This window comes from Aeromonas sp. 600276 (genome assembly GCF_049175815.1).
Taxonomy (GTDB): Bacteria; Pseudomonadota; Gammaproteobacteria; order Enterobacterales; family Aeromonadaceae; genus Aeromonas; species Aeromonas dhakensis.
In genome coordinates this window covers 281,063-444,756 of record NZ_JAAKVU010000001.1, presented here as the reverse complement: position 1 = coordinate 444,756, position 163,694 = coordinate 281,063, and the positions used below count along the sequence as shown (strand labels likewise).

The window sequence follows — 163,694 nt, the reverse complement described above, 5'->3', positions numbered from 1 at the left end:
GTAAGCGCGGCGACGTGTTGAGCTAACCCATACTAATTACCCGTGAGGCTTAACCATACAACACCCAAGAAGTGTTCGAAGGCTTGTAGCAGATACCGAGAACGAAGAACTAAATCAGCTTTTTCAGATTGAAGATTTTGCCTGGCGGCAATAGCGCAGTGGAACCACCTGACCCCATGCCGAACTCAGAAGTGAAACGCTGTAGCGCCGATGGTAGTGTGGCATTCGCCATGCGAGAGTAGGACACTGCCAGGCACCCAATTAAACGGTGATGTGAAAGACATGACCGGCTGCGAGGATGACACCTCATCAAGAAGCGGCAAAAGATTTAGCGAAAGCTAACCGAATGCGGAGCGGTAGTTCAGTCGGTTAGAATACCGGCCTGTCACGCCGGGGGTCGCGGGTTCGAGTCCCGTCCGCTCCGCCACTAACAAGAAGCCCAGTCTAACGACTGGGCTTTTTTTCATCTTATTTCCCCCAAATTCCCTCTTTTTTCCTTACTCACTTCAGTAAAACACGCAGAGCCAGACAGTGGTCATGTCGGGATGGGTCCACTCGACCCTGTGCTTCTGGCGGGCAGGGATATTGATGTGATCCCCGGGGACTACTGAAGCTGAGACTCTCTTCGGATCTTTGATGCAGTATGCCGCCAACAATGGCATGAGGGGGAATGGCAACCACTTGTTGCTTGAGTGTCGTCGAAGACTGAATAGCGCCTCTATACTTCGTCACACATATGAAGTGCAGCTTGAATGTCTCAGCGCTTCTTTCAGGCCTTTAGAGAGGTCTTGTCGAAAGACTCAGTCAAGGTATGGGCGAGAGTGATGAGCAGCAGGAACAAGCGCAGGGAAATGGCATGCACAACATCTGCATCGTGAGTGATGTGATTGGGTTGCATCTAGTAAAAAGCGCAAAAGAAAAGGGGACGGCAGCTGCCGTCCCCTCGAGTCATTTCGTCCAGTCCCTGAACTGCAACGCTCCCTGCAATCCCTGACTTTATCCTGATCCTTCGGAATATCCCCTTCCCAATCCGTTGAGGTGTCCTGTGGCCATCCTAGCCTGGCAATCTATCCTGATTGCTGCACTCTCTCCATCCTGGAGGTGTCCGTTACCACATCCCGTGGTGTTCCTTGCGTCATCCTGACAGATAACCATCCGGGTTATCTCGCTTCATCCTGAAGCTGTCCTGCTCGCCTCCGGCGAGGTTCCTGTTCGTCCTGAAGAGCAACCATCCTGCTGCTCTGCCTCATCCTGAGGTGTCCTCAACCACGTCCCGCGGTGTCCTGTATTCCCTTTGATAACCATCCTGGCTATCGGCCTCATCCTGAGGTGTTCCCTGCCCACGTCCTGTGGTTTATTCCCTGCTTATGCGCTGCTTCTGCATCCTGCCGAACCAGCTTCGTCCTTGTGAGATCCATATTAAGGGAACCAGAGGGCGGAACAAGGGAGGAGTTGGCGTTGTCGGCGTGATGGGAGCGCTTAAACGATCATGGTTGTGATAATAAATTCATATTAATCATGGCGTTAGTTTGTTTCACGGGAAAGCATAAGGATTCAAAGATGGCTTCGCGTACGGTTCGACACAGTGGCCTCTTACAGCGGCGATGGCTGATCTCTCACACACAAAAGCAGGGCGAAAACGATGGTAAAAACAGGCTCAATTCGGAGGGTAAGGCTTAAAAATTAGTTGAATAAATATGCTCAAAAAGAATACAAAAAGCCGGGCTTGGCCCGGCTTTTTGAGAAGGTGTCAGCTGACGCGACTACCCGGTGTCGGATATGCCTTGCGCAAGGATTCTGGCGCCAGCACTTCCAGGTTCCCGCTCATGTTGTTGAGCCAGGTACGGAACTCCGGAGTGTCCTGCACCTCGGTTTCCACCACCACGCTGCGTTTGTCGTAGCGGGTCATGCGCGGGTTGTGGCCGGGGATCTGGCCGTCGACCAAGGTCGGACAGTTGGCATCGATGCGGCCGACGAAGCGGATCGGCCCGCTGACATCCTGGTACCCCTGATCGCGGATCAGTTTCTGGATATTGAAATCCTTCGGCTGGGTCGCGCTGAAGTTGGTCAGCTCCACGTTCTTGATGTGGTCGAACGGGATGCCGTAGACCTTGGGATCCAGCTCGGACAGGGTGCAGAGCAGGGTCGGCCCCTCTGCCTGGTTCAGAATGCCGAGCGGATTGATGCGGTCATAGCAGAGCCACACGGTGCGCTCCTTGATGACACGCTGGATCTCGGCGCTGAACTTGCGGCCACGCCACAATGCATCGCGGATCAGGGTGCTGCGGCGGATCTCCGGGTTGCCGGCAAACGGACGCGGTGACTGGTGCACGCTCTCGAGCCAGCGTTCCGCCAGTTCGCTCTGGCTGTCACGGATCACCTGGCTGGCCTTGTCGACCAGCGGGTTCAATTCGGTCAGGACACTGGCGGGCAGCAGCTGGCTGGCCTGGTCGCTCCAGGTTTTCAGCGCCACTGCCAGCGACAGCGGCATGATGTTGGCAAAATCGTTGAGGCCATGGCGCTCGAAGCACCAGCCGTGTGGTTTGCTGCGTTCATCCGAGGTGAGGTCGAACAACCCCATGCCGGACATCTCTTCCAGGTCCCGTTGCACGGTACGCAGACTGACATGAATGCCTTCTTCTTCCAGTTTTACCTGGAGTTGGCTGGCGGTCAGCTTGTAAGGGCGGTGCGGGATGCAACGCGCCAAGGTCAGTTGTCGTAACAGCTTCTTACTCATGGTGCATGCCTTCACTGGTTTAGCGTTGAGTGTATCCTAGCCATGCCTTGCGACAGTCTATGTCGCAAGTTTTGCTGCGACAACTGTCGCCATTTTCATACAAACCAAGCTAACTACATGATCATAAAAGAGAACGCTCTCTTTTCTGGCAGCAATTGAGGCTAAAAAATGATGAAAATTCGCCAAATGAAAGTGCTGTCTTACGGATTTGATGTAGAAGAAAAAACAGAAATGATAGGTAAGCGCAGAATATGATGTGGAGGAGAGGACTCTCCTCCACCGGGCGGGGATTTTTGCTGTCGGATCAGGCCAGCCAGGACCAGGCAGACTTGGTGATGGCGGCGCCCACCATGTAGCCAAATACCGCCAGGGCCGCGAGGCCGGCCACCAGCTTCTGACTGCGCGCAGGGCGCTTGAGCGCCATGACGCCGAGGCCGATGTAAACCACCAGCGCGATCAGCTTGGCCATCAGCCAGGGCTGCTGACCCGGGCTCATCTGCAGGGTCACCGCCAGCACTACCCCGAACAGCAACAGTAAGGTGTCGTTGACATGGGGCAGGATCTTCAGCCACTTCCGCTGCAGGCGGGCACTGCCCCCCAGGGCCAGCAGCCAGCGATAGAGGAACAGCAGCACGCTGACCAGTGCCAGCGTCATGTGCAGGTGTTTGAGCAGGGGGTAATAGGCAATCATATTGCTTCCTTGTCGTTGTCGGGCAGACCGCTGTTCCAGTTGTGGGCGTGAATGCGCTCCTGTCCTTCCTGATCGTCTTGCAGCAGATCGGAGAGGATGTCCCGGTATTGCAGGCTCTTGTTGATATAGGTGTGTTCGTCGTCCAGGTAGTTGACCTGCTCCCGCAGCAGCCAGTTGTCGTGCTGCTTGAAGGTCTGCCCGGCCCGCCAGGCCTGGTTGGCCCGAAAACCGAGCTGGGTCAGGGCTTCCACCCCCAGATCCACGGCGGAACCCAGGGTTTCCCGATACACGCTGCCCACGCCCTGGCGCAGGATCTCGTGAGCGTGGGGACGATCCTGGGCTCGCGCCAATATCTTAAGGTGCGGGAAGTGTTTCTTCACCATTTCAATCACTTCGAGTGACGTTGCAGGGTCGTTGATGGAGAGCACCAGCAATTTGGCCTTGTGGGCACCGGCGGCGTGCAGCAGGTCGAGTCGGCTGGCATCCCCGTAGAACACCTGATAGCCATACTTGCGCAGCATCTCTATCTGGCTGGCATCCTGCTCGAGGATGGTGGTGCCTATGCCGTGGCCGTGCAGCAAGCGTCCCACTATCTGGCCGAAGCGGCCGAAGCCGGCAATGATCACCGGGTGCTCCACCAGCTCCGGCTGCTCGTGCTGCGGGACCTCGCTCTGGTTGCGGTAGTCGAACCAGGGCTGGATCACCCGATCGTTGAGGATCAGCAGCAGCGGCGTCAGCGCCATGGAGAGCGCCACCACCAGGGTCAGCAGGGCTATGGTATCCCCCGGTAACACCCTGTTCTGGGCGGCGAACGAGAACAGCACGAAGGCGAACTCCCCCCCCTGGGCCAGCGCCAGCCCGAAGGTCCAGCGCTGGCTCGGCGAGATGCGGATGATGAAGCCGAGCGCCATCAACACCAGCCACTTGAGCAGCATCAGGCCGACCACCAGGGCCGGGATCAGCAGCGGATGTTCGGCAAACAGCCCGAAGTTGATACCGGCGCCCACCGACATGAAGAAGAGGCCGAGCAGCAGACCCTTGAACGGCTCTATGTCCGCCTCCAGTTCGTGGCGGTATTCGCTGTCCGCCAGCACCACCCCGGCGAGGAAGGAGCCCAGCGCAGGGGAGAGGCCGACCGACTCCATCAGCACGGCGATGGCGATCACCAGCAGCAGGGCGGCGGCGACGAAGATCTCCCGCATGTGAGACTGGGCGATGGCGCGAAACACCGGGCGCATCAGGTAATGACCCCCCAGCACTATGCCGGAGATGGCGGCCACCACCAGCAGGCCGTGCTGCCAGCCGGCCAGCTCAGAGCTGCCACTGCTGGCCACCGGCGCAATGGCCAGCAGTGGCAGTATCGCCAGGATGGGGATGACGGCGATGTCCTGGAACAACAGCACCGCGAAGGCGGAGCGGCCGCTCTCGCTCTGCATCAGTTTGCGCTCCTGCAGGCTCTGCAGCACGATGGCGGTGGAGGAGAGCGCCAGGATGAGGCCGATGGCCAGACCCTGTTGCCAGGGCAGGCCAATGAGGTGGGCCACGCCGGTCAGGGCTGCCGTGGTGAGCAGCACCTGCAGTCCACCGGTGCCGAGAATGGGCCCCTTCAGCTGCCACAGCAGCGCCGGCCTGAGTTCCAGTCCGACCAGAAACAGCATCAGCACGACCCCGAACTCGGCGAAGTGCATCACGTCTTTTTGCTCACCCACCAGCCCCAGCAGGAAGGGGCCTATGATGATCCCCGCCAGCAGGTAGCCGAGCACGGAGCCCAGCCCCCAGCGCTTGGCCAGCGGCACGGCGATCACCGCGGCGGAGAGGTAGATGAAGGCGTCGAACAGCAAACCGTGTCCCATCAGCGGATCCTCCGCGCCGTGGTGGAGGCCGATGAAGGCAGGCCGGGACTACGCCCGGAGCGGGTTCGGGTCATGGGAGTACCTCCAGCAGATCGCGCAGATAGGGGCTGCCGCCGAGTTGTTCCGGGGTCAGCTGCTCGTCGCGCAGGGCGCACAGCAACTGGCGATAATCCTGGCCGCAGCGGCGCAGCGCCTCCGGGTCCCGGATCTTGTGAAAGGAGTGCAGCACGAACGGGGGCAGCCAGCTCATGCCGCACAGCTGGGCCGTCTGCTGAAAGGGGAGCAGGAAGTCGAGCAGCGGGCGCTGGTTGTAGCCGGCGCTGCAGTAGGATTCGGGGGCACCGCCGGTGGTGATGGCCGACAGCCATTGCTTGCCGTTGAGGGCGTGGGCTTCCGGGCCATAGGCGTAGCCGTACTCCAGCACCAGATCCATCCACTCCTTCATGATGGCGGGACAGGAGTACCAGTAGAAGGGGTGCTGGAAGACGATGATGTCGTGTTCAGAGAGCAGGGCCTGCTCCCGCTTCACGTTGATGAACATGTCCGGGTAGTGCAGATAGAGGTCGTGCAGGGTGACGCCCTCCAGCCCGTCGATGGCCTGCAGCAGCTGCTTGTTGGCCCGGGAGCTCTGAAGCGCCGGGTGTGAGAAGATGACCAGAATGCGTTTCATGGGGTCCTGACCTGAAGAGGAGTGGATGCCGGCAAAAGATGCATTGCACAGCGACGTTAGCAAGAAGCGCCGTGGCTCGCCAGCTCCGGGATCAGCTCGCGCAGCGCCGGATTGAGGGTCTGGTGGGCGGGATAGCAGAGACCGATGCGCCGGAACATCCGGGGCCCGCTCACGGGCACGGTGCACAGCCCCGCCTCGTCCTCCACCAGCCCGTCCGGCAGGAAGCTGATGCCGATCCCGGCCAGTACCAGCGCCATCACCAGCCCCTTGCTCTCTGCCTTGGCCACCAGATTGAGGGTGAGCCGATCACAGGCCAGCAGGCCTATGGTCTGCTGATGGGCCTCGCAGGGTGGGCACTCAATAAAATCATAATGTTGCAGCTCGGCCAGTTCTAGTTGCCGGCGGCCGGCGAGGGGATGGTCGCGGCGCACGCACAAGACATAATCCTCCTCCCACAGCGGCAGAAAGATCTCGTCCTCCCGGCGCAGGGCATCCAGGGTCAGCCGACAGTCGGCAGGCGTCCCGTAATCGGAGAGGGTGAGATCCAGCTCGGGCAGCACCGCCTGCACCTGCTGCAGCAATCCCGCCACCCGCCGCCGGCTCAGATCCGGCATGATGGCCATGTTGAGCCGCGCACGCGTCGCCTTCTGGCGAAACAGCTCGGGCAGACGGCGCGCCTCCTCCACCAGCTTGACCGCGTGGGGATAGAGGTAGTGGGCCGGGTCCTTCGCCTCCACCCCCTTCTTGCCCCGAATGAACAGGCTGTCACCCAGGGTCTCTTCCAGCTGGCGCAGCCCCGCCGAGAGGGAGGGCTGGCTGACGTGGCAGCGTTCGGCCGCCGCCGTGATGTTCTTCTCTTCATAGATGGCGATGAAGAAGCGCAGCAGTCTCAGATCCAGCATAAGCCCAACCATAGTTTTTTCAGATGATAACCAGCGGAAAACAATATTTATCACTGATGGATGCAGTGACTATAGTGATCCCGTTCCGTGCTGGCCAGCCGCTTGTTTGCTCAAACCGACTCTTGAATCAGAAGGAAAACATCATGTCCAAGCCTCTCGTCGTGATCACCGGTGCCTCCGCCGGGATCGGTGCCGCCATCGCCCGTGCCTTCTCGGCCGCCGGCCATCCGCTGCTGCTGCTGGCCCGCCGGGTCGAGCCCATGCAGGCGCTGGGCCTGCCCGATACCCTCTGCATCGGGGTCGACGTGACCGACACCGCTGCCATGAAGGCCGCCATCCAGCAGGCAGAGGCGCAATTCGGTCCGGTCGGCTGCCTGGTCAACAACGCCGGCGTCATGCTGCTGGGCCAGGCCGACGTGCAGGACCCGGCCGAGTGGCAGCAGATGCTCAACATCAACGTGATGGGGGTGTTGAACGGTGTTCACGCCGTGCTGGCCGGGATGAAGGCGCGCCGCAGCGGTACCATCATCAATATCAGCTCCATCGCCGGTCGCAAGACTTTCCCGAACCATGCCGCCTACTGCGCCACCAAGTTCGCGGTGCACGCCCTGACCGAGAACATCCGGGAAGAGGTGGCCGATGTCGGCGTGCGGATGGTGACCATAGCCCCGGGCGCGGTGGAGACCGAGCTGCTCAGCCATACCACGGACGAGAGCATCAAGGCCGGCTACCACGACTGGAAGGATCAGATGGGCGGTGTCATTGCGCCCGAGGTGATCGCCGAGGCCGTGCTCTATGCATGGAACCAGCCGGCCAATGTCTGCGTGCGCGAGATCGTGCTGGCGGCCACCCGTCAGCAACCTTGATGGAGGCTGACAGGAAGAGGGGGAGGGCTTGACCCTCCCCCTGGGCCAGGGGTTACCATAGGCCACCTTTCGTCAATGAGTCGTCTCATGGTTCTGACCCGTCGCCAACTCGCTCGCGCCCGCCGCTGGCTCCCCCTGTGGAGTCTGCTGATGGTGCTGATGTCGTTTGGCAGCCGGGCGGCGACCGATCTCTGTACCCTGACGCCTCATTGCAGCCAGAGCGAACGCACCCTGGAGAAGGCCATGCCCTGCGGCAGCTTCACCTCGGCGCTCGCCATGACGGTGCTCAGCAGTGACAGCCTGACGGTTGCCATGCTGGAACCAGACTCCCCGGATTTCATCTCCCCTTCCCAGTTCATGCCGGATGTCCCGACCGACCGGCTGGAGCGTCCTCCCCGCACCCTGGCTTGAATCTGACCCCCGTTTCCGGGCATGTTTCATTCAATCTGAGGTGAGTTATGTACAAATCCCTGCTACTGGCCGTGCTGGCCGGTACCGTCAGCTTTTCTGCTCTCGCGGCCGAGAAGATGACCGTCTACAAATCCAAGTACTGCGGCTGCTGCCAGGCCTGGAACAAGCACATGGAAGAGAATGGCTTCGAGCTCGAGGTCATCGAAACCGAACAGCTTGCACCGGTCAAACAGCAGTACGGTATCACTCCGCAGCTGGCCTCCTGCCACACCGGCGTGGTCAACGGCTATGTGATCGAGGGACACGTGCCCGCCGCCGATGTGCAGAAACTGCTCAAGGAAAAACCGGCGATCCGCGGCCTGACCATTCCGGGCATGCCCCAGAGTGCGCCGGGCATGGATATTCCGGGTCAGCCCTATCAGGTGCTGAGCATCAGCAATGAGGGCGCGACCAGGGTCTGGTCGAGCTACCCCGGCTGATGAAGACTGGCCGTGAGCAGACACACTTCCATCATGTGAGGCACACCTGAGCGAGCCCGTGTCGCTCACGGTCAGGTATGGGGGCCGCCATCGCGAGATGGCGGCCCTTTTACATCCCGGCGCGGGATAACTTGCAACTGAAGGCGACAAGGGGCAGATTGGTCCCCTGTCCAAGGAGCCAAGGCTCAGGTCCGCCAACCCTTTTAAAGCGCAAAGGATGCGACATGTTCACCTTTTCCCGAGGGCTTCTGCTGCTGGCTTGCCTAGCCGCCGTTCCCTGTTCATATGCCAATGATGAGTCCGCCATGCCCACACGCGACACCCAGATCCAGCCTCCCGTGGCCGCCAAACACCCCCATACCCTGAAAAAACACGGGGATATCCGGGTCGACAACTACTACTGGCTGCGCGATGACGAGCGCCAGAAACCCGAGGTGCTGGCCTACCTGGAGGCCGAAAACGCCTACACCGACGCCATGCTCAAACCGGTCAAGCCGCTGCGCGACCAACTCTATCAGGAGATGGTGGCCCGCATTCCCCAGCAGGACGAGTCGGTGCCCTATGTGAAGAACGGCTATCGCTACCAGACCCGCTACGAGCCGGGCAAGGAGTACGCCATCTATTCACGCAGCAAAATTGGTGAAGAGGCTACAAGCCTGCTGCTGGACGGCAACCAGCGTGCCGAGGGCCACGAGTTCTACGCCCTGGGGGCGCTCGAGGTGAGCCGCAACAACCGCTGGCTGGCGGTGGCGGAAGATTTCCTCTCCCGCCGCCAGTACCAGATCCAGTTCTTCGATCTGGAGAGCGGCAAGTGGGCCACCGACACGCTTCCGAACACCTCCGGCAATCTGGTGTGGGCCAACGACAGCAAGACAGTGTTCTACGTGCGCAAGCATCCCAAGACCCTGTTGCCCTACCAGGTCTATCGCCACGAGCTGGGTACGGATCCCGCCAAGGATACCCTGGTCTACGAGGAGAAGGACGACACCTTCTACGTGAGCCTCTATGCCACCACCTCGGAAGATTTCATCGTCATCGCCCTCTCCAGCACCACTACCGGCGAGGCGCGCCTCATCGATGCCAATGTGCCGACCCAGGCGCCGCGGCTGTTCCTGCCGCGCCAGGTGGATCACGAGTACAGCCTGGATCACTACCGCGGCCGCTTCTATGTGCGCTCCAACAAGGACGGCAAGAACTTCGGCCTGTACGAGACCAAAGAGAGCCCGGTGGAGCGCTGGAAGGCGGTGATCGCCCCCAATCCGGATGTGCTGCTGGAGAGCTATGCCCTGTTCAAGGAGTGGCTGGTGCTGGAGGAGCGCAGCCAGGGGCTGACCCGGCTGCGCCAGGTCAACTGGCAGAGCGGCGAGCAGAAGGAGATCGCCTTCGACGATCCCGCCTATGTCACCTGGCTTGCCTACAACCCGGAGCCGGACACCAGCGCCCTGCGCTATGGCTACTCCTCCATGACCACGCCGTCCTCCACCTACGAGCTCGACCTGAACAGCGGCAAGCGCACCCTGCTCAAGCAGCAGCCGGTGGCGGGCTTCAAGGCCGATCAATATGCCAGCGAGCGGCTCTGGATCACCGCCCGTGACGGCGTGGCTGTGCCGGTGTCGCTGGTCTATCGCAAGGACCAGTTCAAGAAGGAGGGGACCGGCGCAGGCACCAATCCGCTGCTGGTCTACGGCTACGGCTCCTATGGCGCCAGCATGGATCCGGACTTCAGCAGCGCCCGGCTGAGCCTGCTGGATCGCGGCTTCGTCTACGCCATCGCCCACATTCGTGGTGGCGAGGAGCTGGGCCGCCACTGGTATGAGGATGGCAAGCTGCTGAAGAAGCAGAACACCTTCAACGACTTCATCGACGTGACCGAGGCGCTGGTGGCGCAGGGTTATGGTGCCAGGGATCAGGTCTACGCCATGGGCGGCAGCGCCGGCGGCCTGCTGATGGGGGCCGTCATCAACCAGGCGCCCCAGCTCTATCGCGGCGTGGTGGCCCAGGTCCCCTTCGTCGACGTGGTCACCACCATGCTGGACGAGTCCATCCCCCTCACTACCGGTGAGTACGACGAGTGGGGCAATCCGAACCAGAAGCGCTACTACGACTACATGAAGGCCTACAGCCCCTACGATCAGGTCAAGGCGCAGGCCTACCCGAATCTGCTGGTCACCACAGGCCTGCACGATTCCCAGGTGCAGTATTGGGAGCCGGCCAAGTGGGTGGCCAAGCTGCGGGAGCTGAAGACGGATGATAACAAGTTGTTGCTGAGTACCGACATGGACGCCGGCCACGGCGGCAAGTCGGGCCGCTTCAAGGCCTACGAGGATATCGCGCTGGAGTTTGCGTTTATCCTGGATCTGGCCAAGCCAAAAGCATAAGTCACCAAGGTTGCAGCCCTTGCCAGACAAGGGCTGCAAAAGAATCTCCTTTCCCTCTTCCCGCCTGCTGTCCGGTAGCACAACCAATTAATCGTCGATCGGCAAATTAATGATCGGCTTCAAATTTCTGGCGACCGATATCCTTCATTTTGTGTTTTTGTTTGATTTATGTTGGCGCCGTGTGCTTAATCGATGCCGTTATAACTCTTTAATTGGCCCCCTCGGTGCCAATTATCTCTGGTTGGCATGAAGCCGACTGTCTCACCACAGGATGCTGGTGGCGTTTTGGGGAACGCTGGTCGTTCACCCATTTCCTCATCGCGAGGTCACGGACGACCGCCGACGCAGCACGGCGGTTTGTCTTGCATTCGCCCGTGGAACGGGCGAGCTGAATCAATCAAAAAGGATGAACAACATGAAAGGAATATCCCTGGCGTGTGCCTTGTCGGCAGCTCTGGTCGGTGTCTCGTTTGGTGGTCCGGTACAGGCGCAGGAGCGCTTCGTGACCATAGGTACCGGCGGTCAGACCGGTGTCTACTACGTGGCGGGCCAGTCCATCTGCCGCTTCCTCAACCGCGGCGCCGCCGATCACCAGATCAAGTGCAACGCCCCGGCCAGTGGCGGCGGTGTTGCCAACGTCAACGGCATCCGCTCCGGCGAGTTCAACTTCGGCATCATGCAGTCCGACCACCAGTACAAGGCGATGAAGGGCGTCGAGCCGTTCAAGGCCGAGGGTCCGATGGATGACATCCGCGCCGTCTTCTCCCTGCAGAGCGAAGTGTTCACCATCCTGGCCCGCAAGGACGCCAAGATTGCTGGCTTCGACGATCTGAAGGGCAAGCGCGTCAACATCGGCAACCCGGGCTCCGGCCAGCGCGACACCTTCGAAGAGATCATGGCCGTCAAGGGCTGGGACAAGTCCGTGTTCAGTCTGGTCTCCGAGCTCAAACCCGCCGAGCAGGCCTCTGCCTTGGGTGACAACAACATCGACGCCATGAGCTACTTCGTCGGTCACCCCAACGGCGCTATCCAGGAAGCCTCCACCACCACCGATACCGTGCTGGTGCCGGTGACCGGCCCCGAGATCGACAAGCTGCTGGCCGAGAAGAGCTACTACAGCAAGGCCGAGATCCCGGGTGGTCTGTACAAGGGCAGCCCGAACCCGACCCCGTCCATCGGTGGCAAGGCCGTACTCTCCACCAGCGCCAAGGCCGATCCGGAAGTGGTCTACCAGCTGGTCAAGTCCGTGTTCGACAACCTGGATCGCTTCAAGCGCCTGCACCCGGCCTTCGCCGACCTGAAGGAAGCCGACATGATCAAGGTGGGTCTCTCCGCCCCGCTGCATGAAGGCGCGGTGCGCTACTACAAGGAACGTGGCTGGATGTAATCCGGTTGCGGTTTCGGATGTGCCCCAGACTCGCTCCTCCCTCGGGGGGGCGAGTCTCATTTATTGCAGTACCAACAGAGCCACACTATGCAGCAAACACAACAACAAGAGGCGCTCTCGGCCGAGGAGCTGATCGCCCAGGATGTGGGAGCCCGCCTGCCGGTGGGCACCATGAGCTGGATCATCGCGGGTCTTGCGCTGATCTGGTCCCTGTTCCAGCTCTGGATCGCTTCGCCGCTGCCGTTCTCTCTCGGCATCGGTGTTCTCAACGACACTGAAACACGCTCGATTCACCTGGCTTTCGCCATCCTGCTCGCCTATCTGGTGTTCCCGGCCATGCGCAGCTCGCCGCGCGACCGCGTGCCGCTCGGTGACATCGCCCTTGGCCTCATCGGCGCCGCCGTCGCCAGCTACCTGTTCATCATGTATGAGCAGCTGGCCCAGCGCCCCGGCAACCTGACCACCATGGACTTCGTGGTCGCCTGTATCGGCATTCCGCTGCTGCTGGAAGCCGCCCGCCGTGCCCTCGGCCCGGCCCTGGCGGTGATCGCCATCGTCTTCCTGGCCTACAGCCTGGCCGGTCCCTGGATGCCCTCCCTGCTGGCCCACCGCGGGGTGAGCCTGCATGCGCTGGCCAACCACCAGTGGATCACCACCGAAGGGGTGTTCGGCATCGCCCTCGGGGTCTCCACCAGCTTCGTCTTCCTGTTCGTGCTGTTTGGCGCCCTGCTCGAGCGCGCCGGTGCGGGCCACTACTTCATCCAGCTCGCCTTCAGCCTGCTCGGCCACCTGCGCGGCGGCCCGGCCAAGGCGGCCGTGGTGGCCTCGGCCCTGACCGGCGTCATCTCCGGCTCCTCCATCGCCAACGTGGTGACCACGGGCACCTTCACCATCCCCATGATGAAACGGGTCGGCTTCTCCAAGGAGAAGGCCGGCGCGGTGGAAGTTGCCTCCTCGGTCAACGGCCAGATCATGCCCCCGGTCATGGGGGCCGCCGCCTTCCTGATGGTGGAGTACGTCGGCATTCCCTACGTCGAGATCATCAAGCACGCCTTCCTGCCGGCGGCCATCTCCTACATTGCCCTGCTCTACATAGTGCACCTCGAGGCGCTGAAGCTCGGCATGCAGCCCATCGGCAACCGTCAGCCGCGGCCATGGTTGCGCCGCCTGACCGGCTTCGCCTTCGGTGCCGCCCTTATCAGCGGCCTCTCCATGGCAGTCTACTACGGCCTGGGCTGGCTCAAGCCGGCGCTGGGCGACTACGCCCTGCCGGGGATCAGCGTGCTGCTGGCCGCCGCCTACCTGGGACTGCTGAAGATCGCCGCCAGCAACGAGCCGTTGCCGTCGGAAGATCCGGACAAGCCGCTGGACGAGCTGCCGGAAACCCGCGCCGTGCTGCTCTCCGGCCTGCACTTCCTGCTGCCGGTGGTGGTACTGGTGTGGTGTCTGATGGTGGAGCGACTCTCCCCGGGCCTGTCGGCCTTCTGGGGCTCGGTGATGCTGATCATCATACTGCTGACCCAGCGCCCGCTGCTGAACTGGCTGCGCACCGACGGCAAGCATGACTACGGCAGCTTCACCGACGGCGTGGTGGATCTGCGCGAAGGGCTGATCGCCGGTGCCCGCAACATGATCGGCATCGGCATCGCCACCGCCACCGCCGGCATCATAGTCGGGGCCGTCTCCCAGACCGGGGTCGGCCTGGTGCTGGCGGATCTGGTGGAGTTTCTCTCCATGGGCAACCTGCTGCTGATGCTGCTGCTGACCGCCCTGCTGAGCCTGATCCTCGGCATGGGGCTGCCCACCACCGCCAACTACATAGTGGTGTCGAGCCTGCTGGCGCCGGTGATCGTCACCCTGGGGCAGCAGAACGGCCTCATCGTGCCGCTCATCGCCGTGCACCTGTTTGTCTTCTACTTCGGCATCATGGCGGACGTGACCCCGCCGGTGGGGCTGGCCTCGTTCGCCGCGGCCGCCGTCTCCAAGGGGGATCCCATCAAGACCGGGATCACGGCGTTCTACTACAGCCTGCGCACCGCGGCGCTGCCGTTCCTGTTCATCTTCAACACCGACCTGCTGCTCATCAACGTGGACTTCGCCCACGGCGTGCTGATCTTCATCGTGGCCACCATCGCCATGCTGATCTTCGCCGCCGCGACCCAGGGCTACTTCCTGGTGAAGAGTCGCTGGTACGAGAGCGTGCTGCTGCTGCTGGTGGCCTTCACCCTGTTCCGTCCCGGCTTCTGGATGGACATGCTGCACGACCCGTATCGCGACGCCGCGCCGGCCGAGCTGGCCCAGACCATGGGCCAGGTGGAGGCCGAGAGCACCCTGCGCCTGCGGATGGAAGGGGAAGATGCGGTGGGCAAGTTGCGCCGCTTCACCGTGCTGCTGCCGGTGCCGGATGGCGCGAGCGGTGAGGATCGTCTGACCAAGCTGGGGATCCAGACCTATGAGCAGGACGGCAAGATCCTGATCGACAGCGTCACCTTCGGCAGCCAGGCCGCCGAGCTGGGGCTGGAGATGGATCAGCAGATCCTGAGCGTCAAGGCGCCCACCGAGCGCTGGCCCAAGGAGCTGATGTGGCTGCCGGGCTTCCTGCTGTTCGGTGCCGTGATCTGGCTGCAGCGGCGCCGTCAGGCACGCTGATCCCGCACCCAATAAAAACGGCGCCACGATGGCGCCGTTTTTATTTACCCCGTGTAGGGTTATTCCTGCGGAGCTTGCTTTATGCGGCAGGTTGAAAGGCTGTTGCTTCACCTAGCTTAGTTCCGGCTGCTCTCAGACCTATTCAACGCGGCACATCATGATATCTATACGGGCCGCGGGAGGGCTTATTCTTGCGGATCCTGCTCCTGCAGCAGGCTCAGGGTCTGTTGCTCCACCTGGCTCAATCCCAGCTGTTCGCAGGCTTGCTCAAAGCTGATTCCCAAGTGGCACATCATGATGTCGATGGCGGGCAGATAGTTTCTCATTGCTTCTTCCATGGTGATCCTCCGAACCCGTTCCTTATGCCCGAACCGGGTGGACGGGACAATTAGACTTTAGGCGTAGGGTGCTCGTTTGCTGAGCGCCTCTGCCACTGGCCGGGGGAATTTGTTACTCTCCCTGTCAGCAAGAAGATGTTGCCGTATGACTGCGAGCGACACGTGAGGAGCAGGGTATGTTATTGAGTTTCTTGATCATCGCATCGGGCTGGTGGCACATTCGTGCGGCCTACGGCTCAGACTCCCGTCAGTTCTACATCAGCAAGCCGCTGACCATGCTGCTCATCATAGCGCTGGCGTTCGGCTATCAGGGCTATGACCACGACGGCTCCCATGCCTGGATCCTGCTCGGTCTCTGCCTGTCGCTGGCCGGCGACGTGCTGCTGATGCTGCCGAGCGACCGCTTCATCCAGGGGCTGGCGGCATTTCTTGTCGCGCACCTCTGCTACATCGTTGGCTTCGCCCAGGGGCCGCTGGTGCTGAACCTGGTGGATGGCCTGCTGTTGCTGCTGGTGGCCGGCATGGTGTTCGGCCTGCTGTGGGGCAAGCTCGGGGAGATGAAGATCCCCGTCTTCTGCTACATGCTGGTGATCATCGGCATGGCCTGGGTGGCCGCCGGTGCCTGGCACGCCTCCCTCACCGCCGGCAGCGCCGCCGCCCTGGTGGGGGCGCTGATGTTCCTCTTCTCCGACAGCATGCTGGCGCTGGATCGCTTCCGTCGCCCCTTCCCCCATGCCACCGCCTGGGTGATGAGCAGCTACTTCGCCGCCCAGTTCCTGATCGCCGCCTCGTTGGCGGGTTGACCGGCGGGCCGCAATAAAAAACGGGCCTGCCGGCCCGTTTTGCTACTCCCTTCCCACTCTTTCACGCCTCGACCGGTTCGGCATCCGGCGCCCTCGGGGCCGGCTGCTTGAGCAGCAGCATCAGGGCGCTGGCGATCAGCAGGAAGATACCCATCACGAAGAACACCTGGTTGTAGGCCATGATGGCCGCCTCGCGGCTGATGGTGTTCGACAGCATGGCCTGAGCCTGCAGACGGGCCAGTTCGGGGCCGGAGCCCTGGGCCATCATGCTCTGGGCCAGCTGCAACAGATAGGCCTGTCCCTCTATGCTGGTGGCGGCCAGGGTACTGCCGATCTGGCTGACATGGGTGCGGGTGTCGTTGTCGATCAGGGTCGCTATGATGGCGATGCCGAAGGCACCGCCCAGGTTGCGCAGCACGTTGAGCAGGGTGGAGGAGGAGGGGATCTCGTCCGGCGTCAGGCTGGCGGTCGCCACCAGGGAGAGCGGCACCATGATGAAGGGCTGTCCCAGCGCCCGTACGATGAGCGACTGGATCAGCTGTGGTCCGGCGTAATCCGCACTCATGTTCATGTTCATGAAGCAGCTGACGGCGAACACCAGAAAACCGAAGCTCACCAGATAGCGCGGGTCTATCTTGTGGGTCAGCTTGGGCACCAGTGGCAGTACCAGCAGCTGGGGCAACCCCATCCACATCAGTACCTCGCCGATTTCCAGCGCGTTGTAGTTGTGGATCTGGGTCATGTAGAGCGGCAGCACATAGATGGAGCCCATCAGCGCCATGCCGAGCACCAGGTAGGCGAAGCAGGCCAGCGCGAAGCGCGGGTTGTGCAGCAGCCGCAGGTTGACCAACGGGTGGCGGCGCAGCAGCTGGCTGATGACGAAGAACACCAGCGCCACCACCGAGATGACGGTGAGCCGCACGATGAAGCTGGAACCGAACCAGTCCTCCCGGTTGCCCTCTTCCAGCACCACTTCCAACAGGCCCAGCCCTACCGCCATGGTAAGGATGCCGATGAGATCCACCCGCTTGATCACCTCCCAGTCCACCGGCTTCTTGTCCAGCCCGTGGGCCAGCATGGCCATCACCAGCAGTCCCGGCGGCACGTTCAGGTAGAAGATGTAGTGCCAGGACATCTGTTCGGTCAGCCAGCCGCCCAGGGTCGGGCCGATGGCGGGGGCGAAGGTGGCGCACAGGCCGAACAGCGCCATGCCGGTGGCTCGCTTGTGCAGCGGCAGCAGGCTGACGATGAGGGAGAAGGCCATGGGGATCAGCGCCCCGCCGGTGAAGCCCTGCAGCGCCCTAAAGACGATCATGCTGGTGAGGTTCCAGCTGAACGAGCAGAGCACGGAGGCGACGATGAAGGCCCCCGTGGTCCACAGCAGGTAGCGCCGCACGCTCAACCCCCGGCTCAGCCAGCCGCTCAGCGGGATGGCGATCATCTCCGCTACCAGATAGGAGGTGGAGATCCAGGAGCTCTCGCTCAGGGTGGCCGACAGAGCCCCCTGAATGTCCTTCAGGGAGGCGTTGGTGATCTGGATGTCGAGGATGGCCATGAAGGCGCCGATGAGGCCCCCCATGACCGCGATCCAGTTGCGGCGTGGTATGGCGTCCATCAGTTGGCGGCGACCACGGGATCAGGGCTGCGGGTGTCGACGATCACCTCGGTGGAGAGGCCAGGCAGCAGCTTGCCCGCCAGGGCGCCCGGATCCGGAATGCGGATCTTCACCGGTACTCGCTGCACGATCTTGGTGAAGTTGCCGGTGGCGTTCTCCGGCGGCAGCAGGGCGAACTTGGCGCCGGTGGCCGGCGCCAGGCTGTCGATGATCCCCTCGACCGGCTGATCCGGGTAGGCATCCAGGATCACCTCCACCTTCTGGCCGGGCTGCATGTGGAGCAGCTGGGTCTCCTTGAAGTTGGCCTCGACCCACACCTGCTGCAGCGGCACCAGGCTGGCCACCTGCATGCCGGACTGGACGTAGAGCCCCGCCCGCAGACTGCGCTTGCCGATGATGCCGTCGGCCGGTGCTCGCAGCTCGGTATAGGCCAGCTCCAGCTTGGCCTGTTCCAGCTGGGCGGCGCTCAATGCCAGCTTGGCCTGGTTCTGTTTGGCCTCGGCATCCAGCACCAGCAGCCGCTCGCGGGCGGCCTGCAGGGCCGCTTTGGCCTCCTGCTCCTGGGCCTGATTGACCTGCAGGCCGGCACGCACCTCGTCCAGGCTGTCCTGGGAGCTGTAGTGGCGCTGGTTGAGCTGGCTGACGCGGCGCACCTGTTGCTGGGCCCGAACCTGTTCGGCATTGGCCGAGCTGACCTTGGCCTCGGCCTGACGGATGAGGCTCAACTGCTGGGTGCGGGTGGCGGCGAGATTTTCCGCCGTCGCCTGGTTGAGGCGCAGGTCGGCCTCGGCCTCGGCCACCTTGGTCTTGTACTCCCGGTCGTCGAGGCGGGCGATGAGCTGGCCGGCCTTCACCGGCTGGTTGTCGGTCACCAGCACTTCGCTGATGTAGCCGGAGAGCTTGGAGCCGATGCCGGTCACCTCGCTCTGCAGGTAGGCGTTGTCGGTGCTCTCGAAGTAGCGGCCGTGCAGATACCAGTAACCGGCAAACAGCAGGCCGAGCAGGGCCAGTATCATGGCGGCCAGCAGGGGGATCTTCTTGTGTTGACTCATGTGGGGGATTCCTGAACTTAAGAGAGGCAGGCTAACACTGGCCAACTGTTTCGATTAGTATCCATTTATGAGATATACAGTTTCACTGGTGCAACAATGGATCTGAACGCTGCATTGATTTTAGTGCGGATCGTCGACAAGGGCTCCTTCACGGCGGCCGCCCAGGAGCTGGGCATGACCAAGGCGACGGTAAGCCGGCGCATCGCCGAGCTGGAGCAGCGCCTCGGCGTGCGGCTGCTCTACCGCTCGACCCGCCAGCTCACCCTGACCGAGGCGGGCGAGCAGTACTATCTGCGCTGCAGCAAGGCGGTGGACGAGCTGGCCCAGGCCGAGCTGATGGTGAGCGCCAGCCAGCAGGAGGTGACCGGCACCCTCAAGCTGGCGGTGCCCATCGAGGCAGGGCAGCTGGTGGTGGGCCGACTGGTGGCGGAGTTTCTGCAGGCCTATCCCGGTCTGCAGGTGGAACTGGAGCTGACCAATCGCATCGTGGATCCCATCAACGAGGGGCTGGATGCGATCGTGCGGATCGGCGACATGAGCGACTCGAACCTGGCGGCGCGGCGGTTGTGGAGCAACGCCCGCCTGATCTGTGCCAGCCCGGCGTACCTGGCGCGCAGCCCCGCCATCACTCATCCCGAGGATCTGGTACAACATGAGCGGGTGGCGGTGACCAGCGGCTTTCTGGCCTCGCACTGGTGCTTCGAGCGGGATGACAAGGAGGTGCTGGTTGACCCTCCCTCCCGCTTTCGGGTTAATAATATAACCTGTGCCAGAGAGGCGGCGAAGGCAGGGCTGGGGCTCGCCTCTCTGCCCGCCATGCTCTGCCACGAGGAGCTGGCGAGCGGGACCTTGGTGTCAGTGCTGCCCGAATGGCAGCAGCCTCGGGTGCCGATTTACCTGCTGTTTCCGGAGCGGCGGCTGATGCCGCGAAAATTGCGGGTGTTCATCGATTTCATCGTGGCCAAGGGGGCCGACTACGGCATAGACACCCTGCTGTAGCCGGCCGGAGCCGGTGCCGTGGTAACGGCATCGCGGGGGATCTGAGGGGGAAGACATGGATCACTGGATCAATCTGTATCGGGCTTCCCATTCGCTGGAGGCCCACGCCCTGAAAGGGGCGTTGGAAGTGGAAGGGGTGCCGGTGCGGCTCAATGGCGAGGCGCTGTCGGGCGCCCTGGGCGAACTGCCGGTGGACATGCTGCAAGTGACTCTGATGGTGCGCGAGCAGGATCGCAGCAAGGCCGGGCGGGTCATCGAACGCTATCAGCAGCGCCAGGGCAACGGCTGGCTGTGCGGTCAGTGCGGGGAGGAGAACGGCGCCAACTTCGATGTCTGCTGGCGCTGCCACCACGATCCCCACGAAAATTAATCGCTCGCCCTGCCTCAGCGCAGGGTGAAGTCGATGTCCTCCCCCGCGCTGGCGTCGTGATAGGTCGTCAGATCCAGCTCCCGCTCGCTGCGGGCAATCAATACGGAAACCAGAATATCGCCGGAGACGTTGACCGTGGTGCGCGCCATGTCGAGGATCCGGTCGATCCCGGCGATCAGTGCCACCCCCTCCAGCGGCAGTCCCACCGCGGTCAGGGTCAGCGTCAGCAGCATCAGGCCGGTGCCCGGCGTGCCCGCTGTGCCGATGCTGGCTAGGGTGGCGATGCTGATGATGGTCAGGTAATCCACCAGGTGCAGATCCACCCCGAAGGCCTGAGCCACGAACAGGGCGGTCACCCCCTGATAGAGGGCGGTACCGTCCATGTTGATGGTGGCGCCGATGGGCAACACCTTGGCTGTGATGGCGGGGGAGACCCCGAGCCGGCGCTCGGCACAAGCCAGGCTGATGGGCAGGGTGCTGTTGCTGGAGCTGCTGGTGAAGGCCACCGCCTGGGCATCGACGATGCTCTTGAAGTAGTGTAGTGGATTGAGGCGGGCCAGCAGGATCAGCAGGCTGCTGTAGACGCCGAGTACGTGCAGCAGGCAGCCGAGGTAGACGGCGCCGATCACCTTGAGCAGCGGCAGCAGCAGGCTCATGCCGTACTTGCCGGTCATCCAGGCCATCAGGGCGCAGACGCCGTAAGGGGCCAGTGCCATCACCATCTGGGTCAGCTTGAACATCCCCTCCGCCAGCGAGGTGAAGAACAGGATGGCGGGGCGGCCGCGTCGACCGGTGGCGTTGAGGGCGAGGGCGAGGGCCACTGCGAACACGATCACTTGCAGGATCTTGCCGTCCACCATGGCCTGCACCGGGTTGCGCGGCACCAGATGGCTCAGCACGCTGGCCAGGGTGGGGGACTCTGCCATGCCGACCCGCTCATAGGGCCCCATATTGGCACCCATACCGGGTTCCAGCAGCCAGCCCATCATCAGGCCGATGCAGATGGCGACGGCGGTGGAACAGAGGTAGAGGCCGATGGCCTTGCCGGCGATGCGGTCTAGGGCCTTGCCCTTGAGCAGCGAGGTGAGGCCGGCGATGACCGAACAGAAGATGAGGGGCACCATCAGCATCTGGATGGTGTTGACGAACAGCACGCCAATGGGTTTGAGCAGCAATGCCTGTTCGCTGAAAACGGCGCCGAGCCCGATCCCCGTTAGCATGCCGAGCAGGGTCTTCAACCAGAGCGGACGGCGGGTCCAGATCCGCCAGGGTTTGAAAGCCAGTCCATGGAACAGCATGACGCCAATGTCCTTATATTCGGTCTGCGGTGGCAAAAAGGGGCGTTAGTGTAGCCATCCCCTGCTCAGGTTGCCACATTATCGACAAAGCCGTGACCATCACCAGTGCGGGGGCAGGGAAATCGGCAATTTGTTGGCCTATATCAAGGTCGTCGGCAGTGGGGCAGGATTTAATAGGCATCAAATATGTCTATTAAAGAGGTTTGCAATGACTCAATCGGTACACGGTCACGAAGTGATGGAGATGATGTTGGCGCAGGGCGGCCAGTTCACCCGGGCCAGCCTCAAGCAGGCCATAGATGCACGCTTCGGGGCGGATGCCCGTTTCCACACCTGCAGCGCCAGCGAGATGGATGCCGAGGCCCTGATCGACTTCCTGGCCAAGCGCGGCAAGTTCGTCGAATCGGAGCAGGGTTTCCAGACCCGCGCCGACAAGATCTGCAACCACGGTTGATCCCCGCCGGCGAGCGCCTGCTGCGCTCGCCGAATCCCGCCGCCTTTGTTATATTCGCCCTCTTTCCCCTCCTCTGTTGAAGGCTTGGCCTGGGCGTTGTATGGATACTTTCTCCGCTGCCGTCATGTTGTTTCTGATCATGGATCCGCTGGGCAACCTGCCGGTCTTTCTGTCGATCCTCCGCCATATCGATCCCAAGCGACGCCGTAAGGTGATGATGCGGGAGCTGCTGTTCTCGCTGGTGATCATGATGGCCTTCCTGTTCGTCGGTCAGCAGATCCTCAATTTCCTCAATCTGCGCCAGGAGGCGGTCAGCATCGCCGGCGGCATCATACTGTTCCTCATCGCCATCAAGATGATCTTCCCGAGTGAAGGGGGGGTGACCGGGCTGGCCGCGGGGGAGGAGCCCTTCCTGGTGCCCATGGCGATCCCCATGATTGCCGGCCCCTCGATCCTGGCCTCCTTGCTGTTGCTGGCCAACCAGGAGCCGACCCGGATGGCGGACTGGTCGCTGGCCCTGCTGATGGCCTGGGGCGCCAGCGCCGTGATCCTGATGTTCTACGAGGTTTTCAACAAGCTGCTGGGTGAGCGAGGGCTCACCGCGGTGGAGCGGCTGATGGGCATGCTGCTGGTGATGATCTCGGTGCAGATGCTGCTCGACGGGGTGCACCACTACCTGGCGGTAACCGGTCAGAACTGACTTGCCGGCATGCCAACAAGCAAGACACGGGGCTCGATGAGCCCCGTTTTTTTGCTTGTGATCCGGCGTTGTGGCTATGAGGCAGCCTGCGGCTGCCGACGGGGCCGGTTTGCTTAGCCTGTCAGGGGCTCACGGCCCAGCGCCTGTATCAGGACGGTTCGGCAGCAGTGCGCTCCAGTTTGCTCATGATCAGGGCCAGCAGGGTTTCCCGCAGCCAGCGGTGGCCAGGATCCTCCTCGTGGCGCTGATGCCAGATCAGCAGGTGGGAGATGCTGTCGAGGGCGATGGGCAGCGGCAGCGGTACCAGCGGATAGACCTGGGTGGCATGGCGGGCGTAGAGCCGGGAGAGGGTCACTATCATGTCCGAGTGCATGCCCATCCGCAGCGCCGCCTCGAAGGAGGGGACGGTCGCCTCGATGCGGCGGTAGAGATCCTGCTCCGCCAGCTTGTGATCCAGCATCCAGCGGTCGCGCCCCTCGCAATAGGTCTGCACGTGGGGATAGGCCAGGTAGCGGGTGAGATCCCATTCGGGTTCGTGCAGGGCAGGGTGGTCGTGCTGCACCAGGCAGGTCAGATCGTCGATGGCGAGCAGTCGCTGACAGATGGCGTTGGGCAGGGTATCGAGCCGAAAGTCAGAGTTGATGCAGTTTTCCCGCACCGTGAAGGCGATGTCCACCTGGCCCTGGCTCATCTCGGTCAGGCTGTTCTCGGTCCACTCCTCGTAGCGCAGCCGGATGCCGGGTGCCTGCCGTTTCAGCTCGCTCAGGTAGAGCGGCGCGAACAGGGTAAAGGCGCTGTCCATGCTGGCGATGACGAACTCCCGCTCGGTGGTGGTCGGGTCAAAATCCGGTGGCTGGATCAGGTTGTCCAGCGACAGCAGGATCGGCTGCAGTTGCTGCTGCAGGCTGAGGGCGCGTGCGGTGGGTTCCAGCCCGTAGGCCGAGCGCACGAACAGGGGATCGTCGAAGGTTTCCCGCAGCCGGCCGAGGGCCTTGCTGACGGCAGACTGGCTCAGATGCAGGCGACGGGCCGCCCGGCTGCCGTTTCGTTCCTCCAGCAAAACTTGCAGGATTATCAATAGATTGAGGTCGATGCGCCCCAGCTGTTCCAGTAACATGATATGAATCCTCTTCAATTCTTAGATGAATTTATACCATTTGTTTTCATATCTAGGCGAACTTATGCTCGAAACGTCTCTCGCCTTCAATGGCGGCTGGTACAGGATGTAGTGGTTGAGGGGACAAGTAGCATCAAGCAATACGGCGGCCTTTGGGTCGCCGTATTTTTTGGTGATTTATTTGCAAACTTGCGCCTGTCTTGATTTTGCCCAACAATCTTTGCGCCTTCTTTTGATACAAACGATCGGTATCTATCAGTCAGGAGTATCCCTATGGGACTCGGTGGAATTCATATCTGGCATTTGTTGATCCTGCTCGTCGTCGTGGTCGTGGTGTTTGGCAGCAAACGCCTGGCCGGCGCCGGGGAAGATCTGGGCACCGCCATCAGGGATTTTCGTAAAGCCTTGCGTGACGATGAATCACAGCCGAAATAAGTGGGAGTTGAATGATGTCCGTAGAAGATAAAGTGGAATTGAACGAGACCTGTGACAGCTGCGGCTGCTTCGCCGAAATTGGCACCATCATCGGCGAGGGTGACGATGTGATGGAGCTGGTGATCGAGGCCGCCGAAGAGGCCGACGCCCGCGCCAAGCTGACCGCCTACGAGGCGCTGGCCAAGCAGGTCACCGCCGAAGCCAAGAGCAGCAGCGAACTGAGCCAGGGCGCCAACGGCGTGATCCTGAAAGCCCGCCTGCAATTCACCTGCACCGCCGAAAAACTCATTTTCGAGATGCGTGCCCGCTCTATCTGAGCCCCCTGAAAACACGGCAGGTTCGCCTGCCGTGCTGACCCTTCTGCTGTGGGTCTGCGTTCTATAGTTAGTTATCCCACAGACGGTTTTGCCCGACGCGAGTCGGCCAACAGAAGGCGATCTCATCATGGTTCAGCGCAGGCTCTTCGCCACCCCCCTTCACGTCGCTCATCAAGCCCGGACAGCCACGGGCGGTGACGCCATGAGGCGGCGCTGGCTCTGGAGCCTGCTCATCCTGTGGGCGCTGCCGCTGCTGGCGGCGGATCTCAAGCCGCAGCGGCTGCCCCAGCCAGGGGATCTCGCCAGCATATTGCAAAAGAAAGAGCTGAGGGCCCTGGTGGTCTATGAGCGGGGTTTCTTCTTCCTCGACAAGGGGACCCAGCACGGCATTCTGGTCAACCAGCTGCAGGGATTCGAGCGCTGGCTGAACCAGACCTATCTGGCCAAGGAGAAGATCAAGCTCAAGATCATCTACATCCCGGTGCGCCAGGACAAGCTGCTGGACTATCTCGCCGAGGGGCGGGGGGATCTGGTGGCCGCCAACATGACGGTGACGCCGACCCGGCGCGAGCAGGTGACCTTCTCCAACCCGGTGATCGCTCCCATCGAAGAGTGGGTAGTGAGCCAGCACAGCCTGCCGACCTTCAACCGCATTACCCAGCTCTCAGGCCGGCGGGTCTGGGTGCGGGCCAGCTCCAGCTATTACGAGAGCCTGCGCCAGCTCAACTGGCTGTTTCGCGAGCTGGGGCTGCCCCCCGTCTATATCGAAACCGTGCCTGAATACCTGCAGGACGGGGATCTGCTGGAGATGGTGGCGGCCGGCATCATACCGCTCACCGTGACCGACAGCTTCAAGGGGCGGATCTGGCTCGGCATGATCAGCGGGCTGCGAGCCCACAAGTTGATCCCGCTGCGGGACAACGGCCGCAGCGCCTGGGCCCTGCGCAACAACAGCCCCGAGTTGCTCAAGGCGGTCAACGACTATCTGGCCGATGCCGGCAAGCGCACTCTTTACAGCGACATGGCCCTGCGCCGCCTGCTGGCTCGCAACGACCAGATGAGCAACATATTGGCGCCGGATCCGCTGGGCCGGTTGTCAACCATCCGTAAGGTGCTGGAGCAGCAGGCCGACAAGTACCGGCTGGACTGGCTGATGCTGGCGGCGCTGGCCTACAAGGAGTCTGGCCTCAATGCCAATATCCGTTCCGAACGGGGGGCGGTGGGGATCATGCAGCTGTTGCCGAGTACTGGCAGCGAAGTGGGCATTCGCGGCGCTCGCCTCGCCAGCCTGGAGGGGAACGTGGAGGCGGCCTGCCGCTACATGCGGTTGATCCTCGACACCTATTTCAACGATCCCAAGCTGGACGTGCTCAACCGCCACCTGTTTGCACTGGCGGCCTACAATGCCGGCCCGAACCGGGTGCAGGCGCTCAGGGCCAAGGCCGAGGCCGCCGGGCTGGATCCCGACGTCTGGTTCGGCAACGTGGAGCAGCTGGTGGCCAACGAGGTGGGGCAGGGTCCCATCAACTATGTCAGCACCATCTACAAGTACTATGTGGCCTACCGCTTCAGTCTACCCCAGCTGGAGGGCAAGGCGGCCGCCATCGAGGCGGTGGCCCAGCCCTGACGTCCTGCTAGTGCGATGGGGCGGGCGAGGTGAAAGGCTGCCAGGCCTGATCCCTGTGTTGCAGATACCAGGGGGTCAGCTGGCCGCTCGGCGAGGGATCCGGCTCGCTGGCCTGCGGTCTGTGACTGATGGCGGGGCGATCCGTGAGTTCCATGGTAAATTCCTTCATCCTGTTGCTACGAGGCCCTTAGCCAGCGTTATGCCATTTCCTCATGACAGGCGGATGACGCCATGATCCCCGCTGAATTCGCCCTGATAGACCAGCCCGAGCTGGCACTCAAGCTGCGCTGCCAGCTGATCCGCAGCGCCAGAAGCCGGATCCAGGCCCAGTACTACAGCTGGGAGGAGGACAGCAGCGGCAAGCTGTTGCTGGCGGAGCTGCTGCATGCCGCCAAACGCGGGGTGCGGGTGCAACTGCTCATCGACGACCTCTATGCCGGCGACAACCGCTTCCTGGAGATGGTGGCCCACCAGCCGGGCATCGAGGTGCGTCTGTTCAATCCCTTCTGGTTGCGCGGCTGGCGGCCACTGACCCTGCTGCTGGAAGGGCTGCTCAGCTTTCGCCGCATCAATCACCGCATGCACAACAAGCTGCTGCTGGTGGACGGCAGCCAGGCGGTGATCGGGGGTCGCAATATCGGGGATCGTTACTTCGGACTCGGCGGTGCCCCCCAGTTCGTCGATCTGGATCTTGCCTGCCGCGGCCCGCTCTGCCAGCGGGTCGAGCAGGGGTTTGATCAATTCTGGCGCAGCCGCTGGAGCCACCCGATCCGCCGTCTGTTGCGCCGCCCGCTGCAACGGGCCGAGGTGCAGGTGGTGAACGACTTCCTGCTGACCCTGAACGAGCCGCAGATCGCGGCCGTCTATGACCTGCCGGCCAGCCTGTTCGATCCCGAGCCCATCCCCCTGCGCTGGCATGCCGGGCGGGCCGAGGTGTGGTTTGACCGCCCCGGCAAGGGGCTGGTATCCCGGCCCACCACGGCGCGCCTGCTCTGGCGCAAACTGGCCGACAATCAGGGCACATTGCGCCTGGTCACCCCCTATCTCATCCTGACCCGGGGGCTGCGCCGCCGGCTCAGGCAGCAGCGTCAAGCGGGGGTGACCATCGACATCCTGACCAACTCCCTGGCCAGCACGGATGTGCCGCTGGTGTACGGCGCCTACCGCCGTCACCGCCCCTGGCTGATACGCCAGGGCATAGCGCTGTCGGAGCTGGAGGGGGCATCTCTCAGCCTGCACGCCAAGCTGATCCTGGTGGGGGAGGAGGAGGCGCTACTCGGCAGCTTCAATCTGGATCCGCGCTCCCTGCTGCTGAACACCGAGCTGGTACTGCATCTGGCCTGCCCCGCGCTGTGCGCGGAGTTGCAGCAGTGGCTGACGACCTGGCAGCAGCGTTCATCCCACTCGGTGGCTGCCCCGCCCTCGACCCTGCGCCGCCTGCTGGCCAGGGTCAGTGACTGGTTGCCGTTGCAGCGCTGGTTGTGAGTGGATCACGGCTTGTGCGAGATCTCGCAAAGCCTTGTGCGCCTTCGAGGATAACGTTTGCCATCCAATGGCGATGGGGTGATTTATCGTATTGTTTTTAATCAGATTGTTTTCTGGTTGAAGTTGGATGAGCGGCAGATGCTTGCATAGATGGCCGAATATATCGGTTTTTTATTTTATTTATCTGCGTAATATTTCAACTGCAAGGACAACACGACGGTTTGCCGTCGTGCGGAAGAGGGTCGTGAAGGGAATCGGCCGACTGGATCGCTCCAGCCGGAGCCTGCTTCAGATGGGTAGCGGAAACTCAGGAAGCAGGAGAGGAACCCGACGGGACCGGATTCCAATATGGAACATGCTATTTGCGAGGGGGTGACATGCGAGTGTCACCCCATTTTTTATGGCCTGCTGGCTGGGCTGAACAAAAAGACCGCCGATTGGCGGTCTTTTTCTTTGTGTAGTCTGACGGTCTATGGTCAGGCGATGCCTGCCAACAGGCGGCTCCAGTTGCGTTTGGCCACGGTGAAGGCATCGTGCAGGCTGCGATACTCCAGCTGCAGTTTCAGCTGGTCGTAGCGGGCCAGCGCCTTGCGCTTGCGCTGCTCCAGCAGGCGTTTGCGGCTGGCGTAGTAGTGCTGCAGCTGCTGGCTCAGCTTGTCGTACTCCTCTTGCAGCAACGCCTGCCACAGCTCCCTGTCGTCCTGTCTGTGCAGCCTGGCCTGGGCCCGTTTCAGCTGCATCTCCAGCCTGGCCTGCTCGATCCGCTCTTCCGGGCAGGCGCGCAGATCCCGTGCCAGCCCGCACCAGGCGGCACTGCGGATCAGCCACTTGGTAGGATCGAACTGCCACCAGCGGATGCCGTTGCGATAGTCGTTCTCGAACAGGTGGTGGAAGTTGTGGTAGCCCTCGCCGAAGGTGAAGAAGGCCAGGATGCCGTTGTCCCGCGCGCTGTTGCGGTCGGTGAAGGGCTGACTGCCCCAGATGTGGGCCAGGGAGTTGATGAAGAAGGTGGTGTGATGGGTCATCACCATGCGCAGCACCCCGGCCAGCAGCAGCATGCCGAGCAGATCGCCGTGGACGAGCCCCAGCAGCAGCGGGATGCCGATGTTGGTGGCCAGGGTCAGCGCCAGATAGTGCCTGTGCTGGAAGGCGACCACGGGGTTGTTCTGCAGATCCCGCACGTTGCTGTAGTCGTGGTAGATGTCGCGCTGATATTCCCGCAGCATCCAGCCGATGTGGGAGAACCAGAAGCCGCGGCCCGCACTGTAGGGATCCTTCTGGTTGTCATCCACGTGGCGGTGGTGGCGACGATGATCGGAAGACCAGTGCAGCGCCGAGTTTTGCAGGGCGAGGGCGCCGCCGATGGCGAAGATCCACTGCAGGATCGGGTGCGCCTTGTAGGCCTTGTGCGACCAGAGCCGGTGGTAGCCGGCGGTGATGGAGATGCCGCAATAGCAGAACAGCAGCAGGAAGCTGCCCCACTGCCAGAGGTCATAGCCATGGGTCATGCCGTACCAGGGCACGGCGATCAGGGCGGTCAGCCCGGAGAGGGCGAACAGCAGGGTGTTGGTCATGATGATCGGGGGGCGTTCCATCTCACTCGGTTCCTTTCAGCGAACAGCTGTGCGCTATTTTCCATGCAGCCGGAATTGGGGTCAATGGTAAAAAAGTAGGAGACAAACCTGATCCTGGCGCAGCCTTCGGGTTATCATTTGGCCTCGATAACCTGAAGGTGACTGTTTTCGTGGGTATTCGCGCGCAACAAAAAGAAAAAACCCGGCGTACTCTGATCGAGGCGGCGTTCAGCCAACTGTGCGCCAATCGCAGCTTTTCCAACCTCAGTCTGCGGGAAGTGGCGCGGGAGGCCGGCATTGCGCCCACCTCCTTCTATCGTCATTTTCGCGACATGGAGGAGCTGGGGCTGACCCTGGTGGATGAAGGCGGCCTGACCTTGCGCCAGTTGATGCGCCAGGCGCGTCAGCGCATTGCGGGTGGCGGCAGCGTCATCAGTACCTCGGTACAGACGTTCATGGAGTTCGTCGAGAACAACCCGAACATCTTCCGGCTGCTGCTGCGCGAGCGCTCCGGCACCTCTGCTGCATTTCGCCAGGCGGTGGCGCGGGAGATCCAGCATTTCATCGCCGAGCTGACCGACTACCTCGAAGCCACCACGGGGGCGCCGCGGGAAGAGGCCTACATCCAGGCCGAGGCCATGGTGACCATCGTCTTCAGTGCCGGTGCCGACGCCCTCGACATGACCAGCGAGGAGTGCCGGGCCTTGTCCGATCGCACCATCCGTCAGCTGCGCATGATCGCCATGGGCGCCGAGGTCCAGAACCAGAAGCGCCGTGAACCTCTCTCTTAAGTCAAAGGATGGACAGCTCCATGCATGACCAGAACACGATTCCGAAGAAACCCCTGCTGCTGGCCCTGCTCATCGGCATCTGTGGTGATGCCTCCCTGACGGTCTTGTCAGAGTCTGCGGTGCCCTTCTCCTTCTTCCCGATGATCGCCTTCGTGCTGGCCGCCTATCAGCTATACCAGCACTACCGTCATGTCTCGCTGGAGGGCAACACCCCGGTCTGCATGCTGCTCAGCTTCTTCATCGGCGTGTTCGGCCATTCGGCGCTGGTCAAGGTGCAGTACCCAGAGCTTGGCAGCAACTTCTTCTCGCTGATCATGATGTTGCTGCTGCTGGCCGTGCTCTCCATCAAGCTCGGCATCAGCGTGGGGAAAAAAGAGAAGGAGTGACCAGCACTCCTTCCATCACCACCATGACAGAGCCGGGATCACCCGGCTTTGTTGTCTTCGCCGCGCCGCTTGGCATCGACGATGGCCTGCAGCTTGGCGCGGATCTCCACCATGCCGAACACCCCGAACACCAGCACCTGGGTAAACTCGAGCCGGCTCACCGCGAAGTAGGGCTTGCAGGCAGCCTTGACCATACTGGCCTGCACCCAGTGCATCAGGATCACGATCACGCCGCACACCGGCAGGAAGCCATTGAGCTTGCCCGGCAGCGGGGCGATCAGGCTGACCAGCACGCCGAACCAGAAGAACAGGATCAGACCCATCGCCAACAGATTAAACACCCGCTTCATCGTTTACCTCCCGCACATAGTGTTGATAGCAGACCTGATTTGATCGGCCTGTTTGTCCTTGAGTCGTTGTCCAGATTGACGGGGAGGGGCTCGTGCCCATCTTCCCCAGCCACCCGGCTGTTAAACCGCGGCGTCATTCTTGATCTCTCGCAGATAGAGCTGGTAGCAGACCTGACCTGCTTGCTTGTCCTTGAGCAGTTGCCAGCTGGCCGGCAGCGGCAGATCGGCCATCTCCTTCTCTCGCTCCAGATAGATTAGGGCGTCCGGCGCCAGCCAGCCGCGCAGCTCCAGCAGCTCGCACACCTGGGGCAGCAACTCGCGGCGAAAGGGGGGGTCGAGAAACACCAGGTCGAACGGCGTGGCCGGCCCCTGCAGCCAGCTGACGGCATCGGCCTGGATCACCTGACCCTGGCTGCTACCGAGGGTGGTCAGGTTCTTCTTGATCTGCTCGGCGGCGCCCCTGTCCATCTCGATCAGGGTGACCTGCTCGGCGTAACGCGATAGCGCCTCCAGCCCCAGCCCGCCGCTGCCGGCGAACAGATCCAGGCAGCGGGTGCCGCGCACATGGGGAGCCAGCCAGTTGAAGATGGTCTCCTTGACGCGATCCGTGGTGGGTCTGAGTCCTTCCACATCCCTGACCGGCAGTTTGCGGCCTCGCCACTGGCCGCTGATGATTCTTACAAAGCCCGATTTCCCCTGCGGGGCTGGGCTCTTGCTCGGGCCGTTACGGCTGGATTTCACTCTGGGCATCGCGTTTCGTCGTCAGAAAATAAAGTGATAGTATAAGGCGGTTCATTTTTATGCCGACCCGCCGAGGGACGGCTATCTTAGCAGTCAGCCTTTGATGTGAGTATTTTTAGATGGCAAAAGGTTTGTTTTCCTGGCTGGGTTTCGGCCGCAAGAAAGAAGAGGCTGAGGCTGTCCAACCACAGACACCGCAAGCCACCCCGACTACCGCTGAGCCCGAAGTCGCGGCTCACCCGGCTCCCGTTTCCGATACGACTGTTTCCGATAGTACGCCGGCCGTCGCTGCTGAAGTGCCCGCCAGCGCACAGAATTCCGTTTTGCACGATGATTGCTGCCCGCCTGCCGAGCTGGACGACCATGGTCCGCTGGTGGTGGAGGAGTGTGCCTCCGATCTGGAGCCGGTGATCGTCAATGAAGCCCTGATCGCCGAAGAGGAGCGTGCGGCTGCCGAGGCGCAAGCTGCCGAGGCTGCCCGGGTTGCGGCCGATCTCAAGGCGGCGGAAGAGGCCCGCCTTGCCGCTGCCACTCAGGCTGCCGAAGAGGCTCGCCTTGCCGCCGAAGCTCGCGCAGCGGAAGAGGCCCGTATTGCCGCCGCCGCTCAGGCTGCCGAAGAGGCTCGCGTTGCCGCCGAAGCCCGCGCGGCGGAAGAGGCTCGTATTGCTGCCGAAGCCCGCGCCGCAGAAGAGGCTCGCATTGCCGCCGAAGCCCGTGCCGCGCAAGAGGATCGCGTTGCCGCCGAAGCTCGTGCGGCAGAAGAGGCTCGTCTTGCCGCCGAAGCCCGCGCCGCAGAAGAGGCTCGCATTGCTGCCGAGGCTCGCGCAGCGGAAGAGGCCCGTATTGCCGCTGAAGCTCGCGCTGCGGAAGAGGCTCGTATCGCTGCCGAAGCTCAGGCTGCCGAGGAAGCCCGGATCGCCAAAGAGGCCCAGCGGGCGGAAGATCTGCGCCTGGTGGCCGAGATGGAGGCTGAGGCTGCCGCACTGGCCGCACTGCCACTGGCAGCCAAGGTGGACGACGACACCCAGGACAAGCCGCAGCGGGAGGGCTTCTTCGCTCGCCTCAAGCGTAGTCTGGTGCGCACCAAGGAGAATATCGGTTCCGGTTTCTTCGGCCTGTTCCGTGGCAAGAAGATCGACGATGAGCTGTTCGAGGAGCTGGAGACCCAGCTGCTGACCGCCGATCTTGGCGTCGACACCACCACCCGTATCATCGAGGGGCTGGTGCAGCACGCGGATCGCAAGCAGCTCAAGGATGCCGAGGCGCTCTACGGCCTGCTCAAGCAGGACATGGGCGAGATGCTGGCCAAGGTCGAGCAGCCGCTGGTGATCGACACCGGCAAGAAGCCTTACGTGATCCTGATGGTGGGCGTGAACGGGGTCGGCAAGACCACTACCATCGGCAAGCTGGCCAAGCAGTTCCAGGCCGAGGGCAAGAGCGTGATGCTGGCCGCTGGCGATACCTTCCGTGCCGCCGCCGTCGAGCAGTTGCAGGTGTGGGGCCAGCGCAACAACATTCCGGTGATTGCCCAGCACACCGGCGCCGACTCCGCCTCAGTCATCTATGATGCCATCGAGGCTGCCCGCTCGCGCGGGGCCGACGTGCTGATCGCCGATACCGCCGGTCGCCTGCAGAACAAGAGCAACCTGATGGAAGAGCTCAAGAAGGTGGTGCGGGTGATGAAGAAGCTGGACGATGCGGCACCCCACGAAATCATGCTGACCCTGGACGCGGGTACCGGCCAGAACGCCCTGAGCCAGGCCAAGCTGTTCAGCGAGGCGGTTGGCCTGACCGGTATCACCCTCACCAAGCTGGATGGCACCGCCAAGGGTGGCGTCATCTTCGCGGTAGCCGACAAGTTCCAGATCCCGATCCGCTACATCGGGGTGGGCGAGGGGATCGACGATCTGCGTCCGTTCGTGGCCAACGACTTCATCGAGGCGCTTTTCAGTCGCGAGGAGTGAGTGTCTTCGCGATGAGCAAGCTCGGGCGCCGTGAGTTGAGCGCCCCCTGCCCCGACCCAGGTCGGGGCTTGTCACTGTCAGGGAACCGTTATGATCCGTTTTGACAAGGTCAGCAAGGTTTACAGCGGCGGCCATCAGGCGCTGCAGAAGGTCAGTTTTCATCTGCGCAAGGGGGAGATGGCCTTTCTGACCGGGCACTCGGGCGCAGGCAAGAGTACCCTCCTCAAACTCATCAGCGTAATGGAGCGGCCGACCGACGGCCGTGTCTTCTTTCATGGCGATGACGTCAGCCACATCAAGCGGGGGGAGATCCCCTATGTGCGCCGCCAGATCGGCATGATCTTCCAGGACCACCGCCTGCTGATGGACCGCACCGTGTTCGACAACGTGGCGCTGCCGCTGGTGATCGACGGCTACAGCCATGGAGACATCAACAAGCGGGTGGCTGCGGCGCTCGACAAAGTAGGGCTGCTCGGCAAGGAGCGCTACCAGCCGCGCATGCTCTCCGGCGGTGAACAGCAGCGGGTCGGCATCGCCCGCGCCATCGTCAACAAGCCGCCGCTGCTGCTGGCGGATGAGCCGACCGGCAACCTGGATCCCCAGCTCTCCATGGACATCATGCGGCTGTTCGAGGAGTTCAACCGCTTCGGCGTCTCCGTGCTGATTGCCACCCACGATCTGGGGCTGATCGCCCGCATGCGCTATCGCACCCTGACCCTCAAGGCGGGTCGCATGTATTCGTCCGGGGAGGAGCTCTGATGGCCATTCGTGCGCGTCACAAACAGCCGCCGCTGCGGCGCTTCATGATGTACTGGGTCGACCACGCCCGCCAGGCCTTTGCCAGTCTGGGGGAGCTGTGGCGCAATCCGCTCGCCTCGCTGATGACGCTGGCGGTGCTGGGGGTTAGCCTGGCGCTGCCCTCCTGCTTCCACGTGCTGCTGAAAAACGCCGAGGTGGTGGAGGGGAGCTGGCAGACCAGTTCCCAGATCTCCCTCTACCTGCGCAAGGATCTGCCCGAGCAGAACATCCTCGACATGAAGCAGCGGATCCTGCTCTACCCGGAGGTGGAGTCGGTCACCTACATGAGCCGGGATGAGGCGCTCAAGGAGTTTCGCGAGATCTCCGGCTTTGGCGATGCGCTCGACTACCTCGACAGCAACCCGCTGCCGCCGGTGTTGAGCGTGATCCCGGATCCGCGCTGGCAGAACCCGGAAGGGGCGGCCGAGCTGCTCAACAAGCTGAGCAATGAAGACGGGGTCGAGCAGGGCAAGCTGGATCTGCAGTGGCTGACCCGGTTGCAGGGGATCATGAACCTGCTGCGCCACACCATCACCGGCATCGCCGTGCTGCTGCTCTCCGCGGTATTGCTGATTGTCGGTAACACCTTGCGCCTGAATATCCTCAACCAGCGTTCCGAGATTGAAGTGCTCAAGCTGGTGGGGGCGACCGATGCCTTTATCCATCGTCCCTTCCTTTATACCGGCATCTGGTTCGGGGTTATTGGCGGCATGCTGGCCTGGTGGCTGACCGAGGTGATGGTGATCTGGAGCGAAGGGGTGGTGAAGGAGCTGGCGGGTCTCTACAACAGCAACTTCCGGTTGGTGGGCATGGGAGCGGTCGACGGGATCAACCTGATCCTGCTGGGGGCCCTGCTGGGTCTGATCGCCTCCTGGTTTTCGGTCCATCGCCACATTCGCGACATCGAACCGTCCTGATTAATTTATCAGCGTTTCAAAGCGCTGGATTTTGCGACCTGGATCAAGTAAAAGAGTGGCCGTTTCTGGCACGGCCACCGTTCTGGGAGTAATCTGGATAGCACCAGTCTTCAGGATCTTCTCTGGATCCTGTGAACCTTCTGATTTATAAGCAGTCTACAATTGCGAAGAATTTATACGGGTGTGGCCCCTATGCCTTGCTCGTCTGACTTGGCAAGCATGTGAAGGTTGCGAGCTCCGCAACAATGGACTTAGCATGCTACTTTTCGGGGGTCCTTCATTGTGACCCCCTTTTTTTGACTGTTCATTCATGATTCATCCTGCCGGCCTAAGATGATTCCGCTTCAGACATGCCAGTCATGTTTGATGCAGGCCGCAGAATGGCGTCCGGTCAGTAGACAGGCCCTCTCAGGGTGTTAGACTGATTCGATTGAAAAGTAAGAGGTAGAACATGGGAACTTCATTGCAGCGCACTATGGCTCTGATTCCGCAAGGTAGTCTGGAAGGCTATATCCAGGCAGTAAACTCGATTCCGGTGCTGAGCGCAGAGGAAGAGCGTGAGCTGGCTGAGCGTTTGCAGCAGGAAGGCGATCTCGAGGCTGCCCGTCAGCTGGTTATGTCGCACCTGCGTTTTGTCGTTCACGTCGCCAAGAGTTATGCCGGTTACGGTCTGCCCCAGGCCGATCTGGTGCAGGAAGGCAACATAGGCCTGATGAAGGCGGTCAAGCGCTTCGACCCGAGCGTCGGCGTGCGTCTGGTCTCCTTCGCGGTGCACTGGATCAAGGCCGAAATCCACGAATACGTGCTGCGCAACTGGCGCATGGTCAAGGTGGCAACCACCAAGGCCCAGCGCAAGCTCTTCTTCAACCTGCGCAAATCCAAGAAACGCCTCGGCTGGCTGAACCACGAAGAGGTGCAGGCCGTGGCCGCCGATCTCGGCGTCTCCGCCGCCGACGTCACCGAGATGGAAGCGCGCATGAGCAACTACGATCAGGCGTTCGATCTGGTCGATGATGAGGACGAAGAGGGCGGTTTCGCGCCGGTCCACTATCTGGAGGACAAATCCTCCGATCTGGCCGCCACCATCGAGAACGACAACTGGGACGATCATGCAACCCGTCGTCTGAGCTCGGCCCTGGCCACCCTGGATGAGCGCAGCCAGCACATCATCCGTGCCCGCTGGCTCGACGACGACAGCAAGACCACCCTGCAGGAGCTGGCCGATACCTACGGCGTCTCCGCCGAGCGGGTGCGTCAGCTTGAGAAGAATGCCCTCAAGAAGCTGAAGGATGCGATGGAAGCATAATCCTGTGCGCCGGGCGGGTCAGTCAGCTTGAGAGGCACGCGCCCAGGCAGCTGAAAGATACGAGGGAGGCCTGAGCCTCCTGATGAAAACAGGGCCTGATGGCCCTGTTTTTGTTTGGCGGGGATCTGGTCGGCCTTGCCTTGGTTACCCTTGTGTATGGTATGTTGCCGCCACTGCCACAGTAGGGAGAGCAGATAGTGAAACTCTTGAACGACTTGTTTACCAACAACCGCGAGTGGGCGGAACGGATCAAGGCCGAGGATCCCGAATTCTTTGCTACCCTCTCCGCCCAGCAGGCCCCCGAATATCTCTGGATCGGCTGCTCTGACAGCCGGGTACCCGCCAACCAGCTGATGGGGCTGCTGCCGGGGGACGTGTTCGTCCACCGCAACGTCGCCAACCTGGTGGTGCACACCGACTTCAACTGCCTCTCGGTGCTGCAATACGCGGTCGAGGTGCTCAAGGTGAAGCACATCATCGTCTGCGGCCACTACGGCTGTGGTGGCGTCAAGGCGGCGATGCAGAACCAGGAGCTGGGGCTCATCGACAACTGGCTGCGCAACATCAAGGATGTCTACTTCAAGTATCGCGAGCAGCTGGATGCCATCGAGGATGAGCACGAGCGCTTCGACTACCTGTGCGAGCTGAACGTGGCCGAGCAGGTGGCCAACGTCTGCCACACCACCATCATCCAGAACGCCTGGCGCAAGGGGCAGGAGCTGGCGGTGCACGGCTGGATCTACGGCATCAAGGACGGTCTGCTGCACGATCTCGATCTCTGCATCAGCGGGCCGGAGCAGATCCCGGACGTCTATCGCGCCTGGCCGGACATGCGTCCGCCCCACCGCCGTCGCTGAGGAGCATCCCGTTGGCACCGGCTCTCTATCTGCAGATCAAGCAGCACATCCTGGACGGGATCCGCGAACGCCACTATCAGGCGGGCGACCGGATCCCGACCGAGGCCGCCCTGTGCGAGCAGTTCACTGTGAGCCGGATGACGGTCAACAAGGCGTTGCGCGAACTGGTGGCCGAGGGCTGGCTGGTGCGCACCGCCGGCTCTGGCAGTTTCGTGGCGGACCGGCGCACCGAGTCGCCGCTGCTGGCCATTCGCAACATCGCCGACGAGATCGCCGAGCGGGGCAGTGAGTACAGCGGCCGGGTGATCCGGTTGCAGCGCCAGGCCGCCGACGAGAAGGTGGCGGTGCAGCTGGGGCTGCGGGTCGGGGCGCCCATCTTTCACAGCCTCATCGTCCATCAGGCCGACGGTGAACCGCTGCAGCTGGAGGAGCGCTTCGTCGATGCGGAGCGGCTGCCGGAGTACGGCGAGCAGGATTTTGCCAGCCAGACCCCCAATCGTTATCTGATGGAGGTCTGTCCCCTCTCCGAGATGGAGCATGTGGTGGAGGCGGTGCTGCCGAGCGCCGGCGAGGCCGGCTTGCTGCAGGTACGGGTCGATACCCCCTGCCTGCTGCTGCATCGGCGTACCTGGTCAGACGGTTATCTGGTCTCCTATGCCCGCCTGCTCTCGCCAGGCTCCCGCTACAAGTTGAGCTCCAAGACCAGTCTCAGCTAATTGTATATACATATCATTTTTGACAAAGCCCGCCTCTGGCGGGCTTTTTTGTGTTTAAGCTCTAATGAACACGCTGTTATCAAGATGTGAACTTGATCCTTTCTTTCCCGTCAGAGATCGGATATAAGTTAATGTATATACATTTAGAGGTCGGTATGAACAAGGAACTGTTGAACTGCGAGCGGGTCTGGCTCAACGTGACACCCGCCACCCTGCGCTCCGATCTGGCTGACTACGGTCTGCTGGAGCCCCATGCTCTCGGCGTTCATGAGGGGAGGATCCACGCCCTGGTGCCCATGCAGGATCTCAAGGGCCCCTATCCCGCCCATTGGCAGGACATGAAGGGCAAGCTGGTTACCCCCGGCCTCATCGATTGCCACACCCACCTCATCTTCGCCGGCAGCCGTGCCGAAGAGTTCGAGCTGCGCCAGAAGGGTGTGCCCTATGCCGAGATCGCCCGCAAAGGCGGCGGCATCATCAGCACGGTGCGTGCCACCCGTGCCGCCAGCGAGGATCAGCTGTTTGAGCTGGCGCAGCCACGGATCAAGTCGCTGATCCGGGAAGGGGTCACCACGGTGGAGATCAAGTCCGGCTACGGCCTCACCCTGGCAGACGAGCTCAAGATGCTGCGGGTGGCTCGCCGACTGGGAGAGACGCTGCCGATCCGGGTCAAGACCACCCTGCTGGCAGCCCATGCGGTGCCGCCGGAGTATCGCGACGATCCCGACTCCTGGGTCGAGACCATCTGTCAGGAGATCATCCCGGCCGCCGCCGAGGCGGGTCTGGCCGATGCGGTGGACGTCTTCTGCGAACACATCGGCTTCTCGCTGGCCCAGACCGAGCAGGTCTATCTGGCGGCGGATCAATATGGTCTGGCGGTGAAGGGGCACATGGATCAGCTCTCCAACCTGGGGGGCAGCACGCTGGCCGCCAACTTCGGCGCCCTCTCGGTGGATCACCTGGAGTACCTGGATCCGGAAGGGGTCCAGGCGCTGGCTCACCGCGGCGTGGTCGCGACCCTGCTGCCCACCGCCTTCTATTTCCTCAAGGAGACCAAGCTGCCGCCGGTCGCCGCCTTGCGCAAGGCGGGAGTGCCGATGGCGGTCTCCTCCGACATCAACCCGGGCACGGCCCCCATCGTTTCCCTGCGGATGGCCATGAACATGGCCTGCACCCTGTTCGGCCTGACCCCGGTGGAGGCCATGGCCGGGGTGACCCGCCACGCCGCCCGGGCGCTTGGCGAGCAGGAGCAGCTGGGGCAGCTCAGGGTCGGCATGCTGGCGGACTTCTTGGTCTGGAACTGCGGCCATCCGGCCGAACTCAGCTACCTCATCGGCGTCGATCAGTTGGTGAGCCGGGTGGTCAATGGGGAGGAGACCCTGCATGGATAAGATAAACGGGATCGACATGTCGGTCTGGCAGGGGCGTCAGGATCCGGAAGACGGTGAACTGGCCCTGCGCTGGCATGACAGGGTGCAGCCCTGGCAGGGATGCGGTGAACCCGGCGTGGTACTGCTCGGCTTCGCCTGCGACGAAGGGGTGCGCCGCAACAAGGGGCGCGTCGGTGCGGCCGGTGCGCCGCTGGCGGTGCGCAAGCTGCTCGCCAACACGGCCTGGCATCTGGGCCAACCGGTCTATGATGGCGGCGACGTGCACTGTGAGGATGGCGATCTCGACGCCGCCCACGAGCGGCTGGCCGAGCGGGTGGCCGCTGCCCTCGAGCAGGGCCAGTTCCCGCTGGTGCTGGGGGGCGGCCACGAGGTGGCCTTCGGCAGCTGGAGCGGCCTCAACCGTCATCTGGGCGGCCGTGGCAGGGTGGGCATCATCAACTTCGACGCTCACTTTGACCTGCGCATGAAGCTGGAGCAGGCGAGTTCCGGCACCCCCTTCTTCCAGATTGCCGAGCAGTGCGCTGCCCAGGGCTCGCCCTTTACCTACGCCTGCCTCGGGGTGGCCGAGACCGCCAACACGGCGGCCCTGTTTGCCCGCGCCGAGGCGCTGGGGGCGTGGCATGTGCTGGACGAGGCGATGACGCCGACCGAGCTGCCAGCCTTGCTCAACGGGCTGGATGCCTTTATCGCCCGCTGTGACCACCTCTATCTGACCATCGATCTGGACGTGCTGCCCGCCGCCGTGATGCCGGGGGTAAGTGCCCCTGCGGCCCGCGGCGTGGAGCTGGCCGTCATCGAACCGCTGATCGCCCATATTCGGGCCAGCGGCAAGCTCAGGCTCGCCGATCTGGCCGAGTACAACCCGAATCTGGATCAGGACAACCGCAGCGCCCGCGTGGCCGCGCGCCTGGTCCACCAGTTGACCAAGTAGCGGCGCACCGCGCCGCCTGACCGTATCGCTAAACAAGGAGTGTCTATGTCTGTACAACACCAGGATCCCCGCCACGATCCGAGCCGGATCATCCGTGCTCCCCACGGCACCCAGCTGACTGCCAAGAGCTGGCTCACCGAGGCGCCCCTGCGGATGCTGATGAACAACCTGGATCCGGAAGTGGCCGAGCATCCCCAATCCCTGGTGGTGTACGGCGGCATCGGTCGCGCCGCCCGCAACTGGGCCTGCTACGACAAGATCGTCGAGGTGCTGACCCGCCTCGAGGAGAACGAGACCCTGCTGGTGCAATCCGGCAAGCCGGTCGGCGTGTTCCAGACCCACAAGGACGCACCGCGGGTGCTGATCGCCAACTCCAACCTGGTGCCGCACTGGGCCAACTGGGAGCACTTCAACGAGCTCGACAAGAAGGGCCTGATGATGTACGGCCAGATGACCGCCGGCTCCTGGATCTATATCGGTACCCAGGGCATCGTGCAGGGCACCTACGAGACCTTCTTCGCGGTGGCCAACCAGCACTTCAACGGCGAACCCAAGGGGCGCTGGATCCTGACCGGGGGCCTGGGTGGTATGGGCGGTGCCCAGCCGCTGGCCGCCACCATGGCCGGCTTCTCCATGATCGCCGTGGAGTGCGATGAGACCCGCATCGATTTTCGCCTCAAGACCCGCTACGTCGACAAGAAGGCCCATAGCCTGGATGAGGCGCTGGCCATGGTCGAGGAAGCCAGGCAGAGCGGCACCGCCGTCTCCGTCGGCCTGCTCGGCAACGCCGCCGACGTCTTCGCCGAACTGGTGGCCCGCGGCATCACGCCGGACGTGGTGACCGACCAGACCTCAGCCCACGACCCGATCCACGGCTACCTGCCCCAGGGCTGGAGCGTGGCCCAGTGGCGCGACCTGCAGAAGAGCGCGCCGCAAGAGGTCAATGTGGCCGCCCGCCGCTCCATGGCCCGTCAGGTAGAGGCCATGCTGACCCTGCAATCCCGCGGCGCCGCCACGCTCGATTACGGCAACAACATTCGCCAGATGGCGCTGGAAGAGGGGGTCAAGAATGCCTTCGACTTCCCCGGCTTCGTGCCGGCCTACATCCGCCCGTTGTTCTGCGAGGGCATTGGTCCGTTCCGCTGGGTGGCCCTCTCCGGCGACCCAGAAGACATCTACAAGACCGATCAGAAGGTGAAGGAGCTGATCCCGGACGATCCCCACCTGCACAACTGGCTCGACATGGCTCGCGAGCGCATCGCCTTCCAGGGCCTGCCGGCGCGGATCTGCTGGGTCGGGGTCAAGGATCGGGTGCGCCTGGGCCTGGCCTTCAACGAGATGGTGAAGAACGGCGAGCTGAAAGCCCCCGTCGTCATCGGCCGCGATCACCTGGACTCCGGCTCGGTGGCGAGCCCGAACCGCGAGACCGAATCCATGATGGACGGCTCCGACGCCGTCTCCGACTGGCCGCTGCTCAACGCCCTGCTCAACACAGCCGGCGGGGCGACCTGGGTCTCCCTGCACCACGGTGGCGGGGTCGGCATGGGCTTCTCCCAGCACTCCGGCGTGGTGATCGTCTGTGACGGCACCGACGACGCCGCCAAGCGGGTCGGCCGCGTGCTGCGCAACGACCCGGCCACCGGGGTGATGCGTCACGCCGATGCCGGCTACGAAATTGCCATCAACTGTGCCGTTGATGAGAAACTGGATCTGCCGATGATTGACGGCGCCAACGGTGTCAAAGGAAAGGTGTAACACCATGTTTGAACTGACTATTACCCCGGGCGAGCTGGATCTCGCCACCCTGCGCCGCGTCAGCCGCGAGCCGGTACACGTTTCGCTGGATCCCTCCGCCCTGGCGGGGATCCACTCCTCCGCCGCCGTGGTCACCAAGGTGATCGAGCAAAACCGGGTGGTGTATGGCATCAACACCGGCTTCGGCCTGCTGGCCAACACCCGCATTCCGGTGGAACAGCTGGACGAGCTGCAGCGCTCCATCGTGCTCTCCCATGCCGCCGGTATCGGCGAGTACATGGATGACGCCACCGTGCGGCTGATGATGGTGCTCAAACTCAACTCCCTGGCCCGCGGCTTCTCCGGCATCCGGCTGGTGGTGCTGGAGGCCCTGATGCGTCTCATCAACGCCGAGGTCTACCCGGTGGTGCCTAAGAAGGGCTCCGTCGGCGCCTCCGGCGACCTGGCGCCGCTGGCCCACATGAGCTGCCTGCTGATCGGTGAAGGCAAGGCGCGCCACAAGGGCGAGCTGATCGATGCCACCACGGCCCTCAAGATTGCCGGGCTGGAGTCCATCGCACTGGCACCGAAAGAGGGGCTGGCACTGCTCAACGGCACCCAGGCGAGCACCGCCTTCGCGCTGGAAGGGCTGTTCCACGCCGAGGATCTCTACGCCGGCGCCATCACCATAGGCGCCATGAGCGTGGAGGCGGCCCTCGGCAGCCGCCGTCCGTTCGATGCCCGCATCCACGCGGTGCGCGGCCAGCGCGGCCAGATCGACGCGGCTGCCTGCTACCGCCACCTGCTGGTGGATGGCAGCGAGATCGGCATGTCCCACCACAACTGCGAGAAGGTGCAGGATCCTTACTCCCTGCGCTGCCAACCGCAGGTGATGGGCGCCTGCCTGACCCAGATCCGTCAGGCGGCCGAGGTGCTGGTGTGCGAGGCCAACGCGGTCTCCGACAACCCGCTGGTGTTTGCCGAGGATGAGGACATTCTCTCCGGCGGCAACTTCCACGCAGAACCCGTGGCCTTCGCCGCCGACAACCTGGCGCTGGCCATCGCCGAGATCGGTTCTCTGTCAGAGCGGCGGATGGCGCTGCTGATCGACTCTCGGATGTCCGGTCTGCCGGCGTTTCTGGTCAACAACGGCGGGGTGAATTCGGGCTTTATGATCGCTCAGGTCACTTCGGCGGCGCTGGCCTCCGAGAACAAGACCCTGGCCCACCCGGCCTCGGTGGACAGTCTGCCCACCTCCGCCAACCAGGAGGATCACGTCTCCATGGCCACTTTCGCCGGTCGCCGGCTGGCGGACATGGCCGAGAACACCCGCGGCATCCTGGCGGTGGAGCTGCTGGCCGCGGCCCAGGGCCTGGATTTCCGCGCACCGCTGCGTTCCACCGAGCTGGTGGAGCTGGCCAAGGGCCGCCTGCGCGAAGAGGTCAGCTTCTACGACAAGGACAGGTACTTCGCGCCGGACATCGAGGCAGCCGCCGCCCTGCTGGGCCGGGCCAGCTACAACGACCTGATCCCGGCCGGCGTGCTGCCGAGCCTCTAAGCGGCCACCCAGCCCATAACAGAAGACCGCCCATCGGGCGGTCTTTTCGTTGCTGTGGTCGATGATCCAGCGGTTATTCGTGCTCGAACATCAGGAACAGGTAGACCACGAACAACACCAGGTGGGTAGCCCCGTGCAGCGCATTGGTGCGGCCGCTGCTGAAGGTCACCTTGCACACCATGAGAGTGGTGATAAGCAGCACCATGTCGGCGGCCGAGAGGCCCAGACGAACCTCCTGACCCAGCATGGCGCCGATGAACAGCACGGCGGGCACTGTGAGGGCGATGGTGGCCAGCACAGAGCCGAAGTAGAGATTCATGGCCCGCTGCAGCTGGTTGTTGAAGGCCGCCTTGATGGCGCCGACCGCCTCGGGGGCCAGCACGATACAGGCGACGATGAAGCCGCCCAGCGCCGGCGGCGCCGCCAGCACTTTGACCCCGTGGTTGATGGGAATGGCGAGGGTCTTGGCCAGCAGGATCACCACCACCAGATAGGCGAGCAGCAACAGGGTGTGGTAGACGTTGCTCTGCAGCGGGCCGTGGTGCTCTTCGTAATCCTCGTGATCGCTGTCGATGAAGAAGTGGCTGTGGCTGCGGGTCTGGATCAGCAGGAAGACGCCGTAGAGCAGCACCGAGATGATGATCAGCATCCAGGACATGGCGCTCGACATGCTGCCGATGTTGCCCCCCTCGGTGAAGTTGGGTAGCACCAGACAGAGCAGTGCCAGCGGAATGATGGCCACCAGATAGGATTTGACCCCGTCCAGATTGAAGCTCTGGGTGTGGTAGCGCCAGCCGCCAAACAGCAGGGTGAAGCCCACCAGGCCGTTGGTCACCAGCATCACCACCGCAAACATGGTGTCGCGGGCCATCACCGGATTGGGTTCGCCGGTCAGCATGACCGAGGAGATCATCACCACCTCCAGCGAGATGACCGACAGGGTGAGGATCAGGGTGCCGAAGGGTTCGCCCAGCTTGATGGCGAGGGCATCGGAGTGGCGCACCACCGAGAAGATGGCCCAGGTGACGATGGCAAGCAGCACAGCCGACACCGGAAGATAGATCCCGAGCGGAGTTGTCTCTGTCAGCAGGTCGCTACCTAGCGTCTTGAAGAAGAGCAGGGTGAGCAGGCCGACGGGCAGGGCAATCTCTTGCCGGATAAATGACTTCATAGGCAGTGGTTCTCATCTCGGGGCGGCGTGAGCCGACGGGTTTGGAGCAGGATGGCACGTCACCGCAGTGACGGCCCTGCCAATGATAAAGGCTGTTATCCGCGCAAGGAAAAAACATTTTGTTGCAAGATATGAGGGGAGCCGCATCCTCACCCGCTGCCAGCGCAGAGTCGTGTTCGCCTGTGCGGTCGAGGGGGCAGAGGCTGGCTCAGCGCTCGCCCCCGTGGTTCTGGTACCAGGCCAGCAGCCAGATCTTCAGCTTGGTCAGGGCCATGGGCGGGGCATAGACGTAGCCCTGGATCAGGTGCACGCCGTGCTGGTCCAGATATTCCACCTGATCCTGGCGTTCGACCCCCTCGGCAATCATCTCCATGCCAGACTCGCGGCCAAAGGCGATGGTGGCATCCAGCACGCTGCGCTTGAGATCGTCTGTGCCTATGGTGTCGACGAACATCTTGTCGATCTTGATCTGGCGGATGCCGAGTCGCTGCAGGTAGGCGAAGCCGCCGTAACCGGTGCCGAAGTCATCCAGCTTGAAGTGGTAGCCCCGCTGCTGCAGGGCGCCGATCTCGGCGCTCGCCGTCTCGATGTCGGTGATGGGCTTGCGCTCGGTCAGCTCGAAGGTGAGCTGGGCGGGAGAGGGCCAGCCGTGGCGCAGCAGCAGGTTGCGCAGGTGCGGTTGCTCCAGGTGGGAGGCCACTATGTTGACGCTGACCCACTGGCCGGGGATGAGCTTGGGCAGGTCGGCGATGACTTTTTCCAGCAGTTGGCTGGTCATGGGCAGGATCAGCTCCTGCTCTTCCGCATAGTCGATGAAGGCTCCTGGCGGGATCAGGCCGCCGCCCCGCTGCCAGCGCAGCAGTGCCTCGAACCCCACCACCTGCTGGCTGCGGCTGTCCACCACGGGTTGGTAGAAGGGGACGAACTCCCGCCGCGCCAGCCCGGCCTGCAACAATCCCTTGAGAGAGCGCCGGTAGTTGCGCAGCCCCCAGTAAGCCGCAACCAGCAGAGCCCCGACGGCGGCGCCGCACCAGAGCCCGTAGTAGCGGGCCTGCTGCAGGGCGTACTGCTCGAGCGCCCGGCCGGCCCACAGGGTCTGCCGGATCTGCTCGTGGGGATCGAGAAAACTGAGGCTGAGGCTTTGACTGCCTGCCTCCTCCTTGATGGCGCTGTCGCCGCGGGGGAAGGTCGGGCTGGAGCCCCCCGGTTGCAGCTGGCTGAATTCGAGGTAGAAGCAGTTGGCGCAGGGATATTGCAGCAGGGCGTGGCTCCAGCTGTTGCTCAGCACCCAGTAGACTATGTTGCCGCCGCTGCGGTAGTAGGCGACTATCTCCTGTTCGGTGTTGAAGCGGGCCTGGGTGGCCGCGATCCCGAAAGCATCCTGATTGGGGTAGGGGGGCAGCTCGGCCAGGGTGAAGGGCAGGTCCATCCCCAGGCTGGAACAGCCGCCACCGGAGGCGAGCAGCAGCCCCTGGATGCGGATGTGTTCGTTGTAAAAACGGGGGGCCCGCAGCAACGCCATGTCCTGCTCGCCGCAGTCAAAATGGAACTGCACCAGCTGGTTGCGAATGCTCTCGTCCAGTACCTGATGTCGCTCCACCAGGGCGGCTTTGATCTCCTCTTTCTTCTTCTGCAGCAGCTGGTGGGCCAGGGTGCCGCCGAGCAGCTGGCTGAGGGGAAGACTGGCCAGCAGCGGCAGGCAGAACAGCAACAGAGTGAGCCAGAATGGGGAGATAGTTCGCAAGGGGCACCTGCCTGATGGGCGAATAGGATGCATATGAGTGGCATCATCATAGTGCATTAGCTGCATCGATTTGAGCGGAGGCGATCACACTTGTGTCGTAGATTTATAATCTGCTGATAAATAATGGTTTTATAAAATCGGCTGCTGAAGATTCAATCGCTGACCTGTCATAAATGACAATTGTCCAGCTTATCTGAAGTGGCTAGAGTAGCCGTGCGGTTTGACTCACCGTGTGTTCAATACTCCTGTATCTGTTTTTTTGTCAGTAGCACAGAGTGTTAGTTTTGATATGAGTGTTTCTTTTGGTCCCCTCTGCGGGACCATTTTTCTGCCTGTCATTCGGCCATGGCCCTGAGCCCTGCCTCCCTTTCCTCTTCCTTGATCCTCCTTTTTTGGCTGCCACCCTGTCCGGGGCTTGGTGTTCTCGCACCTGTTTGGGTATGCTCGCCCGCTTAATTCCAGAAGCGGGATCTTCGTCCATAGGCGCGCTTCAAGGTTGGCTGATACGATGAAGCCACATGGAAGTTGTCGGGCATACGGAAAGGTACATGAAACTGACCACCCAGCTTGTCTCGTTTATTACCCTGTGCGTCATCGCGGCCATGGCCATGGTGCTGCTTGGCGGGGTGTTCAGCTTTCGCGAGCTGGGCATGGAGCTGCAGCAGAAGAAGGTCAACTCCCTGGTGGAGATCATCGACAAGCAGCTGGAGATCGCCGACGATCATCAGGATCTCACCCGCTGGCTGCCGACCCTGCTGCGCTCGGCCCACGTGGTTGAGCTGGAGATCCGCCAGAACAAGCAGCGGATCTACTGGTTTCGCGACGTGCAGCAGCCGACCGACGAGAGCCTGCTGATCCCCTATCACCAGGCCATTCCCCATCAACCCGACATGCAGGCCGACTTCAAGCTGGAGCGGCCGTTCAAGGAGTTCGAGTACTCCATCAAGGCCATGTCTGGCATCTCCCTCGGCATCTTCATCGTGGTGTTCGGTCTCTGGTACTCCATCCGCTGGCTGCGTTTGCAACTGCGCGGGGCCGAGCTGCTGGCAGAGCGGGCCCAGCTGATCCTGGACGGCAAACTGACCAAGCTGGCCCACGATCCGGCCGACGAGTGGCCGCAGTCAGCCAGCCAGGCCCTCGATTATCTGCTGGCCGAGCTGGCGGATGCCCGCAAGGAGCGCAGTCGCTTCGACAACTTCATCCGCAGCAACGCCTTCGTCGACAAGCTGACCGGCATCGGCAACCGGCTGTTCTTCGACAACCGGCTGGAGAGCGCCATCATGGAGGCGAGCGTGATGAGTGGCGGCGTGCTGCTGATCGAGCTGGCCGGGCTGGAGGAGCTGGATCCCGAGCTGAACGGCCGCCAGAGCCAGGATCTGCTGATGGAGGCGAGCGCCTCCATTGCCGCCTTCGTGCGCAAGCACAGCGGTGCCCTGCAGGCGCGCTATGCCGGTCAGGTGTTTGCGGTGCTGCTGCCCAACATGTCGGAGAGCGAGATGGTGGATGCCGCCGGCCAGCTGCACAAGAGTCTGCAGCGGCTGCACTGGCCCGAGGCGGTCAATGCCGACACCGCCGTCTATCTGGGGGCGGTCTGCTATCAGGCCGAGGACTCCCTGCTCAAGGTGCAGGAGGAGGCGGAGCTGGCGCTCAAGAGCGCGCAGCTGCAGGGCCACACCGGCTGGTTCCTCTACGAGAAGCAGCTGGACGAGGAGCAGAGCAGCAAGGGCACGGTGCGCTGGCGCACCCTGATCGGCCGGCGCATCGAGGAGCACGGCATCGACTTCTACGTGCAGCCGGTGCAGCAGGAGCGGGATCAGGTGGTGCTGCAGCAGGATCTGCTGATCCGGATCCACGACGAGCAGGGGCGGGAGCTGCAGGCCGGCGTCTTCATGCCGATGGCGGAGAAGGCGGGGCTGCTGCTGCCGCTGGATCGGCTGGTGGCACAGCAGACCCTCGCCCTGTTGCGTCAGCGCTCCGAGCAGAGCTGTCCCATCAGCCTGACTCTCTGCGCCCAGAGCCTGCTGCACCGGGAGTTCCAGCGCTGGCTGTTCTTCGATCTGTTCCAGCTGCCGCGCAGCACCAATGAGCGGCTGATCCTGCAGCTCTCCGAGGCCCAGGTGACCCGCCACTACGAGGCGCTCAAGCGGCCGCTGCGGGCGCTGCGCATGCTGGGCTGCCAGCTGGCCATCGATCATGCCGGCCAGGACGTGGTGAGCACCCAGTACATCAAGGAGTTCGAGATCAACTTCCTCAAGCTGCACCCCAGCCTGGTGCGCGAGATCCACACCCGCCAGGTCAACCAGATGGCGGTGCGCAGCCTGGTGGGGGGCTGTGCCAATACCCGCACCCGGGTCATCGCCGTGGGGGTGGAGAGCGGCGATGAGTGGAAGATGCTGCGCCACCTCGGGGTGCACGCCGGGCAGGGCCCCTGGTTTGCCGAGCCACAGCGGCTGGTGCTGGAACCGGCCGGCGCCTGACGGAGGCAAGAGAGGGTCGCCCGGGCGACCCTCTCTTTTTTTGTGGTCAAGAGCGGTGGTTCAGCGCCTGCTCCGCGCCTGGCAGCCCATCACAGGCGCCCCTGCTCTCTCAGTCCCGCCAGCCCCTGCATGCCGCCGGTGTGGATGAAGACGATCTTGCTGCCGCGCGGGATGCGACCGGCCGCCAGTTCGCGAAACAGTCCCCACATTGCCTTGCCGCTGTAGATGGGCTCAAGTGGCAGACCCGTCTCGGCGCTGAAGGCCTGCACCCACTGCCAGAGCGCCGGAGTGAATTTGGCATAGCCACCGTCGTGGTGATCCAGCGCGATCCGCCAGCCGGGCGTGTCGGCGGCGGCCGGGTGGAGGCGGCGCACCTCGTCGGCGATGAAGCTCCCCCCCTTGAGCACGGCGATGGCGAGGATCTGTTCCGGATCCCGCTTGCCGGCGATGAGCCCGGCCAGGGTGCCGCCGCTGGCACAAGGCAATACCCAGAGATCCGGCGAGAAGGGCACCTCGTCGACCAGCTCGGCCACTCCGGGGATGGCCAGCGGGCTGCTGCCCCCCTCCGGCACTATCAGGGTCTCTTCATCCTGGAATTGGTCCAGCCAGGCGGGATCCTGCCGTCGCCGGTAGCTCTGGCGGTCGACAAAAATGAGATCCATGCCCCAGCCTTTCGCCGCGCTCAGGGTGGCGTTGCTGACGGCCTCCGGTTCCCCGCGTATGATGCCGGTAGTACGCAGGCCAGATTGGCACCCGGCCGCCGCCAGGGCATGGATATGATTGGAGTAGGCGCCGCCAAACGAGAGCAGATGGCGCTTGCCTTGCTCCTCGGCATACCGCAGGTGGTACTTGAGCTTGCGCCACTTGTTGCCCGAGATGGCGGGGTGGATCAGATCGTCCCGTTTGCACCAGAGCTGGACATCATGGGTGTTCAACAGCGGGTGCGAGACAGCGTGCAGCGGCGAGGGCAGCAGGGCCGGTTGCAACGGCAACGACAAGCCGGATTGGGGCTGGGGTGGCAATGAGTAATCCGTCATTTATCTGGAGGCTAATGCTCTGTTTATGCTAAGGTTTAATCCATTTTTGGCGGCCAGGTGCGGGTTTCAATGAAACAACTTTTCAGACGTTCGACCCCGGGCGGACAGGTGGGACTCCTGCTGGCCGGCGATCGGATCATGCTGGCTTCGCTCGGCAACCCACCCATCTTCGCCACCCGCGCCATCAACGGCCCGCAAGAGTGGTCCCAGGCCATGGGCGAGCTGTTCAGCCGCCACGGCCTCGCCAAGTCTAAGGTGCGAGTCGCCCTCGCGGCCAGCCTTTATCAACAGGTCCAGATCGACAAGCCGGCGGTGCCCGATGCCGAAATGGCCGGCGCCCTGCCCTGGGCGGTCAAGGATTACGTCAACGAGCCCGTGCTGCAGCTCGCCATGGATTATGTGGACCTGCCCACCCCGCCCGCCGGCCGGCCGCGCATCAACGTGATCTGCGTGCCCAAGGCCCGGGTGCAGCAGCTGGCGGATGCGGTCAATCAGGTGGCGATCCTGGAGGCCATCGTCAGCGACGAGCTGGCGATGACCGCCCTCTACGAGCCGGATCAGACGGTGCGCATGCTGCTGTGGCAGCCGAAGGGGCAGGATCTGCAACTGCTGGTGTTCCATCAGGGGGGGCTCTGCTTCTCCCGTCAGCTGCGTGGTTTCACGGCCCTCGCCGGCGAGCACGAGCCGGAAGCCATGCTGCTCGATTCGCTGGCGCTGGAGATCCAGCGCTCCCTCGATTACCTGGCGGGCCAGCTCAAGCTGCCGGAGCTCGGCCAGATGCAGCTCGCCATCGCCTCGCCCTTCATCGGCACCCTGGTGCGTCACATGGAGCAGACCTTCGGCTTTGCCGTCTCCGCGATGGCCAACAAGGCGATCCTGTCTGGAGTCGAATATCTCTCGGCCTATGCTGCCGCCCTGGGAGGTGAGCAATGAGCGCGCTTACCATGTCGGCTGCCATGGCCAACAAGGTGATCCTTGCCGGTGTTGAATATCTCTCGGCCTATGCAGCTGCTCTGGGGGAGGATGCCTGATGAAGCGTCAGATCAACCTCTATGGCGCCGAGTTTCGGCCCAGACGGCAGTGGGCCAGCCTCAACCAGATGGCGCTGGTGTGGGGTGCTTGCGTGCTGGTACTGCTGTGCGCCGCCGCCGTCATCGGCTGGCAGCAGCACGGGGTCGCGCGCGAGCTGGCCCAGCTGCGGGCTGCGCTGGAGGTCAAACGCGGCGAGGCGCAGCGGCTGGATGCCGAGCTGGCCCGCCACCAGGCCGATGGCCTGCTGCAGCAACAGCTTGTCACCAAGCAGGAGGAGCTGACCGCCAAGCAGGGACTGATCAGGCAGCTGGGCAGCCTGGCGCTGCAAAAATCCAGGGGCTATGCCGGGCTGATGGCCGATCTCTCCCGGATCCGGGATCCGCAGCTCTCCTTGCAGCGGATCGAGATCGCCGACGGGCGTGTCAATCTGTCCGGTTTCGCCGGCCGCAGCCAGGACGTGCCGGCCTGGGTCAACCGTTTCAAGCAGACCCCCAGTCTGGCGGGCAAGCAGTTTGGTGAATTGACCTTGAGCCGCGACAAGGAGGGCCGGCTGGCCTTCCAGCTCAGCGGCATCGAACGGGAGAAGCCCTGATGAGCCTGAAAGCGCAGTGGCAGGCCTGGGCGGACAAGCTGGCTGCCCTCAGCCAGCGTGAGCGGGTGCTGATCATGCTGACCGGCGTGGTGCTGGTCGGCTCTATCGCCACCTATGGCTGGCTGGATGCCGCCGTCGTGCGGCTGGAGCAGGATCGGCTGGCGCTGAGCTCTGCCCAGCGGGATCTGGAGATCATGGATCTCGAGAACCAGGGCAAGCAGGCCAGGCTGGCGCGGGATCCGGATCAAAACGTGCGCACCCAGCTGGCTGGCGTGGGTGAGGAGATCGGCAAGTTGGATGCGGCGCTCAAGGCCCAGACGGTGGATCTGATCCAGGCCCACGAGATGCCGGAGGTGCTGGAGGCGCTGCTGTCGCGCTCCGCCAATCTGCACATGGTGGCGCTTACCTCGCTGGCGCCCGAGCCGTTGATGGCGGGCGAGCAGCGCATCAACCTGTTCAAGCACGGCATCCGCCTCAAGCTGGAGGGTGGCTATTTCGACGTCTACCAGTACCTCAAGGCGCTGGAGGCGCTGCCGCGCCACTTCTACTGGAAGCAGTTTGACTATCAGGTGCAGGAGCATCCAAGGGCCGTGGTTGAGATGGAGATCTACACCCTCAGCACCAGCAAGGAGTTCATTCGTGGCTAGATGGTTTCCCCTGTGGGCGTGTCTGTTCACCCTGCTGGCCCAGGCGCAGACCGAGGTGTTGCAGGATCCCACCGCTCCCTTGAGCGGCGTCACCAGTGGCGCCAGTGCGACCGGTTCCCGCGAGGCCGGTCTACCCAGGCTGCAGAGCATCATGCTGGGCAATGGCCCGGCGCTGGCGGTGCTCAACGGCAGCAGCTATCGAGTCGGCCAGCAGGTCGAGGGCTATCGCGTGGTGGCCATCAGTGCAGATGCCGTGGTGCTGGAGAAGGGGGGCAAGCGCCAGTCGCTGACCCTGTTTGCCAGCAAGATCCGCATCTGAACGCGCTCCGTCCGGGATGGGCGGGGCCAGGTTTGTCGAGTTTAATTGCAAGTCAGGGCGCACTAATTACATGAAAAAACATCATCTCTGCCTGATTTCCGTGGCCGTGCTGACGGCAGGCTGTACCAGCTACCGCCACCCAGAACCCGTGCAGGCCAAGGACGCGCTTCGGCATGCCATGACCGAGCAGAGCAAGGCCGGCGCATTGACCAGCGTACCCAAGTCGGTACAGAGCGAACTGCTGCAACTGAACCGCCCGCCCCAGGCCATCAGCATGCCGGAGCCCAGGCTGCGCATCGCCGCCCACGACGTGGATGCGGTGGAATTTTTCGGCTCCCTGTTCAAGGGCTCCCGCTACAGCGTGGCGGTGCACCCCGGGGTGGCCGGCCAGATCTCGGTCGAGCTCAAGGACGTGACCCTGAGTGAGGTGCTGGGGGTGGTGGGGGACATGTACGGCTTCGACGTGCAGCGCAAGGGCAATGTGTTTCACGTCTACCCGGCCGGGCTGCGTACCGAGACCATTCCGGTCAACTACCTGATGATGTCCCGGCGCGGGCTCTCCCGTACCTCGGTCAGCACAGGCGGGGTGACCTCTAACGACAGCAACAACAGCAATAACAACAACTTCGATAACGCCAACGGCAGTACCAACAGCAGCACCAGCAACCGTTCGTCCAACGGCAGCTCGGGCAGTGACAGCAACGGCACCCGCATCGAGACCGACACCAACAGCGACTACTGGACCGATCTGCGCGATACCCTGCAGACCCTGATTGGCAGCGGTGACGGCCGCGCCGTCATCACCAGCCCGCAGGCGGGTTTGGTCACCGTTCGGGCCTATCCGAAGGAGCTCAAGGCGGTGCGCGAGTTCCTCAACCAGTCCGAGAGCCACCTCAAGCGCCAGGTGGTGCTGGAGGCGCGGATCCTGGAGGTGGCCCTCAACGAGGGTTACGAGCAGGGGGTGGACTGGAGCGGTCTCTCCGCCAGCTGGGATGGCAACAAGGGCATCACCGGCGGTGGTTCGGCAGCGCCTTCCCAACTGCCCATCACTCCCAACCAGGTCTTCAGTGCTCTGGGTGGCGGGGCTGGCTTCAAAATTTCCGACGGCAACTTCAACGTGGCGGTCAACCTGCTCAAGACCCAGGGGGATGTGAATACCCTCTCCAGCCCGCGGGTGACGGCGACCAACAACCAGAAGGCGGTGATCAAGGTGGGGACCGACGAGTATTTCGTCACCAACGCCTCCACCACGACCACCACCTCAGGGACATCGGCACCGATAGTCACGCCCAATGTAGAGCTGACCCCCTTCTTCTCCGGCATCGCGCTGGATGTGACGCCGCAGATCGACGAAGAGGGCAAGGTGCTGCTGCATATCCACCCCTCCGTCATCGACACCGAAGAGCAGAAGAAAACCATCGATGTCGGCACGGCGGATCCCTTGGTCCTGCCGCTGGCCAGGAGCTCGATCCGCGAGTCTGATACCGTGGTGCAGGCCAACAACGGCGACATCATCGTCATCGGTGGCCTGATGAAGACCGACAAGCAGGAGATCGTCAGCAAGGTACCGCTGCTGGGGGACATTCCCTGGGTCGGCGAGGCCTTCACCAACCGGCGCGAAAGCACCAAGAAGGTGGAGCTGGTGATCCTGCTCAAACCGACCGTGGTGGAGAAGGACACCTGGCAGAACGAACTGCAGCGATCCTCCGAACTGCTCGACAAATGGTATCCCCCCAAGGGTTGATGGCATGAACGCGTATCAGGCTCTGTCCCCTGGTCTGGTGCTGGCGGGTGGCCTGTTGCAGACCGCCCGGCCTTGGCATGGGAGCTGACGACATGTACCTGAACCACTTCGGGTTGCAGGAGGCCCCCTTCGGCCTCACTCCCAACACCGGTTTCTATTACGGGCTGCCTCCGCACGAGGAGGCGCTGCAGGTGCTCAACTGGGCGCTGGCACAGGGGGAGGGCTTCATCAAGGTGACCGGCGAAGTCGGCACCGGCAAGACCCTGCTCTGCCGCAAGCTGCTGAGCGAACTGGGCTCGGAGGAGCGGCCGGTGCGTCTGGCCTGGCTGCCCAATCCCCATCTCACGCCGGCTGAGCTGCGCATCGCCCTGGCGCTGGAGCTGGGGTTGCCGGTGCGGGATCAGAGCGAGCTGGATCTGACCGATCGCATCCATCGCCACCTCATCAGTCTGCATCGGCAGGGGAGCCGGGTGGTGGTGCTGATCGACGAGGCGCAGGCGCTGCCGGACGAGACGCTGGAGGCGATCCGGCTGTTTGGCAATCTGGAGACCGAGTCGAGCAAGCTGCTGCAGATAGTGCTGTTTGGCCAGCCCGAGCTGGATAGCCGGCTGGCCAAGCCCCATCTGCGCCAGCTGCGCCAGCGGATCGGCTTCTCCTACTGCCTGCGGCCGCTGCGGTTCGACGAAACCCGGGCCTATCTGGAGCACAGATTGCACATCTCCGGTTATCGCGGGGCCCCGCTGTTTGGCGGGGCGGCCCTGCGCCAGCTGTGGCGCGCCTCGCGCGGCATTCCGCGACTCATCAACATACTGGCGCAGAAGTGCCTGATGCTGGCCTACGGCCAGGGGGCGCGCCAGATCGACGGCCGGCTGGTGCGACTGGCCGTGCGCGATACCGATGACGCTCGCCGCTTCGTGTCGCGGCGCTGGTGGCCGCTGCTGTTGCTGCTGGGCTGCGCCCTCGCCTATGGAGTCTGGCAATGAGCGTGATCAATCAGATGCTCAAGGATCTGGAACAGCGCCAGCAGGGGGGCGAAGGGGCCGTCTATGTGCCGCCCGTCCGCCAGCAGGGCTGGTGGATGTTGCTGCTGACCCTGATCTGCGGGCTGGCCCTCGGCATTCTGGGTTGGCGCACCTGGATCTACTGGCAACAGAGCCAGCGGGTCGCTGAAGTTCGCCAGTTGCAGACGGCCGGCGAGCCCACACCGGACGCCGTTGCCCGCGCCGTGCCCGCCCCTGTGCCGGCCAGTGCAGAGCAGGAGCCGGTGGATCAGGTGGTGGCGCTGCCGACCCCGCGCCAGCTTGCCCCATCATCGGCCGTCGAGCCGAGACAGGCGCCGGCTGCGCAGGAAGAGGCTGTCGCCGACGAGGCAGACGTAGCTGCCATCGACGAGGAGGGGCCGAGCGATGAGGAGCTGCAACCCGACCTCTATGCCGAACTGGCGGCGGAGCAGGAGGCCCCCGCGGCCGCGCCGCGCAAGCCCGGCGTGCTCAAGATAGAGACGGTCAACCTCTCTGAGGCCGAGCTGGCCACCCTGGCCGAGCGCAAGGCCACCACCGCCATGGCCAAGGGCCAGCTGCGCGATGCCCAGGACAACTACTATCAGGTGCTGGCCCACGATCCCCGCAATCAGGGGGCGCGCGAGCAGTTGGCAGGTCTGCTCTACGGCGAGGGACGGTTGAGCGAGGCGAGCCAGCTGCTGGAGGAGGGGCTCAGGCTCGATCCGGGGCAGGCGGATTTTCGGCTACTGCTGGCGCGGCTCGCCATCAGTGGCGGCGAGCAGCGCAAGGCGCTGGATTGGCTGACCGGTTACCGACCGGATCTCGCCAGCAATCTGGATTATTACGCCACCTGGGCCGGGCTCAGCCAAGAGCTGGGTCAGCATGCCGAGGCGGCGGATCTCTATGTGAAATTGTTGCGCCAGCAGCCGGATCAGGGGCGCTGGTGGCTCGGCCTCGGCGTGGCCGAAGATGGCCAGGGCCACAGCCAGCGGGCGCTGGACGCCTATCGCAATGCCCAGTTGCACGGCAACCTGGGCGAGGCTTCGACCAGCTGGCTCGAACAGCGGATTGCCCAGCTCGCCCCCTGACGGGCGGCCGGGATCACTTTTTTGGAGTTTGCATGGCACAACCCAGACTGAAAATGCGCCTCGGCGACCTGCTGGTACAAGAGCAGATCATCTCGGATGATCAGCTGCAGCTCGCCCTGCAGCAGCAGCGTCAGACCGGCCGCAAGCTGGGCACCACCCTGATCGATCTCGGCTTCATCAGCGAGGTGCAGCTGCTGCAGTTCCTCGCCCGCCAGCTGGACGTGCCCTTCTTCGATCTCAACAACCTCACCATAGATGCGTCGGCGGTGCCGCTGCTGCCGGAAGTGCAGGCGCGCCGCTACCGGGCGCTGGCGGTCAACCTCACCGACAACAGGGTGACGGTGGCCATGTCGGATCCGGCGGACCTGAGCGCCCTCGACGCCATCGCCGCCCTGCTCAGCCCCCGCGAGATGGTGCTGGCGGTGGCCCGGGAAGGGCAGCTGCTGGAGTATTTCGACCGCCTCTATCGCCGCACCCGCGAAATAGAGAGCTTCGCCGAGCAGCTGCACGAGGAGTATCAGGACGCCGGCTTCGAGCTCGGCTCCAGCAACCTGGGGGCCGGTGACGAGGGGGAGGCGACGGTGGCCAAGCTGCTGCGCTCCCTGTTCGAGGACGCGGTGCAGGTGGGGGCCTCCGACATTCACATCGAGCCGGACGAGAAGGTGCTGCGCATTCGCCAGCGTATCGACGGCGTGCTGCACGAGAACATATTGAGCGAGGTGCGTATCGCCCAGGCGCTGGTGCTGCGCCTCAAGCTGGTAGCCGGCCTCGACATCTCCGAGAAGCGGTTGCCGCAGGATGGCCGCTTCAACATGAAGGTGCGCGGCCGCGACGTGGATGTGCGGATGTCGACCATGCCGGTGCAGTACGGCGAGTCCGTGGTGATGCGGCTGCTGGACCAATCCTCCGGCATCCTGTCGCTGACCGAGACCGGCATGCCGCCGGAGATCCTGACCCGCTTCCGGCGCCAGCTCAAGCGACCCCACGGCATGATCCTGGTGACGGGCCCGACCGGCAGCGGCAAGACCACCACCCTCTACGGCGCCCTCTCCGAGCTCAACCAGGCCAGCCAGAAGATCATCACGGTGGAAGATCCGGTGGAATACCGGCTGCCCAGGGTCAATCAGGTACAGGTCAATCCCAAGATCGGGCTCACCTTCTCCCACGTGCTGCGCTCCACCCTGCGCCAAGACCCCGACATCCTGCTGGTGGGGGAGATGCGGGACAACGAAACCGTGGAGATCGGCCTGCGCGGTGCCATCACCGGCCACCTGGTGCTGACCACGTTGCACACCAACGACGCCGTCACCAGCGCCCTGCGCCTCATCGACATGGGGGCGCCCGGTTATCTGGTGGCGAGCGCGCTGCGGGCGGTGGTGGCCCAGCGGCTGGTGCGGCGGGTGTGCGAGCACTGCGTGGAGGAGAAGGCGCCGGACGAGGGCCAGGCAACCTGGCTGACCGTGCTCTCCGGCGAGGCGCCGGGCCAGCATGTCTACCACAAGGGACGCGGCTGCCAGAGCTGCAACTTCACCGGCTATGCCGGCCGGATCGGGGTGTACGAGCTGCTGGAGCTGGATCAGCCCATGATGGATGCTCTGCGCCGCAACGACGCCGAAGGGTTTGCCAGGGCGGCGCGGGAGCACGAGCACTACCGACCCCTGGCCCTGACGGCGCTCGATTATGCCCGCCAGGGGATCACCTCGGTGGACGAGGTGCTGAGACTGGCCGAGGATCTGGGGTAAGTGATGACCAACTTCATCGGCCATGAACGGGGCCGGCTGGCGCGAGGCACACCATGAGCAGCTTTGCCTACAAGGGGCGCGACAGCCAGGGCAATGCCGTCAGCGGCGTGGTGGACGCGGCCAACGAGATGGCCGCGGCCGAGCAACTGATGCGTCGCGGCGTGATGCCGACCGAGTTGAAACCCGGCAAGGCGAAGGCGGCCGCCCTCGACTGGTCCCTGTTGCTGGAGCGGGGCGTGCGGCTAGACGAGCTGGTGGTGTTCAGCCGCCAGATGTATGCCCTGACCCGGGCCGGCATCCCCATCCTGCGCGCCATCGCCGGGCTGGAGGAGAGCGCCCACAGCAAGCCGCTCAAGCGGGCGCTGCACGCGCTGGGGGAGGATCTGGGCAACGGCCGGCCACTGTCGAGTTCGATGCAGGCTCACCCCAGGGTGTTCAGCAGCCTGTTCGTGGCCATCATCCACGTGGGGGAGAACACGGGTCAGCTGGAAGAAGCGTTCTTGCAGCTTGCCAACTATTTCGAGCTGGAGCTGGAAACCCGTAAGCGGATCAAGACCGCCATGCGCTACCCCAGCTTCGTGCTGATTGCCATCGGCATCGCCATGGTGATCCTCAACATCATGGTGATCCCGGTCTTTGCCGGCATGTTCGCCAAATTTGGTGTCGAGCTGCCGCTGGCGACCCGGATCCTGCTCGCTACCTCCCACTTCTTCGTGCACTACTGGTGGGTGATGCTCGGCGTGCTGCTGGCCATGGTGTTCGGCTGGCGGCACTGGGTGAGCACGGTCAAGGGCAAGCTGACCTGGCACAGATGGCAGCTCAAGTTGCCGATCGTCGGCACCATCATAGAGCGCTCCCTGCTGGCCCGCTTCGCCCGCAGCTTCTCCATGATGCTCAAGGCCGGGGTGCCGCTCAACACGGCGCTGAGCCTGGTGGCCGACGCGGTGGACAACGCGCACATGGCGGGGCGGATCCGCGATATGCGGGCCGGCATCGAGCGGGGCGAGAGTCTGCTGCGCACCGCCGGGGCCAGCGGCCTGTTTACCCCGCTGGTGATGCAGATGATCGCGGTGGGGGAAGAGACCGGTCAGGTCGATGATCTGCTGCACGAGGCGGCCGAGTATTACGAACGGGAGGTGGATTATGACCTCAAGAGCCTCACCGCCCGGATCGAGCCGATCCTGATCGGGATCGTGGCGGTCATGGTATTGATCCTGGCGCTGGGTATCTTTACGCCGATGTGGGACATGATGCGGGCCGTACGCGGCAAATAGCCGGTATCTTTACCGTCACTGCGGGGCATGGTGTGCGCCGTGCGCGGTAAATAGCCGGTCAACGAGGCGGGATATGATGCGGGCGGTGTGGATAAGCGGCAGAGCGTGGAGCGAGACGGGTGAGTCGACAGTCACAACAGGATGAGCACTGGCTGGGAGGCTATCGGCGGCTGGCCGCGGTGATCCTGTTGCTGATCATAGTGGCGACCCTGGCCCGGAGCTATCTTGTCCATCGGGAGGAGGCGCTGGCCGTCAGCCTGACCCTGTTGGGGGAGCAGTTTGCCGAGCGCGCCCAGCGCCTGCACGGACTCTGGCTGGAGCAGCGACGTCCGGCCCTGTTGCACGTCGACGGGGTGGCCTGGCAGTTTGATGCGCGGGGCTGGCCGCTGGGTAGCGGTGACCCGCTGACGCCCTCCGGGCATTGCCGCTGGCTGTGGGATCGGCTCATCGGCGCAACGGCCTCGACCCAGCCGCCGGTGCAGGCCCTGGCGAGCCAGGATGGCACCGGATGTGAGTTCGGCTTGGAACCTAATTGGCTGATTTATCACTTTTCTGACGGCAGAGTGCTGGAAAAGCCCTGAATGAGGCTTTTTTGCGAGCCAGCTAAATGATTTTTTTGTATCTACATGAAATAATGTGGGTTATTACGGAGGGTTCATGACAACAACGCGACTGGTTCCAAAATATGCCGGTGTGGCGAGCCCCCATCGGGCAGCGGGTTTCTCGTTGATCGAACTGGTGATCGTCATCGTCATCCTGGGGATCCTGGCGGTGACGGCCTTGCCCCGTTTTCTCGATGTGACCGACGAGGCCAAGAAGGCCAGCGTGGAGGGGGTCTCCGGCGGTTTTGCTACTGGCGTGTCGCTGGTGCGGGCTCAATGGGAGGCCGAAGGGCGCGCCAAGCAGGACAGCCTCAATACCGTGCTCTATGACGGCTCCCGCTTCTACCTGACCACGCCGACCGATACCCAGGTCAGCAATGGCGAATTGTCGCCCGGCTACCCCATGGATACTTCGGCGGGCGGTGGCATCGACGTGGACCCGGCCAATCTGACGGCCCCGCGCTGTCTCAAGATTTGGGAGGGTCTGCTGCAGAATCCGCCCAAGGCTACCACCAGCTTCAGCGAGGTGCGTGGTAGTGGCAATGACCTGAAATACTATGTCAGTGTGACCAATAACGGCCTGGACTCGGTCTGCCGCTACTATCTGGTCAATAGTTTGAGTAAGGGTAGTGATGGCAAGTATCAGGATCCGCAAGGCAGTACTGATGCATTCATGAGTTTCAGTTACCGTCCGGCTTCCGGTCAGGTGACCACCAACATTAATTGACAGAGGAAAACAAGATGAAAAAACAGGCGGGTTTTACCCTGATCGAACTGGTCATCGTGATCATCATTCTGGGTATCCTGGCAGTGACCGCTGCACCCAAGTTCCTGAATCTGCAGGATGATGCTCGCAAGGCTGCAGCTGATGGTGTGAAGGCGTCTCTGCAGAGTGCTTCTCAGATGGTATACAGCAAAGCTGCAATTCTGGGTATTGAGTCTACCTCTGGTGCTGTATCTGTGGCAGGTTCCACGATTAACACTGTTTTCGGTTACCCGACAACGGCTGATGTTGGTAATACCGTGACTCTTGACGGTTGGGCTGTGGTGTCAGGTACCCCAGGTACATTCAAACCTAATGACCAATCTAACGGCAAGTGTGCGGTGACTTATGTGCAGCCAAGCACTGTAGGTAATGCTCCTAGCATCACCGTCGCCGCAGATTGCGGTAAGTAAGATGAAATATGGGAGGGGAAACTCTCCCATTTTATTGGAGTGCCGGTGTTCAAGACACGAGGCTTTACCCTGATTGAACTGGTGATTGTGATCCTGTTGCTCGGGATTCTGGCCGCCTTTGCCATGCCCAAATGGCTGGGCAAAGGCGGCGTTGAAACCCAAACCCTTCGTGATGAGCTGCTGACCCGGCTGCGGCTGGTGCAGACCATCAACATGCATGAACCCGCCGACCGCTGTACCCAGCTGGTGGTGGAGGCTTCCCGTTTTGCCCATATCACGCTGGTGGCGACCGGCACTGGCTGTCCGGCCCCCGGCCCCATGGTCGGCTGGAGCGACAATCAGCGCACCCGTGGCCGCCTGGTCACCCCTTCTACCGGTATGAGCATCTCCCTCAATAACGCCAGCAGTTTCGTGATCCGTTTTGATCAGATGGGCAGGCCGCTCGGGGGTTGTGCCACGGGCTGTACCCTGCGGGTCAGCGATGGCCAGGAGACGGGCGGCATCAAGATAGAGTCGGAGGGCTTCATTCATGAGAGCCCCTGATCGCGGTTTTACCCTGATTGAGCTCATCGTCGGCATAGTGCTGCTGGCGGTGGCCTTGACCGGCATCCTGGGTCTGCTCGTCAACCAGGCCCCCAGCGCGGTGGATCCGGTGCAGCAGGTGCGGGCGGCTCAGCTGGCCCAGCGGTTGGCCGGCGAGATCCAGCAAAAGTCGTTCGACGAGCAGTCGGATCACAACGGTGGCCGTTATCGCTGTGGTGAAGTGGTGGCCGGTGTCACCATCCCGGCCTGCTCGACCCGCTACGGTCCGGACGGTGAACCCACCCCCTATGCGTTCAACGACGTGGACGATTTCGATACCGCCGGCAACTGGCAGGATGCCAGCTTCTACACCCAGAGCGGCGGCATCATCGCCAGCAACGAGTATCGCAACTATCAGGTCAGGATTGCGGTGAGCCCGGTCGACTTCAGCGATGGCACCTTCAAGAGCTGTGCGTCCCCCTGTTCGGTGGGCAAACGCATCGATCTGCAGATCAAGCTGCCAGATGAGAGCGTGCTCGACTTCTCCTTCTATCGGGGCAACTACTGATGCGGACGGCGAGCGGTTTTACCCTGATCGAACTGGTGATGGTGATCCTGCTGCTGGGGATCATGGCTACCTTCGCCAGCCAGTTTATCGGCATCGGCAGCCAGATCTACGGGGATGCCAGCAGCCGCGAGCAGCTGATGAGTGATGCCCGCTTCGCCATGGAGCGGCTCAACCGCGAGGTACGCAATGCGTTGCCGGGTTCCGAGCGCATCGAGACCCTGGACGGCAGCTGGAGCGACAGCGGTCCCTGCCTGCGCTTCTGGCCCATCAGTACCTCCAGCCGTTACATCGCCCTCAACCGGAGTGTGTCCGGCAGCACAACCACCCTTGAATTGGTGATGGCCACCCCTGCCTCGGCCGTCGATCCCTTGAGCCCGGATGCCAGTGCAGTCGCGGTGGGGGATCTGCTGGCCGTCTTCCCGCTGCCCGATGCCAACCAGCCTTCGCTCAGCAATGGCTGCGAGTACGGGCGCTGCGTCGCCAGGGTCACCGAAGTGCTGGCGCCGGTCTCGGGGGCACAGATCCTGCGCTACGCTGCGGCCGAGAGTCTGGCCGGTCTCTCCCCTGGCAGCCGGGTCTATTTTGCCCGCGAACAGGTACGCTATTGTGTGCAGGCGGGGTCCATGTACCGCGCCAGCATGGCGCTGAATGGTGCAAGCGCGGCCATGCCGCTGGGGATCCTGATGGCCGACTCCCTGCGGGCCGGCTCTTTCTATCGGGAGGCCACGGCCTTCAACAGCGAAGGGGAGTTCGGTGTGCGGCTGGTGTTCGAGCGCAAGGGGGAAGCGGTCACCTTCAACCACAAGCTGGGGGTGTTCAATGTTCCCTGAGCGGCGCCAGAGCAAGAAGATGGGGGGCAGTGCCCTGCTGATCGCCCTGTTCGTGATCGTGGTGATGGCCATGCTGGCGGCGGCCATGGGGCGTTTTCTGATCGACAGCAGCGAGAAGAACACGGTGGAGGTGCGCAGCGTGCGTGCCCTGCTGGCGGCCCAGAGCGGGCTGGAGCTGGCGCTCTATCGACTGTTCCCCAACCGGACGGCGGCCCAGCCCCAGCCACCGGCACAGTGCGAGCCCAGCAGGACGATCAGTTTCGCCGGCAACCCCGGGCTGGTCGACTGTCAGGCGGTGGTGCAGTGCCGCACCCTGGCGACCAGCTACAACAACGTGACGAGCACCGGCTATCGGCTCAAGAGTGTCGGCACCTGCGGTTTGCGCAATGACCTGACCAGTGCCAGTCCAGACTTCAGGGTGAGCCGTACCCTGATGGTCGAAGCGTATGACGGAGGCTGATGATGAAATGGTTGTGGGCGCTGGCCCTCTTCACTAGCCAGGTCTGGGCCTTCGATCCCATCGATACCGGCACCTTCTTTCCGGCCGTGGTGCAGGGTCATCATGACGACAACAACGATGTTTGCCACCAGATCAGCGGCTATCAGTTGAGCCAGCTCAACAACGCCAAGATCAACGGTACCGGCGGGTTGCCGCTCAACTTCTGCTCCATCCAGCCGGATCAGAACAATACTCCCCGTTGCGATAACGGTGCGGGTGGCTACAAGGTCTGCACCGTCACCGGCAGCGATATCCGCGGCCTTGCGCTGACAGGCAACAACAAGTTCCCTTCCATCACCTCGGTCATGCCGCTGTTGTGTCAACAGGGCCAGCAGACCGCTCTCTTCTCGGACTATGGTACCGCCACGGTCGAGGGCTGTACCGTGACTTTCCCCAGCCGCAACGCCTACCAGATCAAGTCGTTGAGCGTGCGCAACAATGGCGTGCTGGTTCTGGGGGACGGCGATTATTTCATCGATGCACTGGTACTCGACAATGCCACCATCCGCCTCTCCGGCAGCGGCACCACCCGCATCTTTGTCAACAAGGATGTCAAGCTGGTCAACACGGTCAACATCAATGCGACCAATCAGGGCAGCCTTGTCTGGGTCAGCTATGGCGACATGACCATCGACAACAACACCAGGTTTTATGGCTATCTCTACACCGACGGCCGCTTGACCATGAACAACAATGCCACCGTCTATGGCAGGGTGACGGCCGGTTACCTGAGCATGGATGCCCAGTCCAGCATCAACGACTACTCGGTACCGCCGCCGTTGACCTGCTTTACCGACGGTTTCGACAGCGGCCAGATAAACCCGGACAGCTGGGTGGTGGCCCAGCGCAACAACAGTACCCTGCCATCGGTACAGAATGGCCGTCTGCGGCTCACCCAGAACGTCACCGATCAGGCCACCTCGGCGACCTTCCAGCGCCTCTTTCCGGGGGCCGGCAACCTGGTGACGATCGAATTCGATCAATACGCCTACAAGACCTCTGGCACGAGCGGGGCCGACGGTATGGCGGTGGTGCTCTCCGATTCGACCCTGACGCCGCAGCCGGGAGCCTTCGGCGGCCCGCTGGGCTATGGCTACAAGACCGGGATCAGCGGCTTTGCCGGCGGCTGGCTCGGGGTCGGGCTCGATGAGTACGGCAACTATGCCAACGAGGGGGGAAGTACCAACCTGGGGTCGCGGCCGCAGGCGGTCTCCATCCGCGGCTCCGGGTCTGGCACCTCAGGCTACAACTATCTCGCCGGTACCGGCAGCTATCTGAGCCCGACCGTCGACAGCGGCACCAACGGCAACCGGCCCCACCGCTATCGCATCACGGTCGACTCCCGGGTGGCTGGCAGCTCGCTGGCCACGGTGGAGCGGGATACCGGGGCTGGCTACAGCTCCCTGATCGGCCCCCTCAACATGGCGAGCCAGGCCGGTCAGGCGGCGGTGCCGGCCAATTTCCTGCTGTCGCTGACCGGCTCCACCGGCTCGGTGACCAACTACCACGAGATAGACAACGTGCGGATCTGCGCCCTGCGATCCAGCCCGGTGGGTACCCAGATCGATCACTTCGAGTTCGATCACAGCGGCAATGCGCTGACCTGCAACCCGGAAACCCTCACCATCCGTGCCTGTGCCAACCCGGATTGCAGCGTGCTGATCACCGATCCGGTCAGCGCGACCCTGCTCCCCACCACGACGACCAGCGGCGGCTGGGTCGGGGGCAACGTAGTCAACTTCAGCGGCGGCAGCACAACATTGCAGCTCAGAAACACGACGGCAGGCGCGGTCACCGTGGAGGTCAGCGGTTCGACGCCCTCGACCAAGCCGCTCAGCACCACCCTTTGCCGCTCGGGTGGCGGGGCGTTGAGCAGCGCCGCCTGCACCCTCACCTTTGCCGACAGCGGCTTCATCTTCGATGTGCCCGACACCTACTCGAACCAGCCGCAGACGGTGGCCATCAAGGCGGTAAAGAAGAGCGACGTGACCAAGCAGTGTGTGCCCGGGTTTGCCAACCAGAGCAAGAGCATCAAGTTCTGGAGCAGCTATGTCACGCCCGCCAGCAACATCTACAACAGCAGAATGAGCGTCAACAACAGCGTGATCGGCACCAGTCAGGGCAATGCCACTGCGCTCTCCCTCAGCTTCGATGCCCAGGGGCAGTCGAGCATGACGGTCACCTATCCGGATGCCGGCAAGGTTCAGCTGGATGCTCGCTACGACGGCACCGGCAGTGAAGCTGGCCTGGTGATGCTGGGCTCGGATGCGTTTGTGGCGCGGCCGGTGGGGCTCTGCATCACGACCGCTGCGGCAGCATGTACGGGCAACTATGCCAGCTGCCCGATCTTCAAGAAGGCGGGGGAGTCATTTCAGGTCGACATCAAGGCGGTGGCCTGGGAGTCAGCCAACGACGGCGACATCTGCACCGGCAATCTCGCGACCCCCAATTTCTCGCTCAGCGGCATCGCCCTGAGCAATACCCTGGTGGCGCCGACGCCGGGCAAAACCGCCAGCCTGGGTAAAACCAGCTATGACCATGGCGCCGCGGCCAACGGGACGACCAGCATGGAACAGAGCGTCAGCGAGGTGGGGGTGTTCAGGCTGACGGCGACCCCGCCGACCAATGGCTACTTCAATACCACGGTCCCGCCGAGCCAGAGCCAGCCGGTGGGCCGCTTCATCCCGGCCGACTTCGAGCTGGTGAGCGGCGACATAGTACCGGCCTGCGATCCCTTCACATATATGGGGCAGCCCTTCGGGGTTGCGCTGGATGTGCGCGCCCGCAACCTGGCCGGTGCCCAGACGGCGAATTACACGGGGGATTTCGCCAAGGGCAGTGCGTTTATCACCGTGGCCAACGACAAGGATGGCAAGACCTTGTCGAGCCGCCTGCGCAGCCTGCAGCCGCTGCCATGGCTCGATGGACGAGCCGCCTTTACCGGCAGCAGCGAGTTTGTTCGCGTGTCTGACGTCCAGCCGGATGGCCCCTACAAGTCGCTGCTGTTTGGCCTCTACATGCGGGACAACGATGGCGACAGAAGCCTGATCGCCATGCCCAATTTCAACGATGGGGTGGTGGGTGACTGCGGTGGTGGCAGTTGCAACGCCCGCCTGATCGACACAGTGCCGATGCAGGTCTATTTCGGCCGGCTGCTGGCGAAGACCGAGACCGGGGTGGCATCGGCCGCCTTGGCCGTGGCGCAGCAGATGCAGTATTACGAGGCCGGTGGCTGGCAGCAAAACAGGCTGGATCAATGCACCCTGCTGTCGCTGGCCAATCAGGGCTTCAGCTTCTCGGGCGCAGGCCAGAGCCTCGATACAGCCAGCAGCGAGCTCAACATAGGGGGCAATCGCAAGATAAAGCTGGGGCTGGGCAGCTCGCCACCGGGCGGCATGGCGGCGGTGGCCAAAGATGGCGAAATCCTGCTGCAGTTTGGCAAACCCGAGATAGCGGTGCGCATTCCCTACCGGGTGGAGCTAGTGAAACAGCCGACACAACCACTCTGGCTGTCGGATCCCCAGACCCTGCAGGGGGAGGCCATTTTCGGCTCAAGTCGCGGTAATGACAGAATTATTTATCGGCGCGAAGTGATGCATTGAGCGGGGCTGCGGGGGCGCTGGCTGGCCGCCGACCCCCTATCCCCTTGTTTATTAGCGTTTGCCGGCTTGTGCGGGTGAGTGATGACTCGCATTTTTGTCGCGCCCGATGGGCTGGCGACAGTTTGAGCGCTTGCCGATTGGGGTGGGCATTGGTAAAGTTAGCCGGTTTTCTGCACCTCCAAATTCTTAGGATTTCCCGTAGCCATGTTCAAAAAGCTCAGAGGCGTCTTTTCCAACGATCTGTCGATCGACTTGGGAACTGCCAACACCCTGATCTATGTAAAAGATCAAGGGATCGTCCTTAACGAACCCTCAGTTGTCGCCATTCGCCAAGAGCGCGGGAACGCCAAATCGGTCGCTGCTGTCGGTCATGCCGCCAAGCAGATGCTGGGTCGTACCCCGGGTAACATCTCCGCCATTCGCCCGATGAAAGACGGCGTGATCGCCGACTTCTACGTGACCGAGAAGATGCTGCAGCACTTCATCAAGCAGGTTCACGACAACAACTATTTCCGCCCCAGCCCGCGTGTGCTGGTGTGTGTACCGTGCGGCTCCACCCAGGTGGAACGTCGCGCCATCAAGGAATCCGCTCTGGGCGCCGGCGCCCGCGAGGTTTACCTGATCGATGAACCCATGGCTGCCGCCATCGGTGCCGGCCTGCCGGTCTCCGAAGCGACCGGCTCCATGGTGGTGGACATCGGTGGTGGTACCACCGAAGTGGCCATCATCTCCCTGAACGGTGTGGTTTACTCCCAGTCCGTCCGCATCGGCGGCGACAAGTTCGACGAAGCCATCATCAGCTACGTGCGCCGCAACTACGGCAGCCTGATCGGGGAAGCCACCGCCGAGCGCATCAAGCACGAGATCGGCTCCGCCTATCCGGGCGAAGAGGTGCGCGAGATCGAAGTCCGTGGTCGCAACCTGGCCGAAGGTGTGCCGCGCAGCTTCACCCTGAATTCCAACGAGATCCTGGAAGCGCTGCAAGAGCCGCTGTCCGGCATCGTCTCCGCCGTGATGGTGGCGCTGGAGCAGTCTCCGCCCGAGCTGGCTTCCGACATCTCCGAGCGCGGCATGGTGCTGACCGGTGGTGGTGCCCTGCTCAAAGATATCGACCGTCTGCTGATGGAAGAGACCGGTATCCCTGTGGTGGTGGCCGAAGATCCGCTGACTTGCGTGGCCCGTGGCGGCGGCAAGGCGCTGGAGCTGATCGATATGCACGGTGGCGATCTGTTCCACTACGAATAAGACCCAAAGCCGGCCAGCGTGCCGGCTCTTTTTTGACGACCCATGAAACCCATTTTTGGTAGAGGCCCTTCGCTTCAGTTACGGTTGTTTCTCGCCGTCATCATCTCCATTGCTGCCATCGTAGCGGACTCCCGCTTCGGTGTGTTCAGCCACGTCCGCGTCTACCTCAGCTCACTCGTCAGCCCGCTGCAATACATGGCCAATGCGCCAGGCACCCTGCTTGATACCATGTCGACCCAGGTGCAGACCCGGGCCGGCCTCATCGAGCAGACCAAGCAGCAGGAACAGCAGCTGTTCACCCTGCGCTCGCGCCTGCTCAAGATGGATCATCTGGAGCACGAGAACCAGCGTCTGCGCGAGCTGCTCGGTTCGCCGGTGCACAAGGAGTCCCGCAAGATGGTGGCCGAGCTGCTGTCGGTGGATTCCGACCCCTTCAGCCATCAGGTGCTGATCAACAAGGGGGCGCTGGACGGTGTCTACAACGGCCAGCCGGTGATCAACGATCAGGGGGTGATAGGTCAGGTGCTGCACGTGGGTTCCACCACCAGCCGCGTCCTGCTCATTACCGACTCCAGCCACGGCATCCCGGTGCGGGTGCTGCGCAACGACTTGCGCGCCATTGCCTCCGGCAGCGGCGAGCTCGACAAGCTGGAGCTGCGTAACCTGCCGCGCAACACCGACGTGCAGGTCGGCGATCTGCTGGTCACCTCGGGCCTCGGCGGCCGCTTCCCGGAAGGGTATCCGGTGGCGACCGTGACCCGCTCCGACTACGTGGAGGGCAAGCCCTTCGCCCAGGTCGAGGCCAAACCGCTGGTGGCGCTGGACCGCCTGCGCTATCTGCTGCTGCTGTGGACCGACAAGAAACCGGAAGTGCATGACGATGAAGAGGCCCCGGCTACCGCGCCGGCGCCTTCTGCTGCGGGAGCGACGCGCTGATGTTACAACCCGCCAGCGGCAGGATCTGGATCTGGATCTCGATCCTGCTGGCTTTGAGCCTGTCGATCCTGCCGCTTCCTTTCCAACTCGAACCCTTCCGGCCTGACTGGCTCGCCATGGTGCTCATCTACTGGGCACTGGCGTTGCCGCACCGGACCAACGTCGGTACCGCCTGGGTGGCGGGCCTGCTGCTGGACGTGCTGCTCGGCAGCACCCTCGGCGTGCGGGCCATGGCGATGGCCATCACCACCTACCTGGCGGCGTTCCAGTTCCAGAAGATCCGTAACTTCTCCCTCTGGCAACAGGCGCTGATCATCGGCTGCCTCTCGCTGGTGGGCAAGGTGACCATCTTCTGGGCCGAGCACCTGTTCAGCCGGGCCAGTCTCAATTTCGCCTACTTCTGGTCGACCCTGAGCACCATGCTAATATGGCCCTGGGTTTTTCTGGTCTTGCGCAAGGTGCGCCGGCGCTTCAATATCAAGTGAATGTGAGTAAAAACAACTAATTGTAACCGTACCTCATCTCATCAAGCGATTATGAACAAGCACAACGAACTGCAACTCTATCTCGCCTCGGGCTCACCCCGCCGCCACGAACTGCTGACCCAGCTGGGTTACCGTTTCGAAGTCCTCAAGCTGGATGTGCCGGAACAGCGGGAAGAGGGTGAAAAGCCCCAGGATTACGTGTGCCGGCTGGCCCGCGACAAGGCGATGGCCGGCGTGGCCGCCGCGCCCACGGCGCTGCCGGTACTGGGGGCCGACACCATAGTGGTGCTGGGTGACCGGGTGCTGGAGAAGCCCTCCGATCTGCTCGATGCCAAAGACATGCTGGAGGCGCTCTCCGGCAAGGTGCATCAGGTCATGACGGCGGTGGCGCTGGCCACCCCGGAGCGCTGCGACGTGCGACTGGTCACCACCAACGTGGCCTTTCGCAAGCTGGACGAGGCCGAGATCGAGGCTTACTGGCGTACCGGTGAGCCGTGCGACAAGGCCGGCGCCTATGCTATCCAGGGCATCGCCGGCAAGTTCGTCAGCCGCATCGAGGGGAGCTACAGCGCCGTGGTCGGCCTGCCCCTGCTGGAAACGGATCTGCTGATCAAGCATCATCTGGAACAGGTCCGCTAATCCCGTCGCCGCCGTGGTCAGCGCCGCCCGCCTCGCTGGCCGGCATGGCATTCGAACAGGGCGGCCAGAATTTGAAGCCATCACAGGCAAGGCATAGGTCGGTGACAACCGCCGGCTGTTTCTTACTGCGTTACTCACCGGTTGCGCGCCGGTTTGGCTGCCAGAATTTAAAACTAGAAAGGCAAGGTAACTTATGTCGGTAGAACTGCTGGTAAACGTCACCCCCTCCGAAACCCGGGTCGCCCTGGTCGAAAACGGTCTGCTGCAGGAAGTGCACGTGGAGCGTCAGGCCAAGCGTGGCATCGTCGGCAACATCTACAAGGGCAAGATCAGCCGGGTGCTGCCCGGCATGCAGGCGGCCTTCGTCGACATCGGCATGGACAAGGCCGCTTTCCTGCACGCCTCCGACATCGTCCCCCATACCGAGTGTGTGGCGGTGAAGGAGAAGGAGCAGTTCCAGGCCGGCAACATCGCCGAGCTGGTGCGCCAGGGGCAGGACATCATGGTGCAGGTGGTGAAAGATCCGCTAGGCACCAAGGGGGCCCGCCTCACCACCGACATCACCTTGCCGTCCCGCTATCTGGTGTTCATGCCGGGCAGCGCCCATGTGGGTGTCTCCCAGCGCATCGAATCCGAGGCGGAGCGCGAGCGCCTCAAGCGCACCGTGGCCGGCTATGTGGACGAGCTGGGTGGCTACATCATCCGCACCGCCGCCGAAGGGGTGGGTGAGCAGGAGCTGGAGCAGGATGCCGCCTTCTTGAAGCGCCTGTGGCGCAAGATCCTAGAGCGCAAGCAGAAGTATCCCCCCTGCAAGATCCTCTACGAGGATCCCAGCCTGGCCTTTCGGGTGGTGCGCGACTTCGTTGGCGCCGAGCTCGACAAGATCCGGGTCGATTCGCGCCAGAGCTTCGATCAGCTCAAGCGCTTCACCGAGGAGTACGTGCCTGAGCTGGCCGGCAAGCTGGAGTACTACTCCGGCGAATCCCCCATCTTCGATCTCTACGACGTGGAGAACGAGATCCAGCGCGCGCTGGAGCGCAAGGTGGAGCTCAAATCCGGTGGCTATCTCATCATCGACCAGACCGAAGCCATGACCACGGTGGACATCAACACCGGGGCCTTCGTCGGCCACCGCAATCTGGAAGAGACCATCTTCAATACCAACGTCGAGGCGACGGCGGCCATCGCCCGCCACCTGCGCCTGCGCAACCTCGGCGGCATCATCATCATCGACTTCATCGACATGCAGTCCGAGGATCATCGCCGCCGGGTGCTGCACAGCCTGGAGCAGGCGCTGTCCAAGGATCGCGCCAAGACCAACGTCAACGGCTTCTCCCAGCTCGGCCTGGTGGAGATGACCCGCAAGCGTACCCGCGAGAGCCTGGAGCACGTGCTCTGCTCCGAGTGCCCCGAGTGCAAGGGGCGCGGCCGGGTCAAGACGGTGGAGTCGGTCTGCTTCGAGATCCTGCGGGAGATCATCCGGGTCAACCGGGCTTACGACGCGGATCAGTTCACCGTCTACGCCGCTCCGGCGGTGGCCGACTATCTGCGGGGCGAGGAGTCTCACAGCCTGGCGGAGCTGGAAGTGTTCATCGGCAAGCAGGTCAGGGTGGTAAGCGAGCCCCTCTGTGGGCAGGAGCAGTTCGACGTGGTGATGATGTAATTGGTCTATCGCTGGCTGAGTCGGGGCTGGTTGGCCCTCGGGGTCTTCTTCGTGCTGCTGGCCATCCTGGTCAGTCTGGTGCGTGTTGGCGGCCCCCTGCTCAATCAGCACCGACAGGCGCTGCTCGATACTTTGCTGGCCGACAGCAAGCTGGAGGCCAGCGTCGATCGCATCGGGCTGGACTGGACCCAGCGTGGCCCGGCCCTCGAGCTGCAGCAGCTGGTGATCGCGCCGAATTCGGGTCGCTTCGCCCTGCGCCTTGGCAAGGTGTGGGCCCACCTCGACTTCTGGCGCTCCCTCAACGAACTCAAGCCGGTATTCGGCCAGCTGATCCTGAGCGATGGCGACATAGCGCTGGATTTGAGTCAGCCTGCGGAGCCGGAAACCGGCGACGGCAGCGACCAGCAGCAGGCCCTGCTGCGCTTTCTGCTGACTCAGCTCTCCACCTTCGATATTCACGACACCCGCCTCAGCCTCACCACGGCGCTGGGGGAGGTGCGGGCCCTCGACATCGCCCAGCTGCGCTGGCAGAACCGCGGCAAGCGCCACCAGGGGGTCGGCAAGGCCTATCTCATCAACGGGGTGGGCGAGAGCACCCTCGATCTCATCGTCGATGTGGATGCCCCCCAGGTGCGGCTCGACCGGCTCAAGGGCCAGCTCTATCTGGGGGCCCGTCAGCTCGACATCAGCCCCATGCTGGCGCGCACCCATGCCGGGGAGCCCAAGGTGAGCGGCCAGCTCGACTTCCAGCTCTGGAGCGAGTTCAAGGCCGGTCAGCTGGGGGACTCGCTGCTGGCGTTTGGCGACAACTACCTGATCTGGCAGGATGAAAAAAAACAGGGTGACCTGCACCGGCTCGGGCTGCAGGGGGGCAAGATCCAGCTGCGCCGGGACGGCAAGGAGTGGCAGTTTGCCAGCCACGACGTCACCTTCAAGCTCGACGGCAAGCCCTGGCTGCACAGCCGGTTGCAGCTCGAGCGAGTCGGCGATCGCATCCAGGGCTATGTGCCGGCCATCGATCTGGATCAGATCGCCAACCTGAGCCAGCTGGTGTCGGGGATCTATCCCGAGCTGACCGAGACCCTCAAGCGTACCCGCCCGACCGGCAAGATAGAGGATCTGATCCTGCAGGCGGATGCCGGCTGGCAGGGGCTCTCCGTCAGCGGCCAGCTCTCCCACATCAGGGTCAACGCCTGGCGCGATGTGCCCGGCGTGCGCGACCTCAACGGTGAGTTCTGGCTCACCCCGACCGGCGGCAGCGCCAGGCTGCAACTGGCAAACGATGCCATAGACCCCGCCCGCCACTTCAAGGAGCCGATCCCCGTCGATCGCTTCTCTGCGCGGCTCGACTGGTGGCAGGCGCCGCAGGGCTGGGTGCTCTATGGCCAGGATCTGGTGCTGGACAACCCGGATTTGAGCCTCGCCAGCCGCTTTCGGCTCGAGCTGTTCGAACACCCCTTCCTCGCCCTGACCGGCCGCATCGACGTCAAGAATGCGGCCAACGCCGATCGTTACTATCCGCTGCAGGTGATGGACAAGAGTCTGGTGGACTACCTGAGCGGGGCCATCAAGGGGGGCAAGGCCAAGGGGGCTGACCTGCTCTGGTATGGCGAGTTCCGCGACTTCCCCTATAGCAAGGGCGAGGGCATCTTCCAGGTGGCGGTGCCGCTCAAGCAGGCCTCCTACGAATTCTTCCCCGGTTGGCAACCGCTCACCGACCTGCAGATCGATCTGCTGTTCCAGAACGCCAGCCTCGACATGAACAGCCGCGCCACCCGGCTCGGCAAGGCCAGCTCCGACTCGGTGCATGCCTGGATCCCGGATCTCTACCCGGGGGCCCACCTCTACGTGGATGCCAAGGTGGAGGGCGAGGGCAAGGCCATCAGCGACTACCTGCAGGACTCGCCGCTCGGTGGCTCGGTCGGTCAGGCGCTGCGGGAGGTGGAGATCCGCGGCCCCATGAAGGGCTCGGTCAAGCTGGATATTCCGCTGGATGGCGAGAGCGAGGTCAAGGCCAGCGGCGACGCCCTGTTCAGCAACAACAAGGTGCGGATCACCAGCCTGGATCTGCCGCTGGAGCAGGTGCAGGGGCGGCTCGAGTATGACAACGAGCAGACCCGTTTCAGCAACCTCAAGGCGAGCCTGTGGAACCAGCCGATCACCCTCGACTATCAGGGCCGCCAGCAGCCCAATCGCTATCAGGTCGATCTCAAGTTCAAGGGGCAGTGGGACAGCCGTCGCCAGCGCCAGGACATCCCGGCGCTGGCCATCCTCAAGGGGCGCAGCAGCTGGGCCGGCAGCCTGGGGCTGACCCTGCCAAACGATCAGCCGTTCAGCTTCCAGCTGGCGCTCGACTCCAATCTGCAGGGGATGGGGCTGGATCTGCCAGCTCCGCTCGCCAAGGCAGCCGACAGCCGGCTGCCGCTCAAGGTGACCGCCCGCGGCCGCGACGGCAGTGCTGACATCCGCGCCGTGCTGGGGGCTGACGTCGACATGCAGAGCCGGTTGGTGTACGGCGACGGCGTGCCCTACCTCAGCCGGGTGCGGGTGGACGTGGGTCAGCCCGGTGCCCGGGTGCTGCGCGACCGGCCCATGCTGCTCGCCATCAACCAGCAGCAGGCCGACGTGGCCGGCTGGCTGGCCCGCCTCAAGCAGTGGCTGCCAGCTGGCACGGCGCCGAGCGGCAATGCGGTGGTGGGCCCCTCTTTCTTGCCGCAGGAGTGGTGGGTGGACGGCCGCCTAGCCCGCGCCGACATCGGCAGCGCCAACCTCAAGGCGGTGCACTTCACCGTGGGACCGGTCAATCAGGCCACCGAGGTGATGATCGACAGCCCGGACGTGATGGGGGTGGTACGCCTGCCGGTCTCCGATCGCCAGCCCATCGATGCCAAGTTCGCCCGTATCTACTGGTCCGGCAAGAGTTCGGATCTGAGCCCGGATCCCGATGCCAGACAGGACAAGGCCATCATGGATGCCATCCCCTGGCTCACCTTCAGCTGCGTGGATTGCCGCTTCGGTGAATTGCCGCTGGGCGAGGTGAAGGGGGAGCTGATCCCGGGGGCCGACAAGTTGAGCCTCAAGGGGCTGGAGATGCGGCTGGCGGGCAGCCAGCTGAGCGGCAGCGCCGAGTGGCTGGCCGGGGCGGACGGCATGCAGACCCGTGCCCGCGCCCACATCAGCAGCAACAACAGCGAGCTGCTGCTCAAGCGGCTCGGCTACACCTCGCCCATCGGCGATGCACCCGGCAAGATGGCGCTGGACTTGAGCTGGCGCGACGTACCCTACCGGCCGAACCTGCCGACCCTGGCCGGCAAGGTCGACTACCAGCTGGAAGGGGGCACCCTGCGCGAGGTCAACGACAAGGGGGCGCGACTGCTCTCCCTGCTCAGCCTCGACTCATTGCTGCGCAAGCTGCGCCTCGATTTTCGCGACGTGTTCGACAAGGGCTTCTACTTCGAGTCCATGTCGGCCTCCGCCAGGATCAAGCAGGGGGTGGTGGAGAACGACGACTTCTACATGAAGGGGGCGGCCGGCAACCTGCGCGGTGAGGGCATCGCCGATCTGGTACGCTGGCGGCTCGACTACGAGCTGAGCTTCTCGCCGAACCTGGGCGGCACCCTGCCGGTGGTGGCGGCCTTCTCGCTGACCCCCATCACCGGGCTCTACGTGCTGGCCCTCTCCAAACTGCTGGAGCCGGTGGTGGACGTGGTCACCCGCATCGATTTTCGGGTCTCAGGCCCGCTCGACGATCCCAAACTGATCGAGGCGGGGCGCAACCGGGCCCGCATCAAGCTCAACCAGCAACAGAAGGAGGCGGTCGACGCCGTGGCCCCCAACCTGCCGGCGCAGGAAGTAACCCCCTTCCTGCTCAGCCCCAAGCACGCCGGCCCCGCCCAGCGCTGAGCGGGCGGCCCGGCACCATCACAAGGAGTGAGCCATGATCCGACATATCCTGCTGATCGCCTTCAAGCCGGGCACCCAGATCGAACAGATAGACGCGGTGCGCGCCGCCTTTCTCGCCATTCCCCATCAGGTCAGCGGCGTGCTGGCGGTGGAGTGGGGGCGGGACGACAGCCCGGAGGGGCGGGCCGAGGGCTTCACCCACAGCGTGCTGATGACCTTTGCCGACGAGGCGGCCCGCCAGCGTTATCTGCCCCACCCGGATCACGATGTCCTCAAGGCCATCTTCCGTCCGGTGCTGGAACGCATCATAGTGCTGGATTACACCCTGCAGGCCGGCGATGTGGTCACGCTAGGGTCGCAGTCATGATGGACGAGGCTCGTTGGGCCAAGATTCCACCGCTTCAGTTCGCACTGCTGCAGGCAGTGGTGGAACATGGCAAAGCCCATCCCGCTATTGCTGCCGGGGTGGTAGTTGGCTCGCTTGCCAAGGGCACGGCTGACCGGGTATCCGATGTCGATGTATTGCTGCTGGCCGAACCGGGCTTTCATCAGCATGGGGAAGCACTGGTACGTTCCATCGTGGGCGAACGTGCGGTGTTCCACTGCTGGCAAGGAAGACATGAAGATGTCTGTTCCTACTGGCGTTATATCTTCTTGGATATGTCCAGCATCGAGATCCATATCCTTGATCGCGATGCCGGTTTTCCGCTTGCCAAGCCTTACTTGCCTCTTTTTGATAAAGCCCATTCGCTATCGGCACTGGAGGTCGCGGGGCCTGCTCCCAGCCATTGGGATTTCCCTGCCTACATGGGAAACGGTGATGGTCTGGTGTGGGAGCTGTTCGACTGCCTCAAATGGGCGGAACGGGGCCAACGGGGATTAGTCAGGCATCATCTGCGTAAGCTGTTGGCAGAAATGGATAAAGACCCGAATATTGTGGATCGCGAGTAACGTGGACAAGGAGAGAACCATGTGGTTAGCCGCAATACAGCTGGTATCGGGCCGTCACTGGCAGGATAACCGGGAGCAGATCGCCGCCGAGCTGGCCCTGTTGCCCAAGGAGCGGCCGCTGCTGGTGCTGCTGCCGGAGAATTTCGCCCTGTTTGGCGAGCGACAGGGCTATCTGGACGGGGCCGAGACCATAGGTCCCGCTCTGGGCGGAGCAGCGCCGATCCAGCAGCAGCTGGCCGAATGGGCCCGTGACTACGGTATCTGGCTGGTGGCGGGGGCCATGCCGACCACCATCGCCGGTTCCGACCATATCCACACCAGTACCCTGGTGTTCGACCCCAGCGGCGAGCGCAAGGGCCACTACCACAAGATCCACCTGTTCGACGTGGACGTGGCGGACAATCACGGCCGCTATCGGGAGTCCGAGACCTTCAGCCCCGGCGAGGAGCCTGTGCTGGTGGACTCCCCGTTTGGTCCCCTCGGCCTCTCTATCTGTTATGATCTGCGCTTTCCCGAGTTGTACCGCCGGCTGGCCAGCGCCGGCGCTCGCGTGCTGCTGGTGCCTGCCGCCTTCACCGCCGTGACCGGCGAGGCGCACTGGGAGCCCCTGCTGCGGGCCCGCGCCATCGAGAACCAGTGCTACGTGGTGGCCGCCAATCAGGGCGGCACCCACGAGACGGGGCGCCAGACCTGGGGCCACAGCATGGTGATCGACCCCTGGGGCAGGGTGCTGGCCAGCCTGGACAGCGGGCGCGGCACCGTGCTGGCGCCGCTGGATACTGGTCTTATGGACGAACTGCAACGCACCATGCCGGTGCTGGGTCATGCCCGTCTGCTATGAACATGTGCAGGTTCGATTCGCCCTGTGGTGGGGGAGTCGGACGCTTGCAAACCCGATGGTGGGTTGGACGTCCACTGACGTTTCGCCAAGCGAACCCAGGGTCGGGGATTTAACCGTTACGACATCTCGCATCGAGAGTGGAGAGAAAGATTGAGTCTATTGAGCCAGGTTAGTGCCTCCCTGTTGGCCCCGAACGATCTCGACGAAGGGCGCCTGCAGCAGCTGCTCGGCAGCCTGATGAGCCATCAGGTGGAGTTCGGCGACCTCTATTTCCAGCGCAGCTGGCACGAGTCCTGGATGCTGGAGGACGGCATCGTCAAGGATGGCAGCTACAACATCGATCAGGGGGTGGGGGTGCGCGCCGTCAGCGGCGAGAAGACCGGCTTCGCCTACTCTGACGAGCTGAGCCTGCTGGCGCTGCAACAGTCGGTGACCGCCGCCCGTGGCATCGCGGCTGCCGGTGCGCAGGGCAAGGTGAAGGCGTGGGCCAGAACCTCGGCAAACCTGCTCTACCCGGCGCTGGATCCGCTGCAGACCCTCGACAAGCAGCAGAAGATCGCCCTGCTGGAGCAGATGGACAAGTTCGCCAGAAGCCTGGATCCCGCCATCAATCAGGTGATGGCCTCCATCAGCGGTGTCTATGAAGAGGTGCTGGTGGCCGCCACCGATGGCACCCTGGCCGCCGACGTGCGTCCGCTGGTGCGCCTCTCGGTGACCGTCATCGCCGAGAAGGGCGATCGCCGCGAACGCGGCAGTGCCGGTGGCGGTGGTCGCTTCGGCTACGACTACTTCCTGGAGCTGGACGGGCTGGAGAGCCGGGCGTTTGGCTATGTGCGCGAAGCGGTGCGCCAGGCGTTGGTGAACCTCGATGCCATCGACGCGCCGGCCGGCACCATGCCGGTGGTGCTCGGTGCCGGCTGGCCCGGCGTGCTGCTGCACGAGGCGGTGGGCCACGGTCTGGAGGGGGATTTCAACCGCAAGGGCTCCTCTGCCTTTGCCGGCCGCATCGGTGAGCAGGTGGCCTCCAAACACTGCACCATCGTCGATGACGGCACCCTGCCGGGTCGGCGCGGCTCCGTCTCCATCGACGACGAGGGGACACCGGGCGGTTACAACGTGCTGATCGAGAACGGCATCCTCAAGGGTTATCTGCAGGACAAGCAGAACGCCCGTCTGATGGGCGTGCCGCTCACCGGCAATGGCCGCCGCGAATCCTACGCCGCCCTGCCGATGCCGCGCATGACCAACACCTACATGCTGGCGGGTCAGTACGACCCGGCCGAGATCATCGCCTCGGTGAAGAAGGGCATTTACGCTCCCAACTTCGGCGGCGGTCAGGTGGACATCACCTCCGGCAAGTTCGTCTTCTCCGCCTCCGAGGCCTACCTCATCGAGGATGGCAAGATCACCGCGCCCATCAAGGGGGCGACCCTGATCGGCAACGGCCCCGAGGCGATGAGCCAGGTCTCCATGGTGGGCAAGGATCTCGCGCTGGATCGCGGGGTCGGGGTCTGTGGCAAGGAGGGGCAGAGCGTGCCGGTCGGTGTCGGCCAGCCCACCCTCAAGCTGGATCAGCTCACCGTGGGCGGCACCCAGTAAGGGCGCCGCAGAACAAGCAGCAGAGAGAACCCATGCTTACCCTGTCGAAAATTTCCAATATCCGCAGTCAGCTCTCCCCCAGCGAGCTCAAGATCGCCGATTACATCCTGGCGTGCCCGGAGCAGGTGACCCACTTCTCCTCCCAGGAGCTGGCCCAGCAGGCTGACGTCAGCCAGTCGAGCATAGTGAAGTTCACCCAGAAGATCGGGTTCAAGGGCTTCACCGCCTTCAAGCTGGCGGTCAGCGAGGATCTGGGGCGCAAGCACGCCATCAAGACCGACAACGTAGGGGATCTCTACAACGGCATCGGCCGCGACGACGATCTGGAGACCATGGCCAAGAAGCTGGCCCAGGAGAAGATCAACTCCATCGTGGAGACCACCCAGGCCCTCGACAACGCCACCCTGGCGCGGGTGCTTGACGTCATCAACCAGGCTGGCCGGGTCCAGCTGGTGGGGATCGGCGGCTCGGCGCTGACCGCCAAGGATCTCTGGTACAAGCTGCTCAAGATCGGGGTCACCACCCTGTTCGCCCAGGACAGCCACGTGCAGATCTCCATCGCTCAGACCCTGGGTCCGGGGGACGTGCAGCTGGTGGTCTCCTATTCCGGTGCCAGCCGGGACGTGCTGGCGGCGGCCGAGTTGGCCAAGCGCAACGGCGCTACCCTGATCGCGGTCACCTCGTTTCGCAACACCCCTCTGCGGCAGATGGCCGACATGGTGCTGGACACGGTGGCCGACGAGAACGAGCTGCGTATCTCCTCCATCTCGTCGCGTACCGCCCAGAACACCATCACCGACATCCTGTTCCTCGGCTTGGTGCAGCGCCGTGACGAGGCTTGGGCGCTGATCGACGGCACCCGGGGTGCCATCGACCGGCTCAACAAGGAGTGAAGTGGGGCTGGCTGCAACAGACGCCGAGACCTGCCGAGAGAAAAAAACCACCCGCCTGCGGGTGGTTTTTTTATGGGCCAGTGCCGGCTCAGAGGGCTAGGGCCCAGCGGAGGAAAGCCTTGCGCTGGGCCTCGTCGGCGGCGAGGTAGCGCCGTTGCAGTTCAGGGGCGACGGGCATTGCGCCCGGGGTGGCTGCGGGCTGCACGGGCGAGACGGCCGGCAGGGCGGTGGCTGCGCTGGCCGACCCGTCGTAACGGGCCAATAGCGCCTGATAGTCGGTCAGCAGGCTGTCCTGGCTGCGTGGCAGGGCGGTGGCCAGCACGGGGCGGGTGCCGTTAGGGGTCGCCAGCTGCAGAGCCGGGCTGGCCGCAAAGCGGCGAATGGCCTGCGGAGTGGGCAGCGGCGGGGTGACCAGCCGCAGGGTACCGCTGGCCGGCAGGGTCAGGGTCAGCAGCAGCGGGGCGGAGCGGACGCGACCCTGGCTCTCGTTGGTGGAGCCGGGATCGAGCGGGCTGTCGAAGCGCACCAGCAGCCGGGCCTCGCCGGCGGGCAGCGTGAGGGCGCGCTCGAAGGGAGAGGCTTTGCCCCGGGATGAGGCCAGCAGGGTGAGGTTGTCTGCCAGCTCCAGCCGGGCGGCCTGGGTCGGCAGGGCCAGCAACAGCAGCAGGGTGGTGAGCAGTGGGAGTCGGATCATGGAGTGCTCCAGCAGAAAGCAAAAAGCCGGCCTACTGGCCGGCAGGGGATCAGAACTCGTAGCGCAGGCCGAGGTGGTAGAAATCCTCGCTGTTGCTGCTGCCGCCAAAACTGGTGACCGTGCTGCCGGCCAGCCCGTCTTCACCGCCCCGGAACACGTAGGCGCTGTAGAGGGAGGAGCGCGGAGTGAGCTTGTACTGCAGCTCCAGGGTGGTGTCGCGCAGGCTCATGCCGTCTCCCCCGTCGTTGTCGAGGTGGCGGTAGCCAGCGCGGGCGGCCCACTTCTGGTTGATGTCGTAGACGGCAGTCAGCTCCCACACCTTGTCTTCGCTGTCCGCCTGGCCGTTGCGATAGCTCACCTGATCCTTGGCATAGAGGGCGCCCAGCATCAGCGGGCCCAGGGTGTAGCGGGTGCCGATGCCGCTGAAGCGGTACTCGTCGGCATTGGGGTCGACCTTGCTGGCCCCGGTCTGGGCCGCCTTGCTCTGCTGGTAGGCGATGACTGGTGCCAGCTTGCCCGCCGCCCCGAGATCGAAGGTGTAGCGCAGGGCGCCGTTGTAGCCATAGTCGAGATCCGAGGTGCCGTTGCCGAGGATGTAGGCCAGCGACAAGTCCAGATTGCCGAGGGTGTTCTGGTATTGCAGGGTGCCGTCCTGACGGAACACCTGTACCGCAGTGGAGTCCACCTTGCTGGCCTGGCGCGCCATGGAGACATCGGAGGCGGCAAACACGTCACCGATGTCGGTGAACATGATGAGCCCGGAGGAGACCCGGCCACCGGTCAGCTTGCCCCACTGGCCGCCATCGAGCCCGGCCCAGACGTAACGGGCGGTGAGATCGCTGCTGTTCTTCTGCACGTTGTTGGCGTATTCGGCGGCATTGACCTGGTACTGGGCCATGCCGATCACGGCTACCTGCTCGTTGACGGTCTGGCGGGCGGTGAAGCCGATGCGGCCGTCGAAGTCTCCCTGATCGTTGCCGCTCTTCTTGTCCGAGATGTTGAAGCCGAGGCGACCGTAGAGATCGACGTTGGAGCCGTCATCGGCCTGATAGATGACGGCGGCCTGCGCCGTACCGACGGCAAGCAGGGCAGGAATGGCCAGGGCAAGCATGGACTGTTTCATTGTTGTCTTTCCTGTGTGGGCTCTGTGCCAGAGCCGGGTGAGTTTGGCCGTGACCCCGATTGCTCGGGGCCAGACCTTGGCGATGAATCCGGAGGGGGGATTAACTCAGATCGACGTTCTTGCAGCCGAACATCAGGGTGATGAGGTAGCCGCCGAGGTAGGCGACGGCGAGGCCGGCGGCGTAGACCAGCATGCCGGGGAAGATCCCCTGGGCCGAGGTCATCAGCGGCAGCGCGACGATGCCGGAAGGGCCGAACACGGTATTGAGACCGACCGGCAGGCCCAGCCAGGAGATGAGGCCGACCAGGAAGCCGCCGAGGGCGCCGCCGCAGCAGGCGGTGATGAAGGGTTTGACCCGCGGCAGGGTGACGCCGTAGATGAGCGGCTCGCCCACCCCCAGGATACCGGGAATGATGGTGCCCTTGACCTGGGTGCGCAGCAGGGAGTCCTTGCCGGCGCGGCTGTAGAGCGCCAGGGCGGCGCCGACCTGGCCGGCGCCCGCCAGCGCCAGGATGGGGAACAGGGAGTTGAAGCCCTGTGCATCCATCAGCGCGAAGTAGACGGGCACGAACCCCTGGTGGATGCCGAACATCACCGAGATGAGGAACAGGCCAGCCAGGATGGCTGTGCCGAACGGATTACCGTTGAGGTGGATGAAGAGCCAGGACATGCCGTTGTAGAGCTGCACGCCGAGGGGCATGATCAGGACGAAGGTGACGGCCCCCATGATCAGCAAGGTGATGCCGGAGGTGAGGATCATGTCGAGGCTGTCGGGTATGAAGCGGCGTACCTGACGCTCCACCGAGGCGCCGATGATGCAGGCGATCAGCACCCCGATGATGTTGCCGCGCGGATCTATCTGGTGGCCGAAGAAGTCGCTGACCCCGGCATAGATGCCGCTGGTGGCCTGCGGGTCATAGCCCATCACGAACAGCGAGGCGAGGATGGCGCCATTGACCCCGGAGCCGCCGAACGCCTTCTGGGCGTTGTAGCCGATGAGGATGCTGAGGAAGCTGAACAAGCCCTTGCTGAACAGCTTCATGTAGCCGACGAATTCGGCCAGCATGCCACCCGCCTGCTGGCTTTCCAGCAGCAGGGTCTGCTCGATCAGGGTGGCGAAGCCGAGCAGCAGGCCGGCGGCGATGAAACCGGGGATCAGCGGAGTGAAGATGGTGGCAAACTTGGCCAGGAAGCGGTGGGCCGTACTGGTCTGTTTCTGCTTCAGCGCCTGTTTCTTGGCGGCGGCGATCTCGCCCAGATCGGCGGATTGTGCGGTTGGCGCCTCCAGTGCGCCGAGCCCCGCGCTCAGCATGCCGTTCATCAGCTCGCAGGCGGTCTGGGCCTTGCCCGGCCCCAGCACGATCTGGAACTGGTCGTCGCTCTCGATGACTCCCATCACACCGGCGATACGCTTGATGGTATCCCGGTCGGCATGCAGGCTGTCGGCCAGGCTTAGCCGCAGCCGGGTCATGCAGTGGCCGCAGTGGGTGATGTTGTCGCGGCCACCGATGGCCTGGATGAGCTGGCCAACCATGGTGTCAGTTATTTTTGCCATAAAGAACCCAGTCAGTCTGTTGTGTCATGAGGGTGCCTGGGCACCCCGTTCTTGTTGTGGTATTGCCGTCCCTGGCCCGGCCAATGTGCGGTTGGCCGATCAGTGGGTGCACTGGCTGATGAAGCCGTTGCTGCTTTGCAGGCGAGTGCGGGCTTCGTCGGCCGTGAGTCCGGCCAGGATCATCACGATGGCGGTCTTGCAGTGGTTGTCCGCCTGTGCCAGCGCCCGCTCCGCCACGGCGCGCTCGCAGTCGGTGGCCTCCATCACGATGCGTTTTTGCCGCTCCACCAGCTTGGCGTTGGTGGCTTCCACATCCACCATCAGGTTGCCGTAGACCTTGCCGGTGCGGATCATGGCGCCGGTGGAGAGCATGTTGAGGATCAGCTTCTGCGCGGTGCCCGCCTTCATGCGGGAGGATCCGGTGACGATCTCGGGGCCGACCACCGCCACCATGCTGATGTCGGCCGCCTGGGCCAGCGGGCTGCCTGGGTTGCAGCTGATGCTGCAGACTGTGGCACCCACCGCTCTGGCGTGGGCCATGGCGCCCAGTACGTAGGGGGTTCTGCCGCTGGCGGCGATGCCCACCAGCACGTCGTTGGCACAGAACTGGATGTTTTTCAGATCCTGGGCGCCGAGTTCGGCGTCATCTTCGGCGTTCTCGACCGCCTGCAAGATGGCCTTGTGGCCGCCGGCAATCAGGCCGACCACCTGTTCGGCAGAGACGCCGTAGGTCGGCGGGCATTCGCTGGCATCCAGGATGCCGAGCCGGCCCGAGGTGCCGGCGCCGATGTAGACCAGCCGGCCTCCCTTGCCGAACGCTGCCGCGATGGCATCGACCGCCCGGGTGATCTCGGGCAGCAACTGGCTGACCGCCAGCGCGACCTGCTGATCCTCCTGATTGATGACGCGCAGCATCTCCAGGGTCGGCAACTGGTCGATCTCGACGCTGGCCGGGTTGCGGGTCTCGGTAATCATGCTTGATAGGTCAATGGTCATCGTTTCCTCTGCATAAGGTCATCGCCACTCCCGGCGTAAAACATTCCTCTTGATGACAGGCATGATTATCGATTTTTGATTTCTATGATGAGATCAATGTCGCATAATTAATTATTCCATTTATTTTTGTTTTTAAGTCATTAAAATTCCTACACGATGACATCCATGGGGGGAGCTAGGTGGTGCTGATTGCGCCGAGGAGGGGGTGAGCGTCAGCCAATAAAAAGCCCCGGCAAGGGCCGGGGCTGCAGATACGGGGCTCGGTCAGTTGACCGAAATGGCGCGGGCGTCGATGAAGAAGCGCGCGTTGCCTTGTTGATCGACCCTGATCTGGGCAACCAGACGATCGCTCTGCTTGTACTCCCACCGGCTCTTGATCCGGGTCAGAGCGGGGCTGGCGGCACCGACCACGTTCAGATATTCATGAAACAGGCTGTAGCTTCCAATCTCGGTCAGCATCTTTTCCATTTGCACATCTCCTGAAGTGAGTGGGTGTCCATCCATAAACCTACCAAGCACTCTCTGAATCGAACCTGTATAAAAAACACACCAACTAATTTATGTGTCAACAACATGATCAGGCGCAAGATCAGCGACGATTCCTGCGCTTTTATGACACCGTTTTCAGTCAGGGTTGGCGCGGGTCCGGCAATTGATCAAGGGCGCCGGATACGTGTGGCAACGCGGGGGCCGTTTGTGCCGCCGGCGCCCCATGGAACACCGGATCCTGCGCCACTTCCTTGATGCCATTGATGCAGAACTGCATACCCATGCAGACCAGCAAGAAGCCCATGATCCGGGTCATGGCATCGATGCCGGTGGCACCGAGGATCTTGCAGACCGGATCCGCCAGCTTGAGCACCCCCCAGCTGAGCAGGCTCATCAGGGCGAAGGCGGTAACCATGGCGGCATAGATGGTGAAGCGGTTGTACTCGTCCGGCAGCTCGGCGATCTGGGCGGCACCGCTGATCACCAGCGCCATGGTGCCCGGCCCGCACATGCTGGGCATGGTGAGCGGCACGAAGGCGATGCTCTGGTTGATGTCGACCCCGGCCGCCTGGCTCGGTGCCGGGAACAGCATGCGAAAGCCGATGAAGGCGATGATGAGGCCGCCGGCCAGGCGCAGGCCGGGAATGGAGATCCCGAACAGATCCAGGATGGAGGAGCCGATGAAGAAGCTGACGCAGAGGGTGCAGAACAGATAGATGGCGGCCAGGTTGATCTGGCGTCGCACGTGCTCGCGCGACATGCCCTTGCTCAGCCCCAGCAACAGGGTGGCCGTGGTGGGCGGGTTGACCATGGGCAGCAGCGCCAGCAAGGCGAGAAATACGACCTGAAAGAACATCATGAACCTCGAATGACTGGGGGGCGGAGTAATCCCGGGCCGTCGAGGGGCCCGAGAGGGAGGCTATCTTATGTCGGCCGACCTGAACACAGGCGGTATGAAAAAAGCCCCGCACTGGGCGGGGCTCGGGAGGATTCAGGCGGCCTGCGGCGCGCTCTGGCGCTGGCTGCGCTGCTGCAGCCAGAGCAGCAGGCCGATGGCAAAGCCGAGCACCGACAGGCTTACCACGTAGTGGGAGGGAGCCAGCACGTCCTCCTTCATCCACAGGGTCACCAGCATGGGGGTGAGGCCGCCGAAGATGGCGTAGGCCACGTTGTAGGAGAACGACAGCCCGGAAAAGCGCACCACCGCCGGGAAGGCGTTGACCATGACGTAGGGCACGGCGCCGACGATCCCTACCGCAAAACCGGCCAGGACATAGAGCGGCACCAGCTGGCTGGTGTCACTCGCCAGCCCGTGATAGAAGGCGTAGCTGGCGCCGGCCAGCAGCAATGAACCCAGCATGAAGGTGGGGCCGCTGCCGAGGGCATCGATGAGCCGGCCATAGACGATGCAACCCAGCGTCAGGGCCAGAATGGCCAGCGAGTTGGCGGTCAGTGCATCGGCCGGGCTGATGCCGTGCACCTTCTGCAGGTAGGTGGGGGTCATCAGGATCACCACTACTATGCCGGCGGAGAGCAGCCAGGTGAGCAGCATGGAAATCACGACGCTGCCCTTGTGGCTGCGCAGCACCGTCTTGAGCGGCAGCTCTTCCGCCAGCGTCTTGTTGGCCTGCATCTCGGCAAAGACCGGGGTCTCGTGCAGCCAGCGGCGCAGGTACATGGCGACGATGCCGAACACCCCGCCGAGCACGAAGGCCAGACGCCAGCCCCAGTCGCTCACCTCGCTCGGGCTCATGCCGCGGTTGATGGCGGTGGCCACCAGGGAGCCGAGCAGGATGCCGGCCGTCAATCCCGCGGTGAGGGTGCCGCAGGCGACCCCGATCCGGCGGGCGGGTACGTGCTCCGCGACGAACACCCAGGCGCCGGGCACTTCACCCCCGATGGCGGCCCCTTGCAGGATCCGCAGCAGCAGCAACAGCAGGGGGGCGGCGATGCCGAGCACGGCGTAGGTGGGCAGCAGGCCGATCAGCAGGGTGGGCAGCGCCATCATGATGATGCTCAGGGTGAACATCCGCTTGCGGCCGATGAGATCGCCAAAGTGAGCCATGATGATGCCGCCCAGCGGACGAGCCAGATAGCCGGCGGCGAAGATGCCGAAGGTCTGGAACTGGCGCAGCCACTCGGGAATGTCGGCGGGGAAGAAGAGCTCGCCGATCACAACGGCGAAGAAGACGAAGATGATGAAGTCGTAAAATTCGAGGGCACCGCCCAGCGCTGCCAGGCTCAGGGTCTTGTAGTCCTGTCGGTTGAGGGGACGGCTGTGGTCGTAAGCTTGCGTGACTGTCGTCATATCCTTATGTTTCCCATCGTCTTTTTAGTTATTGTTCCCCATCCTTGCAGGGGACACGCTCACTACCGAGGGTATGCTTTTGCATCCCGACCTGTAAATCGCACAATTCGCAACACTGTCTTGCAGCTTTTTGGTGCAGCAAGACGAGGGTGGGCACCGCGCCCGGGGCAAATGACAACCAAGGTGCACCGGCTGGCCGCCAGTGCCCGGCCACCGGATTGCTGGAGATATCATGACGAAAACCAAGGTGCTGCTCTCCTGGAGCAGCGGCAAGGACAGCGCCTGGGCGCTGCACACATTGCGGCAGGATCCTGCCATCGAGGTGGTGGGGCTGTTCACCACCCTCAACCAGGCGTTCGAGCGGGTGGCCATGCACGGGGTGCGCAAGCAGTTGCTGCTGGCGCAGGCCGAATGCGTGGGATTGCCGCTGACCACCATCGACCTGCCCTGGCCCTGCAGCAACGAAGATTACGCCCGCATCATGACCGACTTCATCGCCGACGTGGTGGCACAGGGGATCCGCCACATGGCGTTTGGCGATCTCTTTCTCGAAGACGTGCGCGCCTATCGGGAGCGGCAGCTGGCGGGGACGGGGATCACGCCGTTGTTTCCGCTGTGGGGCAGCAAGACAGGTGAGCTGGCGCAACAGATGATGGCGGCAGGGCTCAGGGCCAGGATCAGCACCCTGGATCCGCGCAAGCTGCCTGCCACCCTCGGCGGGCATGAGTTTGATGCGGCCTTGCTGGCGACGCTGCCCGACGGGGTGGACCCGTGCGGCGAGAACGGCGAGTTTCATACCCTGGCCTGGGATGGCCCCATGTTCCGCCAACCGCTGGCCATCCGGACCGGCGAGACGGTGGAGCGGGACGGATTCGTCTTCACCGATCTGCTGCCCGCCACTACCTAGTCGCGGTTGGGCTCCCGCTCGCCCTTGTCGTCGTTGTAGCGCAGGGCGATTTCGTGGAACTGCTGGTGGATGGAGGCAAAGGCGTCCGTGATGTCGGGGTCGAAGTGGTTGCCCCGCCCCGCCAGTATGATGGGCACCACCTCCTGGTGGGACATGGCGGCCTTGTAGCAGCGCTTGCTGATGAGGGCGTCGTACACGTCGGCCAGCGCCATCAGCCGGGCCGAGAGGGGGATCTCGTCGCCGATCAGACCGTAGGGATAACCGGTGCCGTCCCACTTCTCGTGGTGGTAGCAGGCGATCTCCTTGGCCAGCCGCAGGAACTCCACCTCCACCCCGAGCGCCTCCTCGGCGTGGACGATGGCCTCCTTGCCGAGGATGGAGTGGTGTTTCATCTGGGCAAACTCCTCTTCATCCAGCTTGCCGGGTTTGAGCAGGATGCGGTCCGGTACGCCGACCTTGCCGATGTCGTGCAGGGGGGCCGACTTGAACAGCAGATCTATGGTCTTGGGGGTCAGCTCGGCATGAAAGCGGGGGTGATCGCAGAGGGTCTCCGCCAGCAGCCGCACATAGTGCTGGGTGCGCAATATGTGGTTGCCGGTCTCGTTGTCGCGGGTTTCGGCCAGCGAGGCGAGGGAGTGGATGGTGATGTTCTGGATCAGCTCGTTCTCCCGGGTGCGCCGCTCCACCTCCTGTTCCAGGTAGGCGTTCTGATCGTGCAGCAGATCCCGCGCCGCCTTCAGCTCCAGGTGGTTTCTGACCCTGGCCAGCACGATGGCGGGGGAGATTGGCTTGTGGATGTAGTCGACGGCCCCGAGTGCCAGGCCGTGCGCCTCCGCGCTCTCCTCCACCTGGGCGGTCAGGAAGATCACCGGGATCTCCCGCGCCTGCGGCATCTCCTGTAGCGCCTGCATCACCTGGTAGCCATCCATCTGGGGCATCACCACGTCGAGCAGGATCAAGTCCACCCGGGGGCCGGTCGAGAGGATCTCCAGCGCCCGCTGGCCGCTGATGGCAATCTTGACCCGATAGTGGGGGCTGAGCAGGGCGCTGAGCAGGGAGAGGTTCTCCGGCGTGTCGTCGACCACCAGCAGGGTGGGTTTGGTATCTGGATCCAGCAAGTTGAGCATGATGGTGCCCTCACTCTTGGTTGAACAGATCGGGTCTGAGGGCCCGGACTTGTTGCAGATGAGCCAGTGCATCGTCGAAACGAAAACGGCTCATGGCCTCACCGATGGCTGACGCCCTCTCCCCCAGCAGGGGGGCGAGCCGGGCCTGATGGCGCTGAAACAGGGTGAAGGCTTCGGCATCATCCTCCAGCAGCAGCCCGGTGAGCCGGTTCAGCAGGGGAGCGGCATCGATCTTTTCCTGTTCGGGCTGCTCGGGTACTTCGTCTGGCAGCAACTGCAGCAGCCCCTGCGCCAGTTGTGCTTGCAGTTGCAGCCCCTGTTCGGCCAGTGGCAGCATAGCGGCAGCCTCGTCGCCCCGGGTGATGGCGTTTTCCAGTGTGGCCGCGATCTCCTGCAATGATTCGGCGCCCAGGGTGGCCGCTATTCCCTTGAGGGTATGGGCATGCCGGTGTGCCTCTTCCCGTTCGTCTGCCTGCAAAGCGGTCAGCAGGCTTGCCATGGGTTGCGTACCCTGCTGGGCGAAGCGCAGCAGCAGATCCTGATACCAGCCCCAGTTGTTCATCAGCCGCTGCAAGGCCCGCTCGGCATTGAACCCGAGCTCGCACAGCTGTGGCAGCAACGACGATGCCGGGGGCGGTTGCGACGTCTTGAATCTGGCCCCGACCTCGCGGCTGAAGGAGGTTGCCCAGCGTTGCAGGGCGTCATAGAGCTTGTCGGGATCGATGGGCTTGGCGATGTGATCGTCCATGCCGGCGGCGAGGCAGCGCTCGCGATCGCCGGCCATGACGTTGGCGGTCATCGCCAGGATCGGAATGTGTTGCCCGGTTCCCTCTTGTTGGCGCAGTTGCCGGGTGGCGGCCAGCCCATCCATCACCGGCATCTGCATGTCCATCAGGATCAGGTCGTAGGGAGCCTTGGTTGCCATATCCAGTGCGATGGCACCATTGCTGGCCACGCTCACTTTGGCGCCGACCGCCTGTAGCAGCTCCAGCGCCACCTGTTGATTGAGCTCGTTGTCTTCCGCCAGCAGGATCTGCAGGCCGTCGAAGCGATAGTGATGGGTCGCCTGATGCTTGAAGGAGAGGGTCGCGGCCTGTTGCCCGAACAGGCCGATGACGGTATCGAACAGCACGGAGGCGCAGACCGGCTTGACCAGTACCCGATCAAAACCGGCAGCATCGGCCTCGCGAAAGATCTCCTCGCGCCCGTAGCCGGTCACCATAACCCGGTAGGGGCGCCGGCCCGCACCTCGGGCGATGAGACGGCGCCCCGTCTCGATGCCGTCCAGTCCCGGCATGCGCCAGTCCAGCAGCACCACCTCATAGGGGGTTCCCTGCTGCTCGGCATCCGCGATCATCTGCAGGGCCTGTTGGCCGGACTCTGCAGTGTCCACCACAAAGCTCATGCCGCGCAGCAGAGCGGCCAGTATGGTGCGGGCACTGGCGCTGTCGTCGGCCACCAGCATGCGGCGGCCGCGCAGATCCAGGCTCGGCAGATAGCGGGATCTGCGCCTGCCACGGCCGAGCCTGGCGGTAAACCAGAAGGTGCTGCCCTGGCCCGGCTCGCTCTGTACGCCCACCTCGCCCCCCATCAGGCCCGCCAGCTTGCGGCAAATGGCAAGGCCAAGCCCGGTGCCACCGTACTTGCGGGTGGTGGAGCTGTCCGCCTGCTGGAAGGATTGGAACAGTCGCTGCTGCTGCTCCTGGCTCATGCCGATCCCGGTATCCTGCACCGAGCAGTGCAGCAGTACCTCCTGCGGCAGCTTCTCCAGACAGCGGACCTTGACCAGGATCTCTCCCTGCTCGGTGAACTTGACCGCGTTGTTGGCGTAGTTGATGAGGATCTGGCCGAGACGCAGGGGATCGCCATAGAGCAGGGTGTCGAGCTGGTGGTCGACCTCGAACAACAGCTCTATGCCCTTGGCTTCCGCCTTTTCACCCACCAGGGTGGCGAGGTTTTCCAGCACGTGGTCGAGATCGAACTCGATCCGTTCCAGATCCAGCTTGCCCGCCTCGATCTTCGAGAAATCCAGGATGTCGTTGATGATGCCGAGCAGGTGCTGCGCGGCACGCTGGATCTTGCTGACATAGTCGAGCTGCTGCGGATCGAGCCGGGTCTGCAGGGCGAGGTGGGACATGCCGAGGATGGCGTTCATGGGGGTGCGGATCTCGTGGCTCATGTTGGCGAGAAATTCGCTTTTGGCCCGGGTCGCGCTCTCCGCCAGTTCATAGGCCTGCTCCAGCTCCTGGTTCTTGGCCTGCATCACTGCAAACAGCTCTTCCCGGGTCGGTTCGGCGAACTGCTGCTGCATCTGTTGTTGCCGCCTGGCATCTGGCCAGTGCGGCAACCGGCAGACCAGGGCGAGGAGATTGTCGGCGTGCACCTCCAGCCGGATGCTGCCCGGATGCATGTCGGCAGGGGCGGGGGAGAGCGGGACATCGGCCGTGAGGGTGAGCCACAGCTCCTGCGCCTCTGGTTCCAGCCACAGCTGCAGTTGCAGTGGATCCGAAGTCGCCATCAGCTGGCGCACCAGCTCTGAGGTTGCCCCCGCCAGCGGAGCCACGAAGGTCGGCGATTTGTCGAGGCAGGTGAGCACCTGGATCACCTTGCGCCGGGCGGTGAGGGCCGCCGCAGGGCCGGACAACAGGGTTTCACCGATCAGTTGCCGCATCTACTTCTCCTCTGCCGGCAGCACGCGCAACACGATGCAGCTGGCATCGTCGGTGCTGCGGCCGCTGTGGGCGATGACCTGGTGGGCCAGCGTGGCGGGGTCGGCGGCAAGATCCAGTGCGCCGTCGCGCAGATTGAGGGATTCGCTGATGCCGTCCGAGTAGAGCATCACCACGTCTCCGGCGACGAGGGGTTGGCGCTGCAGCAGGGGGGTGGGGAAACGCTCCCCCAGCACCCCGTCGCGGGAGATGCCGCGCCAGGGGGCGTGACCGCGCAGACAGATGCGGGTATTGCCGATGCCGGCATAGCTCAGTTCACCCCGCTCGCCGTTGACCAGCGCCACGCCGGCGGCGGCGCCCCGGGTACCGATGCAGCGCTGGTGCAGCAGTTGCAGCAGACGGGCGGGTTCCTGTTCACGGGTCTGCTGCAACGTCGCTTCCAATATCTGTACCAGCTGGTTGGCAGAGGCGCCGTGACCGCTTACGTCGATCAGGACCAGCGACACCCCCTCGGGCCCCGGCCGGATGAACGCCAGATCGCCGGAGACTCGCTCCGGATAGCAGGGGCGGTTCTCGCTGGCCCATGCCAGGCCAAGGCCGGCATGCTGCTGCCCCGTGCACGAGAGGGGAGAAACCGGCCTTGGCTCCACGGGGGCCGCACCCAGCCACTTGCGGGCCTGTACCAGAGTCCCCCCCTCCGGCGGGGTGCTGATGGTGAGTTCAGACATCATGCGCTGCACGCCGGGCAGCCCCAGCCCCAGGGTACCCGAGGTGCTGTAGTGCTCTTGCATGGCTTGATGTATGTCGGGGATGCCGGGGCCCTGATCGCGGGCGATGATGTCGATGCAGGGGCCTCCTCTGGGATGGTGGAGGGTAAGGGTGATCTCCCCCCGTTCGGCATACTTCAGGATGTTGCTGCCAAGCTCGGATACCACGGTGGAGAGCATGGTGCGATCCACCTCGGAGAGGTCGGCGATGAAGGGGAGGCGACGTACCGCCATCACCGTCAGGTGCAGATCGATGTCGTGACGCAATGGGTAGCGGGCCTGCTGGGTGCTCAGCTCCTGCGCCATAGTGCCTACTCCTCGCCCTTGAGGGTACGGGCATGGGCGAAGGCGTCGTCCATGTCGAGAAAGCAGCGCAGCGACCCCGGCTCGGCGTCGGCCAGCGCCAGAAAGGCGGCGATCCCCGCATTCAGCCCCACCAGCAGGCAGACGGCTCCCAGCAGGCGACACACCTCGGCCAGTTTGCGAACCTGCCGAAACTCGTGGTGATCGAGCAGCATGACCCCGGAGAAGTCGAGCAGCACCGCGTGCTGGCGCCACTGCACCAGCCGCAGGGAGAGTGCCTGCGTCAGTTGCTGCATGCCTTCGTCACCGAGGTCTGGCCGCATGCTGACGACGATGCAGCCAGCCACGTCGGCGATGCCCAGATCGTTGTTGAGCAACATGGGCGGCGCTCCTAGAGGGTGGATCCGACCCGCTTGAGGGCGATCTCGAACGCATCCCGCAGGGTCGCCGTGGTTCGGATATCACCGACCGAGACCCCCAGCTCCACCATGGTACGGGCGATGGCTGGCGAGACGCCTGAGATGATGGCCTCGCACCCCATGAACTGGGTGGCCTTGGTGATCTTGATCAGCTGATTGGCGACCCCGGTGTCCACGGTGGCGACCCCGGCGATGTCCAGCACGAAGACCCGGGCCCGGGTCTCGGCAATCTTGGTCAGCGACTTGTTCATCACGTCGGCGGTGCGCATGGAGTCGATGATCCCCACCAGCGGCAGCAGCAGGATCCCGTCCCAGATAGGGGTCACCGGGGTCGACATCTCCTGCAGCGACTTGTGCAGCTCCTCGCGCACCCTGGCGGCCTCTTCGGCCTCCTCCATGGCGCGTTTGAGCTGATGATGCTGCTCCACCTGAGCCGTGATGTCGGTGGCAAACTTGACGATCTTGCTGGGTTTGCCGGTCAGATCCAGCACCGGGTTGTAGGATCCCTGGATCCAGACCTCCTGCCCCTGTTTGCCGATCCGGCAGAACTCTCCCGCCAGGTATTCGCCGCGGCGCAGGGTCTCCCAGAAGGCGCCATAATCGGCCGACTGGGCATAATCAGGGGCGACCAGCAGCCTGTGGTGTTTGCCTTTCAGCTCATCCAGCTGATAACCCACGATCTCGAGAAAGCGCGGGTTGGCATCGAGAATGGTGCCATCCAGCGAGAACTCCACCTTGCCCATGACCCGGCTCAGGGCGTTGAGCTGCCCCTCGAAGTTGGCATTGAGCTGTTTCTGCTCGGTCAGATCCATGCTGTATTCGATGATCCGGCTCAGCGCGCCCTGCTCGTCCAGCAGGGGGCTGCAACTGCCCCGCAGCCAGATGTCCCGGCCGTGCCGATCCAGCCGGTGAAACTCTCCCTCCTGCTCCCTGCCCGCCTTCAACGCCTCCCAGTGGGCGGCATGAGCAGGCGAGTCGAGCACGTCGTGCGGCAACAGCATGGCGTAATGCTGGCCCTTGAGCTCGCTTAGCTGATAGCCCATGATGGCGAGAAAACGCGGGTTGGCGTCCAGGATCTGCCCGTCAGGAGAGAGTTCGAGTCTGGCCATCAGCTGGTCGATGGCATCGAGCCTGGCCTGGGGTGAAGAGGGAGTCGCTGTGTTCGGGTGGGCAACGGCGGTGTGCACGTCCATGGCATCTCCAATAAAAGGCGCAATTGACTTGAATGTCACTAGAAAGCGTACAGCAGTTATAGCCCACCGGGACGAGAGCGTGGGACAAGAAGTGCCGAAAGAACCTGTCTGCGGGTGGGCCCTGGGCCTGGGGGCTTCGTCATGAACCTCCTGTATCGCGACTACCCCCAGGGGGCACTCACGTCCCTTCACTGTCACGACGGCCCGCAGTTTTGCTACCTGCATCGGGGCGGCGGCGTGATCAGCAGTGAGGCGACAGGCGTGCTGCTGGTGGCGGGTCAGCTCTGTCTGATCCCGGCCGGGCTGGCCCATGAGTTCAGGGTGCTGCGCCACTCCCAACTCAGTCTGGTCTATCTGGATGACCTGGATGGAGGGGGCGAGTTGACGACCCGCCAGGTGAGCCCGCTGCTGGCCGGCCTGTTCGATCGGCTGGCAGACATGGCGGAGCCGGGCCTCAGGGATGCCTATCTGACGGTACTGGCAGCCGAACTGAGACAGACGTCGGCGGCGACCGGATTCATGTTGAGCGCGGGGCTGGATGTGCGGCTGCTGCGGGTGCTGGAGCGGGTCTGCAGGCGCCCTTCCATCGAATACGGGCTGGCGGAACTGGCTGCCGGTTCAGGGGCTTCGGTGCGCACCCTCAACCGGCTGTTCAGCCAGCAGCTGGGCTGCAGCTTTCGACAATGGCGACAACAGGTGGTGATGGGTCGGGCCCGCCAGTTGCAGCAACAGGGCCAGCCGCTGTCGCGGATAGCCCTTGAGCTGGGATACGGGGATTTCAGCGCCTTTTCTCACGCCTTCAATCGCTGCTTGCGGGAACCGACGGGGCCGTGAGGCGGGAGCCGAGATCCCGGTCGGCCGGCTCCCCCGCCAGCAGGCAGGTCAGTTCATCGGTGTGGCTCAGGCGCTCGCCCTGAAAGGTGAACAGGGCGCTCACCTTGCACTCGAGCCGTGCGCCGTCGTGACGCCAGGCCCGCACCCGATGCAGGGAGTGCACCCGGTTTCCCTCTGCCAGCAGCGAGAAAAAACGGATCTCGCAGCGGGCCAGGCTCTGGCGCAGGGCCAGCAGGTGTTGCTCGAAGGCGGCGCGATCCAGCCGCTGGTCATCCACCAGCTGGACATAGTCCGGGCAGAACCAGTGATCGAGTTCGGCCGGGGTGAAGTCGGGGGCGCAGATGACCCGGTTGAGGCAGGCTTGCAGCCGTTGCTTGTAATCCATGATGGGCTCCTGAGTGGATGGGAGCGGCCAGTATGGGGCCTGTGGTCTGCTCCGACCTTGGCGTCTACGCCATCCTGTTTGGCGATTGCGCCAAGATGGGGGCTTGCGGTAGTGATGCGTGCCACCTGGCCCTGTTTTGTGGCGGGTTTCACGGTTTCCTGTGCCGGCATGGGGCAGGATCGGCCCCCTGTTTCCTTCATGTGACGAGTCGTATCATGTCCGCATTGCCCCGTTTTGCCCTGCTTGCCTCCCTGGTTGCCGCCAGCCTGACCCTGCCTGCCGTGGCCGTCGAAGCTCCGGTCAGTCCTGCCGGTGTCACTGCGGTGACTCTGTCCCAGCAGGCGCCCATTCACTGGGTGTCGGTGGCGCAGATTGCCAGGAGCCTGGATGGGTTGCCGCCGATGGCGGTCGGTTTTGACATAGACGACACCCTGCTCTTCTCCAGCCCGGGGTTTTATCGCGGCAAGCAGGAGTTCTCCCCCAACGACGAGAGCTACCTGAAGAACCCGGCCTTCTGGGAGAAGATGAACAACGGTTGGGACGCCTTCAGCGTGCCGAAAGAGGTGGGCAAGGCGCTCATCGCCATGCACCTCCAGCGCGGCGATCACATCTATTTCGTTACCGGCCGTTCGGCCACCAAGACCGAGACCGTCAGCCAGACCCTGCAGCAGACCATGAATATTCCGGCCGACCAGCTCAACCCGGTGATCTTCGCCGGTGATCAGCCGGGCCAGAACACCAAGGTGCAGTGGCTCAAGGAGAAGCAGATGAAGGTCTTCTACGGCGATGCCGATGGCGACATCAAGGCCGCGCAGGAGATCGGCATTCGCGGCATCCGGCTGCTGCGCGCGGCCAACTCCACCTACCGGCCGCTGCCGCTGGCTGGCGCGTTGGGGGAGGAGGTGATCGTCAACTCCCAGTACTGATCTTCATCCCTGCATGAGAAAAGGGGCCGGATCCTGTCAGGATCCGGCCCCTTTTTTGGGCGTCTAGCGGGTGGCGAAGGTGTTGCAGCTGGCGGGTTTGCCACTGTCGAAGCCGCGCTTGAACCAGGCGTAGCGCTGGGCCGAGCTGCCGTGGGTGAAGCTGTCCGGGATCACCCGGCCCTGGCTCTGCTGCTGCAGACGATCGTCGCCGATGGCCTGGGCGGCGTTGAGCGCCTCCTCCAGATCGCCGGTTTCCAGCACCTGTTCCCGCTCCATGTAGTGGCCCCAGACGCCGGCAAAACAGTCGGCCTGCAACTCGAGTTTGACCGACAGCTTGTTCTGCTCGGCCCGGCTCAGCCCCTGCTGCTGCTCACGCATCTTGCGCTCGATGCCGAGCAGGTTCTGCACGTGGTGGCCCACCTCGTGCGCCACCACGTAGCCCTGGGCGAAGTCGCCGTCGGCTCCCAGCTTGTCGCGCATCTCCTGATAGAAGGAGAGATCGATGTAGACGGTGCGATCCGCCGGGCAGTAGAAAGGCCCCATCACCGACTGACCCTGGCCGCAGCCGGTACGGGTTGCGCCGCGATAGAGCACCAGTTTGGGGGCCTGATAGCGGCTGCCGCTCTGCTGGAAGATCTCGCCCCAGGCATCCTCGGTGGAGGCGAGCATCACCGAAGTGAACCTAGCGAGGGGATCCTTGGCCGGCTGAGACATCTCCTGACGCTGGGGCGGGGTCTGGGATGCCGGCTCGTTGAGCAGGGGGGAGAGATCCACCCCGTAATAGCCGGCCACCATGACCACCACCAGCAGGATCAGACGCCCCTTGCCGCCGATGGGGAGCCCGCCACCGCCCCCCTGCTGGCGCCTGTCTTCCACATTGTTGCTCTCGCGGCGATCTTGCCAGCGCATATGCTTGCTCCCCTGCTGTCCGGTGGCAGTAATGATAATGGCTGGCGGGGTGGCTTGCCTAACGAGAGCAAGTCGGCGGCCGGGTTGCCGCCGGCGGGCAAGAAGGTTTATTCGGCCCAGGGCATCTCGGGCAGGGAGTCCAGAAACTGGCCGTAGCGCTCGAGGTTGAAGGGGCCCTGATCCGCTTCCATCGCCATCAGCTCGGCCCCCAGGGCGCAGGCGATATACTGCAGCGCCTCCTCGCGCGGGGTGCCCTTCATCACCAGCCGCATCAGGGTAGCCTTGACCTGCAGCGGGTGGCCGTCGCTGAGCTGGTTGTCGACCATCTCCAGCAGGGTTTGCTCGTCGAAGAACTCGGTGGGTTCGCTCATGTGCTGTGCCTCGTCATGTCATAAGGAATGCCAGTATAGCGATATAGCCATTAACACATTGAAATATTTCGATAAAAACATTTCTGTATGGGCTGTTTTTGTTACTCATAATTAATGTGGGTTTGCGGTCTGCAAACGACAACCATCATGAAATCGCATGGACGGATACCAATATGCCCACCATAGACTCGCTGTTATCCAAGCCCCAGAACCTGCCCAACGTGCCCGAAGTCATGCGCGAACTGGTGCAGACCTTCAATGAGAAAGAACCGGATATCCTGTTGATTGCCAAGAAGATCAACAAGGATCCGGTGATCTCCGCCAAGCTGCTGCGGCTGGCCAACTCCGCCAAGTTTGGTGGCAGTCGCCAGGTTGCCACCGTCAACGAGGCCGTGGTGCGGCTCGGGGTCGACGTGGTGCGCAACATGGTGCTCGCCTGCGGCCTGACCGGTTCCATCAATGCGGTGCCCGGCATCGATCTCAAACATTTCTGGGGCAAGGTATTCGACGTGGCCGAACTGGCCAGACGGCTGGCCAAGCTCAAGGGCATGAAGGGGGAGGAGGTGTTCACCTGCGCCCTGCTCTACGACATGGGACGGCTCATCATGCACGTGGGGCTGCCGGAGAACATGGTGAACCACATCAAGGATCTGGAGCCCAGCAAGGGGCGCGCCAAGGCCGAGGAGCTGGTGGTCGGCTTCAACTATGCTCAGACCGGGGCCGAGATGGCCAGGCGCTGGCAATTCCCCCTGAGCATCTGCCATGCGGTGGAGTATCACTACAACCCCTTGCTGGCCAAGGAGTTCTCTGCCGAGGCTGCGATCATCCATCTGGCCATCGCACTGGCGGCGCAGTCGGATGTGGGGGAAGCGGCACCGCCCGAGTGGCCAACCCAGGTGGCCGAGCGACTCGGCCTCGCCTGGCCCGACTGCGCCGCCGTGTTCGTGGCGCTGCGCGAGCAGGGCAACGGTTATGCCGGCTTGCTGGCGGCCTGACGCCACCCATTTCATCGACCAGGGCCGCACCGCGGCCCTTTTTCATGGTGACGGCCTTGCCAATGAGCGGTTGCGGGGGCAGTCTTGGGGCCTGTCTCTTCTAAGCGAGCCCTTGCCATGATCCTCTCCGAGCGCCTGGAACTGCGCGAACTGGCGGTTGCCGATGCCCCCTTCATTCTCGAACTGCTCAACGATCCCGACTTTCACCGCTACATCGGCGATCGGGGCATCCGCACCTTGCAGGATGCTGAAAACTACATCCAGCAGGGGCCGGCGGTCAGCTATGCCCGTCATGGTCACGGTCTCTATCTGGTGGCAAGGCGCAGCGACGGGACCAAGCTCGGCATCTGCGGCCTGATCAAGCGCGATACCCTGCCTTGTGAAGACATCGGCTACGCCTTCCTGCCCGCCTGGCGCGGTCAGGGTTATGGCATCGAAGCGGCGCAGGCGGCGCTGCAGGATGGTCGGGAGCGGCTCGGCATCGAGCGAGTGGTTGCCATCGTCACCCCTGGCAACGCGCGTTCGGTGGCGCTGCTGGCCAAGCTGGGGCTGGTGCAGAGCCGGTTGGTCAAACTGGCCGAGGATGCGGATGAGTGTCTGTTGCTGGAGGCTGAAGGGAGAGAGACTTGCCCGATCTGAGGGGCTGTGGCATGGCTGGCAGGATATCAGCAGGGCCGGGGAAATGAGGCAAAGAGGCCGCCGTGAGTTGCGGCCTGTCTGCATCGGGCGCTGCCGGTGGGCAGGCAGGATCAGTTGAGCTCTTCGATGGAGAACTCGCCGGCAATGCCGTCACAGGAGACGGCGAAGCCGCCGCTGAAACGGGTGCTGAACTGGATCAGAAACGCATCATAGTCGTGCTCTTGCACGGGCAGGTTGATGGGCTTGCTGCGACGCAGGGGTTTGCGAGTTTGTACGCTTTTCATCATGGTATTTCTCTATATAAATTAAGTTTTGGCTCCTTGTATTGGCAAATGTCAGGTCGATGGGCGCGGCCAGCTGTAAGCTGACGGGCGCGCAGGAATACCCAGCCCGGTTCAGGGGCGTCTGCACTTTCAAGGAATGCGCCAAGGACCACGCGGATGCATGATGCTACTTGGGAGTGGGCAGATCGGGTCTGCACCGTGAGAGCCGGGCAACGCAGGCGGACAGCCTGAACGGTTCTCAGGGCGAGTAAATCAGAAGAAGGTTATGCGGGTACTGACAGGATTCATCGTGAGGTGAAGCATTGCAGGGCAAACATAAACAGGGCTGATTAACTAGCCGGCGCGCATTCTCTCCTCGACATGGGTAAAAAGCAAACAATTATTTGCAGTTTTTCCTTGATGGCCGTCTGTCGGCCACAAAAAGGGCTCCCGAGGGAGCCCTTTTTTCATCACCAGGTGACGTCAGCCGGCGACTCAGTAGTGGCCGCTGGCCTTCTTGGCGGCGGTGATCATGGGGGTGATGGTCATGCCCTGTACCACGATGGAGAACATCACCACCGAGTAGGTCATCACCAGGATCACTTCCCGCAGGTCGACGCCGTGTTCCGGCAGCATCATGACGCCGGACGGCAGTGCCAGCGCCATCGCCATGGCCAGACCGCCGCGCAGACCGCCCCAGGTGAGGATCCGCACCGAGAACTTGTTGTAGCTGCGGAACTTGCGGAAGGCCACATAGGGCAGCGACACGCTGATAAAGCGGGCGGCCAGGCAGAGCGGCACCGCGATGACCAGCAGGATCCAGTCTTGCCAGGCCAGATCCAGCAGCACCAGCGCCAGACCGATCAGCAGGAACAGCAGGGCGTTGAGGAACTGGTCCATCAACTCCCAGAAGTGATCCAGGTGATGGCTGCTCTGTTCGGAGAAGCCGCTGTGACGAGTCCAGTTGCCGATCATGATGCCGGTCACCACCATGGCCAGAGCGCCGGAGACGCCGATCATGTTGGCGAAGGCGAAACCGGCGGTCGGGATGCAGAGGGTCAGCAGCAGCTCCAGCGATCCGTCATCGGTGGCGCTGATCATCACGTGGGCGATGAGACCCAGCACGGCACCGAACAGGATGCCGCCGAGGGCCTCATGCAGGAACAGGCCGGCCACGCTGCCGAAGGTGGGCTCGACGCCGCCAAATGCCACGGCAAACACGGTGGCGAAGATCACCAGCCCGACACCGTCATTGAACAGCGACTCCCCCTCGATCTGGATGGCGATCTGGGGTGGTGCCTTCATCTTCTTGACGATGGCCAGCACGGCGATGGGGTCGGTGGGGGAGATCAGGGCACCGAACAACATGCAGTAGACCAGCGGCACGTCCCAACCCAGCAGCTTGGCGATGAACCAGAAGCCATAGCCGATGAGGAAGGTGGAGAGCAGGGTCGCCAATATGGCCAGAATGGTGATTTCCCACTTCTGGCTGCGCAGGGCTTTCAGGTTGATCCCGAGACCACCGGCGAACAGCAGGAAGCCCAGGATCCCCTTCAGCAGGAAATTCTGGAAGTCGATGCTCTCCATGGTCTTGACGGCCAGGGGTTCCAGGTTGAACCAGCCCAGCTTACCGAACAGCACCATCAGCGCGGAGATCAGCATGGAGCCCGCAGTGATGGCGATGGTGGTCTGGATCTTCACAACATACTGATTGGCAAAGGCGATAAAGATCGCCAACGCTGCCAGGAAGCAGAGTGTGTAGTAGACGCTCATAGTTATTTTTCTCTTTAGTAAACAGCAAGCACGTATCCCTATTGAGGACGGGCATAGGGTACTCTTGGGTCACATGTTACTCATTACCCATTTGTGAGTATATAGAGCGCCAATATAGACAGATAGACGGCTAGATTTCCATTTGATTTGTTTGCTGTTAGGATGCTGTTTACGCAGTTGCATGGATGTAAGAGGAACGAGCGGTGTCGAACAAAAAGTCGGATGTGACAAACAAGCTGGAAGCCTGCCTCAGGGAGCGGATCCTGATCATCGACGGGGCCATGGGCACCATGATCCAGGGCTACAAGCTCGGTGAGGCGGACTACCGGGGGGAGCGGTTTGCCGACTGGCATACCGACATCAAGGGCAACAACGATCTGCTGGTGCTGAGTCGCCCCTCTGTAATTCGCGAGATCCACGATCAGTACTGTGCCGCCGGCGCCGACATCCTCGAGACCAACACCTTCAACGCCACCCGCATCGCCATGGCCGACTACGAGATGGAAGATCTCTCGGCCGAGATCAACCGCGAGGCGGCCCGGCTGGCCCGCACCGTGGCGGACGAGTGGACCGCCAAAGAGCCCCACAAGCCGCGCTTCGTGGCCGGGGTGCTGGGGCCCACCAACCGCACCGCTTCCATCTCGCCGGACGTGAACGACCCCGGCAAGCGCAACGTCACCTATGACCAGCTGGTGGCCGCCTACACCGAATCGACCCATGCCCTGATCGAGGGCGGTGCCGACATCATCCTGATCGAGACCATCTTCGATACCCTCAACGCCAAGGCGGCCGCCTTCGCGGTGGACCTGGTGTTCGAGGAGTTGGGCTACAGCTTGCCGGTGATGATCTCCGGCACCATCACGGACGCCTCCGGCCGCACCCTCTCGGGCCAGACTACCGAGGCCTTCTACCATTCGCTGCGCCACGTCAAACCCGTCTCCTTCGGTCTCAACTGCGCGCTGGGGCCCGACGAGCTGCGTCAGTACGTGGAGGAGCTCTCCCGCATCAGCGAAACCTTCGTGAGTGCCCACCCCAACGCCGGTCTGCCGAATGCCTTCGGCGAGTACGACCTCGACGCCGCCGAGATGGCGGAACATATCCGCGAGTGGGCCCAAAGCGGCTTTCTCAACCTGGTGGGCGGCTGCTGTGGCACCACCCCGGCCCACATCCGCGCCATGGCGGACGCCGTGGCGGGCATCAAGCCTCGCGCCCTGCCGGATCTGCCGGTGGCCTGCCGGTTGTCGGGCCTGGAGCCCCTCATCATCACCCCTGAATCCATGTTCGTGAACGTGGGGGAGCGCACCAACGTCACCGGCTCGGCCAAGTTCAAGCGGCTCATCAAGGAGGGTCTCTATGACGAGGCCCTGGATGTCGCCAAGCAGCAGGTGGAGAACGGCGCCCAGATCATCGACATCAACATGGACGAGGGGATGCTGGACGCCGAGGCGGCCATGGTGCGCTTCTTGAACCTCATCGCCGGCGAGCCGGACATCGCCCGGGTGCCGGTGATGATCGACTCCTCCAAGTGGGAAGTGCTGGAGGCCGGCCTCAAGTGCGTGCAGGGCAAGCCGGTGGTCAATTCCATCTCCATGAAGGAGGGGGTGGACAAGTTCATCGAGCAGGCGAAACTGCTGCGCCGCTACGGCGCCGCCGTCATCGTGATGGCGTTCGACGAGGTGGGGCAGGCCGATACCCGCGCCCGCAAGTTCGAAATCTGTCAGCGCGCCTACCGCATCCTGGTGGATCAGGTGGGCTTCCCGCCGGAAGACATCATCTTCGACCCCAACATCTTCGCGGTGGCGACCGGCATCGACGAGCACAACAACTACGCGGTGGACTTCATCGACGCGGTGAAGGACATCAAGGAGAACCTGCCCCACGCCATGATCTCCGGTGGCGTCTCCAACGTCTCCTTCTCGTTTAGGGGCAACGAGCCGGTGCGCGAGGCGATCCACGCCGTCTTCCTCTACCACGCCATCAAGAACGGGATGGACATGGGGATCGTCAACGCCGGCCAGCTCGCCATCTATGAAGACATCCCGGCCGAGCTCAAAGAGAAGGTCGAGGCGGTGGTGCTCAACCTCAACGACAACGCCACCGAGGAGCTGCTGGCCATTGCCGAGAAGTATCGCGGTGCCGGCGCCCAGGCGGAAGATCCGCGGGAGCAGGAGTGGCGCAGCTGGCCGGTGGGCAAGCGGCTCGAACACGCCCTGGTCAAGGGCATCACCGACTTTATCGAGGAGGACACCGAAGAGGCGCGCGCCGGGGCCGAGCGGCCGCTGCACGTCATCGAGGGGCCGCTGATGGACGGCATGAACGTGGTGGGCGATCTGTTCGGCGCCGGCAAGATGTTCCTGCCCCAGGTGGTGAAGTCGGCCCGGGTGATGAAGCGGGCGGTGGCCTACCTGCAACCCTACATCGAGGCGGAGAAGTCCGGCGGCTCCAGCAACGGCAAGATCGTGCTGGCCACCGTCAAGGGCGACGTGCACGACATCGGCAAGAACATCGTCGGCGTGGTGCTGCAGTGCAACAACTTCGAGATCGTGGATCTCGGGGTCATGGTGCCTTGCGAGACCATCCTCAAGACGGCGCGGGAGGTAGGGGCTGACATTATAGGTCTGTCGGGCCTCATCACCCCGTCGCTGGACGAGATGGTGCATGTGGCGAAAGAGATGGAGCGCCAGGGCTTCAAGCTGCCGCTCTTGATCGGCGGTGCCACCACCTCCAAGGCGCACACCGCGGTGAAGATAGAGCAGAACTACTCAGAGCCCGTGGTCTATGTCTCCAACGCCTCCCGCGCCGTGGGGGTGGCCCAGAGCCTGCTGAGCGAGGATCTCAAGGAGGCGTTTGTCGCCCGCATCGACAAGGAGTACGAGATTGCCCGGGAGCAGCACGCCCGCAAGCAGCCGCGTTCGCGCCCCATCACGCTGGCGGAGGCCCGCGCCAACCGCCATCAGCTGGACTGGGTGGGCTATGAGCCGCCGGCGCCCCGGGAGCCTGGTGTGCAGAAGTTCGAAAACGTGCCCATTTCGGTGCTGCGCTCCTACATCGACTGGACGCCGTTCTTCCTCAGCTGGGAGCTGGCGGGCAAGTTCCCCCGCATTCTGGAAGATGAAGTGGTGGGGGAGGAGGCGACGCGCCTCTTTGCCGACGCCAACGCCATGCTGGATCAGCTGGAGAAGGATGAGAGCGTGCGCTGTGCCGGCATCATAGGCCTGTTCCCCGCCAACGCCGTGGGGGACAGCATCGAGGTCTACACCGACGAGTCGCGCACTGAAGTGAAAAAAGTGCTGCACCACCTGCGCCAGCAGAGCGAGAAGCAGGGCTTCCCCAACTACTGTCTGGCGGACTATGTGGCGCCGAAAGAGAGCGGCAAGCCCGACTGGATCGGCGCCTTCGCGGTGACCGGCGGCATCGGTGAAGAAGCCATCGCCAAAGCCTACAAGGCCGAGCACGACGACTACAACGCCATCCTCATCCAGGCGGTGTGCGACCGTCTGGCGGAAGCCTTTGCCGAGTACCTGCACGAGCAGGTGCGCAAAGTGCACTGGGGCTATGCCCCGGACGAGGCGCTCTCCAACGAGGAGCTGATCCGCGAGAACTATCGCGGCATCCGCCCGGCGCCCGGTTACCCGGCCTGCCCGGAGCACACCGAGAAGGGCAGTATCTGGGAGCTGCTGGGCGTGGAACAGGCCATCGGCATGCAGCTCACCGAGTCCTATGCCATGTGGCCGGGGGCGGCGGTGTCCGGCTGGTACTTCTCCCACCCCGACAGCAAGTACTTCGCGGTGGCCCAGATCCAGCGGGATCAGGTGGAGGACTACGCCGTGCGCAAAGGGATGACCCTGGCAGAGGCCGAACGCTGGCTGGGGCCGAACCTGCATTAAAGGGGTGGCAACCGGGTCAATCCCGATTGATCCTGAATGAACGACGGCGGCATCCTGTACTGGGGGACAGACCAGTCTGGTGCCGCCGTTTGACAAGCTAGTGACGGCGGGATGGCAGCGCACGTTTCTGTGTGGTTTGTCTTGTTGTCAGGAGAAACAATTGGCGTTGTCTTGGCGCTGTGGCACTTTATACTCTCCCGCCCCATCCTGCCCAGGCACTGCCTCCTAGCGGAATTGTCATGAAGATCGCCATTTTATCCCGTGAGCCGAAAAACTACTCCACCCGCCGTCTGGTCGAGGTGGCGCAGGCGCGCGGTCATCAGGTCGAAGTGCTCGACACCCTGCGCTGTTACATGAACATCGCCTCCCACAACCCCTCCATCCATTACGAAGGACGGGAGCTGGAGAGCTATGATGCGGTGATCCCGCGCATCGGGGCCAGCATCACCTTCTACGGCACCGCCGTGCTGCGCCAGTTCGAGATGATGAACACCATGGCGCTCAACAGCTCGGTGGCCATCTCCCGCTCCCGCGACAAGCTGCGGGCCATGCAACTGCTCTCCCGCCACGGCATCGGCCTGCCGGTGACCGGCTATGCCCACAGCACCCACGACGTGCCCGACCTCATCACCATGGTGGGCGGCGCACCGCTGGTGGTGAAGCTGCTGGAGGGAACCCAGGGGATCGGCGTGGTGCTGTGCGAAACCCAGAAGGCCGCCGAGAGCGTGATCGAGGCCTTCATCCAGACCAACAACAACATCCTGGTGCAGGAGTACATCCGCGAGGCCAACGGCGCCGACATCCGCTGTCTGGTGGTCAACGGCAAGGTGGTGGCCGCCATGCGCCGTCAGGCCCAGCCGGGGGAGTTTCGCTCCAACCTGCATCGGGGCGGCACCGCCGAGGCGATCAAGATAAGCCCGGAAGAGCGGGCCACCGCGGTGCAGGCCGCCAAGATCATGGGGCTGGACGTGGCCGGGGTGGATATCCTGCGCAGTGCCCGCGGCCCGCTGGTGCTGGAGGTCAACTCCTCCCCCGGCCTGCAAGGGGTGGAGGCTGCCTCCGGCAAGGACGTGGCCGGCAAGATCATCGAGTTTCTCGAGCTCAAGGCGAGTCGCAAGCACAAGCCGGCGGAGTGACGCCAGGCTTGTCGCCAACGCATTGCAAACAGGGCGCCTTCGGGCGCCCTGTTGTTATCCGGCGGGTGCAGTCCGGTGGTGCAGGGTCATCGTTGCTGGCCTGCGGTTGTCACCGCGAGCTGTGATGGCTTGCCAGGGGGAGCCTCCCTTCTCCCGCTATTTTGAATAGACGGGGAGAAGGGCCGGGGATGAGGAGCGCTATGCCTTCGTGGGTTCGTTGGTGATCATCGCCAATCGGGCACTGAAGATGCCCTCTTCCAGCCGGGTCTCTATCTGCCAGCCCAGCTTCTCGCAGATGCGCTGGATGATGGTGAGGCCGCAGCCGTAGCCGAGGATCTGATCCGGCGCGGCAGCGGTGGGGTTGCTGATGGTGAGCAGGGGGCCGGTCAGCTCGATGTCGATGTGCCCCTCGGCGTAGCTGAGGGCATTCTTCAGAAGGTTGCCGAGCGCAATGGCGAGCAGGGAGAGGGGGGCCAGCGCCTCGCTCTCATCGTCCAGCTGCAACCGGATATCCAGCTCCTCCCGCTGCAGCAGCGGGGCGAGGCGGGCCAGCTCCCGGCGTATGAGCGGTGCCACCTGCTGGGGCGGGCGCTCCACCTCTTCCTTGCGGCCCAGCAGCAGAAAGGTCTCGGTGAGCAGCGCCATCTCGTCGGCGGCGGCGCGAATGCGGGTGGTGGCGCGGGCGGCGGGGGCGGGCAGATCGCTCACCTTGCCGAGCAGGGCGGCCGAGCCCTGGATCACCATGTTGGGGGTGCGCAGCTCGTGACTGGCGAAGCGGCTGAACTCCTGCTCGCGGGCAAACACGGCCGCCACCTCCTGTTTGCCGGCCAGCAGCGCCAGCTCGATGTCCCTGAGCTCCTGCCAGGGGGCGTCGGGCACGAAGTCCGCCTGATCCGGGGTGAGGTGAGCGACCCGCTGTTGCAGCCGCAGCAGCGGCCGGGTGATGTGGCGCACCAGCCAGATGCCGAAGCCGATGCAGCCGAGCAGCAGGGTCAGCCCGATCAGCCGGGTGGCCAGGTGCAGCTGATCCTCGTAGGGATCCAGGTAGTCGTCGGCGTCGTCGTTGAACACCAGATAGAGCAGCCCCTTACCGGACGGATGGGGCCGCACCAGGAAGTGTTTGTCCTCGTCTCCCAGCACGTGTTCGTAGAAACCCGGGCTCTGGTAGGGCTTGAGCCAGACCGGCAGGCGGCCGGCCTCGGTCCAGTAGCTGGAGAATTGGCGCGGGCTGGGGGCGGGAGCCGCCATGCCGAGCCGCAACCAGTCGTCGCCGTAGCGGGTCACCTCCGCCTCCAGCCAGTGGCGCAGGCTGAGCTCCTCCATCTTGTCCTCGGCCACCACCATCAGCAGGCTGATGATGATCAGCAGCAGCAGGCCGGCACCGCTCAGGGTGAGGATCAGGCGACGGCGCAGGCTGGGCAGGCTCATGACGGCCTCCCCGCGGGCAGAGTCAGGCAGCGCTGGCGGGTCATCATGGGGTCACCAGCCGATAGCCCTGACCGTGCAAGGTTTCCAGCATGGGGGTAGGGAAGGGCTTGTCGAGGGCATTGCGCAGGGCATAGATGTGGCTGCGCAGGGCGTCGGAATCCGGCTCCTCGTCGCCCCAGACGGTGTCGAGCACCTCCTGGCGAGTGACCAGCGCGGGGGCCCGGCGGGCCAGCAGGGTGAGGATCTGGAACGGGATCTTGCCGAGCTTGAGCTCGACCCCGGCCCGGGTGGCGCGGCCACTGGCGGGATCCAGGGTCAGCTCGCCCACGCACAGGGCTCCCATGTCGCTGCGCGGGCCGCGCAGGGCCAGCGCCTGCAGCCGCACTTCCAGCTCCTCCATGGCGAACGGCTTGACCAGATAGTCGTCGCCGCCGGCCTTGAAGCCCGCCAGCTTGTCGTCCAGGCTGTCACGGGCGGTGAGAAACAGCACTGGGGTCGGGATCCCCTGCTCCCGCAGGCGGGCCACCGTGCTGAGGCCGTCGAGGCGCGGCATCATGACGTCCATGATGATGACGTCGAAGCGCTGCTCGGCCAGCAGCTGCAGGGCCGCTTGGCCGTGGTAGGCGCAGTCCAGCCGGTGGCCCGCCAGCTCCAGATAATCCATGATGGTTTCCGCGACCTGGGGATTGTCTTCCACCACCAGTATTTTCATGCTTTGATCTCCTGGTCTTGACCGCCATTTCACGGTCATCTCACACCGGATGAGGCATCCTGTGTGGCAGTGTAACCCCGAGGATCCCCGATGAAGAAGTCTCTCTGCACTCTCCTGCTGCTGATCTTGCTGCCATTCGGCGCTGCGCAGTCGGCGGAGTTCAAATTGACCGGCCGCACCACCTGGCAGCTGGGCCAGCTGATGGTCAACGGCATTCCCTTTGTGCTCGACGAACAGACCCGCTTCAAGGACGGGCTGAGAGAAGACGATCTCGGCGGTACCTGGGTCGACCTGGAAGGGGTGGTCGAGGGCGATCTGCGGCGGATCCGCGAGGTCGAAGCGCTGGAGGAGGATGACGAGATGGATCTGGAAGGGCCGGTGGAGCAGGGGCGGATCTGGGGTTATGTCACCTCGGACGATAGCCTAGCCCCGTTCGAAGGACGCTGGCTGGAGCTGGAGTGCAAGTTTGACGGCATGCGCCTGAGCCGCTGCCGCGAGGATGATTGACGCACGGCAAGACGAACCGGGCGGAAAAAACCACTCAGCGGGCCCATAGTTAAACCTCGCACGGTTTCACTATGGGCCTTTTGCTATGACACGCACCTCCCTCCTGCTGCTGGCACTGCCGCTCTGCGCGCTGGCTGCCGATGGCGAACTCTGGCTGGTGGAGCTGGAACACAACGATGGCCTGCGCCTGCAGTTTCAGGGGGCTGAGGTGGAGCTTGGGAGCGCCCCGGTCTGGCGGCTTGGTGAGCTGTGGCAGCACCCCTTGCGGCCGGGGGATCACCTGGCCCTGCAGGTGACTGATGGGGTGGCTACCCGGATTGAGCTGCTGGCGGCCGGATCTCCGGCGATATCAGGCCGTTGGCAGCGGGCAGAGGATCGTTTGCGATCCTTCGATGGTCGGCACCTGGTGCTGGCTACACTCGGCACCTTGTCGCTCGACCGAAATGTGCGTTGGGTCAACGGTTCGGCTACCGACTTGCACGAGGGTAGTGCGCTGGTGCTGCTGCGTTCTGCAGATGGAATTTTACGTGAGATAACCATAATTAATCCGGAAGAGTAATTCAGGAACTTCTTATTTAATAAACGCCGTCATGTCCTGGATTGATATTAAATTATCCCACCAGAACAATTATGATTAATCCCTCAATAAAGTTGCCGCTCTAATTATTTTCCCGCCTTATATATATTTTGTTTGTCATGGATGAATTTTGGTGGTTTATTTTGTCTATGGCGGGGCTCATTGGAGTTCATGCCTGTCAAAATGAAAGGTGTTATTTCTGCATAATAAAAGCTATCGTCTGTCTGAAAGAGGAATAAATGATGAATAAAATAATAACAGCCAATCTGGCGCTGTTGGCATCTTTATTGATGCTCGTCCAGGCCCAGGCGGCTGAGCCAGTCTATCCTGACCAGGTCAAATGGTTCGGTCTGGGGGAGGGGGTCTGTGCCAGCGGCTATCGCCCCCTTACCCGTGATGAAGCCATGAGCATCAAGGGCAATCTGGTCAGCCGTATGGGACAGTGGCAGATTACCGGGCTGGCCAATCGCTGGGTGATCATGGGACCTGGATATAATGGAGAAATAAAACAGGGTACGGCGGGTGAAACATGGTGTTACCCCAACTCCCCTATCTCTGGAGAAATTCCTTCCCTCTCCGCATGGAATATTCCGGCAGGTGATGAAGTCGATGTGCAATGGCGAATGGTGCATGACAAAGATTATTTCATCAAACCTGTGAGTTATCTTGCCCACTATTTGGGATACGCCTGGGTGGGCGGGAATCATAGCCCCTATGTCGGGGAAGATATGGATGTGACCAGGCTCAGCGATGGCTGGTTGATAAAGGGAAATAATGATGGTGGTTGCTCTGGATACCGTTGTGGGGAGAAAAGTTCCATCAAGGTGAGCAACTTCTCGTACACGCTGGAGCCCGATTCCTTCAGTCATGGCCAGGTTACCGAGAGTGGCAAACAGCTGATCAAGACCATCACCGCCAATGCGACCAACTACACGGATCTGCCTCAGCAGGTGGTAGTTACCCTTAAGTATGACAAGGCCACCAACTGGTCCAAGACGGATACCTACAGTCTCAGCGAGAAGGTCGGCATCAAGAAGACGTTCCAGATCCCGCAGGTTTCCAGCACTGAATACTCGGTCGAGATTTCTTCAACCCAGAGCTGGGCCGAGCAGAAGGGGGGAGCGACCACCGAGACCGTGTCGGTCGAGGCTCGCCCCACTGTGCCACCCCACTCCAGCGTGCCGGTGCGCGTCGCTCTCTACAAGTCCAACATCTCCTACCCCTATGAGTTCAAGGCCGAGGTGAATTATGACCTGACCATGAAGGGGTTCCTGCGCTGGGGAGGCAATGCCTGGTACACCCATCCGACCAATCGTCCGACCTGGGAACATACCTTTGCCGTTGGCCCGTTCCGCGACAAGGCCAGCAGCATCCGTTATCAGTGGGACAAACGCTACATCCCGGGTGAAGTGAAGTGGTGGGACTGGAACTGGACCATCGGCGAGTATGGCCTGTCGACCATGCAGAATAACCTTGGCCGCGTGTTGCGTCCGACCCGTTCGGCCGTGACCGGCGACTTCTATGCCGAAAGCCAGTTTGCCGGCGATATCGAGATTGGGCAGCCCCAGACTCGCGCCGCAGCGGCTGTTCAGCAACGAAGCGCTTCTACCGAAGGGGTGGCTCTCACCGCTCTGGAACTGGATCAGGATACGCTTGCCAGCGAAGGCTTTGGCAATGTGACCCTGACCATTACTCCAGCTCAATAATCCTCTTTAGCAGGCCCCTTCATGGGGTCTGCTTCTTGTTTCTGGTGACCTCTTCGACGACCCATGTCCTATTGTGGCGGCAGTGCAACCTGCGTCCTTGATATCAAGGTTGTTCACTCCCTAAACGAGGCCGCCGGCGGGTGAATGGTATCCAAGCCTGCCTGTCATCAGGTCTAAAACGAGAGCTATCTCGTGACGAACAGGGTTTTCAAGTGGAGATCTTGATAGCCAGCCCAGAGGATAAATGGATAGAGCCGCGTCACAAGGAACGCGGCTCTGCCGGTTATTGGAAGTGAATATTCTCGAGAGGGATCTGGATGGCGTTCCACGAGGTATAGCAGGGCCTTGGGCTAGGATAGGTAAACTCGAATAGTTTTTGCTTGTCCTTGTTTATGCCCTGAATGACAACCTTGGTCCGATTGTCGGCTGCTGCATAGTTGATGAGAAAGTCCCCCTGAGTCGCCAGCTTGTCTTCATAGATGCTGGAACAGATATCGGAATAGATGCCATCGTCAAAACTCCAGGCAACCTGGGCCGTCTTGCTCTGGCTGTCGATAGCAAAAATGGCGGTCTGACTGCTAGTCAGATCTATGCCGGTCGGTGTGCCAGTGGGGTTGTTGAAGCTTCTTCGTCCATTGTTGAACAACATCAGACGTCCATCTTTGGTTATGGAGACGGCATGTTGTCCTATGGGGGTCTGCCCGGAGGAGAGCGACAGCGCCAGCTTTTGCAGGGAAGGGTAGGAGTACCAGTGTTTGGTTTCATCACCAAGCAACCAGATCAGCTTGCCGGTAGCGTAATCCAGCTTGACGACAAAATTTTCCCGGCTGGAGACCACCAGAGTATCATCGGACGGGTCATAGGTGGCAGCGTTCATGTGGAACCAGTCAACACCATCTCTAACAAAGTTGCTGGGGTCGTCCCCCTCTTGCAACATGTATTCAGAAAATATCTTGCCGAGATCCCACTCCTTGATGACCTTGCCGTCAGTGTCTATTTCACTGAGGAAAGATTCTAATTTCAATGCTCCACCAGTGGTTCCATCCAGTTCAATCAATATTCCCTGTTTGCCTTGGTCGATATTATGATGGAAGTAGGCATCGCTTCCCATTGTTGAGCCATCTAGAGTGAGTGTAGTGCTCTTTCCGTATAAATTTAACGAGTCTATTATTCTACTCTTAGAGTTTCCAGTTAAGAATAGATTGTCCATAAATATGGATGAGGTAGAAATATTTCTGATACCGATATCCCAACGGATTTCTCCGTCAATATCCATGATGATAGGAGACTTCAATGATCCTTTCATATAAAAATAGCTATATGTAGGTGTTGCAGTAGGTTTGATACTGATGTCTACATTGTCATAGACACCTGCACTGTCGATATAGTTATCGGTGACAATAGTCTTTTGAAACGCATAGTTACTGGCATCAATAAACTGAATGCTGACAGTCACTTCATTGATATAGGCGCTGTATAAACCAAAGATGGGAAGTTGAACTCTGTTGCTGGATGTATCATACAGCCCATTGGTTGAAATATATTGCCAATCATAAGTGGCTGTTACCGGTTTGGCGTAGCTGCCTACTTTGGGGCTGATGGTGAAAGAAATGCTTTTGATTTTACTGTGATCCAACCCTGACAAGTCCAGTGCCGAAATAAAAACTGAGTCATGGATATCATTTTCAACTACTTGGGTTGCAGGATCATACTTGAATTGTTCCGCCAGTGTTTTACTGTTGTCACTTCCTCCGTTGCAACCATATAGAGCGAGACATGCGAGGCTGAACAAACATGATTTTTTTATACTCATAGCAAACACCATCCCTGTGTTAATGGATGTCCCCAGTGTAGTGAACAATTCATAGTTGAGTAAAAAAATAAGCCATATATACTGGCTCACATCTTGTCGGAGTGCTGACCGTCGAACGACGCTAAGCTGAGACCGTTAATTCGGGATCCGTGGAACCTGATCAGGTTAAGACCTGCGAAGGGAAACAAGGGTAACTTGCGGGTTACCGCGCCGGGGCAAACCCTCGCTCATCAGGAGCAGGGCCCCACCCATCAAGGGGTCCGCCCGCGATGGCTCAGGCGCAGAGGGGGAGGCTGTCCCATCCGGTCGTCCATAGGGCGCCGGGTTTCCAGACTAGGGAAACACCGGGATGGCAGAGCTGGGAAGATCCATGCCCGACTCACTCCCCCGAGCACACACCGCCGCAAGTTCATCTTCTCCTCGAACTCCAGACAAGCAAACACCCATAACTTCAACCAGTTAATGTGAGTTTTGCTATGTCTACCAATGTTGCTGATACCGCCAAATCCAGCCGCCGCGAGCAGCGCTCCAGCGCCCAGACCTTTATCGACAACCTGAAGGGGATGGCTCACCCCAACTCCCGCCGCATCTTTATTGAAGGCTCCCGCCCCGATATCCGGGTGCCTTTGCGGGAGATCCAGCTGGCCGACACCTTTGTCGGCGGCACCAAGGAAGCCCCCCAGTTCGAGCCCAACGAGCCGGTGCCGGTCTACGACACCTCGGGCCTCTATGGGGAAGAGGCTGCCCCCATCGACGTGCGCCGCGGTCTGCCGCGCCTGCGTGAAAACTGGGTGCTGGAGCGCGATGACACCGAGGCGCTGGAGGGCCTGAGCTCCGTCTTCACCCAGGAGCGCCTGGCCGACGAGGGGCTGGATCACCTGCGCTTCGAACACCTGCCGAGCGCTCGCCGCGCCAAGCCGGGCCGCCGGGTGACCCAGCTGCACTACGCCCGCGCCGGCATCGTCACCCCCGAGATGGAATTTATCGCCCTGCGCGAGAACATGGGCCGCGAGCGGGTGCGCTCCGAGCTCTTGCGTACCCAGCATCCGGGTCAGGGCTTTGGCGCCAGACTGCCGGAGAACATCACCCCCGAGTTCGTGCGCGATGAAGTAGCCGCCGGGCGTGCCATCATCCCCAGCAACATCAACCACCCGGAAGCCGAGCCCATGATCATCGGCCGCAACTTCCTGGTGAAGATCAACGCCAACATCGGCAACTCGGCGGTCACCTCCAGCATCGAAGAGGAAGTGGAGAAGCTGGTCTGGTCCACCCGCTGGGGCGCCGACACCGTGATGGATCTCTCCACCGGCCGCTACATCCACGAGACCCGCGAGTGGATCCTGCGCAACAGCCCGGTCCCCATCGGTACAGTGCCCATCTACCAGGCGCTGGAGAAGACCAACGGCATTGCCGAAGACCTCACCTGGGAGCTGTTCCGCGACACCCTGCTCGAACAAGCCGAGCAGGGGGTAGACTACTTCACCATCCACGCCGGCGTCTTGCTGCGCTTCGTGCCGATGACCGCCAAGCGCCTCACCGGCATCGTGTCGCGCGGTGGCAGCATCATGGCCAAGTGGTGCCTCTCCCATCACAAGGAGAACTTCCTCTACGAGCACTTCCGCGAGATCTGCGAGATCTGCGCCGCCTACGACGTCAGTCTGTCGCTGGGTGACGGCCTGCGTCCGGGCTCTGTCTACGACGCCAACGACGAGGCCCAGTTCGCCGAGCTGCGCACCCTGGGCGAGCTCACCAAGATCGCCTGGGAATACGACGTGCAGGTGATGATCGAGGGCCCCGGCCACGTGCCCATGCACATGATCGAGCGCAACATGACCGAGCAGCTGGAGCACTGCCATGAGGCGCCCTTCTATACCCTGGGCCCGCTCACCACCGACATTGCCCCGGGTTACGATCACTTCACCTCCGGCATCGGCGCCGCGCTTATCGGTTGGTACGGCTGCGCCATGCTCTGCTACGTGACCCCCAAGGAGCACCTGGGCCTGCCGAACAAGGAAGACGTCAAGCAGGGGCTGATCACCTACAAGATCGCCGCCCACGCCGCGGATCTGGCCAAGGGCCACCCGGGCGCCCAGATCCGCGACAACGCCATGTCCAAGGCGCGTTTCGAGTTCCGCTGGGAGGATCAGTTCAATCTGGCGCTGGATCCCGACACCGCCCGCGCCTACCACGACGAGACCCTGCCCCAGGAGTCCGGCAAGGTGGCCCACTTCTGCTCCATGTGCGGGCCCAAGTTCTGCTCCATGAAGATCACCCAGGACGTGCGCGACTATGCGGCGAAACTCGAAGCGGTGGAGATCAAGCTGGTGGGCATGGATGGCCAGCAGGAGCGTGTGGTGGCCGAGGTGGAGAGCGGCATGGCCCACAAGGAGCCCGAGACCTTCAAGCAGACCGACGTCGAGAGCGGCATGGCGCGGATGGCCGAGACCTTCAAGGAGACCGGCGGCGAGATCTACCACCAGGCGGCGACCCTGAAGCAGGCCGCAGGGGAGGAGGCGTGAGCAGCGAGCGCGGGGCTGTCAGCCCCGCCGACCTGTCCGCGGTGACGCAGGCCCGTCCCGTGGTCTGGACCATCGCCGGGTCAGACTCCGGCGGCGGGGCCGGCATTCAGGCCGACCTGCACACATTGCATGACCTTGGCGTGCACGGCTGCTCCGTCATCTCCGCCATCACGGCCCAGAACTCGGTGGCGGTGAAGATGGTCGACCCCGTGCTGATGCAGACCTTCACCGCCCAGATCGACGCCCTTAGCGTCGATCTGCCACCCGCCGCCATCAAGATCGGTCTGCTGCCGACCCGGCTGCATGTGGAGGTGCTGGCCCGCCGACTGGCAGCCACCCCGGCCCCCTTCGTGGTCTACGACCCGGTGGCCATCGCCAGCACCGGCACCCCCATGGCGGAGCCCAATATGCTGGAGGCAGTGCGCGAACAGCTGTTGCCGCGCCTCTCCTTGATTACCCCCAACGGCCCCGAGCTGGAAGCCCTGACCGGCCTGCCCGCCACCAGCCCTGAGCTGGTGCGCCTCGCCGCGCGGCGGCTGCGCGAACTCGGCGCCCGCGCCGTGCTGGTCAAGGGGGGCCACCTTGCGTGGAGCGGGGATCTGTGTCTGGACTACTACCAGGACGAGACCCGCGAATTCTGGCTCACCGCGCCGCGCCTCGATACCCGCCACGGCCACGGCACCGGCTGCTGCTACGCTAGCGCCATCGCGGCGGTAGTGGCGCAGGACTATCCGGTGGAGGACGCCATCACCCTGGCGCGCGCCTACCTGCAACAAGGCTTGGCAGCGGCGCAGGGGGTGGGGGCGGGCCCCGGCCCCATCGCCCATCTCGGCTGGCCAGCCGATCTTGCCCACTTCCCCCGCGCCGTGCTGGCGGGGTCAGCCCTGGATCGCCGCTTCGGCCTGTATGAGACAAGCGGTGCCCGCCTGCCGCAGGGCCCCTTCGCGCCGACCGAACACAACCTCGGCCTCTATCCGGTGGTGGATTCGGTCAAGTGGCTCAAACGCCTGCTGGGAGCCGGGGTCAAAACTATCCAGCTGCGCATCAAGGATCTGCCCGCCGCTCAGGTGGCGCCGGCCATTCGTGATGCAGTGGCGCTCGGTCGCCGCCATGGGGCGCGACTCTTTATCAACGACTACTGGCAGCAGGCCATCGAGGCGGGCGCCTGGGGCGTGCACCTGGGGCAGGAGGACATGGAGACTGCCGATCTCGCCGCCATTCAGGCCGCCGGGCTGCGCCTTGGCATCTCCACCCACGGCTACTTCGAGCTGATGCGTGCCCGCGAGCTGACCCCCTCCTATATAGCGCTGGGTCATATCTTCCCGACCAACACCAAGGCCATGCCTTCGCGCCCGCAGGGGCTGGAGCGGCTGCACCGCTACCGCGCCCTGATGTGCGACTGGCCGACGGTCGCCATCGGCGGCATCAGCGAGGAGCGGGTCGCGGCGGTAAAAGAGAGTGGGGTCGGCAGCATCGCCCTGGTCTCGGCCATCACGGCGAGCGACGACTGGCAGGGGGCGACCGAGCGGCTGCTCGCCGCCGTGGGGGAGGGGGACGCGCCACGTTCGGCCACGGCCATAAGAGAGGTGGACCATGCTCTCTGATGCCGCGTCTCTCAGTGACGAAGAGTATTTGCGCTACGGTCGCCAGCTGATGCTGGGGGAGATCGGGGAAGCCGGTCAGGCGCGGCTCAAGGATAAATCTGTGTTGATCGTGGGCCTGGGGGGGCTTGGCTCGCCGCTGGCCCTCTATCTGGCCGGGGCCGGTGTGGGCACCCTCTGGCTCGCCGATGGCGACACGGTGGATTCCAGCAATCTGCCGCGCCAGATCCTGTTCGATGTCGATGCGGTCAACCACTCCAAGGCGGAGCTGGCCCGCGAGCGCTTGGCCGCCCACAACCCGCTGGTGGAGCTGATCGCCATCAATCAGCGGCTCGATGCTGCCAGCCTGCCCGGTTTTGTGGAAGAGGTGGATCTGGTTGTCGACTGCTGCGACAACCTGGCCACCCGCCAGGCCATCAACGCCGCCTGCGTGGAGCAGGGCAAGCCCTGGATCTCCGCCGCCGCTGTGGGCTGGCAGGGACAGCTTATGGCACGAGTAAACAGCGATCACGCCTGCTACGCCTGCCTCTATCCGCAGGATACGAAAGTCAGTCAGAGCTGCGAGACCAGCGGCGTCACCGGCCCGCTGGTCGGGGTGATGGGCACCCTGCAGGCGCTGGAGGCACTGAAACTGTTGCTCGGCCTGCCAAGCCCGGTCGCCGGTACATTGCGCCGCTTCGATGCGCTGGCCCATCAGTGGCAGACCCTCACTCTGGCCCCGGATCCCGATTGCCCGGTTTGCGGACAGCGCCGATGCCTGACACACGATAAGGAGATCACCCCATGACCTTGACCATTCGACTCAACGATAAAGCCCAGTCGCTGGCGGCAGGGCAGAGTGTGGCCGACCTGCTGGCGGCGCAAGACGTTAATCCACAGGGGGTGGCGGTGGCCCTTAACGGCGCCGTGCTGCCCCGAGGCCGCTGGGCCGAGACCCGTCTCAATGACGGGGACGAACTCCACCTCTTCACCGCCATTGCCGGAGGCTGACATGCTCAAGATTGCCGATCACACCTTCTCCTCGCGCCTCTTTACCGGCACCGGCAAGTTTGCCCGCCCGGAACTGATGGCCGCCGCCATCGAGGCGAGCGGTTCCCAGTTGGTCACCATGGCCATCAAGCGGCTCGAACCGGGCAAGGCCCACGACGATATCCTGAGCCCCTTGCTGCAACTCGGGGTCAAGCTGCTGCCCAACACCTCCGGCGCCAAGACCGCCGCCGAGGCGGTATTTGCCGCCCACCTGGCCCGCGAGGCGCTGGGGACGAACTGGCTCAAGCTGGAGATCCACCCCGATCCTCGTTACCTGCTGCCCGATCCCATCGAGACGCTGAAAGCCGCCGAGCAGCTGGTGAAAGAGGGCTTTGTGGTGTTGCCCTACTGCGGCGCCGACCCCGTGCTCTGCAAACGGCTGGAAGAGGTGGGCTGCGCCGCCGTGATGCCGCTCGGCGCGCCCATTGGCTCCAATCAGGGGCTGGTGACCCGGGAGTTTCTATCCATCATCGTCGAGCAGGCCAATGTGCCTGTGGTGGTGGATGCGGGGATCGGTGCGCCGAGCCACGCGGCCGCCGCCTTTGAGCTGGGCGCCGATGCCGTGCTGGTCAACACTGCCATCGCGGTGAGCGGCGACCCGGTCGCCATGGGCCGCGCCTTTGCGTTGGCCTGTGAGGCAGGCCGTAGCGCCTATGAAGCAGGCCTTGGCGCCCGCGCCCTGCAGGCCCAAGCCTCCAGCCCGCTTACCGATTTTCTGGGGGCGTTATGAGTCATGAAACAGGGGCGACCATGAACATCTCCCCCTTGCCCCAAGGGCAGCCAGAGGTTTGCCCCCCTCTCCCTCTGGGAGAGGGGCTGGGGGTGAGGGCGCCGGGGGGGAGGGCTAAGGAGCCTACCTTTCTCGACCGATGGCAGGAGCTGGAGTGGGACGATATCGGCATGCAGATCCGCGCCAAGACCGCCGCCGATGTGGCGCGAGCCCTGAGCGCCCCCCGTCGCACGCTGGCCGATTTTATGGCGCTGATCTCCCCAGCCGCCGAAGCGTACCTGCCGCAGATGGCAGCAGAGGCCGAGCGGCTGACTCGCCAGCGCTTTGGCAACACCATCGGCTTCTATGTGCCGCTCTATCTGTCGAACCTCTGTGCCAACGACTGCACCTACTGCGGCTTCTCCATGAGCAACCGCCTCAAGCGCAAGACCTTGAATACAGAGGAGATTGAGCGCGAGTGTCTGGCCATCAAGGCGCGCGGTTTTGACAGCGTGCTGCTGGTGACCGGCGAGCACGAGCACAAGGTGGGGCTCGCCTATTTTCGCGAGGTGATGCCCATCATCCGCCGCCACTTCAGCACGGTTGGGATGGAGGTGCAGCCCCTCTCGCAGGCCGAATATGCCGAGCTCAAGACCCTCGGCCTCGATTCGGTCATGGTCTATCAGGAGACCTACCACGCCCCCACCTACGCCCGCCACCACCTGCGCGGCAACAAGCGGGACATCGCATGGCGCCTCGCCACGCCGGATCGGCTCGGCCGCGCCGGTATCGACAAAATCGGGCTGGGGGCGCTGATCGGTCTCTCCGCGGACTGGCGTGCCGACAGTTATTTTGTCGCCGAGCACCTCGCCTGGCTTGAGCGCCACCACTGGCAGAGCCGCTACTCCCTCTCCTTCCCGCGCCTGCGTCCCTGCACCGGCGGGCTGGAGCCGGAAGTTATCATGTCGGATCGCCAGCTGGCCCAGCTTATCTGCGCCTGGCGCCTCTTCTCGCCGACCCTGGACTTGTCCCTCTCGACCCGCGAGTCGGCCACCTTTCGCAACGGCGCGGTGCGCCTCGGCATCACCCAGATGTCGGCCGAGTCGCGCACCCAGCCGGGTGGCTATGCCGAGGGGGATAAAGAGGAGCTGGAGCAGTTCGCCATCCACGACGACCGCCCGGTGGGGGAAGTGGCCGCCGCCGTGCGGCAGGCAGGGTTGCAGCCGGTGTTCAAGGATTGGGAGCCCTTCCTGGGCCGATAGGGGCGGCCACGCCCCTTTGCCGGTGGCATCCGGGCGTGTTCAGCCAGACTCCGTGCCTGTGGCAAGCAGGCACGGCTACACCGTGCAATCGTAGGGTCGATTAGCCGTCAGGCGTAATCGTCCGTTCCGAGGCATGCCGTTGGCGGCAGGAGCCGTTGTGTGGTGGCACGGCTTTGCCGTGCAGGATGCGAGGCCGTCGGCCTCGAAGGGGGTTTCGCCCGCCCTTCTGGCCGGGCGAGTGACTTTGGAAAGACCCAAAGTCACCAAAGGTCTTCTCCCCCGCTTATTCGCCCGACTGCGTCGGGTGCCTTCGGCTCACCCGCTTGTCCGACGGCACGCGGCGACGGGCCGTCCATGGCCCGGCGTCGCTCGCTCGACATCCTGTCTCGCGGCCTGGACAAGCGGGCTCGCCTCAGCGAATAAAAGGGGGAACAATACCGTGCCCGCCATAACTTCAAAGTCAGCCGTATGGTGCAATAAGCGGAGCGCATTGCACTGCTTATTGGTATTGGAGGCCTAATATAGAGGTGCAATTCACTTCCTTCATTACACCCTACGGGATTGCAGCAGTTAGTTACACCCAACCTCTCTTTTTATTCTTGTGCATAAAGAATCCAAGTCTTGATAAATGAATTCTTCATCTATGCCAAGTTTGGAAAGATTTGATAACATTTTAAGTTTTTCATCTCGGCCTTTGACATTAATTTTTATTAATCGAAAACTTTTTGAATCATCCATTATCATATCAATGCTATCATTCTCAGATCCATGAACAGTAAAGCATCCTTTTTGAGACGACACGCGTTTGTTGGACTGGCTCGCGTTAATTGCAATAGGTTTTTTTGGTAGATTTGAAATCTGAGGGTTCAAATTAGGTGGCAAGTAATCATCAATGTTTACACTTCCAACCTTTTTTGCTCTTAGTTCCGCAGGGCAGTAAACTCGGTTAGTACCAATAGTAATTTCATTTAATTCATAAGGGCTGATGCACCATACTGCGCCTATATCTTCAGACTCTAAGTCTGAAGATATAGCAAAATATAATGCGACTAAGGCAGATTCAGACCAATCTAACATGCGTGTCGGTAAGCCATGATGTTGCATTAATGTATATGTTTCCCATTCATTTAATGGATAACCATTCAGATAGGATTTATACGAAACTAGAAATCTGTGTTCAAGCGTTGCTTCATCATCATGTAAATTTCTCCATATTATTCCAGGAACAGGTTTAAAAGTATGGTTTGATACACCACGAAACCATAACTCATTTAAATTACCAAAGCTTTCAATCAATTGTACATATCCAGTTAAGCTGGAAACTTCAAATTCATGTGCATTTTTTATCATGGCGTAGCAAGTGTCCTTAATAGCGTTTATGTTCTGATTGACAGTGTGTAGTTAAGTTTCTACGACAGAGGGTAATGTTGCTCTTCAACTTCAATTGTATGACTGTTTACTATAAACAACCAATGCTAGTACGGCGAGTTACGAATGTTTTTTGATAAAAATATTGCTATTTTTCATAGATGCTTTTTCCTGCATCCAAAATCCCATGTTGTTCGTTCTTTGATAACTATAGAGAGTTTTTAATTTGATTATTTAACAGCTTGGCACAATTATATTGCTTTTTTGTACAGGGGTTAATCGGTTCGGAGCACCCTGATATGGCGTCAGCCCCATTTTATTTCCCCCAGAATACCGCCCTGCACCACCCATCTTCATTTTTGGTAAAGCTGGAAATCCGCTCGCGGAGCAGTTGGCCCGTTACGGCCTCATTGAAACCGTTGAGGCCACGACGCAGGGCCTCGAATTCATGGGCCTGAGGCGGTTGGGGTGGGGTTAGTTGCATGGTGCTTCCTGCTTGATGGTGGTCGTCTCTATCGGGTTGCCGCTTCCAGCGTGGCTATCTCGCCGCTGCTAATCAGCGCCACGTGCTGGCTGATCCGCGCCACCGGCCAGTCCCACCAGGCGAGGGCGTTGAGACGGGCGATGGTGTCGTCGTCGAAGCGGTAGCGGATCACCTTGGCGGGGTTGCCGCCGACCACGGCGTAATCGGGCACGTCAGTGGTGACCACGGCGCGGGCGGCGATGATGGCGCCGTTACCGACCTTCACCCCCGGCATGATCAGGGCCTCGAAGCCGATCCAGACGTCGTTGCCGATGACGGTATCGCCCTTGTAGGGGAGGCTGCCCGGGGCGGGAGCGGCATGCTCCCAGCCGTTGCCGAAGATAAAGAAGGGGTAGGTGGAGAAGCCGGAGGTCTGGTGGTTGGCGCCATTCATGATGAATTTCACCCCGCGGGCGATGGCGCAGAACTTGCCGATGATGAGCTTGTCGCCGATGAAGGGGAAGTGGTAGAGGACGTTGCGCTCGAAGTCTGCCGAATCCTCGGGGTCATCGTAGTAGGTGTAGTCACCCACCTCGATATTGGGCCCCTTGATGGTGTTCTTGATAAAGCACACCTGGGGGAAGCTCGCCATGGGGTGCGGGTTGGCGGGGTCGGGTCCGTGCATGGGGTGCTCCTCTGGCGTCTGGGCTCAGGCTACCCTAACGGAATCGGGTGAAGCCTTGCCACCCTTTTGTGCCCTCCGCTTCGCCAGTCTCTGTCGCCCTGTGGTGGTGGGTGCATCGACCCCGCCGGGGTTTGTCTCTAGCATAAGGAGGATGCGGGGCAGGGGCTCCGCCATGCGGGCGGTGGTTGATGCCCGTTTACGGACTTCTGGCGGAGAGAAAAGATGAAGCTGCGTTCCTTGTTGATGGTGGGGGCCCTGCTGCTGGGCGGTTGTGCGGTCAATCCCTACGGTGGCACTCAGGCCCCGGTCAGTGAACCGGACCAGCCAGTAAGCCAGCCGGACAAACCGGTGACCAAGCCAGATGCGGGGGCGCCGCTGCCCAAGCCGGTGGCGCCGACCGGGCTGGCGCTGGCCATGGCCGATGCGTTTGTGCAGGCCCCCGAGGTACGGGAGCTGGCGCAAACCGGTCAGCCGGTGCTGCTGCTCACCCCGCCCCAGAACGGCACCGGCGAGCCGGTGGACACCCGAGCCATGGCGGCTGCCATGAGCAAGCGCATCCAGAGCAAGAGCGGTTTTCGCTTTGTCGACCCGGGTCAGGTGGCGGCCATCACCGGCCAGCTGGAGTATCAGCAGGGCAGGATGAACCCGGCCTCCCTGGTGCGGCTCGGTCGCCAGACCGGCGCCGGCTACATGCTGTACGGGGATCTGGTGGCCGAGGGCAGCCGCTATCGGCTGTCGATGACCCTGATGGAGCTGCGCAGCGGCGAGCTGCTCTGGAGCGGCAGTCGCTCCGCCAGCCACTGAGGATGCCGAAGGGCTGACAGGTTTGTCAGCCCTTCACGCTTTGGGCGGGGCCAGCAGGTTGAGGTAATCGAGCAGCGAGAAAGGGTGTGCAAAGCCCGTCAGCTTGGCCAGTCTGTCCAGCTCTGTCTGTCCAACTTGCTGTAACTGTGCCTGCTGAGCCGGCGTGAGCGTCGTGGCTCTTGCTTTGATCAGGGCATCGAGCAAGGTGCGGTCTCCGGCGACTGCCTGATGAAACGCCTTGATCGCCAGCGCATCTACCTCTGCTGCGGTGCAGCGTTCCATGCTCTTCTCATGCAGGTAGACAAGCACAGTCACCTGCTGCTCTCTTTCCAGCAACCAGAAGCGATCCTCTTTGGGAGGCAACGCGGGTTTGTGGCGGGCCTTGCTTGCCTCACAACGCGCAAACGCCGGATCCAGATCGTGCAACGACAGGGCCATGGCGTTCTGGCTTGTGGTCAGCAACAGACACAGTGCACCCAAGGCCGAGCTGAGGAGCGTGGGTTTGGCCTTGCCCTTGCCCTTGGTGGTGAGTGGCGACAGCGACCTCATACCTGCTTTTTCAGAAAATAGGTGGTATGCCCGGGCGGCATGTCCGGCAGCTCGCCAAAGACCTGGTAACCCTGCTTCTGGTAGAAGGGCAGCGCCTGGAAGCTGGTGGTTTCCAGATGAAAGTTGCTGATGCCCTTGCTGCGGGCGTACTGCTCCATGGTGGCGAGCAGGCGGCCGCCCCAGCCATCCTGGCGGATGCGCTCGTCAATCCAGAGCCAGTCCACGTGCAGCCAACCCCACTTGAGGTCGGCGGTGATGCCGCCGTGCACCTTGCCCGCTTCATCCTTGATAAAACTGGCGATGTGCTCGCGCAGGTGGGTGCCGGCCTGGCTGATGTTGTAGCCAGACAGGCCGATGCGCAGCGCGTCGACATCCTGCTCGGCAGGGGGTTGGGGCGGGGTCAGGTGCATGGTCTCTCCAGAGCCGGGTAAAGGGCCTCTATCAATAACCGTTCAGACTCAATCTGGTCAAGCTATTGCCCCTTCCCGGCTGCCGCCGGCCCGGCGTCACAACTGCGGGAAGTAGCAGGCGGCCATGTCGACCGGGTGATCGGGGCTGCCGGGCAGGTAGAAGTGCCAGCCCGCATCGGTGAAGGCGCGCAGCTCGCTCTCCACGAACTTGAGGGCGAGGCTGAGGGCCTGCAGGGCATCGACGCCATAGATGAAGGTCTTGTTGCCAAGGCCGTCCAGCTTCACCTTGCAGCGCCAGTCGCCGCCGGCGGACTTGGGATCCGGCTCGGGGGCTCCGATGGCTATCTTCACGGTCAGCTGTTCTCCCTCGATGCTGATGGCATCGAAGCGCGCTTTCACTATGGCTCTCTTCATCTGGACGATCCTTTTCCGGGGCCAGGCGTCTGCCTGGCCGGGCTGATGGGGGGTGAGTCGGCCGGGAGGGCAGACTCAGGAAGGTCAGCCTAATGGATGAGGGCGCCACAGACAACGGGCGCAGCGGCGCCTTGTGAGGTGGCTTGAAGATCCATGATTGCTGCTCTTTTGATCAACGGGCGGCGGGGCAAGCGCTATTTTCCCGTATTGCTTGATGCGCATCCATGAATGGCCGGATTCGCTGCTGGTTCGGCGCCGCACCCGGCACGATAATTGGGGCAGGCGGCCAGCCCGGCGTGCGCCTCTCGTTCCCCGGATCCAAGGAAACCGCATGGCACTTTCGGTCGAGCAATTATATGAAGTGATGGCCCAGCTGCCCGATCCCGTCTTCATCCTGAGCGAAGACGGCTACTACATCGAATACATCGGCGGGGTGGAGCAGCAATCCTATCAGGATGGCAACCCGCTGGCGGGCAAGCGACTGGCCGATGTGCTGCCCGCCGACATGACCCGCTGGGTGATGGATCAGGTGACCCTGGCGCTGGATTCGGGCCAGGTGCAGGTGGTGGAGTACGAGCTGGCGGCGGTGGAGGTGGAGGGGATCGACGCCTCGGTCGGGCCGCAGGGGATGCAGCGCTTCGAGGGCAAGATTGCCCCGCTGCCCTCCCGCTACGACGGCAAGCGGGCGGTGGCCTGGGTGACCCGCAACATTACCGGCCAGCACGAGCTGCAGCAGCGGCTCAAGCTGCAGAGCGAAACCGACCAGCTGACCGGCCTCTACAACCGCCGCTATTTCTTCGAGCACTGCCGGCAGCGGCGGGAGAGAGAGGCTCCCTGCAGTCTGGTGATGCTGGACATAGACCACTTCAAGCAGATCAACGATCGCTTCGGCCATCAGCAGGGCGACCGGGCGCTGCAGCGCTTCTGCGACTGCGTGGCCGCCCAGCTGCGGGCGGACGATCTGTTCGTGCGCAGCGGCGGCGAGGAGTTTCTGATCCTGCTGCCCGGCATGAGCGAGCCGGATCTGCAGGCGTTGGCGGAGCGGATCCGGGCCGCCGTGGCGGCGCTACCGGCAGATCCGGTGGCCTTTACCGTCAGTCTGGGCACCACCCTGGTGCAGCCGGGGGAGGAGATCAACCAGGCGCTGGCCCGCGCCGACGAGTGGCTCTATCGGGCCAAGCGGGCGGGTCGCAACCGGGTCGCTCACTGCCCTGCGGATGGCCAGCGCAAGGGGGCAAAACAGGGGAAGCCAACCCCCTGATATATGGCGGCAGGACCGGCACCAATATATCGGCGGCGGCCTGGGCCATTCATTGCATAATTGGCTGATATTGCCGGGCTGATGCTGTTAATATTAACGGGCCACTCTCTGGCCTTATTCAAGTTGTTGAGCAACTCATCGAGGTTTTGTCGTTATGTTATCAGACGGAGCTGAATTGATTATCTTGAGGCCAAAATGACACATCTTATTTCCTTTTGAAACAAGCTGATTCAAACAGTCATGAATTATTAACCTTGACCTTTATGGCGATTTCAACGATGGTAGCGTGGCATCCCCGTTTCCTCTTGGTGATCATGTTGATCGCAGGCGGGCTTGTTTTTTCTACGATCCGGTCGATATGCCGCTGCATATCACCAGCCTAATTACACGGGCCAATAAAATAAAAGATGACAGATTAATAAGGTGTATATCGCAATGAGTGTTGCTATTGCTGAAAAGAGTAATCCCGCATCAAAGTTGAAATGGGAGAAAAGTGATTCGGTATGGACCATGGGCTTATATGCCACTGCGGTCGGTGCCGGTACACTGTTTCTCCCTATTACCGTTGGCAGTAATTCGCCGGTTATTTTGCTGTTTATATTATTGATGGCATTTCCGCTTTCTTATTATTCCCATCGGGCATTGAGTCGTTTCGTATTATCCAGCTCCCATCGGGAAGGGGATATTACCCACGTGGTGGAAGAGCACTTCGGTGCGCGGGCAGGCAAGCTGCTGATGCTGGTCTACCTGATGGCCTTCTACCCCATCATTCTGGTCTACAGCATCTCCATCACCAACGCGATCCAGAGCTTTGTGGTGCACCAGCTGGGCAATGCCGAGATCCCGCGCGGCATGCTGGTGTTGGGGGTGATGCTGGGGCTGCACCTGGTGCTGCTGGCGGGCAAGCAGATCGTGGTGTCGGCCATCAGCGTGCTGGCCCTGCCCATGGTCGCCTTCCTCATCGGCCTCTCCATCTATCTGCTGCCCCAGTGGAGCCTCTCCTACTTCAGCGAGAGTCAGGGGGTGGACTGGCGCGACCCGGCGTTCTGGAAATCCCTCTGGCTGATTGTGCCGGTGATGGTGTTCTCCTTCAGCCACGCCCCCATCATCTCCTCTTTCAGTGCGGCGCAGAAGAAGCGCTGTCAGGCGAGCGCCGACCAGCGCGCCAAACGGATCATCAAGTGCAGCAGCCTGCTGATTTGCGGCAGCGTGCTGTTCTTCGTGGTGAGCTGCGTGATGAGCCTGAGTCAGGCCGAGATGGCGCAGGCCCGCATCGACAATATTTCGGTGCTGTCGGCGCTGGCGAACAAGTTCTCCAATCCGCTGATCGCCTACGTGGGGCCGCTCATCGCCATTCTGGCCATGTCCAAATCCTTCCTCGGCACCTCCATGGGGGTGAGCGAGGGGACGGTGAGCATGGTGAACGGAGCCTGTCAGGGGCTGGGGCTGTCGCTGCGTGAAGCGACCATCGCGCGGGTCTCGTCGGTCATTCTGTTCGTGGTGACCGGGGTCATCACCTACTTGAACCCGAACGTGCTGGAGATCATCGAGAAGGTAAGCGGGCCGCTCATCGCGGTGATCCTGTTCCTGCTGCCGGCCTGCTCCATCTATCGTCTGCCCGCCCTCCAGCGTTATCGCGGGGCGAGCACCCTCTTCGTGCTGGTGATCGGGCTGCTGGCCATCTCGGCCCTTATCTACGATCTGCTGTAACGGCGGATCCCGCACAAGTCAAAAAGGGCGACCATCTGGTCGCCCTTTTTCTTTGTTTCACCGTTAGCCGAACAGGGTGGAGACGCTCTGGCCGGCCATCAGCAGGCCGATGGCCAGGGCGCTGAACCAGACCAGGGTGGCGCTCACCAGCAGGTAGCCGCTGGCGACGAACAGGCCGTCGCGCTGCAGCATGCCGATGGCCAGGAGCAGAATGGCCCAGGCCGGCATGGCGTTGGTGAAGGGGATGGCCCCGAGCGGCAGCATCAGCAGCAGGGCCGCCAGCATGATCAGCAGGCCGTTGCAGCGGTTGATGGTGCTGCTGCCGGTCAGCAATAGCAGACGCGGGCGGATGAAGCGGTCGATGCGGGCCAGCAGATCCGCCCCCTTGTGCAGGGTCGGCTTGAGCTGATCTGCGGCGAAGCGGCGCTCCATCAGGATGGCGGGCAGCCAGGGCACCCGGTTGAGGGTGATGCCGATGCCGATGAACAGGATCAACAGGCCAAACGGGGTGCTGACGCCGGGAATGGAGACCGGCAGCAGGAAGGGGACGGTGAGCAGCACGCAAAACAGCAGCATGCCCTGCTCGCCGACCAGGGCCAGCATCTGGCGCAGGCTGATATGGCTATCCTCGATGGCGTGGGCGGTGGCCCGCAGGGTGTCGGAGAGCTTGTTCTGGGGGTCGTTGAGTTGCGCGGCAACCATTCCCTGTGTCCTTCTGGTGAGTGGCACCGGCCCACCATGAGCCAGCTGCCGGCCAGCATACGGGGCAGAGGTTAATCGGGGATGAATAACGGGCGGGACGGCCGAGTGTGATCCTTGCGGCGAAAACGGCGCGATACAGGCTGGGTTTAGGATAGGGGCCAGGGGGCTCTGATATGCTTGACGGGCACTGGTGCAGCGCACGGAGGAGCCGTGATGAAACGAACAGGGATCATGATGATGGGGCTGTTGTTGCCGCTGGGGCAGGCCTGGAGCGCCGAGGGAGAGGCCGCCCCCGGCTGGCAGGTGACGCCGTTCTTCGGTTACAGCTCGGCCATCGACTTCGAGGCCAACGACGACCCCCAACCGACGCCTGTCGCCACCCGGCTGGAGTCCTTGCAGGGGGAGCGCTCCGGCAGTTGGGGCCTGTTCATCAGCAGGGAGGTGGACGACCCCGGCATGATAGAGCTGCTCTACAGCCACCAGTCCACCCACCTCTCCCCCGATCAGCCGGAGCGGTTGACGGTGGATACCCTCCACTTCGCCGGGGCGCTCACCCTGTCGGACAACCTGATGGCCCCCTATATCGGCGCCGGGATCGGGGCGACCCGCTTCGCCGCCTACGACAGCGAGGTCGCCCCCTCCATGTCGCTGGCGCTCGGGGTGCAGCCGCGCCTGACCGAACATCTGGCGCTGCGGGCCGAGGTGCGCGGTTATGGCGCCCTGGTCAACGACAACAGCCAGTTTCTCTGCAACCCGGACCAGTGCGTGTTCAAGGTGCGCGGCGAGCTGGTGACCCAGTGGCAGGCCAATATCGGCCTGACCCTGCGCTTTTGAGCCTGATGCACCGCAGCGCCCTGCCGCCCCTGCCCCGTACACTGCCTTCGTTGTCGACCCCGCGGCTGCTGTTGCGGGCGTTTGATGCCAAAGACAGCGCCGATCTGTTCGCCATCTACGGGGATCCTCTGGTGATGCGCTTCGTCGGCGAGCCGCCGTTTCCCTCCCTCGCCACCGTGGCGCAGATGCTGGCGAGCGTGGAGCGGTTGCTGGCCGCCGGCGAGTCGCTGGAGTGGGGGTTGGTGGTGCGCGACCGCAGCCGCCTGATCGGCACCTGCGGCCTGCACAGCTTTGCGGGCGAGGCTGGTCTGCGCCAGGCGGAGGTGGGCTGCATGCTGGCTCGCAGACATTGGGGAGAGGGGTGGATGACAGAGGCGCTGACGGCCCTGATCGCCTATGCCCGCCAGCTCGGCCTTGCCACGCTGGTGGCGGATATCGAGCCGGACAATCTGCCCAGCCAGCGGCTGTTTCGGCGGCTGGGCTTTGTCTGGCAGCAGGATGGCTGCTACCGCCTGGCGCTGGGCGAGGGGATCACTGCAGACCGTGGGTGAGGCGGCTGAGGGGTTCGTTGACGTCGAACAGCTTGAACTGCACCGCGCTGGCGCCCATGGCGAGCACCCGCTGCTCGTGCATGATGGCGTAGGCGAGGGCGCTCGCCTCATCCTCAAACAGATAGATGCCACCCGCCTCGCCGGTGCGCGGGTTTTCGGTCCAGATCTTGGAGATGAAGCCCGGCTCCTTGGTGATGGACTCGGCCAGCGGCATGGCCGCGCTCGTGAGGGCCGGCCCCATCAGCTCGGCCGGGAAGTTGAAATGGATCTGCAGCAGGCTGGGCATGGTGCACCTCTGGTGGGCGTTGTATGGATTGAGCCCGCATCATAGGAAGCCGGCAACTTGGCTGCAAGAAGGCACATTTTCGTGGCATAGTTACCGCAAAGTAACCACTCGCGAGCCATCCCTTGTCCTCACTGCCCTGTCCCGCCTACCGGGTGCTGCGCCTGCTGGCCGGCAAATGGAAACCGGCCATCCTGTTTCATCTGCGCGCGCAGACCCTGCGCTTTGGCGACCTGCGCCGCAGCCTGCCCGAGGTGAGCCAGAAGGTGCTCACCGCCCAGCTCAAGGAGCTGGAGAGCGACGGCGTCATCATCCGCACCCTCTACCCCGACGTGCCACCCAGGGTGGAGTACAGCCTGAGCCCGCTCGGGGTCGCCCTGATCCCCCTGCTCCAGCAGATGCACGACTTCGCGCTGAGCCACGGCGATCTGCTGGCGCTGAGTGAAGCGGAGGCGGCCCGCACCGACCCCCATCCCGCCGAGCGCTGTTAAGCCTGCGCCGGCCAGACCATTACCCACTCGGCGCAGCCGGTGTGGGGATCCACGGCGTCGGCCGCCACCTGAAACCCTTGCGCGCGATAGAAGTCGCACGCGGTCCGGTTCTGCTGATAGACCTGCAGCCGCAGGGCCGGCAACTGCCCCTTGGCGTGCTCGAGCAGGGCCTTGCCCAGCCCTTTCCCCTGCTGCGCGGGGGCCACGAAGAGGGCGGCCAGGGAGCCCTCGTGCAGGGAGTAGAAGCCAAGCAGCTGGTCACCCAGGCAGAGCACCTGGCTGTCGGCGGCGGGCAGGTAGCTCTCCCGCATCGGCGCCAGGTTGGCGTGCCAGTAAGCGGGCTCGATGAAGTGGTGGGCCTGCAGGGAGGCTTCCAGCCAGATGGCGAGGACGGCCTCGGTGTCGGCCGGGGTAAAGGGGCGTATCTGCATGGGTGTCTCGTCTGGATTCGTCAAAAGAGGGGCATGGTAGCAGCACTGGCTCTGCCGTCACCCGCCAGCGGGCAAAAGTGGAGCCCTCGTAACAAAAAAGGCGACCCGCAGGTCGCCTGTTGCCGTTAGCCGGCGTAGGGGAGGGAGGAGTGGTGCAGCACGATGCGAACCTTGCCGTCGTCCCCCTTCTTGAAGCCCCAGGTCTTGTCGACCGTGGTCTGCTTGTTGTCCCGGTCGGTCAGGTGCACCTTGCCCATGGTGAGGGCCATGTCGCCGTTGATGTAGACGGCGGCATTGCTGTAGTCGTAGCTCTGCCAGTTCTTGAGGGCGAAGCCGCTGTCGGCGGGATAGGCCTTGTTGTTGCCGACGAAGTAGGCCAGCGCCCCCTCCCGGTTGATGCGAAAGGTCTGCTCGCCGCCGGCCAGGGTCGGCTTGAACAGTACCGGCCCCTGAGCGTAGCCGTAGGCGCTGTCGAGCACGGCGCCGGCGGTGGCTCTGGCCTTGTCGATGCCGCCGCTGCGGTAGTCGTCGCTGATCTGGATCAGGGCCTTGCCCCAGGCATCCTGGGCGGCCTTGATCTCGGCTTCGGTGATGTTGTTGTTGGCGATTTCGGCGGCGCTGAGGGAGCCGCTGGCGGCGAGCAGAACGAGGACAAGGCCGGCTTGCTTGGTAAACAGGGTCTTGGTGAACAACGTCATGGGATGATGACTCCTGGGTTCGCGTTTAAGGAGTCCCGGAGTTTATCTATCCGCGATGAATAAAAATTGAACCCATCATTCAGCCTCGAGTGGGGAGGGATCTGCCTCCCTCCCATCCTCATTCCCCTCAGCGGGCCCGCAGCAGCCAGCGACTGACCGGGATCGCCGCCAACAGCCGATAGCCGAGCAGGGTGAGCGCCAGCAGCGCCGGCACCTTCAGCAGCTCCCACCACATCAGCTTGCCCTGCGGGCCGAAGATCATCAGCCACACCACCAGCATCATGTGCAGGCAGTAGAGACCCAGCACCTTGGGTGCCTGGCGCTCGAGCCAGCTGCCCTTGCCCCAGCCCGGATTGGCCAGCAGCAGGCCGAACAGCCCCAGCGCCCAGGGGAGCGAACCCAGCAGGAAGTCGTGGCGGTTGAGGGGCACGGCGACAAAGTGCAGCAGCCCTGCGGCCTCTAGGGCGTAGAGCCCCATCCCCGCCATCATCAGCAGGGCGCAGCGCCTGGCGTCCGGCTGCCAGACGCGCAGGCGCAGCTCGGCGCCAAGGGCCACGAACAGCAGCGAAAAGAAGGGGCCGTTGCGGGTCAGCAGGGCCCACTCGCCCCCCGGGAGCAGCGAGCCATAGGAGCCACCGAGCAGGGCCAGGGCGTAGAGCAGGGCCCCCAGCAGCAGGGCTAGCCTTGGCAGGCGGACCTGCTGGCAGAGCGCCAGGATCAGCACCGCCAGCATCAGGGCGGGCAGGAACCAGAGGTGGATCATGCCGCCCACCCACCAGACGTTGAGCGGATCCCCCAGCTGCATCTGCCACTGGCCTGCCATGGCCGGCAGGTAGCCCTCGCTCACCGCCGCGAGGGGGTTGAAGGGGATCAGCAGATAGAGCAGGCTCCACGCCAGCCAGAGCCCCAGCAGGGGGCGGCAGTAGCGCAGCGCCACCGTCAGGGGGTGGCCTGCGGCGAGGGCGGGTTGCAGAAAGTAGCCGGCACAGAGGAAGAACAGCGGCACCGCGAAGCGGCAGAGCTGGTTGATGATGGCCCCGAGCAGGGGGTAGGGCGTGCCGTCCCACAGGGTGGGATCGAAGGGATTGCTGAAGGGGGAGAGGTGAATGGTCATCACCGCTAGGATGGCCACCACCCGTCCGCATTCGATGCTGGAGATGCGCATGCTGCCTCTTGCCGCTGGGATTGAGGGCGCACCCTAGCAGCTGCGGGCGGCCCCCATCCAGCCGCCAGGCCGGCAACTGTGAGCCCCATCGGTGGCCGGTTACCCTTTGTTACCCGAGGTGCAGGCAAGGTTACCGCCGCCGAGAGGCCGATCCCGTTTTGCCGTCGGTAAACGCGCTAGAGCAGGGCCACCAGCACCGTGACCAGGGCACCCAGCAGCAGCAGGGCGATGCCGCGCGCGGCCGGGCCGTGCAGCTTGTTCCACATCAACAGGCTGGTGAGGGCCAGCAGCAGCATGGCCAGCGCCGCCAGATCCCCCACCAGCTGCCACGGCAGGCCGGTGCCCATGCCGCGGTGCAGCCGGTTGAGGCTGGCGGCGAAGTTGGCCTGCTGCAGTTCGGTGCGCACCAGCAATGTGCCTTCCACATAGCTGGCTGCCACGCTTTCGCTCAGGGTGACGCCGCGCAGCTCCCAGCGGGCCGGCAGGGTGAGCGGGCCGTCGGGGGTGGGCAGGGTTTGGGGCGGGGTGAGCTGGACGCGCCCCTCCTCGAACCCTGCTGCATAGCGTTGTTGCAGCAGGCTTTTCAGCTCATCCGGGCTGGTCAGCGGCGCGCTCAGCACTATCTCTTCGCTGGATTTATCGGTGTGGGGGCCGGGCAGCGGCAGCACGGCCCGGTGTTGCAGCCAGAGGCCGGTGAGGCCGTAGAGCAGCATCAGGGTGAGGGTGGCAAAGCCGGCCCAGGCGTGGATACGGCGCACCCACTTGTTGTTGTGCAGGGGGAGTTTTCTGCGTCTCATTGCTCGGTGCTTCATAAAAATCTGGCCAGCAGGAGCTGGCCAGAGGGATCGGGAAAAGGGAGGGATCAGAAGCGGTAGGCGGCGCTCAGATGCAGCTGACGGGGTGTGCCCGGCATGATCTGGGAGGCGCTGGTGGCGCTGACGAAGTAGTCGTGATCGGTCAGGTTCTCCACGCTCAGCTGGGCTTCCCACTGTTGCCAGCGGTAGCCGGCCCGGGCGTCGAAGCGGGCGTAACCGGGCAGGGTGGTGGTGTTGGCGTTGTCGGCGAAGCGATCGCCCACCGCTGTCACCCCGGTCTCGCCGAACCAGCCCTGCTTGCCGCTCTGATAGCCGGCGAACAGCTCGCCGTTCTGGCGGGAGACGTTCATCGGCCGCTTGCCTTGCAGATCGGCGTCCGCCTTGACCTGCTCGGCATCCTGGATGGCGATACCGCCGCGCAGGTAGAGCTCGTCGGTCAGCTGGGCGCGGGCGCTCAGCTCGATCCCCTCGGTGCGCTGCAGACCGGTGAGGATCACCTTGGTGGGATCCAGCGGATCCTTGCTGCGCTTGTTGTACATCTCCAGTCGGTAGAGGGAGAGGGTGGTCGCCAGGCGGCCATCCAGCCAGTCGCTCTTCACGCCGCCCTCGTACAGCCGGGTGTGCTGAGGATCCAGGTTGTTGTTCTTGTCGCCCGGGGTGATGCCGATAAGCTCGCCGCCCACCGGGGTGAAGGTCTTGCTGTAGGAGGCGTAGAAGGCGTGCTCCTCGATCGGGTTCCACACCAGGCCCAGGCGCGGGCTTAGGCTGCTGACCGAGACGGTCTCCTCCTTGTTGAGGTCGTTGCGGCGGCTGGTGACGGTGAAGTCGTCGCGGCGCAGACCCGCCAGCAGGTGCCAGTCGCCCAGGCTGAGCTGATCCTGCACATAGAGGCCGTAGCCGCGCACCTTGTGGTTGGCGTCGCTGGACAGCTTCATGGCGCCGTCGTAGGTGGGCAGGGAGCCCGGATCATAGAGGTTGCCGGCCGGGATCGCGGTGGCGTTCTGGTAGAGCTTGGGGGTGCGCTCCTGCCAGTTCTGCTCGAAGCCCACCAGCAGGCGGTGCTCGACGGGGCCGGTCTGCAGCTGGCCTTCGACCTCGGTGTTGCTGATCAGGCTGTTGGCCTTGAGATCCTGTTGCCAGCGGGCGCGGGTCACCTTGTCACCCTTGACGCTGGTGACATAGGTGTTGTCGAACTGGCTGTCGAGGCTGGTGTAGCCCAGCTGCTGGCGCAGTTGCCACTGATCGTTGATGTCCCAGCTGAGGCGCGAACGGGTGGACTGGGCCACATCGTCGATGAAGTCGCGGCGGGTATCGCTGTAGACATACTCCTTGGGCACGTCGGCCGGGCGGCCGTTGACGCCGGGGATGCCGCGATCCGGGGTGCGGTCGTGCTCGTTGCGCTCGTACTGCAGCAGCCAGTTCAGCTTGTCGTTGATCTCCCAGTTGACGGAGGGGGCCAGCAGGGTGCGTTTGCTGGTCACGCCGTTGCGAAAGCTGTCCTTGTCTTCCTGGGCCAGGTTGAGGCGCACCTGCACCTGCTCACCCGCTTCACCGTTGAGGTCGGCGGCCAGCCGACGGCTGTCGAAGCTGCCGACCTGGGCGCTGACGCTGGACTCCAGCCCCTTCTGCGGTTTCTTGCTGACCCGGTTGACGATGCCGCCTGTGCTGCCACGGCCGTAGAGCACCGCCGCCGGTCCCTTGAGCACTTCGACCCGCTCGGTGTTGCCAAGGTCGCGGGTGTACTGCATGTCGTCGCGAAAACCGTCCAGATAGAAGTCGTTGCTGGCGCTGAAGCCGCGGATGTTGACCCCGTCGAAGCGGGTGTCACCGCTGGCGTTGACGCCGGGGATGCCGGTCAGGGCCTCGCTCAGGGTGGGCTGGCCGAAGGCGGTCAGCTCGCTCGCCTTGACGCTGTCGATGGCCTGCGGCACCAGCTTGGCCGGGGTGTTGGTACGGGTCGCGGTGGCGACCTCTTCATGTTGGCTGCGTTTGCCGACCACTGTCATGGTCTCGTCTTCGGCGTGTGCGCCGGCGCTCAGGGCCAGCAGGGCGACACTCAGCAGAGTGCGCGGGTGGTGAGGTGTGTGCATGTTGCGTGTTGACTCTTGAAGAAGCGACCTGATGGTCTGAACTTGTTGATTTATTTGTAATTATTTTGTTTTCTCTCATTTGAGAGGATGCTAATGATATTGATTTTCATTAGCTGTGCAATAGAAACATGTTTTGACGATGGGGCTGGGTATCGGATGACTCGCCTTGCCGGCAGGGGGCCCTGTCGGCAAGGTGACGGGAGGAGAGAAGAAGGGGAAAAGGGCTCAGTGGTCGGTGGCGGCGGGGGCGATCCCGGCCAGCTGCTTGCCCAGCACCAGCCGCGGCGCCGGGTCGGTCTGCAGCGGGATATCCTGCAGCGGGGTGCCCTGCAGGTTGCGGTGGATGATGTTGGCCGCCATCCGGCCGAGGGCCTGATAGCTGCTGATGGTGCCGATGGTGCAGCCGTGCTCCACATAGAGCTCGGCGCTGCAGATGGTGGGGATGCCCGCCTCGTTGAGGGCGGCCAGCAGCTCGGGGGCGATGGAGAGCAGGTAGCTGTCGGCGGCGAGAAACACGATGCTCTCTTTGGCGTCGCGCTGCAGCCGCTTGAGCTCGTTGGCCAGTCGCCGCTTGTCCGGTGCGATGCGCCAGGTGGTGAGTTCCCACTGGTAGCGCCGGGCCTCGCGCAGCAGCATCTCGCCGGTCAGCAGGGTGTTCTGCTCGCGCGGGTTGAACGGCAGCAGCAGCCCCTTGCTGGCGGGCAGATAGCGGCGGGCGTTGGCGAGCTGCAGCGCCATCGGCACCATGTTGCTGGTGCCGGCCACCATCCGGTTTTCCGTCTTGTCGTCGGACAGGAAACCGGCCCCGACGGGGTCGGACACTATGCTGAAAATCAGCGGCTTGCGGTTGCCCACCAGGCTCTTGACCATGGCCGTGGCGGTGGTACCGAAGCAGTAGATGTAGTCGTAATCGGCGAGGGAGGGCAGCAGCTGCTGGCGCAGCAGGGTGGCCAGCGCGGTTCTGTCCTGATTGGCGTTGAAGGTGACGAAGGTGGGGTGATGACCGAGCCGGTTGAGCTCGTCGCGAAAGCCGCGCTCGGCGTCCGTTTCGCCGCGCCACAACACCATGGCGATGGTCAGCGCCTGAACGGGCAGGGCGCAGAGCAGGCAGCAGCAGATGAGCAGGCGTAGCGGCATGATGATCTCCTCGTCTTGGCTCTGTTGAGCCTAGATCATGGAGGGCCGGGCGCGTCGGGGCGGACAAAAAAGAGCGCGCCGGCATCAGCCGGCGCGCGCAGAGCAGAGGGGCCCGACTTAGAAGTCGTAGCGGGCCGCCAGCTGGAAGTCATCCTTGACGTTGAGCTTGCCGCTCTCTTTGCTGTCGAGGTTGTTGATGCGGTACTCGCCGATGACGCGCAGGTTCTTGTTGAACTTGTACTGGGCGCCCAGGGTGTAGTAGTCGATGGAGTCGTAGTCGGCCTTGCCGGACTGCTCCACCTTCTGCTTGTTCCACAGCGCCATCAGGCCGAAGCCGTTCTCGAAGTTGTAGCCCAGCGCCCCTTCCCAGCCGGTGTGATCCTTGCCGGTGGCCAGGAAGTCACTGCCGTCCGCATAGCTCAGGGCGGCGTAGACTGCCTTGTTGTCGTACTTGGCGGAGAGCAGCCACAGCTTGGCATCCTCTTCCCCGTTCTTGTCGCGGATACCCACGTTGTAGGCGGTACCCAGCGCCAGGTTGAACGGGAAGGTGTAGGCCACGGCGGCGCCGTAGGCGGCATCGCTGTCCTTGCTGGTGGTCTCTTCGGTGTCACCGCCGTCGAACTTGTAGCTGGTATCGATCTGGAAGCCGTTGAACAGACCTGAGTATTTCAGCACGGAACCGGCGCGGTTGGTGGCGAAGGTGTCGGTCTTGGCGCCGAGGGCCTCGTTGCCGTAGCCGTCGGAGAGGGAAACGTCGGTCCAGTCGGCCAGGAAGCCCGGGGCCCCCTTCTGGCGACCGAAGGTGATGTTGCCCCAGTCGGCACCGACACCGGCGAACGCCAGACGGGTGCGCAGGTTGTCGGAGTTCTCGCTGATGGTCTTCTCGCTGTCGTTGATGTACATCTGCACTTCGTACTGGGCCAGCGCCTTCAGTTGGCTGTTGATCTGGCTGTCGACCTTGGCGCCGAAGCGGACGAACTGGTTGGCGCCCTGCTTGTCGCTGTACTCCTGGGTTCCGTTCGGATGGGTGCTGTCGACCCCTTCCTTCTTGTCACCGAAGAACTGGCCGGCGTAGATGCGGCCGTACAGATCCAGGGTGGTGGTGTCATTCTTGTAAACTTCAACGGCGTGAGCCTGGAAGGCCGCGGTGAGAGCCAGTGCCACTACAGTCAGCTTTTTCATCTTAATCCCTTGTGTTGCAAGCTTTGTTGTAAAAGACGGGGCCATGCTAGGCAGGGGGGATGACAGCGGGGTGACACTCTCGTGAAGTGTCGGTGGCGGTTTGATGTCAAATTGGTGAAAGGGCCGTGTTTTGTGTGACGAACCGCCACTTTTGCGCGCAAAGGTTTGCCCTTGTGGTAGAATGCCGCCCGTTTTCGAGCTCCAAAGGTTGGATATGCGATGAGACGTGAACTGGCAATCGAGTTTTCCCGAGTGACGGAAGCGGCTGCACTGGCTGGCTACAAGTGGCTCGGACGTGGTGACAAGAATATCGCCGATGGGGCGGCCGTTGCGGCCATGCGCCATATCCTCAATCAGATCCAGATCGATGGTGAGATTGTGATCGGCGAGGGTGAAATTGACGAAGCCCCCATGCTCTACATCGGCGAGAAGGTGGGTACGGGTCTGGGCGACGCGGTGGACATCGCGGTTGATCCCATCGAGGGTACCCGCATGACTGCCATGGGTCAGGCCAATGCCCTGGCCGTGCTGGCCGTCGGCGACAAGGGCTCCTTCCTCAAGGCCCCCGACATGTACATGGAGAAGCTGATCGTGGGTCCCAAGGCCAAGGGTGCCATCGACCTCGATCAGGCGCTCGAGCTGAACCTCAAAGCCGTGGCCAAGGCGCTCGGCAAGCCGCTCTCCCGCCTGACCGTGATCACCCTGGCCAAGCCGCGTCACGACAAGGCGATCAAGGAGATGCAGGGGCTGGGTGTGCGGGTGTTCGCCATTCCTGACGGCGACGTGGCGGCCTCCATCCTCACCTGTCTGCCGGACAGCGAAGTGGACATGCTGTATGGCATCGGCGGCGCGCCGGAAGGGGTGATCTCGGCGGCGGTGATCCGTGCGCTGGACGGCGACATGCAGGCCCGCCTGGTGCCCCGTCATCAGGTCAAGGGCGACAGCCCGGAAGTGCGTGCGCTGGGCGAGCAGGAGATTGCCCGCTGCGAGGCACTCGGCATCGACGTGAGCAAGGTGCTCAAGCTGGAAGACCTGGCCAAGAATGATAACGTCATCTTCTCGGCCACCGGCATCACCAAGGGGGATCTGCTGGACGGCATCACCAGCGACGGCGTCATGGCGACCACCGAGACCCTGCTGATCCGTGGCAAGTCGCGGACCATCCGCCGCATCAAGTCGATTCACTTCCTGGATCGCAAAGACAGCGTGGTACGCGACATCATCCTCTAATCAGGATGCGCGCGGGGCAACCTGCATGGTACCGCCTGAAAAGCCCGACGTTGTCGGGCTTTTTGTTGTCTGTTGGCAAGGGGACTATTTCATGGCAGGGCCGGGATAACAGTGAGGAAAATCCCCGCCCTTTGCTAAACTGGTTCGCCCTGCCGAGGAAAGCATTACATGGAATGTCGTCAAGGTTGCGGTGCCTGCTGCATCGCCCCCAGTATCAGCAGTGCCATTCCCGGCATGCCCGACGGCAAACCGGCCGGCGTGCCCTGCGTGCAGCTCGATGCGCACCTGGGCTGCAAGATCTTCGGCCAGCCCGAGCGGCCGGCGGTGTGCAGCGGTTTTCGTCCCATGCAGGACGTGTGCGGCTACCACAGGGAAGAGGCCATCTGGCTCATCGGTGAGCTGGAGCGACTGACGGCCTGACCCCTTGACCCTCTCCCTCAGGGAAAGGGTAGGGTGAGGGTGGTAGCTGGTTCCCCCTCATCCCCGACCCTTCTCCCGCGAGGGGAGAAGGGAAATCTGCCATTCGGAACAATCCCAATAAAAAGAGGCCGCAAATGCGGCCTCTTTCTGTTTCGCGACGAACTGCGTCAAACATCTGCCAGCTGCAATGCCTGGCGGTAGTACTCGTTGGCCTTGTTGGTGAGGCGGCGCTTGTCCATCACCTGACCGAGAGCGTGGTAGACGGCGGCGTTGGGCGCCTTCGCGACCTCCTGCTCCAGCAGGCGCTGGGCCTCGTCCAGCTGACCGGCCAGCAGGTAGACCTGGGCCAGCGCGGCGTCGACGCCCGGCTGATCCTGGATCTTCTGCAGCAGGGTCAGCAGGGGCTGGTAGCTGTCGAGCCTGAGCTTGGGCAGACGGGCCAGCAGCTGGGGCGAGACCTGCTTGCGCAGTGCATCCAGCCACAGCTCGGCCGCTTCATTGTCGGCCCCCAGCTGGCGCAGGCGATCGCCATAGGCGGCCAGCAGCTCGGGATCCTGGCGCAGCTTGCGCGGCAGCGCCTGCCACACCGGGCGCAGGGTATCGAGGGCGCCGCTGGCGGCGTCGAGGCGGCCACGCCAGGCCTGTTGCAGCAGATCCTCTTCCTGTTTGGGGGTCAGCTTGCCCACCTTGTGCAGCGCCGGAATGAGGTCGATGAGGGCGGTCCAGTCCTCGCGGGCCAGGTGCACCTGACGCAGCTGATCCAGCACCATGGGATGGCGCGGGTTGAGGGAGTAGACGGATTCCAGCATGGCCAGCGCGGTGTCGTACTGGCCCTGCTCGATCTGCAGCTGGGTCTGGGTCAGGGTCAGCGCCAGCTCGGCCTTGGGGTTCTCCTCCTGCGCCTTTTGCAGGTATTGGTCCCGGCGCACGTCATCGCCACGGGCCTGGGCTGCCTTGGCGGCGCTCAGGTAGTTGAGCAGCGGGGTGTCGCTGTTGCTGGCGCCCTTGAGCATCAGCTTCTCGGCCTGGCTGTAGTGCCCCTCGGCCATGGCCAGGGTGGCGGCCACGGTCTGCTGGTTGGCCTTGCGGCGCCGGCGCGAGCCATACCAGCCCAGCGTCTTGCGGCGCAGGCCGAATACCCGGCCCAGCACCCACTCGACAATGAGCAGGAGACCGTAGAACAGCACCGCCAGGATCACCGCGCTGGTGACCGAGGACTCCACCGTGTAGTTGCCCAGCGAGATCAGCACATAACCCTTGTTGCCGGAGGCCTGCGGGCCAAAGATGAGGCCGGCCACCATCACGGCCACCAGTACAATCAGACGAATCATGGTGCCCTCCTCAGTTGCTGGCCAGAATGCGCTGCAGGCGCTCGGTCAGCACCTCTTCCAGCATGGCCTGGGTCTTGAAGCGATCCGGGTAGTTGAACTGGATCTGCTCCCCCTTGAGCTTGTCCAGCTCGGACTGCATGTAGTGGGTGGCGCTGTTGTCGGTGTCAAAGTACTGGGTCAGCCAGCGTTGGGCCTTGTCCAGGCTGTCGTCATAGAGGGCCTGCTGCTCGCGGTAGACGGCGAGCTGGGCCTGCAGCAGCTTGGTCTTGAGATTCTCGCGCAGGAAGATCTCCTGCTGCGGGGAGAGCAGGGCCTCCACCGCGCCGTCGCGACGACGGATGGTGATGAAGTTTTCGGTGAACTTGACCCAGTTCTTCTTGAGGTTGCTCTCCCATTCGTCCGGGTTGGTGCTGACGGCCTGGTCGGGCTCGGCCTTGGCTTCCGGCATGCTGACGGTGGAGAGCGGCAGCAGCTCGATCTGATCGGAGAGGGCGGCCAGTTTCAGGGTCAGCCCCTCGCGGTCGATGCGCGGCATCCCCTTGAGCTGGGCGATGTCTTCGGCCAGCGCCTTGCGAATGGGCATCAGGCTGGGATCGTTGAGCGCCTTGATGCGCTCGTCTGCATTGCCGAGCAGGGTGATGGCGGAGACGAGATCGTGTTCCAGCCAGAGCTTGCGACCGGCCATCCGCACCAGGTATTCGGATTCGGCCAGCATCCAGTCGTTGGGGCGCTTGTCGTTGAGATCCAGCACCCGGGTCTGCAGACCCTTGAGCTCATCCTGCAGCAGTTGTTGCTGCTTGCCGAGGGCGGCCAGCTGTTCGCCATCCTTGCTGTTGCTCTGATCCAGTTTGGCCATGGCGTCAGCCAGCTGCTGCTTGAGGGCGCCAAGTTCGGCCTGCTGGGCCACCGCGTTCTGGTGGCCGTGCAGATAGAGTCCGCCGGTCAGGCCGAGGGCCAGCAGGATGGCGATACCGCCGAGCACTGCACCCGAACCGCCCTTCTTGTTGTTGCTGACCTGCTGGCCGGGTTGCTTGTTGTCGGCCACGGAGGCCGCGGCACTCGGCTGGACTTCTTGCTGTTCAGTCATTCCATCTTCCTCAGTTCCAGAGCGGCCGTCAGGGCCTGGTTGGATGCACCCTGGGCAATCGTGATATGGGTAAAGCCCGCCGCCGCGGCCATCTCGGCCACCCGCGGGCTGGGGACCACCAGCAGGCGGTCGTGCAGCCAGGGCTGCTGCCGGTCCGGGACCAGTTCCAGCAGCCGTTGCAGCAGTTCGCCACTGGTGACGAGCAGGCTGTCGAGCCCGGCCGCCTGCCAGTGGCGGGTCAATGCGTCCCCGTCCAGGGCGGGGTAGTGGCGCTCATAGGCCGCACAATAGTGCACCAGTGCGCCGCGTGAGGCCAGCGTCCGGGCGATGAGATCCCGGCCACCATTGCCGCGCAGGATCAGCACCCGCTTGCCGCTCACCTGTTGCAGGCCGGGCAGGGCCAGCAGCCCCTCGCTGCGCGGATCCTCCGGGCAGGCTGCCGTGATGCCGACGGCCGAAAAGGCGTCCGCGCTGGCCTGGCCGACTGCAAAGTAGTCAATATTTGGCCAGGTCTGACCAGTTTGCAACAGAAAATGATGAGTGAAATTAACTGCATGCATGCTGACGGCGATGACGATGTCGGCCTGGGGCAGCAGTTCGGGCAGGCGCTGCAGCTCGCCGCCCGCCACGGTTTCCAGCAGCGGGCAGCAGAGCGGTGCGTGGCCGTGCTGGCGCAGCAGTGCCACCAGTTCGGCGGCCTGGGCGGCCGGGCGCACCACCAGCGGGACCATCAGGGTTGGCTCCGGCATGGCGGCCATGCTTCGAACCGGCCCGCACTCATGCCCGGTAGACCTCGGCCAGGATGGCATCGGCACCATCGGCCAGCAGGCGCTGGGCCAGGGTGTGGCCGAGGGCCTCGCCGTCGGCCAGCGGGCCGCGGATCTCGTCGCGGATGACGCGGCTGCCATCCGGGCAGCCCACCAGGCCGCGCAGCCACACTTCCTCTCCCTCTACCAGGGCGTAGGCCCCGATGGGGACCTGACAGCCCCCCTGCAGGGCACGGTTCATGGCGCGCTCGGTCAGCACCCGGATCCGGGTCTCGGGGTGCTCGAGCGGGGCCAGCAGGGCGTGCAGCTCGTGATCGTCGAGGCGGCATTCGATACCGACCGCGCCCTGGCCGTTGGCGGGCAGGCTCTGTTCCGGCTCGATGAAGGCGGTGATGCGGTGCGCCATCTCCAGCCGTTTCAGGCCGGCGGCGGCCAGGATGATGGCGTCGTATTCACCGGCGTCCAGCTTGGCGAGACGGGTGTTGACGTTGCCGCGCAGGTCGCGAATGACCAGATCCGGGCGTGCTGCTCGCAGCTGGCACTGGCGACGCAGGCTGGAGGTGCCGACCACGGCGCCTTGCGGCAGCTCGTCAATGGCGGTGAAGCGGTTGGAGACGAAGGCATCGCGCGGATCTTCGCGCTCGCAGATGGTGTGCAGGCCGAGCCCCTCGGGGAACTCCACCGGCACGTCTTTCATGGAGTGCACGGCGATGTCGGCCCGTCCCTCCAGCATGGCCGTTTCCAGCTCCTTGACGAACAACCCCTTGCCGCCGACCTTGGCGAGCGGGGTATCCAGGATCTTGTCACCCTGAGTGCTCATGGGGACCAGCTCGACCTGCAACTCGGGGTACAGGGCTTCCAGCCGGTCTTTGACGAAGTTGGCCTGCCACATGGCCAGGGGGCTCTTGCGAGTGGCAATTTTCAGGGTTCGGGCTGCCATATCAATCAGTTGTTTCATCTTTAGAAGGAAAACGATCTTACCACCCTTTGCAGGGGCTTTCATGGCACAGCCGGCAAAAGCGGGGCCAAGCTCAAAAACAGCGGCTGAAAATGATTTTCATTAAACTAAAATGCAAGGTTAATTAATTGAAATTTAAAAAAATTATTGCTTTCCAATGATACTGTTTAGTGACTTGTCATAAATAATCCGGCGATTGTGTGCGGGCTTGTTTACCACCGCTGTTTGCATTGTTAACATGATCACACTTTTTTGACGTCTCCCCTTTTTGGTGCGTCATTTATCACCTCGTATAGGCAGGGCATTGCTGGTAAAACTCGACACGCTGGTGGCGCGCTACGACGACATCAATCGTCTCAAGACGCAGCGGGCGTTAGGTCTCATGAGTCGCTACGGGCAGCAGGTCTTCCAGCTGTTACCCGTCATGCTGCACTTCAATCACCCCCTGCTGCCCGGTTATGTGGCGGGGGATGTGCCGCACGGCATCTGGAGTTTTACCGCCAACGACGCCCAGCAGGCTTTCATCGAGGATCTCTGCCAGAACGCCAACTGCCAGAACGGCCTCACCACCCATGACAAGTCGATCCAGGGGCTCTACTCCATGGGCAGCACCTCGTCCATCGGTCAGTGCTGCCACTCGGATCTCGACATCTGGGTCTGCCACGTGGCCGGTCTGTCGCAGGAGCGGCTCGCGCTGCTTGATCTCAAGTGTCAGCAACTCTCCAAGTGGGCCGAGCAGCGGGGGGTCGATCTCAACTTCTTCCTGATCCCCGAGGACAAGTTCCGCCAGCGCAACGACGCCCAGATGCAGGGGGAGAGCTGCGGCAGCGCCCAGCACCTGCTGCTGCTCGACGAGTTCTACCGCAGCGCCATGCACATCGCCGGCAAGCGGCTGCTCTGGTATCTGGTGCCTGCCGAGTATGACGATCACTACGACGACTACGTCAACGGCCTGTTCGCCCACGGCAAGCTGAGCCAGGATGACTGGCTCGATCTGGGGGGCTTCAACCGCATTCCGGCCGAGGAGTATTTCGGCTCTGCCCTCTGGCAGCTCTACAAGGGCATCGACTCCCCCTACAAAGCAGTGCTCAAGTCGGTGCTGATGGAGGCCTACTCCCACGAGTACCCCAACACCCGCCTGCTGTCGGTGACCAGCCGCGACTGGTTCCAGCACAACGAGGGGATGCACTACCGGCTCGACAACTACTGCCTGATGCTGGACAAGGTGACCAACTACCTCAAGTCCATCGGCGACATGCAGCGGCTCGATCTGGTGCGCCGCTGTTTCTATCTGAAGGTGTGCGACGGCCTCAGCCATCCGAAAGAGGATCACTCCCCGGCCTGGCGCCGCGAGCTGATGACCCAGCTGGTGGACTACTGGGGCTGGAGCCGGGAGCGGCTGCAGCATCTGGATCACCGCCAGGAGTGGAAGGTGGAGGACGTCAAGGTGGCCTACGCTGAGCTGCTGGAGGCCCTGATGCAGAGCTACCGCAACCTCATCCAGTTTGCCCGGCGCAACAACATCAGCGAGTCCATCAACCCGGAAGACATCGGCATACTGTCGCGCAAGCTCTATGCCGCGTTCGAGAGCCTGCCGGGCAAGGTGCAGCGCATCAACCTCAAGATAGCGCCGGACTTGAGCGAGCCGGATCTCAGCTTCGTGCAGGTGCCGCACGGCCGTCTGAACCGCGCCGGCTGGTATCTCTACAAGCATTCGCTGGAGCCGGTGGACATCATCGGTCGGGCGCCGCTCGAATATAACGGCTACATCAGCAAGCTGGTCTCCTGGGCCTACTTCAATGGCCTGCTGACGCCCCAGTCCCGGGTGCACCTGTTCAACCAGGGCTCGGATCTGCACATCGACAACCTGCACCAGTTCTGTCGCGATCTCTCCGGCACCTTCCCGGTCAAGTATCCCCGTGCCACCAACCTGGCGCTGAGCCGGCCGTGCGAAATTCGCCAGCTCTCCATCTTCCTCAACCTGGAGACGGATCCGACCAGCCACTGGGTGGGTCAGGTGATCGAATTCGACGCCAACGCCGCCGACGTCTTCTCGTTCGGCCGCAACCTGGAGTGTCTGGTAGGGTCGGTGGATCTGGTCTATCGCAACTCCTGGAGCGAGATCCGTACCCTCCACTTCCAGGGGGATGAAGCCGTGGTAGACGCCCTCACCACCATACTCGGCAAGATGCATCAGGATGCCGTCGCCCCCGAGATGATCGAGGTGTTCTGCTACAGCCAGCACTTCCGCTCCCTGGTGCGCAGCCGCTTCCAGCAGCTGGTGGCCGAGTGCATCGAGCTGCGTCTGGCCCGCGACAAGCAGCAGCTGGTCAAGACGCTGGCGCTCGGCAAGGAGAAGTACGGCATCTTCTTCGAGCGGCGCGGGGTGTCGGTCAAGAAGCTGGAGAACGCGGTCGACTTCTACCGCCACATCTCCCACAACAAGCTGGATCACCTGCCGCTGCGGCTCGACAAGACCCACAGCCAGCACCTGCCCGGCATCGTCGACGCCTACGCCAGCGAGGGGCTGGTGCAGTTCTTCTTCGATACCCGGGACGCGGGCACCAACATCTATATCCTGGACGAGGCGAACCGGGTGGAGATCTACCAGCACTTCGCCGGCAACAAGGATGAGCTGGTGCAGGGGGTGAACCGCTTCTACACCTCCAGCCACGAGCGCTTCAGCGACGCGGGCCAGTTCAGCAACTTCAACCTGCCCCAGTACTACGAGATAGTGCAGATCAATGGCGAGCTGGAGGTGATCCCCTACCGCAGCCAGGGTCAGCTGCGCGATGGCGGTCAGGGGCGTGAGCTCGGTTCCGCCGCTGGCGCGGGGTAGGGCAGGGGCCGGTCCGGCGTGCGCGCAAGCGCCCTGGTCTAGGCCCCCTGCTGCACAGGATCATCGCCCATATCGAATGAAAACGGCCTGCATCTGCAGGCCGTTTGGCTATTCGGGAACTGGCTCAGCCCGCGAGGCGGGCCAGCAGCCACTGGCGGATGTCGTCGAGCTGCGGGCGGCAGATCTCGTGGCGCATGGGGTACTCGTGCCACTCGGGGGAGAGCCCGGCCGCTTCCAGCCGGTTCTTGGCGTCCCAGCCCATGGAGAGGCTCACCACGTCGTCATAGATGCCATGCATGTAGCAGATGGGCAGGTCGCGAGCGGCCTCGCTCATCTCGCCAAGCAGGGCGTCGGGCGCCGCCAGGTAGGTGGACATGCAGAGCAGGCCCGCCAGTTGCTGCGGCAGGCGCAGGGCGGTGAAGGAGGCAATCACGCCCCCCTGGGAGAAGCCGGCCAGCACGATGCGCTCGGGGGCGAAGCCCTCGGCCACCAGTTGCTCGATCAGCGCGGCGATGCGGGCCGCAGACTCCCTGACGTGGGACTCCACGGCGCGATCCGCCGGATCCTCGAAGCTTCTGATGTCGTACCAGCCGCGCATCTTGTAGCCCATGTTGATGGTGATGGGCCGCTCGGGCGCATCGGGCAGCAGGTGACGCACCGGCAGGTCGGCGGGCAGGGCCAGCGCATCCACCAAGGGGGCCAGGCCGGCGCCGGAATCCCCCAGCCCGTGCAGCCAGATCACCGCATGACGGGCATCGGCAGGGTGCAGGTCGATCATGGGAACTGGACGGGCTCGCCCGCCTGGGAGCTACAGGCCTGGCTCAGCAGGGTCTTGAGCTCGTGGCCGAAGCGGTTGTCGATCCAGCTCTCCCCTTGCAGCTCGAAGTGGAAGCCGTTCTCGCGGGTGGCGACCCAGATCTGGTGCAGGGGCTCCTGCTTGTTGATGATGACCTTGGTCTTGTTCTCGAAGCTCAGGGTCAAGACCCCGCCAGCGCGTTCGCAGTCGATATCCGGATACCCCTCGTCGATGGTGTCTTCCACATACTGGAAAAAGGCGTCGGTCAGGGCGTGATACTCGTGATCCTTCATCGGTTTATCCTGTTGCTTTTAACAATGTGAGTGCGATTATAGAGGGCCAAAAATTTTTTCGCAGCGAACCATTATGATTACCCAGCTTACCAAGTGTCTGCTTGCCACTCTTCTGTCTCTTGGTTTGGCCGCGTGTGGCCTGACGGGACCGCTCTACATGCCACCCCCCGAGCAGCCCCAGACCCAGAGTACACCGCAAGCACAGACGCCTGCGACCGCCGAGGCAGCCCCAGAGGCCGCGCCGCACTAATTTAGGAAGGAACCGCCCCCTTGGATCACTTTAACTACGACGCCGACGGCCAGCTTCAGGCCGAACACACCTCGCTGCAACAACTTGCCGAGCAGTATGGCACCCCGCTGTACGTCTACTCCCGCGCTACCCTGGAACGCCACTGGCACGCCTTCGACAAGGCGGCGGGCGACATCCCCCATCTGATCTGCTACGCGGTCAAGGCCAACTCCAACCTGGCGCTGCTCAACCTGCTGGCCCGCCTGGGTTCAGGTTTTGACATCGTCTCCGGCGGCGAGCTGTCGCGGGTGCTGGCGGCGGGCGGCGATCCGGCCAAGGTGGTCTTCTCCGGCGTCGCCAAGAGCGAGGCCGAGATGCGCCTCGCACTGGATAAAGAGATCCTCTGCTTCAACCTGGAGTCGGAAGCCGAACTGGAGCGTCTGAACCGGGTGGCGGGCAGCATGGGCAAGAAGGCCCGGGTCTCGGTGCGGGTCAACCCCGACATCGACGCCGGTACTCATCCCTATATCTCCACCGGCCTCAAGCAGAACAAGTTCGGCATCCCCATCGAGCTGGCGCCCGCCATCTACCGCAAGGCGGCGGCCATGGCCAACATCGAGATCGTCGGGGTGGATTGCCATATCGGCTCGCAACTCACTGAATTGAATCCCTTCATGGAGGCGGCTGACAAGCTGCTGCGGCTGATCGACGGCCTGGCGGCGGAAGGCATCCACATCCACCACCTGGACGTGGGCGGGGGCCTGGGGGTCAACTATGGCGCCGAACAGCCACCCCATCCCAGCGAATATGCCGAGGCGCTCAAGCAGAAGCTGGCGGGCCGGGATCTGACCCTGCTGTTCGAGCCGGGCCGTGCCATCGTCGCCAACGCCGGCGTGCTGCTGACCCGGGTCGAGTACCTCAAGCCGGGCGAGAGCCGCAACTTCGCCCTGATTGACGCCGGTATGAACGATCTGCTGCGCCCCTCGCTCTACGGCGCCTGGATGAACATCATCGAGGTGGACAGCCGCGCGAGCCACGAGCAGGCGGTTTACGACGTGGTCGGCCCGGTGTGCGAGACCGGCGACTTCCTCGGCAAGGAGCGCACTCTGGCGATCGCCGAGGGATCCTTGCTGGCGGTGCGTTCCGCCGGTGCCTACGGCTTTACCATGTCCTCCAACTACAACACCCGTCCGCGCGCCGCCGAAGTGCTGGTGGACGGGGCGCAGTCGTTCCTCATCAGAGAGCGCGAGCAGTTGGCGGATCTCTGGCGCGGTGAGCACTTGCTGCCCTGATGGTTGATGGATTTCTCTAAGCGTTCCTCCGGGTGAGAGCGTGAACAAGGGTACAGGAACGCACGATGTTGATAGATTTTTCCAAGATGCACGGCCTCGGGAACGACTTCATGGTGGTGGATGGCGTCACCCAGAAGGTGTTTTTCAGCAATGACGTCATCAAGAAGCTGGCGGATCGCCACTTCGGCATCGGCTTCGACCAGCTGCTGCTGGTGGAGCCGCCCTATGATCCCGAGCTCGACTTTCACTACCGCATCTTCAATGCCGATGGCAGCGAGGTGGAGCAGTGCGGCAACGGTGCCCGCTGTTTCGCCCGCTTCGTCCGCCTCAAGGGGCTGATCAACCGGGATCGCATCGCGGTGAGCACGGCGCGCGGTCGCATCGTGCTGCAGCTGGAGGGGGAGAACCAGGTCACGGTCAACATGGGAGTGCCCCAGTTCGAGCCGGGCAAGATCCCGTTTCGGGCCCAGAAGGCGGAAAAAACCTACCTGCTGCGGGCCCAGGAGCATACTGTGATGTGCGGGGCCGTCTCCATGGGCAATCCCCACTGCGTCATCGAGGTGCCCTCGGTGGCCGATGCGCCGGTGGAGACCCTGGGTCCCATCATGGAGCGTCATGAACGCTTTCCCGAGCGGGTCAACGTCGGCTTCATGGAGACGGTCAACGCCAGCGAGATCAAGCTGCGGGTGTTCGAACGCGGGGTGGGCGAGACGCTCGCCTGCGGCACCGGCGCCTGCGCCGCCGTGGTGATCGGCATCAGCCAGGGCAAGCTCAAGGAGCGGGTCACCGTCACCCTGCCGGGGGGCAAGCTGACCATCGCCTGGAAGGGGCCGGGTCAGCCGGTCTACATGACTGGGCCGGCCGAGCATGTGTTTGACGGCCAGATAGAGTTATAGGCACGGGCGGGGAGCCCCCGCACTGCCAAGCACTAATGTCGGGGCCCTTGGCCCCTTTTTCGGATGGACCAACCAAGTTATGAGCGAACTCAAACGGCAGGAACCACTGGTGGATGAAGCCACAGTGCTGGAGTACCTGGCCCGTTATCCCGAGTTTTTCCAGCGCCACGCGGCCATGCTGGACCGGATCCGCATTCCCCATGAACAAAAGGGCGCCATCTCCCTGGTGGAGCGCCAGCTTGACCGCCAGCGCGAACGCATCGAGCAGCTGGAGCAGGAGATCACCGAGCTGATGGGGATCGCCAGCGAGAACGAACGGATCTTCCGGGTCTATGCCGATCTTTACGGCGAGCTGTACGGCTGTCGGAGCCTGTTCGAGGTGAGCGCCGTGATGGGCAAGGCGTTCGTGCAGCGGCTGCGACTGACCGGCCTGCGGCTCTGGCTCAGCCCGAAAAAATTCCAGCTGAGCGGCCCCGAGCAGAAGTTCATGGCGGAGGGCAAACAGCTTGAGCAGTTGCTGGGTCAGCGCCTGCCTGGGCAGGATTATTACTTCGGCCGGCTCAACCAGAGCGAGAAGCAGGCGTTGTTCGGTCACGACGTGCTGGTCAACTCGGTGGCCCTGATGCGGCTCGGCGATCTCGGCGTGCTGGCCTTCGCCAGCTCGGATCCGAGTCACTTCACCCCCCACAACGACACCCTGCTGCTGGGTCAGCTCGGCCGCCTGCTGCAGCTGCGCCTGCCCGAGCTGGCCCGTGGCTAAGACGCCGGCCAGCCCCCCCGCCAAGGCGGCGCCTGCCGCCGAGCCCCTGCCGGCCGCGCTGGCGGGGGAGCTCGCGGCCTTCATCGAATACCTGCGGGTCGAGCGCCAGCTCAGCCCCCACACCCGCAGCAACTACCAGGCCCATCTGGAAGCCATGACCGCCGAGCTGGTGAAGCTCGGGGTCGATGACTGGGCCCGGCTCGAGGCGAGTCAGGTGCGCAGCCTGGTGACCCGGATGCACAAGGCCGGGCTCGCGCCCCGCTCGCTCGCCACCAAGGTCTCCGCCCTGCGCAGCTTCTGTGACTGGCAGGTGCGCCAGGGGCGGCTGGTCGCCAATCCGGCCCGCGGCATCGTCACCCCCAAGCAGGGGCGGCCGCTGCCCAAGAATCTGGACGTGGACGAGATGTACCAGCTGCTCAACATCACCGACGAGCAGGATCCGCTGGCGGTGCGGGATCGCGCCATCATGGAGCTGATGTACTCCTCCGGCCTGCGCCTCGCCGAGCTGGTGGGGCTCAATCTGGCGGACGTGAAGCTCGACGAGCGCCAGCTCAGGGTGACTGGCAAGGGCTCGCGGGAGCGGGTGCTGCCGGTGGGGCGGATGGCGGTGGAGTGGCTGCAAAAATGGCTCAAGCTGCGCCCCCTGCTGGCCGGCGACGAGCAGGAGGCGCTGTTCGTCTCCAAGCGCCGGCAGCGCCTGTCGGCCCGCTCGGTGCAGGAGCGGCTCGACGGCTGGGGCAACAAGCAGGCGCTCAACGCCCATGTCCATCCCCACAAGCTGCGCCACAGCTTCGCCACCCACATGCTGGAGTCCTCCGGCGATCTGCGGGCGGTGCAGGAGCTGCTGGGGCACGCCGATCTCTCCACCACCCAGATCTACACCCACCTCGACTTCCAGCACCTGGCCAAGGTGTATGACAGCGCCCACCCACGGGCGAAGCGGGATCCCGAAACCCCGGACGACGAATGACGGGGGCCGGGTAGTCGGCCCCGACAAGAGGAGAGACCATGCAGTTCTATCGCCGCTGGCAGCCGGTGGCCGCCATCTCGTTTGACCTCGACGACACCCTCTATGACAACGGCCCAGCCATCGAGCGGGCCGAGCAGTGGATGCTGACCTATCTGCGCAGCGAATACTTGGCCACCGCCATGCTGGACAAGCCGCGCTGGCTGGAGCTCAAGCGCAACCTGCTGCTGGAACAACCTGCGCTGCGCGACGACGTCAGCCTGGCGCGCCGGCACGGCATCCAGGCCGCGCTGATGGCCGGAGGCATGGCCGAGACCCGGGCCGCGCAGGAAGCTGAGTCGGTGTTCGCCGCGTTTCTGGCCGAGCGCTCGAAGATCGAGGTAAGCGACCAGACCCATGCCCTGCTGGCCCGGCTGGCGGCACGCTACCCGCTGGCAGTGATCACCAACGGCAACCTGGATCTGGCCCAGGCTGGCCTCGCGGATTACTTCACCCTGGTCTGCAAGGCTGGTCTTGGCAGCAGGATGAAGCCGGCGCCGGACATGTTCGTGCAGGTGCAAAAGGCTCTGGGGCTCGCCCCCGACCGCATTTTGCACGTGGGGGACCACCCGCAGACCGACGTGCTGGGGGCCCGGCTGCACGGCTTCAAGGCCGCCTGGCTCAATGAGCATCAGCAACCCGGAGAGCAGCTGCAACTGTTGCCGGACGTGGAGCTGGCCGCGCTGGGCGAGCTGGCCGACCTGCTGCTCTAGTCAGACCTCAACAGCCGCCAGTTCACAGCCGACATGCATCCCATGTCGACCGCTCATTCACTGCTGGTCGAAACCGTCACACGGTCATGCAGAAGCAGTCACTCGCTGCGGCAAATCAGACCACGGAGATCGTAAGGGGCGGGCTGGTTGACCCGGCAGTAGCCTAGCCCGGCGGGCAGCGCCTGTTGCAGGGTGATGGCGGTCTCCCGGTAGTGGCAGACCAGATAGAAGGGGCGCGGATTGTGGCGATCCAGGCTCCAGTAGTGGATGGCGTGGCTGTCGCCGTTGTCCGGCTTGAGCTGGGCGCGCTCGTCGGGGTCGCCGTCGAACAGGGCCAGGTTCTCCAGCCGGTGGCGAAGAGGCTGGTGCTGCTCCCCCAGCTCGTTGCGGGTGACGGCCTGCCACCCCCGGGTCGTGCCCAGCAGTTGCTGGCGGGTCTCGATGGTGGCGGGGCAGTCAAATTGCAGGGTGGCGCTCAGGGCCAGCGCGGTCAGCAGCATGAAACACGTCTCGAATGGAAAGTATGGGCTCCCATGCTACGTCATCGCCCGCCAAACAGCGCCATCAGTTTGTCCAGCAGATCCCGTGGCGGGGCGATCTGCTTCATGGCCTCCGCCTCCCGCGCCAGCAGCTCCTGCTGCTCCTGCTGACGGGCACTCAACACCTTGTAGAGCGGCTCGAGCAGGGAGCCGCGCTGGGCCACCAGCTCCTGGAACATGGCCTGATTGATGCGATAGGTTTCGACGGTTCCCTGGGCCCGCACCGTGAATGGGCTGGGCTCGCCGGTGAGCAGGCTCAACTCACCGAAAAAGTCGCCGGCATTGAGGGTGCCGAGCGGCAGCTCGCGCCCCTCCACCTCTACCAGCATCTGGGCATCCCCCTTCACCAGCACGAACAGCCAGCCGGAGATCTCCCCCTGGCTCAGCATCCGATCGCCGTTGACGAAGGGGGCGAATTTGACCTGATCCGCCAGCCGCAGCAGCTCCTCCTCCTGCAGCATGGCGAACAGCGGCAGGCGGCGCAGGGTATCGGTCCGCTCGGCGGTATGGCGCTTGTGGCGCTGATCCTTGTGATCCTGATCCGAGGTCATGAAGACGTTGAAGATGGGCGGGGTGAGGCGTCTGTCGTTGCGGCGCAGGGCGGCATCGATCAGGGTGCGCACCGCCGAGTCGGTGGGGTCGTCCACCGCCAGATCGGTGAGCCAGTAGCGCACCGCGTAGCGGGCGATGCCGTTCTCCACGTTCATCAGCAGGCAGTCCGGCTGCGGGCTGGCGGAGACGTTGCGGATGCGGGTCTCCCGCAGTGAGTGTTCCACCAGGGCGATGATCTGGGTGGGCAGGGTGTCCAGAGTGATGTCGAACCAGACCCAGCGGCGCCACTGCAGGGGGGCGTCGCGGCGTCGCCCGAGCACGGTGAAGCGCTGCTTGAGCAGGTGGCTGTTGGGGATCACCACAGTCTCCCAGTTGCGGGTCTCTATGGTGGTGGCGCGCCAGTTGATCTCCACCACCCGGCCCTGGGTGGTCTCTACTTGCAGCCAGTCGCCGATGGCGATGGAGTTGTCGAGCTGGATCGAGACCCCGGCCAGCAGGTTGCCCAGAGTGTCCTGCATGGAGAAGGCGATGACGGCGGTGATGACGGCGGAGGTGGTGACGATCTCGCCGAGGGCCATGCCGGAGGCGTAGAGGCGGAACAGGCACCAACCGATGTAGCCGACCGTGATGACGATGTCGGCGATGATGCGCGGGATGCGGATCTGGCACAGGGGCAGCAGAAACTGGAACAGCAGGATCCCCCAGATCTTCACCAGCACCAGCCCGGCCAGCAGGCTGGAGATCTCCACCAGCCACTGGCGGGGCAGGGGCAGGCGAAACCAGCCGCCTTCTAGCTGGATCAGCAGGATCACCACCAGGCTTATCATCACGAAGCCCAGCTCGCTCACCAGCTCACGGCGGCGACCCGGGCTGCGCAGGAAATGGGTGAAGAGCAGGAACAGGGTCAGCAGGGTCCAGAACGGGTGGTCGCCAATCCACAGCATGGTAGGTAGCGCAACGAGGTTATCGCCAAACATAGCAGCCCCTTATCATTGGTTATTTCCAGCATAGTTGGTTTCAATCCGCTAAATGGGTGCGGGGTCGAGGCAATTTCTTTATGCTGGGCACCTGTCTGACAAGGGAGTGGAGCGCGTGCGCAAGTGGAGCAAGGTGGCCTGGATTGCCGGGGCCTGGCTGCTGGTGGGTTGTGATCAGCTGGCCGACAAGTATCGGGTCGAGTTTCGTGATGGATCCTGGCGCGAGATCGCCATCACCCCCTTTTCAGACGAGGCGCGCTGGCGCGAGGGGTGCGCCACCGGCGAGGTGCTGAGCGACATGACGCTGCCGCTCAAGCGCGGCAAGATGGTCAACGGCCGCGAGCAATTGCTGATCGGCGGCGAGCTGTTCGAGCTGGACGACAACGCCCTCTACCGCAGCAACGGCATGGTGTTTGGCCACACGCCGGATCACATCCAGCGCGGGCTCAAGGGAATGGATGTGTGCCGTACCCTGCGCCCGTCTCGCGGTGCGCTGCCCAAGCTCAAGGCGCGCGGGTTCGGCGACTAGCCGGCGTCGTCAGACGCCGGTCAGGCGGGCCCGGCAGGCGTCGCCAAAAGCCTCGAAGATCTTGATGGAGTGAAGGTTCTGACTCGCCTTCCACTCCGGATGCCACTGCACCGCCAGCAGGAAGGGGGAGAGGGAGGGGGCGTGGATCGCCTCGATCAGCCCGTCTTCGGCATGGGCCAGCGGCACCAGCCCCTTGGCCAGGGTCTTGATCCCCTGCCCATGCAGCGAGTTGACCGGGATCGACGGCTGTCCCATCAGCTCCGCCAGCCAGCTGCCCGGCACCAGTGTCACCTGATGGCTCTCACCATACTGGTCGTCCACCGGATCGTCCGCATCCTCCCGATGATCGTCATAACCCGGCTCGCTGTAGACCTTCTGGTGGATGTCTCCCCCCAGCGCCACGTTGATCTCCTGCATGCCGCGGCAGATGCCGAGGATCGGCAGACCGCGGTCGAGGGCGGCGCGAACCAGCGCCATGTCGAACAGATCCCTGTCTCTGTCTTGCTGCTTCTCCGGGGTGAGGTTCTCCTGGCCGTAGAGGGTTGGATCTATGTTGGATCCGGCGCCGCTCAGATAGACCCCATCCGCCAGATCCAGATATTGCGCCAGATCCTCGGTGCCGCAGCAGGTGGGCACCAGCAGGGGGACGCAGCCGCTGATCTCTACCAGCGGTTGAATGTATTTGTGGGTCATCACCTGATAGGCGTGCCCATTGCGGGGCTGGGCGCCCATGGTCATCAGTACGACGGGTTTACGCGGGGTGTGGGTGCTGCGAGTCATGATTCACCTTGGCTGTCCTTAGCGGTCCTGCGCCTTGGGCAGACCCTTGCCGGCGCAAGGGCATGCCTCAAGGCATGGTCGTGGGATCGGGGTCGTGCCGCAGTGCCAGAATCGTCGGTCAGCCTGGGCAACGACAGCCTGGATCCTGATCCCAGTCTGCCAAGGCCGTTCAATATGTCAAACGAAATGATGCCAAAATGTTAAATATATTCTGCGCTCGGCTGGCTTGAGTCCCATTAAAAGGGGGCTTTAGCGAAGGGGAAGCGAGGGGAGGGTATTGTTGTGGTGGATATATTAAACATGTGGCCCCGTAGCCAGACAGACCCGGACAGCAAAAGGGGCCCGCAGGCCCCTTGTCGCGTCAGGCGTTCAGGATGAAACGCTCGATCACCTGGGCGACCCCGTCTTCATCGTTGCGCCCCGTGGTGTGCTGGGCCAGCGCCTTGATGTCGTCGGTGGCGTTACCCATGGCCACCCCCAGCCCGGCGTACTCGATCATGTGGTGATCGTTGCCTGCATCCCCCACCGCGATGACCTGGGAGGCATCCAGCCCCAGGTGCTCGGCCAGGGCGGCGACGCCGGTCCCCTTGTTGCTCCGCTTGTTCATGAACTCGAGGAAGTAGGGGGCGCTGCGCACCACGGTATAGCGCTGGTAGAGCTCGGCCGGCAGCTTGGCGATGGCGGGGGAGAGCAGCGGCTCGGGATCGATCATCATCACCTTGAGGATCTGCTCGTCGGCGGGCAGGGTGGCGAAGTCCAGCAGCTTGATGGGCATGCCGATGAGGCGGGATTCGTGCTCGGTGTAGGGGCTGACCCTGGGGCTGATGAGCCCCTGGCTGACCGAGAAGCCGTGCACGTTGACGCCCAGCTCGTCGGCCAGGGCGGCGATGGCGCTGGCGTCGCTGCCGGTGAGCAGCTGGCTGCGGATGATACGCTGATCGGCCACCTGCTGCACCAGGGCGCCGTTGTAGCAGATGACGTAGTCATCCTGGCCGGTGAGGCCGAGCTCGGCCAGATAGCGGCTCATCCCCTCCAGCGGGCGGCCGGAGGCCAGCACGACCGTGACTCCCCTGGCGCGGGCGGCGGCGATGGCCGCATAGGTGCGGGGGGAAATCTGGCCCTGGGAGTTCAACAGGGTGCCATCCATATCCAATGCGATCAGCTTGTACATCTCTCACTATCCTGCAGTCTGGCTGGCCCGCACTATGGGGCCAATGGGAGAGGGAGTGTAGCGAAATTCACCGTCCGGATCACGGCCGGAGGTGTACGACGGGGGCGGCGGCGCTCACTTGTGGGGTTCGTAAGGGGTCAGCTGCAGCAGATCCTCGCGGATGGCGAAGTGGATGGGGCCGTGCTCTATGTCGACCCGGTAGTGGTGGTGGGCCATCTCCACCTCGACCCCGGGGAAGGCGTGCTGGGTGGCGATGATGTCCATCTCCGCCATCAGTTTCTGCAGCTCCTCCTGCGCCGCCTCCAGCTGCTCGTCGAGCTGCTTGCTCTCCTCGAGGCGCTGGACCCGGATCAGTTTGATCTTCTGCAGGGTCTGGGGATTACGCTTGTCGCTCGGCAGCTGCAAGAGCTTGAGCAGCAGGTCCTGCAACTTGTCCAGCTGCTCCCGGCACTCCTGCTTGCGCTGGCGCAGCGCCTGCTCCTGCTCCTTGTGGGTGAAGTAGCCACCGAGGATCTGCAGCCGGGTCTGGTTGTGGGCCGAGGCCCCCAGGATCGGCGCCATGATGAGGCGGTTGGCGATGCTGATGCCCCCCAGCAGGTGGCCCTTGCGCATGGCGCTGTCACCCACCTTGAGGTCCTGGCCGCTGCGGCTGTAGCTGTGGCTGAGCTGGGTCAGGACGTGGATGTCGCCGCCAGCCTCCAGCTTGGCGTACTGGGCATAGCTGGCGTGGATCTCCCCCTGGGCGTTGAGGTGGCAGAGGAACTCGTCACTCTGTTCCAGCTTGCGGCCAATGACACCGTTGCGCACCGTGATGGTGCCACCCGATTCGATGTAGCCCCCCTCCACGAAGCCGCCGATCACCACGTCGCCGCTGGTCTTGACCTTCATGCCGGGGGTGACGTCCCCCGCCACGATCAGCGCCCCTTCGAAGATGATGTGGCCATGGCGGATATCCACCTGCTTGACGCTCAGCACATCGTCCACCTTCATGCCGCTCTTCTCTTGGCGCGGCAGGCCCGGGCGGCTGGCCAACAGCAGATTGGGGTCATCCGGCGAGATGAAGGTGCCTTCGCCGGCCACCATGGGGCTCTCCTTGCCATGTTTGGCGGGCAGCTCCTGGCCGGTGACGGTGAAGCCCGGCACGCCGGTGGTGGCCGGGTGGCGGCGCATCAGCTGGGCACCGGCCTTGACGGTGAGCATGGTGCCGAGGTCGCGCATGTCGACCCGGCCGTGATCCAGCTCCTGGGGCTTGAGAATGCGCTCGGCCGGGGTCTCCACCAGCCGCTCGAAGCGGGTGTCCTGACCGTTGACGGCGGCCTTGCCCTGCGCCACCGGCAACCTGAGCAGGGTGCCTGGCGTCGCCTCCTTGGCCGCCAGCACGGCGGCGGCGATGAGCTGGGGCTGCACCCCCTGCTTGATCTCGCTGGCCTGGATCGCCTGCTCCAGCTGCTCGCTGGTGAGGTATTTGCCGCCCCAGTCGGCGGTGATCTGGGCGGTGGCGCTCATCCGATCCTTCTCCACCAGCAGCAGGACGCTGGCATCGTGGCGCTGGGCGATGGGCACCGGGTTGCCGGGCAGGGGGGCGGCCGGATCATTGAACAGGGTGTTGAGCAGGCTGATGGCCTGCTTGATCCCCTCCGCCAGCGGCTGATAGCGGCGGCAGTTGGAGGCCAGCAGCAGGGCCTGGATATCGTTTTCCGAGATGGGTTTGGTCAGCCCCGGCGCGATGCGCAGGCAGGCGTATTCCATATCGGCTGACAACAGTAACCACTCTGTGCTTAACACCGGATCCCTTCCCTCGCTGGCATCCCTGTCGGGACGGCTGCCTGTTTCCAGTTAATCGGCATCTTGTTAAAAATGCTGATGATCAACATAGTGCTGGTCTGCAGTATCCAGACATTTCTCCTTTTTGGTCAATGAGCTAAGCACAAATGGGTGAACTGGAGCGAGGAAATGAAAAGTAACAGCGAGTATGCTGACGGCACCGGGAGTCCGTCTGCAGGCCACCACTGGCCGTCGCCCACCGCGAAAGGAGTGTCAACCTTGCGTCATTGTCTGCTGCCTCTGGCCCTGACGGGCCTGCTCAGTGCCTGCCAGCCGCAGGCCCCCGCCACCGCCCTCGGCACCCTGGAGCGGGATCGGGTGCTGCTCACCGCCACCGCTGGCGAGATCATCCGCGCCCTGCCGGTGGCAGAGGGCAGCCAGGTGCAGGAGGGCACCCTGCTGGCCCGCCTTGATGACAGGCGCCAGCAGGCGGTGCTGGCCCAGGCGCGGGCGCGGGAGGCCCAGGCACGGGCCGCCCTCGCCCGGTTGACCAATGGCGAGCGGCCGGAAGACATCGCTGCCGCCCGGGCCAGCCTCGACAAGGCGCAGGCCGCCGTCAGGGAGAGCGAGCGCAACTTCGAGCGCGTCGACCGGCTGGTGCGCCAGAAGCTGGTGAGCCCGGCGGATCTCGACAAGGCCCGCGCCCAGCGCGACAGCGCCCTGGCCGAGCAGGACGGCGCGCGCCAGCAGCTCGACAAGCTGACGCGGGGCGTGCGGCGTGAAGATATCGACGAGGCGCAGGCCGCCCTGCAGGCCGCCACCGCCGAGGTGGCGCTGGCCGAACGGGAGCTGGCGGATCTCTCCATCGTCGCCACCCGCAGCGGCCGGCTCGACAGCCTGCCCTATCACCTCGGCGAGCGGGTGGCGGTCGGTGCCGTGCTGGCTGCGATCCAGGCGGACCAGGCCCCCTATGCCCGGGTCTATGTGCCCGAGCCCTCCCTCGCCGGCTATGGCGTCGGCAATTCTGTATTGGTACGAGTGGACGGGGTGACCGAGCCCTTCACCGGTCGGCTGCGCTGGATCTCGAAAGAACCGGCCTTTACCCCCTATTACGCCCTCAATGAGCGGGATCGGGCCCGGCTGGTCTACCTGGCGGAGATCGATCTGCCGGCGACGGCGCAGGATCTGCCGAGCGGTCTGCCGCTGCAGGCCGAGCCTGCCGGTGCAGGGGCCGGCCATGAGTGAGCTGGCGATCCGGGCAGAGGGAGTTAGCCGCCGTTTCGGCCAGTTTCTGGCGGTGGACGGGCTGGATCTCTGCGTGCCCAAGGGGCAGATCCACGGCTTTCTCGGCCCCAACGGCTGCGGCAAGTCCACCACCCTGCGCATGCTGACCGGCCTGCTCACCCCTTCGGCGGGGGAGGTGGAAGTGCTGGGGCTGAGCATCCCCCGCGAGGCCGAGACCCTGCGCCGGCGGATCGGCTACATGACCCAGAAGTTCTCCCTCTATGACGAACTGACCTGCTGGGAGAACCTGGAGTTCATGGGGCGGATCCACGGTCTGGGGGGCGCCGGGCTGGCCGCCCGCCTGCACGAGCTGCTCGCCACCTATGAGCTGGCGCCGCTGGCGCGGCAGCGGGCCGGTGCCATGAGCGGCGGCCAGAAGCAGCGGTTGGCGCTGGCGGCGGCGGTGATCCACCAGCCGGCGCTGCTGCTGCTCGATGAGCCCACCTCGGCGGTGGACCCGCAGAACCGGCGCGATTTCTGGGAGAAGCTGTTCGACCTGAGCGAAGAGGGCACCACCATTTTGGTCACCACCCACTACATGGACGAGGCGGAGCGCTGCCACCAGCTGGCCATCATGGAGGCGGGCCGGGTGCGGGCCCAGGGGGCGCCACAGGCGCTGATGGATGCCATGAGCACCCGGGTGGTGGAGGTGCAGGCTGCCGATCTGCGGCTGCTCAAGCAGCAACTGGTGCAGCTGGCGCCGGTGCGCTCCGCCGCCCAGCTCGGCCAGCGCCTGCGGGTGCTGGTGGACAAGGAGCTGGCGGAGCCGGTGGCCTGGCTGCAGCAGGCCTGTCCGGCGCTGGCTGGTGCCACCTTGGCGCTGGTCAGGCCGAGCCTCGAGGATGTGTTCGTCAGCTGCACCGGTCAGGAGCCGAGGGCATGAACGGCTGGCAAGGGCTCTGGGCCATGACCCGGCAAGTACTTCGCCAGCCTGCAGGAGCGAATCGATGAACAGTCTGCGACGGCTCTTGGCCATTACCCAGAAAGAACTGCGCCAGCTGGCCAGAGACAGACTGACCTTTGGCATGGTAGTGATGATCCCGTTGATCCAGCTGCTGCTGTTCGGCTACGCCATCAACACCGACGTGCGCCAGATCCCGGTGGGACTGGTCGACATGAGCCAGACCGTGCCGGGCCGGCTGCTGGTGGAGGCGGTGAAGGCGAGCCAGGTGGTGCACATCAAGCAGCAATATGTCGGGGTGCAGCAGGCCGAGGCGGCGCTGACCCGGGGCGAAGTGCGCGCCGTGCTGGTGCTGCCCGCCGACCTGAGTCGTCGGCTCAGCGCCGGCGAGACGGCGGGTCAGTGGCTGGTGGATGGCTCGGATACCATGATCGCCGGCGCCCTGCTCGGCCTTCGCAACATGCCGCTCTCCGATCTGAAACCCGACCTCAAGCCGGTACCGCCCACCTTCGAGACCGTGCTCTACTTCAACCCGGCGCGCCGCTCGGCGGTCAACATAGTGCCCGGCCTGCTCGGGGTGATCCTCACCATGACCATGATCATGTTCACCTCGGCGGCCATAGTGCGGGAGCGGGAGCGCGGCAATCTGGAGCTGCTCATCACCACCCCGGTCAGCTCGATGGAGCTGATGCTGGGCAAGATCCTGCCCTATATCGGGGTGGGGCTGATCCAGGTGGCCATCATCCTTGGCCTCGGCCACTTCATCTTCGCGGTGCCCATCAACGGCGCCCTGAGCCAGGTGCTGCTGGCGACCCTGCTGTTCATCGCCGCCAGTCTGACCCTGGGGCTGCTCATCTCCACCCTGGCGCAGACCCAGCTGCAGGCGATGCAGATGACGGTGTTCATCCTGCTGCCCTCGATCCTGCTGTCGGGCTTCATGTTCCCCTACGAGGGGATGCCGCTGCCGGCCCAGTGGATTGCCGAGGTGCTGCCGGCCACCCACTTCATGCGGCTGATCCGGGGCATAGTGCTGCGCGGTGGCGAGCTTTCCGAGCTGCTGCCGGACGTGCTCTGGCTGGCGGGTTTCACCCTGCTGGTGCTGACCCTGGCCGCCCATCGCTTCAAGAAGAGTCTGGATTGATGCCCCGCGAGGGGTGAGAGCCTGGCTGCCGGCTGCCGGCTGCCGGCTGCTGGCTGTTAACGGCTGGCGGTGCGGGTCAGGGTACGGTAGTCGCCGAGCACTGGCAGCCCCAGCAGGTGGCGGCGCAGCATGTCGAGGGCGGCGAAGGCGAGGATCCGGCGGCCGCTGTCGGGATCCGGGTGGCTGACCTTGAGGGTCTGGCCGTGCAGTTGCCCGCCGGCGCAAAGCAGCAGCGGCACGCCGTCCGGGCCTGCCCGGCCCAAGGTCAGGCTCAAAGGGGCCGCAGGCGCCGCCAGTTGCATCAGGTCACTGCTCAGGGTGTGGCTGAAGCCGGCCGCCAGGGCCGGGTGCTCGTGACACATGGCCAGCAGGGCGCCCCGGCTCTCCCCCTCCAGC

Annotated in this window: 154 protein-coding genes, 1 tRNA gene, 1 rRNA gene, 1 pseudogene and 1 riboswitch (1 of these 158 cut by a window edge); of the genes and pseudogenes, 93 read left to right on the top strand and 64 right to left on the bottom strand. The window is 63.3% G+C overall.

Features of this window, described 5'->3' with window-relative positions; translation table 11 throughout:
• The first annotated feature begins 140 nt into the window (after positions 1-140).
• Positions 141-255 (top strand): 5S ribosomal RNA (rrf, locus tag G5134_RS02110).
• A gap of 95 nt (positions 256-350) precedes the next feature.
• Positions 351-427 (top strand) — tRNA-Asp (locus G5134_RS02105).
• Positions 428-506: 79 nt separating this feature from the next.
• Here the strand turns inward: G5134_RS02105 and G5134_RS02100 are convergent.
• The 6 genes and pseudogenes from G5134_RS02100 to G5134_RS02075 all read right to left on the bottom strand — a co-directional run.
• A pseudogene (locus G5134_RS02100) lies at positions 507-602 on the bottom strand (phosphoribosylaminoimidazole carboxylase); the annotation flags it as partial.
• 1,148 nt (positions 603-1,750) lie between these two features.
• Positions 1,751-2,737, bottom strand: a complete 987-nt coding sequence (locus tag G5134_RS02095) for a helix-turn-helix transcriptional regulator (protein WP_005308002.1) — start codon at positions 2,735-2,737, stop codon at positions 1,751-1,753.
• A gap of 304 nt (positions 2,738-3,041) precedes the next feature.
• Entirely contained in the window at positions 3,042-3,428 is a 387-nt protein-coding gene (locus G5134_RS02090) for a SirB2 family protein (protein ID WP_065017348.1), read from the bottom strand.
• On the bottom strand, positions 3,425-5,281 hold the full coding sequence (locus tag G5134_RS02085) for a monovalent cation:proton antiporter-2 (CPA2) family protein (RefSeq protein ID WP_005308005.1): 1,857 nt from the start codon (positions 5,279-5,281) through the stop codon (positions 3,425-3,427). Before G5134_RS02085 ends, G5134_RS02090 begins: the two co-directional genes overlap by 4 nt.
• A gap of 70 nt (positions 5,282-5,351) precedes the next feature.
• The gene (locus tag G5134_RS02080) at positions 5,352-5,951 is read right to left on the bottom strand and encodes an NAD(P)H-dependent oxidoreductase (protein WP_019839951.1); all 600 of its coding nucleotides are present in this window, start codon (positions 5,949-5,951) and stop codon (positions 5,352-5,354) included.
• Positions 5,952-6,007: 56 nt separating this feature from the next.
• Positions 6,008-6,853 carry a LysR family transcriptional regulator gene (locus G5134_RS02075; protein ID WP_065017349.1) on the bottom strand — a complete coding sequence of 282 codons (846 nt, stop codon included), beginning with the start codon at positions 6,851-6,853 and terminating at the stop codon, positions 6,008-6,010.
• A gap of 143 nt (positions 6,854-6,996) precedes the next feature.
• On the opposite strand from G5134_RS02075, the gene G5134_RS02070 reads away from it, so the two are divergent.
• The 6 genes from G5134_RS02070 (at position 6,997) to G5134_RS02045 (ending at position 15,023) form a co-directional block, all read left to right on the top strand.
• Positions 6,997-7,719 carry an SDR family oxidoreductase gene (locus G5134_RS02070; RefSeq protein WP_042049215.1) on the top strand — a complete coding sequence of 241 codons (723 nt, stop codon included), beginning with the start codon at positions 6,997-6,999 and terminating at the stop codon, positions 7,717-7,719.
• Positions 7,720-7,806: 87 nt separating this feature from the next.
• Complete coding sequence (locus G5134_RS02065; protein WP_042005464.1) at positions 7,807-8,130, top strand: hypothetical protein; 324 nt, start codon at positions 7,807-7,809, stop codon at positions 8,128-8,130.
• Between the two features lie 47 nt (positions 8,131-8,177).
• Positions 8,178-8,609 (top strand): DUF411 domain-containing protein, encoded by a 432-nt coding sequence (locus G5134_RS02060; RefSeq protein WP_005308011.1) that lies wholly within the window; start codon positions 8,178-8,180, stop codon positions 8,607-8,609.
• Between the two features lie 224 nt (positions 8,610-8,833).
• Positions 8,834-10,987, top strand: coding sequence for a S9 family peptidase (locus tag G5134_RS02055; protein ID WP_065017350.1), 2,154 nt, complete (start codon positions 8,834-8,836; stop codon positions 10,985-10,987).
• Between the two features lie 415 nt (positions 10,988-11,402).
• Positions 11,403-12,374, top strand: a complete 972-nt coding sequence (locus G5134_RS02050) for a TAXI family TRAP transporter solute-binding subunit (RefSeq protein WP_065017351.1) — start codon at positions 11,403-11,405, stop codon at positions 12,372-12,374.
• An 87-nt stretch (positions 12,375-12,461) separates the two neighbouring features.
• Positions 12,462-15,023 (top strand): TRAP transporter permease, encoded by a 2,562-nt coding sequence (locus G5134_RS02045; protein WP_010635408.1) that lies wholly within the window; start codon positions 12,462-12,464, stop codon positions 15,021-15,023.
• Between the two features lie 185 nt (positions 15,024-15,208).
• Here G5134_RS02045 and G5134_RS02040 read toward each other — a convergent pair whose 3' ends face one another.
• Positions 15,209-15,349: a hypothetical protein gene (locus tag G5134_RS02040; RefSeq protein WP_010635406.1), complete on the bottom strand. Its 141-nt coding sequence runs from the start codon at positions 15,347-15,349 to the stop codon at positions 15,209-15,211.
• Positions 15,350-15,537: 188 nt separating this feature from the next.
• Between G5134_RS02040 and G5134_RS02035 the strand changes: the two genes are divergently transcribed.
• Entirely contained in the window at positions 15,538-16,164 is a 627-nt protein-coding gene (locus tag G5134_RS02035) for a lysoplasmalogenase (RefSeq protein ID WP_005308018.1), read from the top strand.
• Between the two features lie 61 nt (positions 16,165-16,225).
• Here G5134_RS02035 and G5134_RS02030 read toward each other — a convergent pair whose 3' ends face one another.
• Both G5134_RS02030 and G5134_RS02025 read right to left on the bottom strand, forming a co-directional pair.
• Complete coding sequence (locus G5134_RS02030; RefSeq protein ID WP_017764707.1) at positions 16,226-17,779, bottom strand: DHA2 family efflux MFS transporter permease subunit; 1,554 nt, start codon at positions 17,777-17,779, stop codon at positions 16,226-16,228.
• The gene (locus G5134_RS02025; protein WP_005308022.1) at positions 17,779-18,831 is read right to left on the bottom strand and encodes an HlyD family secretion protein; all 1,053 of its coding nucleotides are present in this window, start codon (positions 18,829-18,831) and stop codon (positions 17,779-17,781) included. The genes G5134_RS02030 and G5134_RS02025 overlap by 1 nt, the downstream gene beginning before the upstream one ends.
• Positions 18,832-18,927: 96 nt before the next feature.
• Here G5134_RS02025 and G5134_RS02020 point away from each other — a divergent pair, with 96 nt between their 5' ends.
• Both G5134_RS02020 and G5134_RS02015 read left to right on the top strand, forming a co-directional pair.
• A complete protein-coding gene (locus tag G5134_RS02020; protein WP_005308024.1) occupies positions 18,928-19,830 on the top strand; it encodes a LysR family transcriptional regulator in 903 nt (300 codons plus the stop codon).
• A 55-nt stretch (positions 19,831-19,885) separates the two neighbouring features.
• Positions 19,886-20,200: a DUF2007 domain-containing protein gene (locus G5134_RS02015; protein WP_005308027.1), complete on the top strand. Its 315-nt coding sequence runs from the start codon at positions 19,886-19,888 to the stop codon at positions 20,198-20,200.
• 14 nt (positions 20,201-20,214) lie between these two features.
• Here the strand turns inward: G5134_RS02015 and G5134_RS02010 are convergent, their stop codons facing one another.
• Complete coding sequence (locus tag G5134_RS02010; protein ID WP_025202372.1) at positions 20,215-21,498, bottom strand: dicarboxylate/amino acid:cation symporter; 1,284 nt, start codon at positions 21,496-21,498, stop codon at positions 20,215-20,217.
• Between the two features lie 208 nt (positions 21,499-21,706).
• Between G5134_RS02010 and G5134_RS02005 the strand changes: the two genes are divergently transcribed.
• Both G5134_RS02005 and G5134_RS02000 read left to right on the top strand, forming a co-directional pair.
• A complete protein-coding gene (locus G5134_RS02005; RefSeq protein WP_017785721.1) occupies positions 21,707-21,952 on the top strand; it encodes a YecH family metal-binding protein in 246 nt (81 codons plus the stop codon).
• A gap of 100 nt (positions 21,953-22,052) precedes the next feature.
• Positions 22,053-22,652, top strand: a complete 600-nt coding sequence (locus tag G5134_RS02000; RefSeq protein ID WP_010635400.1) for a YhgN family NAAT transporter — start codon at positions 22,053-22,055, stop codon at positions 22,650-22,652.
• 148 nt (positions 22,653-22,800) lie between these two features.
• Here the strand turns inward: G5134_RS02000 and G5134_RS01995 are convergent, their stop codons facing one another.
• The gene (locus tag G5134_RS01995) at positions 22,801-23,769 is read right to left on the bottom strand and encodes a LysR substrate-binding domain-containing protein (RefSeq protein ID WP_065017352.1); all 969 of its coding nucleotides are present in this window, start codon (positions 23,767-23,769) and stop codon (positions 22,801-22,803) included.
• 273 nt (positions 23,770-24,042) lie between these two features.
• Between G5134_RS01995 and tatA the strand changes: the two genes are divergently transcribed.
• The 3 genes from tatA to G5134_RS01980 all read left to right on the top strand — a co-directional run bounded on the left by tatA (position 24,043) and on the right by G5134_RS01980 (position 26,148).
• A complete protein-coding gene (gene tatA / locus G5134_RS01990; RefSeq protein WP_005308036.1) occupies positions 24,043-24,204 on the top strand; it encodes a twin-arginine translocase TatA/TatE family subunit in 162 nt (53 codons plus the stop codon).
• Positions 24,205-24,218: 14 nt separating this feature from the next.
• The gene (locus tag G5134_RS01985) at positions 24,219-24,521 is read left to right on the top strand and encodes a YfcZ/YiiS family protein (RefSeq protein ID WP_065017353.1); all 303 of its coding nucleotides are present in this window, start codon (positions 24,219-24,221) and stop codon (positions 24,519-24,521) included.
• 202 nt (positions 24,522-24,723) lie between these two features.
• The gene (locus G5134_RS01980; RefSeq protein ID WP_010635397.1) at positions 24,724-26,148 is read left to right on the top strand and encodes a lytic transglycosylase F; all 1,425 of its coding nucleotides are present in this window, start codon (positions 24,724-24,726) and stop codon (positions 26,146-26,148) included.
• A 7-nt stretch (positions 26,149-26,155) separates the two neighbouring features.
• Here the strand turns inward: G5134_RS01980 and G5134_RS01975 are convergent, their stop codons facing one another.
• On the bottom strand, positions 26,156-26,302 hold the full coding sequence (locus G5134_RS01975) for a hypothetical protein (RefSeq protein WP_005308040.1): 147 nt from the start codon (positions 26,300-26,302) through the stop codon (positions 26,156-26,158).
• 77 nt (positions 26,303-26,379) lie between these two features.
• On the opposite strand from G5134_RS01975, the gene G5134_RS01970 reads away from it, so the two are divergent.
• Positions 26,380-27,633: a phospholipase D family protein gene (locus G5134_RS01970; protein ID WP_065017354.1), complete on the top strand. Its 1,254-nt coding sequence runs from the start codon at positions 26,380-26,382 to the stop codon at positions 27,631-27,633.
• Positions 27,634-28,109: 476 nt separating this feature from the next.
• On the opposite strand, the gene G5134_RS01965 is transcribed toward G5134_RS01970, so the two are convergent.
• Entirely contained in the window at positions 28,110-29,228 is a 1,119-nt protein-coding gene (locus G5134_RS01965; RefSeq protein ID WP_065017355.1) for a fatty acid desaturase, read from the bottom strand.
• Positions 29,229-29,377: 149 nt separating this feature from the next.
• On the opposite strand from G5134_RS01965, the gene fabR reads away from it, so the two are divergent.
• The gene (gene fabR, locus G5134_RS01960) at positions 29,378-29,998 is read left to right on the top strand and encodes an HTH-type transcriptional repressor FabR (RefSeq protein WP_005308043.1); all 621 of its coding nucleotides are present in this window, start codon (positions 29,378-29,380) and stop codon (positions 29,996-29,998) included.
• A 20-nt stretch (positions 29,999-30,018) separates the two neighbouring features.
• Entirely contained in the window at positions 30,019-30,384 is a 366-nt protein-coding gene (locus G5134_RS01955) for a YijD family membrane protein (protein WP_005308044.1), read from the top strand.
• A 38-nt stretch (positions 30,385-30,422) separates the two neighbouring features.
• Here G5134_RS01955 and G5134_RS01950 read toward each other — a convergent pair whose 3' ends face one another.
• Complete coding sequence (locus G5134_RS01950; RefSeq protein WP_065017356.1) at positions 30,423-30,734, bottom strand: DUF1145 domain-containing protein; 312 nt, start codon at positions 30,732-30,734, stop codon at positions 30,423-30,425.
• A 120-nt stretch (positions 30,735-30,854) separates the two neighbouring features.
• Positions 30,855-31,484 (bottom strand): 16S rRNA (guanine(966)-N(2))-methyltransferase RsmD, encoded by a 630-nt coding sequence (gene rsmD / locus G5134_RS01945; protein ID WP_065017357.1) that lies wholly within the window; start codon positions 31,482-31,484, stop codon positions 30,855-30,857.
• 110 nt (positions 31,485-31,594) lie between these two features.
• On the opposite strand from rsmD, the gene ftsY reads away from it, so the two are divergent.
• From ftsY to hutH, 10 genes are all read left to right on the top strand, one after another.
• Entirely contained in the window at positions 31,595-33,439 is a 1,845-nt protein-coding gene (ftsY, locus tag G5134_RS01940) for a signal recognition particle-docking protein FtsY (RefSeq protein WP_065017358.1), read from the top strand.
• Between the two features lie 90 nt (positions 33,440-33,529).
• Positions 33,530-34,198 carry a cell division ATP-binding protein FtsE gene (gene ftsE, locus G5134_RS01935; RefSeq protein ID WP_005308049.1) on the top strand — a complete coding sequence of 223 codons (669 nt, stop codon included), beginning with the start codon at positions 33,530-33,532 and terminating at the stop codon, positions 34,196-34,198.
• Entirely contained in the window at positions 34,198-35,154 is a 957-nt protein-coding gene (gene ftsX, locus G5134_RS01930; protein ID WP_005308051.1) for a permease-like cell division protein FtsX, read from the top strand. The genes ftsE and ftsX overlap by 1 nt, the downstream gene beginning before the upstream one ends.
• A 451-nt stretch (positions 35,155-35,605) precedes the next feature.
• A complete protein-coding gene (gene rpoH, locus G5134_RS01925) occupies positions 35,606-36,460 on the top strand; it encodes an RNA polymerase sigma factor RpoH (RefSeq protein ID WP_065017359.1) in 855 nt (284 codons plus the stop codon).
• 197 nt (positions 36,461-36,657) lie between these two features.
• Entirely contained in the window at positions 36,658-37,317 is a 660-nt protein-coding gene (gene can, locus G5134_RS01920; RefSeq protein WP_005308055.1) for a carbonate dehydratase, read from the top strand.
• A gap of 11 nt (positions 37,318-37,328) precedes the next feature.
• Positions 37,329-38,033 (top strand): histidine utilization repressor, encoded by a 705-nt coding sequence (hutC, locus tag G5134_RS01915; protein WP_005308057.1) that lies wholly within the window; start codon positions 37,329-37,331, stop codon positions 38,031-38,033.
• Positions 38,034-38,188: 155 nt separating this feature from the next.
• Positions 38,189-39,424, top strand: coding sequence for an imidazolonepropionase (gene hutI, locus G5134_RS01910; protein WP_421231840.1), 1,236 nt, complete (start codon positions 38,189-38,191; stop codon positions 39,422-39,424).
• A complete protein-coding gene (hutG, locus tag G5134_RS01905; protein ID WP_024942731.1) occupies positions 39,417-40,355 on the top strand; it encodes a formimidoylglutamase in 939 nt (312 codons plus the stop codon). Before hutI ends, hutG begins: the two co-directional genes overlap by 8 nt.
• 45 nt (positions 40,356-40,400) lie before the next feature.
• Complete coding sequence (hutU, locus tag G5134_RS01900; RefSeq protein WP_024942730.1) at positions 40,401-42,110, top strand: urocanate hydratase; 1,710 nt, start codon at positions 40,401-40,403, stop codon at positions 42,108-42,110.
• A 4-nt stretch (positions 42,111-42,114) separates the two neighbouring features.
• Positions 42,115-43,647, top strand: a complete 1,533-nt coding sequence (gene hutH, locus G5134_RS01895; RefSeq protein WP_024942729.1) for a histidine ammonia-lyase — start codon at positions 42,115-42,117, stop codon at positions 43,645-43,647.
• Between the two features lie 73 nt (positions 43,648-43,720).
• On the opposite strand, the gene G5134_RS01890 is transcribed toward hutH, so the two are convergent.
• Complete coding sequence (locus G5134_RS01890) at positions 43,721-44,818, bottom strand: calcium:proton antiporter (protein WP_005308064.1); 1,098 nt, start codon at positions 44,816-44,818, stop codon at positions 43,721-43,723.
• A gap of 208 nt (positions 44,819-45,026) precedes the next feature.
• On the bottom strand, positions 45,027-46,562 hold the full coding sequence (locus G5134_RS01885; RefSeq protein ID WP_279699305.1) for an EAL domain-containing protein: 1,536 nt from the start codon (positions 46,560-46,562) through the stop codon (positions 45,027-45,029).
• A 548-nt stretch (positions 46,563-47,110) separates the two neighbouring features.
• Between G5134_RS01885 and G5134_RS01880 the strand changes: the two genes are divergently transcribed.
• The gene (locus G5134_RS01880) at positions 47,111-49,039 is read left to right on the top strand and encodes an RNase E specificity factor CsrD (RefSeq protein ID WP_010635385.1); all 1,929 of its coding nucleotides are present in this window, start codon (positions 47,111-47,113) and stop codon (positions 49,037-49,039) included.
• Positions 49,040-49,128: 89 nt separating this feature from the next.
• Here the strand turns inward: G5134_RS01880 and G5134_RS01875 are convergent, their stop codons facing one another.
• Complete coding sequence (locus tag G5134_RS01875) at positions 49,129-50,076, bottom strand: 1-aminocyclopropane-1-carboxylate deaminase/D-cysteine desulfhydrase (RefSeq protein WP_026139098.1); 948 nt, start codon at positions 50,074-50,076, stop codon at positions 49,129-49,131.
• A 69-nt stretch (positions 50,077-50,145) separates the two neighbouring features.
• On the opposite strand from G5134_RS01875, the gene mshI reads away from it, so the two are divergent.
• The 28 genes from mshI to G5134_RS01735 all read left to right on the top strand — a co-directional run bounded on the left by mshI (position 50,146) and on the right by G5134_RS01735 (position 80,469).
• Positions 50,146-51,009, top strand: coding sequence for an MSHA fimbrial biogenesis protein MshI (gene mshI / locus G5134_RS01870; protein ID WP_226009138.1), 864 nt, complete (start codon positions 50,146-50,148; stop codon positions 51,007-51,009).
• 97 nt (positions 51,010-51,106) lie between these two features.
• A complete protein-coding gene (locus tag G5134_RS01865; protein ID WP_226009137.1) occupies positions 51,107-51,700 on the top strand; it encodes a PilN domain-containing protein in 594 nt (197 codons plus the stop codon).
• Complete coding sequence (locus G5134_RS01860; RefSeq protein WP_010635381.1) at positions 51,700-52,347, top strand: MSHA biogenesis protein MshJ; 648 nt, start codon at positions 51,700-51,702, stop codon at positions 52,345-52,347. The genes G5134_RS01865 and G5134_RS01860 overlap by 1 nt, the downstream gene beginning before the upstream one ends.
• Positions 52,340-52,666 (top strand): SctD/MshK family protein, encoded by a 327-nt coding sequence (locus G5134_RS01855; RefSeq protein ID WP_005308073.1) that lies wholly within the window; start codon positions 52,340-52,342, stop codon positions 52,664-52,666. The genes G5134_RS01860 and G5134_RS01855 overlap by 8 nt, the downstream gene beginning before the upstream one ends.
• A gap of 70 nt (positions 52,667-52,736) precedes the next feature.
• The gene (gene mshL / locus G5134_RS01850) at positions 52,737-54,410 is read left to right on the top strand and encodes a pilus (MSHA type) biogenesis protein MshL (protein WP_226009136.1); all 1,674 of its coding nucleotides are present in this window, start codon (positions 52,737-52,739) and stop codon (positions 54,408-54,410) included.
• Positions 54,411-54,502: 92 nt separating this feature from the next.
• The gene (gene mshM, locus G5134_RS01845; RefSeq protein WP_408840476.1) at positions 54,503-55,393 is read left to right on the top strand and encodes an MSHA fimbrial biogenesis protein MshM; all 891 of its coding nucleotides are present in this window, start codon (positions 54,503-54,505) and stop codon (positions 55,391-55,393) included.
• Positions 55,390-56,499: a tetratricopeptide repeat protein gene (locus G5134_RS01840; RefSeq protein ID WP_421231839.1), complete on the top strand. Its 1,110-nt coding sequence runs from the start codon at positions 55,390-55,392 to the stop codon at positions 56,497-56,499. Before mshM ends, G5134_RS01840 begins: the two co-directional genes overlap by 4 nt.
• 32 nt (positions 56,500-56,531) lie before the next feature.
• Positions 56,532-58,241: an MSHA fimbrial ATPase MshE gene (mshE, locus tag G5134_RS01835; protein ID WP_054543916.1), complete on the top strand. Its 1,710-nt coding sequence runs from the start codon at positions 56,532-56,534 to the stop codon at positions 58,239-58,241.
• A gap of 53 nt (positions 58,242-58,294) precedes the next feature.
• Entirely contained in the window at positions 58,295-59,515 is a 1,221-nt protein-coding gene (gene mshG / locus G5134_RS01830) for an MSHA fimbrial biogenesis protein MshG (protein WP_010635376.1), read from the top strand.
• Positions 59,516-59,634: 119 nt separating this feature from the next.
• Positions 59,635-60,096 (top strand): hypothetical protein, encoded by a 462-nt coding sequence (locus tag G5134_RS01825; RefSeq protein WP_021468217.1) that lies wholly within the window; start codon positions 59,635-59,637, stop codon positions 60,094-60,096.
• Between the two features lie 76 nt (positions 60,097-60,172).
• Complete coding sequence (mshB, locus tag G5134_RS01820; protein ID WP_005308090.1) at positions 60,173-60,844, top strand: MSHA fimbrial major subunit MshB; 672 nt, start codon at positions 60,173-60,175, stop codon at positions 60,842-60,844.
• Positions 60,845-60,858: 14 nt separating this feature from the next.
• Entirely contained in the window at positions 60,859-61,293 is a 435-nt protein-coding gene (locus G5134_RS01815; RefSeq protein WP_017787335.1) for a prepilin-type N-terminal cleavage/methylation domain-containing protein, read from the top strand.
• A 39-nt stretch (positions 61,294-61,332) separates the two neighbouring features.
• Complete coding sequence (locus G5134_RS01810; RefSeq protein ID WP_421231838.1) at positions 61,333-61,836, top strand: type II secretion system protein; 504 nt, start codon at positions 61,333-61,335, stop codon at positions 61,834-61,836.
• Complete coding sequence (locus G5134_RS01805; RefSeq protein ID WP_421231837.1) at positions 61,823-62,383, top strand: type IV pilus modification PilV family protein; 561 nt, start codon at positions 61,823-61,825, stop codon at positions 62,381-62,383. Before G5134_RS01810 ends, G5134_RS01805 begins: the two co-directional genes overlap by 14 nt.
• A complete protein-coding gene (locus G5134_RS01800; RefSeq protein WP_421231836.1) occupies positions 62,383-63,213 on the top strand; it encodes a PilW family protein in 831 nt (276 codons plus the stop codon). Before G5134_RS01805 ends, G5134_RS01800 begins: the two co-directional genes overlap by 1 nt.
• Positions 63,203-63,673: an MSHA biogenesis protein MshP gene (locus tag G5134_RS01795; RefSeq protein ID WP_139398755.1), complete on the top strand. Its 471-nt coding sequence runs from the start codon at positions 63,203-63,205 to the stop codon at positions 63,671-63,673. Before G5134_RS01800 ends, G5134_RS01795 begins: the two co-directional genes overlap by 11 nt.
• A complete protein-coding gene (locus tag G5134_RS01790; RefSeq protein WP_421231835.1) occupies positions 63,673-67,314 on the top strand; it encodes a DUF6701 domain-containing protein in 3,642 nt (1,213 codons plus the stop codon). Before G5134_RS01795 ends, G5134_RS01790 begins: the two co-directional genes overlap by 1 nt.
• Before the next feature lie 204 nt (positions 67,315-67,518).
• Complete coding sequence (locus G5134_RS01785; RefSeq protein ID WP_005308111.1) at positions 67,519-68,559, top strand: rod shape-determining protein; 1,041 nt, start codon at positions 67,519-67,521, stop codon at positions 68,557-68,559.
• 42 nt (positions 68,560-68,601) lie between these two features.
• Positions 68,602-69,495, top strand: a complete 894-nt coding sequence (gene mreC, locus G5134_RS01780; protein WP_005308113.1) for a rod shape-determining protein MreC — start codon at positions 68,602-68,604, stop codon at positions 69,493-69,495.
• Complete coding sequence (gene mreD, locus G5134_RS01775) at positions 69,495-69,980, top strand: rod shape-determining protein MreD (RefSeq protein ID WP_005308115.1); 486 nt, start codon at positions 69,495-69,497, stop codon at positions 69,978-69,980. Before mreC ends, mreD begins: the two co-directional genes overlap by 1 nt.
• A gap of 51 nt (positions 69,981-70,031) precedes the next feature.
• A complete protein-coding gene (locus G5134_RS01770) occupies positions 70,032-70,619 on the top strand; it encodes a Maf family protein (RefSeq protein WP_010635366.1) in 588 nt (195 codons plus the stop codon).
• A gap of 193 nt (positions 70,620-70,812) precedes the next feature.
• Positions 70,813-72,282: a ribonuclease G gene (gene rng / locus G5134_RS01765; protein ID WP_005308119.1), complete on the top strand. Its 1,470-nt coding sequence runs from the start codon at positions 70,813-70,815 to the stop codon at positions 72,280-72,282.
• Positions 72,283-76,185 (top strand): YhdP family protein, encoded by a 3,903-nt coding sequence (locus G5134_RS01760; RefSeq protein WP_421231834.1) that lies wholly within the window; start codon positions 72,283-72,285, stop codon positions 76,183-76,185.
• A 34-nt stretch (positions 76,186-76,219) separates the two neighbouring features.
• A complete protein-coding gene (locus G5134_RS01755; protein ID WP_065017375.1) occupies positions 76,220-76,552 on the top strand; it encodes a Dabb family protein in 333 nt (110 codons plus the stop codon).
• Positions 76,549-77,136 (top strand): nucleotidyltransferase domain-containing protein, encoded by a 588-nt coding sequence (locus G5134_RS01750; RefSeq protein WP_065017376.1) that lies wholly within the window; start codon positions 76,549-76,551, stop codon positions 77,134-77,136. The genes G5134_RS01755 and G5134_RS01750 overlap by 4 nt, the downstream gene beginning before the upstream one ends.
• A 19-nt stretch (positions 77,137-77,155) precedes the next feature.
• Positions 77,156-77,977 carry a carbon-nitrogen hydrolase family protein gene (locus tag G5134_RS01745; protein ID WP_024942709.1) on the top strand — a complete coding sequence of 274 codons (822 nt, stop codon included), beginning with the start codon at positions 77,156-77,158 and terminating at the stop codon, positions 77,975-77,977.
• Positions 77,978-78,127: 150 nt separating this feature from the next.
• Positions 78,128-79,576, top strand: coding sequence for a metalloprotease TldD (gene tldD, locus G5134_RS01740; RefSeq protein ID WP_024942708.1), 1,449 nt, complete (start codon positions 78,128-78,130; stop codon positions 79,574-79,576).
• 32 nt (positions 79,577-79,608) lie between these two features.
• Positions 79,609-80,469 carry an SIS domain-containing protein gene (locus tag G5134_RS01735; protein ID WP_011704383.1) on the top strand — a complete coding sequence of 287 codons (861 nt, stop codon included), beginning with the start codon at positions 79,609-79,611 and terminating at the stop codon, positions 80,467-80,469.
• 88 nt (positions 80,470-80,557) lie between these two features.
• On the opposite strand, the gene G5134_RS01730 is transcribed toward G5134_RS01735, so the two are convergent.
• The 7 genes from G5134_RS01730 to G5134_RS01700 form a co-directional block, all read right to left on the bottom strand.
• A complete protein-coding gene (locus tag G5134_RS01730; RefSeq protein ID WP_065017378.1) occupies positions 80,558-81,163 on the bottom strand; it encodes a DUF2057 family protein in 606 nt (201 codons plus the stop codon).
• 49 nt (positions 81,164-81,212) lie between these two features.
• Positions 81,213-82,286 carry a porin gene (locus tag G5134_RS01725; protein WP_011704385.1) on the bottom strand — a complete coding sequence of 358 codons (1,074 nt, stop codon included), beginning with the start codon at positions 82,284-82,286 and terminating at the stop codon, positions 81,213-81,215.
• A 100-nt stretch (positions 82,287-82,386) separates the two neighbouring features.
• A complete protein-coding gene (murP, locus tag G5134_RS01720) occupies positions 82,387-83,841 on the bottom strand; it encodes a PTS N-acetylmuramic acid transporter subunit IIBC (protein WP_065017379.1) in 1,455 nt (484 codons plus the stop codon).
• Positions 83,842-83,940: 99 nt separating this feature from the next.
• The gene (murQ, locus tag G5134_RS01715; protein WP_011704387.1) at positions 83,941-84,837 is read right to left on the bottom strand and encodes an N-acetylmuramic acid 6-phosphate etherase; all 897 of its coding nucleotides are present in this window, start codon (positions 84,835-84,837) and stop codon (positions 83,941-83,943) included.
• Between the two features lie 264 nt (positions 84,838-85,101).
• Positions 85,102-85,305 carry a hypothetical protein gene (locus G5134_RS01710; protein WP_005308127.1) on the bottom strand — a complete coding sequence of 68 codons (204 nt, stop codon included), beginning with the start codon at positions 85,303-85,305 and terminating at the stop codon, positions 85,102-85,104.
• 160 nt (positions 85,306-85,465) lie between these two features.
• Positions 85,466-86,182 (bottom strand): MarC family NAAT transporter, encoded by a 717-nt coding sequence (locus tag G5134_RS01705; RefSeq protein ID WP_016349179.1) that lies wholly within the window; start codon positions 86,180-86,182, stop codon positions 85,466-85,468.
• 135 nt (positions 86,183-86,317) lie between these two features.
• Positions 86,318-87,634, bottom strand: coding sequence for an MFS transporter (locus tag G5134_RS01700; protein ID WP_065017380.1), 1,317 nt, complete (start codon positions 87,632-87,634; stop codon positions 86,318-86,320).
• Between the two features lie 232 nt (positions 87,635-87,866).
• Here G5134_RS01700 and G5134_RS01695 point away from each other — a divergent pair, with 232 nt between their 5' ends.
• Complete coding sequence (locus G5134_RS01695; protein WP_065017381.1) at positions 87,867-88,541, top strand: ATP-binding protein; 675 nt, start codon at positions 87,867-87,869, stop codon at positions 88,539-88,541.
• On the opposite strand, the gene G5134_RS01690 is transcribed toward G5134_RS01695, so the two are convergent.
• From G5134_RS01690 to G5134_RS01670, 5 genes are read right to left on the bottom strand one after another with little or no spacing between them, the layout of a single operon-like run.
• A complete protein-coding gene (locus G5134_RS01690) occupies positions 88,538-89,740 on the bottom strand; it encodes an HD-GYP domain-containing protein (protein WP_017778514.1) in 1,203 nt (400 codons plus the stop codon). The two genes, G5134_RS01695 and G5134_RS01690, sit on opposite strands and share 4 nt — an antisense overlap.
• Complete coding sequence (locus tag G5134_RS01685; protein ID WP_065017382.1) at positions 89,679-92,339, bottom strand: response regulator; 2,661 nt, start codon at positions 92,337-92,339, stop codon at positions 89,679-89,681. The genes G5134_RS01690 and G5134_RS01685 overlap by 62 nt, the downstream gene beginning before the upstream one ends.
• Positions 92,340-93,410, bottom strand: coding sequence for an ATP-binding SpoIIE family protein phosphatase (locus tag G5134_RS01680; RefSeq protein ID WP_065017383.1), 1,071 nt, complete (start codon positions 93,408-93,410; stop codon positions 92,340-92,342). It lies immediately after the preceding gene.
• 5 nt (positions 93,411-93,415) lie between these two features.
• On the bottom strand, positions 93,416-93,787 hold the full coding sequence (locus G5134_RS01675) for an anti-anti-sigma factor (protein ID WP_065017384.1): 372 nt from the start codon (positions 93,785-93,787) through the stop codon (positions 93,416-93,418).
• A gap of 11 nt (positions 93,788-93,798) precedes the next feature.
• Positions 93,799-95,019 carry a PAS domain-containing protein gene (locus G5134_RS01670; protein ID WP_065017385.1) on the bottom strand — a complete coding sequence of 407 codons (1,221 nt, stop codon included), beginning with the start codon at positions 95,017-95,019 and terminating at the stop codon, positions 93,799-93,801.
• A gap of 141 nt (positions 95,020-95,160) precedes the next feature.
• On the opposite strand from G5134_RS01670, the gene G5134_RS01665 reads away from it, so the two are divergent.
• Positions 95,161-95,853, top strand: a complete 693-nt coding sequence (locus G5134_RS01665; RefSeq protein ID WP_082969981.1) for a helix-turn-helix domain-containing protein — start codon at positions 95,161-95,163, stop codon at positions 95,851-95,853.
• On the opposite strand, the gene G5134_RS01660 is transcribed toward G5134_RS01665, so the two are convergent.
• The gene (locus tag G5134_RS01660; protein ID WP_065017386.1) at positions 95,819-96,238 is read right to left on the bottom strand and encodes a hypothetical protein; all 420 of its coding nucleotides are present in this window, start codon (positions 96,236-96,238) and stop codon (positions 95,819-95,821) included. The genes G5134_RS01665 and G5134_RS01660 overlap by 35 nt on opposite strands.
• 215 nt (positions 96,239-96,453) lie before the next feature.
• On the opposite strand from G5134_RS01660, the gene aphA reads away from it, so the two are divergent.
• Positions 96,454-97,164 (top strand): acid phosphatase AphA, encoded by a 711-nt coding sequence (aphA, locus tag G5134_RS01655; protein WP_065017387.1) that lies wholly within the window; start codon positions 96,454-96,456, stop codon positions 97,162-97,164.
• 63 nt (positions 97,165-97,227) lie between these two features.
• Here the strand turns inward: aphA and G5134_RS01650 are convergent, their stop codons facing one another.
• Both G5134_RS01650 and G5134_RS01645 read right to left on the bottom strand, forming a co-directional pair.
• Positions 97,228-98,073, bottom strand: a complete 846-nt coding sequence (locus tag G5134_RS01650; RefSeq protein WP_065017388.1) for a neutral zinc metallopeptidase — start codon at positions 98,071-98,073, stop codon at positions 97,228-97,230.
• 107 nt (positions 98,074-98,180) lie between these two features.
• Entirely contained in the window at positions 98,181-98,444 is a 264-nt protein-coding gene (locus G5134_RS01645) for a hypothetical protein (RefSeq protein WP_005308154.1), read from the bottom strand.
• A 173-nt stretch (positions 98,445-98,617) separates the two neighbouring features.
• Between G5134_RS01645 and G5134_RS01640 the strand changes: the two genes are divergently transcribed.
• A complete protein-coding gene (locus G5134_RS01640; RefSeq protein ID WP_065017389.1) occupies positions 98,618-99,439 on the top strand; it encodes an HDOD domain-containing protein in 822 nt (273 codons plus the stop codon).
• 117 nt (positions 99,440-99,556) lie between these two features.
• Positions 99,557-100,078: a GNAT family N-acetyltransferase gene (locus G5134_RS01635; RefSeq protein ID WP_065017390.1), complete on the top strand. Its 522-nt coding sequence runs from the start codon at positions 99,557-99,559 to the stop codon at positions 100,076-100,078.
• A 110-nt stretch (positions 100,079-100,188) separates the two neighbouring features.
• On the opposite strand, the gene G5134_RS01630 is transcribed toward G5134_RS01635, so the two are convergent.
• Entirely contained in the window at positions 100,189-100,365 is a 177-nt protein-coding gene (locus G5134_RS01630) for a hypothetical protein (RefSeq protein ID WP_005308161.1), read from the bottom strand.
• Positions 100,366-100,836: 471 nt separating this feature from the next.
• Positions 100,837-102,114 (bottom strand): cation:proton antiporter, encoded by a 1,278-nt coding sequence (locus G5134_RS01625; RefSeq protein ID WP_065017391.1) that lies wholly within the window; start codon positions 102,112-102,114, stop codon positions 100,837-100,839.
• Positions 102,115-102,317: 203 nt separating this feature from the next.
• Here G5134_RS01625 and metH point away from each other — a divergent pair, with 203 nt between their 5' ends.
• Positions 102,318-106,001, top strand: coding sequence for a methionine synthase (gene metH, locus G5134_RS01620; protein ID WP_065017392.1), 3,684 nt, complete (start codon positions 102,318-102,320; stop codon positions 105,999-106,001).
• Between the two features lie 239 nt (positions 106,002-106,240).
• On the top strand, positions 106,241-107,137 hold the full coding sequence (gene rimK, locus G5134_RS01615; protein ID WP_005308166.1) for a 30S ribosomal protein S6--L-glutamate ligase: 897 nt from the start codon (positions 106,241-106,243) through the stop codon (positions 107,135-107,137).
• Between the two features lie 198 nt (positions 107,138-107,335).
• Here rimK and G5134_RS01610 read toward each other — a convergent pair whose 3' ends face one another.
• Positions 107,336-108,565 carry a sensor histidine kinase gene (locus tag G5134_RS01610; protein ID WP_065017393.1) on the bottom strand — a complete coding sequence of 410 codons (1,230 nt, stop codon included), beginning with the start codon at positions 108,563-108,565 and terminating at the stop codon, positions 107,336-107,338.
• A 43-nt stretch (positions 108,566-108,608) separates the two neighbouring features.
• Positions 108,609-109,277 (bottom strand): response regulator transcription factor, encoded by a 669-nt coding sequence (locus G5134_RS01605; RefSeq protein ID WP_016349215.1) that lies wholly within the window; start codon positions 109,275-109,277, stop codon positions 108,609-108,611.
• A gap of 90 nt (positions 109,278-109,367) precedes the next feature.
• Between G5134_RS01605 and G5134_RS01600 the strand changes: the two genes are divergently transcribed.
• From G5134_RS01600 to G5134_RS01590, 3 genes are all read left to right on the top strand, one after another.
• Positions 109,368-109,784, top strand: coding sequence for a hypothetical protein (locus tag G5134_RS01600; RefSeq protein ID WP_065017394.1), 417 nt, complete (start codon positions 109,368-109,370; stop codon positions 109,782-109,784).
• An 85-nt stretch (positions 109,785-109,869) separates the two neighbouring features.
• The gene (locus G5134_RS01595) at positions 109,870-110,343 is read left to right on the top strand and encodes a hypothetical protein (RefSeq protein WP_017783202.1); all 474 of its coding nucleotides are present in this window, start codon (positions 109,870-109,872) and stop codon (positions 110,341-110,343) included.
• Positions 110,344-110,603: 260 nt separating this feature from the next.
• On the top strand, positions 110,604-112,067 hold the full coding sequence (locus G5134_RS01590; RefSeq protein WP_421231843.1) for an aerolysin family beta-barrel pore-forming toxin: 1,464 nt from the start codon (positions 110,604-110,606) through the stop codon (positions 112,065-112,067).
• Between the two features lie 283 nt (positions 112,068-112,350).
• Here the strand turns inward: G5134_RS01590 and G5134_RS01585 are convergent, their stop codons facing one another.
• Complete coding sequence (locus G5134_RS01585; protein ID WP_197495602.1) at positions 112,351-113,880, bottom strand: aryl-sulfate sulfotransferase; 1,530 nt, start codon at positions 113,878-113,880, stop codon at positions 112,351-112,353.
• Between the two features lie 87 nt (positions 113,881-113,967).
• A riboswitch (TPP riboswitch) is annotated at positions 113,968-114,081 on the top strand.
• A gap of 275 nt (positions 114,082-114,356) precedes the next feature.
• On the opposite strand from G5134_RS01585, the gene thiC reads away from it, so the two are divergent.
• The 6 genes from thiC to thiH are packed head-to-tail and all read left to right on the top strand — an operon-like array spanning position 114,357 to position 121,000.
• Positions 114,357-116,399: a phosphomethylpyrimidine synthase ThiC gene (gene thiC / locus G5134_RS01580; RefSeq protein WP_065017396.1), complete on the top strand. Its 2,043-nt coding sequence runs from the start codon at positions 114,357-114,359 to the stop codon at positions 116,397-116,399.
• On the top strand, positions 116,396-118,003 hold the full coding sequence (gene thiE, locus G5134_RS01575; protein ID WP_065017397.1) for a thiamine phosphate synthase: 1,608 nt from the start codon (positions 116,396-116,398) through the stop codon (positions 118,001-118,003). The genes thiC and thiE overlap by 4 nt, the downstream gene beginning before the upstream one ends.
• Positions 117,993-118,787: a HesA/MoeB/ThiF family protein gene (locus G5134_RS01570; RefSeq protein WP_421231833.1), complete on the top strand. Its 795-nt coding sequence runs from the start codon at positions 117,993-117,995 to the stop codon at positions 118,785-118,787. Before thiE ends, G5134_RS01570 begins: the two co-directional genes overlap by 11 nt.
• Entirely contained in the window at positions 118,784-118,990 is a 207-nt protein-coding gene (gene thiS, locus G5134_RS01565) for a sulfur carrier protein ThiS (protein ID WP_005308183.1), read from the top strand. Before G5134_RS01570 ends, thiS begins: the two co-directional genes overlap by 4 nt.
• Position 118,991: 1 nt before the next feature.
• Complete coding sequence (locus G5134_RS01560) at positions 118,992-119,759, top strand: thiazole synthase (protein ID WP_201941516.1); 768 nt, start codon at positions 118,992-118,994, stop codon at positions 119,757-119,759.
• Between the two features lie 20 nt (positions 119,760-119,779).
• Complete coding sequence (thiH, locus tag G5134_RS01555; RefSeq protein WP_421231842.1) at positions 119,780-121,000, top strand: 2-iminoacetate synthase ThiH; 1,221 nt, start codon at positions 119,780-119,782, stop codon at positions 120,998-121,000.
• 570 nt (positions 121,001-121,570) lie between these two features.
• Here the strand turns inward: thiH and G5134_RS01550 are convergent.
• Positions 121,571-122,350: an FRG domain-containing protein gene (locus tag G5134_RS01550; protein ID WP_421231832.1), complete on the bottom strand. Its 780-nt coding sequence runs from the start codon at positions 122,348-122,350 to the stop codon at positions 121,571-121,573.
• A gap of 530 nt (positions 122,351-122,880) precedes the next feature.
• The gene (locus tag G5134_RS01545) at positions 122,881-123,516 is read right to left on the bottom strand and encodes a Vat family streptogramin A O-acetyltransferase (RefSeq protein WP_421231831.1); all 636 of its coding nucleotides are present in this window, start codon (positions 123,514-123,516) and stop codon (positions 122,881-122,883) included.
• Between the two features lie 222 nt (positions 123,517-123,738).
• Here G5134_RS01545 and G5134_RS01540 point away from each other — a divergent pair, with 222 nt between their 5' ends.
• Positions 123,739-124,320 (top strand): hypothetical protein, encoded by a 582-nt coding sequence (locus G5134_RS01540; protein ID WP_010635332.1) that lies wholly within the window; start codon positions 123,739-123,741, stop codon positions 124,318-124,320.
• Positions 124,321-124,353: 33 nt separating this feature from the next.
• On the opposite strand, the gene G5134_RS01535 is transcribed toward G5134_RS01540, so the two are convergent.
• The 3 genes from G5134_RS01535 to G5134_RS01525 all read right to left on the bottom strand — a co-directional run bounded on the left by G5134_RS01535 (position 124,354) and on the right by G5134_RS01525 (position 125,693).
• Positions 124,354-124,869, bottom strand: a complete 516-nt coding sequence (locus G5134_RS01535) for a hypothetical protein (RefSeq protein WP_219326143.1) — start codon at positions 124,867-124,869, stop codon at positions 124,354-124,356.
• Entirely contained in the window at positions 124,866-125,279 is a 414-nt protein-coding gene (locus G5134_RS01530) for a GNAT family N-acetyltransferase (RefSeq protein ID WP_117405468.1), read from the bottom strand. Before G5134_RS01530 ends, G5134_RS01535 begins: the two co-directional genes overlap by 4 nt.
• 96 nt (positions 125,280-125,375) lie before the next feature.
• Positions 125,376-125,693: a DUF6968 family protein gene (locus tag G5134_RS01525; protein ID WP_005308203.1), complete on the bottom strand. Its 318-nt coding sequence runs from the start codon at positions 125,691-125,693 to the stop codon at positions 125,376-125,378.
• A gap of 331 nt (positions 125,694-126,024) precedes the next feature.
• Between G5134_RS01525 and G5134_RS01520 the strand changes: the two genes are divergently transcribed.
• Together G5134_RS01520 and G5134_RS01515 are read left to right on the top strand one after the other, a co-directional pair.
• A complete protein-coding gene (locus G5134_RS01520; protein WP_017783669.1) occupies positions 126,025-126,954 on the top strand; it encodes a GGDEF domain-containing protein in 930 nt (309 codons plus the stop codon).
• Between the two features lie 435 nt (positions 126,955-127,389).
• Positions 127,390-128,664, top strand: coding sequence for an amino acid permease (locus tag G5134_RS01515; RefSeq protein WP_421231830.1), 1,275 nt, complete (start codon positions 127,390-127,392; stop codon positions 128,662-128,664).
• Positions 128,665-128,727: 63 nt separating this feature from the next.
• Here G5134_RS01515 and G5134_RS01510 read toward each other — a convergent pair whose 3' ends face one another.
• Positions 128,728-129,366, bottom strand: a complete 639-nt coding sequence (locus G5134_RS01510) for an exopolysaccharide biosynthesis protein (RefSeq protein ID WP_005308210.1) — start codon at positions 129,364-129,366, stop codon at positions 128,728-128,730.
• Positions 129,367-129,579: 213 nt separating this feature from the next.
• On the opposite strand from G5134_RS01510, the gene G5134_RS01505 reads away from it, so the two are divergent.
• Together G5134_RS01505 and G5134_RS01500 are read left to right on the top strand one after the other, a co-directional pair.
• Complete coding sequence (locus tag G5134_RS01505) at positions 129,580-130,200, top strand: outer membrane beta-barrel protein (protein ID WP_043171484.1); 621 nt, start codon at positions 129,580-129,582, stop codon at positions 130,198-130,200.
• A gap of 5 nt (positions 130,201-130,205) precedes the next feature.
• Positions 130,206-130,751: a GNAT family N-acetyltransferase gene (locus G5134_RS01500; protein WP_329267442.1), complete on the top strand. Its 546-nt coding sequence runs from the start codon at positions 130,206-130,208 to the stop codon at positions 130,749-130,751.
• Here the strand turns inward: G5134_RS01500 and G5134_RS01495 are convergent.
• Positions 130,732-131,037, bottom strand: a complete 306-nt coding sequence (locus G5134_RS01495; protein WP_019841019.1) for a monooxygenase — start codon at positions 131,035-131,037, stop codon at positions 130,732-130,734. The genes G5134_RS01500 and G5134_RS01495 overlap by 20 nt on opposite strands.
• 122 nt (positions 131,038-131,159) lie before the next feature.
• Here G5134_RS01495 and G5134_RS01490 point away from each other — a divergent pair, with 122 nt between their 5' ends.
• Entirely contained in the window at positions 131,160-131,525 is a 366-nt protein-coding gene (locus tag G5134_RS01490; RefSeq protein WP_421231829.1) for a winged helix-turn-helix transcriptional regulator, read from the top strand.
• Here the strand turns inward: G5134_RS01490 and G5134_RS01485 are convergent.
• The 7 genes from G5134_RS01485 to G5134_RS01455 form a co-directional block, all read right to left on the bottom strand.
• Entirely contained in the window at positions 131,522-131,956 is a 435-nt protein-coding gene (locus G5134_RS01485; protein ID WP_421231828.1) for an N-acetyltransferase, read from the bottom strand. The two genes, G5134_RS01490 and G5134_RS01485, sit on opposite strands and share 4 nt — an antisense overlap.
• A 125-nt stretch (positions 131,957-132,081) precedes the next feature.
• The gene (locus G5134_RS01480; RefSeq protein WP_005308223.1) at positions 132,082-132,654 is read right to left on the bottom strand and encodes a hypothetical protein; all 573 of its coding nucleotides are present in this window, start codon (positions 132,652-132,654) and stop codon (positions 132,082-132,084) included.
• Positions 132,655-132,781: 127 nt separating this feature from the next.
• Positions 132,782-133,819: an acyltransferase gene (locus G5134_RS01475; protein ID WP_421231827.1), complete on the bottom strand. Its 1,038-nt coding sequence runs from the start codon at positions 133,817-133,819 to the stop codon at positions 132,782-132,784.
• A 176-nt stretch (positions 133,820-133,995) separates the two neighbouring features.
• Complete coding sequence (locus G5134_RS01470) at positions 133,996-134,616, bottom strand: PepSY-associated TM helix domain-containing protein (RefSeq protein ID WP_421231826.1); 621 nt, start codon at positions 134,614-134,616, stop codon at positions 133,996-133,998.
• Between the two features lie 65 nt (positions 134,617-134,681).
• Positions 134,682-136,724, bottom strand: a complete 2,043-nt coding sequence (locus G5134_RS01465; RefSeq protein ID WP_025202305.1) for a TonB-dependent receptor — start codon at positions 136,722-136,724, stop codon at positions 134,682-134,684.
• A 225-nt stretch (positions 136,725-136,949) separates the two neighbouring features.
• Positions 136,950-137,861 carry an ABC transporter substrate-binding protein gene (locus G5134_RS01460; protein WP_123245768.1) on the bottom strand — a complete coding sequence of 304 codons (912 nt, stop codon included), beginning with the start codon at positions 137,859-137,861 and terminating at the stop codon, positions 136,950-136,952.
• 117 nt (positions 137,862-137,978) lie between these two features.
• Positions 137,979-139,043, bottom strand: a complete 1,065-nt coding sequence (locus G5134_RS01455; RefSeq protein ID WP_139726485.1) for a porin — start codon at positions 139,041-139,043, stop codon at positions 137,979-137,981.
• Positions 139,044-139,262: 219 nt separating this feature from the next.
• On the opposite strand from G5134_RS01455, the gene glpX reads away from it, so the two are divergent.
• Both glpX and G5134_RS01445 read left to right on the top strand, forming a co-directional pair.
• Positions 139,263-140,273 carry a class II fructose-bisphosphatase gene (glpX, locus tag G5134_RS01450; protein WP_016349240.1) on the top strand — a complete coding sequence of 337 codons (1,011 nt, stop codon included), beginning with the start codon at positions 139,263-139,265 and terminating at the stop codon, positions 140,271-140,273.
• 168 nt (positions 140,274-140,441) lie between these two features.
• Entirely contained in the window at positions 140,442-140,693 is a 252-nt protein-coding gene (locus G5134_RS01445; RefSeq protein ID WP_421231825.1) for a YkgJ family cysteine cluster protein, read from the top strand.
• Between the two features lie 167 nt (positions 140,694-140,860).
• Here the strand turns inward: G5134_RS01445 and G5134_RS01440 are convergent, their stop codons facing one another.
• Genes G5134_RS01440 through hemC form a run of 4 tightly spaced genes read right to left on the bottom strand, consistent with a single transcriptional unit; the run spans position 140,861 to position 144,818 of the window.
• Positions 140,861-142,024, bottom strand: a complete 1,164-nt coding sequence (locus G5134_RS01440) for a heme biosynthesis HemY N-terminal domain-containing protein (RefSeq protein ID WP_187268668.1) — start codon at positions 142,022-142,024, stop codon at positions 140,861-140,863.
• A 10-nt stretch (positions 142,025-142,034) separates the two neighbouring features.
• On the bottom strand, positions 142,035-143,111 hold the full coding sequence (locus G5134_RS01435) for a uroporphyrinogen-III C-methyltransferase (RefSeq protein ID WP_065018406.1): 1,077 nt from the start codon (positions 143,109-143,111) through the stop codon (positions 142,035-142,037).
• A complete protein-coding gene (locus G5134_RS01430; RefSeq protein ID WP_065018424.1) occupies positions 143,108-143,842 on the bottom strand; it encodes a uroporphyrinogen-III synthase in 735 nt (244 codons plus the stop codon). Before G5134_RS01430 ends, G5134_RS01435 begins: the two co-directional genes overlap by 4 nt.
• 46 nt (positions 143,843-143,888) lie before the next feature.
• Complete coding sequence (hemC, locus tag G5134_RS01425) at positions 143,889-144,818, bottom strand: hydroxymethylbilane synthase (RefSeq protein WP_156559942.1); 930 nt, start codon at positions 144,816-144,818, stop codon at positions 143,889-143,891.
• A gap of 322 nt (positions 144,819-145,140) precedes the next feature.
• On the opposite strand from hemC, the gene G5134_RS01420 reads away from it, so the two are divergent.
• The gene (locus G5134_RS01420) at positions 145,141-147,675 is read left to right on the top strand and encodes a class I adenylate cyclase (RefSeq protein WP_065018404.1); all 2,535 of its coding nucleotides are present in this window, start codon (positions 145,141-145,143) and stop codon (positions 147,673-147,675) included.
• A gap of 124 nt (positions 147,676-147,799) precedes the next feature.
• Here the strand turns inward: G5134_RS01420 and G5134_RS01415 are convergent, their stop codons facing one another.
• A complete protein-coding gene (locus tag G5134_RS01415) occupies positions 147,800-148,453 on the bottom strand; it encodes an alpha/beta hydrolase (protein ID WP_017787392.1) in 654 nt (217 codons plus the stop codon).
• Positions 148,450-148,764, bottom strand: a complete 315-nt coding sequence (gene cyaY / locus G5134_RS01410) for an iron donor protein CyaY (protein WP_005308252.1) — start codon at positions 148,762-148,764, stop codon at positions 148,450-148,452. The genes G5134_RS01415 and cyaY overlap by 4 nt, the downstream gene beginning before the upstream one ends.
• 73 nt (positions 148,765-148,837) lie before the next feature.
• Between cyaY and lptM the strand changes: the two genes are divergently transcribed.
• The 6 genes from lptM to G5134_RS01380 all read left to right on the top strand — a co-directional run bounded on the left by lptM (position 148,838) and on the right by G5134_RS01380 (position 153,660).
• Positions 148,838-149,014: an LPS translocon maturation chaperone LptM gene (lptM, locus tag G5134_RS01405; RefSeq protein ID WP_115599465.1), complete on the top strand. Its 177-nt coding sequence runs from the start codon at positions 148,838-148,840 to the stop codon at positions 149,012-149,014.
• A gap of 20 nt (positions 149,015-149,034) precedes the next feature.
• Positions 149,035-150,285 (top strand): diaminopimelate decarboxylase, encoded by a 1,251-nt coding sequence (gene lysA, locus G5134_RS01400; protein ID WP_005308254.1) that lies wholly within the window; start codon positions 149,035-149,037, stop codon positions 150,283-150,285.
• A 65-nt stretch (positions 150,286-150,350) separates the two neighbouring features.
• Positions 150,351-151,181 (top strand): diaminopimelate epimerase, encoded by an 831-nt coding sequence (dapF, locus tag G5134_RS01395; protein WP_005308255.1) that lies wholly within the window; start codon positions 150,351-150,353, stop codon positions 151,179-151,181.
• A gap of 79 nt (positions 151,182-151,260) precedes the next feature.
• Positions 151,261-151,941 (top strand): DUF484 family protein, encoded by a 681-nt coding sequence (locus G5134_RS01390; protein WP_005308258.1) that lies wholly within the window; start codon positions 151,261-151,263, stop codon positions 151,939-151,941.
• Entirely contained in the window at positions 151,934-152,911 is a 978-nt protein-coding gene (gene xerC / locus G5134_RS01385; RefSeq protein WP_065018403.1) for a tyrosine recombinase XerC, read from the top strand. The genes G5134_RS01390 and xerC overlap by 8 nt, the downstream gene beginning before the upstream one ends.
• Before the next feature lie 38 nt (positions 152,912-152,949).
• Positions 152,950-153,660 carry an HAD-IA family hydrolase gene (locus G5134_RS01380; RefSeq protein WP_065018402.1) on the top strand — a complete coding sequence of 237 codons (711 nt, stop codon included), beginning with the start codon at positions 152,950-152,952 and terminating at the stop codon, positions 153,658-153,660.
• A 98-nt stretch (positions 153,661-153,758) separates the two neighbouring features.
• Here G5134_RS01380 and G5134_RS01375 read toward each other — a convergent pair whose 3' ends face one another.
• Positions 153,759-154,160 carry an STY0301 family protein gene (locus G5134_RS01375; RefSeq protein ID WP_065018401.1) on the bottom strand — a complete coding sequence of 134 codons (402 nt, stop codon included), beginning with the start codon at positions 154,158-154,160 and terminating at the stop codon, positions 153,759-153,761.
• Positions 154,161-154,201: 41 nt separating this feature from the next.
• Positions 154,202-155,728 (bottom strand): mechanosensitive ion channel family protein, encoded by a 1,527-nt coding sequence (locus G5134_RS01370; RefSeq protein ID WP_054543967.1) that lies wholly within the window; start codon positions 155,726-155,728, stop codon positions 154,202-154,204.
• A gap of 115 nt (positions 155,729-155,843) precedes the next feature.
• Between G5134_RS01370 and G5134_RS01365 the strand changes: the two genes are divergently transcribed.
• A complete protein-coding gene (locus G5134_RS01365; protein ID WP_065018400.1) occupies positions 155,844-156,257 on the top strand; it encodes a hypothetical protein in 414 nt (137 codons plus the stop codon).
• Positions 156,258-156,266: 9 nt separating this feature from the next.
• Here the strand turns inward: G5134_RS01365 and G5134_RS01360 are convergent, their stop codons facing one another.
• The 3 genes from G5134_RS01360 to G5134_RS01350 form a co-directional block, all read right to left on the bottom strand.
• On the bottom strand, positions 156,267-157,037 hold the full coding sequence (locus tag G5134_RS01360; protein WP_054543968.1) for a gamma-glutamyl-gamma-aminobutyrate hydrolase family protein: 771 nt from the start codon (positions 157,035-157,037) through the stop codon (positions 156,267-156,269).
• Positions 157,038-157,398: 361 nt separating this feature from the next.
• On the bottom strand, positions 157,399-158,208 hold the full coding sequence (gene yidA, locus G5134_RS01355) for a sugar-phosphatase (protein ID WP_065018399.1): 810 nt from the start codon (positions 158,206-158,208) through the stop codon (positions 157,399-157,401).
• 114 nt (positions 158,209-158,322) lie between these two features.
• Positions 158,323-159,993, bottom strand: coding sequence for a DUF342 domain-containing protein (locus G5134_RS01350; protein ID WP_065018398.1), 1,671 nt, complete (start codon positions 159,991-159,993; stop codon positions 158,323-158,325).
• 249 nt (positions 159,994-160,242) lie between these two features.
• Here G5134_RS01350 and G5134_RS01345 point away from each other — a divergent pair, with 249 nt between their 5' ends.
• The 3 genes from G5134_RS01345 to G5134_RS01335 all read left to right on the top strand — a co-directional run bounded on the left by G5134_RS01345 (position 160,243) and on the right by G5134_RS01335 (position 163,298).
• Complete coding sequence (locus tag G5134_RS01345; RefSeq protein ID WP_082970161.1) at positions 160,243-161,217, top strand: HlyD family secretion protein; 975 nt, start codon at positions 160,243-160,245, stop codon at positions 161,215-161,217.
• Entirely contained in the window at positions 161,210-162,139 is a 930-nt protein-coding gene (locus tag G5134_RS01340; RefSeq protein WP_065018396.1) for an ABC transporter ATP-binding protein, read from the top strand. Before G5134_RS01345 ends, G5134_RS01340 begins: the two co-directional genes overlap by 8 nt.
• A gap of 64 nt (positions 162,140-162,203) precedes the next feature.
• Positions 162,204-163,298 (top strand): ABC transporter permease, encoded by a 1,095-nt coding sequence (locus G5134_RS01335; RefSeq protein ID WP_065018395.1) that lies wholly within the window; start codon positions 162,204-162,206, stop codon positions 163,296-163,298.
• A 56-nt stretch (positions 163,299-163,354) separates the two neighbouring features.
• Here the strand turns inward: G5134_RS01335 and G5134_RS01330 are convergent, their stop codons facing one another.
• Positions 163,355-163,694, bottom strand: the 3' portion of a protein-coding gene (locus tag G5134_RS01330; RefSeq protein WP_211049359.1) for a competence/damage-inducible protein A. The gene runs 806 nt beyond the window's last position; only the last 340 of its 1,146 coding nucleotides appear in the window; its start codon lies beyond the right edge, outside the window — the gene reads right to left on this strand; its stop codon occupies positions 163,355-163,357.

Bases quoted from the DNA above. Each gene is read 5' to 3' on its own strand.
- G5134_RS02095 (WP_005308002.1), bottom strand. From the start codon at position 2,737: ATGAGTAAGAAGCTGTTACGACAACTGACCTTGGCGCGTTGCATCCCG.
- G5134_RS02090 (WP_065017348.1), bottom strand. From the start codon at position 3,428: ATGATTGCCTATTACCCCCTGCTCAAACACCTGCACATGACGCTGGCA.
- G5134_RS02085 (WP_005308005.1), bottom strand. From the start codon at position 5,281: ATGGGACACGGTTTGCTGTTCGACGCCTTCATCTACCTCTCCGCCGCG.
- G5134_RS02080 (WP_019839951.1), bottom strand. From the start codon at position 5,951: ATGAAACGCATTCTGGTCATCTTCTCACACCCGGCGCTTCAGAGCTCC.
- G5134_RS02075 (WP_065017349.1), bottom strand. From the start codon at position 6,853: ATGCTGGATCTGAGACTGCTGCGCTTCTTCATCGCCATCTATGAAGAG.
- G5134_RS02070 (WP_042049215.1), top strand. From the start codon at position 6,997: ATGTCCAAGCCTCTCGTCGTGATCACCGGTGCCTCCGCCGGGATCGGT.
- G5134_RS02065 (WP_042005464.1), top strand. From the start codon at position 7,807: ATGGTTCTGACCCGTCGCCAACTCGCTCGCGCCCGCCGCTGGCTCCCC.
- G5134_RS02060 (WP_005308011.1), top strand. From the start codon at position 8,178: ATGTACAAATCCCTGCTACTGGCCGTGCTGGCCGGTACCGTCAGCTTT.
- G5134_RS02055 (WP_065017350.1), top strand. From the start codon at position 8,834: ATGTTCACCTTTTCCCGAGGGCTTCTGCTGCTGGCTTGCCTAGCCGCC.
- G5134_RS02050 (WP_065017351.1), top strand. From the start codon at position 11,403: ATGAAAGGAATATCCCTGGCGTGTGCCTTGTCGGCAGCTCTGGTCGGT.
- G5134_RS02045 (WP_010635408.1), top strand. From the start codon at position 12,462: ATGCAGCAAACACAACAACAAGAGGCGCTCTCGGCCGAGGAGCTGATC.
- G5134_RS02040 (WP_010635406.1), bottom strand. From the start codon at position 15,349: ATGAGAAACTATCTGCCCGCCATCGACATCATGATGTGCCACTTGGGA.
- G5134_RS02035 (WP_005308018.1), top strand. From the start codon at position 15,538: ATGTTATTGAGTTTCTTGATCATCGCATCGGGCTGGTGGCACATTCGT.
- G5134_RS02030 (WP_017764707.1), bottom strand. From the start codon at position 17,779: ATGGACGCCATACCACGCCGCAACTGGATCGCGGTCATGGGGGGCCTC.
- G5134_RS02025 (WP_005308022.1), bottom strand. From the start codon at position 18,831: ATGAGTCAACACAAGAAGATCCCCCTGCTGGCCGCCATGATACTGGCC.
- G5134_RS02020 (WP_005308024.1), top strand. From the start codon at position 18,928: ATGGATCTGAACGCTGCATTGATTTTAGTGCGGATCGTCGACAAGGGC.
- G5134_RS02015 (WP_005308027.1), top strand. From the start codon at position 19,886: ATGGATCACTGGATCAATCTGTATCGGGCTTCCCATTCGCTGGAGGCC.
- G5134_RS02010 (WP_025202372.1), bottom strand. From the start codon at position 21,498: ATGCTGTTCCATGGACTGGCTTTCAAACCCTGGCGGATCTGGACCCGC.
- G5134_RS02005 (WP_017785721.1), top strand. From the start codon at position 21,707: ATGACTCAATCGGTACACGGTCACGAAGTGATGGAGATGATGTTGGCG.
- G5134_RS02000 (WP_010635400.1), top strand. From the start codon at position 22,053: ATGGATACTTTCTCCGCTGCCGTCATGTTGTTTCTGATCATGGATCCG.
- G5134_RS01995 (WP_065017352.1), bottom strand. From the start codon at position 23,769: ATGTTACTGGAACAGCTGGGGCGCATCGACCTCAATCTATTGATAATC.
- tatA (WP_005308036.1), top strand. From the start codon at position 24,043: ATGGGACTCGGTGGAATTCATATCTGGCATTTGTTGATCCTGCTCGTC.
- G5134_RS01985 (WP_065017353.1), top strand. From the start codon at position 24,219: ATGTCCGTAGAAGATAAAGTGGAATTGAACGAGACCTGTGACAGCTGC.
- G5134_RS01980 (WP_010635397.1), top strand. From the start codon at position 24,724: ATGAGGCGGCGCTGGCTCTGGAGCCTGCTCATCCTGTGGGCGCTGCCG.
- G5134_RS01975 (WP_005308040.1), bottom strand. From the start codon at position 26,302: ATGGAACTCACGGATCGCCCCGCCATCAGTCACAGACCGCAGGCCAGC.
- G5134_RS01970 (WP_065017354.1), top strand. From the start codon at position 26,380: ATGATCCCCGCTGAATTCGCCCTGATAGACCAGCCCGAGCTGGCACTC.
- G5134_RS01965 (WP_065017355.1), bottom strand. From the start codon at position 29,228: ATGGAACGCCCCCCGATCATCATGACCAACACCCTGCTGTTCGCCCTC.
- G5134_RS01955 (WP_005308044.1), top strand. From the start codon at position 30,019: ATGCATGACCAGAACACGATTCCGAAGAAACCCCTGCTGCTGGCCCTG.
- G5134_RS01950 (WP_065017356.1), bottom strand. From the start codon at position 30,734: ATGAAGCGGGTGTTTAATCTGTTGGCGATGGGTCTGATCCTGTTCTTC.
- rsmD (WP_065017357.1), bottom strand. From the start codon at position 31,484: ATGCCCAGAGTGAAATCCAGCCGTAACGGCCCGAGCAAGAGCCCAGCC.
- ftsY (WP_065017358.1), top strand. From the start codon at position 31,595: ATGGCAAAAGGTTTGTTTTCCTGGCTGGGTTTCGGCCGCAAGAAAGAA.
- ftsE (WP_005308049.1), top strand. From the start codon at position 33,530: ATGATCCGTTTTGACAAGGTCAGCAAGGTTTACAGCGGCGGCCATCAG.
- ftsX (WP_005308051.1), top strand. From the start codon at position 34,198: ATGGCCATTCGTGCGCGTCACAAACAGCCGCCGCTGCGGCGCTTCATG.
- rpoH (WP_065017359.1), top strand. From the start codon at position 35,606: ATGGGAACTTCATTGCAGCGCACTATGGCTCTGATTCCGCAAGGTAGT.
- hutI (WP_421231840.1), top strand. From the start codon at position 38,189: ATGAACAAGGAACTGTTGAACTGCGAGCGGGTCTGGCTCAACGTGACA.
- hutG (WP_024942731.1), top strand. From the start codon at position 39,417: ATGGATAAGATAAACGGGATCGACATGTCGGTCTGGCAGGGGCGTCAG.
- hutU (WP_024942730.1), top strand. From the start codon at position 40,401: ATGTCTGTACAACACCAGGATCCCCGCCACGATCCGAGCCGGATCATC.
- hutH (WP_024942729.1), top strand. From the start codon at position 42,115: ATGTTTGAACTGACTATTACCCCGGGCGAGCTGGATCTCGCCACCCTG.
- G5134_RS01890 (WP_005308064.1), bottom strand. From the start codon at position 44,818: ATGAAGTCATTTATCCGGCAAGAGATTGCCCTGCCCGTCGGCCTGCTC.
- G5134_RS01880 (WP_010635385.1), top strand. From the start codon at position 47,111: ATGAAACTGACCACCCAGCTTGTCTCGTTTATTACCCTGTGCGTCATC.
- G5134_RS01875 (WP_026139098.1), bottom strand. From the start codon at position 50,076: ATGACGGATTACTCATTGCCACCCCAGCCCCAATCCGGCTTGTCGTTG.
- mshI (WP_226009138.1), top strand. From the start codon at position 50,146: ATGAAACAACTTTTCAGACGTTCGACCCCGGGCGGACAGGTGGGACTC.
- G5134_RS01865 (WP_226009137.1), top strand. From the start codon at position 51,107: ATGAAGCGTCAGATCAACCTCTATGGCGCCGAGTTTCGGCCCAGACGG.
- G5134_RS01860 (WP_010635381.1), top strand. From the start codon at position 51,700: ATGAGCCTGAAAGCGCAGTGGCAGGCCTGGGCGGACAAGCTGGCTGCC.
- mshL (WP_226009136.1), top strand. From the start codon at position 52,737: ATGAAAAAACATCATCTCTGCCTGATTTCCGTGGCCGTGCTGACGGCA.
- mshM (WP_408840476.1), top strand. From the start codon at position 54,503: ATGTACCTGAACCACTTCGGGTTGCAGGAGGCCCCCTTCGGCCTCACT.
- G5134_RS01840 (WP_421231839.1), top strand. From the start codon at position 55,390: ATGAGCGTGATCAATCAGATGCTCAAGGATCTGGAACAGCGCCAGCAG.
- mshE (WP_054543916.1), top strand. From the start codon at position 56,532: ATGGCACAACCCAGACTGAAAATGCGCCTCGGCGACCTGCTGGTACAA.
- mshG (WP_010635376.1), top strand. From the start codon at position 58,295: ATGAGCAGCTTTGCCTACAAGGGGCGCGACAGCCAGGGCAATGCCGTC.
- mshB (WP_005308090.1), top strand. From the start codon at position 60,173: ATGACAACAACGCGACTGGTTCCAAAATATGCCGGTGTGGCGAGCCCC.
- G5134_RS01815 (WP_017787335.1), top strand. From the start codon at position 60,859: ATGAAAAAACAGGCGGGTTTTACCCTGATCGAACTGGTCATCGTGATC.
- G5134_RS01805 (WP_421231837.1), top strand. From the start codon at position 61,823: ATGAGAGCCCCTGATCGCGGTTTTACCCTGATTGAGCTCATCGTCGGC.
- G5134_RS01800 (WP_421231836.1), top strand. From the start codon at position 62,383: ATGCGGACGGCGAGCGGTTTTACCCTGATCGAACTGGTGATGGTGATC.
- G5134_RS01795 (WP_139398755.1), top strand. From the start codon at position 63,203: ATGTTCCCTGAGCGGCGCCAGAGCAAGAAGATGGGGGGCAGTGCCCTG.
- G5134_RS01790 (WP_421231835.1), top strand. From the start codon at position 63,673: ATGATGAAATGGTTGTGGGCGCTGGCCCTCTTCACTAGCCAGGTCTGG.
- G5134_RS01785 (WP_005308111.1), top strand. From the start codon at position 67,519: ATGTTCAAAAAGCTCAGAGGCGTCTTTTCCAACGATCTGTCGATCGAC.
- mreC (WP_005308113.1), top strand. From the start codon at position 68,602: ATGAAACCCATTTTTGGTAGAGGCCCTTCGCTTCAGTTACGGTTGTTT.
- mreD (WP_005308115.1), top strand. From the start codon at position 69,495: ATGTTACAACCCGCCAGCGGCAGGATCTGGATCTGGATCTCGATCCTG.
- G5134_RS01770 (WP_010635366.1), top strand. From the start codon at position 70,032: ATGAACAAGCACAACGAACTGCAACTCTATCTCGCCTCGGGCTCACCC.
- rng (WP_005308119.1), top strand. From the start codon at position 70,813: ATGTCGGTAGAACTGCTGGTAAACGTCACCCCCTCCGAAACCCGGGTC.
- G5134_RS01755 (WP_065017375.1), top strand. From the start codon at position 76,220: ATGATCCGACATATCCTGCTGATCGCCTTCAAGCCGGGCACCCAGATC.
- G5134_RS01750 (WP_065017376.1), top strand. From the start codon at position 76,549: ATGATGGACGAGGCTCGTTGGGCCAAGATTCCACCGCTTCAGTTCGCA.
- G5134_RS01745 (WP_024942709.1), top strand. From the start codon at position 77,156: ATGTGGTTAGCCGCAATACAGCTGGTATCGGGCCGTCACTGGCAGGAT.
- G5134_RS01735 (WP_011704383.1), top strand. From the start codon at position 79,609: ATGCTTACCCTGTCGAAAATTTCCAATATCCGCAGTCAGCTCTCCCCC.
- G5134_RS01730 (WP_065017378.1), bottom strand. From the start codon at position 81,163: ATGATCCGACTCCCACTGCTCACCACCCTGCTGCTGTTGCTGGCCCTG.
- G5134_RS01725 (WP_011704385.1), bottom strand. From the start codon at position 82,286: ATGAAACAGTCCATGCTTGCCCTGGCCATTCCTGCCCTGCTTGCCGTC.
- murP (WP_065017379.1), bottom strand. From the start codon at position 83,841: ATGGCAAAAATAACTGACACCATGGTTGGCCAGCTCATCCAGGCCATC.
- murQ (WP_011704387.1), bottom strand. From the start codon at position 84,837: ATGACCATTGACCTATCAAGCATGATTACCGAGACCCGCAACCCGGCC.
- G5134_RS01710 (WP_005308127.1), bottom strand. From the start codon at position 85,305: ATGGAAAAGATGCTGACCGAGATTGGAAGCTACAGCCTGTTTCATGAA.
- G5134_RS01705 (WP_016349179.1), bottom strand. From the start codon at position 86,182: ATGTTCTTTCAGGTCGTATTTCTCGCCTTGCTGGCGCTGCTGCCCATG.
- G5134_RS01700 (WP_065017380.1), bottom strand. From the start codon at position 87,634: ATGACGACAGTCACGCAAGCTTACGACCACAGCCGTCCCCTCAACCGA.
- G5134_RS01695 (WP_065017381.1), top strand. From the start codon at position 87,867: ATGACGAAAACCAAGGTGCTGCTCTCCTGGAGCAGCGGCAAGGACAGC.
- G5134_RS01690 (WP_017778514.1), bottom strand. From the start codon at position 89,740: ATGCACTGGCTCATCTGCAACAAGTCCGGGCCCTCAGACCCGATCTGT.
- G5134_RS01685 (WP_065017382.1), bottom strand. From the start codon at position 92,339: ATGCGGCAACTGATCGGTGAAACCCTGTTGTCCGGCCCTGCGGCGGCC.
- G5134_RS01680 (WP_065017383.1), bottom strand. From the start codon at position 93,410: ATGGCGCAGGAGCTGAGCACCCAGCAGGCCCGCTACCCATTGCGTCAC.
- G5134_RS01675 (WP_065017384.1), bottom strand. From the start codon at position 93,787: ATGTTGCTCAACAACGATCTGGGCATCGCCGACGTGGCTGGCTGCATC.
- G5134_RS01670 (WP_065017385.1), bottom strand. From the start codon at position 95,019: ATGGACGTGCACACCGCCGTTGCCCACCCGAACACAGCGACTCCCTCT.
- G5134_RS01665 (WP_082969981.1), top strand. From the start codon at position 95,161: ATGAACCTCCTGTATCGCGACTACCCCCAGGGGGCACTCACGTCCCTT.
- G5134_RS01660 (WP_065017386.1), bottom strand. From the start codon at position 96,238: ATGGATTACAAGCAACGGCTGCAAGCCTGCCTCAACCGGGTCATCTGC.
- aphA (WP_065017387.1), top strand. From the start codon at position 96,454: ATGTCCGCATTGCCCCGTTTTGCCCTGCTTGCCTCCCTGGTTGCCGCC.
- G5134_RS01650 (WP_065017388.1), bottom strand. From the start codon at position 98,073: ATGCGCTGGCAAGATCGCCGCGAGAGCAACAATGTGGAAGACAGGCGC.
- G5134_RS01645 (WP_005308154.1), bottom strand. From the start codon at position 98,444: ATGAGCGAACCCACCGAGTTCTTCGACGAGCAAACCCTGCTGGAGATG.
- G5134_RS01640 (WP_065017389.1), top strand. From the start codon at position 98,618: ATGCCCACCATAGACTCGCTGTTATCCAAGCCCCAGAACCTGCCCAAC.
- G5134_RS01635 (WP_065017390.1), top strand. From the start codon at position 99,557: ATGATCCTCTCCGAGCGCCTGGAACTGCGCGAACTGGCGGTTGCCGAT.
- G5134_RS01630 (WP_005308161.1), bottom strand. From the start codon at position 100,365: ATGATGAAAAGCGTACAAACTCGCAAACCCCTGCGTCGCAGCAAGCCC.
- G5134_RS01625 (WP_065017391.1), bottom strand. From the start codon at position 102,114: ATGAGCGTCTACTACACACTCTGCTTCCTGGCAGCGTTGGCGATCTTT.
- rimK (WP_005308166.1), top strand. From the start codon at position 106,241: ATGAAGATCGCCATTTTATCCCGTGAGCCGAAAAACTACTCCACCCGC.
- G5134_RS01610 (WP_065017393.1), bottom strand. From the start codon at position 108,565: ATGAGCCTGCCCAGCCTGCGCCGTCGCCTGATCCTCACCCTGAGCGGT.
- G5134_RS01605 (WP_016349215.1), bottom strand. From the start codon at position 109,277: ATGAAAATACTGGTGGTGGAAGACAATCCCCAGGTCGCGGAAACCATC.
- G5134_RS01600 (WP_065017394.1), top strand. From the start codon at position 109,368: ATGAAGAAGTCTCTCTGCACTCTCCTGCTGCTGATCTTGCTGCCATTC.
- G5134_RS01595 (WP_017783202.1), top strand. From the start codon at position 109,870: ATGACACGCACCTCCCTCCTGCTGCTGGCACTGCCGCTCTGCGCGCTG.
- G5134_RS01590 (WP_421231843.1), top strand. From the start codon at position 110,604: ATGAATAAAATAATAACAGCCAATCTGGCGCTGTTGGCATCTTTATTG.
- G5134_RS01585 (WP_197495602.1), bottom strand. From the start codon at position 113,880: ATGAGTATAAAAAAATCATGTTTGTTCAGCCTCGCATGTCTCGCTCTA.
- thiC (WP_065017396.1), top strand. From the start codon at position 114,357: ATGTCTACCAATGTTGCTGATACCGCCAAATCCAGCCGCCGCGAGCAG.
- G5134_RS01570 (WP_421231833.1), top strand. From the start codon at position 117,993: ATGCTCTCTGATGCCGCGTCTCTCAGTGACGAAGAGTATTTGCGCTAC.
- thiS (WP_005308183.1), top strand. From the start codon at position 118,784: ATGACCTTGACCATTCGACTCAACGATAAAGCCCAGTCGCTGGCGGCA.
- G5134_RS01560 (WP_201941516.1), top strand. From the start codon at position 118,992: ATGCTCAAGATTGCCGATCACACCTTCTCCTCGCGCCTCTTTACCGGC.
- thiH (WP_421231842.1), top strand. From the start codon at position 119,780: ATGAACATCTCCCCCTTGCCCCAAGGGCAGCCAGAGGTTTGCCCCCCT.
- G5134_RS01550 (WP_421231832.1), bottom strand. From the start codon at position 122,350: ATGATAAAAAATGCACATGAATTTGAAGTTTCCAGCTTAACTGGATAT.
- G5134_RS01545 (WP_421231831.1), bottom strand. From the start codon at position 123,516: ATGCACGGACCCGACCCCGCCAACCCGCACCCCATGGCGAGCTTCCCC.
- G5134_RS01540 (WP_010635332.1), top strand. From the start codon at position 123,739: ATGAAGCTGCGTTCCTTGTTGATGGTGGGGGCCCTGCTGCTGGGCGGT.
- G5134_RS01535 (WP_219326143.1), bottom strand. From the start codon at position 124,869: ATGAGGTCGCTGTCGCCACTCACCACCAAGGGCAAGGGCAAGGCCAAA.
- G5134_RS01530 (WP_117405468.1), bottom strand. From the start codon at position 125,279: ATGCACCTGACCCCGCCCCAACCCCCTGCCGAGCAGGATGTCGACGCG.
- G5134_RS01525 (WP_005308203.1), bottom strand. From the start codon at position 125,693: ATGAAGAGAGCCATAGTGAAAGCGCGCTTCGATGCCATCAGCATCGAG.
- G5134_RS01520 (WP_017783669.1), top strand. From the start codon at position 126,025: ATGGCACTTTCGGTCGAGCAATTATATGAAGTGATGGCCCAGCTGCCC.
- G5134_RS01515 (WP_421231830.1), top strand. From the start codon at position 127,390: ATGAGTGTTGCTATTGCTGAAAAGAGTAATCCCGCATCAAAGTTGAAA.
- G5134_RS01510 (WP_005308210.1), bottom strand. From the start codon at position 129,366: ATGGTTGCCGCGCAACTCAACGACCCCCAGAACAAGCTCTCCGACACC.
- G5134_RS01505 (WP_043171484.1), top strand. From the start codon at position 129,580: ATGAAACGAACAGGGATCATGATGATGGGGCTGTTGTTGCCGCTGGGG.
- G5134_RS01500 (WP_329267442.1), top strand. From the start codon at position 130,206: ATGCACCGCAGCGCCCTGCCGCCCCTGCCCCGTACACTGCCTTCGTTG.
- G5134_RS01495 (WP_019841019.1), bottom strand. From the start codon at position 131,037: ATGCCCAGCCTGCTGCAGATCCATTTCAACTTCCCGGCCGAGCTGATG.
- G5134_RS01485 (WP_421231828.1), bottom strand. From the start codon at position 131,956: ATGCAGATACGCCCCTTTACCCCGGCCGACACCGAGGCCGTCCTCGCC.
- G5134_RS01480 (WP_005308223.1), bottom strand. From the start codon at position 132,654: ATGACGTTGTTCACCAAGACCCTGTTTACCAAGCAAGCCGGCCTTGTC.
- G5134_RS01475 (WP_421231827.1), bottom strand. From the start codon at position 133,819: ATGCGCATCTCCAGCATCGAATGCGGACGGGTGGTGGCCATCCTAGCG.
- G5134_RS01470 (WP_421231826.1), bottom strand. From the start codon at position 134,616: ATGAGACGCAGAAAACTCCCCCTGCACAACAACAAGTGGGTGCGCCGT.
- G5134_RS01465 (WP_025202305.1), bottom strand. From the start codon at position 136,724: ATGCACACACCTCACCACCCGCGCACTCTGCTGAGTGTCGCCCTGCTG.
- G5134_RS01460 (WP_123245768.1), bottom strand. From the start codon at position 137,861: ATGCCGCTACGCCTGCTCATCTGCTGCTGCCTGCTCTGCGCCCTGCCC.
- G5134_RS01455 (WP_139726485.1), bottom strand. From the start codon at position 139,043: ATGAAAAAGCTGACTGTAGTGGCACTGGCTCTCACCGCGGCCTTCCAG.
- glpX (WP_016349240.1), top strand. From the start codon at position 139,263: ATGAGACGTGAACTGGCAATCGAGTTTTCCCGAGTGACGGAAGCGGCT.
- G5134_RS01445 (WP_421231825.1), top strand. From the start codon at position 140,442: ATGGAATGTCGTCAAGGTTGCGGTGCCTGCTGCATCGCCCCCAGTATC.
- G5134_RS01440 (WP_187268668.1), bottom strand. From the start codon at position 142,024: ATGATTCGTCTGATTGTACTGGTGGCCGTGATGGTGGCCGGCCTCATC.
- G5134_RS01435 (WP_065018406.1), bottom strand. From the start codon at position 143,111: ATGACTGAACAGCAAGAAGTCCAGCCGAGTGCCGCGGCCTCCGTGGCC.
- G5134_RS01430 (WP_065018424.1), bottom strand. From the start codon at position 143,842: ATGGTCCCGCTGGTGGTGCGCCCGGCCGCCCAGGCCGCCGAACTGGTG.
- hemC (WP_156559942.1), bottom strand. From the start codon at position 144,818: ATGGCAGCCCGAACCCTGAAAATTGCCACTCGCAAGAGCCCCCTGGCC.
- G5134_RS01415 (WP_017787392.1), bottom strand. From the start codon at position 148,453: ATGATCGACCTGCACCCTGCCGATGCCCGTCATGCGGTGATCTGGCTG.
- cyaY (WP_005308252.1), bottom strand. From the start codon at position 148,764: ATGAAGGATCACGAGTATCACGCCCTGACCGACGCCTTTTTCCAGTAT.
- lptM (WP_115599465.1), top strand. From the start codon at position 148,838: ATGATTACCCAGCTTACCAAGTGTCTGCTTGCCACTCTTCTGTCTCTT.
- dapF (WP_005308255.1), top strand. From the start codon at position 150,351: ATGTTGATAGATTTTTCCAAGATGCACGGCCTCGGGAACGACTTCATG.
- G5134_RS01390 (WP_005308258.1), top strand. From the start codon at position 151,261: ATGAGCGAACTCAAACGGCAGGAACCACTGGTGGATGAAGCCACAGTG.
- G5134_RS01380 (WP_065018402.1), top strand. From the start codon at position 152,950: ATGCAGTTCTATCGCCGCTGGCAGCCGGTGGCCGCCATCTCGTTTGAC.
- G5134_RS01375 (WP_065018401.1), bottom strand. From the start codon at position 154,160: ATGCTGCTGACCGCGCTGGCCCTGAGCGCCACCCTGCAATTTGACTGC.
- G5134_RS01370 (WP_054543967.1), bottom strand. From the start codon at position 155,728: ATGTTTGGCGATAACCTCGTTGCGCTACCTACCATGCTGTGGATTGGC.
- G5134_RS01360 (WP_054543968.1), bottom strand. From the start codon at position 157,037: ATGACTCGCAGCACCCACACCCCGCGTAAACCCGTCGTACTGATGACC.
- yidA (WP_065018399.1), bottom strand. From the start codon at position 158,208: ATGTACAAGCTGATCGCATTGGATATGGATGGCACCCTGTTGAACTCC.
- G5134_RS01340 (WP_065018396.1), top strand. From the start codon at position 161,210: ATGAGTGAGCTGGCGATCCGGGCAGAGGGAGTTAGCCGCCGTTTCGGC.
- G5134_RS01335 (WP_065018395.1), top strand. From the start codon at position 162,204: ATGAACAGTCTGCGACGGCTCTTGGCCATTACCCAGAAAGAACTGCGC.